Consider the following 183,851-nt stretch of genomic DNA (forward strand, 5'->3'; position numbering starts at 1 on the left):
ACGGGTCGGGGCGGTGGCGCATGAGCTGGATGAAGACGTCTTCCAGCGTCGAGTCGACCTGCGCCAGACGCAGCCCGCGCTCGCGGCAGAAGCGCTCTAGCGCGGGCTGCAGCAGGGCGGCGTCGGAACCGCTGACGTGCAGGCGCGCCCCGAAGCTCGCCACCTGTTCCACACCCGGCAGCTGCCGCAGCGCCTCCCCCAGGCCGGTGACGTCGGGGCCGCTGAGCTCCCAGGTGGCCAGCTGCTGCGCCGCGATCACTTCGCTGGCGGTGCCGGCGGCGAGCAGGTTGCCGTAAGAGAGGTAGGCGAGGCGATGGCAGCGCTCGGCTTCGTCCATGTAGTGGGTCGACACCAGGATGGTGATGCCGCTCGCCGACAGGCGGTGGATTTCCTCCCAGAAGTCGCGCCGCGCCTTGGGGTCGACGCCGGCGGTGGGCTCGTCGAGCAGCAGCAGCCGCGGTTGGTGCAGCAGGCAGGCGGCCAGTGCCAGGCGTTGTTTCCAGCCGCCGGACAGGGTGCCGGCGAGCTGGTGGCGGCGTCCGGCCAGGCCGAGATCGTCCAGGGCGCGGTCCACCGCTTCGCGCCGGCCGCGCATGCCGAACATGCGCGCCACGAAGTCGAGGTTCTCGGCGATGGTGAGGTCGTCCCACAGCGAGAATTTCTGCGTCATGTAGCCGACCTGGCGCTTGATCTCGGCGCTTTGCGTCAGCACGTCGTAGCCCAGGCAGCGCCCGCTGCCGCTGTCCGGCGTCAACAGGCCGCACAGCATGCGGATCGAGGTGGTCTTGCCGCTGCCGTTGGGGCCGAGAAAGCCGTAGATCTCACCCTCGCGCACCTGCAGCGACAGGTCGCGCACCACGTGCTTGTCGCCGAAATGCTTGTTGAGGCCGCTAACGTCGATGGCGAGTTCCATGTCACCTCCCGACCAGGCTGACGTCCACCGGCAGCCCCGGACGCAGCGCGGCGGCCTGCTGCGGCGCCGGGTAGGCCTCGACGCGGAACACCAGTTTCTCGCGGCTGCCGCGGCTGTAGATCACCGGCGGGGTGTACTCGGCCTGCGCGGCGATGAACGCCACGGTGGCGCGGATCGGTGCCGGGCAGCCGTCGCAGCGTGCTTCCACCGCCTGGCCCGGGCGCAGTGTGCCGACCACGCTTTCCGGCACGAAGAAGCGCAGGCGGCGGCGGTTGTCCGGCAACAGGCTCGCCACCGGCTGGCCCGCCGGCACCCATTCGCCGGGGCGGTAGTAGGTTTCGACGATCTCACCCGCGGCCGGGGCGCGCACCGCCTTCTTCTCGACTTGCCAGCGTTTCTGCTCCTGCTGCGCGCGCGCGGCCTCGAGCTCGGCGCGGGCGCCGCGTACCTCGGGCGGGCGGCCGAGGGTGATCTGCGCGCTTTTCAGCTGCTGGCGCAACGCGTCGGCCTGGGCCACGGCCTGGTCGTGGGCGGCGGTGACCTCGTCGAGCTTGGCCTGCGAGATGAAGCCCTGGCGTGCCAGCGCCTGTTGCTGGCGCAGCTGGGTGGCGGTCAGGCGCAGGGCGGCTTCGGCCGACTGCAGCTGGGCCTCGATCGCGGCGATTTCCGGCGGGCGGCGCGGTTCCTGCAGGTTCTGCAGCTTCTGTTCGGCCGACTGCACGCGCGCCTCGGCCTCCTGCAGCCCTTGTTGTTCCGGGTCGGGGGCGATGGCGAACAGCGCGCTGCCGGGCTGCACCCGGCTGCCGCGCGCGGTGTCGAGCGTCTGCAGGTAGCCGGCGGCGGGGGCGGCGAGGTAGAGGTAGTCGCCCTCGATATAGCCCTGGTAGGCGTGGCCGGTGTCCTGGTTGCAGGCGGTCAGCAGCAGGGCGAGTGCCGTCGCCGCCAGGCGCGGCCCGCCCTGCCCAAGCATCCTCATGGTGGTTCCTTCTCTCGATCGGCCAAGGTGGATACCGCCAGTTTATTACTTTGTCGTGCTCCTGATCAGGGGAATCGAGCGGGCCGGGGCGCGGCGTCAGGCTGGCGAGGCGGCGCAGGCCACTTGCTGCGCCAGGAAGTCGAGCCGGTTGTGCTCGCAGCACAGCACGCGGCCGTCACTGAACACCGGGCGCGTCAGCCCGCTCAGCACGTTGCCGCTGGGCATTTCCAGCGCCAGCCGCGCGCCGCGTTCGTAGGCGTGGCGCACGGTGTCGTGCCAGCGCACCTGGCGCGCCATGTTGAAGGCGAGGTCGTCGCGGATGGCGTCCATCTCGAACAGCACGCGGCCGCGGCTGCCGCTGAGGTAGAGCGGGCCCGGGCGGCGCAGCGGGTGTGTGGCCAGCGCTTCGGCCAACTGCGCCGCCGGGGCGTCGAGCAGCGCGCAGTGCGAGGGCACGCTCATCGCCAGCCGGCGCGTCAGCGTGGCGCCGGCGCGGCGGGCGCACTCCATCAGCCGCTCCAGTGCGCTGTCGGCGCCGGCCACTACCAGCTGCGTCGGGGCGTTGAGGTTGGCGAGATGGAGCGGCGCGGCGGGCGTGTGCAGCGCCGCGATCAGCGGCTCGAGCTGCGCCACGCTCAGGCCGACGATGGCCGCCATGCCGTAGCCCGAGGGATAGGCCTGTTCCATCAGCCGGCCGCGCAGCGCCACCAGTTGCAGGGCGGCGTCGAAGTCGATCACCCCGGCCACCACCGCCGCCGGCCAGGCGCCGATCGACAGGCCGGCCACCATGTCGGGGCGGGCGCCCTCGGCGGCCAGCACGCGTGCCATCGCCACGCCGGCGATCAGCAGGCAGAGCTGCACCGCGACGGTGGAGGCGAGCGCGTCGGCATGGTCCAGCTGCAGCGGGTCGCGGCCGAGCACGGCGTGCGCCCGCTCCAGCGTGGCGCTCGCTGCCGGATGATCGGGCAGGGCGTGCAGCATGCCGGGCCGCTGCGAGCCCTGACCGGGAAAGGTGAACAGCACGCTCATGGGGTGGCTCCTTGCAGGGTAGGGTCTTGCCACGGGTTGCGCACCAAGCGGGGTCCGTGGTCGGTTTTGAGCAGCAGGCGCGGGGCTTCGGCCAACCATTCGTTCAGGGCGAAGCCGCCGTGGCCGGTGTCGATCTGGATGTCGAGGCGGCACGCCACCCGGCCTTGCAGTGCGCGCAAGGCCGCGCGTTGCGGCGGCGTCAGCGGGGTGGCGGCGCGCAGCAGCAGGTCGAGGTCGCTGTCCGGGCGCAGCACCGACAGGCCGCTGGCGAGCACGAAACCGACGCCGCCGCTCGGTCCCCAGGGCAGACCGATGGCGTCGAGCTGCGGCGCCAGGGTGCGCAGGGCCGCGATGGCGGGGCAGGGGGCGAGGTGGCTGTCGCGCCACGGCGCCTGCTGCGCCAGCGTTTCCGGGGTGAGCACCCGCGCCACGGCGTGGTGTGGCGCGTGGGTGGCGTGGCGCTGCGCGCGCTCGCGCCCGCGCAGCCCGACCGGCAGCCTGCCGTCGGCGCCGGCCGGGGCGCGCCGCACCACCAGCGGCGCGCGCGCCAGCCAGTCGGCGCCGGCCCAGTCGGGCAGCGGGGTGTCTGTGCACAGCGCGGCCGGATCGGCGAGCCACAGCAGGTCGTGCGGGCGTGGGGTGGGAGTGTGCGTCATGTCGTGTCCTGTGGCGGCGACAGCAGGAAAAACGGCGCCCCGCGGGGCGCCAAACTCGTGCCGCCGTACCGGCCGGGCCGGCGTGACGGCAGGAGGATGCCGGGTCAGCCCACCACCGCCTTGGTGGCGAGGAACAGCACCGAGGGGCCGAGCAGGCAGCCCAGGCCGGTGTGGAAGGTGGCGACCAGCGCGCCGTACGGCACCAGACGGCGGTCGGTGGCGGCAAGCCCGGCCGAGACGCCGCTCACCGTGCCGGCCAGGCCGCCGAACACCATCGCGGCGCGCGGGTTGTTGAGCCCGAGGAAGCCGGCGGCGAACGGCGTGCCGACCATCACGATGATGGCCTTGATCAGGCCGGTGGCGATGCTCAGCGCGATCACGTCCGAGCTGGCGCCGAGCGCCGCGCCGGTCACCGGGCCGACGATGTAGGTCACCGCGCCGGCGCCGATGGTGGCCATGCTGACCGGGTCGGTGTAGCCGAAGGCGTAGGCCAGGCTGGCGCCGACGATGAACGGCAGCACGGTGCCCAGGAGCAGCGAGACGGCGCCGATCAGGCCGGCCTTGCGCGCCTCGGTGACCTGCACTTCGAAGGCGGTGGCGACGATGGCGAAGTCGCGCAGCATGGCACCGCCCATCAGGCCGATGCCGCCCAGCAAGGGCAGGTCGGCGAGGCCTTTCTCTCCGCCGGTGAGCACGCCGCCGTAGTAGGCGAGCACCAGGCCGATCATGATGGCGATGGCGGAACCGTGCACGCGGCCGAAGGTCAGGCGGCGCGACAGCCAGGCCGACAGGCCCATGATGATGCCGACCAGGGCGAAGGCGGCGACCAGTCCGTTGTGATGCAGCATTTTTTCGAGCATGGACAACATGGCGGGACTCTCCTGTTCAGGCAATCTGGTCTTGGGTGGCGGCCGGGAGCGGCTCGTGCTGTCCCAGGCGGTTGATGGCGGCGATGCAGCAGGCGCAGACCAGCACCGCGCCGATGGCGGCGAGCAGCGCCACCGGGCCGCCGCGCAGGGCGGTCACCACGTTCTGCTGGGCGGCCATCGCCACCACCACCGGGATGTACATGGCGCCCCAGAAGCCGACGCCGGCTTCGGTTTCCTTGGGCAGCAGGCCGCGCTTGTGCAGCCAGAGCCGCGAGCTGATCAACAGCAGCATGGCGATGCCGACGCCGCCGACGTTGGCCTTGACGCCAATCGCGCTGCCGAGCAGATCGCCGAAGAACAGGCCTGCCAGGTGGCAGAGTGCAAGTAGGGCGGTACCGTAAATGACCATGGTTGAATCTCCTTATGTAGATGGATGTTGCAACTGCCTGGTTTTTGTTTTGTCTGGGTACGGCTTCAGGGTACGGCGGATACGACATGATGCAATGAATCAACTGGTTGGGGACGATCTCCTCCGGGTGCGGGCGCCGCCGGGGCGCCCTGACTGACGTCAATGGTGGATGTTCCGGTGTCAGGCGACGTTCCACTGCGCGCGCAGGCGCTCGCGCACCGTGAGCGAGGCCTGGCGCGGCGCGGCGCCGAGACGGCCGGCGAGCCCGCGCGACGGCTCGGCGGCGATGTCGGCCAGCGCGGCGGACAGCGCGCTCTCGACCGTATCGAGGTCGGCGCTGCCGGGCGCGGCGGCGTTCTCCACGCGCAGCAGGCGCCACAGCAGGCCGAGCGAGGCGAAGTTGGCGATGTCGTAGGCCATCGGCGGCACGCTTTCGGCCAACCTTTCCAGCTCTTCCACCGAACGCTGCGTCACGCGCGCCGCGGCGGCCTTGCCCATGGCGTGCACCATCACCCCGGCGTCGTCCAGCGCGATCAGCCGGTTGGCCTGGTAGCCGTGGGCCAGAAACGCCCCGGACATGGCCTTGCCGACGATCAACCCGAGCACCGGGTGGCCGGCCAGCCGGGCGCTGGCGTAGGCATCGGCGGCGGCGGCGAGCGCCAGGTGGATGCCGTAGGCTTCCTCGCGCCGGCCGTAGGCCTGGCTCGCGACGTCGATCACCGCGACGATGGCGCGCTTGTCGTCGCGGCCGGCGTCGGCGTCGGCGTCGATCGCCTCGCGCACCGCGCGCGCCAGCTGCCAGCCTTCTTCCAGCCCCACTTCACCGTGGCGCACGCGCGGGAAGCGGTTGTCCGGGTCCGGCACCACGGCGAGATAGCGCGCCGGCCGGCCGGCCAGCTCGGCGTCGACCACCTGCAGCGCCGCCGGGTAGCCGGCGACACGCGGGGCGTTGCGGGTGAGCGCGGCGAGCCAGACGGCGCCGCGGCTCTGGATGGGGTGTTGGTTCATGCTTGGTCTCCCTGGGCGTAGATGGCGCGCACGTCTTCGGCGCTGGCCTGGCGGCTGGCGTCGACTTCGGCCAACCTGGCGAGGTAGTGCGCAACGCGCTGGCTGCGCGGCGTGGCCGGCTGGCCCTGGTGCAGCCAGGCGATGGCCTGGGCGCGCAGCGCCGGGGCGTGGTCGTCGAGGCAGGCATCGGCCAGACCCGTCGCCACGCGCTGCTCGCCGCCGGTCAGGCTCCAGATGAACGGTTTGTCGCGCGAGTCGTATTCCTCCACCCCGGCTTCCTGCTCGATCACCGCCGGGCCGTTCAGCCCCAGCCGCGCCTCGCGGGTGACCAGCAGGTAGCTGCACAGCGCTGCGGCGATGCTCATGCCGCCGAAGCAGCCGACGGTGGCGGCGCTGATGCCGATCACCGGCTGGTAGCGGCGCAGCTCGACGATGGCGGCGTGGATCTCGGCGATGGCGGCCAGGCCCAGGTTGGCTTCCTGCAGCCGCACCCCGCCGGTCTCGAACAGGATCAGCGCGCAGGTCGGGATGCCGTGGCGGTTGTCCTCGGCGGCCAGTTCCAGCGCGCCGGCGATCTTGGCGCCGGACACCTCGCCCATGCTGCCGCCCTGGAACGCGCCTTCGATCGCCAGCACCAGCGCCGGCCGGCCGTCCAGCGTGCCCTTGGCCACCACCACGCCGTCGTCGGCCTGGGGGACGATGCCCTGGCGCGCCAGCCACGGCGAGGTGAGGCGGTCGAACGGGCCCAGCAGCTCGCGGAAGCTGCCGGCGTCGAGCAGGGCGCGGGCGCGCGCTCGGGCGTCGCGCTCGATGAAGCTGTCTCGATGAATCAGGTCGGATATCGTCATGTCGTCCTCACTCGCGCTCGTCCAGGGACTCGAACGCCTGCTCCAGGCGCAGCCGCACCACCGCCGGAGTGGCGCCGAAATCGTTGATCTCGATCGCGGCGGCCGGCCACAAGCGGGCGCCGAACAGCCGGTCGAGCTGGGCCTGCCACACCGGCCCCATGCCGTTCACCGAGGTGGTGACGCTGACCTGCAGGGAGCCCGCCGGGCGCGGTTCGAGCAATACCTCCAGGTCGCCCGAACCGACCACGCCGGCCAGGGCTCGGCCCGCAGCGGGGGTGCCGGCGGGGTAGTCGAATAGGTGTTTTTCCATGATGCTTTCCTTGTCAGGGCCGGCCGTCGGGTGCCGGCGCTGCGTTGTTCAGTCGGTCGAGAAACAGCGCGGCGGCCAACAGGTCGGCCGAGCCGCCGGGCGAGACGTTGAGCGCCAAGAACTCGGCGTCGAGCCGCATCAGTGCACGGCGTCCGGCCGGGGTCGCGCTGCCGCCGGCGTCCAGCACGCGCGCCGCGCCGGCCTGCACCGCGTCGAGCGCGGCCGGCCCGCCGCGCGCCAGCACGCAGGTGTCGTCGAGCAGGCTCATCAGCGCCAGCAGCGCGTCGAGGCGGGCGGCGTCTTCCGCCACGCCGGCGGCGCGGGCCTGCCACAGGGCCGGCAGCGCCACCTCGACCACGTGCGGGAAGCCGGCTTCGGCCTGGCCGCGCGCGCCGCCGACGCCGTAGTCGAGTCGGGCGCGTTCGCCCTTGTGCCCGGTGCGGCGCGGGGCATGGCGGTCCGGCGTATTGGCCAGCACGGCGGCGCGGAGTGCCACCTGCTGTGGTGCGCAATCCGCCGGCGCCTGCGTGGCGGCGGTGACCAGCAGCCCCAGCGCCCAGATCGCGCCGCGGTGGGTGTTGACGCCGCCGGTGGCGGCGAGCATCGCCGCCTCGCCGTCGCGGCCGAGCCGGCCGATGCGTTCGCGCAGCGTCACGGCTTCGGCCAACGTGGCGCCGGCCTCGGCCATGGCCTGGAAGGCCGGGCGCAGCGCGTGCGCCGAGCGGCACATCAGCGCCCAGTCGAGGTCGCGGTGCGCGCCGCGTCCGCGCACGTCGACCAGCCCCGGCTTGGGGGAGAGCGTGACCTCGTCGATCAGCGCCGTCACCACCAGCTCGGCCAGCCGCGCGGCGTGCCCGGCGTGCCAGAGGTGAGTGGCGCGATGTTCGGTGAACAGAACGGCATCCATCACCAGCTCCGGAACTTGGCCGGCGGGTTGTAGAGGCCGCCGGACCACTCCACCAGCTCGGCGATGCTCTTGGCCGCCAACAGCTCGCGGCTCGCGTCGCTGCGGCGGATGCCGAGGTCTTCCGGCAATGCGATCAGGCCGTCGCGGCGCATCTGGTCGGTGTGTTTCGGATCGTGGCGCAGGCCGATGCTGGTGACGCCCGCCACTGCGGCGATCATGGCGCGGCGCTCCTCCAGCGAGCGCGCCTTGTAGAGGTAGGCGATGCCGTCCTCGGTCAACAGGTGGGTGACGTCGTCGCCGTAGATCATCACCGGGGCCAGCGGCATGCCGCTTTTCTTCGCCACCTCGACCGCGTCGAGCTGCTCGACGAAGGTCGGCTTGCCGCCCTCCTGGAAGGTCTCGACCATCTGCACCACCAGCTTCTTGCCGCGCTCCAGCAGCGTCACCGGCTCGGTCATGTCGAGCCAGGCCGGCGTGGCATGGCGTCGGCCGCGCGGGTCGTGGCCCATGTTCGGTGCGCCGCCGAAGCCCGCCAGACGGCCACGGGTGACGGTGGAGGAGTGGCCGTCGCCGTCGACCTGCAAGGTGGCGCCGATGAACAGGTCGACCGCGTACTGGCCGGCCAGCTGGCACAGCATGCGGTTGGAGCGCAGCGAGCCGTCGCGCCCGGTGAAGAACACGTCCGGCCGCGCCGCCACGTAGTTCTCCATGCCCAGTTCGGTGCCGAAGCAGTGCACGCTCTGAACCCAGCCGGTTTCGATCGCCGGGATCAGCGTCGGGTGCGGGTTGAGCGTCCAGTTGCGGCAGATCTTGCCCTTGAGGCCGAGCCTCTCGCCGTAGGTCGGCAGGATCAGCTCGATGGCCGCGGTGTTGAAGCCGATGCCGTGGTTGAGCGACTGCACGTTGTGTTTCTCGTAGATGCCGCGGATCGCCATCATCGCCATCAGCACGTGCACCGGCTTGATCAGGCGTGGGTCGCGCGTGAACAGCGGCTCGATGTAGAACGGCTTGTCGGCCACCACCACGAAGTCCACCCACGAGGCCGGGATGTCGACGCGCGGCAAGTCGGTCACGTCGTCCACCAGCTCGTTGACCTGCACGATGACGATGCCGTCGCTGAAGGCGGTCGGCTCCACCAGAGCCGGGGTGTCCTCGGTGCTGGGGCCGGTGTAGACGTTGCCGTGGCGGTCGGCCATGAAGCCCGCCACCAGCGACACGTTGGGGATCAAATCGACCACCAGCCGCGAATACAGCTCGATGTAGGTGTGGATGGCGCCGACTTCCAGCCGGCCGTCTTCCAGCAGCTGGCTGATGCGCAGGCTCTGCGGCCCGGCGAAGGAGAAATCGAGCTTGCGGGCGATGCCGCGCTCGAACAGGTCGAGGTGCTCGGGGCGGCTCACGCTGGGCATGATCATGTGCAGGTCGTGCAGCCGCTCCGGATCGACGCGGGCCAGCGAGCGCGACAGGAAATCCGCCTGCTTCTGGTTGTTGCCTTCCAGCACCACCCGGTCGCCGGGAGAGAGCAGCGCTTCCAGCGCCGCGACGATGTCGTCGCTTGGCAGCACCACGCCGTCGGTCAGGTGGCGCACGCGCTCCAGGCGGCGGCGCTTTTCTTCGCGCCGACGGTTCCACTGCGCGGGGGGAGAAATCTCGGTTTGCATGGACACTCCGCAAATCGGTTGGACGTGCGGCTACCTTATGCCTCGCCCGAGCACGCTTCAATCAACCAAGATGATCGCTTGTTAACTTCAGGTTAATGAATTAGGGTGGCGGCTGGCATGGCTTGGCCACGGCGTGGCCGGACGGAGGAGGGAATGGAGATCGACGAAGAAATCACGCTGAAGAAGCTGGAGGTGTTCCTGTCCTTCATGAAGCTCGGCAACATGGCGCGCGTGTCCGAGGCGCTGGGGCAGAGCACGGTCAGCGTGCACCGCGCGCTGCACTCGCTGGAGGAGGGGTTGCGCTGCCCGCTGTTCAAGCGCGACGGGCGCAAGCTGATCCCGCTCGCCACCGCCTACACCTTCGCCGAGTACGCCACGCGTGCGCTGCGCGAGTGCGAGGAGGGCGTGCGCAAGACGCGCGAGGCGGCCGGCTTCACCGCCACCCGGCTCAAGATCGGTGGACTCTACTCGCTCACGGTGCGCACCATCCCGCAGCTCCTGGTCGGGCTGAAGACACGCCGCCCGGAACTCGACGTCGACCTGACGCTGGGCTCCAACCGCGAGCTCTTGCACAAGCTCGACGACGGCCAGCTCGACGCCATCGTCATCGCCCTGCACGAGGCGCCGCGCCAGGGCGAGCTGGTGGCGGTGCCGATGTTCGACGACGACATCCTGTTCGCCGCGCCGCTCCACTCCCGCTTTGCCGGGTACGAGCGCATCGACCTGCAGGAGCTGCGTGGCGAAAAATTCGTGTCGCTTGGCGAGGACTTCGCCACCTACCAGGATTTCAGCCACGCCTTCGAGCTGGCGGGCTTCCTGCCCGAGATCGCGATGCGCGTCGGCGACATCTTCTCGCTCACCAACCTGGTCAGCGGCGGCATCGGCTACGCCCTGCTGCCGGGGCGGGTGGCGCATTTCAGCCCGCAGGTGCAGCTGATCCCGCTCGAGGCGCGCTACGCCATCAGCCAGCGCATCATGCTGCTGTTGCCGAAGAACCGCGAGCGCGACCCCAACCTGTTGGCGCTGGCCGCCGAATGCCGCATGGCGGGGCGGCGCTGAAGCGCTCGGCGTTACCCGCAACAAAAAAAAGGCTCCCGACGGGGAGCCTTCCTCAATCGTGAGGCAGCCGGAATTACGGCCACAGCACCAGGTGAGTGAACGGCGGCAGGTAGGCCATGGCGCTCACCACCAGCCCCACCAAGCCGGCCAGCGCCAGCGAGTGCAGGAACACGTAGCGCAGGATCACGCCTTCCTTGCCGTAGTACTGGGTGGCGGTGGAGGCGACCACGATGGACTGCGCGTCGATCATCTTGCCCATCACGCCGCCGGCGGAGTTGGCCGACGCCATCAGCACCGGCGACAGACCGAGCTGCTGCGCCGAGGCCTTCTGCAGGCCGCCGAACAGCACGTTGGCGGCGGTGTCCGAGCCGGTCAGCGCCACGCCCAGCCAGCCCAGCAGGGTACCGAAGAACGGGTAGAACATGCCGGTGTGCGAGAACGCCAGGCCCAGCGTGATGTCCACGCCGGAGAAGCGGGTCAGGAAGCCCAGCGCCAGCATGGCGACGATGGTGACCAGCGAGTAGCGCAGCGACCAGAAGGTCTGGCCGTATACCTTTGCCAGCTCGCTCGGACGGTAACCCATCAGCAGGCCGGACAGCAGCGCGGCGACCAGAATGCCGGTACCGGTGGTGGAGAGCAGGTTGAGCTTGAAGATGGCGGCTTCCAGGTGCGGCTCGGCCACCACCGGCGGCATCTTCTGCACCAGGTTGTGCAGGCCCGGCCACTGGATGTCCAGGGTGAAGATGGCGTCCAGCGCCTTCTTCACCGACGGCGAACCCCAGGCGAACACCATCACCGACAGGATGATCCACGGCAGCCAGGCGCGCAGCACTTCGCCGCCGCTGTAGCCGTGGTTGCCGCGCTTGGCGGTATCGGTGCTGGCGGCCGCGACCTTGGCGCCGCCCATGGTGCCGATGGTCGAGGTGAACACCTCTTCCGGATGCCACACTTTCAGGAACACCACCAGCGCGGCAATCGAGCACACCGAGGCGATCACGGCCACCAGTTCCGGCCCCATCATGTTGGAAACCAGCAGTTGCGGGATGGCGAACGACAGGCCGGCAACCAGCGCCGCCGGCCAGATGCGCAGGGTGTTTCTCCAGCCGCAGAAGGCGATCAGCAGCCAGAACGGCACGATGACGGCGAAGATGGTCATCTGGCGGCCGACCATCGACGAGATCGACATCACGTCGAGCCCGGTCACCTTGGCCAGGGTGTTGATCGGGGTGCCCAGCGCGCCGTACGCCACCGGCGCGGTGTTGGCGATCAGCGACAGGCCAGAGGCGGCCAGCGGCGAGAAGCCCAGGCCGATCAGCATGGCGCCGGTCACGGCCACCGGGGTGCCGAAGCCGCCGGCGCCCTCGAAGAACGCGCCGAAGCAGAAGGCGATCAGCAAGAGCTGCAGGCGGCGGTCGTTGGTGACGCTGGTGATGCTCTCGCGCAGCACCGTGAACTGGCCCTTACGCTCGGTGAGCTGGTACAGGAAGATGACGTTCAGAATGATCCAGCCGATCGGCAGCAGGCCGTTGGCCGCGCCCATCAAGGTGGCGCTCATCGCCATGTCCACCGGCATGCCGAAAATGCCGATCGCCACCAGCAGCGAGGCCACCAGCCCCATCACGGCGGCGATATGCGCCTTGATATGGAAAATGCCGAGAGCGCTGAGCAGCACGATGACCGGCAGCGCAGCGCACAGAGTCGACAGCCAGGGGTTGCCCAGCGGATCGTAAACCTGAGACCACATGATGTTCTCTCCTGATTGTTTTGGTTGAGGGCGGCACCGGTCGTCGCCGGCGTTGGCCCTTTTGAGCGTTGTTATCCAGAAAGACTGGACCGTGCTCGAACTCTAATCAGGACGGAACGCGTCGTCATTTGGGGCTTGCCCTTGCGGGTTTACCCTCGAAAGGTATGAAAAACAGCAAAAAGGTTGGCCGAAGCCGTGTCAGACGGGGCTTCGGCCAACCTTTGGAAGTGAGGCGGAGCGGGTGAGGAGGTCGTCGCGAGCGGCCTCTTGATCCGGGACGCTCCGCGGAGCTAGCCGCCCGCGCCCAGCGGGTGCGCCGACAGGCCGCTCTCGTCGAGGCGCAGGTAGCCGCCGCGCTCGCCGTGCCAGTCCGCGATCACCCAGCGTTCGGCCTGGTGCGTGCCGTCGCCGTGCCGGTGCGTGGCCGGGCGATGGGTGTGACCGTGGATCAGCGTCGGCCAGCCGTGCGCCGCCAGCAGGGCCTCGATGGCGCCGTCGGTGACGTCGGAAATCGCCGACAGGCCGGTGCTGGCCTTGCCCGCCTCGCTCATGCCGCGCGCCTGGCGCGCGATGGCGTGGCGTTCGGCCAGCGGCCGCGCCAGCATCGCCTGCTGCCATTGCGGGTTGCGCACCATGGCGCGGAACTGCTGGTAGGGCGTGTCGTCGCTGCACTCGGCGTCGCCGTGCACCAGCAGGTAAGAGCGGCCGTAGGCCTCGATCAGCGCCGGTTCCTCGAGCAGCGTGGCGCCGCTGGCGCGGGCAAAGCCCTCGCCCAGCAAAAAGTCGCGGTTGCCGCGCAGCACGTAGAGCGGGGTGACGGCGGAAAAGTCGCGCAGCAGCGCCAGCGCCTCGTCGATGAACGGCGAGCGGTCGTCGTCGCCCACCCACACCTCGAACAGGTCGCCGAGAATGTAGAGCGCGTCGATCTTGCCGCGCCAGTCCGCCAGCGTGGCGGCGAACAGCCGGTTGAGCGCGGGGACCTCCTCGCTCAGGTGCAGGTCGGAAATGAAATGGATGGCCATAAGCGAAAAAGGCCGCCCTGCGGCGGCCTGGTAGTAGCTAACTCAGATGATTTCAGCCTTGGTGATCAGCACCGCATCCACCGGCACGTCCTGGTGCATGCCGTGGCGGCCGGTCTTCACGCCCTTGATGCGGTCGACCACGTCGGTGCCCTCGACCACCTTGCCGAACACGGCGTAGCCCCAGCCCTGCGCGCTTTCCGACTTGAAGTCGAGGAAATCGTTGTCAGACACGTTGATGAAGAACTGCGCCGACGCCGAGTGCGGGTCCGGGGTGCGCGCCATGGCCACGGTGTAGGTCTTGTTGGACAGGCCGTTGTTGGCCTCGTTCTTGATGGTGTCGCGCGTCGGCTTCTGCTTGAAGTCGGCGTCGAAGCCGCCGCCTTGGATCATGAAGCCGTTGATCACGCGGTGGAAGATGGTGCCGTCGTAGTGGCCGTCCTTGACATACTGCTCGAAGTTGGCGGCGGTGATCGGCGCCTTCTCGGCGTCCAGTTCCAGCACGATGTCGCCGAAGGTGGTGGTCAGTTTGATCATTAGTCTTGTCCTAATCAGGGTTTCAGGATGGCTTTCTGGATGACGATCGGCTCGAACGGCGCGTCGCCCATGCCGTTCAGGCTGCCGGTGCGGGTCTTGGCGATGCGGTTCACCACATCCATGCCCTTGCTCACTTTGCCGAACACGGCGTAGCCCCAGCCTTGCGGCGTGGGCGATTGATAATTCAGGAAGTCGTTGTTGGCGACGTTGATGAAGAACTGCGCGGTGGCCGAGTTCGGGTCGTTGGTGCGCGCCATGGCGATGGTGCCGATGTCGTTCTTTAGTCCGTTGTTGGCCTCGTTGGCGATCGGCGCGCGCGTCGGCTTCTGCTGCAGCTTGGCGTCGAAGCCGCCGCCCTGGATCATGAAGCCATCAATCACGCGGTGGAACACCGTGCCGTTATAGTGGCCGGCCTTGACGTAGGCCACGAAGTTGTCGACCGTCTTCGGCGCCTTGGCCGAATCCAGCGTGATCTCGATATTGCCCTTGTTGGTGATCAGTTCCACCACCGGCGCCGCCAGCGTGGTGAAGGGCAGGGCCGCGAGGGCCAGACAGGTCAGCAGAGATTTCATGATGTTCCGTTCCGGGAAGAGTCGTGCCATTGCGTGGCGCGCCATGCAGGGGGAGTCGCGCCCTCGATCCTGACAGTTTACCACGTGCCTTATCCGATGCCTGCCCCCGCCGTCCGGCCTAGCCCGCGCCCAGGTGCAGGCGCAGCGCCAGGTAGACGCCGGCAATGGCCAGGGTGGCCACGGTGACCGGCACCCCGACGCGCGCGTAGCCGCGCCAGTCGATGTCGATGTGGCGTCGCGCCGCGGCGTCCACCACGATGATGTTGGCGATGCTGCCGACGATCAGCAGGTTGCCGGCCAGCGTGCTGACCAGGGCGAGCAGCGTGCCGGCCATCGGATGATGGGTCAGCGGCAGCAACAGCATCACGGCGGGGACGTTGGACACGATGTTGGAGAGCAAGAAGGTCACCCCGAACAGCGAGCCCAGCTGATCCAGGTGCACGCCGGCGGCGGCGAGGAAGGCGATGGCGTGCGCCGTGACCCCGGTGCGTTGCAGCGCGTGGTTCACCACGAACAGGCTCATGAACAGGATCAGCAGCTCCCAGTCCACCAGCCCCAGCATCTTGCGCGAATGCAGCTTGCGGCTCATCAGCAGCAGGCCGGCGCCGATCAGCGCCATGTGCTCGCGCGGCCACGGCGCCACCAGGAACGCCACCAGCAGCGCGCCGGCCACCGCCAGCCCCTTGCCTGTCTGCCAGGCGTCGAAGGCAATCGCCTCGGTGCGTGCCTCGTGCAGGGTGTCGGGCGGGATGAGCGCCGCGCCGTCCGTCCAGCGCCCCCGGGTCTGCCACGTGATCAGCCCCCAGCACGCCAGCAGCCCGACACTCACCGGGAGGATGGCGTCGAGGAAGTAGCCGTCGAATGACAACCCCTGGGTCTGGCCGATCAGCATGTTCTGCGGGTTGCCGATCAGCGTCGCGGCGGAGCCGATGTTGGCGGAACAGGCCAGCGCCAGCAGGTAGGGTGTCGGGGCGAGGCGGCGCTTCTGGCAGGCCTCGATCAGCACCGGGGCGACGGCGAGGCAGACGATGTCGTTGCTGAACACCGCCGACAGCGCCGCCACCACCACGACCAGGACCCCCAGCAGCCCGGCCGGACCCAGCGCCAGCCCCGCCAGCTTGTGCGTCACCCAGTCGTAGAAGCCGCCGAGGCGCATCTGCGCCGACACCACCATGAACGAAAACAGCAGGATCACGGTGGGCAGGTGCACGGCGGCGACCGCCTCCTCCAGGCTCAGCGCGCCGACGCCGATCAACGCGATGGCCCCGAGCAGGGCGACCCCGGTGCGGTCCAGTTGCAGGAAGGGCAGCCCGCCGAGAATCATCCCGAGGTAGACGATGAGAAATATGACGACGATGGTGGTGATCATGATGCGTTCGCGGCCTCGGCCGGTACCTCTAGCGGGGGGTGACAGAATTATGGGTGGGGTTTCGGGCCGGTGCCAGCGATTGCCGCCGGCGCGGGTACCTCGGGCGGGAGCCGAGGCGTCGTCTGCCCCGGCCAACGAGCCCGAAGGGGGAGGGCATCGCCCCTCGGCGACGCTAGCCGAAGCCAGTGCCCCGGCCCCGACACGGCGCGCACGTGACGAGTGCTTCGATCCCGCCCACGGCCCTCGTTCCGGAAGCCGGCATCCGCGCCGAGCCGTGAGGCCGCCGTGGCCCCGCGCATTCTAGCGACAAGCGGGTGTCTCTCCAACCGGGCGCCGCAGCAAGACCGATTTCCCCCTGCCGGGCCGTGTTGGCCGAAGACGCCGACGTCCCGGACGACGCCTGGGGCGACGAGGCGTCATCGAGCCCGTCCTGGATAGATTCCGGGCAGGGCGAGAGGCAGGGCCTTTCCGTTGTCACGGTGCCTGCTACGGCGAGGGGGCGCCGGGAAGGCTCGGGCCGCCGTGCCGATGCGCTATAAAATACATGAACACGTATTGATATGTTTGCGTCCCTTCGTCGCGGAGCAGGCCGATGCCCCATTCCCATCACGACCACCAACACGGTCATGACCACCATCACGACCACGCCCATGTGCCGACGGTCGGGGACGACAATCAGCGCAAGGTGCTGATCGCCTTCCTGTTCACCTTCGCCTTCATGGTGGTGGAGGTGGCGGGCGGCCTGCTGTCCGGTTCGCTGGCCCTGCTCGCCGACGCCGGCCACATGCTGACCGACGCCGCCGCGCTGGCGCTCGCCTACGGCGCCTTCCGCTTCGGCAAGCGCGCCGCCGACACCAAGCGCACCTTCGGCTACCTGCGCTTCGAGGTGATCGCCGCCCTGATCAACGCCATCACCCTGTTTGTCATCGTGCTCTGGATCGTCATCGAAGCCATCGACCGCTTCCGCCATCCGGGGGCGGTGCTGGCGGGGCCGATGTTCGGCGTCGCCACCATCGGGCTGCTCGTCAACCTGCTGGTGTTCTGGATTCTGAGCCGTGGCGGCAGCGAGCACGTCAATATCAGGGGCGCGGTGCTGCACGTGCTGGGCGACCTGCTGGGCTCGGTCGCCGCCATCGCCGCCGCCGTCGTCATCTACTTCACCGGCTGGACGCCGATCGACCCCCTCCTGTCGGTGTTCGTCGCGCTGCTGATTCTCTACAGCGCCTGGTCGCTGCTGCGCCACTCGCTGCACATCCTGCTCGAAGGCGCGCCGGAGCACGCCCAGCCGGATGCCATCGCCAGCCATCTGCGCCAGACCGTGCCGGAGCTCGCCAACGTGCGCCACGTCCACGTCTGGTCCATCACCTCGGGCCGGGTACTGGCCACGCTGCACGTCGAGCCGCGCGCCGAGGCCGATCCGCGCCGGCTGGTGCAGGCCGTCGAGGTGGAGCTGGTGGCGCGTTTCGGCATCGCCCATGCCACCGTCGCCATCGACTGGCCCGAGACGGAGGCCGGCCCCTGCCACCTTGGACCCCATGACGACACGGTCCACCCCGCTGGCCACGCCGGGGCCGAGCATGAGCACGAGGGTCCGGCCCATCCCGGGCCTTGCCAGCAAGGACGCCAGCCGTGAGCCGGCTCGCCCGGCCTTCCCCGGCCGACATCGCCGTGCTGGCGGAAACGTTCCGGCTGCTGGGCGACCCGACGCGTCTGCGCATCCTGTTCTTCTGCCTCGACGCACCGCGTTCGGTCGGCGACATCGCACAGAGCCTCGAGCTGTCGCAATCGCTGGTCAGCCACCACCTGCGGCTGCTGCGCGGCGCCCGGCTGGTGCGGGGTCAGCGCCGGGCCAGGCAAGTCTTCTACCAACTGGCCGACCAGCACGTCAGCGACATGCTGGCCGACATGGCGCACCACGTGGCCGAGGAGCACGCCGAGAAATGAGCGGGCCCCGTTCCGCCGAAAACCCTCTTGCATCCGAGGGCATTTCCCTCGTAGGCTGGTATTCATGACAATTCATTGATCGCCCGCCATGCTGAACCTCAGCTTTCGCCCCCGCCTGATCGATGCACTCAAGGGTTATCACCGCGAAGTGTTCCGGCACGATGTGCTGGCCGGGTTGACGGTGGGGATCGTGGCGCTGCCGTTGGCGATGGCGTTCGCCATGGCCAGCGGGGTGACGCCGCAGGCCGGCATCTTCACCGCGGTCATCGCCGGCTTCCTGGCTTCGCTCTTGGGCGGAACACGGTTCTCGGTGACCGGTCCCACCGGCGCCTTCATCGTCGTTATCTACGGCATCGTCGCCAAGTACGGCGTGGCCAACCTGCTGATCTGCACCTTCATGGCCGGCATGATGCTGGTGCTGATGGGGCTGATGCGGCTGGGGCAGGTGATCAAGTTCTTTCCGATGCCGCTGATCACCGGCTTTACCAACGGCATCGCGGTGCTGATCTTCCTCACCCAGCTCAAGGACTTCTTCGGCCTGCCGGTGGCGCAGATGCCGGCCGGTTTCTTCGCCATCGTCGCCACGCTCAGGGCGCGCCTGGCCGAGTTCGACGGCATGACGCTGGCGGTGTCGGGGGCCTCGCTGGCGCTGATCCTGCTGTGGCCCAAGCGGCTCAACAAGTTGCTGCCGTCGCCGTTCGTGGCCTTGCTGCTGGCGACCATCACGGTGGCGCTGTTCCATCTGCCGGTGGCCACCATCGGCAGCAAGTTCGGCGGCATTCCGCAGGGGCTGCCGGCGTTCTCCGGCCTGGCGCTGGACTGGGCGACGCTGTCCGAACTGATGACGCCGGCCTTCACCATCGCGCTGTTGGGCGCCATCGAGTCGCTGCTGTGCGCGGTGGTGGCCGACAGCCTCACCGGCGACAAGCACGACGCCAACCAGGAGCTGATTGCGCAGGGCATCGCCAACATGGTGGTGCCGTTCTTCGGCGGCATCCCGGCCACCGGGGCGCTGGCGCGTACCGCCACCAACATCAGCAACGGCGGGCGCACCCCGGTGGCCGGGATGGTGCACGCCGCATTGCTGCTGCTGGTGATCCTGGTGGCGGCACCGCTGGCGTCCTACATCCCGCTGGCGGTGCTGGCGGCGATTCTGGTGGCGGTGGCGCTGAAGATGGGCGACTGGGATATCCGCAAGGCGGCGCAGTTTCCGCGTCACGACACCGCGGTGCTGGTAGTCACCTTCCTGCTCACCGTCGCCTTCGATCTCACCATCGCGGTGGAGATCGGCCTGCTGATGTCGGCGGTGTTCTTCATCCAGAGCATGGCGCGCAATACCAGCGTGCAGCGGCTGCGGCCGGAGCATGCCCAGCTGTTCGAGCGCCATTCCATCGCCGGCAAAACGGTGCCGCCGGGCTGCGCGGCGTTCCGGGTGGAGGGGGCGCTGTTCTTCGGTGCGGCCGATACGGTGGAGCAGGTGCTGCACGACGCGCCGGACGCGCGCGTGATCATTCTGCAGCTGCACCGGCTGGTGCTGCTCGACACCACCGGGCTGCTGGCGCTGTCGGCGCTACGACAAAGGTTGGCCGAAGAGCGGCGCACGCTGATCCTGTGCGGTGCCGGGGCCGAGGTGATGGGGTTGCTGGTCGGCGCCAGGCTGGCGGCGGAAATGGGCGAGCGCAACATTCAGCCCGATCTCGCCACGGCGCTGATGCGCGCCGAGGAACTGCTGACCAGTGGGGTGGTGTGGGCGTAGAAAAAGCCTTGATTGATCGATTGTTGTTTATTTTTGTGCCGACAATTTTTGATTTGTGGCAATTAATTTAATAAAAATGACGAATCCAGGGCGCTTGTGAGGAGGTGCTGGTGTAGACTTGCGCTGCTGTCGTAGCGGGTAAGGTGCGGCACCGTGCCCCGGTGCCGCCGGCGGGCGACGACGGTGGCCGGCAGGCCGTTCTGCCACTCCCCAGCAAGGATTCATCATGGAGCACCCGCAGCGCGTGGCGCGGCACACCCTGTTCGAAGACGTTCAGGCGATCGTGATCGGCACGCTGTTCATCTCGCTCGGCGTCGCGCTGTTCGCCCAGGCCAAACTGCTGACCGGCGGCACCGCCGGCCTCGCCTTCCTGATCCACTACGCCACGCCGCTGAGCTTCGGCCAGGTGTTCTTCGTCATCAACCTGCCGTTCTACTACCTCGCCATCAAGCGCATGGGCTGGCGCTTCACGGTGAAGACCTTCTGCGCGGTGCTGCTGCTGTCGCTGTTCTCCGAGCTGCAGTCGCACTTCATCCACATCGACGGCCTCAACCCGTTCTACGCCGGCGTGGTCGGCGGCCTCCTGATGGGCGCCGGTTTCCTGATGCTGTTCCGCCACCAGGCCAGCCTGGGCGGCATCAACATCGTCACGCTCTACCTGCAGGACAAGTACGGCATCCGCGCCGGCAAGCTGCAGATGGCGATCGACGTCAGCATCGTCAGCGCGGCGCTGTGGGTGGTGAACCCGCTGGCGGTGCTGGTGTCGGTGTTGGGCGCGGTGGCGCTCAACCTGATCCTCGCCGTCAACCACAAGCCGGGCCGCTACCTCGCCGCCTGATCGCCAGCCGCGCACCGCTGCCCGGCGCTCGCGGGGCCTGTTCGGGGGCGCGACCGAGCACTTGCATCGACCCGATGCCGGCCCGGTTTTCCCTTTCCTTGCCGCTTGGTGGTCCCTCAGCGCGCCAGGCTGGGCAGCAGGCTGAAGCCGTTGCGCGAGCCGGTGGTCACGTAGCCGACCAGCTGGCTGTCGCGATGGGCGAGCGCGGTCAGTCCGTCGTCTCCCTCGCTGATCTGCCAGTCGAGGGCGTTGCCCTGGGTGACCCCGGCCAGCTGGATCGGGTAGCGCGGCGTCTTCACCGCCACCGGCAGGGGGCCGAAGCGGACCGGTGTCGGCGTGCCGGCCAGCGTGCTGGCCAGCGCGTTGGCCGACAGCGTGATCGGCTGCAGGTAGGGCAGGATCTGCCCCTCGATTTCGGCGCAGTCCCCCAGCGCATAGACGTGGGGTTGCGAGGTGCGCAGGTAGGCGTCGACGACGATGCCGCGCCCCGTCTCCAGTCCGGCCGCCAGCTCCAGCCGCGGCTTCAGGCCCGCCGCGCAGACCACGGCGTCCACCGCCAGCGTGTCGCCGTCGCTCAGCGTTACGCGGTAGCCCTGTTCGGCCCGCTCGACCCGTTCCACCCCGGTGCCGAAGCGCAGCGTGACCTGGTCCATGACGTCGTGCAGGCGTTGGCTGACCACCTCGGGCACCAGCCGCTCCAGCAGGCGGCTGCCGATGTCCACCAGCGTGACGCGCTTGTGCTGGGCGATGTCGTGGGCGATTTCGGTGCCGATCAGGCCGCCGCCGATGACCAGCACGTGCTCGCTCCGGTTGAGCCGGTCGAGGTAACGCCGGTAGTGCTCCAGATTGTTCAAGGTCAGGATGTCCTGTGCCGCGTCGCCGCCGACGGGAGGGATGAACGGCTCGGCCCCTACCGCCAGCACCAGGTCGCTGTAGGGAATCTGCACTTCCCCCGCAGTGACCTTCTGCGCGACAACATCGATGGCGCTGACCCGGGTACGCGGCCGCACCATGATCTTCAGCTCGGCCGCCATGCCGGTGGCGTTGTTCAGGGTGAGCCGTTCGGCGCTGGCCTGATGCCCGAAGCCGTGGCTCAGCTGCGGCTTGGGGTAGTGTTCGCCGCCATCCTCGGTGAGGACGACGACCGGCGTGGTGCTGTCGTGCTGGCGGAACGCCCGGGCCAGGGTGTAGCCGGCATGGCCACTGCCGATGATGACGAGGGGCTTTTTCATCGTGTTTTCTCCAGAAGCCGTCGCTTACGCGGGGACAAAGTCGCTCTTACCCATGAAGCACACCGGGCAGAGGAAGGTCTCGGGGACGTCCTGCCAGGCGGTGCCGGCGGCGACCCCCTGGGCCGCTTCCCCCTGTTGCGGGTCATAAATCCACGAGCAGGTCTTGCAGCGCATCTTGCCGCTGCAGCCGCACGCGGCGGCGGCGTCCGCCGTATTCTGTCCGGTGCTGCCCAGTTGCTCGATGAACGCCTCGCCAAAACGCACCCCCTGGGCGAGGGCATCGTCGTTCGGCCGCCATTCGGCGGTGATGCCCGGGTTGAGCACGCGGAAACCAGCGTCGTCCAGGCGCTTGGCGATACGTTCCACCGCACCACCGCTCCAGCCGTGGGTGCCGAAGGAGGCGGCCGCCTTGTTCTTGAAGCGCAGGCCGGTCATTTCCTCGAGCAGGGCGGCAACATGCGGCAACATCACGTTGTTGACGGTCGGGCTGCCGACCAGAATGGCCTTGGACTTGAACACGTGGGTGAGGACGTCGTTCTTGTCAGTGTTGGACAGGTTGAACAGCTTGATCACGACATCCTGGTCCGCCTTGCGGATGCCTTCGGCAATCGCCTCGGCCATCATGCGGGTGCCGTTCCACATGGTGTCGTAGACCAGGGTGATCTGGTTCTCCTGGTAGTCGTCGGCCCACTTCAGGTATTGCTCGACGATCTGGGTCGGCTTGTCGCGCCAGATGATGCCGTGGCTGGTGGCGATCATGTCGATCGGCAGGTTCAGCGCCAGAACTTCATGAATCTTCTGGGTCACCAGCGGGCTGAACGGGGTCAGGATATTGGCGTAATACTTGATGCATTCTTCCTGCAGTTCGACCGGGTCGCACTGGTCGTTGAACATCTGGGCGCTGGCGTAATGTTGGCCGAAGGCATCGTTGCTGAATAGCACGGCGTCGCCGGTCAGATAGGTGGCCATGCTGTCCGGCCAGTGCAGCATCGGCATCTCGACAAACACCAGTTGCTTGCCGTTGCCGAGGTCGAGGCTGTCCCCGGTCTTGACGATCTGGAAATTCCAGTCCTGGTGGTAGTGGCCGCGTAGCGATTTGACGCCGTTGGCAGTGCAGTAGATCGGCGTGTCGGGGATGCGCGCCATCAGTGCCGGCAAGGCGCCGCTGTGGTCGATCTCGTTATGGTTGGCGATGATGTAATCGATGGCGCCGAGGTCCACCTCCTTGGCCAGATTGGCGACGAATTCTTCGGCGTAAGGCGCCCAGACGGTATCGATCAGGGCGATTTTTTCTTCCTTGACCAGGTAGCTGTTGTAGCTGGAACCGCGATGGGTGCTGTATTCGCTGCCGTGAAATTCACGCAGTTCCCAATCCTGTTTACCAACCCAGCGGATGTTGTTTTTGACGGTGAAAGCCATGGCAGAGAGCTCCTTGCGGTATAAGATTCGTGTAAAATGAATCTTATACCTCATAACATTCACAGTAAATGAATCTTATGAGCTATCATGAATTCGCTTGAGGTATATCAAGAGCGGGCTGTTGCCGTGTCCTGTATGCCTATATCGTATGCCAGAATCAAGTCTGGGCCCGCTGTCGCGGCGCCGCAGGCAAGATAGAATGCAGGTTCGACCCCAACCGGGCCTGCCTGATTGAACAACCCCATGGAACGGCACCGATCGTGCGACTGACGGCTTTTACCGATTACTGCCTGCGCGTGATGATGTACAGCGCGCTGGCGGGCGAGCGCCTGGTGACGATCAACGAGATCGCCCAGGCCTACGGCATTTCCGCCAGCCACCTGACCAAGGTGGTGTTTTTCCTCGGCCAGCATGGCTATCTCACCACCGTGCGCGGCAAGGGGGGAGGGATGCGCCTGGCGGACGATCCGCAGCAGGTCAACCTCGGCAAACTAGTGCGTGCCGCCGAGACCGACAACGTGCTGGTCGAGTGTTTCGATCCCCAGCACTCGCAATGCCGCATCGCCTCGGCGTGCCGCCTGATGAACGTGCTGCATGCGGCCCAGGAGGCCTTTTACGGCGAATTGTCGCGCCATACCCTGGCCGATCTGCTGGTCCAGCCGGCGGGGCTGGGGCGGGCCTTGGGCATCGAGATCCGGCTTGTCTCCGATTGAGAAACCCGGCGCGGCGACGCCGCGTCACGCGCTGTTCTTGATCGGCTCCATTTCTTTGCGGTTCTGCAGGCAATCCAGAAAACCCGCCAGCAACGGCGGAACGGGCCCCGGGCGCGTCGCCAGCCCCAGCGACAGGTACGCACCCTCGTCGCTGAGCGGCAGGTAGCGCACCCCCGGCATCTTCACGCACTCCAGCGGCGAGGGCAGCAGCGCTACGCCGAGACCCGCCGCCACCAGCCCGATCTGGGTGGTGGCCTCGCGCGCTTCCTGCACGATCCTCGGTTCGAAGCCGGCCGCCAGGCAGAGCTGGCGCACCTGCACGTTGAGCCCGGTGCCGGCGCCGGCCGGGTAGATGATGAAACTTTCGTCGCGCAACTGCTCCAGCGACGCGTGGGGCTGCGCGGCCAGCGGGTGGCGGGCGTTGATCACCAGCCGCAGCGGGTCGCGGTGGATCTCGCGCAGCTGCAGGTCGGGCGGGTTTTCCTTGCCGTGGAAACGCACGAAGCCGATGTCCAGCCGTTCTGCGCGCAGCGCCTCGAACTGCAGCGCGGTGAACATCTCGCGCAGCGTCAGCTGTACCTGCGGGTAGTGGCGGCGATAGTCGGAGATCAGCCCGGGCAACAGGCTGGTGAACGGCAGCGAGGAGGTGAAGCCGACACGCAACTCGCCCACCTCGCCGCGCGCGGCGCGGCGGGCATCGTCGGCGGCCTGCTCCACCTCGGCCAGGATGCGGCGGACGTGCTGCAGGTAGCGCTCCCCGGCGTCGGTCAGCGCCACGCGGCGCTTGCTGCGCTCGAACAGGGCGACGCCCAGTTGTTCTTCCAGCGCGCGGATCTGCTGGCTCAAGGGCGGCTGGGCGATGTGCAGGCGTTCGGCGGCGCGGGTGAAGTTGAGTTCTTCGGCGACGACGACGAAGTAACGCAGGTGACGCAGTTCCACGTGATATCTTTTACGTATTAATCAACGATTAAATATATATTGGACTGGCGGTTTGTCCAGTCCTAGCATTGGCTTATCCAGCCCCTGACCGGGGCCGCCAGCCGAGTCTTGACCATGTCTTCCGATGCCTTAGCCGTATCCCGCGCCACTGTTTTTCCCGCTCCGCCCACCGCCCCGGTGCACGAACGACTGCGTGCCGGCACCCCCGCCTTCCGCCGCACCAGCTGGGGCATGTTCTTCGGCGGTTTCGCCACCTTTTCCTCGCTGTACGGCATGCAGCCGCTGATGCCGATGTTCTCGCACGACTTCGGCCTGTCGCCGGCGGCGGCCAGCGGCGTGGTGTCGGCCGCAACCGGCGCGCTGGCGGTGGCGCTGATCCCGATGAGCCTGTTGGCCGACCGCTACGGCCGCAAGCCGGTGATGAACCTGTCGCTCGGCCTGGCCGCGTTGTTGACGCTGTTGGCGGCATTTGCCGGCAGTTTCGGCCAACTGCTGCTGCTGCGCACCCTGCTGGGCATCGCGCTGGCCGGCATCCCGGCGGTGGCGATGGCCTATCTGAGCGAGGAGATCGAGCCGGCCTCGCTGGGGCAGTCGATGGGGCTGTATATCGCCGGCAACGCGCTGGGCGGCATGAGCGGACGCTTTTTCCTGTCGCTGATGAGCGAATGGGCCAGCTGGCGCGAGGCGGTGGCGGTGCTGGGCCTGTTCGGGCTGGTGTCGGCCGTGGTGTTCTGGCGCTGCCTGCCGCCGTCGCGGCATTTCCGTCCGGCGCGGCTGGTGCTGGGCGAGGTGCGCGGCAACCTGCGCCTGCATCTGGCCGACGACGGTCTGCCCTGGTTGTTCGCCACGGCCTTTTTGCTGATGGGCTGCTTCGTCAGCCTGTACAACTACCTCGGCTACCACCTGGCGCTGGCGCCGTTCAACCTGTCACCGAGCGCGGTCGGCGCGGTGTTCCTGCTGTACGTGGTGGGGATGTGGAGCTCGGCCTGGGTGGGGCGGCTGGCCGACCGTCTGGGGCGGCGCAACGTGTTGTGGGTCATGGTGAGCCTGATGCTGGCCGGGTTGGCGCTGACGCTGGCCGGCACGCTGTGGCTGGTGGTGCCGGGCATCGCGGTGTTCACCTTCGGTTTCTTCGGCGCGCACTCGGTGGCGAGCAGCTGGATCGGCCGCCGCGCCAGCCGGGCGCGCGGTCTGGCCTCGGCGCTCTACCTGAGCTGCTACTACCTGGGCGGCAGCGGCCTGGGCTCGGCCTCGGGCCTGATGTGGAGCTCGGGTGGCTGGGGCGGGGTGGTGCTGGCGCTGACGGGCGGCCTGCTGTTGTGCCTCGGCATCGCGCTGCGGCTGCGTCGCCTGGCACCGCTGCCGGCTGCAACGAACTGAGTTTTTCTCCTCCTCTTGTTTCCGGTCTCCGGACCCGGCGCGAGTCTTTCGCTGCCGGGTTTTTTTCTGTCCGCTCAATAGGCCCGTTGCCGGTCGACCCACCCTTCCGGCCTTGCCCCGCCCTGCAGCGCGCGCAGGCTGGCGGCGATCTGCTCTACCGCCGGGCCGGGCAGGGTGATGGCGGCGATGTGCGGGGTGACGGTCACGCTCGGGTGTGTCCACAGCGGGTGCTCTACGGCCAGCGGCTCGCGGGCGAACACGTCGAGCTGGGCAAAGCGCAGCTGGCCGGCGTCGAGCAGTTCGAGCAAGGCCTCCTGGTCGAGTTGCTCGCCGCGGCCGGCGTTGATCACGGCCGCGCCACGGGGCAGCCGGGCCAGCCGTTCGCGGTCGAGCAGGCCGCGCGTTTCCGGGGTGGACGGCAGCAGGCTCACCAGCACGTCGGTCTCGGCCAGCAGCGTGTCCAGCGCCGCGCTGCCGTGCCGGCAGTCGACGCCGGGCAGCTGGCGCGGGCTGCGGCTCCAGCCGGACACGGCGTAGCCCCGCCCGGCCAGGGTGGTGGCGACCACCGCGCCGATGGCGCCCAGCCCCAGCACACCGACGCGGACCTCGTGCGCCAGCCGGGGCCGTTGCGGCTGCCAGCGGCGCTCGGCCTGCTGGCGCTGGTAGACGTCGAACTGGCGCTGGTAGCGCAGCACGCCGTACAGCGCGTACTCCGCCATCTGCTGCGCCATGCCGGCGTCGGTCAGGCGGATCACGGGCAGCGTCGGTGGCAGGTCGGCACGGGCGAGCAGGCGGTCCACCCCGGCGCCGAGCGCGAACACCGCCTCGAGCCGGGGAAAGCGGGCGAAAAACCCTTCCGGCGGATTCCACACCACGGTGTAGCGCACGGCCGCGCCGTCGACCTCCTGCGGCCACACCGCCAGGTCGATATCGGGCAGCGCCTGGCGCAGCAGCGGCGCCAGCTGTTCGGCATCCTGCTGGGCGTAGAGATAGAGCATGGCGTTTCCTTCGCTTTCAGGTGGGGCGGCGCGTCTGCAGCCACTCCCACACCCCCAATCCGGCGGCGCGGCCGCTGGCGAAGCAGGCGGTGAGCAGGTAGCCGCCGGTCGGGGCTTCCCAGTCCAGCATCTCGCCGGCGCAGAACACGCCGGGCAGTTGGCGCAGCATCAGGCGCTCGTCGAGCGCGGCAAAGGTGACGCCGCCGCCGCTGCTGATGGCCTCGTCGAGCGGGCGCGGCGCGATGAGCTTGACCGGCAGCGCCTTGATCGCCGCCGCCAGTCGTTGCGGATCGCTCATGGTGTCCTTGTCCAGGCACTCGCGCAGCAAGCCCATCTTGACGCCCTTCAGCCCGACGCGGCTTTGCAGGTGGCTGGACAGGGAGCGCGAGCCGCGCGGGTGGGCCACCTCCGCGGTGACGCGCGCCAGGTCCTTGCCCGGCGCCAGGTCGAGGTGGATGGTGGCGCTGCCGTGCGCGGCGATGGCGTCGCGCAGAGGGGCGGAAAAGGCGTAGATCAGGCTGCCCTCGACGCCGCCCTCGGTGACGACGAACTCGCCCTGCTTGCGCTGCTCGCGGCCGTCCGCGTCGGTGAAGCTCAGCACCACCGATTTCAGCGGCTCACCGGCGAAGCGGCTGCGGAAGTGCTCGCTCCAGCCGACGTCGAAGCCGCAGTTGGACGGCACCAGCGGGCAGACCTCGACGCCGCGTTCGGCCAACCTTGGCAGCCATGCCCCGTCCGAGCCCAGCTTGGCCCAGCTGCCGCCGCCCAGTGCCAGCAGTACGGCGTCGGCGCGTACCCTCTTGTCGCCTTCGGGCGTGCTCAGCAGCAGGGCGCCGTCGTCGCTCCAGCCCTGCCAGCGGTGACGCACGTGGATGCGCACGCCGGCTTCGCGCAGGCGCTGCAGCCAGGCGCGCAACAGCGGCGCGGCTTTCATCGCGGTGGGAAACACCCGCCCGGACGAGCCGACGAAGGTGTCGATGCCCAGCCCGTGCACCCATTCGCGCAGTTCTGCTCCGCCGAAGGCCTGCAGCCAGGGCCGCAACTGCTCGCTGCGGCTGCCGTAGCGAGACAAGAACGGCTCGGCCGGCTCGGAGTGGGTGATGTTCATGCCGCCGACGCCGGCCAGCAGGAACTTGCGCCCGACCGAGGGCATGGCGTCGTAGACGTCGACCTGTGCGCCTTGCCGGCTTAGCACTTCGGCCGCCATCAGTCCGGCCGGGCCGCCGCCGACGATGGCGACGCGGCGGCTCGGGCCTGTTGCTGTCGTGGTCATCGTCGGCGCTCCGTGGCGGCGGGCGGCATGGCGGCGTGTGTCATCGCTTCTGGTCCTGGCTATGGCTGGTGAGTGGCGGGCGGCGACGGCAGCCGCTAACGCCTTGTTTTGGCGGGCAAAGGCAAGCGTCACGTGGCGTCCCTGCCCGAGAGGGGCTGATTGTCACAGAAACGTCGTCAAAACCCAAGCGGGCCGCCGCCGGCCGCCGGCGCCCTGGTGCGGGCGTGGTGTTCGGATTTCCGTGTGCTAATGCTCTGGAAAGTACGGCGTTCCGTCTGTTTGTTGCGACGGTCGGAATTTGTTCGATATAAATCAATGGGTTGTATTCTGGTTTGCTTGGCTGCGGGCTGGCCCGATTCCTGCTCAATAGCGACCCGGGCTAGAACATGGCAGCAGGTCGCAAGAACCTGCGCCGCTTGCCGGGGGCGCCCCGCCTGCCGCCATCGAGGCGGCCGTGGCGACCCCGCCTCTACTGGTCGGGGCGAATCACGCTCTGGCCACGATAATCCTCAAAGGAGAGAACATGTTTGTCGATAAACGCTTTGCTCGCGCTGCCGCCCTGCTGGCTTGCTCCGCCGTCTTTTCCTTCGCCCACGCCGAAGAGGCCGCTCCGGCCAAGCTGCCCAACGTGGTGATCCTGGCCACCGGCGGCACCATCGCCGGCACCGGTGCTTCCACCACCACCACCATCGGCTACACCGCCGCCAAGGTCGGTGTCGACAAGATGATCGAAAGCGTGCCGGAACTGAAGAAGGCCGCCAACGTGCGTGGCGAGCAGGTGGTGCAGATCGCCAGCGAAAGCATGACTAACGACGTCTGGCTGAAGCTCGCCAAGCGCGTCAACGAACTGCTGGCGCAGAAGGACGTCGACGGCGTGGTCATCACCCACGGCACCGATACCATCGAAGAAACCGCCTACTTCCTCGACCTGACGGTGAAGAGCAAGAAGCCGGTGGTGATCGTCGGCTCCATGCGCCCGTCCACCGCGATCAGCGCCGACGGCCCGATCAACCTGTACAACGCCGTGCTGCTGGCCGGCAGCAAGGAAGCCGTCGGCAAGGGCGTGCTGGTGACGCTGAACGACCAGATCAACGCCGGCCGCGATGTCACCAAGACCAACACTTCCACCGCCGACACCTTCAAGACGCCGGAACTGGGCTTCCTCGGCTACATGCAGGACAACAAGCCGCACTTCTACCGTCTGCCGGTACGCAAGCACACCGCCGAGACCGAGTTCGACGTCAGCAAGCTCGACAAGCTGCCGCAAGTCGACATCGTCTACGGCTACGCCAACATGAACCGCGTGGCGCTGGACGCCGACGTCGCCGCTGGTGCCAAGGGCATCGTCCAGGCCGGCGTGGGTGACGGCAGCATGGCCGCTCAGATGCTGCCGGCCTTCCGCGAAGCCCGCCAGAAAGGCGTCATCGTGGTACGCAGCTCGCGCGTGGGTTCCGGCATCGTCGCCCGCAACGGCGAAGTGAACGACGACAAGGAAGACTTCGTCGTATCCGACACGCTGAACGCGCAGAAGGCCCGTATCCTGCTGATGCTGGCCATGACCAAGACCAACGACACCAAGAAGATCCAGCAGATGTTCTACACCTACTGAGCGGCTCTTTGCCCAGTCACAAACAGCAGCCCGCGGGCTGCTGTTTTTTATTGGCGGGAAGCTGGCCTGGCACGGCAAAAGGTTGGCCGAAGATTGCCCGCGCTGGCCCGGGAGCGCGCCGTACGCCGTCTGCAGTAGCGAGACGTGCCGGCCGGGGAGGCAGGGGAAAAGGTATCGACACGCCTCAGGATAGAGGGAGTTGCAGCGCCTCGGTGCTGGCGGGGCGCGCACGCAAGGCGGCGTACCAGCGCTCCAGTTCCGGGCGGGACGTGCGCTCCAGCGGCAGGTTGAGCCAGAGATGCACGCTGCAGCCGAGCACGATGTCGGCCATTGTGAAGCATTTGCCGGTCAGCCACGTGCGTCCGGTCAGGTGCTGCTCGAGCAGGCTGGCCAGCCGGTCGACCTTCACGCGCGCGGTGTCGATCGCGTCCTGGCTGCGCTGCTCCGGGGGTACGCGCAGCAGATTGTAGATCGCCGGCACCAGGGCCGGGTTGAACACCGTGGCCTGCCAGTCCATCCAGCGGTCGGCGTCGGCGCGCTGCTGCAGATCGTCCGGATACAGGCTGCCGTGGCCGTACTTGGCGGCCAGATAGCGCACGATGGCGTTCGATTCCCACAGGGTGAAGCCGTCGTCGTCGATCAGCGGGATGGTGCCGTTCGGGTTGCGCGCCAGGAATTCCGGCGTGTCGAGCCCGCCGAACGGGCCGCCGGCGTCGATGCGCTCGAACGGCAGCCCCAGTTCGGCCGCGCACCACACCACCTTCTTGACGTTGAGCGAGTTGAGCCGTCCCCAGATTTTCAGCATGCCTTTGTCCTTTCGTGGTGGATTCGGCCATTGTAGCCCGAAACCGCTGGACGGCTTCGGGCGAGAGTTCAGGCCTGCGGCTTGCCCTGCGCCGTGATGACCACGTTGCCGTACGTCAGCTTTTTGTCATGGGCCTTGTGTGGCATTCTGAAGAGAATGGGCGCAGCAGCCCGAATTGCCACCTTTCAGGGCGCCTGTTGCTTGGGCCTCGAGCCGAGGAGTTACCGATGGTTGCCGTTCCCGATCTCTTGCTTTTTGCCGGTGCTTCCCTGCTGATGGTGCTGACGCCGGGGCCGAACATGATCTACCTGATTTCGCGTTCGATCTGCCAGGGGCGCCAGGCCGGGGTGATTTCCTTGTTCGGGGTGGTGGCCGGCTTTCTGGTTCACATGCTGGCGGCCGCTCTGGGATTGTCCGCGCTGTTCCTGGCGGTGCCCTTTGCCTACGAGCTGCTCAAGTGGGCCGGGGCGCTTTATCTGCTCTGGCTCGCCTGGCAGGCCGTGAAGCCGGGGGCACGCTCGCCGTTCGAGCCGCGGCAGCTCGCGGCGGACCCTGTGCCCAAGCTCTTCCTGATGGGCTTTCTCACCAATCTGCTCAATCCCAAGGTCGCCGTGTTCTATCTGTCGATCTTCCCGCAATTCGTGTCGCCCGAGCACGGCTCGGTGTTCGGGCAGAGCGTCACGCTGGGGCTCACGCAGATTGCGGTGAGTTTCTCGGTCAATCTGCTGATCGCACTCAGTGCCGCCGGCATGGCGTCATGGTTCGCGCGCAAGCCGTTGTGGCTGGCGGCGCAGCGCTATCTGATGGGCTGCGTGCTGGGGGCGCTGGCACTGCGCCTGGCCCTCGAGCCGCGTCGCAGCGTTTAGTCGTGTGGGTAGGGTGGTGCGTGCCATGGGCAAACACATCCTCGTCATCCAGGGACATCCCGACCCCGCCGGTGACCACTTCTGCCATGCGCTGGCGGAGGCCTACGTCCAAGACGCGCGCGAGGCCGGGCACGAGGTTCGGCTGATCGAGGTGGCCACGCTCGACTTCCCGTTGCTGCGCTCCAAGGAGGAGTTCGATAACGGTACGCCCGTCGAAGTGATCCGGCGGGCGCAGGAGAGCATCAACTGGGCCGAGCACCTGGTCATCGTCTACCCGCTGTGGCTGGGCTCCCTGCCGGCCTTGCTGAAAGCCTTTCTGGAGCAGGTGTTCCGTCCGCAGTTCGCTTTCGACCAGTCCAACGGTAAGGGATGGCGCAAGCGCCTGAGCGGTAAATCGGCCCGCATCGTCGTCACCATGGGCATGCCGGCGCCGATCTACCGCTGGTATTTCGGCGCTCATGGCCTCAAGAGTCTGAAGCGCAGTATCCTCGGCTTTTCCGGCATCGGGCCGATTCGAGACAGCCTGATCGGCATGGTCGAGGCGGAGGATGGCGAGCGACGTGGCCGGTGGCTGGAAACGATGCGCCGGCTGGGGCGGGAGGGGCGTTAGGGCGGAAGCACCCTGGCCATATTCGGACGATAAAAAGCCCCGCGTGTGAACCACGCGGGGCTTTGTTATGGGTGCTCAGCGCCGGCCGCGCGGTTTGGCGCTGCCGCCGCTCGCGGCGGCCTGGCGCGAGGCCGGCTTGGCGGCGGGTTTGCCACCCGGTTTGGCGGAGGCTCCTGCCGGCTTGCCGCGCGTGGCAGCCGGGGCGCGGCCGCGTGGCGGCGCGTCCTGGAAGCGCTGGGTCGGGTGGTGCGCGGTGCGCGCCACGTTGAAGCGCTTGCCCTTGTCCTCGGCGCCCTTGGGCGGCGTCGGCGGGATCAGCTGGTGCTTGCCGTAGCCGATCAGGTCTTGGCGGCCCATGTTGATCAGCGCCTCGTACAGAATGTGCCAGTTGTCCGGGTGGTGGTAGCGCAGGAAGGCCTTGTGCAGCTTGCGGCGGTAGCCGTCGCGCACCACGTCGACCTTTTCCGAGCTGCGCGCCAGGCGCTTGAGCGGATTGCGCCGGGTGTGCCACATGGTGGTGGCCATGGCCATCGGCGTCGGCGTGAAGGTCTGCACCTGGTCGAGGCGGAAGTTGTTCTTTTTCAGCCACAGCGCAAGGTTCATCATGTCCTCGTCGCTGGTGCCGGGGTGGGCGGCGATGAAGTACGGGATCAGGTACTGTTCCTTGCCGGCCTGGCGGCTGAAGCGCTCGAACAGTTCCTTGAACTTGTCGTAGGCGCCCATGCCCGGCTTCATCATCTTCGAAAGCGGGCCTTCCTCGGTGTGCTCCGGGGCGATCTTGAGGTAGCCGCCGACGTGGTGCGTCACCAGTTCCTTGATGTACTCCGGCGAGCGCACCGCCAAGTCGTAGCGCAGGCCGGACTGGATGTTGATCTTCTTGATGCCAGGCAGCGCGCGCGCCTTGCGGTAGAGCTGGATCAGGTGGCTGTGGTCGGTGCCCAGGTTCTCGCAGATGTCCGGGTAGACGCAGGACAGCTTGCGGCACGACGTCTCGATCTTCTTGTCCTTGCAGGCGAGCCGGTACATGTTGGCGGTGGGGCCGCCCAGGTCCGAGATGTGGCCGGTGAAGCCGTCGGTTTTGTCGCGGATTTCCTCCAGCTCCTTCAGGATCGATTCTTCCGAACGGCTCTGGATGATGCGGCCCTCGTGCTCGGTGATCGAGCAGAAGGTGCAGCCGCCAAAGCAGCCGCGCATGATGTTGACCGAGTACTTGATCATCTCCCACGCCGGGATGTGCGCCTTGCCGTAGGACGGGTGCGGGTTGCGCGCGTAGGGCAGGCCGAACACGTGGTCCATTTCCTCGGTGGTGAGCGGAATCGGCGGCGGGTTGAGCCACACGTCGCGCTCGCCGTGCAGTTGCACCAGGGCGCGGGCGTTGCCGGGGTTGGATTCCAGATGCAGGATGCGGCTGGCATGGGCGTACAGCACCGGGTCGTGCGCCACCGCCTCGTAGGCGGGAATCCTGACCACGGTCTTGGCGCGCTGCGCCTTGCGCGCCGCCACGCGCTCCTGCAGCGGCATGAAGGTGATCGGCTGGGCGGCGGCGGGGTCCTTGCCCTGGCCGCTGGCGCAGGCGGCTTCTTCCTTTTCCGGCACCATCTCGTACGGGTTCTGATGCGCCTCGACCTTGCCCGGCTGGTCGAGCGTGGTGGAGTCCATCATCAGCCAGTCGTCGCCCGGCATCCAGCCGTGCGGCGCCAGGAAGGCGGTACCGCGCACGTCGCGGATCTCCGACAGCTTCTCGCCGGCGGCGGCGCGGTGCGCCACTTCCACCAGCGCGCGCTCGGCGTTGCCGAACAGCAGCAGGTCGGCCTTGGAGGTGACCAGCACCGACTGGCGCACCTTGTCGCTCCAGTAGTCGTAGTGGGCGATGCGGCGCAAGGACGCCTCGATGCTGCCGATCATCACGCCGACGCCCGGGTAGGCCTCGCGGCAGCGCTGCGCGTACACCGTCACCGCGCGGTCCGGACGCTTGTTCGCCTCGGCGTGCGGGGTGTAGGCGTCGTCCGAGCGCGGTTTGCGGTCCGCGGTGTAGCGGTTGATCATCGAGTCCATGTTGCCGGCGGTGACGCCGAAGAACAGATTGGGGCGGCCCAGCTCGCGGAACGGGTCGGCCGAGTGCCAGTCAGGCTGGGCGATGATGCCGACGCGGAAGCCCTGCGCCTCCAGCAGGCGCCCGACCAGCGCCATGCCGAAGCTCGGGTGGTCGATGTAGCAGTCGCCGGTGACGATGATGATGTCGCAGGAGTCCCAGCCCAGCTCGTTCATTTCGGCACGGGTCATCGGCAGGAACGGCGCGGTGCCGAAGCGCTGGGCCCAGAATTTGCGGTAGGAGGTGATCGGTTTTACGGGGGCGGAAACGGTGGTCATGGTGCGTGCGATTATTCGGGTGACGCGCATTGTGCCAGATTTTGCCCCCGGAGATCAGTAAATTTGATTGTTTTTCAAGGGCATAACCCCAATTTCAGGCGGGTTTTTGGGGGCGGGATGGGGTTGGCCGAAGGCCGCGGAAAACGGCCTGCAGCCGGCACGGCACGCCCGGTGCATTCGGAATATCGACGCTAAATCGGGTACAATCGGGCCATTGGAATCCACCGAAACACTAGACATTCATCCCATGAGTACGGAAAACAACGCGCCCGTTGTCAGCAACTTCATCCGCAACATCATCGACGAGGACCTGGCCTCGGGCAAGCACGCCTCCATCGTGACGCGCTTCCCGCCCGAGCCGAACGGCTACCTGCACGTCGGCCACGCCAAGTCGATCTGCCTGAACTTCGGTCTGGCCGACGACTACCAGGGCAAATGCAACCTGCGCATGGACGACACCAACCCGGAGAAGGAATCCGACGAATACGTCCAGTCCATCAAGGACAGCGTGTCCTGGCTGGGTTTCAAGTGGGATGGCGAAGTGCGTTACGCCTCCGATTATTTCCAGCCGCTGTACGACTATGCGGTGGAACTGATCAAGGCCGGCAAGGCCTTCGTCTGCGACCTGAACGCCGAGGAAATGCGCGCCTACCGCGGCAGCCTGACCGAACCGGGCAAGAACAGCCCGTACCGCGACCGCAGCATCGAGGAAAACCTCGATCTGTTCACGCGCATGAAGAACGGCGAGTTTCCGGACGGCAGCAAGACGCTGCGCCTGAAGATCGACATGAGCTCGGGCAACGTCAACATGCGCGACCCGGTGATCTACCGCATTCGTCGTGCCCACCACCACCGTACCGGCGACACGTGGTGCATCTACCCGATGTACGACTACACCCACTGCATTTCCGATGCCATCGAAGGCATTACCCATTCGCTGTGCACGCTGGAGTTCGAAGACCACCGCCCGCTGTACGACTGGGTACTCGACAACATCAGCATCGGTTGCCACCCGCGCCAGTACGAGTTCTCGCGCCTGGAACTGCTGTATGCGCTGACCTCCAAGCGCAAGCTGCAGGCTTTGGTGAACGACGGCCTGGTCACGGGCTGGGACGACCCGCGCATGCCGACCATCGCCGGGATGCGCCGCCGCGGCTTCAGTCCGGCCGGTATCCGCCTGTTCGCGCAGCGCATCGGCGTGTCGAGAGGGGAGAACATCATTGATATGAGCGTGCTGGAAGGCGCCGTGCGCGAGACGCTGGAAGCCGAGGCGCCGCGCGTGATGGCCGTGCTCGACCCGATCAAGGTGACGCTGACCAACTTCGAAGAAGGCGTGACCGCCAGCCGTGCTGCGCCGTTCCATCCGCACCACCCTGAATTCGGTGAACGCGAAGTGCCGATCTCGCGCGAGATCTACATCGAGCGCGACGACTTCGCCGAAGTGCCGCCGCCCAAGTGGCAGCGCCTCACCGCCGGCGGCGAGGTGCGGCTGCGTTATTCCTACGTGATCAAGTGCGACGAGGTGATCAAGGACGCCACTGGCCGCGTGGTCGAGCTGAAGTGTTCGATCGACCACGACACGCTGGGTCAGAACCCGGTCGGCCGCAAGGTCAAGGGCGTGATCCACTGGCTGTCGTGCGAGCACGCCATCGAGGCTCAGGTGCGTCTGTACGACCGCCTGTTCACCGAGCCGCGTCCGGACGCCGTGCGCGGCGAGGATGGCGAATACGTCGACTTCCGCCAGTTCCTCAACCCGCACTCGCTCGCGACCGTGACCGCCTGCGTCGAAGACGTGGTACTCAAGGCCGAGCCGGAAACGCGCTACCAGTTCGAGCGCCTCGGCTACTTCGTGACCGACCGTTACGAGCACCAGCCGGGCGTCAAGGCTGTATTCAACCGTACGGTAGGGTTGAAGGATTCCTGGGCCAAGTAAAAACCTATTTCATTGGGCGGCTGTGCCTTTGCATCTTGAGTGCCGGCGCTGCTCTGAGCGGGCGAGTCTCTGCACGGAGACTCGGTCAGCCATGATCCTCATGGGCTACGTGTCCATTCCGGTTCCTGTGCTCCGGCAGCCCTCAACCTGCTTTGGCCAGCTTGCCTACTAAAATCGGTTGTTGGCTGATCCGCATTAGTAAAATGGCGGCCCCGTGGGGCCGCCATTTCTTTTGACGTGCGGCCTCCGCGTCGAATGGCCGGCAAAACGATTCGTTGACGCATGTCAATAGCTTGCGGTTGCTCCAGGCTCACTATGGGAATTGAAGCCATTCACGATCGGAGGTCAAAATGTTCCCACTACTACGCAGAGTTGTTCCCGTGGCCGTGCTGGTGTTTGCCGCCCAAGGCAGTGCATGGGCGGATGCCAAACTGGACGTGGCGATGAAGCAACTGGCTGCGACCAGCGGCTGTGTTGCCTGTCATAGCATCGAGTCGGGCAAGCCGGGTCCGGCTGGCGTGGCGCCGATCGGTCCCGCGTGGCAGGACGTGGCCGCCCGTTACAAGGGTCAGGAAGGCGTCTCGGAAAAGCTGCTGAAAACCGTGATGGAGGGTTCCAATCCCTATGCCAGCCACTGGAAGGGCAAGGTGAGTGGATTGGCGATGCCGCCCAACGCGGTGGCCATCCAGGAGGCGGATGCCAGAAAGCTGGTCCAGTGGATTCTGGACTTGAAGCAATGAACTCCGTCTAGGCCGTCGGGCCCGCGACAAGGTGTTCGGGCTCGCCATATGGCAAAGAAAAGCGGCGTCCTGATGGCGCCGCTTTTTCTATATATACCCGCTTGGCGCCAAGGGTGGGTCCCGGTGTGTGCCGTCAGCCCGTCTGGATCAGGGTGGCGAGCGACGGAACAGACCGAAGACTTCGCTCTTCTCGCGTGGCCGGCTGCCCTGCCAGAGCATCTGCCAGCCGGGTTCGGCCAGACCCTCGGCCGGGGTGCGGCTGACCAGCAGGTAGTGGCAGGGGACCGGACGACCGGGCGTGTACGGGGTCAGCTTCAGTCCGCCGAAGTAGTGCCAGCTCAGTCGTGTCAGCAGATTGTCGCGTTCGGTGGCCACGCAGCGCGCGTCGGCGGGCAGCGCACGCATCATGCTCACCACCACCGGCCGATAGCTCTTGGCGGCGTCCAGCCACGGCAGCCACAGGCTCATCGCCAACCCCCAGAACAGCGTGATGCCGGCAGCCCAGTTCGTCACTGCCTGCCGTCCGCGCAGGTTGCGGCGCGTCACCGCCCACAGCCACACCAGGGTGGCAAACAGCGCGCACAGTGCGGCCAGTGTCGAGACCGAGGGTTCGTAGTAGGGGCTGAAGTACTTGGCGCGTTGCGCCAGCCGTTCTGGCCAGCCAAAGTTCATCGCCGCCCAGCCGGCCCAGATCAACAGCCCGAAAAAGCCGAAGGTCATCAGGCCGAACCAGTTCAGGAACGCCGCGGCACCGCGCTTCAGGGTGTCGAGCTCGACCGCGGCCAGCATGGCCATCGGCAGCAGCATCGGCAGGGCATACTCCGAGCTTTGCCGAGTAGACAAGGTCAGCAGGATCATGACCACGCCGAAGAACATCAGCGGCAATTGCAGTACCGGCTTGTCGAGATGGCGGTGGCGGTACAGCGTCCACGCTGCCAGTGGCCAGGCGGGCCAGGTGTACCACAGCGAAACCAGGGGGTAGTAGCCGAAATCGTGGAAGACACCGACATGGCCGAAGCCGTTGAGCGGTCCCAGCGCGTGTCCTTGCCACCAGGCGGCGAATACCGCCGGCTGCGCCTTGGCCAGCATCATTGGCCAGATCATCATCAGCGGCAGGGCCAGTACCAGGCCCATGAGCAGGGTGATCAGGTAGCGTTGGTTGCGCCAGGCGCTGAACGCCGGCAGCAGGATTGCCACCAGCCAGATCAAGGTTACCTCGAGCAGGCTGGCCGAGAGGAATACCGTCGCGGTGGCGGCTCCCAGGATTGCCCCGGCCAGGCCCGGGGAGCGCAGCGTCAGTACCAGTGCGTAGAAGGCCGCGGCAAAGCCGGCAAAGCCGGCGACCGCGGCATTCATCTGGTGGCCGGTGGCGATCAAGCCGATGCATCCGATCAGGATCAGCACCACGCTGCGGCCGTGGCGCCGGCCTATCAGTTCGCGTCCGGCCAGACCGGCCAGCGTCAGCCCGATCGCCATGAAGAACGGCGTGGCCAATCGGGCCGCGTCGTGCAAGGGCAGGGCCCAGGGGGACAGCAGCCGCGCAAAGCCGGCCGCGACCCAGTAATACAGCGGTGGGGACTCCAGGTACGGCAGACCCTGGATGGAGGGCAACAGCCACTGGTGGTGCCGCAGCATGCCTTCGACCACCGCCAGGACGTAGGGCTCGTCGGGTTTCCATGGGTCGTGGCCCAAGATGCCGGGCCAGAGCCAGACGAAGGTCAGCAGCAGCAGAAGCCAGGGCTTCTCGGTCGGTTGGGCGAGACGGGAGTCGGAGTCCGGGGTGTACGTCAGCATGCGGGAGCGGGAAGGGCGCGGTCAAAGGCAGTAGCTTAGCGCCCATTTCACCGGGCGGCTACGGCTACGCGTCTGGAGTATTGGCGGGATGGTTAAAGGCACGGCGGCCGGCATCGGCTTGTCGTCGGCACGGTGGTGCGTCCTTGCCATGGTTCATGGCGGGATCGCTTCCGGTTTGGCGGCTGTCGGGCAAGGCAATGGAGGGCGGAATGCAAAAAAGGCAGCTCGCGCTGCCTTTTCTCTACCCGAAGGGGCAATCCCGAAGCGCTTAGCGCTTGAAGAAGCTGCCGAACTTCTGGTTGAACTTGTCAACGCGGCCGGCGGTGTCGACGATCTTCTGCTTGCCGGTATAGAACGGGTGGCACTGGGAGCAAACTTCGATCGTGAAGTTTTCTTTGGCCATGGTCGACTTGGTCACGAACTGGTTGCCGCAGGAGCAGGTCACGTTCACTTCGTGATAATTCGGGTGAATATCGGTTTTCATCGTGGTTCCCTTTCAAATCGGGTACAGGGGTTTTGCCTGTACCGCTTGTCGAAACGCCAGATTATCCGCCCTTTGACTTGACTTGACAAGCGCAAGGGGCGGCGTTTCCGTAAATGACGGACTCAGAGCGGGTGAAAGAAACCGCAGGGTGCCCCCGAGGCCGGTCAGGGACGCGCAGCCGTTCAACTGGCATGGTGAGCGTCATAGGTCCGGCATGGGGGTGGCAGTTTTATTTCCAGCCTAATCAGGCGCGGCGCCAGGTGGTGCCTTGGGCACCGTCTTCCAGGATCACGCCTTTGGCGGCCAGTTCGTCGCGGATGCGGTCGCTTTCCGCCCAGTTCTTGGCGGTGCGGGCGTCGCGGCGGGCCTGGATCAGTGCCTCGATGGCGTCGGCCGACAGTTCGGCCGCGGTACTGCCACCTTGCAGGAACTCCTGAGGGGCACGCTGCAGCAGGCCAAGCACTGCGCCCAGGGCCTTCAGCAGGCCGGCCTGCGCGGCGGATTCGCCGCGGTTGACTTCACCGGCCAGATCGAACAGCACGGCCATGGCTTCCACGGTGTTGAAGTCGTCGTCCATCGCCTGCCTGAAGCGGCGGGCGTAGTCGTTTTCTTCCCAGTCGATAGCGATGTCGGTCGCTGTCACGTTCTTCAGCGCGGTATAGAGGCGCGTCAGCGACTGCTTGGCGTCATCCAGGTGTACGTCGGAGTAGTTGAGCGGGCTGCGGTAGTGGGCACGCAGGATGAAGAAGCGCACCACTTCGGCATCGTACTTCTCGAGCACTTCGCGGATGGTGAAGAAGTTGCCGAGGCTCTTCGACATCTTCTCGTTGTCGACGCGGATGAAGCCGTTATGCAGCCAGTAGTTGACGAAGTCGTGGTTGTGCGCGCCTTCCGACTGGGCGATCTCGTTCTCGTGGTGCGGGAACTGCAGGTCGGCGCCGCCGCCGTGGATGTCGAAGTGTTCGCCCAGGTGGTGTTCGCTCATCACCGAGCATTCGATGTGCCAGCCCGGGCGGCCTTCGCCCCAGGGGCTCGGCCAGGAGGGTTCGCCCGGTTTGGCGGCCTTCCACAGCACGAAGTCGAACGGGTCGCGCTTGTTGACGTCCACTTCGACGCGCTCGCCGGCACGCAGATCTTCCAGGCTCTTGCCGGACAGCTTGCCGTAGCCGGGGAACTCGCGTACTGCGTAGTACACGTCTCCGTTCGGCGCGGGGTAGGCGCGGCCGTTGGCGATCAGCGTCTCGATCAGCGCGATCATGCCCGGCACGTGCTCGGTGGCGCGCGGCTCGAAATCGGGGTGGATGACGCCCAGTGCATCGAAATCCTCGTTCATGGCGTCGATGAAGCGGGCGGTCAGCGCCTGGATCGGTTCGCCGTTCTCGGCGGCACGCTTGATGATCTTGTCGTCGATGTCGGTGATGTTGCGCACGTAGGTCAGGTCATAGCCGGTGGCGCGCAACCAGCGTGCCACCATGTCGAACACCACCACCATGCGGGCGTGACCGAGGTGACAGTAGTCGTACACCGTCATGCCGCACACGTACATGCTGGCTTTGCCGGGCGTGATCGGTTTGAAGACTTCTTTCTGTCGGGTCAGGGTGTTGTAGAGGTTCAGCATGGTGGTCATAAACCTGTAGCGTCGAAGGCAAAAAAGGGCATTGTACCAGAGCGGTCAAGTGCCTGTTGTGCCGGGACAACGCCGCATTCAATGCCTGGCGGGCAAACTTGGCTTGAAGCTATTGTCATGAAGGCCTATGCAACAAGCCTTGCAGGGCAAGGTCCGGGCGAGGCAGGCGCTGATGATGTAAGGGCCGGGGTATTGCCTGTTCTCAAAGAGGAATAAAAACGGTTATCATTAACTGGATACTGCACAACTCGGAGTCAACTCACGTCATGCGTACCCTGCTTGCTTCTGCCCTGATGGTCTTCGCTGTTTCCAGCTATGCCGCTGATGCCGACAGCTTCACCCTGAACCTGACCGACAAGGGCTTCGAGCCGGCCTCCCTCGAGGTGCCGGCAGGCAAGCCGTTCAAGGTAATGGTAAACAACCAGACCAAGAAGACGGCCGAATTCGAAAGCAAGCAGCTGCACAAGGAAAAGGTTGTGGCCGCAGGCAAATCGGTCAGCGTCAGCTTTGCCGCGCTGAAGGCCGGCACCTACAACTTCGTTGACGAGTACAACGAAGACAAGGCCAAGGGCACCATCGTCGCCAAATAAGTTTTACCGTCGTCTGAGGCGGCGGATGCTTCGGGTTCGCCGTTTTGCATTGAGAGAAGGAACACATCATGTTCAACGCCCTGTTCATCATCTGGCGTGAAAGCGTCGAGGCTCTGTTGGTGGTCGGCATTCTGCATACCTGGCTGAAAACCAGCGGCTATGTGGCGCAGGGCGGCCGCTATCTGTGGGGCGGCGTTGTCGCCGGTCTCGGCTTGGCCGGGGCGCTGGCTGGGGTGATGCTGGTGCTGGAGAGCAGCCTGCCGGAGGGGGCGCTGGAGTATTTCCAGGTCGCGATGGTGCTGGTGGCGGCGGTGTTGATCGTGCAGATGGTGTTCTGGATGCGCAAGCACGGACGCAAGCTCAAGAGCGAACTGGAAGGCGAGATGGCGAAGACGGCATCGAGCGCCAACTGGTGGGGCATGTTCGTGGTGGTGATGCTGGCGGTGGCGCGTGAGAGCGCCGAAACGGTGGTATTCCTGTACGGCTTGGGCAGTGATATTGCCAATACCGGGCTGGCCAGCTTCCTCGGCGTGACGGCAGCCGGTTTCGGACTGGCCTACCTGACTTTCTGGCTGCTGCAGCAGGGCGGCAAGTATCTGTCGTGGCGGCTGTTCTTCCGCGTCACCGAAATCATGCTGTTGATGCTGGCCGGCGCCTTGCTGGTGACCGGGATCGACAAGATGATCGGCATGGGCTGGTTGCAGGCCTGGTCCGGTTCGGTGTGGGATACCTCGGCGCTGCTGGACGATTCCACCCGCTTTGGCGGTACGGTGGCGGCGCTGACCGGCTATCGCGCGCAGCCGGCGGTGGCGATGCTGGTGGCCTACGCGGGCTACTGGCTGGTGGTGCTGGCCGGGCTGAAACGGCTCAAGCGTTGATGCTTCCTGATCGGCAGGCACGATAATTCGAGGCCGGCCGAGTCAGGAGGTTAGCGAGTACTGACTGGCGCACAAGCCAAGAGAGGCGCCACGGCAAGAGACACGATGCGTCGATGCCGATTCCCGAATGGCCGCAGAGTAATCTGCGGCCATTGTCGTTTCATCGTCCGGGAGGGCCGCGGAAATGGGGGTCGAAGCGGCGATAGTCTTGCTGCGGGTTCGGCCGGAACAGCGGGGCGCCCCGTCCGTGCGGGTAGCGCCGTTCCAGGTCGTTGTGCCATCGGGGCGGCACGCGCACCCAGCGTCGGTCATGATCCCAGTAGCCCCAGCCGAAGCTGGCATCGAAGATGATGGGGTAGGGATAGCCGGCGACGAACTGGACCGGCGCGCCATCGATGTACACCGGGTAGGCGTCGACCTCTGCCGTCGTGGCTTGGACCGGGTAGCCGTAAGGGGCGACCACGCAGCCCTGCAGCAGGGCGAGGGTCAGCAGGGGGATGAGGGCCAGCTTCGTTGCCATGTTTCCGTCCTTCGCATTCCGTTGGGGCAACAACGCTGCCCGTTTGCGGGCATGGCTGCCGCTACCCTGTAACTGTAGCCAGTGGGCGCGACAGTTGCACCCGCGATCGACACCCTGAGCGGGCCATCGGGGCCAGAAATGGGGGCGGCCCGTCCTGACGCTGGCAGGCACCGGCACCGTGATGAAACGAAAATGGCTGCCTCTCGCGGTGAGGGCAGCCATTCAGGAACATCCACCGCCACCAGGCTGTTGCGGCCTGTCACGGTTGACGGGCCGGCTCGCGGCCCGGTGCGAGGAAGATCAGCTCTGCAGTTCCGGCAGGTGCTCGAACAGCTTGAGCGCCTGCGGGTTGGCCAGTGCCGTGACGTTGCTGACCGGCTCGCCGTGGATCACGTTCTTGACCGCCAGCTCGACGATCTTGCCGCTGATGGTGCGCGGAATGTCGGCGACCTGGATGATCTTGGCGGGCACGTGGCGCGGGCTGGCGCCGTGCTTAATCTTGTCGCGCAGCCGGTCGACGAGGTCGGCGTCGAGCGTCAGCCCCTCGCGCAGGCGCACGAACAGGATCACCCGCTCGTCGTCCTGCCAGCGCTGGCCCACCGCCAGGCTTTCCAGAATGTCCTCGAACGCTTCCACCTGACGGTAGATCTCGGCGGTGCCGATGCGCACCCCGCCGGGGTTGAGCACGGTGTCGGAGCGGCCGTAGATGATCAGGCCGTCGTGCTCGGTCAACTCGGCGTAGTCGCCGTGACACCAGGTGTTGGGGAAGCGCGCGAAGTAGGCCTTGCGGTATTTCTCTCGCTCCGGGTCGTGCCAGAAGCCGATCGGCATCGACGGGAAGGGGCGGGTGCAGACCAGTTCGCCTTTCTCACCGCGCACCGGCTGGCCGCGGTCGTTCCAGATGTCCACCGCCATGCCGAGGCCGCGGCACTGCAGTTCGCCACGGTACACCGGCAGGTTGGCCGAACCGAGCGCGAAGCACGACACGATGTCGGTGCCGCCGGAGATCGACGCCAGGTTGAGGTCCTGCTTGATGTGCTGGTACACCCAGTCGTAGCTTTCCGCCACCAGCGGCGAGCCGGTGGAGAAGATGGCGCGCAGCTGGGAGAGGTCGTACTCGGCGCCGGGCTCCACGCCGAACTTCTTCAGCGCGTCGAGGTACTTGGCCGAGGTGCCGAAATGGGTGCAGCGGTAGGCGCTGACGTAGTCCCACAGGACGCGCTGGTTGGCGGCGAACGGCGAGCCGTCGTAGAGCAGCAGCGTGGCGCCGCTGGCAAGCCCGGAGACCAGCCAGTTCCACATCATCCAGCCGCAGGTGGTGAAGTAGAGCAGCACATCGCCCGGGTGCAGGTCGCCGTGCAGCTGGTGTTCCTTGAGGTGCTGCAGCAGCGTGCCGCCGTGGCCGTGCACGATGCATTTGGGCTTGCCGGTGGTGCCGCTGGAATAGAGGATGAACAGCGGGTGGTTGAACGGTACGCGTTCGAAGCTCACCTCGTTGGCGATGTAGGGTTGGATGAAGTCGTCCAGCGTGACGGCCTTCGGGACGGCGGCGGCGAAGGCCGCGGTTTGGCCGAGGTAGGGCAGCACCACGACCTTTTCCACGCTGGGCAGGCCGTCGGCGATGACCTGCATCTTGCCGCGGATGTCGATGGCCTTGCCGCCGTACCAGTAGCCGTCCGGGCAGAACAGCAGCTTGGGTTCGGTCTGGCCGAAGCGGTCGATCGCGCCGTCGGTGCCGAAGTCGGGCGAACACGATGTCCAGATCGCGCCGAGGCTGGTGGCGGCCAGCATCGCCGCCACGGTTTCCGGCATGTTCGGCACGAAGCCGGCGACGCGGTCGCCGGCGCGCACGCCCATCGCCGACATCGCCTGCTGCAGGCGCGACACCAGGTCGTGAAGTTCCCACCAGGTCAGCTCGCGCTTGACCTTGTCCTCGCCCCAGAACACCAGGGCCAGCGCGTCGTCGCGGCGGCGCAGCAGGTTCTCGGCGTAGTTGAGCCGGGCGTCGGGAAAGAAGCGCGCGGCGAGCATGTCGTCGCCGTGAATGAGGGTCGTCTCTCCCTTGCTGCCGATCACGCCGGCGTAGTCCCACAGCAGCGACCAGAAGCGAGCCGGGTCGTCGATGCTGGCCTGCCACAGCGCGTGGTAGTCGTCCAAAGGTTGGCCGAAGGCGGTTTCGGCGAGGCGGGTGAAGGCGGTGAGGTGGCTGCCGGCCAGACGGCTCGGCGAGGGTTGCCAGATCGGGCTCCAGTCTTCCTGCATGGTTTCTCCTCTAGCCCGACGCGCCGGCGGTGCCGGCGGCCGTGGATTGTTATCTTTAAGCAGCAGTGTCAGCGGGGGCGGGCGACAACGCAGACGATTGCTGTCATTCGGGCAAGGCCAAGGCCTTGCCCACGCGCGAACCGACTTCCCTGCCCAATGCGCCGGAAATGAAACGGGCCGTCGCCACCAACTGCGGCAGATCGATGCCGGTCTCGTAGCCGAGGCCGTGCAGCAGGTAGACCACGTCCTCGGTGGCCACGTTGCCCGAGGCTCCCCGAGCATACGGGCAGCCGCCCAAACCTGCAACCGAGGAGTCGAATGTGCCGATGCCGGCGCCTAGTGCGGCATGAATATTGGCGATAGCCATGCCGTAGGTGTCGTGAAAATGCCCGGCAAGCCGTTCTGTTGGCACAAGCTTGCTGACGGCATCCAGCATCTCCAGCACCGTGTTGGGGGTGCCCACGCCGATGGTGTCGCCCAGCGAAATCTCGTAGCAGCCCATGTCGTACAGCGCCTTGGCCACCATGGCGACTTGCTGCGGCGCGATCCTGCCCTCGTAGGGACAGCCCACCACGCACGAGACGTAGCCGCGCACGCGAAGGTTGGCCGAAGCGGCGCGTGCCATCACGCTTTCGAAGCGCTTCAGGCTCTCGGCAATGCTGGCGTTGATGTTCTTGCGGCTGAAGCTCTCGCTGGCGGCGCCGAACACGGCGATTTCCCTGACGCCGCAGGCCAGCGCGGCGTCGAGTCCCTGCTCGTTGGGCACCAGCACCGGGTAGTTGACCGGCCCGGACAGGTCGAGCGCCTTGAGCACCTCGGCCGAATCGGCCATCTGCGGCACCCACTTGGGCGACACGAAGGCCCCGGCTTCGATGGTGGTCAGGCCGGCGTCGCGCAACCTTTTGATCAGTTCCAGCTTGGTCGCCAGCGCGACCGGCTGTTTTTCGTTCTGCAGCCCATCGCGCGGGCCGACCTCGACGATCTTGACTTGTTTCATGACGACGATATCCAGTAGGACGCCCGCCGTTGCGGGCACCGGGTCAAGCGAAGGGCGTCAGCGCGGGACGACCGGAAGGTAAATCTCCATCTGGCGCCCCGTCTGGCCGGGGCCGCTGCGGCCGTCGTAGCGTTCGAACGATTCGCTGCCGGCATGCTGCCAGGGTGCCGTGGGCAGCCAGTCCTGGTAGGCGGCCTGCCAGGTGGCGACGATGGCGCGCGAGAAGGCCTCGTCGTTGTCGGCGGGCGGCGTGGTGAACATGGCGTAGCGCGCCGGGGCGATGGCATGGCGGCATGCGCCCTCGGGCAGTTGCGGCGCGCCCTGGCATTCGATGCCGATCAGGTAGTCGAAGGTGCCGCTGGCCGGATCGAAGCCGCGCACGACGCCGTATTCCACGGCGTGCGGCAGGCCGAGCGACGCCAGCAACGGCGCGCGCAAGCTCTGGGCGTAGCGCTGCCAGAACGCCGGGATGTCGCGCAGGTTGGCCTGCTCCTGCAGGCTGGTGCGGATGGCGAAGCCGGCCAGGGTGAGGCCGGGGTGGTCGACGATCTGGGGTGTCATGTCCATTCTCCGTGAGGGTTGGGTCGATCTTTCATGCTTTTGGCATGGAGTATCATGCCCTCACTCCGCCTCGAAATCCACCAGCTCGTCGCCGTCCTTGACCTGTTCGCCGGCGGCGAAGTAGAACGCCAGCACCTTGCCGTCCGCCGGCGCGGTGATGGTGTGCTCCATCTTCATCGCTTCCAGGATCAGCAGCGGTTCGCCCTTGGCGATCGTTTTCCCCTCTTCGGCCAACAGCGCCACCACGCGGCCCGGCATCGGCGCCTTGAGGTGGGTTTCGCCGTGCATGCCGGCTTCCTGATAGGCGTAGGGGTCGACGTAGTCGAGTGCCAGGCGTTCGCCGGCGGCAAACAGCACGCGCTGCAGACCGTGGCGCACCAGGGTGGCGTCGAGCTGCTTGCCGTCCAGCGTCGCCGCGAGGCGGTTCTGCTCGAGGCGGGCGCTGGCCTGGATTGTGTCGCCGCCGATCTCCAGCGCGAAGCCGTCGCCCAGATAGCTCACCATGACCTCATGGCGGGTCTCGCCGTGCTGGAAGGCCACGCGGCGCTTCAGCGTGCCATTCAGGCGCCAACCGGCGAGCACGCCGAAGGCGTGGCGGTCGTCGGCCTGCGTGGCGAGCACCTCGCCCAGCGCCAGCAAGGCCAGTTGTTCGCTGCCCGGTGCGGCCGGGGGCGGCAGCAGGCTGTCGTGGTAGCGGGCGATCAGGCCGGTATCGACGTCGCCGCTGGCAAACGCCGGGTTGACGACGATGCGGCGCAGGAAACGGATATTGGTGGTGACGCCCGCGACCTGGTACGCCGCCAGCGCGGCGTCGAGCTGTTGCAGCGCGGCCTCGCGCGTTTCGCCCCAGACGATCAGCTTGGCGATCATCGGATCGTAGAACGGGCTGATGGTATCGCCCTGCAGCACGCCGGTATCGACGCGCACCTGGGCGTTCTCCGCCGGCGGCACCAGGTGCAGCAGGGTGCCGGTGGCGGGCAGGAAGCCCTTGTCCGGGTCTTCGGCGTAGATGCGCGCCTCGATGCTGTGGCCATGGATCGCGAGCTTGTCCTGGCTCAGCGGCAAGGGCTGGCCCGAGGCTACCTTGAGCTGCCACGCTACCAGGTCCTGGCCGGTGATCATCTCGGTGACCGGGTGTTCCACTTGCAGGCGGGTGTTCATTTCCATGAAGTAGAACCGGCCGGAGTCCACGTCCATGATGAACTCGACCGTGCCGGCGCCGACGTAGCCTACGGCGCGCGCGGCGGCAACGGCGGCCTCGCCCATGGCCTGACGGGTTTCCGTTGGGAGGTGCGGGGCGGGAGCTTCTTCCAGCACTTTCTGGTGGCGGCGCTGCACCGAGCAGTCGCGCTCGAACAAGTAGACGCAGTCGCCCAGGCTGTCGGCGAACACCTGGATTTCGACGTGGCGCGGGCGGGTCAGGTACTTCTCCACCAGCACCTTGTCGTCGCCGAAGCTGGCGCGCGCTTCGCGTTGGCAGGAGGCGAGGGCGGCGAGGAAGTCGTCGGACTTCTCCACGATGCGCATGCCCTTGCCGCCACCGCCGGCGCTGGCCTTGATCAGTACCGGGTAGCCGATGGCGTCGGCCTGGCGCTTGAGAAAATCCGGCTCCTGGTTGTCGCCGTGGTAGCCCGGCACCAGCGGCACCTTGGCTTTTTCCATCAGCGCCTTGGCGGCGGACTTGCTGCCCATCGCTGCGATGGCGGAAGCCGGCGGGCCGATGAAGGCGATGCCGGCGGCCTCGCAGGCGGCGGCGAAGTCCTCGTTCTCGGACAGGAAGCCATAGCCGGGGTGGACGCCCTGGGCACCGCTCTGCCTGGCGATGTCGAGGATCAGCTCGGCCTTGAGGTAGGACTCGGCGGCCGGCGCCGGACCCAGCCGGTAGGCCTCGTCGGCCAGCTTGACGAAGCGGGCGTTGGCGTCGGCGTCGGAATACACCGCCACGGTGCGGATGCCCATGGCGCGTGCGGTCTTGATCACCCTGCAAGCGATCTCACCGCGGTTGGCAATCAGGATCTTGTTGAACATGGTGGGGCGCTTCCCTGTTTCTGTTTTCGCCGTTTCCGGAGGAATGGCCGGGCGGCAGTCGGCAAGGTTGGCCGAAGGCGGTGCGGCAAAGGCGCTGGGCGTCGGGTAGGCGTGCATCTCAGTCCTTCGCCCACGCCGGTGGGCGCTTGTCGAAGAACGACGCCAGTCCTTCACGCGCCTCGGCGCCGACGCGGATGGCGGCGATGCGCTGGGCGGTGTCGTCCAGCAGCACGTCGTCGAGCGGCGAGCCGTCGCGCAGCAGCCCCAGCAGGTCCTTGGCGGCGGCCAGGGCCTGCGGTCCGCCCTTGGCGAACTCGGCGGCCACTTCGGCCACGCGGGCGTCCAGTTCGTCGGCGGCGACCACTTCATGCACCAGGCCGATCTTCAGCGCGGTGGCGGCATCGATGCGCTCGGCGCTGAGGAAGTAGCGTCGTGCCTGGCGCCAGCCGATGGCGTCGGCGACGTAGGGGCCGATGGTGGCCGGGATCAGCCCCAGCCGTACTTCGGTCAGCGCGAACCTGGCGGCGTCGGTGGCGATCGCCACGTCGCACACCGCGGTCAGCCCGGTGCCGCCGGCCATCGCCGCACCGTGGATGCGCGCGATGACAGGTTTCTTGCTGCGGTAGATGCCCTTGAGCATGGCCGCCAGCCGGTTGGCGTCGTCTAGGTTCTGCGACTCGCTGTAGCCCGCGGCACGGCGCATCCAGTCGAGGTCGGCCCCGGCCGAGAAGCTCTTGCCGCGTCCGGCCAGCACGATCACGCGCACGCCGGCATCTTCGTTCAATTCGACGAAGGCCCGCGTCAGCTCGGCGATCAGCACTTCGTTCATGGCGTTGTGCAGCTCGGGCCGGTTCATCCACACCGTGGCGAGGTGCCCGGTGCGTTCGATTTCCAGGGTGGTGTAGCTCATCTCCATCTCCCTTTGAGCCTATCTCATTAGGCGGCTGCGCCTTCGCATCTTGAGTGCTGGCGGTGCTCGGAATCCTCATGGACTCCGTGTCCATTCCGGTTCCTGTGCTCCGGCGACACTCAACCTGCTTTGGCTCGCTCGCCTACTGGAATAGGCTCTTACATACGGAATACGCCGAAGCGCGTCTTCTCGATCGGTGCCGACAGGGTGGCTTCCAGCGCCAGGCTCAGCACCTCGCGTGTCTGTGCCGGGTCGATCACGCCGTCGTCCCACAGCCGCGCGCTGGCGTAGTAGGGGTGGCCCTGGTGCTCGTACTGCGAGCGGATCGGCGCCTTGAAGGCTTCTTCTTCCTCGGCCGACCAGGCGTCGCCCAACTGGTCGCGTTTGACCTGGGCCAGCACGCCGGCGGCCTGTTCCCCGCCCATCACCGAGATGCGGCTGTTCGGCCACATCCACAGGAAGCGGGGCGAGTAGGCGCGGCCGCACATGCCGTAGTTGCCGGCGCCGAAGCTGCCGCCGATCAGCACGGTGAACTTGGGCACGCTGGCACAGGCCACGGCGGTCACCAGCTTGGCGCCGTCCTTGGCGATGCCGCCGTTCTCGTACTTCTTGCCCACCATGAAGCCGGTGATGTTCTGCAGGAAGATCAGTGGAATGCCGCGCTGGCAGCACAGCTCGACGAAGTGCGCACCCTTGAGCGCGGATTCGCTGAACAGGATGCCGTTGTTGGCGATGATGCCGACGCGGTAGCCGTTGAGGCGAGCAAAGCCGGTCACCAGTGTGGTGCCGTAGTTCTGCTTGAATTCGTCGAAGTCGGAGTCGTCCACCAGCCGCGCGATGATCTCGCGCACGTCGAACGGTTTTTTCGGGTCGGCCGGAATCACGCCGTAGATTTCCTCCGCGGCGTAACGCGGCGCTTTCGGCTCGGCACGATCGAGCTCGCCCTGTTTCTTCCAGTTGAGGTCGGATACGATGCGGCGCGCGATGGAGAGCGCGTGCGCGTCGTTCTGCGCCAGATGGTCGGCCACCCCGGAGATGCGGGTGTGCACGTCGCCGCCGCCCAGTTCCTCGGCATCGACCACCTCGCCGGTGGCCGCCTTCACCAGAGGCGGGCCGCCGAGGAAGATGGTGCCCTGTTCCTTGACGATGATGGTCTCGTCGCTCATCGCCGGCACGTAGGCGCCGCCGGCGGTGCACGAGCCCATCACCACGGCGATCTGCGGGATGCCGGCGGCGGAGAGCTGGGCCTGGTTGTAGAAGATGCGGCCAAAGTGCTCGCGGTCGGGAAACACCTCGTCCTGCAAGGGCAGGAAGGCGCCGCCGGAGTCCACCAGGTAGAGGCAGGGCAGGCGGTTTTCGCGGGCAATTTCCTGGGCGCGCAGGTGCTTCTTCACCGTCATCGGGTAATAAGTGCCGCCCTTCACCGTGGCGTCGTTGGCCACGATCATGCACTCCACCCCGGCCACGCGGCCGATGCCGGCCACCACGCCGGCGCCGGGGGCGCCGTCGTGGTACATGCCGAAGGCGGCGAGCTGCGATAGCTCGAGGAAGGGCGCGCCCGGGTCGAGCAAGAGGTCGATGCGCTCGCGCGGCAGCAGCTTGCCGCGCGCCATGTGCTTGGCGCGGGCGGCGTCACCGCCGCCCAGGGCGTTTCGGCCAACCTTTTCCTTGAGGTCGGCCACCAGCGCGCGCATCTTGTCAGCGTTGGTCTGGAACTCCGCTGCTCGCGGCGACAGCTTGGATTCGAGTGTCGGCATGGCTTACCTCGTTTCGGCCATCAGTTCGCGGCCGATCAGCCAGCGGCGGATTTCGCTGGTGCCGGCGCCGATTTCGTACAGCTTGGCGTCGCGCAACAGGCGGCCGGTGGGGTATTCGTTGATGTAGCCGTTGCCGCCCAGGCACTGGATGGCATCGAGCGCCATCTGCGTGGCGTTCTCGGCGGCGTACAGGATCGCCCCGGCGGCGTCCTTGCGCGTCTGGCGTCCGGATTCGCCACGGTCGAGCGCCTGGCCCACGGCGTAGACGTAGGCGCGGCTGGCCGAGAGCTTGACGTACATGTCGGCAAGCTTGCCCTGCATCAGCTGGAAGTCGCCGATCGCCTGGCCGAACTGCTGGCGGTCGTTCAGGTAGGGCACCACCACGTCCATGCATGCCTGCATGATGCCCAGCGGGCCGGCGGCCAGCACCGCGCGTTCGAAATCCAGCCCGCTCATCAGCACCTTCACGCCTTCGCCTTCCTTGCCGAGGATGTTCTCCGCCGGGACTTCGCAGTCGTCGAAGAAGATCGGATAGGTGTTGGAGCCGCGCATGCCGAGCTTGTCGAGCTTGCTGCCGTGCGTGAAGCCTTTAAAGCCTTTCTCGACGATGAAAGCGGTGATGCCCTTGGGGCCGGCGTTGACGTCGGTCTTGGCGTACACCACCAGGGTGTCGGCGTCGCCACCGTTGGTGATCCACATCTTGCTGCCGTTGAGTACGTAGCGGTCGCCTTTCTTGTCGGCACGCAGCTTCATGCTCACCACGTCGGAACCGGCGTTGGGCTCGGACATCGCCAGTGCACCGACGTGCTCGCCGGAGATCAGCTTGGGCAGGTACTTCGCCTTCTGTGCCGCGCTGCCGTTCTTGCGGATCTGGTTGACGCACAGGTTGGAGTGGGCGCCGTAGGAGAGGGCGACCGAGGCGCTGGCGCGCGAAATTTCCTCCATCGCGATCATGTGCGCCAGGTACCCCATGTTGCTGCCGCCGTATTCCTCTTCTACGGTGATACCAAGCAGGCCCAGATCGCCGAACTTCTTCCACAGGTCGGCCGGAAACAAGTTGTCGCGGTCGATGTCGGCGGCGCGCGGGGCGATCTCGGCGTCGGCGAAGGCCTTTACCGAGTCACGCAACATTTCATAAGTCTCGCCATGGGCAAAACGCAGGCTGGTGAACATGATCGTTTTCTCCTCTGTCATTCTCGGCGCAAGGGCCATGTCGTCGATTTATTTTGGGTTACGTTTACGTAAGCGTCAATATAAAAATGCAAAAAACCAGCTTGGCGGGGTTCGGATTGCCGACAAACTCGATCGAGCGCAGCGAGGCCCCCTTGCAGGGCAAGGGCGGCCTGCGTGCGAATCTTTAAGATTCGCTCAGCGAAGGATTGGGGATAGGTAGAGAGGCTGCGAAATCAAATGCTTAGGTGGAGATGACCCGGCTCTGCCGGGTCCTGTAAACACGTACCAGAGTGCTTTGTCAGCAGCCTAACCCCGCTCGGCGGGGCTGAGGTCAGCCGTTGGCGGAGTCGGACTTGGCGGTCATCTCGTCGATCACGGTGCGGCAGTGCGCTTCCAGCGTGTCGATCTCGGCCAACACCGCATCGATGTCGTCGCGCTGTTCTTCCAACTGCTGGCGGCGCTCGCTCAACAGCCGCAACAGCTTGAGCGACTGGCTCGCCTCATCCTTCGCCAGTTCGTACAAGTCGAGGATTTCGCGGATTTCCTGCAGCGACAACCCGATGCGTTTGCCGCGCAGGATCAGCTTCAGCCGGGCGCGATCGCGTCGGGTGAACACGCGCTGGCGGCCGGCGCGTTCCGGCTCGATCAGACCCTGCTCTTCGTAGAAGCGGATGGTGCGCAGGGTGACGCCGAAGTCGCGGGCCAGGTCGGAGATGGAGAATAGCTCTTGCTGGGTCATGGTGATTCCTGTCCTTATGTCGCGATTGTAGCGTTTTCTCCACGCTTGCAGGTCGGTCTTGTGATTACGTTTACGTAATAGTAACTTATCGCGCAGAAGAAAAGCGCATCAATCACCGCGTTCCGCGACACAGGAGGAGAGAGCATGACCCAAGCCAGTTATGTCCATGGCGCCAGCGAGACCCCGTTGATCGGGCAGACCATTGGCCAGTACTTCGATGCGACCTGCGCTCGCCACGCCGCGCGCGAGGCGCTGGTGGTGCGCCAGCAATCCGTGCGCTGGAGCTACGCCGAACTTCACGAGCAGGTCGAGCGGCTGGCATGTGGCCTGCAACGCTTGGGGTTGAAGCCGGGCGAGCGCATCGGCATCTGGTCGCAGAACAACGTCGAATGGGTGCTGATGCAGTTCGCCAGCGCCAAGGCCGGGCTGGTGCTGGTCAACATCAACCCGGCCTATCGCCGTTCCGAGCTGGAATACGCCCTCAACAAGGTTGGCTGCCGCGCCTTGGTGCTGTCGCCCAGCTTCAAGAGCAGCGACTACCTGGAAATGATCAACGACCTGGCGCCGGAACTGGCCCACTGCGCCCCCGGCGCACTGCGCGCCGCCAGGCTGCCGACGCTGGAGATGGTGATCCGCATGGGCGACGAGGCCAGCCCCGGCATGCTGAACTTCAACCAGTTGCTGGCCGAACCGACCGAAGCCGAGCGCGCCATGCTGGCCGAAACCGGTACGACGCTGCAGTTCGACGACCCCATCAACATCCAGTTCACCTCCGGCACCACCGGCAGCCCCAAGGGCGCCACGCTGAGCCACCACAACATTCTTAACAACGGCTTCTTCGTCGGCGAGGCGATGAAGCTGGTGCCGGGCGACCGCCTCTGCATCCCGGTGCCGCTGTACCACTGCTTCGGCATGGTGCTGGGCAACCTGGCCTGCCTGACGCACGGCACTACCATGATCTTTCCGTCCGAGGCCTTCGAGCCGCTGGCGGTACTGCAAACCGTGGCAGAGGAGAAGTGCACCGCTCTGCACGGTGTGCCGACCATGTTCATCTCCGTGCTCGACCACCCGCGTTTTAGCGAGTTCGACCTCTCCACCCTGCGCACCGGCATCATGGCCGGCAGTCCGTGCCCGATCGAAGTGATGAAGCGCGTGGTTGACACCATGCACATGAAGGAAGTCACCATCGCCTACGGCATGACCGAGACCAGCCCGGTCAGCTTCCAGAGCGCCACCGACACCCCGGTCGAGCGCAAGGTCTCCACCGTCGGCCTGATCCACCCGCATCTGGAAGTGAAGATCGTCGACGGCGAAGGCCGCATCGTGCCGCGCGGCGAAACCGGCGAATTGCTGACGCGCGGCTACTCGGTGATGCTGGGCTACTGGGACGACGAGCCCAAGACGCGCGAGGCCATCGACCCGGCAGGCTGGATGCACACCGGCGACCTGGCGGTGATCGACGAGGCGGGCTACTGCAACATCGTCGGCCGCGCCAAGGACATGGTGATCCGCGGTGGCGAGAACGTCTACCCACGCGAGATCGAGGAATTTCTCTACCGCCACCCCAAGATCCAGGACGTGCAGGTGATCGGCGTGCCGGACGACCGCTTCGGCGAGGAGTTGTGCGCCTGGATCCGCCTGCGCGACGGCGAAACCGCCAGTGCCGACGAAATCCGCGCCTTCTGCCAGGGCCAGATCGCGCACTACAAGATTCCGCGCTATATCGAATTCGTCGACAGCTTCCCGATGACCATCACCGGCAAGATCCAGAAATTCATGATGCGGCAACAGATGAAGGAGAAGCTGGGGCTGAGCGAGCACAAGACCGCCTGAGGCGGTCCGCCTTGGCATGACGGTGCGGTGGAGGTCTCGGGTCGAGTGGACGGCAGTGCACACGGTGCCGAACAGTAAAGAACCGTTGTGCACAGCAAGGCATGCGGCTTGGTGGTGCCGGCACCCGCACCACAGCCGTCACGCCTCGTCCGCCGCTTGTCATGCCTTGACCTGCGCTTACCGTGAAGTGCCCCGCCTTGCGGGGCTTTTCGCTACAATGCCCGGCAAACAACCCGAGGAATCATCATGAGCGACATCGTATTCACCGACGCCGACCTGGCCCGTCTGGAAGAACTGCTGACCCCGCTGTCGCAAAGCGGCAGCACCATGCGTCCGGACGAGGTGCAGGGCTATTTCACGGCACTGGCCAGCGGCCCGGACACGGTCGTGGCCGGCAGCTGGCTCGACGAGGTGCTCGGTGACGCTCCCGAGTTCGAGGATGCCACGACCGAAGCCGAACTCGGCGCGTTGTTGCAGAAGCTGTACGATGCCACCGTAACCGCGCTGGCTGCCGGCGAGGTGCCTGATCTGATCCTGTACGAAGCCGAAGATGCCGAAGAGGCCGACTTCTGGCCGTGGTGCAACGCCTACCTGTACGCGCTCGACAACGTCGATACCGACTGGTTCGAGGCCGCCGATGACGAGGGTTTCGAAGACCTGCTGCTGCCGATCATGGCGCTGGGTGGCATGTTCGAGGACGAGGAAGAGGGCAAGGAGCTGATCACCTTCACCGACGCCGAACTCGACAATTTCAAGGACGAACTGCCCGACGCCGTCCGTGCCGTCTACGTCTACTGGCAGGCCAAGCAACAGGCCCCGAGCACGGTGCGCCGCGAGGGCGACAAGGTCGGCCGCAACGACCCCTGCCCGTGCGGCAGCGGCAAGAAGTACAAGGCCTGCCACGGCAAGAACTGAGTGCTTGTAAATAAATCTGCTGCGCACCCCGATCCCGGTCCTGCGATGCTCGCCGTACCACTTGTACGGCTGCGCTTCTCGAACCAGCCTCGGGCCGCTCGCGACGATTTCTTTCACAAGCTCTGAGAACCTGTTCACGATCTGTCGCGAGCAGCCCTCAGCGGGGTGAAGAGCAGCGCAGGAACCGGAATGAACTGGAGTACATGAGGATCATGGCTGAGCGAATCTCCACAGGAGATTCGCACGCACAGAGCAGCACATGAGCCCCGATCAGGGATGCGCAGCAAGATCGTGAACAGGTTCTGAGCGAATTCGATCCGCCACATAATGACCGCCCCGCCGGCTGCACGCTCGTGGGGCGGTTTTCATGTCAGGAGTGATCCATCCTCCCAAGAAAAAAACGGCCCCGAAGGGCCGCCAAAACACACTCCTGCACAGAGTCGAACAAACCGGTTAGCAGGCGAACTGCTCCTCGCCCAGGCTCATCAGCGGCTTGGCACCGTTCTTGATGGTGGCCTTGAGCGCTTCCACCTCCGGCAACAGCTTGGCGTAGTAGAAGCGGGCGGTGGTGATCTTGGCCTGGTAGAAATCGTCCTCGCCCTGGCCCAGCTTGGCGTAGGCCACTTCGGCCATGCGCGCCCACATCCAGGCGTAGGTCAGGTGGCCGATCAGGCGCAGATAGTCGGTGGCGGCCGCACCGGCCTCGTCCTTGTCCTTGAACGCGGCCATGCCGACGGCCATGGTGATGTCACCGACTTCCTTCAGCAGCTTGGACAGCGGGCCGACGAACTCCGCCAGCTTGTCGTTGCCCTCGTTGGTTTGGCAGAACTTGTGAATCTGCTTGGTGAACTTGCGCAACTTCTGGCCCTGGTCGAGCAGCACCTTGCGGCCCAGCAGGTCGATCGCCTGGATGCCGTTGGTACCCTCGTAGATTTGCGAGATGCGGCAGTCGCGCACCAGCTGCTCCATGCCCCATTCGCGGATGAAACCGTGGCCGCCGAACACCTGCATCCCCATGTTGGCGGCGGTGTAGCCGTTGTCGGTCATGAAGGCCTTGGCCACCGGGGTCAGTAGCGCCACCAGGTCGGCCGCATCTTGGCGGGCCGCCGAGTCCGGATGCTTCTCCTCGATATCCAGCTGCAGCGCCAGCAGCGTGGTCAGGGCACGGCCGGCCTCGGTGTAGGCCTTCTGCGTCAGCAGCATGCGGCGCACGTCCGGGTGCACGATGATCGGGTCGGCCGGCTTGTCCGGGCTGTGCACGCCGTTGAGCGCGCGCATCTGCAGGCGCTCCTTGGCGTACGCCAGCGCACCCTGGAACGACGCCTCGCCGATCCCTAGCCCCTGCATGCCGCAGCCCAGTCGCGCCGCGTTCATCATGGTGAACATGCAGGAGAGCCCCTTGTTCGGCTCGCCGATCAGCCAACCCTTGGCGCCGTCGAGATTGATCACGGCGGTCGCGTTGGCCTTGATGCCCATCTTGTGCTCCAGCGCGCCGCAGTACACGCTGTTGCGGCTGCCGTCGTCGTGGAACTTGGGCACGATGAACAGCGAGATGCCCTTCACGTCCTTCGGCGCGTCTGGCAGGCGTGCCAGCACCAGGTGGATGATGTTGGCGGACATATCGTGCTCGCCGGCCGAGATGAAGATCTTGGTGCCGGTAATGCTGTAGCTACCGTCGCCGTTCGGCTCGGCCTTGCTCTTCAACAGGCCCAGGTCGGTGCCGCAATGCGGCTCGGTCAGGCACATGGTGCCGGTCCATTCTCCCGAAACCAGCTTGGGCAGATAGGTAGCCTTCTGTTCCTCGCTGCCGTGGGCATGAATGGCGGAATAAGCGCCATGGGAGAGCCCGGGGTACATCGACCACGCCACGTTGGCCGAACACTGCATTTCCATCACCGGGAACGCCAGCGACTTGGGCATGCCCTGGCCGCCGTAGGCCGGATCGCAGTCCAGCGCCGGGAAACCCAGTTCGCAGTACTGGGCGTAGGCTTCCTTGAAGCCGGCCGGCGTGGTCACGTTATGGGTGGCGGCGTCGAAGTGGCAGCCTTCCTCGTCGCCCGGGCGGTTGAGTGGGGCCAGCTCGTTCTCGCAGAACTGGGCGGCGGCTTCGAGGTAAGAGGTATAGATATCTTGCGTGGCTTCTTGGTAGCCGGGCAGGGCGGGGATGACGTCCTGGACCTTGATCAGTTCGTTCAGGACGAAATCGAAATCGCGCAGGGGGGCCTTGTAGGCTGGCATGGTGTTGTCTCCTGGGTAGCTCGGCCCGTAGCCGTGCGGTTCGGGCAATCTTTTTCTGATGGTGTCGCACCGATCAGTAAATCAAACGTATGTTTAAATTATAGACGAAGCTTTGGCAAGCTTTTTCGCTAACATGGACTGAGGCATGGTTGCTAATTAACGACAGTCCGTCCGCATGAGCCAAATCCGCCAACACCTGCGCAAGCTGCTGCCAGATCGCCATGTGCTGTTCCAGAACCGCTACCTGAGATGGCTGGCGCCGTATCTGGACCATCCGGCGTTCTGGTCATTGAACCGGCGCAAGGTGGCCCTGGCCTTTGCCATCGGCTTGTTCTCCGGGCTGATGCCGGGGCCGAGCCAGATGATCACCGCCGCCTTGCTGGCGCTCGTGTTCCGCGTCAATCTGCCGGTTGCCATCGTCACCACGCTCTATAGCAACCCGCTGACGTACCTCCCGCTCTATTACCTGGCGTATACCTACGGCAAGCTGCTGCTGGGGCGGGTCAACCACGATACGATGACAGCGGTGCCGGAGTGGTCGATGTCGTCACCCCTGGAATGGCTGCAACAGGTGGCAGACTGGATGGCGGGCTTGGGCTTGCCACTGGCGGTAGGTGTGCCCATGCTGGGCCTCACGTTCGGGCTTGCCGGATATCTGTGCGTTCGGGCAGGATGGCGCTGTTATATCGTGATGGCATGGAAGAAACGGAAGGGATGGCGTGGAACTCGTTGAACAAACCTTGAGCACGGAAACGGTTTACCAGGGGGGCTTTCTCCAGGTGCGGCGGGACACGGTGCAACTGCCGGACGGCAGCACCGCGTTTCGCGAATACATCCTGCATCCCGGTGCGGTCGCTATCCTGGCGCTGACGCCTGATGGCGAACTGGTCATGGAGCGCCAGTACCGCTATCCCGCCGGCCGGGTCTTCCTCGAAATTCCTGCCGGCAAGATCGATCCGGACGAAGCGCGCGACAGCACGGCGCGCCGGGAATTGCGCGAGGAAACGGGCTATCAGGCCGAGCGTTGGATTTACCTGGGCACGGCCCATCCTTGCATCGGCTACGCCAACGAACAGATCAGCTATTACCTCGCCCAGGACCTGACCCTGCACGAACGGCAGCTGGATCACGGCGAATTTCTCGACGTCGTCACCGTGCCGCTGGCCGACGCCTTGGGCATGGCCCTGACCGGCGAAATTTGCGACAGCAAGTCGATCGTCGGCCTGCACTGGCTGTCCGCCCACCTCGACGGGAGGTTGCCGGGTGCCGCCGTTTGATCCGCACCACGAACGACGTGGCGCACGACGTGTACGCATGGGGTGCAACGCCCGCATCAAGTCACGCAATACCGGCGAAACCCATTATGGCGAATGCATCGACCTGTCTATCGACGGGCTTGCACTGCGCACTTCGTTCGTGCCGCAATTCGGCGAAAGGCTGCTGGTCGTGGTGCGCGCGCCAGCGGTAGGTGGCCTGGCCGGCAAACCGTTCGAGGCTGAGGTGGAAGTGCGCCGCTGTAATGAAATCGAGCGTGGACGGCTTTACGAAATCGGCGTTCGCATCATCGAGCTGAAGCCCTGACCTGAGGCGGATTTTCTGACATTCGGCTGACATAGATTACAGCGACGCCTCTGGATTCCTGTGCTATACCCAAAAAAACATAATGAACTAGAACCGGTTCTCAAGCAGTCACTCTAATGGTGCAAGGGGGCATGGCGGATGCGCGTACATTCGCCGCCGCCCCCTGCCGAAACGTCAGGAGGCAGAGCCATGTACCCGGATATCTTCAGCCAATACGCTTCACGTTACGACCGGACGCGCGAGGAGGAGTACACCATCCAGGAATACCTGGATATCTGCAAGCGCGAACCCGCCGCCTACGCCACCGCCGCCGAACGCATGTTGATGGCCATCGGCGAGCCTGAACTGATCGATACCCGCCACAATCCGCGGCAATCGCGAATTTTCAGCAACAAGATGGTCAAGATCTACCCGGCCTTCCGCGATTTCTACGGCACGGAAGAGGTGATCGAGCAGGTCGTGGCCTATTTCCGCCATGCGGCCCAAGGGCTTGAAGAGAAGAAACAGATTCTCTATCTGCTGGGCCCAGTTGGTGGCGGTAAATCGTCCATCGCGGAAAAGCTCAAAGAGTTGATGGAACTAGTGCCTTTCTATTGCCTGAAAGGCTCGCCGGTCAACGAGTCCCCGCTCGGCCTGTTCAACTACGACGAAGACGGCTCCATCCTCGAGGAACAGTATGGCATTCCCCGCCGCTACCTGCGTGCCATCCCCAGCCCGTGGGCAGTGAAGCGTCTGCATGAGTTCAACGGCGACATCAGTCAGTTCCGCGTCGTCAAACGCTACCCTTCGGTACTGAAGCAGATTGCCGTGGCCAAGACCGAGCCGGGTGACGAGAACAACCAGGACATCTCGTCGCTGGTCGGCAAGGTGGATATCCGCAAGCTGGAAAAATACGCCCAGGACGATCCAGATGCCTACAGCTATTCCGGCGGCCTGTGCCTGGCCAACCAGGGTTTGCTGGAGTTCGTGGAAATGTTCAAGGCGCCGATCAAGGTGCTGCACCCGTTGTTGACCGCAACGCAGGAAGGCAACTTCAAGGGTACCGAGGGCTTTGGCGCGATCCCGTTCGAGGGCATCATCCTGGCGCACTCCAACGAGTCCGAATGGAAGCAGTTCAAGAACAACAAGAACAACGAGGCCTTCCTCGACCGTATCTATATCGTCAAGGTGCCATACTGCTTGCGTGTGTCCGAGGAAATGAAGATCTACGACAAGCTGATCCGCAATTCTTCGCTGGCCAATGCCCCGTGCGCACCGGGAACGCTCAAGATGATGGCGCAGTTTGCCGTGCTGTCCCGGCTGAAAGACCCGGAAAACTCCAGCCTGTTCAGCAAGATGCAGGTCTACGACGGCGAAAACCTGAAGGATACCGATCCCAAGGCCAAATCGTTGCAGGAGTACCGCGACTATGCCGGTGTGGACGAAGGCATGAGTGGGCTTTCCACCCGGTTTGCCTACAAGATCCTGTCCAAGGTATTCAACTTCGATCATTCCGAAGTGGCGGCCAACCCGGTGCACCTGTTGTACGTGCTGGAAAAACAGGTGGAGCGCGAGCAGTTCCCGCCTGAGGTCGAACAGAAGTACCTCACCTTCATCAAGGAGTTCCTGGCGCCCAAGTACGTCGAGTTCATCGGCAAGGAAATTCAGACGGCCTACCTGGAAAGCTACTCCGAGTACGGGCAGAACATTTTCGACCGCTACGTGACCTTCGCCGACTACTGGATCCAGGACCAGGAATACCGAGACCCGGATACCGGCGAGAGCTTCGACCGGACTTCGCTCAACGCGGAGCTGGAAAAGATCGAGAAGCCGGCGGGCATTTCCAACCCGAAGGATTTCCGCAACGAAATCGTCAACTTCGTGCTGCGGGCACGAGCCAGCAATGGAGGCAAGAACCCGACCTGGACGAGCTACGAGAAGCTGCGTATGGTGATCGAGAAGAAGATGTTCTCCAACACCGAGGAGTTGCTGCCGGTCATCTCCTTCAACGCCAAGGCGAGTGCCGAGGACGCCAAGAAGCATGAGGACTTCGTCAATCGCATGGTCGACAAGGGGTATACCGCCAAGCAGGTGCGCCTGCTGTGCGAATGGTACCTCCGGGTGCGCAAGTCGTCGTAAGCCCGCTTTTCTGGCCGGGGCTCCGGTCCCGGCCAGGCGTCAGCGGCAAGGTACTCGCCTTGTCGAACCGGGATTGCAGAGGTGGCTATGGCTCACATCATTGATCGTCGTCTGAACGGCAAGAACAAGTCCGCGGTAAACCGCGAACGGTTCCTGCGCCGTTTCAAGGCCCAAATCAAGGAAGCCGTCTCCAAGGCCATCAAGGGGCGGAGCATCACCGATATCGACAGCGGTGAGAAGGTTTCCATTCCAGTAAAGGATGTCTCCGAGCCGGTATTTCATCATGGCAAGGGGGGCGTCACCGAGAATGTTCATCCGGGGAACGAGGAATTCATCAAGGGTGATCGCTTCAACCGGCCGCAGGGCGGGGCCGGAGGAGGGGGAGGCAAGGCCAGCCAGGATGGCGAGGGGGAGGATGACTTTGCCTTCGAACTGTCTCGCGAAGAATTCATGAACGTCTTCTTCGAGGATCTGGCGCTGCCCAACCTGGTCAAGACCCAGCTCATGGGGATTGAGGAAATGAAGTCCGTGCGTGCCGGCTATACCAGCGACGGCACGCCAACCAACATCAGTATCGTCCGTTCGCTGCGCGGTGCCTTGGCGCGTCGTGTGGCACTGTCCGCCCCCACTCTGTCTGAACTCAATGAGGTCGAGGAGGATCTGGATACCCTGCTCGAATCCGATGACGAGCATGACATCGAGGTCCGGGAGAAACGTAAGCGTATCCACATGCTGCGTGAGCGGCTCGCCAGCATTCCCTTCATCGACCCTTTCGATTTGCGCTACAACAACCGCGTCAGGCAGCCGAAACCGACCAGCCAAGCGGTGATGTTCTGCATCATGGACGTATCAGGCTCCATGGACGAAGCCAAGAAGGACATGGCCAAGCGTTTCTTCATCCTGCTCTATCTGTTTTTGCAACGGAATTACGAGAAGATCGAGGTCGTGTTCATCCGGCATCATACCAGTGCCGTCGAGGTCAACGAGCACGATTTCTTCCATTCGCGCGAATCGGGTGGCACCGTGGTGTCGTCAGCACTCCACCTGATGAAGGAGATCGTCTACAAGCGCTACAACAGCAGCGAGTGGAACATCTACGTGGCGCAAGCGTCGGACGGCGACAATTGGGACAGCGATTCGGCGAATTGCGCCCAAATCCTGAGTGAGTCGCTCCTGCCGTTGTGTCAGTACTACGCGTATGTCGAGATCACCGAAAGCGAGCCACAGAACCTCTGGTACGAGTACCTCAAGGTCAAGGAACGCTGCAAGCACTTCGCCATGCAGCGCATCCACTCTACGGCGGACATCTACCCGGTGTTCCGGGAAATTTTCAAGCGTCAGCCCGCTACCCGTGCCTGACTAGGCCAAGCCGACTTTGCGGAGGTGCAGCATGACACCCATTTCGACTGGTTCCGAATGGACCTTCGACCTGCTCGACGAGTACGAGCGTGCGATTCGCGAGATCGCCGTCAAGGAGTATGGGCTGGATGTCTATCCGGTTCAGCTAGAAGTCATTTCCGCCGAACAAATGATGGATGCCTACTCATCAGTCGGCATGCCGGTGAATTACCATCACTGGTCTTTCGGCAAGCATTTCGTTTCCACCGAAAAGAGCTACAAGCGCGGCCACATGGGGCTGGCCTACGAAATCGTGATCAATTCCAACCCCTGTATCGCCTATCTCATGGAGGAGAACTCCATGACCATGCAGGCACTGGTGATTGCGCATGCTGCCTTCGGCCACAATTCGTTCTTCAAGGGCAACTACCTGTTCCGCACCTGGACCGATGCCTCGGCCATTATCGACTACCTGGTGTTCGCCAAGAGCTACATCGCACGTTGCGAGGAGCGCTACGGCATCGACGCCGTGGAGGAGTTGCTCGATTCCTGCCATGCCCTGATGAATTATGGTGTGGATCGCTACAAGCGGCCGCAAAAGCTGTCGCTGGCCAAGGAACAAGCCCGGCAGGAGGAGCGGGAGCAGTACCTGCAGATGCAGGTCAACGATCTGTGGCGCACCATCCCGCGGCCGGCCAAGAGCGGTGGCGAGCATGAACCGGTGCGCTTCCCGTCCGAACCGCAGGAGAACCTGCTGTACTTCATCGAGAAGTCGGCTCCGCTCTTGGAGCCGTGGCAACGCGAAATCGTACGCATCGTACGCAAGGTAGCCCAGTATTTCTATCCGCAGCGCCAGACTCAGGTGATGAACGAAGGCTGGGCCACGTTCTGGCACTACACCATCATGAATCGTCTGTTTGCCAAGGGTCTGGTCACCGATGGCGCCATGATGGAATTCCTGCAGTCGCATACCAACGTTGTCTATCAGCCTCCTGTCACGGCGCGCTGGTACAACGGCATCAATCCGTATGCATTGGGTTTTGCCATGTATCAGGACATCAAGCGTATTTGTGAGGAACCAACCGAAGAAGATCGACTATGGTTCCCCGATATCGCCGGCAGCAACTGGCAGCAGACGCTCGATTTCGCCATGAAGAACTTCAAGGATGAAAGCTTCGTCTCGCAATACCTGTCACCCAAGCTGATCCGCGATTTCCGCTTCTTCTCCATTCGTGACGATGACCGCGACAGCACCTTGCTGGTGTCGGCTATTCACGACGACGAGGGCTATCGTGACGTGCGGCAGAAGTTGTCGGAACAGTACAACCTAGGATCACGTGAACCCAATATACAGGTATGGTCGGTCAACGTACGCGGTGACCGTGGCCTGACGCTACGGCACACGATGCATCGTCGTCGGCCGCTGGAGGCCGGGAGCGCTCACGAGGTGCTGAAGCATGTTGCGCGTCTGTGGGGGTTCGATGTTCGGCTGGAGAGCGTCAACGAAGCCGGGGAGGTGGAGCAGACCTTTGAGGTGAAGCATCTGCCCGAGCAGCTGTCATTGCAGTCGGCTTGATCCGGCGGGGCAGATTGGATGGTGGCGAGGTACGGCCAGGGAATGAAGGTTGGCCGAACAGTATGGAGCCGTGTCCTTGGCGCGGGCGACCGAGGTAGGTGGTCAGGCCAGGTGTGAAGCGATGGAGTGGTGATTCGCCGTTATAAAGAAGAGGAGGGGCCTGCCCCTCCTCTTTTTCGTGTCAGCGCAGGCCCAAGACGTCTTGCATGTCGAACAGGCCGGTCGGCTTGGCGGACAGCCATTTGGCTGCACGCACGGCGCCGTTGGCGAAGGTGGCACGGCTGGATGCCTTGTGGGTGATCTCCACGCGTTCGCCATTGGTGGCAAACAAGGCGGTGTGGTCACCGACTACATCGCCGGCACGCACCGTGGCAAAGCCAATGGTCTTGGCATCGCGTTCGCCGGTGACGCCTTCGCGGCCGTAGACGGCACACTCCTTCAGGTCGCGGCCCAGCGCGTTGGCGATCACTTCGCCCATGCGCAACGCCGTTCCGGATGGGGCATCCACCTTGTGGCGGTGGTGGGCTTCGATGATTTCGATATCGTAGTCCTCTGCCAGAACTCGCGAAGCGATGTCGAGCAGTTTGAACGTCAGGTTTACGCCAACACTGAAGTTCGGCGCGAACACGATGCCGATCTTTTCCGAGGCCTGGCGGATGGCTTCCTTGCCGGCCTCATCGAAGCCGGTGGTGCCGATGATCAGCTTCACGTTGTGCGCGACACAGCTGGCCATGTAGTGAAGTGTGCCTTCCGGCCGGGTGAAGTCGATGACGACGTCGGCGCCTTGCAGCGCGGCATCGAAGTCGGGGGTGACTTTGATGCCAGTGGCCTGGCCGAGGAACAGGCCGGCATCCTGGCCGATGAAATCGGAACCCGGCCGCTCCACGGCGGCGTGCAGCTGCAAGCCCTCGGTCGCCAGTACCGATTCGATCAGCGTACGCCCCATGCGGCCGCTGGCGCCTACGATCACTACATTCATCATGGTTATTGTGCCTTCGATTGCTGAGCGGGGGCCGAGGCATCGGCAGGGAGAATGGCGCGTTCAGCCGGCAGGGCTTCGCCCTCCACGCGCGTCATGGCGTCGCCGTCGAAGAACACCGTCAGCAGCTTGTCCTCTGCCGGTTTGCCCGCTCGTACCAGGCGATATTTGTAATCCCAGCGATTGCTATGGAAGGCATCGGTCAGGAGCGGTGTGCCCAGCAGGAAGCGGACCTGGCTGCGGGTCATGCCGGGCTTGAGTTTTGCGACGGCATCCTGTGTGACGTAATTCCCTTGAGGGATGTCCATTTGGTAAGGGGTGAACCAACTCATCGGGTTCAGAGAACTGCAGCCGGACAGGACGATGGCGGCGGCAATAATCAGGACGCGCATGTGACTCCGCTCAGGTAGAATTTATGGGATGGTAATTAGGCAAAGCCGCGAAAAGGCTTTATCATGGTTTTTGGACCACCTACATTTATATCATGATGAGTAAAGCCAGTCACCTTAAAGATATTGGTCTGAAAGCGACCGGTCCCCGCCTGAAAATTCTGGATTTGTTCGAAACCAGCGAGTCGCGCCACCTGTCGGCAGAAGACGTTTACCGCCGCCTCATCGCCGAGAATATCGATGTTGGCCTCGCCACCATCTATCGTGTCCTGACCCAGTTCGAACAGGCCGGTATTCTGGTGCGCCACCATTTCGAAACCGGCAAGGCGGTGTACGAATTGAACGAGGGCGGCCATCATGACCACATGGTGTGCGTCAAATGCGGCAAGGTCGTGGAGTTCTTCGATCCCGAAATCGAGGCGCTGCAGGATCGTATTGCAGAGCAGCACGGCTTCCACATCGTCGATCATGCCCTCTACATGTATGGCGAATGCCCTGAGTGCGCCGGCACTAAAAAACCCTGATTGACCCATGGTCCCCTGGCTCAACCGTGAGCTGGCTTTCCCCAGCGTCGAGAATGCCCTGATCGAGCCGGATGGTTTGCTGGCTGCGGGAGGGGATCTTTCGCCCGCGCGGCTGGTGCTGGGGTATAGCCAGGGAATCTTCCCCTGGTTTTCACCGGGGGAACCGATTCTCTGGTGGTCTCCTTCCGAGCGCATGGTGCTGTTTCCGTCCGAGTTGCGCATCACCCGGTCCCTGGCCAAAACACTGCGCAACCACCCTTATGAAATCCGGGTCGATACCGCCTTTCGCGAGGTCATGAAAGCCTGTGCGGCACCGCGTGATGGTCAGCCCGGCACCTGGATCGGCCCGGGAATGGTCGATGCCTACTGTCACCTGCATGAGCTGGGGCTGGCCCATTCCTTCGAAACCTGGCAGCAAGGGGTGCTGGTGGGCGGTTTGTATGGTGTGGCGCTGGGGCGGATGTTTTATGGCGAGTCGATGTTCTCCCGCGTCAGCAATGCCTCCAAGCTGGCTTTTGTGCATATGTCCCGGCACCTGCAGAACTGCGGTTTCGCCATGATCGACTGCCAGATGTACACCCCGCATCTGGCCAGCCTGGGTGCCCGGCGTATACCGCGGCACGAGTTTCTTGCTACGCTGAAAGAACTGGTGGGGCTTTCCGCCCCCGAAGGCATGTGGTCATACAGGTATAGCAATGAGTCACCGTGATGCCGGCCCGTTGATGGCCATCCATTTCTACGCCACGGCGCCGTATCCGTGCAGTTACATCCCCGATCTGCAGGCTCGCTCGCAGGTGGCGATACCGGCGGAAGCCATCGATAGCGCCGTCTACAGCCAACTGGTGCGGCTGGGGTTCCGGCGCAGCGGGCATTACACCTACCGGCCTTATTGCGACGGCTGCAAGGCCTGCCAGCCTGTACGTATCCCTGTGGCGGCTTTTACATCCAACCGGACCCAGCGGCGTGCCTGGAAAAGACACGACAGTTTGGCCGTGGAGCTATTGCCGCTGCTGTACCGGGAGGAGCATTACGACTTGTACCGGCGTTATCAGGCGGCACGCCATGCCGGTGGCGGCATGTCCGAGGACGATTCGAGCCAGTACGCCGAGTTCATCCTGAAAAGCAATGTGGAGAGTTTCCTTGCCGAGTTCCGCCAGGACGGGGTATTGAAAATGGTGAGCCTGATCGACCGGCTGAGCGACGGCCTGTCGGCGGTGTATACCTTCTACGAGCCGGACGATGTACGTGCCAGCTATGGGGTCTACAACGTGTTGTGGCAGGTGCAGTTGGCAAGCCGGCTGGGGTTGCCTTACGTCTACCTGGGGTACTGGATCGAGGGGTGCCGCAAGATGGATTACAAGTCGGCGTATCGTCCTTTGGAAAGGCTGCGGGACGGGCGTTGGGAGCCATTCTGCTGAGAGGGAAGCGAAGAAAAGGGGCCGGTCTGGCCCCTTTGTCGTCTGTCCTGTCAGCCGGACGTGGCTTAGAGCGGTGCCACGCGATCATTGCCACCACCGGTCAGCACCTTGACGCGTTGTCCCGGGGCAAAGGGGATGTCGGCTTCCTGAACGATCGACAGCATGCGGCCGGAACGGTCGAGCTTGACGGTGATTTCGAGTGCATTCTTGGTGCCGAGGTTGCGCTGTGCGGCCTGGGTGCCAAAGCCGCCAGCCAGTGCGCCGACGATGGTGCCGGCGGCGGCCCCGCGCCCTTGGCCGATGGTGCTGCCGGCAATGCCGCCCAGCGCCGCGCCACCCAGGGTCAGAAGCTCGTTGTTGTTGCCTTCCATCATCACGTTCTGCACCGAGACCACCGTGCCAAATTCCACGTTCTGGGCCTGGCGCATCTGTCCCTTGGAGTAAACCGCGGCCGAGTCCGACGTGGCGCAGCCAGCCAGGGTGCCAGTGACTAGGGCCGCCGCGACGAGAGTTCGCAGAGCAGATTTCAGCATGTTCATTTCCTTGCGATGGATCATTTGCCAGAGTCCAGTTGGCGGCGTGCTTTCAACGCTTGCAGCACCTCGCCGACCAGGTCCGGGCCACGATAGATCAGGCCACTGTAGAGTTGCACCAGTGTGGCGCCGGCATCCATCTTTTCGGCGGCGCCCTCACCGGAGTCGATGCCTCCCACTCCTATGATGGGCAGGGCGCCGTCGAGTTCCTTGGCCAGTTTGCGGATCAGGGCGGTGGAGCGCTCGCGCACCGGGGCGCCGGACAGGCCGCCTGCTTCGTCCGCCATGGGGTGCCCGGCGATCTCGCTGCGCGACAGCGTGGTGTTGGTGGCGATGACGCCGTCGATCTTGTGCCCGGTGAGCAGGCGGGCGATGGCGACGATCTGCTCGTCATCGAGATCCGGGGCGATTTTCACGGCCAGCGGTACGTAGCGGCCATGCTTGTCGGCCAGTTCCTGCTGGCGCACCTTGAGGCTGGCCAGCAGGGCCGACAGCTCGTCCGCCTGCTGCAGTTGGCGCAGGTTCTTGGTGTTGGGCGAAGAAATGTTGACCGTGATGTAGCTGGAGTAGGCGTAGACCTTGTCGAGGCAAGCGAGGTAGTCGTCGACCGCGGATTCGATAGGGGTGGTGGCATTCTTGCCGATATTGATGCCGAGGATGCCCTTGAAGCGGCAGTTGCGCACATTCTCCAGCAATGCATCGACGCCCAGGTTGTTGAACCCCATGCGATTGATGATGCCCTGGTGCTCGGGAACGCGGAACAGGCGCGGCTTAGGGTTGCCGGCCTGTGGTCGCGGCGTGACGGTGCCGATTTCCAGAAAGCCAAAGCCGAGTCCGGCCAGGGCGTCGATGTGCTCCCCGTTCTTGTCGAGGCCCGCCGCCAGCCCCACCGGATTGGGGAAGGTCAGGCCCATGGCCTGCACCGGCAGCCGTGTGGTGCTCTGGCCCAGAATGCTGTCCAGGTGGAGCTGGTGCGCCTTGTCGAGCAGCTTCAGGGTGGTTTCGTGGGCGGTTTCTGCGTCTAGCTTGAACAGAAGAGGGCGCAGAAGCGAGTAGAGCATGCGGGTCTCCGGGTAGGAAAATGCCCGGATTATAACCGGGCGGGCTGGGTTGGCCGAAGCCTTATGCGATCAAGCAGGCTTCTTCGAAGCGGAAACGCGGGGCTCGGGCGTGCAATTTATTGGCCTCGCCGTAGCCGAGATTGATCAGGAAGTTCGATTTGAAGCGACCGTCCGGGAAGAATTCGGCGTCGACCTTGGCGTTGTCGAAGCCGGACATCGGGCCGCAGTCGAGCCCGAGCGAGCGAGCCGCCATGATCAGGTAGGCTCCTTGCAGGGTGCTGTTGCGGAAGGCGGTGGTCTGGATCAGTGCCTCGTTGCCCTCGAACCAGCTGCGTGCGTCGGTGTGCGGGAACAGCTGTGGCAGGTGCTCGTAGAAACGGGTGTCCATCGCCACGATGACCGTGGCGGGTGCCGCCATGGTCTTGTCGACGTTGCCTTCCGACAGGCAGGGCTTGAGGCGCTGCTTGGCGTCGGCGCTCTTCACGAACACGAAGCGCGCTGGCGAGCAATTGGCGCTGGTCGGCGCCATCTTCAGCAGATCAAACAGCTGATGCAAGGTGTCGTCGCCGACCGGCCGTGGCTGCCAATGCGTGTGGGTGCGCGCATTGTTAAACAGTTGATCCAGGGCGGTATTGCTGATCGGGGTGCTCATGGGCGTTCCTCTTGCATGTCGTCAGTTAGGGTTGGCATGTGGGGTGGCGGCGGCATCGAGCGACTCCACCGCCAAGGGCTTGCTGTCCTCGGCGGTGACGGAGCGCACCGTGATCGACACCCGGCGGTTGCTGGCCCGTCCTTCCTCGCTGGTGTTATCCGCCACGGGCAGGTTCTCGGCACGGCCGACCGCCACCAGGCGGGCCGGTGCGATGCCGTTCTCGACAAACAGCCGCACCACGCTGCCGGCCCGTGCCGCCGACAGTTCCCAGTTGGACGGGTAGAACGTGTTGCGGATCGGGATGTTGTCGGTGAAGCCTTCGACGGTGATCGGGTTGTCGACCTGGGACAGCACTTTCGCCATCTGTGCCAGCACCTGCAGCGACTGTGGCGCGGGCTGTGCCTGGGCGATGGGGAACAAGGCGCTGTCGCGGATCTCGATGGTGACGCCTTTCGGGCTCTGGGTAATCTTGACCTGCCCGCCTTTGACCAGGGGCTCCATCACTTTCTGCAGGTCGCTGGCGAGGCTGCCCAGCCGGGCCTGTTCCTTGAGTTGCTGCTCGCCCTTGACCGCCTTGGCCACCGGCTTGTTCTGCGCCACTTCGATCATGGTATTGGCGCCGCCGGTGGGGGGGGTGGTCTGCAAGCTGATCGTCGTGCCGGTGCGGAAGGCGTCGACGATGGCGCTCGACAGGACCCGGTACTTCCCTTCGTTGACCGAAGAGATGGCGTACATCACCACGAAGAAGGCGAACAGCAGGGTGATGAAATCGGCGTAGGAAACCAGCCACCGTTCATGATTTTCATGTTCGTCTTCGCTGCGTCGCCGGCGTGCCATGGTATCCGTTTGCTCAGAAATCAGAAAAAGCGGGGGTCGAACAGGCCTTTGACCCCGCTGCTGAACTCGACGCCCAGGCGGCGCGCGAAACGGCTGGGGAAGGTGTCCTCCGGGGTGTAGTCGACGGTCTTTTCAGACTTGATGACGTCGCGCGCCACGCTGTGCACCGTGCCGTAGCCGTCGGCCAGGCCCAGCGGGATGCTCTTGGTCCCCAGCCAGATCAGGCCACTGAACAGCTCTGGGTCGTTGTGCAGGCGGGCGCCGCGCCCGTCCTTCACCGCCGAGATGAATTGCTGGTGGATGTCATCCAGCAATTGCTGGCGAATGGCTTCCTGCTTGGGGTTGAGCGGCGAGAACGGGTCGCCCATCGCCTTGTTTTCCCCCGAGGTCTTCAAGCGGCGCTCGACCCCCAGTTTCTCCATCACCCCGGTAAAGCCGAAACCGTCCGACAAAACGCCGATCGAGCCGATGATGCTGGCCTTGTCGACGAAAATCTTGTCCGCGGCGGCGGCGATGTAGTAGCAGCCGGAAGCGCACACTTCCTCGACCACGACGTAGAGCGGGATGGCCGGATGCAGTTTCTTCTGGCGGCGGATTTCGTCGTAGACCATGCCCGACAGCACCGGGCTGCCGCCCGGGCTGTTGGCCTGGATGATGATGCCGCGGGTGTTCTTGTCGCGGTAGGCGTCGTTCAGGCCGGTGATCAGCTTCTCGGCGGTATCGTTGTCGCTGTCGATGACGCCTTTGAGCTGCAGCGTGGCGGTGTGACCGTCACCGATCAGTCGCTCGCCCGGTACCTCGTCCTTGGTGTAGAACAGGCCGAAAACCGCGGCGCCGATGATGACGAGCCAGGCTAGCCGGAAAAAGATTTTCCACTGGCGGGTGCGGCGCTGTTCCACCAGCGAGGCCATGGCCAGCTTTTCCAGCAGCTGGCGTTCCCATTGCGGGTTATCGTTCACCGTTTTTCTCCGTGTCGCCGCGTGCGGCGGCGGTTACACAAAACACCTGGCCGTCTTGCTCGCTGACGTTGATGGGGGTCAGGCGCTGGCCGCGGCAGGGGCCGCCGACACACAGGCCGCTGTCCGGTAGGTAGAGCGCGCCGTGCATGCTGCACACCAGGTAATGCCCGGTCAGGTCGAAGACCTCGCCATCGGTGAGGTCGAGCTCGACCGGAATATGACGACAGCTGTTATGGTAAGCGAAAACCCGGCCCTGGTAGCGAAAGACCAGCGCACTGACCGGCTGGCCGTTGGCGTCGGTGGTCTCGAAGCGCACCGCCTTGCCGCTGTCGGCCAGGTCGGCGGAGGCGCAGATCAGCCGATTTGCGGTTTCAGCCATTGCAGCAGGCTCCGGAAGTCGTCGAACAGGGCCAGCGGCTGGCACTCCAGTAGCGCGGCGACTGGATGGGCGCCGTAGCTCATGCCCACCTTCTGGGCGCCGGCGTTCTGCGCCATCAAGAGGTCGTGCGTGGTGTCGCCCACCATCAGGGTGCGCGCGGGGTCGACGCCGAGCTCGTCAGTCAGTTCCAGCAGCATGGCCGGATGTGGCTTGGAGTGGCACTCGTCCGCCGTGCGGCTGGCATGGAACAGCGTGCCCAGCCCGGTTTCGGTCAGCGCCCGGTCGAGGCCCTTGCGGCTTTTGCCGGTGGCTACTGCAAGGAAGAGGCCACTTTGCTGCAGTTCGGCCAACCCTTCTTGCACGTGTTCGAACAATTCTATCGTAGCGTCCCCGTTCAGATAATGCTGCCGATAGGCGTCCACCATGTCCTCGAAGCGCTCCTCCGGCAGGCTGGGGCAGACGTGACGCAAGGCATCCCCCAGGCCAAGGCCGATGACATGGCTGGCCGCGCTGCGGTCCGGCACCGGCAAGCCCAGATCGGCACAGGCCTTCTGGATCGAGGTGGCGATGTGGGCGGTCGAGTCCATCAGGGTGCCGTCCCAATCGAATACGATTAGATCAAACGTTTTATTCATGCTGCCTCAGACTGTCGAGGAAGTGGGCGAGTTCGGGCGGAAGCGGGGCCTGGAAGCTGAGCGGCTCGCCGGTCAGCGGATGCGGCAAGGATAGCGAGGCGGCATGCAGGAACATGCGGCGCAGGCCGCGCCGGCCCAGCTCTCGGTTGAGGGCCGCGTCGCCGTACTTGTCGTCGCCGGCGATGGGGTGGCCGCTGGCCGCCATGTGCACCCGAATCTGGTGCGTGCGGCCGGTGCGCAGGCGCGCCTCGACCAGGGTGAAGTCGGCAAAGCGTTCCTGCACCTTGAAAATGGTATGGGCGCTCTGGCCGTTGTCGGCGACGCGCACGCGACGCTCGCCCTCGGCGTTGGTGAACTTGAAGAGCGGCAGCTTGACGTGCTTGTCGTCCTGCCAGCGTCCCACGCCCAGCGCCAGGTAGCGCTTGTCCGGCGTGCTCGAGCGCATCATGTCGTGCAGCTTGAGCAGGGCCGAGCGCTTCTTGGCCAGCATCAGGAGGCCCGAAGTCTCGCGGTCGAGCCGGTGCACCAACTCGAGGAAACGGTACTCCGGGTAGGCCTTGCGCAACTGTTCGATGACGCCGAACGAGACGCCGCTGCCGCCGTGCACCGCGATGCCGGCCGGCTTGTCGATGACCAGCAGGGCATTGTCTTCGTAGATCACGGGGAAGGTCGTGGCCGGAGCGTCGTTCTCCTGCCGTTCCGCCACGCGCACCGGGGGGAGGCGGATCTGGTCGTCGGCCTGCAAACGGTAGGCCGCGTCGATGCGGCCCTTGTTCACGCGCACTTCGCCGGAGCGCAGGATGCGGTAAATATGGCTCTTCGGCACGCCCTTGAGCAGGCGAACCAGGAAATTGTCGATGCGCTGGCCGGACTCGGCCTCGCCCACCGTGTAGAAGGTTACAGAGTCTTTGCGAATATCAGTCATATTGCTTATACTTCTTGCGCCTCGACACGTTATTTTGCAACGCATCGCTGGCGAATCCGGAAGCAAGGGTCATGGGTTTAGCGCCTGATGACGCTGCTGCGGGGAAAGAGTTCGGCCGGCAGGGTGTTCCCCTGACCTGACGCCGGATGAACCGGCCGCAGCCAAAGGTTAAGTCGCTCACCGAAAAGTAGCGATGGTAATGCATTTGATCGCATAACGCACTCACGAGCATTCCATTCCCTGATGCAAAGCCAGTCAGGGAATCCCGCAGCAAAGTTTGACCCGGCACGAGCGCCCCTGCCCGGCGACATCCCAGAAGCCAATGCCAAGGATGCCGACCGTACCCACTGTATGACAATGCATGCGCGGGCGTCGTTCGTGTGAGAGAAAATCAGGAAGTCGGCTTGTTAAATCCGTTTTTCATGCTCTTTAGACCACTACTTCTTTCGGAAAGCGCCCATTTCTAGCCACTGGGCCGTCAAATACTGGCTGCGTCCTTGCGTGAGTGCCGCGCAGGGAACGTATACATGAAACGTATGCTGTTTAACGCAACGCAAGCCGAAGAGCTGCGCGTTGCCATTGTCGATGGGCAGAAGCTCATCGATCTGGATATCGAAACGGTCGGAAAAGAACAGCGCAAGGGGAACATCTACAAAGGTGTGATCACCCGCATCGAGCCTTCGCTCGAGGCCTGCTTCGTCGATTACGGCACCGACCGTCACGGTTTCCTGCCCTTCAAGGAAGTTTCCCGTTCCTATTTCCAGAACTACGAAGGTGGCCGTCCGCGCATTCAGGACGTGCTGCGTGAAGGCATGGAAGTGATGGTGCAGGTCGAGAAGGACGAGCGCGGCAACAAGGGCGCGGCCTTGACGACCTACATCAGCCTGGCCGGTCGCTATCTGGTATTGATGCCCAACAACCCGCGCGGCGGCGGCGTTTCGCGCCGCATCGAGGGCGAGGAGCGGCAGGAACTGAAGGATCTACTGGCGCAGCTGGAAGTGCCGCAGGGGATGAGCCTGATCGCGCGCACCGCCGGCATCGGCCGTACCTTCGAAGAGCTGCAGTGGGACCTCAATTACCTGCTGCAACTGTGGCGCGCCATCGAAGGCGCCGCCGGCGCCCAGAGCGGTCCGCTGCTGATCCTGCAGGAGGGCAGCCTGGTGATTCGCGCCATCCGCGACTACTACCAGCCGGACATCGGCGAAATCCTCATCGATACCGAGGAAATCCACGAGCAGGCGCGCCAGTTTATGGCGCACGTGATGCCGAACACCATCAACCGGGTCAAGCTGTACCAGGACCCGGTGCCGCTGTTCTCGCGCTTCCAGATCGAACACCAGATCGAAACCGCCTTCTCGCGCAGCGTGCAGCTGCCGTCCGGCGGCGCCATCGTGATCGACCATACCGAGGCGCTGGTGTCGGTGGACGTCAACTCGGCGCGCGCCACCAAGGGCGCGGACATCGAGGAGACGGCGCTCAAGACCAACCTTGAAGCGGCCGAGGAGATCGCCCGCCAGCTGCGCTTGCGCGACCTGGGTGGTCTGATCGTGATCGACTTCATCGACATGGAGATCCAGAAGAACCAGCGCGAGGTGGAAAACCGCCTGCGCGACGTGCTCAAGCACGACCGCGCCCGCGTGCAGATGGGCAAGCTGTCGCGCTTCGGCCTTCTGGAACTGTCGCGTCAGCGCCTGCAGCCGAGCCTGGGCGAGACCAGCCACGAGCCGTGCCCGCGTTGCCATGGCATCGGCTTCATCCGCGGCACCGAGTCCTCCGCGCTGCACATCCTGCGCATCATCCAGGAAGAGGCGATGAAGGAGAACACCGGTGCGGTGCATGCCCAGGTGCCGGTGGACGTCGCCACCTTCCTGCTCAACGAGAAGCGTGCCGAAATCTATTCGATCGAAGAGCGCCTCGATGTCAGCGTGGTGCTGATTCCGAACATCCATCTGGAAACCCCGCATTACAAGATCGTGCGCGTGCGTCACGACGACATGAGCGAACTGGGCGATCTGCCGAGCTACAGCCGTGTCGAAATCCAGGAAGAAGAAGGCACGGCCAACTTCGGCCAGGCCAAGCCCAAGATCGAACGTCAGGAAGCTGCGGTCAAGGGGATTACCCCGTTGCAGCCGGCTCCGGAAGTGGCCGCACCGGTGGCCCCGGTTGAGCAACCGGTTGCCGCTGCCGCCGCGCCGGTGCAGAGCGCGGGCCTGATCGAACGCCTGGTGGGCTGGTTCAAGTCGGTGCTGGCACCGGCAGAGCCGGCCAAGCCGGCGCCGGTGGAAGTCAAGAAGGAGCCGGTGCGCGAACAGCGCAACCCGCGTTCCCGCCAGGGCGATCGCCGTCATGGCAACCAGGTGCGTCGTGACCGTGACGAGCGCCGTCAGGGTGGTGCGCAGCAGGAAGATCGTCGCCGTCCGGCGGCGCCGGCCGAGGCACGTGGCGAGGCTGGCCAGGAGCCGCAAGCGCGTCAGGAGCGTGCACCGCGCCGCGAGCGTGCCGAGCGAGGCGAACGCGCCGAACGCGGAGAGCGTCGTGAACCGCGCGAACCGCGTGAGGCACGCGAGACCCCGCGTCCGCAGCCGCAGGCTGCCGAGGACAAGGCGCCGCAGTCGCCGCGTCAGCAGGAACCGCGTCGTCGCCCGACCCCGCAGGTCAGCGAAGTGGAGCAGGTCAAGGAGCCGGTCGAGCAGGCTAATCTGGAGGAAGTGAAGTCGGCCGAGATGGTGCCGGCGGTTGCCGAGGAGGGCGGCGAGACCGCGGAGCGCGGCGAGCGTCGTCGCCGTCGTGGCCGTCGCGACCGTAACCGTCGTGAAGGTATCGAGGCACAGCGTGACGGCACCTTGCAGCAACCGACCGAGGCCGAGGGCGAGGTCGTGGCGGAAGCCGTCGTGCCCACCGAGGCGGCCGTGACGGAAGCGGTTCAGGTTGCCGAGGCCCCGCAAGTGGCCGAGCCGGCGGTTGTCGCTGCTGACGAGGTGCCGGTAGCGAAGGCGGCCGAGGTCGTGGTCGCTGCCGAAGCCGCGACCGAGGTGGCGGTGGAAGCGGTTGCCGCAGAGGCGGTTGTCGAGGCGCCCGTGGCGGCGGTCGAACCGACGGTAGCGGAAGCGCCGGTCGCCGAACCGGTACAGCCGGAGGTGGCCGAAGTCGCCGAACCTGAAGTGGCGGCACCGGTCGTCGTCGCGGCGGAGGTGCTGACGCCTGCCGTGGCGGTCGAGCCGGTCCAGGTCGTCGAAGCGCCTGCCGAAGCGGTGGCCGAGGTAGCGGCGGAGCCGATTGCGGCACCGTCGAGCCAGGAGCCGCTGGCCGAGGTTGTTGCCGTCGCGGTGGAGACGGCCGCTCCGGTTATCGCTGCTGCGCCTGCAGCGATCGACCTGGGTGGTCTGGTGATGGTCAGCACCAAGCCGACGGCCGAGGCGCAGCCTCAGCCGCTGGTCGAGCCGGTGGTGACGGGGGTGCGCCGTCGTGAAGCGGTGCGCGAGTCGCTCGAGTCCGGCGCCCCGGTGGAGCTGGTGCAGGTGGAGACCCGGCACTGAGGTAGAAAAAATCGTTCGAGGTGACTCGACGGTGTTGACGAAGAGGGGAGTTTTGTTTATGATCCTTTCCTCTTCAGATGTTCCCTGATAGCTCAGTTGGTAGAGCGACGGACTGTTAATCCGCAGGTCGCAGGTTCGAGCCCTGCTCGGGGAGCCAAAGTATTTCCAAGGACGCCGGCTGCAAAGCCGGCGTCCTTTTGTTTTTGTCCCTTCACTATTGTCTTACGTGCTAACCGTCGCGCCGGCGTCGGTGCCATATGGCGTTGCCATGTACTGCGGGCACGACTCTCTCCTTTCCATCGTTTTGCCAGCGTTGCCCGGCCGTTGCGGTCGATCCGGGGAGGGGGCGCCTGCCCGTTTGGGTTTTCGGATGGCGTCGCCTGGTCGTGACGCTTCTGGGTGAGGATCGCCGTGCCTGGTTCCAGATAGGGCATGGTGGCTTGGGTTTGGGTGGTGGCATCGGGAAGCGGCGCCTCGGCGTGTTGGCGGGGTGTGATTTTTCACACTCACCGAGGTTTAATGTGCCCGCTGGTTTGGTCGCTTTGTACTGGTGACGGCGATGACGCCGGTCCCGATTAGCCCAAAAGGAGCACTAAACCATGCTGAGCCTGCAAACCAACGCCGCCGCCCTGTTCACCAAGAGCAACCTGAACGCCAGCCAGAGCGCCCTGACCACCGCGATGACCCGCCTGGGTACCGGTTTCCGCATCAACTCGGCCATGGACGACGCCGCCGGCCTGCAGATCGCCACCCGTCTGGACGCCCAGAGCCGTGGCATGACCGTGGCGATGAAGAACGCCCAGAACGGCATCAGCATGCTGCAGACCGCCGATGGCGCCCTGGGTGAAGTGTCCAACATCATGCTGCGCATGAAGGACCTCGCCACCGAAGCGGCCAACGGCACCGCCAGCGCCGCCGACCAGACCGCGGCCCAGGCTGAATTCGCTCAGTTGGGCAACGAACTGACCAACATCATGAGCAACACCAAGTTCGGCGGCACCGCCTTGCTGGCTGGCGGCAAGCTGGGCACCGGCCCGGTCACCTTCCAGATCGGTTCCTCCGCCAGCGAAACCTACGCCTTCGATGCCTCCACTCAGATGGGCACCTTCGCCACGTCGATGGCCGCGCTGCAGGCCGGCGACCTGACCACCGGTGCCAACGCCGCGATCACCCTGGCCGAGACCGCGCTGAATGATCTGGGCACGGTGCGTTCGGCCATCGGCGCCGGCGCCAACCGTCTGGACCACGTCTACAACAACCTGTCCAACGTCAACAACAACACCCAGATCGCCAAGGGCCGCATCATGGACACCGACTACGCTGCCGAGACCGCGTCGATGACCACCAAGCAGATGCTGATGCAGGCCGGCACCGGCATGCTGAAGCAGAGCGGCACCATCGGCCAGCTGGCCATGTCGCTGATGCAGTAAGGTACAGGGAGGATGGGGAGGGCCGGAGCGGCCTTGTCCCGTCGGGAGCGTGCGATGGGTTTCGCGACGCTCCCTTCCTACGGTGTCCAGGCCAGCCGCTTTTGTGCGGCTGGCCTTTTTCATTGGGGTTGACCGATGGTGGAACGTATTGCGGCGCTGTCGCCAGTGGCAGCGGTGGGGCGCAGTGCCGCCGCCCAGAGCGGGCGCCCGCCGGTGGCCGGTGAAGAGCTGCGGCTGACTCTCGCCACGCGGCGGAGCGACGGAACGCTGGAGCTGCAGGGCGCGGACGTGACATGGTTGCTGCCGGGGTGGCCGCTGCCCGGAGAGGTTCCGCCGCCGGGCAGCGAGTTGCGCTTGCTGGTGCGCGCGGTGACGCCACGCCTGGAACTGGTGTGGCTGGATGCCCCCCCAGGGGTTGCCGCGACACCGGAGGAGGGCGCTGCGGCTCCGGCCTGGCAGAGGGATCAGGCGAGCTGGCCACGGCTGACCCCCGAGCGCCCGGATGCGGCGAAGTTGGGGGGCGATTGGCGTGAGGCCTTGCTGGGCAAGCTGGCCGTCAGCGCGGCGCGCTTCCGGCAGGAAGGCGGCAGCCATCTGTCCGGCGCCTTGCTGCTGGCCGCGCCGCAACTGGCGCTGGCCGGGTTGCGGGGGCAAACGTTGGCCGAAGCCCCGTTGCCGCTGACCCTGCCGCTGTGGTTGTGGGGCGGGCCGGTGCTGGCCTTGAGTGTGGAAGACGCCGTGCCGGGGCAGGACGAGGCGTCCGATGACGACACGCTGGATCTGCTGCTGGAGGCGACCTTGCCGGAGGTCGGCTGGATGCGGCTGCGGCTGCGTCTACAGCCAGCGGGCGTGGTTCTGGTGTTGGTGGCGTCTGCCGCGGGCTGCCGGTGGCTGGCGGCGTGGCGCGAGCCGATTCGCCAGGCGGTGGAGCGTACCGGGCTGCATCTTGTCGCCTGCCATATCGGCGAACGGGATGTGCTGCCGGGGCTGGCGCTGGGGCGCCACGGCGTCAGCCTGCTCGAGGCGAGGCGGGTGTCGCTGGCGCTGTTTGCCGTGGCGGCGGAACTGATGTTGTTGCTCTGCCCGCCGCCGGAATCGGTGCCGGGCGGTACGCCGGTCGGGCTGGTTTAGGGGGCGATGTGCTGCACCCAGCCTATGTTTCTGTGGGGAAGGCTAGTTCGCTGCTGTCGGCTTGTCGGGAGGCGCGCGTGGGGTTGCGCTGCACTGCACCCCTCTAACGTTTTAGCCCCCATCCTGCGTTTCTTCCCCTCTGTACCGTTCAGCCCAGCGTGCCGATCAGGCTGACTTCGCGGTTTTCCGGCACTTCGTTGTAGGACAGCACGTTGAGGCCGGGAGCGAACAGCCGGCCGTAGCGCGCCAGGAGCGGGCGGATCTGCGGCATCACCAGCAGGATCGGCGCGGTGGCGTGCTGTTTCATCTGGTCGCGGATGATCGGCATGTTGACCTGCAGCTGCTGCAGCACGTTGGGGTCGATCGGGAAGCTGTCGAGCGCCGGCTTGCCGGTCTGCTGCGCCTGCGACAGTGCGCCCAGCAGCAGGTTTTCCAGCTCGGCGGTGAGGTTGAACGCCTTCATCTCGCCGCGCGGGCCGAGGATGCCCTGCACGATCTGGCGCTTGAGCGCGCTGCGCACCTCGGCGGCGAGCATGATCGGGTCCTTGCTGGTGTCGGCGGCTTCGACCAGGGTGGTGGCGATCGGCACGATGTCCTTGAGCGACACGGTGTCGGTCAAGAGGGCGCGGAAGACCTTGAGTTGCTGGCTGGGCCCCAGCGCCTGGGTCAGCGCCTGGGCGAGCTTGGGGGCCAGCGCCGACAGCCGCTCGCCCAGCGCGGCGACGTCGTCGTGGCGGAACAGCTCGGCCAGGTTTTCGCGCATCACCTTGTTGAGGTGGGTGGCGATCACGCTGGGGCAGTCCACCACCTGGTAGCCCAGCCCCAGCGCGCGCGCCTTGTCGTCCGGCGCGATCCAGGTCACCGGCATGGCGTAGGCCGGGTCGATGCCGGGGAGGCCGTCGAGCTGGCCGTACACCTCGGGCGAGGGAATGGCCATCAGGCGGTCGGCGTAGACCTCGGCTTCGGCCAACGTCGCCCCGTTGATGGCGATGGCGTACTGCGAGGGCTTGAGGCGCAGGTCGTCGCGCACCGTCACCGCCGGTAACAGGACGCCCATGCTCTCGCTCAGGGTCTGGCGCACGCCCTTGACGCGCTTGCTGAGCGGCGCGCCCTGCGCCTTGTCGATCAGCCCGACCAGCTTGTAGCCCAGCGTCAGCGACAGCACCTCGACGTAGGGCAGGGCGTTCCATTCCAGCTCGATTTCGCCGTCGGCCAGCAGCGCCTGGTGGACCTTGGCCGGGTCGGCCGCGGCCGGGGCATGCTCGCCCGCGCGGCGCAGGCGCCAGCCGACGAAGGCGAGCAGGGCGGCGAAGGCGAGGAAGGTCGGCCAGGGCATGCCGGGGATGATGGCCAGCACGAACATCATGCCGGCGGCGGACAGCAGCACCGTGGGCGAGGCCAACAGCTGCGAGCCGACCTGCTCCTGCATGTCGCCCGAGTCGCTGACGCGGGTGACGATGATGGCGGCGGCGGACGACAGCAACAGCGCCGGGATCTGCGCCACCAGGCCGTCGCCGATGGTCATCAGCGCGTACTGGCGGAAGGCGTCGGCGAAGCCCATGTCGTGCATCAGGGCGCCGATCGCCACGCCGCCGAACAGGTTGATGATCAGGATCAGGATGCCGGCGATGGCGTCGCCGCGCACGAACTTGGAGGCGCCGTCCATGGCGCCGTAGAAGTCGGCTTCGGTGGCGATGTCGCGGCGGCGCTGCTGCGCGGCTTCCTGGTTGATGACGCCGGCGTTGAGGTCGGCGTCGATCGCCATCTGCTTGCCGGGCAGGGCGTCGAGCGTGAAGCGCGCCGACACCTCCGAGATGCGCTCGGCGCCCTTGGTGACCACCACGAAGTTGATGATCATCAGGATCACGAACACCACCAGGCCGACCACGAAGTTGCCGCCGATCACGACGTGGCCGAAGGCCTCGATCACCCGGCCCGCCGCCGCTGTGCCCTGGTGGCCGTTGAGCAGCACCACGCGCGTCGAGGCGACGTTGAGCGTGAGGCGCATCAGCGTGGTGGCGAGGATGATGGTGGGGAATACCGAGAAGTCCAGCGGCCGCCTGGCCGACACGCTGACCAGGATGACGATGATCGCCAGTACGATGTTGAAGGTGAACAGGGCGTCCAGCATCAACGGCGGCAAGGGCAGGATCACCATCGCCAGGATGGCGAGCAGGTAGAGCGGCGCGGCCACCTTGTGGCGGGCGATTTCGGCGAACAGGCGGGACAGTGACTTCATGCTGGATTTCGGGGTTCGGCCAACTCGTGCGGGACCGGCAGCTCGGCCGGCAATTCCGGCCGGCTATGCCGCGAACCCGCGCGGAACGCCTTCAGTTGCAGAACATAGGTCAGCACCTGCGCCACCGCCCGGTAGAGCGGGGCGGGAATCTGCTGGTTGACCTGGGTGGTGTGGTAGACGGCGCGCGCCAGGGGCGGGATCGGCAAGACCTCCACCGCGTGCTCGGCCGCCACCTGGCGGATGTAGAGCGCCATCTCGTCGATGCCCTTGGCGATGATGAACGGTGCCTCGGCGCGGTCTTCGTCGTATTTGAGCGCCACGGCGTAGTGGCTCGGGTTGACGATCACCACGTCGGCGGTGGGTACCGACTTGCGCACGCCGCGCTGCGCCATCTGCAGTTGCAGCTGACGCACGCGCTGCTTGATCTCGGGGCGGCCTTCGGTGGTTTTGTACTCGTCCTTGATCTCCTGCTTGCTCATGCGCTGCTGGCGCAGGAACAGCAGGGTCTGCAGCGGCAGGTCGATCAGCGCGAAGGCGATGAACACCGCGGTCAGCGCCAGCAGCGCGTCCATCAGCAGGCTGGCGGCGCGGCTCAGCGCCTCGTCGAGCGGCACGCCCTGCAGCGCGAAGAAGTCCTGCGCCGCGCCGCGGCTGACGTGGTACAGCACCGCGCCCAGCACCAGCGCCTTGACGATGGACTTGGCGATGTCGCTGGCGTGCTGCGGCGAGGCGATGCGGCCGAAGTGGGCGAGCGGGTTGAGGCGGTCGAGGCGTGGCTGGAAGTGGCGGGAGGCGAATACCCAGCCCCCCGGAAACAGCGACACCGTCGCCACCAGGAGCGGAATCACCGCGAGCGGCAGGATCATCTTGACCAGCAACGTCAGCGTGCCGGAAAACAGCATCGACCAGGTGTTGCCCAGGGCGCCCTGGCCCGACAGCGTGGCGAACGACAGCGCGAACAGGCGGCGGAAGTCGTCGAGCCAGCCCGGCATCGACAGGAAGGCGAGCTTGAGCGCGACGAGCAGGCCGATGGCGCTCGCCATGTCGCGCGAGCGCGCCACCTGGCCCTGCTGGCGCGCCTGGCGCAGTTTGTGGGGAGTGGCCTTTTCGGTTTTGTCGCCGCCGCGCGTCTCAGCCATGGCCGTGCCCCAGCATGCCGTCGAGCATCTGCAGCAGCTGCCCGGACAGGCGCAGGTACTGCTCCGGCACGAAGCGCACGATCAGCCCCAGGGTGCCGAGGCCGAACAGCGTCACCACCGGGAAGCCCAGCGAGAACAGGTTGAGGGCGGGGGCGACGCGGTTGATCAGGCCGAAGCCGATCTGCACCACGAAGGTGGCGAACACCGCCGGCAGCGCCAGCAGGATGGCCGCCGCCAGCACCCAGCCGACGCTGTTGGCGAGGGTCTGTAGCGACAGCGCGTCGATGCCGCTGCCGACCGGCCAGGCCTTGAAGCTGGTGTACACCACCTGGATCAGCACCAGGTGGCCGTCCACGGCGAAGAACACCATGGCACCCAACAGGTAAAGCAGGGTGGAGACGACGTCGGAGGAGTTGCCGTTGCCGGGATCGTTCATCACCGCCATCGACAGCCCCATCTGCGACGACACCAGGAAGCCCAGCAGCGACAGCACCGCCATCACCAGCTGGAACGCCAGGCCGAAGATCAGGCCGATGATGGCCTGCTCGACGGCGACGGCGATGCCGTAGAGCGAGAACGGGTCGATCGCCGGCATGCCGCGCAGCGCCGGCAGCGATGCCACCGCCAGCGCCAGCGCGGCGCCGATGCGCACGCGCGCCGGCGTCATGCCTTCACCGCTGAGCGGGGCCACGGCGAGCGCGGCGAGGAAGCGGCAGAACGGCCACCATAGGGCCGGCAGCAGCTGGATCAGGTCGGCGAACAGGCCGGTCATGGCGGCGCGCCCGTCATCCCACCAGCGTGGCGGCGCGGTGGAACATGTCGATGCAGAAGTCCATCAAGAGGCCGGTCATCCAGTGCCCGGCGAGCGCGATGGTGCCCAGCGTGATCAACAGGCGCGGCAGGAAGGACAGCGTCTGCTCGTTGATCTGGGTGGCGGCCTGGATCAGGCTGACCACGACGCCGACGATCAGGCTCGGCAGCACCAGCAGCACCACCAGGGTGACCACTACGCGCAGGCTGTCGTTGACGAGGTCGACCGCGATATCGGGGGTGAGCATGTCAGTAGGCCTGGATCGAGGTGACGAGGGTATTGACGGTGAGCGACCAGCCGTCCACCAGTACGAACATCAGGAGCTTGAGCGGCAGCGAGATCACCAGCGGCGACAGCATCATCATGCCCATCGCCATCAGCACGCTGGACACCACCAGGTCGATCACCAGGAAGGGGATGAACAGCATGCAGCCGATCTGGAACGCGGTTTTCAGTTCGGACAGCACGAAGGCGGCGAGCTTGACGGCGAAGGCGTGGTCCTGCGGCCGCGCCACGTTCTCCTCGCCGGACAGCTTGGCCACCTGCGCCAGCGCCGCCTTGCTGGTCTGCGCCAGCATGAAGCGCGAGATCGGCTGCTGCGCCACGTCCAGCGCCTGCTGCATGGTGATCTTGTCCTGGTCGAACGGCAGCATCGCCTTGTTCCACACCTCCAGCCCGACCGGGCGCATCACCAACAGCGTCAGGATCAGCGCCACGCCGGTCACCAGGCGGTTGGGCAGGCCCTGCTGCAGGCCGAGCGCCTGCCTCAGCAGCGACAGCACGATCACGAAGCGGGTGAAGCTGGTCATCATCAGCATCAGCACGGGCAACAGCCCGAGCAGGGTCATGATGATCAGGATCTGGGTCTTGACCGTGAAGTCGACCGGGGTGCCGCCAGCGTTGGCGGACAGCAGCTTGAGCGTGTCGGCGGCCCAGGCCGGCGCCGTCGCCAGCAGCAGGGCGGCGCTCAGCGCGAGGCGTGGCAGGCGGTGTCGCGGGGGTATCATGGCGCCAGGGTGTCGAGGTCGAGATCGTTGAGTTCGACCACGCGCAGGCCGTAGTTGTCGCCCGCCACCACCACTTCGGCGCGGCCGATCACCGAGCCGTTGACCTTGATGTCGAGCGGCTCGCCGGCCAGCTTGTCGAGTTCCAGCACCGAGCCCTGGCCGATGTTCACCAGGTCGGCGAGCGAGATGTCGGCGCTGCCGACTTCCAGTGTCAGCGTGACCGGGATCTTGCGCAGGAAGTGGCTCATGTCGCGTGCCGGGCGGGCCGGCGCCGCGCTGGCGGGGGCGTGCTCCGCTGGCGCGGCATCGATATCCTTCAGCATGCCGTCCAGGTCGAAATCGTCGTTCAGTTCCATTGCTTACTCCGCATCGTCGAATGAGGTCAGGCACAGCTTGCCGTGGCTTTCGGCCACCGCGGCGGTGAATACCCGGGTGCGGCCGATGTAGACGTCGGCCTGCTGCTGCAGGCTGACCGGCAGCACCGAGCCGACCCGGAGGTCGAGGATTTCGCCCAGCGTCAGGCGCTTTTCCATGAGGCGCGCCGACAGCCGGATCGACAGTTGTTCGGCAAACGGCCGCGCCAGCGTCTTGCCCGCTGCCGGGCCCGGCAGCGCCGCCTGCAGCGGCAGCTGGCGCAGCACCTGGGCAAACACCGCCGCGTCCAGCGCCAGGCCGATCTGGCTCGCGCCGCCGCTGCCGGCTTCGCCCAGCGTCAGCTGCATGTGCCAGGCCGGCGCGTCGCCGGGGGGGAAGGGCAGGGTCTCCACCGCCGGGGGGGCCTTGAGCGTGGGCAGCGGGCGGCGTGAGAGGCGCCGTACCGCCTGCACCAGGCGCGCGGTGAGGCGCTCGCCCAGCATGCGCGCCAGGCGCCGTTCGGTTTCGGTTTCGCGCGGCGGCTGGGCGGCGGGCAGCGCCGGGCTGGCGCGTCCGCCGTAGCGGTAGTCGAGGATGCGCAGCAGCAGCGGGCGCGCCACGTTGACGCCGATGCCGGCACCGTCGAGGCGGTGCCAGGTGCGGCGCTCGGGGTCGAGGTCGGCCTGGCCGGCCTGCACGCCCTTGAACTGGAACTGGGCGCGGTAACGGGCGTTGAGCTCGTGCGCGACGAAGTCGGCCAGTTCCTGTTCCACCAGCCGCAGGAACACCGGCAGCAGATGGAAGGGGCGTCCCAGCGTGGTCGGGTCCAGCGCCGCTAAGCGGGCTCCGTCGGCGGGAGGAAGGATTCTGGACTTGGGCATGGCAGGTCTGTTCGGGTTGCGGGGCCGGCCGGCGGCGGGCGCGCCACGGCGGGACAAATGATCGCGCATCTTACTGAATGGCCGTGGCACTGGGAGGTGAAAATTCACATAAGCGGTTGTGAAAATTCACGGCACTTATCAGTAAGCAAAAGTTTAAACTGCCCGGAAATTTGCCAAGGATAGGCTGGGGAAGATACGGATTCGGCTCCGCCAGTTCCGGCCCTGCCAACGGCCCTGTACCGCAAGGAATTCCGCATGACTCCATCCCTGGGCGTGATGATCAACGCCGACCAGACGCAACTGCTCCGTGACATGTCGGGGCTGACCAAGGTGGCGGCCGCCGCCGAGCCGGCCGGACTGGACGCCGCGCCGGCGGCGTCGAGCTTTTCGCAGGCGATGCAGGGGGCGGTGCGCGAGGTCGACGCCCAGACCCGCGCCGCCAACGACAAGATGGCCGAGGTGGACAGCGGCAAGAGCGACGACCTGGTCGGGGCGATGATGCTGAGCCAGGAGGCCAGCCTGTCGTTCTCGATGCTGATGCAGGTCCGTAACAAGGTGGTCGGCGCCGTCGACGACCTGATCAAGATGCCCATCTGAAGCGCAGGTCCGACGTGATAGCTCAACTCCGTTCCGGCCTGGCCTCGTGGCGCGGTCTTGCCGCCCGCCGCCCGGCCATGCCCGCCGCCGCCGTTCGCACCCTGTTGCCGCTGCTGGTGCTGGCCATCGGCCTGACGCTGGCGGTGACGTTCTGGCTGTGGCGCGACGATGCCCGCTACAAGCCGGTGTTCGGCGCCCAGGAAAAGGTGGTCGCCGCCGACATGATGGCGGTGCTCGACGCCGAGAAGATTCCCTACCGCCTTCACCCGCAGACCGGCCAGGTGCTGGTGCCGGACGCCGACCTGGGGCGCGTGCGCATGGCGCTCGCCGCCAAGGGCGTGGTGGCGCAGCTGCCGGCCGGGCTGGAGCTGTTGGACAAGAACGACCCGCTCGGCGTCAGCCAGTTCGTGCAGGACGTGCGTTTCCGCCGCGGCCTGGAGGGCGAACTGACGCAGAGCATCCTGGCGCTGGAGCCGGTGCAGGGGGCGCGCGTGCACCTGTCGCTGCCGCGCTCCTCGTCCTTCGTCACCGCCGGCGAGGACAAGGGCTCGGCCTCGGTGGTGGTGACGCTGAAGCCGGGGCGGCAGCTCTCCAACGAGCAGATCGCCGCCGTGGTCAACCTGGTGGCGGGCAGCGTGTCGACCCTGAACCCGGCCAAGGTGACGCTGGTGGACCAGGCCGGCAACCTGCTGTCGTCGCGCATCGAGTTGGCCGAAGGCGGCCAGCCCGCCGCCGAGAGCGACGCCGCCAAGCGCTACCGCGAGGAGGCGCTGGAGAACGTGCGTGCGCTGCTGACCCCGGTGATCGGCGCCGACAACTTCAAGGTCAGCATCACCGCCGAGGTGGACAACGACCGCGTCGAGGAGACGCGCGAGAAGTACGGCGAGGCGCCCAAGATCACCAACGAGGCGTCGCGCGAGGAAAAATCCAACGACAAGCTGGCGCTGGGCATTCCCGGTTCGCTCAGCAACCGTCCGATCAATACCGATTCCTCGGCGCCGGCGCAGGAGAGCGTCGGCGGCAACAGCAAGAACGCCGTGACGCGCCAGTACGCCTACGACCGCAGCATCATGCAGATCAAGCATGCGCGCGGCCGGCTCTCTCGGCTGTCGGTGGCGGTGGTGCTGAACCAGGCCGCCGCGCCGGCCAAGGGCGGCTGGCAGGCGGAGCAGCTCGCCAACGTCGACAAGGTGCTGCGCAACGGCCTGGGCATCAAGGCCGAGCGCGGCGACGCGCTGGCGGTGACGGCGATGAACTTCCCCGGCCAGGTGGCGCTGGAGCCGTGGTGGCAGCAGCGCGACACCCTGCTCGACGGCGCCAGCTGGCTGGCCTACGGCGTGGCGCTGCTGCTGGGCTACCTGCTGATCGCGCGCCCGCTGTTGAAGATTCTGCGCCAGTGGGCGAGCCGGCCGCAGACCGCCGGAGCGCTGGTGCCGCTGGCGGCCCAGGGGCAGCCGGAGCCGCTGCTGCTGGAGCCGGACGAGCAGCCGGCCGGCACGGCACCGCAGGGCCGTCCGCTGGCGTTGCCGGAGGGGCCGCCCACCGGCGCGAGCCCGGTGATGCCGCTCTTGGAGAACTACGATTTGCCGCCGGCGGGTTCGTCGGTGGACGTGCTGGTCGACCATCTCAAGGGTCTGGCCGCCAAGGAACCGGAGCGTGTGGCCGAGGTGGTGAAACAGTGGGTGCAGAAAGATGGAAGAAACCAGTAAGCCCGGCGCGAGCGCCGCTTCGGCCAACCTGCCGGCCGATCCCGCCGCGATGACCCCGGTGCAGCAGGCCGCCATCCTGCTGCTGTGCATGGGCGAGGAGCCCGCCGCCGGCGTGCTGCGCTGCCTGTCGCGCGAGGAACTGCTGGCGGTCACCCAGGAGATGTCGGGCCTGAGCGGCATCAAGGTGGACTCGGTCAAGGGCGCGATCCAGAAATTCTTCGACGAATACCGCGAGCAGAGCGGGGTGCACGGTGCCAGCCGCTCCTTCCTCAAGCGCTCGCTCGACCTGGCGCTGGGCAGCGACATCGCCAACAGCGTGCTCGACAACATCTACGGCGACGCCATCCGTCCCAAGATGGCGCGCCTGCAGTGGGTCTCGCCGCAGTGGCTGGCCGATCGCATCGGCAGCGAGCACGTGCGCATGCAGGCGGTGTTCCTCGCCTTCCTGCCGCCGGCGCTGGCGGGCCAGGTGGTGGAGGTGCTGCCGGAAGAAAACCGCGACCGCGTGCTGGTCAACATCGCCCGTCTCAAGGACGTCGACCGCGACCTCCTGCTCGAGTTGGAAGAGCTGGTCAACCGCTGCCTGGAAAGCCTGCACACGCAGAGCACCGCGGTGGAGGGCATGCAGCAGACCGCCGACATCATCAACCGCCTGCCGGGCGACCGCTCGCGCATGATCGAGCTGTTGCGCGCGCACGACCCGGACATCGTCGGCGAGATCGAGGCGCGCATGTACGACTTCTTCGTGCTGTCGCGCCAGACCGAGACGGTGCTGATGCGCATCGCCGAGGAGGTGGCGCTGGAGCAGTGGGCGATCGCGCTCAAGGGTGCCGAGCCGGCGGTGCGCGAGGCCATCGTGCAGACCATGCCGCGCCGCCAGGCGCAGAGCTTCGAGGACATGATGCGCCGCTCCGGCCCGGTGCCGAAAAGCCGCGTCGAAGAGGTGCGGCGCGAGATCATGGCGCAGGTCAAGGCGCTAGCCGACGCCGGCGAGATCGACCTGCAGCTGTTCCCCGAGGAAGTGGTCGAGTGAAGCACTGGCGCCCGTTCCGTTTCCCGCCGTTGCTCCAGGCCCCGTCCGCCGCGCCCGGCCCGCACGGTGACGATGCCGCGCAGCTGCAGGTCTCGGTCGCCGACGGTTTCCGCCAGGGCATGGACGCCGGCTACCGCGAGGGCGTCGCCGCCGGCGAGCAGGCCGGGCGCGACGCCGGCCTGGCCCAAGGGTTGGCCGAAGGCCGCGCGCAGGGTTTCGAGGCGGCGCGGCGCGAGGTGCTGGCGCAGCTGGACGGCCTGGCCGCCCCGCTTGCCGCCGCGGCCGAGGCGATGCGCCGCACCTGCGAGGACTACCAGGGCGCGCTGCGCGAGGACGTAGTCGAGCTGGTGGCCAAGGTGGCGCGCCAGGTGATCCGCTGCGAGCTGACGCTGAAGCCGGCGCAGATCCTCGACCTGGTCGAGGAGACGCTGGCCGCGCTGCCGCCGGTGAGCGGCGAGGTCGAGGTGCTGCTCAACGCCGAGGAATGCGCGCGCATCCGCGAACTGGCGCCGGAGCGTGCCGCGCGCTGGCGCCTGGTGCCGGACGCCAAGCTGGCCGCCGGCGAGTGCCGCGTGCGCACCGCCGAGAGCGAGGCCGACGCCGGCTGCCAGCAGCGCCTGGAGGTCTGCCTCGACAAGGTGCGCGAGCAGCTGGGCGCGGCTGCGCCGCTGACCGCGCCCAGTGGCGCGGCCGCGACCGGCGCCGTGGCGGAGGTCTGAGCATGCTGCGTGCCGCGCTGGAAAAGCTGGAACTCGACGACGTGCCGGTGGCGACCGTCACCGGCCGCCTGGTCGGCGCCTCCGGCCTGCTCTTGGAGAGCGTCGGCTGTCCGCTCGAGACCGGCCAGCGCTGTCTGATCGAAACCGCCGCCGGCGAGTGGCTGCAGGCGCAGGTGGTCGGCTTCAAGCGCGAGGTGTCCTACCTGATGCCGTTCAAGAAGCCGGTCGGCCTGACCACCGGCGCGCGCGTGCAGCCGGCGCCGGATGCCGCCGGGCTGTTCATCGGTCCGTCCTGGCTGGGGCGCATCGTCAACGGCCTGGGCGAGCCGCTGGACGGGCTGGGCCGCCTCGGCGGCGAGCACCCGCTGGCGGCGCATCCGCCGCGCGTCAATCCCCTGAGAAAGCGCCCGGTCGACACCCCGCTCGACGTCGGCGTGCGCGCCATCAACGGCCTCTTGACGCTCGGGCGCGGCCAGCGCGTCGGCCTGTTCGCCGGCAGCGGCGTCGGCAAGAGCGTGCTGCTCGGCATGATCACCCGCCACACCGAGGCCGATGTGGTGGTGGTCGGGCTGATCGGCGAACGCGGGCGCGAGGTGCGCGAGTTCGTCGAGCACGCGCTCGGCGCCGAGGGCCTGGCCAAGGCGGTGCTGGTGGTGGCGCCTGCCGACGAGTCGCCGCTGATGCGGCTCAAGGCCACCGAGCTCACCCACACCATCGCCGCGCATTTCCGCGACCAGGGGCGCCACGTGCTGCTCTTGGTCGATTCGCTCACGCGCTACGCCATGGCGCAGCGCGAGGTGGCGCTGGCGCTGGGCGAACCGCCCGCCACGCGCGGCTACCCGCCGTCGGTGTTCGGCCTGTTGCCGACGTTGGCCGAAAGCGCCGGCAACGGCGAGGGCGAGGGCAGCATGAGCGCGATCTACACCGTGCTGGCCGAAGGCGACGACCAGCAGGACCCGGTGGTCGACACCGCGCGCGCCATCCTCGACGGCCACATCGTGCTGTCGCGCGGGCTGGCCGAGCGCGGCCACTACCCCGCCATCGACATTGCCGCCTCGGTCAGCCGCTGCATGGGGCTGGTGGCCGGGGTGAGCCAGCGCGAGGCGGCGCGCACCCTGCGCGGGCTGTGGGCGCGCTACCAGGAGGTGCGCGCGCTGATCCCGCTGGGCGGCTACGTGCCCGGCGCCGACGCCGAGACCGACCGCGCGGTGCAGCGGATGCCGCTCATCGAACGTTTCCTGCGCCAGGACGCCGCCGTCGCGGCGCCCTACGGCGCCACCCTGCAGCAACTCGAGGAACTGTCCGCATCATGAAACAGCAAGAAGCCCTGCACCGCCTGCAGCTGATGGTGCGGCTGCGTGATAACGACGTGGAACGCCTGGAGTCCGAGCTTGTCGCCAAGCGCCGCCTGCAGGAACGCTACCGCCGCAACATCGAGCGCATGGGCGAGCTGTGCGGCCAGAGCGGCGCCAGCGCGGCCACCGCCTCGCCGGCGCTGGCGCTCAACTGCGCCGGCTACAAGGGGGCGCTGCTGCAGCTGATGGCCTCGCAGCAACAGGATCTGAACCTGGCCGAGGCCGACGCCGCGGTGAGCCAGCGCGCGCTGGCGGTGGCCACGCTGCGGCGCGAGGCGCTGGTGCAGGTACGCGACGACGCCGCCGCGCAGATCGCCGGCGAGCGTGCCCGGCGCGAGCAGAAGTACAGCGACGACTTCGCCGGCCAGGCGTGGTGGCGCGGCCGCACCACGGTGTGATTATTCACGCCGCCTGAAGGAAACCGCCGTTCCGGTCGCCTTGAACAGTTATTGAGACCGGATAAGGAGCACACCATGGCCGACATCAACCCGACGCAGATGGCCACGCAGCTGGCCAACCTGTACGTGCAGCAGGCGCAGCAGCGCCTGTCGATGCAGAACAGCAGCGCCAAGGCGCGCAGCGACGGCCTGAGCAAGCTGCAGAGCGCGCTGCAGGACTTCCGCTCGGCGCTGACCTCGCTGTCGGCCAAAAAGAGCATGGTGGCGATGAGCGCCAGCTTCAGCCAGAGCAACGCCGGCACCGTCAGCGCCAGCGGCACGGCCCAGGCCGGCAGCTACTCGCTGTTCGTCGAGCAGCTGGCGAGCGCGCAGCAGCTGGCGTACGACGGGGTATCCGGCGCCAGCGGCGGCACCCTCACCGTCAGCCTCGGCGGCAACCCCTTCAGCGTCGATCTCGCCAGCGCCGACCGCGACGGCGACCACAATCTCACCACCAGCGAAATCGCCCTGGCCATCAACCAGGCTGCGGGCAACGCCGGCAAGGTCAACGCCATGGTGCTGACCGCCAACGGCATCTCGCGCCTGGTGCTGACCTCGGGCAAGACCGGGGCCGCCAACACCATCGGCGTCGACGCCAGCCAGGCCAGCGATCCCGCCCTGCAGACCGCGTTCGCGTCCTCGTCGCAACTGAGCCCCGCGCAGGACGCCAAGGTCTGGCTGGGCGGGCAGGGCAGCGGGGTGCTGATGCAGCAGGCCTCCAACACCTTCACCGCCATCGACGGCGTCACCATGACCTTCGGCGCCATGAGCGCCGGCCAGAGCCTGACGCTGAACGTGGCACGCAGCGACAGCGACACCGGCGGTAACGTGCAGAACTTCGTCGACGCCTACAATACGCTGCTCAAGTCGCTGGGCAGCCTGACCGCATCCGGGGGCGCCGACAAGGATCAGAAGGCCGGGCCGTTCGCCACTGACGCCGGGGTGCGCTCCTTGCGCGACCATCTCAATACCCTGATCCGCCAGAGCTTCGGCGGCGTGCGCCTGGCCGACATGGGCATCACCGCCGCGCGCGACGGCACGCTGTCGCTCGACCGCAGCAAGCTCGACAAGCTGTTGGCCGACCAGCCCACCGCGCTCGACGGCTTCTTCAACGGCAGCAACGCCGACGGCCTGCTCGCCCAAGCCGGCAGCTACCTCGACAAGTGGCTCAACGCCAGCAGCGGCCTGATCACGCAGCGCAAGGACAGCGCGCAGCGCATGCAGAACGACCTCGACGCGCAGCAGACGCGCATCGATAACCAGTACGACCAGGCCTACAAGCGCTACCTGGCGCAGTTCACCCAGCTGCAGACCATGCAGGCGCAGATGAGCCAGACCCTGGATTCGCTCAACAGCTACTTCAGCCAGTAACCCGTAACCGACGACAGGAAGCCACCTTGGATTACGAAGCCTACCGCAGTTACCACTCGGTCAACCTGGAAGCGCAGACCGCCACCGCCTCGCCGGTGCAGCTGGTGCTGGTGCTGTTCGACGGCCTGCTGGAAGAGCTGGCGCGCGCCCGCGGCCACCTGGAGGGCCAGCGTTTCGAGCAGAAGGGCGACAGCATCACCAAGTGCATCAACATCCTCAACGGCCTCTCCAGCGCGCTGGATTTCGAGTCGGGCGGCGAGGTGGTGACCGACCTGGCGCGGCTCTACGACTACTGCGCCTTCCGCCTCTACCACGCCAGCGTGGAGCTCGACGTGGCGGCGCTGGACGAGGTTGTCGGCCTGCTGGGCACGCTCAAGGGCGGCTGGATGGGAGTGCGCGATCAGCATGAAGCCGCCTGAACTCGATCACCTGGAAAGCGCCCTGCGCACCGCCGCCGCCGCGCAGGACTGGGAGCGGCTGACGGCGCTGGACGCACGGCTGTCGGCGTGGCTGGCCGGCGCGCCGGCGGCCATCGAGCCCGCCCGCCTCGCGCGCCTCTGCACGCTCTACCGCGAAATCCTGGCGGCCGGCAGCACGGCCGGTGCCGAACTGGAACAGCGCCTCGCGCTGCTGAGCCGGGAACGCGAAGGCCAGCTCGCCTACGCCCAGGCCCGGCAATGGGAGGGCGCATGACGACCTTGCCCACCCTGTCCACCGTACCGCTGGCGGAAACCCGTTCCGCCGAACCCGTCGCCGTCGCGGCGGTAGCGCCCGCCGCGACCCCCGCCGCGTCCCCCGACTCCGCCGCGCCGGCCGACTTTGCCGCGGCGCTGCTGGCGGTGGTACTGCCGGTGCCCGGCCCGGTATCGCCGGCGCCGGGCACCGCGCCCCCCCCGGCGACCACCGATGCCGGGCCGGACGGCGAGCGCCATCACAGCGAGCAGGAGCAGAGCGCCACGGCGTTGCCGGCCGTGCCGGTCACGCCCTTGTCGCTGCTGCTGCCGCCACTCCCGCTTACCCCGCCGTTGTCTTCGGCCAACCTTTCCACGTTCCAGGGCCTGGCCGGCGTGGCGGCGGGCAGCGTGCCGGCCTCGGCGCGCGACAACCTGGCCTCCGCCGCTGGCACCGTTCCTGCGCTGCCGGCTGACGCTCAATCCCCGCTCCCAGCCGGGCTCCCTCTGCGCCTGGCCACGCAGGATGGCAGCGCCGCACCGCTGGCCGGCAGCCCGGCGCCGAATCCGCTGCCAGGCTGGTTCGTCCACGCCCAGGGCGCCGAGCCGCGCGCGGCCTTGCCGGAATGGGCGCCGCTGGCGCTGCCCGCCGGCCAGCCGGCGCGCTGGGGCGAGTCGCTGCGCGCCGCGCTGGGCGAGCGCCTGGCGGTGCAGAGCACGCACGGCATGGACCGTGCGCTGATCCGCCTCGACCCGCCGTCGTTCGGTTCGCTGGAAATCGCCATCCGCCACGAGGCCGGCGCCCTGACGGTGCAGCTGGTGGCCTCGCACGGCGAGGTGGTGCGCCAGCTGCAGGCGATCGGCGACGCGCTACGCCAGGACCTGTCGGCACGGCAGTACACCCAGGTGGCGGTGGAGGTGCGCGAAGGCGCTCCCGGCGGCCACCAGGGACAGGGGCAGGGCCGTTCCGGGCGCGACGGCGCGCCGGACGGCCGTAGCCCGGGACGCGCGCTGGCCGAGGCGGGCGGCGATGGCTTTGCACCGTTCGCGCTGGCGCAGGGCTGAGGCAGAGAAAGGACAGATCGGATGAACACGAATACGATAATGGGTGCGGCGCTGGGGATGGTGCTGGCCGTGGCGCTCGGTGCCGGCGGCGTCTACTGGTGGCTGGGGCAGGGCAAGGCGGCCGCTCCGCTGGCCTCCGCCGAGAAGGCCGAACCGAGCCGCTACGTCAGCCTGGACAAGGTGATCGTCATGCTGCGCAGCGAGGCGGGCGACCCCGAGCTGCACTACATGGCGCTCGACCTGGTGTTCCGCACCGGCGAGACGCACGAAAAGGAGCTCAAGGAGCAACTGCCCTTCCTCAAGACCGTGGCGGTGCGCGCGCTGTCGCCGCTCGCGCTGGCGCGCGCCTCCGGCATGACCATCGACGACTACCAGAAGCTGCTGGGCAAGGCCTACCGCGCAAGCTACGGTGCCGAACACGGCGCCCAGCCGTTCTCCGACGTCATGGTCGGCAAGCTGATCATCGAGTAAGCGCGCCATGTACGCCGACTACGCCACTCCCGACACGCCGGCCGAACTCGAGGCGCGCTGCCTGAGTGATTTCGCCCCGCTGGTGAAGCGCGTGGCGCGCCAGCTCAACTCGCAAGCCAACGGCGTGATCGAGCGCGAGGACATGGAGCAGATCGGCCTGATGGCGCTGCTCGAGGCGCTGCGCCGCTACGGCGAGCCGGATGCGCGCTTCGCCGGCTACGCCGTGCTGCGCGTGCGCGGCGCCATCCTCGACGAGCTGCGCCGCCTCGACTGGCGGCCGCGCGCGCTGCGCCAGGACGCGCACCGCCTGCGCGATGGCTTGCGCGAACTGACGCGGCGCCTCGGGCGCGAGCCCAGCGAGGCGGAAGCGGTGGCGCAACTGGGGCTCAGCGCCGAGGACTACCGCGCGCTGCTGGTGGCGGAAAACGCCGAGGCCATGGCCAGCTTCGACGAACTGGTCGCCGCCGGCATCGAGCCCATCGACGACAACACCCCCGAGGCCAGCGTGCTGCAGCGGCGCACCCTGGCGGCGGCGCTCTCCGCGCTGGACGAGCGCGAACAGCGCGTGATCCAGCTCTACTACGAATTCGAACTCAGCCTCAAGGAGATCGCCGCCGTGCTCGACCTGACCGAAGCGCGGGTGTGCCAGATCAACAAGAGCGCTCTCAAGAAAATGAAGGTCCGGCTCGACGCCGCCTGAACTCCCTGGAAAGGCAACTATGCAGCAACTACTCGGCATCGGCATCGTTCTCGGATGCGTCTTCGGCGGCTTCATGCTGGGCGGGGGCTCGTTCCACGTCATCTGGCAACCGGTGGAACTGCTCATCATCTGTGGCGCCGCGATCGGCGCCATCGTGCTGGGCAACCCCAAGCACGTGCTGCTGGAAATGGGCGGCCAGATCAAGCGCGTGGTGCTGCGCAAGAAGCACGGCGCCGAATTCCAGCGCCAACTCTTGCTGTTGATGTACGAACTCCTGATCACCGCCAGCCAGGGCCTGAAGGCGCTCGACGAGCACGTCGAGGCGCCGCGCCAGAGCCCGCTGTTCAACCGCTACCCGCTGGTGCTGCAGCAGCCCAAGCTGCTGGCCTTCATCGTCGACAATTTCCGCCTGATGGCGATGGGCAAGATCAGCGCGCACGAGCTGGAAGGCGTGCTCGACCAGGAAATCGACGCCATCCACGAGGAGCTCAACCAGCCCTCCAAGTCGCTGCACAAGATCGGCGAGGCGATGCCGGGCTTCGGCATCCTGGCCGCGGTGCTGGGCATCGTGATGACCATGAACAGCGTCGGCAACGGCGCCACCACCGGCGAGATCGCCGAGAAGGTCGGCGCCGCCATGGTGGGCACCTTCATCGGCATCTTCTTCTGCTACGGCGTGCTCGACCCACTCAGCAACGTGATGCACCAGCAGGTCAAGGAGGAGCTCTCCAACTTCGAATCGGTCAAGGTGGTGATCACCACGCATGCCTCCGGCAAGCCGCCGCTGCTGGCGATCGACGCCGGGCGCCGCCTGGTCCAGCTCAACACCAAGCCGAGCTTTTCGCAGCTGGAAAGCTGGATCAACGCGCTGCAAGGCGTGTGAGGTAGCGCACCGTGAGCCTGGACAAGAAGAAGGAAGGCACCGCCGCCGTCATCAAGAAAGTGTCGCGGCGCCAGGACGATGGCGGCCACAGCGGGGCATGGAAGGTGGCGTTCGCCGACTTCGTGCTGGCGCTGATGTGCCTGTTCCTGGTGATGTGGCTGCTCGCCTCGCGCGAGCAGGAGACCATGGCGCAGCTGTTGCGCAACGGCGGCGGCAGCCCGCTGGCGGAGGGCACCCAGTCGCGCATCGAGCACCAGGGTACGCCGCACGGCAGCCTGATCCCGCGCGAACTGGTGCCCGGTCAGCAGGCCACCGAGTCGCGCCCCAATTCGCAGGTCAAGAGCAGCGCCCAGCCCTCGGCGCTCGACGACGGCAACGGCGCCAAGCTGCGCCGCCGCTACGACAGCGCCGCCGACCTGCAGAAGCTGGCCAAGATGATGTCGGACCTGTCGGTCGAGGCCGGGCTCGCCGGCAACATCCAGACCGTGATCACCCCCTACGGCCTGCGTGTGATGCTGCACGATACCGACAAGCAGGGCATGTTCGAGCGCGGCAGCGCGGTGATCAACGAGCGTTTCAAGCACCTGCTGCAGAAAATGGGGCAGATGTTCGCCCACATCGACAACCAGCTGCTGCTGGTGGGCCATACCGACTCGCTGCAGTACAAGGGGCAGGACTACGCCGCCTTCTCCAACTGGAGCCTGTCCAGCAACCGTGCCATGGCGGCGCGCATGCAGCTGCTGCTGGGGGGAATGGCCAGCAACGGCATCCTGCAAGTGGTCGGCATGGCCGACCGTGCCCCGCTCGATGCGCGCCATCCGGACGCCGCGCTCAACCGCCGCATCGAACTCCTGGTGCTGACCACCGGCCAGGCGCAGACCGTGGCGGCGATGTTCGGCATGCCCGGGGAGGGCGGCCAGCCCGCCGCCGGCGCCGAGAAACCCTCCGCGGCCGAACTGGCCGCGCTTAAGCAGCAACTGCGTCCTTAAGCCCCGCCTTACCTCTTCCTCAACAAAAGCCCGGACAAAAATCCGGGCTTTTGATCGTCTGAATCAAGAAAAGTTCACTAATTGCTTTGCAAAACTTTACAATGAGGCAGTTATTAATAACAATGGCGCCGTTAATCGATTTGGCATGGCCGGACAAACAAAAAAATGCCAATAACCGTTCGCTCCACAACGTTCATTCCATGCCGCGCCACGCGATGGTGTTTGTTTAAATAGCTCGTGCACATATAAAAAAATGACAAAGCAAGATATCAAACAGCTCCTGCTCGCGACCGATTTTTTCGGTAGCCTCAACGATTTCGCTCTCGACGAATTGATCGACCTCGCCGTTCCTCTGAACTTGCGCAAGGGCGACCCGCTGTTTCTGGAAGGGGGAAACAGCGCCGCCATTTATCTGCTGACCGAAGGACGCATCGAGTCCTTCGTCTCGGACGGAATGGGCAAGAAGTTCGTGTTCATGTTCAACGAACCGGGCGAACTCATGGGCGAGGTCTCCTACCTGGACGGCGGGCCGTGCGCCTGGAGCGCCGTGGCCGAGCGCGACTGCCAGCTCTTGATGTTCCGGCGCACCGATCTGGTCAGCGTGTTCGGCGTGGCCGACGGTCTGCCCTGCGAGACCATCCGCAGCAAGATCCTGCTGCGACTGGCGGGCATGGTGCGGCGCATTTCGACCTCGGCCAAGAACCTGGCGCTGCTCGACGTCTACGGCCGCATCCGCATCCTGTTCAACGAGCTGATGGTCGAGGAGGACGGCGTGCTGCAGCTCGACAAGCCGCTGACCCAGCAGGAAATCGCCGACCAGATCGGCTCCTCGCGCGAGATGGTGGCGCGCATCCTCAAGGAGCTGGTCTACGGCCACTACATCCGCATGGAAAACCGCCGCATCGTGTTGCTCAAGATGCTGCCGGAGAACTTTTAAGTTTTTCTGGCAGGCGGTCGTCTTGTCTCTATAAGACAGACGAATTGCATTGACGAGGCTCACCATGCGCATCACTCCCCAACGCCCTGAACGTCGCGACGTCGCCCCGGCCGAGCGCCCGGCCACCTCCCCGACCGCGCCTGCCGTCCGCCCTGCGGCGGCCGCCGAGGCCAGTGGGGCGGCGTTGCTGGAGCCGGCGCAGGCCGCCTTGCGCGCCGCGCCCGAGATCGATCTCGAGCGCGTCGCCGCGGTCAAGGCGGCGCTGGCGCGTGGCGAGGCCCCGTTCGACCCGGAACGGCTGGCGGCGCTGATCGACCGTTATCACGGCGGGCGCGGATGAGCCGCGAGGCCCGTTTCCGCCAGCTGCTGGGCGACATGCGCCTCGACCTGGCCGATTACCAGCAACTGGAACAGCTGCTGGAGCGGCAGTTCAAGGGCGTGATGGGCCATGACGCGGCGACGCTGGCCGAGACCGGCGAGCGGATCGTGACGCTGGTCGACCGGCTCGACGTTCGCCGTCGCGCCCGGCGCGAACTGGCGGCCGAGCTGCTGGGGCGGCCGCGGCGGCTGTCGGTCGAGGAGGTGCTGGCACAGCTGCCCGCCGCCCCGCGTCAGGCCTGCGAAGCGCTGTGGGCGACGCTGCGCGGGCGGGTGGCGCAGTGCAAGACGCTGAACGAGCGCAACGGCCGGCTGCTGATGGCGCAGCACGACAACCTGGAGCGTGTGCTGTTCGGCGAGAAGGATATCTATGTTCCGCTCTGATCCAACCCTCGGTTCACTCCCTTTCGACGCCGCCTGGCGCGCCGTGGCGCTGCCGTTGCCGGCGGCGGGCGAGGGCGGCGGCTTCTCCGCGCTTTATCGCCAGACCCGGCAGGAGGTGGTCGATTCGATCGAGAAGGGGTTCGGCGCGAGCGAGATGACGCTGTCGCCGGAAGGCGCCTGGGCGCGCCAGCGCGGTGCCGAGGCGGTGGCGGCCACGGTGGGTGGCGACGACGCCAGCACGCCGGGCACGGCACAGCAGGCGTTCCTGAGCCAGGTCGAGCCGTACGCGCGCGAGGCCGCGGCGCGGTTGGGGGTGGCGCCGGATCTGATCGCCGCGCACGCCGCGCTGGAGTCCGGCTGGGGCAAGCGCCCGCTGACACAGGCCGACGGCACCAACAGCCACAACCTGTTCGGTATCAAGGCCGGCGCGGGCTGGCAGGGCGAGGTGGTGACGGCGCTCACCACCGAGCACGAGGCGGGCGCCGACGTGAAGCGCAGCGAGCGCTTCCGCGCCTATCCGGATTGGCGCGGCGCCTTCGCCGACTACACCCAGCTTTTGGCCGGCAACCCGCGCTTCCGCGGCGTGCTCGGCGCGGGCAACGACGCCGCGGCATTCGCCCAGGCCTTGGCCAAGGGCGGCTACGCCACCGACCCGGACTACGCCGGCAAGCTGGCGCGGGTGGTAGCGTCGATCCGGGCGGGCAGCTGAGAACCCATTTACGATCTTGCTGTGCACCCCTGATCGGGGCTCATGTGCTGCTCGAAATCCTCATGTACTGCAGTACATTCCGGTTTCTGCGCTGCTCTTCACCCCGCTGAGGGGTGCTCGCGACAGATCGTAAGCGGGTTCTGAGCCGGGGCGCCATGCAAAAGCCCCGTCCGGGACGGGGCTTGTGTGCGTCTGAGGCAGGGCCCTCACTCCGGCACCACCCGCCCGGCCTCGGTGACGCGGGCGCGCAGGATCTTGCCGCTGCCGACGTTGCGCACGCGGATGACGTCGTTGCGGCGTCCGCTTTCCAGTGATTCGCCCGGCGCCGTCACCACGATCGCCTCCTTGCTCGCCACGATCTCCACCGCGTCACCACGCCGCACCAGCACGACGGCCTCCAGCAGCTTCCTGCGCAGCGGCTGGCCGCGTCGCAGCGCGCTGCGGCTGCTCAAGCCGACCGCCTCGGCCGGGCTGTGCAAACCCTCTTCCAGCTCGTACACCGGGCGCTGCGCCCATTCCACGTCGTCGGCGCCGAGCACCTTGCCGGCGTCGAGGTCGCGTGTCGCCACCAGTTGACGCGCATCGAGTTCGGCACGCACGGTGTAGACGGTGCTCCAGCCCTGCGGCTCCGGGCAGCGCACGGTAAAACGCAGGCGCGACAGCGAGGCGGTGTCGAACGCCTCGACCTCCAGCGGCTGGCGGCAGGCCGGCAGCGCCGCCGCCTCGCGCGGCGGGATCGGCGTCAGGCGCGGCCGTGCCTGCTCCAGCCCGACCCGGGCCGCGGCGTCGTCGAGCCAGCGCCGGGCGTGGGTCAGCACCGCGCGGTCGAGTTCGCGCGCGGCCGGGCTGGGGTCCGCAGCGGCCGGCAGCGACAGGGTCAGCAGGGTCAGCAACAGGGGGGTAGGGCGGAGGGTTGTGAATATTGCCATTTGCTCGGGCTTGGTAATTATTACATGTACGTCGGGAGGGCCAGTTATTAGTATCGCCTTTCAAGTAAGGCGGCTATTAGCATAGCTCTGTTTTTCAATGGTATTGAACGGAATCGGGCGTGGCAATGGGCATACATTTCGACAAGGCGCTGGATATCCACCCGGAGGCGCTCAAGCTGCGGGCGGAACGCACCAAGGTCCTGGCATCCAACATCGCCAACGAAACCACGCCGGGCTACCAGGCGCGCGACGTCGATTTCCGTTCGGCGCTGGCCGCCGCTGCCGATGAAGCCGATTTTCCGCTCGACGATTCGTCCGGTGGTCTGCTCTACCGCGTCCCCAACCACCCGTCGCGCGACGGCAATACCGTCGAGCTCGGCGTCGAGCAAGCCGAGTTCTCGCAGAACGTCTCCGAATTTCAGACCAGCCTGACCTTCCTCAACATGCAGTACAAGGGCCTGGCCAAAGTCATCGCAGGGTAATCCACCATGGCATTCAGGGATATTTCCCGCATCGCCGGTTCGGCCATGACGGCCCAGACCGTGCGTCTCAACACCGTCGCCAGCAACCTCGCCAACGCCGAATCGGCCTCCGGCTCGGAGGGCGCGGCGTTTCGCGCGCGCAAGCCGGTGTTCGCCACCGTGTACCGGGGCGCCGACAGCGACGGCGCCTGGCAGGGCGCCAGCGTGCAGGTACTCGACGTGGTGAAGAGCGACAGCCCGCTGCGCAAGGTGCACGAGCCGTCCAACCCGCTCGCCGACGCCGACGGCAACGTGTTCTACCCCAACGTCAATCCGGTCGAGGAGATGACCGACATGATGTCCGCCTCGCGCGCTTTCCAGACCAACGTGGAAGTGCTGGCGCGGGTGAAAACCATGCAGCAGGACCTGCTCAAACTGGGAGAAGGCTGATGACCGTCAGCAATTCGCTGTTGAACGACAGCACCGCATCGAGCCAGGGCGCGACCCCGGTCGCCAGCAACGGCCAGTCGCAGAGCAGTGGCTCGGACATGTTCATGACGCTGCTGATGGCGCAGATCAAGAACCAGAACCCGCTCGACCCGGCCGACCCGTCGCAGTTCGTCAACCAGCTGGTGCAGATGAACCAGATGCAGACCTCGCTCGGCATGCTGTCGCAACTGAAAGACAACGCCGTACTGCTGCGCGAGCTGCAGGGGCTGGGCTTGGGCAACCAGGTCGGCAACAGCGTGCTGGTGCAGAGCAATACCGTGCAGCTCGACGGCACGCCACTCTCCGGCCGCCTCACCCTGTCCGGCGCGGAAAACCAGGTCACGCTGCAGCTCACCGGCGCCGATGGCAAGCAGCACCCGATCGACCTGGGCGCCCAGCCGGCGGGCGAGGTCGCGTTCAGCGTCAACCCGGCCGACTACGGTCTTGCCGCCGGCAGCTATGCACTGTCGGTGACCACCGCCTCGCGCGCCACGCCGATGCTGGAGCTGGCCGCCGTGGTCCAGGGCGTGCGCCTGCCGGTGCAGGGCGGCGAGCCCATGCTCACCCTTTCCGGGCTGGGGGATGTCCCGGCCTCTTCGGTTTCCCGCCTGCTGGGGAACACCTCGTCCAGCGTCTCGTAAGCGGAGTCTTCCATGAGTCTTGAAATCGCCCTGTCCGGCATCAACGCGGTCAACTCCCAGCTCGGCAGCATCAGCAACAACATCGCCAACTCCGGCACCTACGGCTTCAAGTCGAGCCGTGCCAACTTCTCTGCCACCTACGCCGGCACCCAGGCCACCGGGGTCGAGGTCGCCTCCAACACGCAGAGCATCGGTCGCAGCGGCGGCACCGTCACCACCGGGCGCGCGCTGGACGCCGCGATCCAGGGCCGCGGCTTCTTCGTCACCCGTGACAACGCCGGCAGCGTCGCCTACACCCGCGTCGGCATCTTCAACACCGACAAGGATGGCGTGCTGGTCGACAGCTTCGGCCGCCATGTCCAGGGCTACGCCGCCGTCAGCGCCGCCAGCGGCGGCGCCCGCGGCGCGCTGGGCGACATCACGGTGCCCACCGGGCAGATCGCGGCCAAGGCCAGCGACACCCTGCAATACGTCGGCAACCTGTCGTCCGGCTGGACCACGCCGGCGACGGCCTTCGACCCGGCCGACCCGACCACCTTCAACGGCTCCAGCGTTTCCACCGTGTACGACTCGCTGGGCGAGAAGCACACCCTGACCCAGTACTTCGTCAAGAACGGCACCAACGACGTGACGGTGCATTTCGGCCTCGACGGCAGCCTGCTCGCCGACACCGCCGACCTGGCCTTCGACAGCAACGGCGCGCTGACCTCGTCGGCGCTGGCCAGCGGCGCCGCCGCGCTCGCGCTGGGCACCCCGACGGGCGCCGCGGCCTTGGCCGTCAAGCTCGACTACACCGGCACCACCCAGTTCGCCGGCGATACCACCACCACCGTCAACAGCGGCAACGGCTACGCCTCCGGCGCGCTCACCGGGGTCAGCCTGCAGGACAACGGCGACATCCTCGCCACCTACAGCAACGGCCAGAAGCAGGCGGTCGGCACCATCGCGCTGGCCAACTTCCCCAACGAGGACGGCCTGGTCCCGGTGTCCGCCACCAGCTGGGTGGACTCGCCGGCCTCCGGCACCGCGCTGCTCTCGGCGCCCGGCAGCGGTCTCGCCGGCACCCTCAGCGCCGGCTCGCTGGAGCAATCCAACGTCGACATGACCGCCGAGCTGGTCAACCTGATGAGCGCGCAGCGCAACTACCAAGCCAACACCAAGGTGATCTCGACCGAGGGCCAGGTGATCCAGGCGCTGATGCAGGCGGTGTAAGACATGGACGCGCTGATCTACACCATCATGAGCGGGGCCGACCGCACCCTCAAGGCGCAGCAGGTGCACGCCAACAACCTGGCCAACGCCCAGACCAACGGTTTCCGCGCCGATATCGAGGTGGCCAGCAGCCAGGCGGTACGCGGCTACGGTTACGACGCCCGCCACATGACGCGCGCCGAACCGAACGCCGTTGACCATCGCGCCGGCACCGTGGTGGAGACCGGGCGCGACCTCGACGTGGCGCTGCAGGGCGATGGCTTTCTCGCCGTCGCCGTCGGCAGCGGCGAAGCCTACACCCGCGCCGGCAACTTCAGTGTCGACGCCAACGGCGCGCTCACCGTCAACGGCCGGCCGGTGCTGGGCGACGGCGGCCCGATCGTGCTGCCGCCCTACGTGCGCGTCGCGGTGGCCGGTGACGGCACGATTTCGATCCAGCCGCCGGGAGAGACGGCAATGCAGGTTGTCGATCGGCTGAAGCTGGTCAAGCCGGCGCCGGAAGAGCTTTCCAAGGACGAGAACGGCCTGATCGTCAGCCGCCTCGGCAACACGCTGCCGGCGGACGAGACGGTGCGGGTGCAGGGCGAGCACCTGGAGCAGAGCAACGTGTCGGCGGTGGAGGAGATGATCGCCACCATGTCGCTCAATCGCGGTTTCGAGATGCAGATGAAGATGTTCAACGCGGCCAACGACATGGTCGAGGCCGGTAACCGCCTGGTGCGCGGTTAGGCAACCGAGGGGTAGGGCATGAATCCGGCATTGTGGATCAGTAAAACCGGCATCCAGGCGCAAGACGCGCGCCTGGGCGCCATCGCCAACAACCTGGCCAACGTCAACACGGTCGGCTTCAAGCGCGACCGCATGGTGTTCGAGGACCTGTTCTACCAGGTCGAACGCCAGCCCGGCGCCCGCGTCGACGCCAACAACGCCTCGCCGTCCGGGGTGCAGCTGGGCAACGGCACGCGCCTCCTGGGCACGCAGAAGGTGTTCACCAGCGGCAGCATCACCACCACCGGCCAGGCGCTGGACGTGGCCATCGTCGGCCAGGGTTTCCTGCAGGTGCAGATGTCCAACGGCGAAACCGGCTATACCCGCGCCGGCCAGCTGCAGGTCAACTCCGACGGCCAGCTGGTGAACGCGCAGGGCCTGCCCATCGTGCCCGCCATCACCGTGCCGGCCACGGCGACCTCGGTCAGCATCGGCGAAACCGGCACGGTGTCGATCACCCAGTCCGGCTCCACCGCGCAGACCGAGATCGGCCAGCTGACGCTGGCCAACTTCGTCAACCCCACCGGCTTGCTGGCGCTGGGCGACAACCTGTTCCAGGAAACCACCGCCAGCGGCACGCCCACCGTCGGCAATCCCGGCAGCGACGCGCTGGGCAAGCTCAAGCAGGGCGCGCTGGAGGGCTCCAACGTGCAGGTGGTGGAAGAGATGGTGGACATGATCGCGGCGCAGCGCACCTACGAGATGAACACCAAGGTGCTGTCCGCCGCCGACAACATGATGCAGTACCTGGCGCAGTCGGTGCGATGAAGCGGACGGCGCTCGTACTGGCCACGCTGCTGCTGGCCGGCTGCACCCAGACCCTGCCGCCGCCGCGCGCCGAGTTCGAGCCGCCGCTGCCGCCGAAGTCGGCGGCGCGCGGCGTGGGCGGCGGCGTGTACACCGCCGGCGGCGCCTGGTCGCTGGTCACCGACAGCCGCGCCTACCGCGTTGGCGACGCCCTGACCGTGGTGCTGGAAGAAACCACCCAGGCCAGCAAGAAGGCCGGCGCCCTGCTCGACAAGAAGTCGGGCGCCAGCATCCAGCCCACCATCCTCGGCAGCAAGACCATCAACACCAAGGTTGGCATCGACGCCGACCGCACCTTCGACGGCTCGTCATCGTCCACCCAGCAGAATGCCTTGTCCGGCGCGCTCAGCGTGATCGTGCACCAGGTGCTGCCCAACGGCCTGCTGCTGGTGAAGGGCGAGAAGCAGCTCACCCTGAACCAGGGCGAGGAGTACCTGCAGCTGGCGGGCTACGTCCGCGTCGACGACATCGATACCGACAACCGCGTGTCGTCGCAGCGCATCGCCAACGCCCGCATCGCCTACTCCGGCCGGGGCGTCCTGAGCGACGCCAACGCCCCGGGCTGGCTGACGCGCTTCTTCACCAGCCCATGGATGCCGTTCTGAGAGACCTCATGCCCTACCGTTACCTTTCCCGCCTGATGCTGGTGCTGGTGGCCGGCCTGTTGCCGCTCAACGCCGGCGCCCAGCTGCTGCGCAACCTGGTCAGCGTCGAAGGCATCCGCGAAAACCAGCTGATCGGCTACGGCATCGTGGTCGGCCTGGACGGCACCGGCGACAACTCGCAGGTGAAATTCTCCGGCCAGTCGGTGAGTAACCTGCTCAAGCAGTTCGGCATCAAGCAGCCCGAGGGCAGCAGCACCAAGGTCAAGAACGTGGCGGCGGTGATGGTCAGCGCCAGCCTGCCGCCCGGTTACCGGCACGGCCAGACCATCGACGTCACGGTGTCGTCGCTGGGCGACGCCAAGAGCCTGCGCGGCGGCACGCTGCTGCTGACGCCGTTGCGCGCCGCCGACGGCGAGGTGTACGCGCTGGCGCAGGGCAACCTGGTGATCGGCGGCCTGTCGGCGCAGGGCAAGAGCGGCTCCAGCGTCACGGTGAACACCCCGACCTCGGGGCGCATCCCCAACGGCGCCTCGATCGAGCGCGAAATCCCGTCCGACTTCGAGAGCGGGCCGTCGGTGCGCCTGAGCCTCAAGCGCCCCAATTTCGAGACCGCCACCAACATCGTCAACACCATCAACCAGCACTACGGTCGCATCGCCAGCACGCGCGACGCCACCTCGGTCGAGGTGCTGGCGCCGCCGGACCCGACCGCGCGCGTGGCCTTCGTCGCCCGGCTGGAGAAGCTCAACATCGGGGTGGGCGAGGAGACGCCGCGCGTGATATTCAATTCGCGCACCGGCACCGTGGTGATCAGCCAGGGGGTGACGGTACGCCCCGCCGCGGTGTCGCACGGCAACCTGCGCGTGGTGATCGCCGAGAGCTCGCAGGTGAGCCAGCCCAACCCGTTCGGCAAGGGCAACACCGTGGTCACGCCGCAATCGGACGTCAGCGTGCAGCAGGACCAGGGCCGCATGTTCAAGTGGCCGGCGGGCGCCAAGCTGCAAACCATCATCGACACCATCAACAGCACCGGCGCCACGCCGGACGACATCATGGCCATCCTGCAGGCGCTGGATCAGGCCGGTGCGCTGGATGGCGAGCTGGTGGTGATCTGAGGAGGTGCGAGCATGCTGAACACCGACGTGAAGCAGGCCGGCAGCGGCGCCGAGGGTTCTTCGGCCAACCTCGAGACCTCGGTGCAGCCGCCCTCGGCCGAGTACCGCAAGAAGGCAGGCAAGGCCGCCGAAGAATTCGAGGCGCTGTTCGTCCGCGAAATGCTGGGGCAGATGCGCAAGACCACGCGCTCCATGGCCGGCGAGGACAGCATCTTCGCCCAGTCCATCAACAGCGACCTGCTCGACTTCGCCGACACCGCGGTGGCCGGCCAGATCGCCCGGCAACGCGTGTTCGGCATCGCCAACGTCATCCTGGCGCAGCTGCTGCCCGGCGCAACGGTCAATGGCAATAATGCGCTTAAGGAAAACGCCGGCGGGGTCGCCTCTGTTTCCCAGAAGGCGCTCGAGACGGGCGCCGGCCTGGCCGCCTTCGCCACGCCGTTTTTTCCACTGAACCACAGATAGCCAGCCCGCCATGCGCATGATCCAGAACGCGCTGTCCGGCGCGATCGCCGCCCAGGCCGCGCTCAACACGGTCAGCCAGAACCTTTCCAACGAAATGACCCCCGGCTATTCGCGCCAGGGCGTGCTGCTGTCGACCCTGGTGCCGGGCGCGGGCGACCGCCTCGGTGCCGGCATGGGCGTCGACGTCACCGCCATCCGCCGCTTCAGCGACAGCTACAAGAACCTGCAGATGTGGCAGGCGGCGGCGGGGCAGGGCGAGCTGGCGGCGGCGCAGCCGTACTTCGCCCAGCTGGAGCAGGTCATGGGCAGCGATGGCACCAGCCTGTCGGGCGGCCTCGACAAGTTCTACAGCGCGCTCAACGCCGCCAGCGTCGAGCCCAGTTCGGTGCCCTTGCGCCAGCAGGTGATCAGCGAGGCCGACGCGCTGGCGCGTCGCTTCAACAATCTCAACGGTGTGTTCGCCACGCAGCAGGCCTCGCTCAACGAGCAGCGCAGCGCCACGCTGGCGCAGATCAATACCATCACCCAGTCCATCGCCGCACTCAACGGCAAGGTGGCGGAGGCCGACGCGGTCGGCACCAACGCCTCCGGGCTGCTCGACGAGCGCGACCGCCAGATCGACGCGCTGGCCGCGCTGGTCGACGTGCGCGTCAGCCAGCAGCCGGACGGCAGCCTCAGCGTCACGCTGCGCGGCGGGCAGCCGCTGGTGATCGGCAATACCGCCGCCACGCTCGCCGCGCAGGGCAACGTCAACGGCACGCAGACCATGACGCTGCAGTTCGCCAAGGAGCGCTTCACGCTGCCCAACGACAACCTGGGCGGCCAGCTGGGCGGGCTCAACCAGTACCAGAGCGCGGTGCTGCAGCCGATGACCGACGCGGTACGCACCCTGGCCGGCGAACTGGCGACGCGCACCAACGCCCAGCTTGCCAGCGGTTTCGACCTCAACGGCCAAGCCGGCGCGGCGCTGTTCGTCTTCGATGCGGCCAGCACCAGCGGCATGCTCCAGGTCAGCGCCATCCAGGCCGACCAGCTGGGCTTCTCCAGCGATCCCGCCAAGCCCGCCAACAGCGACAACCTGCTGGCGCTGATCGCCATCAAGGACCAGAGCATCGCCATGACCGGGCTCGGCAACGTCACCATCAGCGATGCCTACGCCCAGCTCACCGGCCACCTCGCCATCGACAGCCAGCAGAACAAGGCCGGGCTGGAGACCGCCTCGGTAGTGCGCGGCGAGGCCGAGAAGAACTGGAAGTCGACCAGCGGCGTCAACAGCGATGAAGAAGCGATCAACCTGGTCGAGTTCCAGAAGATGTACCAGGCCAACATGAAAGTCATCGCCGTCGCCAACCAGCTGTTCGACAGCACCCTGGCGATTTTCTGAGGAAGCCACCATGCGCGTAGCCAGTAACCAGTTCCAGGCCTCGATGAGCGCCGCCATGCAGTCGGCCAACAGCCGGCTCGCCGACCTGCAGCAACAGATGTCCTCCGGCGACCGCCTGCTGGTGCCGTCCGACGACCCGGTCGCCAGCGTGCGGCTGCTGCGCCTGCAGCGCGAAGAGGCGGCGCTGACCCAGTACCGCGACAACATCGCCGCGTTGCGCTCGCGGCTGTCGATGAACGAGTCCTACCTCGACGGCATGAGCAAGGACATGATGCAGGCGCGCGACCTGCTGGTGTGGGCCGCCGACGGCGGCAATACCGCGGACGACCTGCGCGCCATGTCGAGCTCGCTCGCCAACCTGCGCGACAGCCTGTTCTACGCCGCCAACACCAAGGACCAGGAAGGCCGCTACCTGTTCTCCGGCACCGCCAGCGCCACCCAGACCATCGCCGTCGACAACACGCAGCCCGCCGGCAGCCGCTACAGCTTCAGCGGCAACACCGACCGCCAGCAGGTGGTGATCGGGCACGGCGTCACCCAGCCCGCCAACGTCACGCTGGAAGACATGGCCGCCTTCCTCAACCAGCTCGACCAGACCATCGACACCCTGCAAAGCCCGACGCTCGACCCGGGCAACCCGAGCGTGGGCCAGACCGTGCGCCAGACCCTCGACGGCACCGATACCGCGCTCAAGGCCATCGGCGTCAAGATCGCCCAGCTGGGCGGGGCGCAGAATACCCTGCAGATGATGGACGACAACCACAGCAACGTCAGCCTGGCCAACCAGCAGAGCATCGCCAACCTCGGCAACCTCGACTACGCCGAGGCGTCGATCAACATGAACAGCTACCTGCTGGCGGTGCAGGCCAGCCAGAAAGCCTACGGCAAGATCAGCGCGCTCAGCCTGTTCGACGTGATCTGAGGCCGCTTTCACCATGAATTCCCTGATTTCCTCGCTGGACTCCACCAGCAGCCGCACGCGTCGCAACAGCCCCGGCGGCGTGCAGCCGGCGCCGGCGGCCACCGATCTGCGCAGCACGCCGCAAGCCCCGGCCGAATCGGCCGTGGCCGGCACCACGGCTGCCAGCGGCTGGCGCTACAGCAGCCAGCTCAACGAGCAGCTCACCGCCGCCCAGCGCGCCCTGGGCTTCGTCGACGGCCTGGCGGGCCAGCTGGAGCAGCTCAAGACCGACCTCAGCCAGCAGCTCGCCCAGCGCCGCATCGACCGGGAAGGGCTGGAGGCCCGCATCGGCCGCTTCGCCACCACCCTGGCGCAGCGCCATGCCCAAAGCGGCGGCAGCGTCGACGGCAAGCTGCGTTTCCATCTGGCGGCCGACGCCCGGCAAGACTTCACCGTACGCGGCATGGACCTCGACAGCCTGCGCCGCGGGCCCGCGGAAACGCTGGCGCTGTTCAGCGGCGAGCGCGGCACCGCCGCGATGTCGTTCAACGTCGGCGGCGACGTCAGCGAAGACGAGATCATGCGCCGCCTCAACCGCGCCCTGGCACCGTCAGGCATCCGCGCGGCCATCAACGACGACGGCCAGCTCGGCTTCTCGGTGGACGAGGCGGCCTGGCCGGCCATCCGCGACCGCCTCGCGGTACGCGGCGGCGGCGTCCGCTTCCCCTCCGGCCAGCCGCAGCGCGTCAAGACCGAGGCCGAACCGGAGCGGCTGGCAACCGGCGAGTGGCAGGTGAACGACCATGCCCACGTGCGCCAGACCCTGCAGCGTGTGGTAAGCGCCCTGTCGCAGCTGCGCCAGGCACACAGTGCCATCGCCAGCGCCATCGACCAGGCGCGTGACGCCATCGACCAGCTGTCGCGCATGGGCGAGCAGAGCTGGGCGCAGGAGTTCGTGGCCGATTTCAACGCGCGCCTGAACCAGGCCGGCGACTACCGCTCCTTCCTCGGCGTCATCCCGGCCCTGCTGGGCGTGAGCCGCTATCGCGTCGTCTCGCTGCTGGCGCTGTAACAACCCGTTCACGATCTTTTTGTAGCGGCGGCCGCACCCGATCACACCGGCGGGGCCGGCAAACGGCCAACGACGTCGTTGGCAGGCTTGGCCTTGCAATGCCAAGGCCGGCGTCGTCCGCCTCCTATTAGGGCTGTTTGCCGGGGCCGCGCCGCTCATAAAAAGATCGTGAGCAGGCTCTACGCGGAGCGCCGCCGCCGGCAAGGCTTGCAGGGTGGCGCGGTGCGTACCGGGATGATCCGCTCCCCAACCCGGGGCCGTTCGGAAGAAGCCAGACTGCTCCTGTCGCTGCCGCCCGGGTGGTTTGAGATAAAAATAATGCGAGATCGCTTGACGGGTGGATTTTCGTTCAATACAATTGCTTTCTCTTTAGATGTTCCCTGATAGCTCAGTTGGTAGAGCGACGGACTGTTAATCCGCAGGTCGCAGGTTCGAGCCCTGCTCGGGGAGCCAGAATTCAGTGCTGTGAACCACAGGTTCACGGCACTTTTCATTTGTGCCAACGATCCGTTCGGGTCGGTATTCCATCTCAACGTCAGCGCTGTTCAGCACGATGCGGTCAATAAACTGGCCCATCAGCAATCTCAGCTTTTTGTTGTCCGTAGTGCCTCTCAAGATGTTGACCATCGTTTCGGTAGCGATCCGAACCTGGTTCTCCGATATGTCGACCTCGGGCATTTCCTCGGACTCGATCACGGCCAGCTCATCCTGCAGGGCCTTGATGTTGGCGTTGATCTCACGCAGCCGCACGGTCAGATCGCCCAGGTTGGGTGCGTCTTTACCGTGCAGCTCGAGGATGTCGAAGAGATTCTGACGGCGCTTGTTGGCTTCCTTGATGTGTCGCATCACGCCGGCGATCCGCCGATCACGATCTTCCTGCCAGTTGTTGGTGAGCTCGCGCACTTCGGCAATGACCTCACGCATGCGCTCAGGGGAGAGGATGCGTTGAATGATGGTGTCCATCATCCAGGAGTCGAATTGTCCAGCCGAGATTCGCCGGGGACGACAGCCACCACCTTTCTGCGACCGGCTGCAGTTGTAGTAGTGATAGATCTTGTTGCGGCCGTTGGCGCTTTCAGTCTGCATGGCGGCGCCACACTCACCACACCGGAGAATGCCGGTAAACACAAAGGTGCTGTGCGGGCTGCCACCTTCGCCAGAAGGCGATCGCATCTTGAGTTCGTGCCGGACCCGCTCCGATTCCGCTTCGCTCACGATCGGCTCATGTGACTTGGTCATGATCCACTCGCTTTCCGGTTTATCCCGTCCGGTTTTTTTGTCCCGACGGTTGAATGCCACATAGCCCGCATACGCCGGGTTTTTCAGCAGGTTGGTGATGTGGCCTTTCGTCCAGGTTCGGCCACGGTAGAGCAGGCCTCGCTCGTTCATGCTCATGGCGATCAGCTTGCAGCCAGATCCGGCAAAGAACATGTCGAACATTTCCCGCACCAGGATGGCCTCGTGCTCAAGGACCTGCAGGCGCCTCCGCTGGCCATCGGATACCACCTGGTATCCGAATGGGACCGTGCCGCCGTTCCAGAAACCGTCCCGGGCATTCTTGAGCATGGAGCGTCGAGTGTCGCGGGACACTTGCCGGCTGTAGTGCTCGTCCATGATCTCGAAGATCGATTCCGAGAACCAACCCTCGTCGGTTTCATTGTCAATGTTGACCGCGACATAAACCACCTTGGTGCCGCCACCCTCGAGCAGCTTTTTATGACTGGCGGCGTCGAGTTTATTCCTGGCAAAGCGGCTGGTATTCCAGACGATGAAATAGTCGATGTCGTATCCCTCGCAGAACTGGATGGCGTTCTGGAAGGCGGGCCGGTTTGCTGTTCGACCGGAGATACCATCGTCGCGGAATACTCGCAAAACAGTGGCGCCCAGCTCGGCGGCTTTCTTCTCGGCCTGCTCGATCTGGCTGTCGATCGAAATGCCCTCATCGGCCTGGCGACTGGTACTGACCCGGGCGTAGATGATCGCGGTCTTTTTCTTATTCATGTTCTGATTTTATTTGTTATTGATGATGTGGCTTATGCGACTTGGTTCGAGTTTTTCACATAGTCCTTCGACCAGGCGGTAATGAATCTCCTTCGGGCTGAGCCCGGCCTTGGCCAGTTGTTTGATGTATAGGTTGCGCTGGAACATCTGGTAAGACTTGTACCGGCGCAGGTTGATCTCGAGGTTCCCCTTCGGGTGCTGAAACTGTTCCTCGGCGTCCAGGATGCGCCACATGGCCAGGAAGGCGTCCATGCCTATCTCGGCGGCGACGCGCTGCCAGGTGGCGTTCATGCCCATCAGGCGCAAATGATCCAAGCGCGGATCGCGCGCGAAATTTTTTTGGGAAGCCCCTACCTGAAGTTGAGAAGAGGTGCAGACATCCAGGTACCCACCCCCCTGCCGGGTGGTGGTCGGATGGCCTTGCCGACCCCCCACCCCTAGCGGGGCGGAGAGGCCGACAGGGACACTCCTTGCAATTCCCATCACACCACTTCGCTTTTCCATACCGTTTACCCCCTTGTGATGCCCGTCCCGTCGTTGGGTGACTTCGCTTTTTGACAGAAGGCGAAGTGGAGACAGGTGCAGTCTGATTTCTGATTTAGCCCGTTCTGAAGGTGACTTTGCGAAACCGCTGCACGTCCCTCTCGACGGCGTGTCTACCCTGCAAGTTAATTCCTGCACTATGGCTTGTAAGAATCAACGACGACCACGGACGTGTCCTGATGGTTGTCTGCTCATCTCCCCCAGCAGCTGGCTGACTGGCGTGGTGACCTTGGCCAGCGGGTTGGCCTGGTCAACGCTCTTGGTCAGCTTGCGGAACGCCAGGTGGGTGTAGATGGCGGTCGACTTCGGGTCCTTGTGGCCCATCAGGTTCTGGCGCTCGAGCAGATCGATATCGCCCTCGGCCAGCTCGGTGCCAAACAGGTGGCGCAGGGCATGGGGGTTCAGCTGCTCCTCGGGGATGCCGGCCGCCTTGCCGTGGCGCTGGATCATGGCGAACACCCCGCGCGTGGAGAAGCGGCGGCGCTCGCCGTAATACTCGTGAGCGGGGCAGCGGCGGTTGCGGGTGGTGATGAACAGCACGCGGTCGCCGCTCGGGGTCGATCGGTCGATTCCCTCCAGATCCGGGTGCTCCATGTACACGCGCAGCAGCAGATCGGCTTCGCGGGGAACCGGGATCAGGCGTTCCTTGCCGCCTTTCTCGATCGGCTTGAGCGCCAGGCGCGGCTCGCCGTCGACAACCTGGGTAGTCAGGTTCCCCTCGTTGAGTGCCGCGAGGCCGCTCACGCGCAGGCCGCAGCCCAGCAGCAGCGCCAGCATGGCCGCATCGCGCACGCCCTCGAAGGTGTTGAAGTCCGGCGCCCACATCAGGCGCTCGGCGGTGTCCAGCGTCGCCACCCGCGGTAATTTGCCCGGCTTGCGTGGGTAGGGCACGGCCTGGGAGGGATCGCGGCCGGTCAGCCCGCGCACGGCCGACAGATAGCGGTAGAGCTCGTGGATGCAGGCCACATAAGGGGTGCGGCTCACCGGCGCCAGTTTCAGCTGCTTGTGCAGGTAGGGGCCGCAGAAGGCCAGCAGCTGGTCGCCGTTGACCTCGAGGGGGTCGCGGCCGTCCAGCCAGGCCTCGTAGCGCACCAGGATGTCGCGGTAGGCCCGCACGCTGCGATCGGCCAGCCCGTCGTTATCAGCTTTGAAGAGAAGGAACTCTTCGAACAAGCGGTTCATTTCGATCTCCGGGGGGACACAGGCAAATTTACCCGTGGACGTGTGGATTTCCGTCGATGGTATCGGAAATACCATTCAAATCAATACTTTGCCACTATTTATGACCCACGGAAAACCTGTGGAACGCCTTCACAATCTGTGGCTTAAAAAATAGGCAGTGGCTCAAACCCGTGGATTCCCTTCACCCCTTCTTTTCTCCGCTTTCTTTCTCTTTCTTCTTGTTTTTTAAAGAAAAAGAGAAAGAGAAGGGGGCGGCGCCGGAAAATGGCCCGGTGGAAAAAAACGGGCAAGCCGTGGAAATTGGAAGTGATTCCGTGGAAATTTTTGGCAAACCGTGGATTGTGTTTTCTCATAAATCAATGACTTAGGTTGGGATTGGGCCGAAATCCACAGGTTTTTTCTGATACTGCGCTACCCGATGGCGGAAGCCTGCCCCGGGCCCAAAAAAACCGCGCCGTTCTCGGGCGCGGTGTCGTCTGGGGCCTGCGGGGCTACAGCTCGCCGTCCCAGTCCTCCAGGAAGTCGCGGGCGGCATCGATGGCGACGGCCGGCGTGGTGTACCAGCCGCCGATCGGGATGCCACGCACCAGGGCGCGGTGCTTGGTGATGACGGCGCCGGCTTCGCCCACGCGCTTGGTGCCGTCCAGGAAGCCCTGGCTCTCGGTGATGATGGGGTAGCCCTTCAGGTGGTCCAGCCGCTCGGCCGGGGTCAGGGCGGCGAACTGCTCAAAGGTAAGCGTGGCGGGGTGTGGCATGGTGATGTTCTTTCAGAAAAGCGAAGTGGCCGGGTTTAGCGCAGGTGCTCAGGAAGGGCTGCCAGCTCATCCTCTACTTCCGAATTGAGTTCATCACAGCATCGGGCTGCAGCTTCATGGCTGGTGAACCATCCGGTAGTTTCAAACTCGCTATCGCTAGAAATAGGAGTCCTCTGGCATGCAAATTTGTCCCCAGTCTCATTCTCGATTACGTCCCAGTATCCAATGCTCATGACTTCCTCCCTTCGGCCAACCTTGGCCATGTTGATCAATATCCACGCTCAAACACCGGCGCCGCATGCAGCCCCAGCTGGGCCAGCTTGCTCACGCTGATGGCCACCATGTGCGCCTGGCGCCGGCGGCCGACTGTTTTCTCGACGTCCTCGTCCACCACCACGCCGCTCTGCAGCAGCTGGCGCTTGAAGATGCGGCCGGTCTTGACGGGGAGGTGGTCGAACTTGGCGCGCAGGTGCGGCGCCGTGCTGATGTGGTCCATGACGTGCGAGGGCAGCACGAACAGGCATTCCTCCTCGCGACCGTCGACCACCAAGGTGTCCCAGCAATAGGGGTGCTCGAAGCGCTGGGCGGCGAGCTCGGACAGCAGGATCTCCATGATCCACACCCACGGCAGGCGGGTGCCGTCGGTGTCGGCGATGTGGGCGTTCATCTCGGCGATGATGTCTTCGATGAAGTCGCCCTGGCCGATGTCGATGCCGGCGAACTCGGTCAGCAGCGCCCAGGCGGTCATGATCGCGGCGTAGTTCTCCATCATCCGCTTGGCGGTGGCGTCGCCTTCACCGGCACGGCCGCGCTGCTGGCAGAACGCCACGTAGCGCTTGTGGGTGTCACGGATGCGGGCGGCATCGATGCCGGCCAGGAACTGCAGCCACTCCCACACAGGGAACTGCGGCAGCTCGTGCGGGATGATGGCGCCCTGTTTGGCGATGGCCAGGGTGGTGCGGCAGATCTTCGACTGCAGGCTCTCCACGTCCACTTCCTCGCCGGCCAACAGCACCGGGGCGCACATCAGGTAGGGCGTCAGGGTGGCGCCAACGCGGGTGAATTCGAAGCGGTAGGTGGACTGCAGCAGGCCGTCGATGTCGGACAGGATGGACTTCGGCAGCTTGGAGAATTCGTCCCAGCCCACTGGGTGGGTGGTGTACGACACCGACGCCCGGCGCCGGTGGTCGGTCTTGAGCATCTGGCCGGACAGCACCTGGAAGGCTAGCGTAGCCTGCATGCTCTCCAGTAGCTTGGATTTGCCCGACCCCTTCTCGGCCTGCATCTGGAAGTGGGGGTAGAAGCCCAGCACGTTCTTCAGGTGCGCGCCCAGGCCCCATACCAGGCCGATGGCAGCGGCGTTTTCCTTGAAGGTGGCCTGATAGGCATTGATTACCGCGCGGGCGTTCTGGGTGGAACCGCGCGGAAAGCTCATGTTGTTGTACAGGCACTGCTTCTGCGGCTCGACGAAAAAGCAATCGTTGCCCTCGAGGGCGGCCAGCTCTTCGCCGCGCCAGGCGAGCCCGACGAAGTTCACCACATCACGAGCCGCCAGATCGGCCGAACGCTCCAGGATGTTCACCATGCGGGCGAACTTGGCCGGGTTCCAGATGTGGCCGAACTTGGCCTTCCACCATTCCAGGTTGTAGAGCTTGTCGCCGGTCACCACCTCGCGCTGCAAGTGGGGGCCGTTGCGCGCCAGCTGGCAGCTGATGCCGAACACGGTTTCCGGCTGGTTGTCCGGCATGCCGTTGATGGTCGACAGGTGCGACTGAATCCGCAGGCGAGACAGACCGGCCACGCGGAAGGAACACAAGTCGCCGTAGACCTCGCTGCGGCTCACCTTGCCGTCGTCGTCCTTGCTGTCCTTGAACTCGTCGACGTGCCGGGTGAAGTCGTCCAGTACCTGGTAGCGCCAGTAGACGGACAGGTCGTGACCCTGCAGGAAGACGCGCTGGCGGCCATTGAGCTGGTGACGGCGATCGGCGTCGACCGACGGCTGCCCCGGGATCAGCCACTGGTCCAGCTTTTTCAGCCGGATTCGCAGCTCCTCGGCACCGTGGTCCTTCAGCACATCGTTGATGTCCTCGCCTTCCTCCCAGTCCAGCATGTCCACCAGGCGATTGGCGATATCGCTGGCGGTCAGTGCGTCAGCCACCTTCCACGCCGCTTCCATGCCGGGGCGGGTACGGGTTTTCTCGTTCAGCTTGTCGGTGTGATCGAGCGCCACGATCACTTTCTTGCCGCGCGCCCAGCTCCAGTCGAGGTTGGTGTTGGCCACGCCGCGGATCGCCACCACGGCGACGCCGGGATAGTTCTGCAGGGCGGTTTCGATCGACAGGGCGTTGATCGGGCTCTCCACCACGTAGACGGTATGCGCCCGCTTCAGGCGGGCGAGGTCGGAGGTCCAGAAAAAGCCGACCTTCTCGCCCTGGCATTGGGTTTTCACGTCGCCGTTCAGCGCCGGGTCGGCGTAGCGCAGATCCACCGCCACCACCTTGGCGCCGGCCAGGCTGCGCACGATGAAGGCGACCGCCGGGCCGCCGTACCCTGGCTCGCCCTCGGCCACCTTGGTCGAGGTCCAGGTGTTCCAGCCGATCGCACGCCGGCGGATGGCATCGTGGACTACCTGCTCGGCGATGCCGCGCCCGGTCAGGTAGGCCACGGCCGGCTCGGTGTCCTTCAGACAGCGCTCGGCGATGTATTCCACCGTGCTCTTGCGCTCCGGTACCGCGCTCTTCTCCCGGCTGGGGCGTGGGATGGTGTACCAGTCCGCCAGCAGATTGGCGGCGTCCATCGGGTCGTTGGCACGGCCGGCGTACATCACCAGGTCGATGCTCGTGCCGCCGATGTCGGCGGTGTGGTCCTTCCAGCCGGTGCCGTGCTTTTCATGGTTGACGTAGATCGACAGCGAGGGGTGCTTTTCCTTGCGGGACGGTGAGAAGTAATTGCCGTCGCGTCCCTGGCGTTCCATGCCCAGCCGATCGGCCAGGTCGTGCAGATCGATCTCGCTTTTGAGGCGAGCGAACCATTCCCCCATGGCGGGGTTGTTGTTTGGTGTCATGCTGCGCTCGCTTACTTCAGTAGGAAGGCGGGGATGGCGGGCTCGTCGGCCGGCGCCGGCAGCGGTATGCCAGTGACCAGGTAGCCGCTGTCGTTTCGCTCGATCGGCAGCGCTACCAGCACGCCGACGTCGACCAGGGCGTCCAGCGCGTCGTGCACGATGTGCGCCGGCACGTGGGCCAGCCTGGGGCGCCGCAGTAGCTCGGAGGCGGTCAGCGCCCGCGGCAGCAGCTCGGCCAGGATGTCGTCTGTGATATCAGACATGGCGGTGGTCCCCCTTGAATACCAAGTCGGCAGCAATGGCCACCTTGAGGCCGCAGTCGTGCCCGAACAGCACGGCCTTCAGTTCTGGCAGAACGCCCAGCGCCCAGCCGGCACGGTCCATCTCGGCCAGCCGCTTGACCGCCGCCGGCGCGAAGTCGATGCCGCCCAGGTCCACTTCGGAGCGAGTGGGGGTGTCGATCACCGCCCAGGCCTCGGTCCAGGGGACCGGGCAGCCGTCCACCATGCCCTGCAGCGAGCCGTCCAGAGACGACAGCGGCGCCACGGCCACCAGCCCAGGCTCGGCGACGATGGCGTGGCCGAACGAGCGGTAGACCCGGCGGTCGCTGGAAAACGGAAGAAGGGACAGGATTTGCAGTGCCATTGCCACACCTTGTTGTTGTTTACGCGCCCAGCAGATCGAGCTGGGCGAATTCCTCGAATGCGCGCAGGAAGGCGGCGCGGGCCGCCTCGGCCGGCATCGGGCGGATGCGTTCCGGCAGGGGAGCCACCCCCACCAGCACCGCCCATTCCGTGCTGTCCGCCGGCATCAGGTCGCGCCGCTCGGTAGCGAGCAGCACGATGTCGGCGCGGGTCACGGTGGCGCGGTCGGCCCCGCTCAGCTTGAGGCCGAAACGGCTGCGCACCGCGTCGTGCACCAGCTCCTCGACGTACTGGTAGCTGGCCAGGTTGCGCTTGAGCGGGCTGATCACGTCGCCTACATAGGCCTCGGCGGCGTCGTGCAGCAGCCCGGCCAGGCGCAGCGCCGGCGGCAGGATCTGGGCCACCCGCAGCGAGTGCTCCGCCACGCTGTAGAACTCGCGCACGGCGCCGCCGAAGCGGCACAGGTGGGCGAGGTGGTGAGCGATGTCACGGATCTCGATGTCGGCCGCGTTGGGGTGCAGCAGATCCACGTAGCGGCCGGAGACGGTCTGGATGTGGGCGGTGGTCATGGGGTGGGGCCTTCCGCCCGGTCGGCGGCATTCTCGGCAATCACCTTGTCGATGGCCGCATCCAGGGCAGCTGTGTCGCACTCCGTCAGGCCGCAGTACATGACCAGGATGGACAGAGCTTGGCCACCATTCTCAGAGGCGAGTTGTTTAATGATCTGCCAGCGAGCGGCGTCTTTGAGGACTGCATCGGGGACATCGAGGCCCAGTTGAGCCTGTTCCGGAGTGGGTGTGGCGGGCTGGACGGCCAGCGTCGCCAGTTCGGTGATCACTGTGCCGGACTGATCATCAGCCAGAGACCAGCCCGAGCGAGCGGGGATACCAACGCTGGGGTCGCCGCTGTCGTGGTAGTAGGCGATGCGGGCAAACAGCTTCTCGCTCCATTCCTCCGGTTGCCCTTCAAAGGCTAAATCGTCGAAGCCAGCCCAGAGTTCTTGAACACCATCACGGGCAGCTTCGAGGCCGCGCTCAAAGCCGTCATTGACTTCGCCCACATGCGCCGCCACCAGGTAGGTCAGATCCTCGGCCAGGATGGAATCAGCGATGGTCGGGCCCATCACGCCGCCGAAATCACGGGCCGTGCGTGCGCAGGCGTTCTGCACTGCGGTGGCCAGCTTGGCAAGGTTGCTCATGCTTTGGTCTCCTCGCCGCAGTTGCAGTGGCCAAACATGGCATAGGTCAGCGCTCCAGGAGCACCTTCCGGAGTGACATCCTGCCGGCGCTGTTTGTAGGTGCCGCCACGCTTGACCTTGATGGTCAGGACGTCGCCGTCGACTTCCATTACCTCGCCGTCTTTGCTGCTGATGCGCATGGTTTGGCTGCTCGGCTGGGTCGTAATGACGAAGTTGACCTTGTCGCCGACGCCGATCTTGCTGACGTCGGCCTTTTTGTACTTGCCGCACGCTTCACATTGGTAGTTGCTCACAGTTCACCCCCATCACTCTCAAACTCGTCAGCCGGGTAGGCCGACGCGATCACGTAGCCGGTGCCACAGCAGGACACGCAGCTCACCATTTCTTCCTGGCTGTTGCTCCAGCGCTGGCCGGTGCCCTGGCAGCGCTGGCACACCGGCCGCTCCACGATGTGGTGGTCGGCATAGGCCATGTAGGGCACTCGGGTCATGCCTCGGCCCCTTGCTGCAGGGTTTCGCTGATCGGCTTCACGGCCTTCTTCAGAGACTGGTACAGATCCGGGTGGGTCTCTTTCAGGTAGTCGACGATCTCCATGTCCTGCTTGTTGATCTTGCTGAGGTCGACGCGCTCGACGTAGACCAGGCGGAACAGTTCCTGGGTCGGTTTGGGCATGGCGCGGCCGCTCTCATAGCGGCTGCCGCCGGACTGGGTGACGCCGATGCGGCTCCAGAATTGCAGCTGGTTGAGACCGGCAAGGCGGCGGATTTCACGCGGGTTTCGGATGGTTTGCATGGTTCGAATCCTTCTGTTTCTTGGCCTCGTAGCGGGCGGCGGCCAGTTGTTTGTGTCGCAGGTTCTTGGCGATGATCTTTGGGTCGTTGCTGTAGCAGTCCTTGCACCAGGAGTGCGGCCGGCCTTTGTGGAAGTAGAAGAAATCCTTCTCTGCCGGCCAGAACTCGCCGCACTTGGCGCACTGGATCTCGGTGCCCAGCTCAGTCTCGACCGAGGGGCGTAGCCGTGGCATGGTCGGCGTCCTCTTGTTGCTCGATCGGCGGCTCGGCAATCGGCGTGGGGGCGGGTTCGGCGTCCTCTGGCTTCAGGCTGTAGATGACCAGGACGATCTTTTCGCCAAGTACCGGTCTGCCGACATAAACGAATCCACAGTCGAAGCCGACAGGTTCGCTCGTGTTCCATGCTGGCAGTAGCTGTCGGGCTTTCTCGGCGGTGGCGTCGCGCAAGATTCGGGTTTCCGGATCGAACCTGATGGCGATCCGGTCGGATTCCGTGTCGATATCGATGGGCCTCGTCTTGAAGGCCTCGCAAATCTTTTGAATATCGTCCGCGGCGGCAGCCAGGGCTGCCTCGGCACGGCGGTGACGGTCACACTGCTCCGCGATGTGCTTGGCCAGCGGGTGATCCGCCGTCAGCAGGCCACTGGGAAGGGTGCCGGGGCGGGATACCGGGACGAATTCCGCCTCGGCCAGGCCGTAGCTCAGCCCGTCGGGTTGCTGGATGTCGAGAAGGAACCATTCGGCATCAGGGTGGACACGGGCCCAGTGCGGGCCGGGTTTGACTTCATGTGCAGTCAGGATCATTTCGTGATTCCTCCTCAATGTTCGCCGCGGCGGGCTTCTTGCCGCGCTTCGAGTTCGCGGCGCATGGCGACGGTGCGGCGCTGCTGGGCCTTCAGCTTCTGCTGGGCCAGCGGGTCGATCGGGCTGGCCAGCGCGGAGAGCGGGCGGCGGTCGGTGTTGTCTGGCTTCAGCAGCCGGGTGTTGGGGTCACGCATGGCGGGCCTCCTTGCCGACGGTGGAGGGCTGGCGGCGTGCCCACACCTGGGCGGCCAGCTGCTCCACCCGATCGGCGTCGCCGGGGTTGAGGTGCAACACGTGGACAGGGTGCTTGGGCAGCTGCAGCGGGCCGGCATCGGCATCGGCCACCACGATCAACATGTCCGGGCTGCTGGTGCGCATCTTGAGCAAGCTGTCGATTTGGCCTGCCTGCTGCACGCCGTCGACCATTTCGGCGGACAGGCCGTGCTGACGGGCGATTTCCAGCAAGGTGGAGCCGAGGCGGGTTTTGCCGGTGGCCATGGCGCCGGTGATGAGCCACACGTCCATGGCGTCGGGCCAGAGGTTGCGGGGCTTAGCCATGGGCTTGCTCCTTCTTCTCTGCCGGCTGGGTCTTCACGGACTTGCCGCAGAAGGGGCAGTAGCTCGCCGTCACCGGGACGGTCTTGCCCTTCACAAAGCCCTTGGCGCTGGCCGTGATCTTGTAGTTCGTGACGTGGGCGAGCTTCATGGTGTTGCCTTCCAGCATGAAGGCCTCGTTCTGGCATTCCGCCTTGGCCGAGACGCCCAGATCCTCGCTGAACTTGGCGGCGAGCCGCTTTTCCAGGTCTTGCAGGCATGTGCAGTTCATCGAGGCATCTCCCGTGCATCAAGGTAGCTGTTGATCCACTGCTGGGTGACGATCCCGATGTTTCTCGGGTCGATTCCAGCTGTATCGAAGGTGCTATCGGCGGCTTGAACCATGGCGGGCGATTGGGCCGCGATGGCAATCAGGTCAGGCAGCGAACGCTGGGGATAGTCGGAGCTGTAGTCGATGACATCCTGCGGGGTTTCGCAGTTGTTCATGACAAGGCAAGCGGTCCCTTGGCAGCTGGCCAGGGTCCCGATCAACTGGACTACCGCGTAGCGATACGGCCCGACCACCACGATCAGTGGAATATCTTTCTGCTCGATCTCCATCACCCCGCCCTCCGTTCAAAGCCCTTGCGCAGCGCGCCCATCGTGGTGCGGCGGCCGCCGTGGCCGTCGATCGCTTCCAGGGTGTTCTCGATGTCCTCGTGGCTCGGCTGGGTGTAGATGCCGGTGCTGGCGATGCTGTTGTGGCCCAGCGCGTTCTGGACGATGCCGCGCGGGTCGTGCGCCTCGCTCGAGCGCATGATGTTCATGGCCCGGGTGTGGCGGAAAAAGTGGGGGGTGACCTTGATCGACAACCCGGCTTCCTTGGCCCAGTGGGCGACGCGCTGCTGGTAGTTGCGCACCGTCAAAGGTTGGCCGAAGCGCCCCGGCACCAGCGGTTCGCTGGCCAGCTGGCTGTCGTTCATGTTGAGCAGGGCCACCAGGTGCAGCCGCAACGGACGGGTCACGAAAACCTTGTGGTCGCGCTTGCCGCCCTTGCGGTTCTCGCGGGGGATGAAGAGGTAGCCGGTTTTCAGGGCGTCCCAGGCATCGCCCAAGGTGATCAGGCTGAATTCGCCGATGCGGCAGCCGCTCAGAGAGAGCGCAGCCATCACGTGGTAGTCGCGCTGCGCCAGCGGGTCGTTGACCCGGCGCGCGGCGTTGAGGAGCTGCTGCAGCTCCGTCGGGGTGAGATAACGTTCCATGTGTCCTCCCAGATCACAGGGGTTAAAAAGCGGTCAGGCGGTGGCGGCAGCCAGCACCATGGCAATGTCGGCGGTACGGTCCTTGCCGGCGTCCACCAGCACGTGGGTGGCGGAGGCGGCGCGCACGACGATCAGCAGCGTCTTGCCGTCCACCTGCAGCTGGATTTCGTCACCCGGCAGCACCACGCGGCGGGTCTCGGTGATGCCCAGCGCCATGTGGTACAGCGCCAGCTCGCCGTTCTCGCGGCGGAACGTAATGCTGGCGATATCGGCGTGGCCGTAGATCAGGGCCGGATCGCCCAGGGCGATGTGGAAACGGGCCAGGCCGCGCTGCGGGCCGGGGGTGATCAGCTCGATCACGTTGTCGGTAGTGCTCATCTGCGTGTCACTCCTCGTTTCAGGGACAAAGCGCTGTTTCTCAGGCAGATCGCCAGCGCCGGGTTGTCCATGGCTTTCTCAAACGGCAGTTGCAGTCCTGCGCGGCGGTGTGCCACGCGCAGTTCTTCCTCGGTCAGCTCACCGGCAGAGGCTTCGAGCGGGAGGCCGAGTTGCTGGCGGTTCCGGGTTTGTCGCATCGCAGGGCCTCCACGAGTTCCGCGCCGAACAGGCGGACCAGTTCCTTGGCGAGCCCGCCTACGGCTTGGCCGGGCTGCAGGTTGTCGCGCACGCCAGTAATGCCGTGCTTGGCCAGACAGGGGGGAATGGGGCTATTGAGCTGCATGGATCACCAGCCCCTTGAAGCGCGAGCGCAGTTCCAGGATGGCGGCGATCCAGTCATGCAGATCGCGCTCAACCGTCTTGAACTCGTCGAGGGTGACGACGCCGTCGTCCAGCGCATCGCCCATGCTGCGGTGGGCTTCGCCGGCTTCGACGTGCACCTGGTTGACCAGGTCGAGCAGTGCCTCGTCGGACACGTTGCTCATATCCGGCAACTGGTAGGTGACGCAGTTGAACAGGCTGTTCAGCGCCTTGAGCGGGCGCAGGTTCCGGCTGTAATCCAGGATCTGGATGAAGTCGGACAGGGTGGGTTTATGGAGTGCGTTGGGTTTTTTCAGCGAGACCTTGTTGTAGAGGGTGCCCTTGTGCACCTTCATCAGGCCTGCCAGCTTGGGCACCCCGAAAGCGTGCGCTGCCTGTTGCAGCTCTTCGAACACGTCGATCGACTGTTCCATGTGATAGCTCCGCAAAAAAATCGTCTTGTACGAATTTCTTCCGGTGCCGATACTGTGGTTGCCACACCGTAGTACCTGCACCACCGTGCCGTGCCCACCTAGCCCGTGGGTGCGGCGCTTCCTAATGCTTCTCGTTCGGGTAAAGGATCTTCACCACGTCCAGCCCCAGCTCGACAGCCAGCCGCTTTGCCAGATCCGGTGAGACTTGTTCCGTCCCGTTTTCCAACTTGCTGATATGTGCTTGTGACGCACCTACAGCTTTAGCCAGATCGTTCTGTGTCAGCCCCAAGCGCTTTCGCGCCTCCTTCATGGGGGTCATGACGGCCTCCTATGCGTTTGTGATGGCTGAAATATAAGCACTGCGAATATTCATGTCAACAGTCTATGCGAATTTTCTAGGATATAAGCACGCTTATAAAATGCCGGGATGATTATTGGATTCCGCATCAAGGAAGCGCGTAAGGCGCGGCGCCGCACTCAGAAATGGTTGGCGGACGAAGTGGGCGTGAAGCAGTCCAGCGTCAGTCAATGGGAGATGGGTGAAACCGAACCCACCACAGCCAATTGCTCTTCTGTGGCCCAGGCACTGCGCATCAGCTTCGAATGGCTGACCACCGGCCGCGGGGAGATGGACGTGACCTATGCGTCGGCCGTGGTGCACGTGGCCGAGCCCGGCCAGGACCTGGACGACGACAAGAAGGAGCTGCTGGCCTTGTTCGATCAACTGCCCAAGAAGAAGCGCCAGATACTGCTGCAGTTCATGCGTGACTGGGCCGCCACCAAATGAAAGCTGTCCTTGCCTTCCTCGCTCTCGTCCTGTCCGCCTTGGCCGTGGCCGCCACGCCGCGCGATGACGCGGTGCAGCTGCTCGCCTGGCTGAATCACTCCCGCGGCGAGATCAACCGCGCCGGCCGGGCCGGCGACACCGTGGCGCTGCAGCGAATCCAGCGCGAGGCGGTGCGTCGATCTGACGCCTGGCCTAATCAGCTGTCACACGCCCCGTTCATGGATTGCCACACCGCGCTGACCGACCAGATCGGCTTCCTGCAGGCCGTCGAACGCAAGGATTCCCATTGGCGTGACCGCAAGGCGCGGCAGTTCCGTGAGGATCTGGCCAGCTGTGACCGCGCCGTTTACCCGCTGAAACCATGATCGACCTCGAGCGCTTCGCCGATCGCCTGGTCCAGCACCTGGGCGCACTGCAGGAGGGCCGGCACACGCTGGCCTCCGCCATCGATGGCAACCGCTTTTTCATCCACGCCGAACTGCCGCACGCCGACCTGTTCCCCTTGCCGGCGAACTACATCGACGGGCTGCGGGCGCGCCAGGAACTGCTGATCGATATCGACGCCGTGCTGCGCCAGTACCGGCGCTTGGGAGTGAAAGACGATGCCCGGCTGCAGAACCTCCCGTTTTTCTGCGAGGCCGTCAGCCGCTGTGTCTGGCTGATTGAGGAGGGGCAGCCCGCCAATTTCCGGCTGGCCTTCAAGTAGGAAAAGCGAAGTCGAAGCCCTGGTGATGGCGGGGCCGATGGGTGGATTGGGTAAGGGGTAGTGAAACATGTATTTGCTCGGCATGATTTATGCAGAACAAATGTAACAATGCCGATGCGTATTGAATATCGCTAAACCGGCAGAAATCACGTGCGTAGTAGTACCTAGCTCACGGCGCCGGAAAATCCAGTCCAAACAGGATCGACATCAGGTGGCAGCGGTTGGTCGCCCCATATAGCAGTTTGATTTTGTTGATCTTGTCGCGCACCGTGCGCGTGGTCAGGCCCACCCGTTCGGCGGTTTCATGGTCGGGCAGGCCGTTGGTCATGCAATGTAAGATGTGACATTCCCGCTTGCTCAACCTCGACAGGTTCGGTCGGGCGCTGACAATCCTCACTGCCACGTCGGCCAGCCTGGGCATCAGGCATTCCAGCAGATCCTGGGCCGCGCGGTCTCGCTCCGCTTCCACGCCTGCCACACTCAGAATCACCCGATAGTCGCCCCGTTCCTCGATCCAGCTGAAACCCCGAGTCAGGCCGTAGCGCGCGCACAGATGGAAAAACCGGTTCTCGTCACGGGTAGGGGGGATGGACGCCATCAGGTCCGGCCAGACGATCGGGACATGCGGCGCGGCCCGTAACACCGGGTCGACCAGGTAGAAGGCTTCCTTGCGGTACAGGCTGAGCCACTGGCCGGGCCAATCCACCCCGGCAAGATGATGCAGGACGAGCGCCGGCAGCGCCGATTGGGTCACCACCAGCAGCAGCCTGCTGTCGGTGGGCAGGTGGCTTTTCATGCTGTTTAGATAACGATTGAGCTGGTCTGGGTGATTCACTGTGACCAGCTCGTCCAATAGGATGATGACGGAATTCGCCAATCTTCCTAAGTATCTGTTTCGCATTAAAAAGGTACTGCGCCGCCGTGTTTCTACTAGGCGACACAATAAACCAAAACCCGCCGTGGGGCGGGTTCGGGTTTGGCTTCAGGCTAGATCGGCGTTCTGCATGACATCGCCACCGAAAAGCGCCGGCCCGAACCGCGCCACCGCCCCGGCGTACAGCCACACCCGCCACGGCGGAGCCCCGGCTAGCTGCAGCAGCTCAGCGAACACCCGCACGGTGGCGCGCTGGCGGATCGGGATCTCGCGCTTCCACTGACACAAGGCGTCATGCACCAGGCTGGCATGGTAGGTCAGCGGCCGGCCATCGATGCCAAGCGGTCCGTCCGGGGTGCCCAGCCACAGCCCGCCCGGCAGGCGCCAAGCGGGGCTGCAGCCGTCCCAGGCGTAGCCGGGTTGGATCATGATCGAGCCGCGGGGGTGGATGTCGATCCAGTCGTTGCGGTACTCCACGCCGACCAGGTGCGGTGATCCGTGGCGGAAGGGGTGGTCAAGACGGTAGCGCCAGGTCATGGGCAGGCTCTTACGTCAGGCTGGGCTCAGGCCACTGGATCGCGGCCAACTGCTCGGCCGCATCCGGCGCCGCCAGATCGACCGCCATCAACGCATCCTCCAGCGCCTGGCGCTGGCCGATGATCTGTCCACTGGCCACAGCATAGGACAACACCTTGGCGCGCACCCGTTCGGCCAACGTGGCGACCGTCAGTCCGCGGGCGGTGGCGATGGCGGTCAGCAGTGGCGTGGAGGCGACGGGATCGGCCACTAACGCCTCGGCCTCGCGGGTTTGCTGGGCCCAGCTTTGCACCTCGCCGTCGGGGTAGCTGGCGGACAGGGTGGCCAGCAGGGAGGCGGCGTGGGTATTGATGTCAACCAGCCTCTGCGTGAGAAGCTCGGCCAATACGATCGGCTCGGGCGGCAGCGCGACCACTTCTCCATCGACGATGTGAAACGCCCCGCCGGAACGAATGCGGATGTAGTCGTCCTCGCCGATCTCAACCAGCCCATCGGGATCGACACCACTGCCCATGAACGCAGCTTCTACAATCCCCTGCTGGTCTACTTTTGCGAAAAACATAATTCCCCCTTAGTAGGCTGCACGAACGATGATTTCGGAGTCAGCCTGCGACCAAACCGACGCATCAGTAGGCCCTGGGTTAAATACGGCAGCTGCTGCAGACTGGTTATTCCAAATTAAGGAAATGGTGTACGACCCGGCGGCCAATACCCCCAGATAGGTAGATCCGTTGAACGGCAGGTTGTACGCGTAACCGGCGCCCGAGCTGCCAACATGAATCCGACTACTTCGGGACTTCTGTGTCGCACCCAGCATCAGACGGGCATCACCATAAACAACCGAACCCGCGTTAGAACCAAACCACGTCCGCCAATCCACAACGACAGGCGTTGCCTGCGCCAGCATGAAGTTGAGCGTCATCACCGTGGTGTCGCCACTAGCGGCAACCACAGCTCGTGTTGCTGTAAAAAGGCTGGCAATGATCTTGCCTGACCCAGAAGAGATACCCGTAGCTGGGTTGAGCAGCACCCACTTATCCAGCGCTTGGTCGTACTGGAGTTCGATCCAGTGACCCACCCCGGCAATATCACCAGCAGCCAACGCCGAGCCAGCCCCTTTGACGATAGTCTTGGCTGCGATGGTTCCGTTGTTCGGTGTGAAGGTCGGCGTGGTCGTCGTATTGGCCGATGCAGCGCGGACGAATAAGGACATACCGTTGGTCAACGCGGTGATGGCCGGGGTGTAGCTGGCGGTGATCGCATCGGCAGCACCACCTGCGCCGGAAGTGATCGCCGCGCTACTTTGTACCGCGTTCTGCAGGGCCGCCATGTTCGCCAGTTGGGTGGTATTGGTGCCAACGGCGGCTGTTGGTGCGGCCGGGGCGCCGGTGAATACCGGAGACGCCAGCGGCGCCTTGTTCGCCAGAGCAGCCAGCAGCAGGGTTTTGATCTGGTCGCGCCGAGCAGGGTCAAGAGCCTCACCAAACCCCTCCACCAGGTTGGCCAACTCCTCCTGGATGGCGTTGTAAAACTCATAGCCCGGCGTAGTAGCTGGCGCCACGCCCGGGCTCCCCGCCTTGAACCCATGTTTGCCGACGCCGAACAGATCCAGCGCGGGATTTCGGGTAGCCAATACACGTTGCATTCTTAATTACCTCCATAGGCGATCAGCGCCGTGCTGATTGCCGGCGCCTCGCGTTGAATGACGCACTCCAGGACGCTATCGCCCCAGGTGCGCAAGGGGTCTTCACAGCTGGATTCGCAGGTGGAGTCCACCACACGGGTGCCAGATGGCAGGGTGAGCGTCCAGGCAAACCGCCAGTCTTCGTCCTGGATCGGGTCCTCACAGGTCTGCTCACAGGTGTGGGAGCGGTACCGGGTCACGGTGGCGCCGGGATAGCCCAGCGCTTCAGCCAGTTTGATGTAACGGGTGACGCGCGCTCCGCCGCGGTCGGTGAGCTTGGCCACCACCGACTTCTGACGATCGATGATGGTCTGCTCACCCACCGTGCAACTGTCTGGCAGTCCGAGCGAGGCCTCCCATTCGTCCAGCAGGTACACCGCCTGGCGCGGATCGGATTCGGCGAGCAGGATGCTGGCGCGGGTGTCAACCTCGGCCAGGAATGTGGCGATGCTGCCCAGCACGATGGCCATGTCGCTGCCGGGCTCGGCCTGCAGGGCCTGCCCGGGAGGCAGCAGCTTGGCCAACTGGTCGGCGTAGCGATCCTGGTTCATAGCCACGTGATCGTCCCCATGGTGGCCAGCTCGCCGATCGCGCACACGATGTCACCGGCCGGCTCCACGATGGCGTGATCCCACTCGCCGGACGAGTTGGACGCAGCGGCGTCAAGGTGGGTTTTCGGGATGGTGACGCCTTCCGCTGGCAGCGCAGTCAGGCCGCTGCTGTCCCGCTTCACCGGGCTGCCTTCCAAGCTGATGACGCCGGCGAGCGCAGCCGTCACGGCCGCGCGGATTTCGGCGGTGTCCGGCGACAGGCTGATGCTGAAGTTGATCGGCTTGTCGGTAGGGGAGACGGCGAAGATCTCACCAAATGTCGTACCGGTGGCCTCCAGGTGCGCCAGCACCGTGGCCTGTTCGTTGGCGTCTGGGAAGATGCTCGCGTCGTCATCCCGCACGAAAAACACCGTCATGCTGCCGGCGCCTACCAGCTTGGGCGCGGCCCAGGCGCGGGTGACACCGGAAATTTCCTTCGCCCACCGCTCCCAGTCTGCGGTATTGCCCACGCCTTCGGACTTGGCGCGGGCCTCCACCACCCGGGCGCGCAGGTCCTCGATGTCCTCGATGTCGGTGCCGCCCGAGAGCCCCGGGCTCTGCACCACCACTTCGCCGTTCACACCGTCCACCGGATTGGAGAAGCGCAGTTTCGCGCCCGGCTCGGTGTTGCCGGCGAGGCTTGGTGTCTGGCACACCACCGAGGCCAGAACGGTGCCGTCGCTGCCGACGGTGGTACCGGCGGTGAAGCTGTAGAGCATGCCGTCACTGCGGGTGAGGGTATCGGACTGATCCACCGGCATGCCGGCGGTGCCGGTGATCAGCACCGTGCCGCTGGCCGAGGTAGCGGAATTCCGGCCGTCAGGCAGTTCGAGCGGCACATGGATGTTCAGTAGCGTGTCTTCGTCGCAGGTCTGCGGGAACAGCTGATCCTTGATGCGGTCTTGGTGGCCGTACAGTCCGTGCACCGCACCAGCCAGCGCGCGCGCCAGCGGGGTGAACAGGTTGCGGCGCAGTGCCTCGCTGGCGGTTTCCAGCGTCAGCTCAGCGTCGGCCCGGCGCGAGAGTTCGGCCAGGGAGGGCCGGTCGATCGTCATGGGCTTACCTCCAGATTGATGGTGATGCCGTCGAGGGTGATGGCGAGCAGCATGGTTTCATTGCCCAGGTCGCTTGCGGCCACGGCCAGCGTGCTGCTCACGCCGTCGGCCACCATCCATTTCAGGGCGTCCCGGGCATAGTCCTCGGCTCGGCGCAGCGTCTCCGGCACGTTCTTGGCGCGGCGGGCCAACAGCCACAGCTGGCCGCCCCAGGTGTCGCCGGCATGCTCCGCCAGGGCATCGCCCCACCATCCGCGCGGATCCGGTAGGGCCTCGCTGTCTGGGGCCCGGGCATCGGAAAACAGCGACAGCACGATGGCGGCGTCGATCGGGTCGGCGAATAGCTCGAGCGGGAGCGGCTGGGAGAGGTCGAGAATCAGGCGGCGTGTGGTCATCGCGGGCCATCCGTGTTGTCACCGCCGCGGGTGACGCCGCCGTGGTTATGGGTGTGCACGGTGACGCCATTCGACGACAGGCTGCCGTCGGTGTGGGTGATGTCGCCGCTGATCTGGGTGCCGGCGCCGCCGCCGGTACCGGACATGCCGGCCTTGTAGCTGAACAGCCCATTCACGGTGGCGGCCTGGCTGAAGGTCGCCAGCGGGGTGTTGACCTGCACGCCTTCGCTCGCGTTGACGGTGAAGTTCTTGCAGGTCAGCGTGGCGTTGCCGTTCTGGTCGAACAAGAACAGCACGCCGTGGGCGTTGTAGGTGGCCGACTCCCCGGGCTGCAGGTTGCGGGGCCGGCTCGCCTCGTCGTCCACCGCCACCGCCACCAGGTGGTCACGGCTGCCGGCCACCGCCACCATCACCGGCACGGATCCGCGCGGAGGGTGGCTGGTCTGGCCGAAGTTCTGCACGCGCTCGACCTCGTCGCCGACCTCATCTTCCAGGGCTCCGACCTGCAGCTGCTGCAGGCCGCCGGCGTCGTTCACCAGGTTGACGATGCCGCGGGCGACCATGAGCCGGAGTTTCTGCATCGGGTTCACAGATCGCTCCAGTCTTCGGTCTTCTTCCCCTTCTTCTTGCCGTCCTTCCGGTCGCGGCCGGTGGCCAGCCCCTTGTCGCCGGTGCGGGTGGACTTGAGCGAGGCGGTGCGGATGCCGGAGAGCAGGTCGAACGCCCTCGGGTCGGCGATTTCCAGGTCGGTCACCGTGCCGTCGTTGGCGTTCTTCAGGTAGGTGACGCTGGCGATCAGCATCTCGGCATCGATGCGCAGCCGCGGCGAGGTCACCGGCACACGCAGCCCCGGCACCCACAGCGGCCCGGTATCGCCAGCCTGGCGCCAGCTCTGCACGCGGATGATGGCGCGGTTGGCCCGCCCCTGGCGCACTGTGCGCTCCCATTCGGCGCGTTGCAGAGCGGTTGGGCTGTGCACCTGGTCTTCGGCCAGGATGATCAGCGGCCGGTGGCGCGTCACCACCTGATCGGTGGCCACGCCCTTGGCGTTGTGCTGGCCACGCGCCTGGCCTTTGACGATGTACTGGCTGTAGCGCTCGCGCCAGCTCAGCGTCACGTCGGCGCGCAGAATGTTCTCGCCCTCCACCAGGGCGGTGACGGCCTTGGTGGAGCCGGGCAGATCGATCACCAGCCGCCCGCGGCCGTCGGTCCACAGCATCACCGCCTTCAGCCTTGCCGCGCGCTCCAGGCAATCGAACACGGTTTCGCCCTCCTCGAGGCGGAAGGAAGGGATGGCCGCGTTTGCCCGTTGCTCGGCACGTGGGCCCACCACCACGTCGATGCCGTAGGCGGCCAGCAGGTCGAGGGCGATGCGCTTCAGGCTCGCCCCTTTCCACTGGCCGCTCTTGAAGATGGCGCTGCAGTCGATCAGGTCGGCGGTCTTGTCGCGGCCGGACACGTTGAACCAGGTGTTCGTGGCGTCGTAGCCGGGGCGGCATTCATCCATCCAGCCGGTGACCACCGGTTCGCCGTCGAGCGTCACCACGCCGGCTTGTCCTGGGCGGATCGGCCGCGGCTCGCTCTGCCCGGGCCAGCGCTCGGTCACCTGCAGTGAGAACTGGCCAGACACCTGTTCCAGCCCACGCTGAATCTCGATGTCGGTCCAGCCGCCGTAAATCATCCCGCCCACCTTGAGCTCGCACACGTCAGGCATTTTTCAGCACCTCGATGTCGCCGGCCGGGACAAAGCCCGGGTGCATCACGCCGTTTCGCGCTACCAGGTCGTCAGCAACCTCGATCGCACCGGTCACCTGGTACGCCACCACCAGCGCCGGCAGCGAAGTTTGCGTCGTCACCGTGGCCACGTCGGCGGTGGCCGGCAGGCGCGCCTGAATCGACGTGGCCACCGTCACGCGCAGCGCCTGCAGGGCGGGGTAGAGCGTGTCGGAAGCGGACTGCATCTCGGTGTTCAGAGCCTGCAGGATCTGGGCGCGAGCGTTCTGCACGTCGGCCTTGGTGGTGAAGGTGGCGGTGGGCAGCGTGCGGGCGGCCTCGATCACCAGCGTGCGGCGCACGTAGGCGGCGAGCGCCGGCGGCATGGAAGGCAGATCGCCCGCGCGGCGGGAAGGGTTCGGCAGGGTCCAGTCCGGTCGCGCGCTCGATGTGCTCGAGGTGGAAAGGATCGTGCTGTAGCTGCCACCCGTGCGCCACGGGTTCAGCACTTCGTCCTTCAGCAGCTTGCGCCAGGCGGTGACCCCGGAAAACGGGGTATCCAGCTTGCCGACCAGCGTCTGGATGCGGCTCTGAATCCGTGAAACCACCAACAGCGGGGCGTTGATGATGGTCTGCACCGAGTGGATGATGCGATCCACCTTGGCCATCGCTGCGTCGTAGGCCTCGAAGTAGCTCTCGAACGTGGCGCAGGCAGCTTCCACCGCCGCGGCAGCCTCGTCGGCATAGCCGGCGATCTCGTCCAGCCAGGACGATGCCAGCTCGCTGTCGGCCGCGGCCTGGGCGCTGTCGGCGGCGGCCTCCAGTTGGGCGTCGGTGTCGGCGCGTGCTGCCGGCTCGCTGTTCTCGCCGGCCTCGCGTAGATCCATCTCGACGACGATGCGCCCGCCCAGCGCCCGGGGGTAGCGCACCCGGGCCGGGCGCTCCAGCTGCACGAACTGGGTGCCACGCCAGGGATGCACCAGCGTGCCGGCGCCTTTCGCTTCGAGCACGTCGATCAGCCGGTCGGAATCGTCCCGGGCGGAGGGGCCGATGAAGATGGCCGACACGGTGAAGCCACGCGCGGCCCGGCCCATGTCCTCGCCGAACGGCACGTCGCGGTAGGGGTATTCGTGTAGCACCGTGCGCCGGCCGACTTCCATGTCGGTCTCGGCGACGCGGAAGCCAACGCCCTTGAACGAGGCGGGGCGGAGTGGGGTCTCGGCCATCAGTTAGGCCCTCGCATGGTGGGGCCCACCGGCAACCTGGTGCGGTTGTTCGCCGGCGTCGCCGTGGTGGTGGCGGTCACGCCCGGGGCGGCGGTGACCTGGATCTGGATAGTGCCGCCGATCTCGGCCTGCTGCAGCTTCTCGGTCATGGCCACGGCGCGCTTGGCATCCTCGTTGCCGAACATCGCCAGGATGCGGGCTACGCCCCCGCCGACCTTGTCGACCAGGAAGTCCCCGGCCTTGGTTCCCTCCATGGCCTTGTAGGCGACGGTGCCGGCGCCGTAGCCAACTGCGCCGGCGGCAGTTGCTGCCGCGGCCGTGGTTCCGATCGCACCGATGCCCAGCTTGAGGAAATCCTTCAGCGGCAGGCCGCCCGCCATGGCCGCGCCCACTTTCCACTTGCTGGCCACCTTGCCAGCCAGGCCAGCAGCTGCGCCGCCGGCGGCACCGTCGATCGCGCCACCACCCGGTCCGCCATTGGGCATGTTGACCACGAACACCGGCGTCACGCCGGCGGTGGCCTCGAGCGCCTTGCCGGTGGCCACGCCGGCGGCAGTTCCTCCAGCCTTGCCGATCAGTGAGCTGACCAGCTTGCCGCCGTATCGCGCCGCCAGTGCGGTGCCGGCCGTCAGCGCTACAGCACCGCCGATCATCTCCTTGCCGCCCAGCGCCAGCCCGCCGTTGGCCTTGCTATCCATACCCCACTTGATCACCTGGGACAGGGTGTCGTTGATCGGCTGGGCGAAGCTGTCGGCGGCCTCGCGCAGGGCGGCCTTGAGGCGACCAGTCTGGTCGACGGCGTTGTCGATCGCGCTGCCCATGTCGCGCTTGAGGGTGCCGCCGGCGCCGCCGATCTCGCCGCTGAACTGGTTGATCTTGTCGAGGGTGTTGCCCGACAGCAGGATCTTCATCCCCTTGATCGTGTCCAGGTCGGCCTTGCCGAAGGCCTTCTGTAGGAAGGTGGCACGGCCCTTGTCGGTGCCGAGTTTGTCGTATTGCTTTTTGATATCCGCGATGACGGCCAAAGCATCTCGTCGGCTGCCGTCGGTGTTGAAGAACTTCACGCCGGTGGCTTTGGCGGCATCCTTCATGTAATGCAGATTGTTGAACAGCCGCAGCGTGGAATCGGCCAGCGTGGCCAAGCGCTCCGGCTGACGTTCCATCATCGACAGGCCTTCGATGAACGCCAGCGTCTTGTCGAAGCCCATGCCGGCACTGGCGGCGCTGGGCCACCCTGGCGAAGATATCCGACAAGTTTTCCAGTTCGGCATTACCCTTGCGGCCGGCCACCGTCATCTTGTCGAGCAGTTGCAGCGCCAGCCCCGGGTTGGCCAGGTCGAAGTGGAAGGCTTCAGACGCCACGCTCAGGCCGCCGGTCAGCTTGTCGGCCTTGGCGTTGGTCACGGCCATGGCTACGTTGGTGGCGTCGATCTCCTCCCGCGCTGCTTTCCAACTCTGGCCGGCCTGCACCAGGTTGTTGAAGCCTTCCTTCAGATCCTCCACGCCGCGGCCGGATTCCTTGGCCATGCGGAACATGTCCTCCCGCAGCGCGTTGGCTTCCTCGCGCGTCGCCTCGGCGGTCAGGCGAATGCCGGTCAGGCTCTTGTCCAGGTTCGCCGAGTCGGCCGCCACCTTGAGGGCCGTGATGCCGCCGGCCAATGTGGTGAGCTGGCCATGCAGCGAGCCCATGAAGCCCTTCACCGACTCCAGCTCGTGCTTCACGCTGGCGGCAAACTTGCTGGTCTCGCGCACGCCCGAAGCCAGGCCTGCCGCATAGCGGGCGGCATCGGCATAGATCCGGACGGACAGGGACAGCTCGTTACTCATCGTCTTTGGGCTCGGTGGCCTTGATCAGGGTGTCGCGGTAGTGCAGAAACTCGTGCACCGGGAGCCGGCCGATCTCGGCCCGGCTCCAGCCGGTTTTGCAGGCGATCAGGAGGATGCCGTCGAGGAATCGCTCTCGGCGGCGGCAGACGCTTCCCCCAGGCGTTCGGCCTCGTTGAGGCCGGCCACCAGCTTTTGCCAGTCGCCGTTGCGCACTTTGAGCATGCCCGGCGTCACAGGGATGGCCTCGCCGTCGAGAGAAACGATCTGGTGAGCCACCAGGGCACGGCGGTAGGCAAGAGGTGAGAACGTCGAGTTCGCTTCAGCCTCGGCCTCGATCATGTCGTCCAGCATCGGTTCACGAAGGACGACCGTTTTGAGATTGCGGCCTTTGAAGGGAATACCGTGTGTCAGGGTGACGGTGACGGTTTTGAGTTCGGACATGCCAGCTCCCGGTAGATAAGGTGGGCGGGCGCTTCGCGCCCATGCTGGCATTCTGGGTGGTGGTGTGGTGCGGAATAAGGGGGGGATTTGGTGCTGGCTAGGTTTGATAGAGCAGCATCAAAGGGAGCGATTTACTTCATACCTACCAAGATACTGGCTTCAGGCATCAATTGAATAGATTGCGTTTTGCCTGATGCGAGTACTACGGTTCGATTGAGGGAGAAATCCTGAGTGATCACGGGCACTCCTTCGGGAATCGTAGTTGTTATTTCGGTGTTAGGGGTCTTGAAAGTACCCGCTTTGCCGATTTTTACTAGTGCATGAAGCGCAATTTTGGCATGTTGGGGAGTCTGCTCAAGCAGTGTCAGTTCGCTAATAATGGTTACCACGCCTTGACGGCAAGAGTCAGGCGTTTCGCATCGGCGAATAATGAATGGTGACTGAAGGACCGTCTTTTCCTCCCCCTTTTCCAAATCAAGAACCCCACCTCCTCCAAGGGGTTGTTTCGCAAAAGGATGCACATGGTAGAGGTGAAAGGTGAATTGATTCCCTGGTGCACCGTTATCTTTATCGGTGGTTGCGCATCCAGCCAACAATGCCAATGCAGAGATGTAGGCTATGTATTTCATCGGGTGCACACCTGCCGCGACTTGCTGATAGTCCCATCCTTGCAGACGAACTTCCCGCCAGAGCAATGTGACACGCCACCCTTCTTTCCCGAGCAGGGCGTGTTACGGGCTTCGGCCAGCGGGGCGAGGAGAGTGAGGGACAGGACTGCCATCAGTAGTGCTTTCATATTGTGTCTCATGGTGATCAATGCAGAGTCTGAGGGGAGGAGGTGGCCGCCTTACTCCATTCCGCTAGATCGCTCTCTGCCCTCGCATGCTCCTCTGCCATCTCCGACAGGGACAACGGTTTATCAACTTCGAAGGTCTCAATGCGGTGAATGTTGGGGCATTTGTCGACCAGCCCTTGGAACATCGTATCGAGCTGCTTGACGGTGAAGGCCAGACGAATCTTGCGTGAGAAGAACAGACGGACCAATGTGTAGTCGTTGCTGTTACAGCTGCTTTGTATGCTCTGCACCTCTTGGCGAAGCCAGCCCCGGAATTTAAGAGGCGTAATATGGTCGGGGAGGTTGAGGATGGAGATGCGGAGCTTGCCTGAAGTGCTCATGGTAATGCCCACGGAAATGACTTTTGCATTTTCCAGAAAAGCGAAGTCACAGGCAAGAAAAACCCCGCGCTAAGCGGGGTTGGTATCACTCTGGAAGGATGGATCTGAACTTATCCAGCACCTCGTTAAGAACATAGTCGGGGACTGATTCTTTCTTTTTTGCTCCTCTTGCCCGCCAGTCGAGAGTTTTGCTCTGGTGCGAGAGGATGATGCCTTGAGTTTCCGTGCCACATCCCATTAGGGAAACGGCGAAGCCCGCCGTTCTGGCATTGTCCTGGCTACCTTGCGTTATGGGGCAGACCAAGGCCATACCTGACTGATTGAAGTCATGCAATGAGATCACCAGTCCAAAGTGGGGACCTTTCATCTCGCGGCCGGCAGCAGGATCAAAATTCAGGTGGATAATGTCACCAGGGTTAAACAAGTAAGTCTCCTTACCAAATTTCTTGGCCCTCCGGCGGCAGGTCGTCCCAGACTGGCATCAGGTATTCAGGAGGAGTCTGAGCAAGCAACTCTTCCACGTTGTAGCGCCTTCTTCTGAGAGCTGAAACAACCATGCTCGGGCCTTCGATATTCACATCCACCATGTCACCGGCAGACAGGTGGTTTTGCTCGGCAAACGCCGAAGGGATCGTCATGATGAGCGACCCGCCCGAGCGGCGAAGCGTTGCAGTAGTCATTTCTCTATCCTTACGCTCAATCAGAGTCGTTGTCAGTGTCGTAGTCGTAGGTCGTAGTCGTAGTCGTAGTCGTAGGTCGTAGTCGTAGTCGTAGTCGTAGGTCGTAGTCGTAGGTCGTAGTCGTAGGTCGTAGTCGTAGTCGTAGGTCGTAGTCGTAGTCGTAGTCGTAGGTCGTAGGTCGTAGTCGTAGTCGTAGTCGTAGGTCGTAGTCGGTGTCGTAGGTCGTAGTCGTAGTCGTAGTCGTAGTCGTAGTCAGTGTCGTCGTCTAGGATAGTGGGCGAATTTATCGCCGAGTTTTATTTTAGTAAAACACCGTGTTTTACACAAGTAAAACAAAAAACCCCGCCGAAGCGGGGTTTGAGGCGGTTGCCACACCGAGGAAGAGGAGGACTCGCAGAACACACGGTCATTCTCTCTTCACCCCCGTCGCGGAAACAGGGGGGGAAATCACACCCGCTCGGCAGCCGCACCCGTCAGGGTGAGCTCCACCTCCTTGCCCTTCAGTTCCACCTCGCCCTCGGTGCCGGCGTCGCGCACCAGGTAGCGCTGGCCGCTGTCGGTCTCGAACACCACAGTGGCGCCCGAGATCTGCTGCAGCGCGACCAGGTCGGTGTCGTCGGCATGCAGCAGCGTGCACTTCACCTCGGCGTGCTTGATCTCTTCCGTGCTGTGCCCGGCAAAGCCGTTCACGTCGCTTTCGGCTTTCTGGATCGGGCCGCCCACCTTCAAGCTGGCGCCGGGCTTGGAGCGCAGCCGCGCCCCGTTCACGTTCACGTACACAATGCCGGTCAGTTTGGCCATGGCCGGTTCTCCTTACAGTCGGTACTGCACGGCGGCAGCGAAGGTTACAAACTGGTTGACCAGGTTCGGCGGCAACACGGCGTTGACGCGGTCGACGTCGGCCGAGCTGCGCACCACCAGCAGGTCTTTCTTGAACTGCTCGGTGTTCTCCACGATGCCGGCGAACTCCAGCTCGCGGTGCAGGCCCACCAGCTCGGCGCGGATGATGGCCGGTGTCACCAGCTTCTGGCCAGGCGCAACGCTGATGCCGTCGTCGGCCAGCTTGTGGCGTGGGAAGCGCAGCGCGATGCGGGTGCGCACGGCGTAGCGGAAGTAATCCGCCGTCCACTTGGTTTCCAGCCGCAGCAGGCTCTCGTCGTCCACACCCATCGGGTTCTTCTGGTAGTTGGTGATCACCCGCTCCAGGAACACCTTGCCGCCGCTGTCCACCTTGGTGGTGCTGATGCCGTCGCGCAGCAGCAGTTCCCGTTCATTGAACGAGAACCGGTCCTTCAGCCGCGGTGCCAGCACACCCGGCACTTCCACGTTGCGCAGCGGCAGGGCCGGGTCGATCGCGCCGTGATACTCGCACACGCCGGCAAAAGCCGCGGCGCGCACCGGCGCCCAGGTCGGGCAGGCCTTGAGCCCCCAGGACGTGCCGTGCGGGCTGTTGCGGCCGGCGCCCCAGGTGGTGAGCTGGGCATGAGTGCCATCCTTGGCGTCGAACACGTGGCCGGTGCGCATGTCCATGCCTCCCCAGCGGCCGTCCAGATCGGCCTCGATCGCGGCCAGGTTGGCCGAGTCGGTATACGGGCTGACCAGGCTGTAGAACCAGTCCTCGGAGATGGCTGCAAGGGCGTCGGCTACGTCCGGATTGCCGGCGCCGTCGGCAAGGTTCACGCACACGGCGGTGATGCCTTCCGGCAGCGCGTCCTCGTCGTAGTAGGCGGTCGACAGTTCCATGCCGTTGCTGGCTTCGCCCTTGTGGCGGGCGGTGATGGTGACCACGCCGGCGTCGGCCGAGGCCGTAACTGGCAAATCGGCGTTGGCGTTGACGGCATCGGCCACCTTGGTGGCGAGCTGGGCGTTGGTGTCGTTCAGGCTGGCCTGGGCGCGCACCCGCACGCCGCCGATGTACAGCGTCATCACGCCGGCCTTGGTGACGGTGCCGGTCAGGGTGATGGTGCCCGTGGCGGCGGCGCCGGCAGGCAGATCATCAAGGGCCACGGCCCACACGTCGATCAAGCCATACAGGGCTTTGACCTTGTCCAGGGCGCCGGCCATGGCGTGCAGCATGGAGCCGCGGCCGAACTGGCCAGCAGCCTGCTCGGCGTTGAGCACTCGCACAGGTGACAATGCCGGCACGGTTCCACCGGTAAGGCGCTGTCCTAGCAGCAACAGCTTGCGCTCCATCTGCGGCAGGCCGTTCACCGCCTGGGTGTGATCGATCTCGACGAAAACCCCGCCGGCACGGATGCCGACAGGGATGGTCATGAAGGTAGTGGTGTCCGGCATGACTTAGCTCTCCTGGCCGGCCGCGGACTTGGCGGTCGTGATGGGTTCGGAAATGACTTCCACATCGCCATCGGCGAGGCGGCGTCGGTAATAGGCGGTAAGCGCCACGGCTTGGCCATCGGTCGGCAGGTAACCGCTGCCGTCCTCCAGCCTTACCCGCAGCTCGCCCACCGGCTTTAGCGTGACCTTGGTCATGGGTTGAGCTCCACATGGGTTTGCATTTCGGGGGTGCTGGTGGAGTAATCGCCATCCAGCCACTTCTGGTGTTCCGCCGCGCTCACATGCGGCGGGATATCGATATCGATGTGAGCCGTCCGCAGCGTGCCGATCGAGGTCGACGGCGGATAAATCTCACCGTCGGTACCGTCGGCCAGATCCAGAGGCCCGGCGGTGACCTCGAGCGCCACCCAGCCGAACGGGAACTCCATCTGCGAGCTGGTGCGGAAGCCCTTCACGTTGAGCCGCGGCACATCGGCGCCTGGGTTGCGGGTGAAGGCCAGCAGTTGCTGCAGCAGCTCTAGCTCGGCGTCACGCACCTGGCGCGTGGTACCACCGCGCTCCGGCACCGCCAGCTGGCCGACCAGCGTCAGCTTGAGCTCGGTCTCCCATTCGCTGGGTAGCTGGCCGGAGGGCAGCAGCAGGCACACCACGCCGCGCTCGAGCTCGTCGCGGTGGCGGCCCGGGTGGTCGACGAACTGGTCGCTCACGATTCGATCGGGCAGGGCAGCAGTGAGGCCAGCTGTGAGGCCGTCCAGGGCGCGGGTGATCGGGTCGCTCATTTCCCACCCCGCGCGTCCAGCTGGCGCTCTACCAGCTTGTCGAGCTTGGCGCTGATGTCCTTCAGCTCACCCTTCACCTCGTTGTTCAGATCCTTCACCCGTTCATCCTGCTGCCGGTCGATCGCCACCTGCTGAGTCTGTTTCTCCTCGAGCACGGTCACGCGCTTGTCGAGTGTGATCATGAACACGGCCAGCGTGCCGACCAGGGCCACCGACGAGAGGATGTCACCCAGGTTGATCCGCTTCTCGAACTGCCACCCGGCAGTAGATGCTCGGCTCTCGGCGCTCATGGCTGGCTCTCTTTCGGTAACAGGTCGATCAGTTCATCCCGCTGCGCCGCTACGGCACGGCACCAGAGGCCGAGGTCGCGGGAGTGGGCGAGGAGGTCCTCGCGTGATACCCCGCTGTCAGCGGCGCCGGCGGCGGGGTCTTCCTGGTCAGGTTGGTCGGTACCGGCGGTGCCGTATCCGGCTTGCAGGCCGAAGGCGGCGTTGTAGAGCTGCAGGCCGTCAACAGACAGCAAGCCAGGAGAAGGTTGGCCGGCCACAGGCTTGGGCGGTTGTGCCGCATGGGGAATCCTCCGGGTGAGTTGTGCGCGGATGTTGTCTAGGTCCTGCTGCAGCTGGTCGAGCCGAGCGCTGGCGGCGGCCAGCTCGTCGACCTTGGCCTGGTAACGGCGGTGGGCGGCACCGGCATCGCGGGTGCGCTGCTCGGCCACCTCCAGCTTGTAGGCGGTGAGCTCGGAACGGCCGGATGCCAGGCCGGCTTCGAAGCGGGCATGGCCGAACCACAGCGCGGCACCGGCGACCAAGCCAGCTAAAACCAGCGTGGTTTTACTCAGCATCGGTGCCTCCCTTCTGGTCCGGCATCACTGCGCCGATGACGCCGGCGACAAACAGCCCGACGGTCACGATGGCTTCACGCTGAGCGGGGGACAGAGAGACGCCCAGCGCCGTGGCCACCAGCACCACGCCGCGCCAGGTCGACGGCTCTTTTGCCTGGGCTACCAGGTAACGCTTCAGGCGATCAAGTTGCATGGAGCCTCCTGCAGGTGATCGGCCAGAGGCCGCATGCCACCCGCCAGCCAGGTTTTCACATCGAAGCCCGGGCAGATCTTCAGCCACTCGTTGCGCTCCACCACGCCGTCGCCGTCCAGGTCCGGGCTGTAGTCGCGGTGGCCCAGCACGCTGGCGGTCGGGTACTGCTGTTTCAGGTTGGCGATCAGGTTGCGCAGCGTGGCCCACTGGTCCAGGGTGAAGCGGTCGGTACCTATCAGGCACACGCCCAGCGTCTTGCTGTTGCTGCCCTGGACGTGGGCGCCGATCTCCTCGGGGTGGCGACCGGGTTTCAGCGAGCCGTCGAGCTCGATCACGTAGTGGTAGCCGATGCTGGGCAGTTCATGACCGAGCACCGTCTTGTATCGGGTGATGGCCGCCGGCTGGCGGTGGAAGCCGCGCTGGCGGTGCATGGCATCGATGTCGGCGCGGGTGAACGGTTTGCCGTTCGGTGTGGCGGCGCAGTGGATCACGACGCCGGTAATGGTTCGGGGCATGGTCAATCTCCGTAAGAGCTGCCGGTCATGGCGTAGTGGTCGCGCACGCCCAGGGCGGTACGCACGCCCTCGGCCGCGCCCTCGCGCAGCATGGCCATCAGGCGGGTTTCGTTTTTCTCGAAGGCGGGTTTGAAATAGGGGTGGGCTTCGGTGCCGTGGTCGCGGATGTAGCGCGCCAGGCCGAAGGCGCGGCGCTTCGCCTCGTGCTCGTCCAGCCCGTGCTTGATGCGCAGCCACTCGGCCAGCGGCCGGGTCGGCGGCAGGCCGCGATAGCCCGCCTGGGTGCCGTCCTCGACGAAGCGGGCGTACTTCACGCCAGCCTTCACGTCCCGGGCCAGCGGGAACGGCCGCTCCGGGCGGATGCTGTTCATCAGCGTGGAGAAGCCCATGCTGCCGTTGTGGCGCAGCTCACGGCGGACTTCGCGTGCCAGGAACTGGCCAGCCTTGCCGACCGCGCGGTCCATGACACGGTTCATCACCGCCGGCGCTCTCTCGAACGCCTTGCGCACCACCTCGTCGCCGATGTGCACGCCGCCGATCACAGCGTCAGCCTCCGCTCGAATTCGTCCATCAGCACCGTGTGCAGGTACGACGGCGTGCCGTTTTTGGGCGTGGCGCTGATGCCGTCACGCACCTGATAGGGCTGCGTCGAGTTCTTCATGGCCAGCTCGCGCATCACCTCGGCCTGGGCGCGCAGCACCACCAGCGGTGCGTCCTGCTCCTGCAGCGTGCTGTCGTTCTCCGTGACCAGGTGCGCGGCGCCGTAGCGGTACGGGCAAGCACTCCCCAGCAGGCCGATCTGGCGCGCCGAAGGGGCCGGGGTCAGACGCAGCACCCGCTCCCCGCCGCGGCGCATGACGCGGATCGAGGGCAGCGTGCCGGGCCAACGGTCGTCCCACGGGTCGAGCGTCAGCTTGGCGTCGCGCCCCCAGTCACAGCCCAGCACCACGGTCAGATCCGCGGGGCAGTCATAAAGGGCCAGCCCGGACTGCAACGTCAGCTCGTCGACCATCTCCAGCGGCCGGCGCCGGCTGTAGTCCTTGAGCGCCGCTTGCACATGGCGCTCGAAGTCCTCGGCGATGAACGACGAGGCGGAATCCAGCAGCGAGGCCTTCAGGTCGGCGATCAGGCTGGCCAGGGTGGTCATTTCTTGGCGGCCTTGGCCGTGGTGGTGGTTTCATCGGCCGGCGCCGGCACGACGACGGTGGTCGTCCCGGTCTGGTCCGCACCCGCTGCCAGATCAACACCAAAGATGACAGGGCCTGCAGACTGTTCCGTACCGGTCTGGGCAGTGCCGGCGCCGCTTTCGCCCGTGCCGCCTTGCTCCGTGGTGTTGTGCTGGGCGGCGGCATGCTCGAGCAGCCGTTCGGACACGGCGGCCAGCACTTCCTTGCGCGCTGCACCTTCCTGCTCGCGTTCGCCCAGCTGCTCCACGTCCTCGATCGCCAGTGAAGGCAGAGCGGCGAGAAGGTGGGAGACAGGGCCGGCCAGCAGCACGTCGACGATGTGCATCGCCGAAGCGGTCTCCTCCATGGCCTCGGCCGCGCGGTACTTCGGATGGTGGGTCGGGTCGATACCGCGCACTTCGCCCGGCGGAATCATCACACCACCGATGAATTCGGTGTGCTTCGAAGTGTTGGGATAAGGGACTTTTTCCATGATGGGCTCCCGCCCCAGCCACCATCAGGCAGCCAGGGCGCTGACGGGTTAGATGGCTGCGCGGGCGGTGGCGCTGTACACCACCACGCTGGTGAAGCGATCGCGCACCGGCTTCGGCACGGTGATGGCGTTGTACTCCTCGCCGTAGGCGACCTTCTTGCCGATGGGTTGGCCGTTGTTGGTCATCTCGATCGGCTCGCCGGTGATGAACGGCTTGGCCACGGTGTAGGCACCGACACCGCGCTGACCCATCAGGATGCGCTCGTCGCCCATGTCCACGCCTGGGGCATTGGTGCCGAAGCTCGGGACACCCTTGATCGTGGCCAGATCTCCGTCGGAGTTGGTATTGCTGCCATCGCGCTTGCGCTCGACAACGAACTGCTCGGCATTGGTGATGGTGTCGTTCAGCGTCGGCGACATCAGCAGGAAGTTAGGCTGAACATAACGCTGGGTGCTCATCATGGCCTTGCGGCTGCCGATCTTTTGTACCAGGCCGTTCAGCCAGATTTCGTTGGTGACGCCGCCCTGGATGTCCAGATCGAACTTCACCACGTTGGTGGCCATGCCATAGCTGATGGTGTTGGTGCCGGTATTGGCCGGGGTCACCGGTACGCCTTCCTGGGTGACGAACTGGATCGTGCCCAGGTTGTACGACAGTACGCGCCAGTAGGTGCCGGCAGCCTGCTTGCCGCTGCCGTCGTATTGGCTGATCACTGCGCTGTTGAGCGTGACGGTGATCGGGTTTTCCGCGGTACCTACGGCGTTGCCGGCCAGATCGCGGGCCTGGAACGGGCGAACGATCGGGAAACCGGTGGTCTTGATGGTGTGCTTGGCGCCGTTCAGCTGGGCAGTGAACGACTCGTTCGCCACCGGCACGGCCAGGTAGCTGTCGGAAGCACGCTGCAGCTCGTTGCAGATACGGCGGTGCACCAGCTCGCGCAGTACGCGGGCGTTGCTCTCGATGTTACGCGCCAGCGCGTCCCAGTTGATCGCCGAGGCGCGGGTGAAGTGCAGCACCTCGTTGGTGACCGACAGCGCCAGCTTCATCGGGGTGATGAAGGTCATGTCCATCGCCTGGGTCACGCCTGCGAGCGGAATCGGCTGGCCCTCGTAGACGACGCCGTCGTTGATCACCTGGCTGGTATCGCGGATCTCATAAGGGATCTGGGTGGTGGCCTGGGCGCCGAAGTCGGTCAGCGTCTGCACCAGCGCCAGCACGTTGAGATCGGACAGGGCCTCGCGGATCACCTCGCGCTGTACCCCAACCGGCAGGCTGGTGCTGCCCATGTCGGTGGCACCTTGCGACAGCACCTTCAGCTCGGCGTCCAGTTGATAACCGTGGATGCGATCGAACTCGGACAGCACCCGGGCGCAGAAGGGGTGCAGCTTGGCTTTCGGATCCAGGTGCAGGGCGTAGGCCATGTCGGTGCGGCCCAGGTGGTCGCGGTACAGATCGGACAGCTTCTTGGTGCCGTCATTGGGTACGACGATGTGCGGGGTTCCGTTCGGGCCGTAGCCGAGGGTGGACAGCTGGCGCGCGGCCACAATGCTATTGCCGGCGTTGATCTGGCTCTGTGCCAGTGTGCGCACCTGGTCTTCGGACCAGTCGGCGTTAATCAGAGTGGCCACGCGCTCGGAAAGCTCCTTTTTCAGGCCGTCGTCCAGGCCTTCGGCGGCGCCGATGGTGTCGGACAGCAGCTTGCGGCGTGCGTCGGTGGTTTCGGCCAACTGCTTGGCGGTCTGGGCCTGCTCGGCCAGAACCTTGCTGACGGCCGCATTGATGGTGTCCGGGCTGAGCGAAGAGCCGACGGACAGCTGGATGACCGGGGCAGCATGGCCGGCCGGCAGTTGGGCCAGCTGCTCGGACAGCTGCACGGCGGCCTGTTCCAGCAGCCCGCAAACGCGCTCGGCCTCGGTCTCGTCGGTAACGTCTTTCAGCTGGGTCTCGCCCAATTGTTTCACGGTGTCCAGGGCCACCTGGGAGAGTTTCTTGGCTGCCAGTTTTTCCAGCAGCGCTTTCAGCACTTTGTTCATGGTTTCTTTCGCCTCGGAGAGAAGGATTCGTGCAAGTTCGGGGTGAATGACTACAGGGGTGTCGCCGCCGGCGTCGCACGACAGCTGAACAGGGTCGAGGTGCTTGATGACCGGACGGTTGGTCAGGCCGGCACCTTGCAGAAGCGGGCCATGGAAGTGGCCCTGCTCGTTATCCAGGAAGTTCTCGTGGAAATCGGCGGAGAGGTATTTGAGACCGCGCGTCTTCACGGCCTCGATGCCGTAGTCCGTCCACTCCACCAGGGCGCGCAGCTTGTTGCCCACCACGGCCAGCTTCTTGATGGTGGCGGCGGCGCCTTTTTCCGGCTCGTGAGCGACGTCCAGAAAGACATCCACCCCCAGCGTGCGGGCATCGAAGTTCTTGACCATGCCCAGCAGCATGTCGCGGGTGATAGCGAACCGGCCGTAGCGTGGATCGGTGAACGATCCGGTGCGTGTCACGGTCACCCAGCTCTGCCGGGTGCCATCGTCAGGAAGCGCGGCCTCGCCGGCCAGCATGCGGATCTGGCGGCGCCCAGAGTCGTCGGAAAGTCGGAAGTGTCGGTGTCGGTTTCGTTGCATCGCCTGCCTGCCAGAAAACCCCGGCGGCTGGGAGGAGACCGCCGGGAGCCGGTTGCCCGGCTGGTAGCAGATTAGGCGTGGTGATGGTGCGGAATAAGGGGGGGAATAGAGGTAGAGCTATCGATCCCTGTAATCGGGGTTGTTTACCGCAATGTGATCAAATATTTTCGCGCAAAGTGTACGCGCTTCGTCACTGAGCTCCCATTCAACTTCATCCATCACCTCAATAACTGATCTGCAGAAGTTCACCTTTGCGGAAATGGTTCCGCTCGCATCAGAGAAATATCTTTCATTTTCTTGCCCTTTTCCTTGTAGCCCTAATGCAACGTCGATGTGATGTCCGATCCCTAGTGTTGAATTTTGCAACAAGGTTTCGTCTAGATTTTCGATGTCTTCGATTTGGATGCTTTCTTTTAGTGGTGATTTTTTGCTTTCGTGAAGTTTGCGAACAGTTTTGACCAATATTTTTTTTGGAAGTAAATTCTCGGTTTCTTTGCACTTTAGAATGTGGACGCTTTCTCCAAGTTGACTGCTGAGGTCGTCTGCCCGCGTGCCTTTTCCTATTATGTCCCCGTCTGCAATAACGAAGGCTGATGCAGTAGTGAAAGCAGCCTTCATCTGCTCGCTTTGTTTTTCATGGTCGCCACTAAAGTTCCAGTGTGTAAGGGTGCTGCCCTGGTATTCGACAAACGAATAGTGATAGTCTTCAATGTAGGCGGGGGGCGCATCGTTTTTCGTTTCTTGTTCTTGTATATATTTTTCAATGAACTTCTTAATGTAGAGTCTGTCTGTAATGCCCTCTACCCAGATGGTGCAGTTTGACAGGAATACAGATGAAGGATGAACTCCCATCTCTATGAGGAAGTCATTGTCTTTCCCACATTTTTCTATTTCTACAAACGTGCCATCAGCGCCTGCTCGTTTTTTGCATTTGTGAATAATTATGTTGGGATCAATTTCAGCAAGCTCAAGAATGTGGTTTGAGTGCGTCGTGACTATAAATTGATGATTGGTTTCATCAATCAAGAATTTTATCAATCTCTTAAGGAGCCCTGGGTGTAGGCCAATTTCAGGCTCTTCTATGAAAAATAGAGATGGGGTCTCGGTAAGAAATGCTGCGGAGCTGATAATTATTACTTGCTGCAGGCCATCTCCTAGATTGTAAATCGGAAATTGTTCTTCGTGCCCAATTTTAACCGCTACGGTATCGCTGTTATGCTCAGGTATGAGCGTTGTCTCCAAGTTTTCGAAAAAAACCTCGCCAATTCTTTTTTCGTATTTGCGTATTAGTTCTCGTTGTTCCGGCTTCCCCAGAAGATGGCTCTTCAAGAGCTCGTACAGCGAGTGCCCAGTGTAAATGCTATTTTTGTCGGAAATTTCAGGGAAGTAGTCTTTTACTGTGCGTCTTGAGTTAACGTCGAGATGTATTTCTCCATCTGCTGTTAGTGGTCTCATTCCACGCAAGATTGGGATGTAAAATGATTTTGGCTTTTCAAAGTGTTGTACAAGATGTGCAACATTGAATTGTTCTCTATCGCCTTGTGAAAGAACCTCGTTTGCCCTTTGTTGCCGGATTTCGCCGTAGGATATGTTTCCTTGTCTTGCTTTGTTGTGGAAATCGATATATTCGTCTAGTCTTTTTTTGTGTTCGTCAGTGGTTGTAAACGTTTCCTTGAGGAAATTTTCAACAGGTGCAACCGAGCCTGCTGTGTGTGGTTTGTATTGTCTTATTTCCGAGATGACGGGCTCAATGATTTCTTTTATTTCATTGCTTGCCGCGATGTTCTCAATGATTGTTTCTGCACTCGGCGATTGGAATATCTTTCTAATGAGCCTGCTTTTTCCGGAGTTGTTTTGACCGATGATTACAGTCATTTTTTTTATTTCCAAGAAGGGAATGGCTTGCCCCCTTGAGTTTTTGTAAAATGATTCGTTCGAAAGTCGTTTGGTCCATATTTTATTGATTGGCATGACGTTCTGGCCTAGTTGTCAATGTGAAGTGCATAGATTATCACGACTCAGGCCAATGTCATTATTATTACTGAGTAAAGATAGCTTCCACATAACTCAAAGTGTTCGGATGTGCCGGCCAAGGGCAACTAGCGCGATCCGGATACACACCCGGCCCCAGCCCATACAGATCAGCCGTGGCATGCGTGTCGCACACGTCGCGCACCCGGTGGTGCGGCGACAGCATGAAGCGCACGCCGACCACGCCGTCGGTTTGGAAGGCCGCCGAGAGATAGGCCTCGCCGTGGGCGCGGTTGATCTCCGTCCGGAATAGCCGCTCCGCCTGGTACACCACCCCCTTGCCGTTGACCGGGTCGGCCTCGCCCGTCATCAGGGCACGCACCCGGCGGCCGAGCTGCCCGGCCTTGGCGCCGTTGTAGGCGCGAGCGATATCGTCGGGCACGCCCTCGCCACGGCCCATGCTGCGCAGCATTGCCTGGTGAGCGCTCTCACCGTTGATCACCGCAAACTGGATGTGGTCGGCCAGCGTCTCGATCGTGCCAGTGTTGATGCGCCACAGCCGGTCCGACAGCTGCAGGCCGTCGGCCGCAACCAGCGCGCGCACGAACGACACCGCCTGATGGTTCACTGCAAACAGCGTAGAAGGGGGCAGCTCACCGGCAAAGGCGCTGGCACCCAGCCCGGCAGCCTCGCCCAGGTGGCGGTACAGCTGGCCGTCGCGTTTCTCCTCCAGTTCCTTCAGCTGCTTGCGGACCTCGCTCAGTACCTGCTGCAGGTGGTCCAGCGTCACGCGGTCGTCGCTGTCGCTGGCACGCTGCAGGTGTTCAGCGATCGCATCGCCGGCGTCGTCGTAGATCGTCACCAGCTGCTCGATCGCATGGTCGCCCAGCTGGTTACGCTGCTGCACCGCCTGCAGCGTGGCCTCGCGGATCTTGGCGGCGCGCTCGGCGTTAGTGGGCATGGCTGACATCCGTCGCGGATTCCCCCTTGCGGCCGTTGCCCGGGGTGATCTTTACCTTCGGGGCACCGGTCTGGTCCGGTTCGGGGTAGGGGTCATAGTGCTTGGCGTCGCTCGTGCGCCGTTCTTCCACCGCGGCGGCGTTATAGCCCATCACCTCCCACACCATCGATTGCGGCAGGCCCAGCGCCTTCAGCTTCAGCGCCCGGTCGGTGGTCTGCGTCATGGTCTCGGTGCGTCGCTCGGCGAAGGTGATGGTGAACGGCATGGCGTCCGGGTTGAGGCCGCGCAGCAAGAGCTGCAGGCGGAAACCGAACTCGTACACCCAGGCCAGCACGTCCTGCAGCTGGTCGACCTCGTCGTAATAGTCCCGCTTCAGGTCCTCGAGGATGTCGCGTGCCAGCCCGTCGGTGTAGCCCATCAGGCCCTTGGGCAGCGGGGTGCCGGCGAAGAAACTGTCGAGCAGGTAGACCACGTCGCCGATCTGGTCCAGGTTGGCGTCGCCCTGCAGCGCCGTCACCGATCCCTTCTTGTTGAGGTAGAAGTCGGTGGTGATCATGTCCTTGTTGGCTTCCACCCGGTCCTGGTAGGCCTGCATTTCCGGTTCGGTCGCCCCTTCCAGCACGTGCGACAGCCGCAACGGCGCGCGGTGCTTGCGGCGGATCACCAGATCGGTGTCGGTCATGCGCAGCTTGCGCCAGATCTCGCGGCTGGCGTCGAGGAAAGGGCGGCCCATGGCCGACAGATCGTCGAAGTTGTCCGGGTCGAGCCGGGCCATGGTCAGTTGCCACAACGGAAAGCTGGCCAGCTCGGCGCCGGCGGTCAGGTCCATCTGGGTATAGGCGGCTCGCAGGTCGGTAAACCGGCCGTTGATGCCGACGTTGGGGCGGATGGTTTCAGCCGGCATGCGCACGCCGGCGACCACGGTGGCCGCGGCGTCCAACACCCACTGCATCGGCAGGTTCCCTTCCATCAGTAGGCCGCGTGCGTCCGATTTCAGTTTCTCCGGCCGGTTCAGCTGCAGGCGCCGCACGAAGGTCTCCCACTCGCGCCGGATGCGCTCGTCGGGGTCGTTCTGCAGCAGCACCAGGCCGCCCCGGGTGACGTCGCGCGCCACCCGGTTGTGGATTCGCTTCACGCGGCCGTCGGCACGATCCATCTGCCGGATGTCCATGATGGTGGCGCGCAGCTCGAAATCCACCGACAGCTGCCGGTAGATCGTCTTGATCTGGTTTTCCGGGGTGGGGCGGCGACCGCCCTCGCTGGTCCGGGCGTCGGATGCCTGGCTGGACTCGCCTGGCAGGGTGGTGTCCGCACCGGCGGGTAACCGCTGCAAGCCCAGGAAGGACAGGACGGAATCAAGCATGGTCATCGGAAGGGTCCTCGGTGATGGGCGTGACGGACTGCACATCCCGCCAGCCATGAATCAGGCCGGCGTCGACCAGCTCGCGGATGAAGCTGTCGTCGCCGAAGTGTTGGCGCCACTGGTCGCGCATTTTCGCCGCCCGCGCGCGCTGCGCCGGCGTCAGGGGAGGCGCCGGCCGCAGCACGGGGCGGTCGGTCTGGTGAACGTGTTTGTATTTGCCGTAGCTCATCGCATCCCCAGCAGCTGCTCGGGCGTGACCGCCCGGCTGCCAATAACCGTCGGGACATGGCTTTGCACGCCCCGGGTAATCAGCGCCCACACACCGGCGCTGGCCGCGTCGAACAAGTCGTCGCCGAACTTCGGGTTCGCCATCTTGTAGCTGTTATAGCTGGCACCCTGCACCGGCTTGGCCTTGAGGTTGCCGAGCTGGCGGATGAATTTGCTCCAGTCGCTGGCATCGGCCTGCACCTGGTCGAGCGACGATGGTCCCCAGTGTGTGTTCGCCTTGTTCTTGGCGCGCAGGGCGTCGCTGCCGTCGTCGACGTAGGGAATCGCCGCCTGGCCGTTGTGGAAGGCGGCGCGCAGTGCGCTGGCCATGCTGTGCTTGGTCATGCCCTCGAAGCGGATCGGGGCGAAGGCCCAGTGCTGCCAGGTGCTGGCGGTGGACTGGCCGTCGCCTATCGCGCGGCGATCGATCTCGGTCAGCCCCAGCGCAAACAGCTTGTCGTTGACACTGGTCAGCATGCCCAGGCCGTAGGCGTCGCCCATGGCGTAGTCGGGCCTGAAGTAGTCCCAGAGACCGATCAGGTCGCGCTCCACCACAGCGTCGTCGGTGCCGGCCGGCCAGGTTTTAACGAAGGGGAAGGTGACGAAGTTACCCACCTGTTCGCACACCACCAGCGCAGAACAAGAGGCATGCGGGCTCTCGCCGTGGCCGGAATGGTCATACCCGAACGACAGCAGCCCGCGCTTGCGGTAGCGCGCCCCGGGCATCGGCCCGGCCGCCTCGAGGTTGGCCGAAAGACCCACCGCCATGGCGCGGCGAATGTGCTTCTCCCAGATCCAGTTCTGCGCCGCGGCGTTGATGCACAGGAACTGCCGGATGTATTCCGCCTCCGGCAGCTGGCTCTGCATCTCCAGCACGAAGGCCTCGTTCAGAATCCCCAGCTCGATGCCCAGGTACACGTCGACCGGCGGCAGGATGTGATAGCCCCCGGTCTCAATCAGGTGCGACAGCACGTCCGCGCCCTTGTGCACCCCGGTGATGCGGATCTGTGGCTTGAAGCTCACGCCCTGGTCGACGCCGAGGCGCCGCGCCGAGCCCAGCATCGGCAGGAAGCGGGAGAAAAGACGATCGGCCGGCATGTCGTCGGTCTCCTCGAGGGAGGCGAACGAAATACCGTCGCCGTCGATCTGCGACATGATGCCGTAGCAGCTGGCTTTGCTGCCGTTGGCGAACTGGTACTTCAGGTCGGCGATCTGGCGCCGGCCGCTCTTGTAGGCGATCCAGCCGGTCAGGATCTCAGAGCGGCGGATGGCGTCGAGGTGATAGGTGATGTTGGTCTGGCTCTGCTGCAGCCGCGGCGCCACGATGCCTTCTTCCTGGAACGGCGTCGTCGCCAGAAATTCCAGCGCGTACATCTCTTTGACGGCCGTTTTTCCCGTCCGCCGGCAGGAGAAATCGACCGAGTTCGGGTGGTCGTCCATCTCCTGCATCTTCAGCACCTGCATCGGGTCAAGATCCACGTTGTGCACGTGCTTGGCCCACAGGGCGTGCGGCTTGATGCCCGTCACCGGGTCCGGCCGCGCATAGCGCATCACCTCATCCTCGGCCCGGTGCTGAATTTTGATGCGCTGCGCGGCGCTGATGCGGTCGGAGCTCACTGCCCGTCACCGTTCTGCTGCTGGTAGTCGATCAGCACAGGGTCGCGTTGCTTGCGGGCGTTGGCGCGCTCGGCCAGCTGCTTCAGGGCGGCCAGAGACTCGGCCTGTTTGGCGGCGAAGTCCTGCAGCGAGAGGGTAGCCTGGGTATCCTCGCCACGCTGCAACTTGCCCATCTGCTGCTCTTCCTGCTCGATCGCCTTCGGCGTCATGCCCATGTCGGACAGAGACAGGTTGTTCCTGGACAGGAATTCCTGCAGCGGTTTGAGCAGCGGGTGGGCTTTCACCTCCATGATGGTGCGCTTCTTGCCGGTCTCGAAATCGTTGTACTCGCCGATCACGATGTCACCCTCACGCGTCACCGCCCAGGCCGGATGCTCCAGCTTCACGCCGTCGGCGATGATAGTTTGCAGGATCTGCTGGATGATCGCGGTGATGCTCGCCTGGATGCTCGAGTAGATCGGCACTAGGTGCTTCGGGTTGCGCTGCTCGAACGCCGCATGGTGGACCATGAACAACTGCGTCTGTTTGACGCAGGCCGGCTGCTGGGCGCAATAGGTGTGGTCGACGTCGCAGCTGCTGCAGGCCGGGTATTTCCCCGGGCGGGACGGGAAATACTGCGCCGTCTCGGCCGCCATGCCGTGCTTCATCGCGTTGAAGCGTGTGCGCAGCGCCTCTTCCGGGGTGGGGTGTCCCTCGATGTTCTTCGTGACAGCCGCTTTGCCCGCCGACGTTTTCGGTCCGGTGGCATTCGCCCAAGCCTTCACCAGCGCCTTGTGGAATGGCGCCTGGCCAGTCTCTCGGCCGCACAGCGGACACGCCGCCGCGTATGCAAACGGGTGGTGTTCGAGCTCCGCCGCATCGTCCACCCGCAACGGCTCGGCGTCGAAGGTATGACGGCACGGGCTACAGCGGAAGGTTACGGTGTCGAGGGGTAAAGAGAGGTCACGCTTCGGGGCCATGATGGCATTGAAAGCCACCATGGCCTGCGGGATAAGGGGGGGATTGAACCTTATTGTAAGATTCGGTCAGCTATTTGTGAGAATGTTTGTGATTATTCTTGGAGCTGCTGCGAGCGCTGCATTGAAAGTTTGCTGCGCAAGTTGCCGGAATGTTTCATTTTTAGCTTCGTTTGCTCCAGAAGAGAGCGCTTCCTTGATCTGATCAATGAGTGGGGTCTTCCCATCAAGAGAATCAGGCGTTGATCCGAGTATCGTAAGACCCCGGAGGGTAAGACGGGCCTGATGCACCTTACTGTTGTCCTTTAAGGCCCCCTTGTGTGTGAGAAATCCCTCTTGAGCAAGAAAATCAATGGCCTGCCCTGCTGCCATGAGCGAGTTCCATGTCAACGTCTCATCCGCATCTTGTGGGATGACTTCCATTGCAATCGCATTGATGTTCAAGTCTATGGGTTGTGGAAATGCCTCATACAGTTTCTTAAAAATAACCAGCGTAATGCGGTTGAAAAAGGTGATGTTGTCCATCTATAGCTCCCTGAACCAACCAACTAGTTGATGACATATGCTGATGATGTATATCTAGTAAAGCAGGGAAGGGCAGATAGTGACCAGGGATTTCAGGCGGCGGCGCGGATGAAACGAGAAGGCAGGTCGAAAGCGGCGACGGTGGTTCGTAGTAAGCCCTGCTCGGGGAGCCAAAGTTTCATGAAAGCCAGCACATCGTGCTGGCTTTTTGCGTTTCCGGCAGATGTCTTGCCTGCCCAACCCCCCCCGCGCCCGCCTGCGAGGCGACACCATCCCCATCGCCAGCTGGTTCTTTCCGGGCGAACGACACGACCGCCTCACCGGCAACCCCACTGTCCGGGACAAACGGCTGGGCGTGCCGCTGGTGCGCCGTCGGCCGTGAGGGATGCCGGGGTGTCATGCAGGCCTGGCTCGGCGGGCCACGGCGCCGCGGTAGTTGTGATGGCGGAGCGCCTGTACAACAATGCTTTATGACACTCCTCTCGCCACACTCGCCCATGACCAAGATTCTCGCCATCTGTGCCGGTGCTTCGAGCGGCGCCTTGTTGCGCTGGATGCTGGGCCTGCGCCTGAACGCGCTGCTGCCGTCGCTGCCGCTCGGCACGCTGTGCGCCAACCTGCTGGGAGGCTACCTGATCGGCTTCATCATCGCCCTCTTGGCGCAGCATGCGACCCTGCCGCCGGAGTGGCGCCTGTTGCTGATAACCGGCTTCCTGGGCGGCCTGACCACCTTTTCGACGTTCTCGGCCGAGGTGGTGGAGTTGTTGCAGCAGGGGCGTTTGGGCTGGGCGGCGGCGGCCATCCTGGCACACGTGATGGGCTCGCTGCTGATGACCCTGCTGGGCCTCTACAGCTACGCGTGGTTGCGCTCGCTAGTCTGACACCGGCTCGCCGTGATCGGCGCTGAGCAGGGCGTCCAGCAACAGCCGCGCCTGTGCCGGCAGGCTGTCGATATCTTTCACGCACAGCTGCAGTTCGCGTATCGCCCACGGGTCGGCCAATTCCACCACGTGCAGCGCATGGCTCTGGGCCAGACTCCGCGCCGAGCGGGCCGGCAGGATGGCCAGCCCGGCGTTGCGTCCCACCAAAGTGGCCACGGCGGCGAAGCTGGAAACGCGCAGCCGCAGGCGTAGCGCCTTGCCCTTGCGCCGCGCCATGCTTTCCACGAAGCCTTGCATGGCGCTGGTTTCGGTCAGGCCGACGAAGGCGTGATCGAGCAAGGCGGCGAACGCGACCGAAGCCGTGCCGTGGAGCGGGTGCGTGGGGCCGCAAATCACCACCAGGCGGTCGCGTGCAAACGGCAGCAAGGGCAGCCGTTCCACCCCCAGGCTGCCGTCCAGGATGCCGATATCGGCCTCGCCGTCTTCGATCGCCGTGACGATGTCGCGGCTCGGGCGCTCGGCCAGCACGACATCCAGCTCGGGCTGCGCCGCCAGAAAGCGGCCCAGCAGGTCCGGCAGGAATTCGTTGCTGGCGACGCTGTTGGCCATCAGCCGGATTTCCCGTCGCACGCCCTGGCTGAGCCGCCCCATGTCGCCGTTCAGCTGCTCGGAGCCGAGCAAGAGACGCCGGGCGTGATGCAGCAGCACGTCGCCGGCGTGGGTGAGGGCGATGCCGCGCGAGTGGCGTTCCACCAGCTGCACCCCGTACAGGTCTTCCAGCTTTTTCAGGCGCTGGCTGGCGGCGGAGAGCGCCATCGGGAAGCGTTCGGCGGCCTCGGTCAGGCTGCCGCTCTCGGCCAGGGCGGTGAACAGTTTCAGGTCGATGAAGTCGAGTCGCATGGTGCGGGGTTTCCACAGAGGGGAGGGGCGCGGATTGACCGGCGCGCCACGGCTGCAGCAGGCAAGCCGGTCCCGGGAAAACGAACCCCGCCATTGAGCCTTCGTGTTTGGAGAAGTTTGGCTACGCCAACAACATAACGGCGTGCCGGCACTTCTCGCCATAATAGGCCGAAAACAAGGAACCTGACATGATCGAAGCACAGAAACCGCTGCCGCTGGCTGGCCGTGTCGCCTTCGCGAAAAACAAAGGTGTGGCCATGGCCCTGTTGGCGGCGCTGGGGTTTTCCGCCAAGGCGGTGTTCGTCAAACTGGGATATCGCTACGGCGCCGGCGCCGAAGCCCTGCTGGTGTTGCGCATGGCCTTCGCCCTGCCGTTCTTCCTGCTGATGGCGTGGCGCAGCGGCGTGGCCGGCGGTGCGCGCCGTCTGGAGCGGCGCGACTGGCGGCAACTGGCGCTGCTGGGCTTGCTGGGCTACTACCTCTCCAGCCTGCTGGATTTCATCGGCCTGCAATACGTCTCGGCGGCGCTGGAGCGGCTCACGCTGTTTCTCTACCCGACGCTGGTGTTGTTCATCTCGGTGCTGTGGCTGGGCAAGCGCTACCCGGCCAAGGTGTGGCTGGGGGTCGGGCTGGCCTATCTCGGCATCGCCCTCGCTTTCGTACAGGATCTGCGCGACGCCGGGCTGGGTAGCCAGGCGCTGATCGGCCTGGCCTGGGTCATTGCCAGCACCGTGAGCTATGCCCTGTACCTGGTCGGCTCGGGGGAGGCGATCGCCCGCATCGGCGCCACCCGTTTCGCCGCGCTGGCGACGCTGGTGGCGTGCCTGACGGTATTCGTCCACTTCGCCGTGACCACGCCGCTGACGGCGCTGCTTCTGCCCGGGCCGGTGTACCTGATCGGACTCGCCATGGGGGTGTTCAGCACGGTGCTGCCGGTGTGGTGCCTCAACGTCGCGATCCGCCAGCTCGGCGCCGGCAAGGCGGCCTCGGTCGGCACGCTGGGGCCGGTATTGACCATGGCGATGGGCTGGCTGGTCCTCGGCGAGAGCCTGACCGGGTTGCAGGTGTTGGGCGCGGCGCTGGTGATCGGCGGGGTGGGGGTGGTCGGGCGCAGCAAGTGAGCGGGCGGTCGTGACGGGAAAAGGTTGGCCGAAGATCGGTAGCTGGACATGAAAAAGCCGCATGGAATTCCATGCGGCTTTGTCCTGGCTGCGCGGGGCGCGTTCGGGGTGGCTTACAGCTTGCCGCTCACCCAGGCGTTGACGCCGGCCAGTGCCTCGGCCAGCTTCTCGGGCTGGGTGCCGCCGGCTTGGGCCATGTCGGGACGCCCGCCACCTTTACCACCCACCTGCTGGGCGACGAAGTTGACCAGTTCGCCGGCCTTGATCTTGCCGGTCAGGTCGGCGGTGACGCCGGCCACCAGCGAGACCTTGCCGTCGCCCTTGGCGGCCAGCACGATGGCGGCCGACTTGAGCTTGTCCTTGAGCTTGTCCAGGGTCTCGCGCAGCGCGGTGTTGTCGGCGCCTTCCAGCTCGGCAGCCAGCACCTTGATGCCACCGATCTCGACCGCGCTGTCGGCCAGGGTGTCGCCGGCCGAGGCGGCCAGCTTGGCCTTGAGACGCGACAGCTCCTTCTCCAGCGCCTTCAGGTTGTCCTGCAGGCTGCCGATCTTGCCGACCACTTCCTCGCTGGTCTGCGCCTTCAGCGCGCCGGCCGCTTCCTTCACCAGGCTTTCCTGCTGCTGGGCGTAGGCCACGGCGCCTTCACCGGTCACCGCCTCGATGCGGCGCACGCCGGCGGCCACGCCGCCTTCCGCCACGATCTTGAAGAAGCCGATGTCGCCGGTGCGCTTGACGTGGGTGCCGCCGCACAGTTCGGTGGAGAATTCGCCCATCTTCAGCACGCGCACCTCGTCGCCGTACTTCTCGCCGAACAGTGCAATGGCACCGGCGCGGATGGCGTCGTCGTAGGCCATCACGTTGGCCGATACCTCGACGTTGTGCAGCACGATGCGGTTCACCACGCGTTCGATCTCGGCGATCTGCGCGACCGACACCGGCTCGCCGTGGGCGAAGTCGAAGCGGGTGCGCTCGGCGTTCACCAGCGACCCCTTCTGCGCCACGTGGCTGCCCAGCACGTGACGCAAGGCCGCGTGCAGCAGGTGGGTGGCGGAGTGGTTGCGCGCGGTGGCGAGGCGCTTGTGCAGGTCGATGGTGGCCTGCACCGTGTCGCCGACGTGCAGCGCACCGCGCACCACGCGGCCGCTGTGGCCGAAGGTGGCGGCCTTGATCTTCTGGGTGTCGGTCACGTCGAACAGCGCGCCGACGCCGCCGCTCACCGAAATCTCGCCGCAATCGCCGACCTGGCCGCCGCCCTCGGCGTAGAACGCGGTGTCGTCCAGCACCACCACGCCTTCTTCGCCTTCGGCCAACTGCTCGACCGGGGTGTTGCCCTTGAACAGCGCCAGCACCTTGGCGTCGACGCTGGCGGTTTCGTAGCCGTGGAAGCGGGTGTCGGCACCAGCGTACTCCAGGTTGCCGGTCATCTTGAAGCTGGAGGCGGCACGCGCGCGTTCACGCTGGGCGTTCATCGCGTGCTCGAAGCCCTCCATGTCCACCTCAATATTACGCTCGCGGCAGATATCGGCGGTCAGGTCGACCGGGAAGCCGAAGGTGTCATACAGCTTGAAGATGGTGTCGCCGTCCATGCGGATCTTGCCACCCTGCAGCGCGGCATCGACCAGCGCCATGCCGTGTTCCAGCGTCTCGGCGAAGCGGACTTCCTCGGCGCGCAGGTTGTCTTCGATGTGGGCCTGCTGCTGGCGTAGTTCCGGGTAGGCTCCGCCCATTTCTTCCACCAGGTCGGCCACGATCTTGTGGAAGAACAGGCCCTTCTGGCCCAGCTTGTAGCCGTGACGGATGGCGCGGCGGGCAATGCGGCGCAGCACGTAGCCGCGGCCTTCGTTGGACGGCAGGATGCCGTCGGCGATCATGAAGCTGCAGGCGCGGATGTGATCGGCGATCACCTTCAGCGACGGCACGTTCTGGCTGTACTCGACGCCGGTTTCACGCGCGGCGGCGCGCACCAGGCAGGCGAGGCCGTCGGTTTCGTAGTTGGACTTCACGTGCTGCAGCACGGTGGAGAGGCGCTCCAGGCCCATGCCGGTATCCACCGACGGCTTCGGCAGCGGGTGCAGCGTGCCGGTCTCGTCGCGGTTGAACTGCATGAACACGTTGTTCCAGATCTCCATGAAGCGGTCGCCGTCCTCGTCCGGGCTGCCCGGAGGGCCGCCGGCAACTTCCTCGCCGTGGTCATAGAAAATCTCGGTGCACGGGCCGCACGGGCCGGTATCGCCCATGGTCCAGAAGTTGTCGGAGGCGTACGCCGCCCCCTTGTTGTCGCCGATGCGCACGATCTTTTCCACCGGCAGGCCGACGGTCTTGTGCCAGATGTCGAAGGCCTCGTCGTCGCTAGCGTACACCGTGACCATCAGCTTTTCCTTCGGCAGGGCCAGCCACTGCTCGCCGGTCAGGAACTCCCAGGCGTAGGTGATGGCGTCGTGCTTGAAGTAGTCGCCGAAGCTGAAGTTGCCCAGCATCTCGAAGAAGGTGTGGTGGCGCGCGGTATAGCCGACGTTCTCCAGATCGTTGTGCTTGCCGCCGGCACGCAGGCATTTCTGGCTGGTGGTGGCGCGGGTGTAGTCGCGCTTCTCGAAGCCGAGGAACACGTCCTTGAACTGGACCATGCCGGCCACGGTGAACATCAGGGTCGGGTCGTTGCCGGGGATCAGGCTGCTGGAAGGCACGACCTGATGGCCCTTGGAGGCAAAAAAGTCCAGAAACTTCTGGCGAATTTCAGAGGTTTTCATAAATATTGTTTCGTCAGGGTCTAAGACGGGCCGCCAACCGGGTTGTTGCGGCGCACTACATCGAGCATGGCTCGATTGTGTCAAGCCGTCCCGGTGCTGGCAAGGGTTTCGGCCCGCTTCTTGACGGCTTCGTTCATGCCGAGGAAGCCGTTTCGGGTGTGGTTGAGCAGGGTTTCGGAAAACAGCGGGGTCAACAGGCCCTGGAAGGTCTCGCGCTGGTACAGCCGGGTGGTGCCGGCATCCAGCACCTCCAGTTCAAAGGCGTGCACGCCGCAAAACAGCGGCTGGGCCAGCAAGGTGCCGCGCCAGACCAGCTTGAGGCCCGGTTCGAGCTCGATCAGGGTGGGGCGGAAGGTCATGCGCCGCGCCTGCGGCGGATGCACCGTGACGCACAGCCGCGCACCGCGCTGCAGCTTGCCGTGCAGGCCGACGATGAACGGGTTCCAGTACGGATAGCTGGGCCAGTCGGTGAGCACCTGCCAGATCTGGTCGGGGCTGGCCTGGATGTCGATACGGCTGTCGATGGTCTTGATTGGCATCGCCCTAATCCTCCGCGTCGGTAAAGTCCTCGTCCACCGTTCCTTGCAGCACCCGGCGGATCACGTCCATCGGGAAGCCACGCGTGGCGAGAAACCGCATTTGCTTCATCTTGTCCTGGGGCGTGGCGGGCGGCGTGCCGAACTTGCGCTGCCACAGCGAGAGCGCCACGGCCGTGTCGTCCTGCTGCGCCAGCGCCGTCTCGATTGCTTCCCGGTCCAGCCCTTTTTCTCGCATCGCCTGGGCGATGCGGCGGCTGCCGTACTTGCGGCCCTTGACGTCGGCAAACTGCTCGGCAAAACGGTGGTCGGATTGCCAGCCGTTGGCCGCCAGCTCGTCGAGCAGGGCGGCCAGCTGTTCTGCGCTCTCGGCAAACGGCGCGAGCCGCCGCTCCAGTTCCCGGCGCGAATATTCGCGCCGGGAGAGGAGGTCGACGGCCCGCGCTTTCAGGCTTTTCGTCATGCGCCGGATCAGAACATGCCGTCAGCCAGCTCTTCCTCTTCCGGCTGGCCTTCGGTGATGGCGACATTGATGCCGACCGCCTCGCGAATCTTGCCTTCGATCTCGCGCGCGATGGCCGGGTTGTCCTTCAGCCACAGACGGGTGTTGTCCTTGCCCTGGCCAATCTTCTGGCCGTTGTAGCTGTACCAGGCGCCGGATTTCTCGACGAAGCCATGCTCCACGCCCAGCTCGACGATTTCGCCCTCGCGCGAGATGCCTTCGCCGTACAGGATGTCGAAGCCGGCCTGACGGAACGGCGGCGATACCTTGTTCTTGACCACTTTGACGCGGGTCTCGTTACCGATGATTTCCTCGCCCTTCTTGATGCCGCCGATACGACGGATGTCGAGGCGCACCGAGGCGTAGAACTTCAGCGCGTTGCCGCCGGTGGTGGTCTCCGGGCTGCCGAACATCACGCCGATCTTCATGCGGATCTGGTTGATGAAGATCACCAGGGTGTTGGTGCGCTTGATGTTGCCGGTCAGCTTGCGCAGCGCCTGGCTCATCAGGCGGGCGTGCAGGCCGACGTGGTTGTCGCCCATTTCGCCTTCGATTTCGGCCTTCGGCACCAGGGCCGCCACCGAGTCGACCACGATCACGTCGACGCCGCTGGAACGCACCAGCATGTCACAGATTTCCAGCGCCTGTTCGCCGGTGTCCGGCTGCGAGATCAGCAGGTCTTCGACGTTGACACCGAGCTTCTGGGCGTAGGTCGGGTCGAGCGCGTTTTCGGCGTCGATGTAGGCGCAGGTGCCGCCCAGTTTCTGTGCCTCGGCGACCACCTGCAGACACAGCGTGGTCTTGCCGGACGACTCCGGGCCGTAGATTTCCACCACGCGACCGCGCGGCAGGCCTCCCACGCCCAGCGCCAGATCGAGGCCGAGCGAGCCGGTCGAGATGACCTGCAGGTTCTCGGTGATCTGGTTGTCGCTCATGCGCATGATCGAACCCTTGCCGAATTGTTTCTCAATCTGGGCCAGGGCAGCCGCCAGTGCGCGGCTCTTGTCTTCGGAACGCTCCGCCATGCTGTCTCCAAAAATCGGGTTTGATAAAACGTACCGCCGGATTATCGCACAAAGCCCATGGCGCTCAAACGCGGGCATGCGCGCGCCGGCCAAGCGCGATCTGCCGGGAGGCGCTTGAAATGCCGGGGAATGCAGCCACTTCTCACTCCACGGGGGACGTGTAAAATGATTGGCATGCTGAACGAACGCGCGCAACGCCTGCTGAAAGCTCTGGTCGAGCGCTACATCGCCGACGGGCAGCCGGTCGGTTCCCGCACGCTGGCCATGGTGGCGGGGCTGGACCTGTCCCCGGCCTCGATTCGCAACGTGCTGGCCGATCTCGAAGAGATGGGGCTGGTTGCCTCGCCGCACACCTCGGCTGGCCGTATACCGACCGCCAAGGGCTACCGCCTGTTCGTCGACCGGATGCTGACCATAAGGCCGCTGGAAGAGGGCACGCTGCACGAGCTGGAACACAGCCTGCAGCCGGACAGCCCGCAGCGCATCGCCCAGTCGGCCTCGTCGCTGCTGTCCGATCTCACCCATTTTGCCGGCGTGGTGATCACCCCGCAGCGCCTCGACGTGGCCTTCCGCCAGGTCGAGTTCCTGCGTCTGTCGGAGCGGCGCATCCTGCTGATCCTGGTGACCATGGACGGCGACGTGCAGAATCACCTGCTCAATCCGTCGCGCGACTACTCGCCGACCGAGCTGATCGAGGCCGCCAACTTCCTCAACCAGCACTACGCCGGTCAGGGCTTGACCAGCATCGCGCAGCGATGGAGAGCGAGCTGCACCAGCTCAAGGGGGATATCACCGAGCTGATGGCGGCGGCGATCCGCTTCGGCCAGAGCGCGATGAGCGACGTGCCGGCCTCGGTGGTGATCGCCGGCGGTACCAACCTGCTGAACGTCAGCGATCTCTCCGACGACCTGACGCGGTTGCGCGAGCTGTTCGAGACCTTCGAGCGCAAGACCGAGCTGCTCGAGCTGCTCAACCAGAGCCGCAACGCGCAGGGGGTCAATATTTTCATCGGCGAGGAGTCGGGGGTGGTGACTCTGGGCGAGTGCTCGATCGTGACCGCGCCCTACTGCATCAACGGCCAGGTGGTGGGCACGCTCGGCGTGGTGGGCCCGACCCGCATGGCCTACGAGCGCGTCATTCCCATCGTGGACATTACCTCGCGCCTGGTGTCGAGCGCGCTGTCCTATCAATAAACCCAGTCGGTCGGCGTGGTGCCGGCGGATGCCTTACCGGAACGCCCTGATGAAACTCCTTACCTGCCTGGCTGCCGCCACGCTCGCCCTGACCAGCTCGCTGGCGCTGGCCGACGCGGCGTTTCTCGCCCGGCCCGACGTGCAACGCTATATCGACGAGCAGGTGGCCAGTGGCCAGTTCGACCGCCCCGAGCTGGAGGCGGTGTTCGCCAACGTCGAAACCAAGCCCAACATCCTGCAGATACTCGACCGCCCGGCCACCTCGCGGCCGTGGTACCAGTTCCGTCCGGCCTTCTTCAACGATCGCCTGATCGACGGCGGCGTGGCGTTCTGGAAGGACAACGCGGCTACCTTGGCGCGGGCCGAGGCGACCTTCGGCGTGGCGCCGGAGGTGGTGGTGGCGATCATCGGCATCGAGACCGGCTACGGCCGCAGCACCGGCAGTTTCCGCGTGGTGGATGCCCTGTCGACCATCGGTTTCGATTACCCGCGCCGCGCCGAGTATTTCCGCGGCGAACTCACCGAGTTCCTGCGCCTGGCCAAGGAAGAGGGCAAGAATCCGCTGCTCTTGAAAGGCTCCTACGCCGGCGCCATGGGCTGGCCGCAGTTCATGCCGTCGAGCTACCGCAAGTGGGCGGTGGACTTCGACGGCGACGGCCATCGCGATATCTGGGGCAGCGTGCCGGACGTGATCGGCAGCGTGGCGCATTACTTCCAGCTGCACGGCTGGCGCCACGGCGACGACGTGATCCTGCCGGCCAGCGTGCAGCCGGGGGCACAGGTCGATCAGCTGGTGGCCGACAAGTTCAACCTGCACTATACCGTGGGCGAGCTGAAGCAGATGGGGGTGCAGCCGGAGGCGCCGGTGGGCGACCAGGTGCCGGCGGTGCTGGTGCCGCTGGAAACCGCGCCCGGCGTGACCGAATACTGGCTCGGTCTGAACAACTTCTACGTCATCACCCGCTACAACAAGAGCACCCTGTACGCCAAAGCGGCGCAGGAGGTGGCAGCCGCCATCCGCGAACGTTATCTGGCGCAGCAGTTCCTCGGCCAGCAGCCGGTTTCGACACCGGCGCCGTGACGCCGGGCGGCGACGAAAAGGGTCGCCTTGCCTGCCAATTGGAATTAGAATCCGCCACCATGACTTATCAAGTGCTTGCCCGCAAATGGCGCCCGAAACGCTTTGCCGACCTGGTCGGTCAGGAGCACGTGGTGCGCGCCCTGACCAACGCCCTGGCCGGTGAGCGGCTGCATCACGCCTACCTGCTGACCGGCACGCGCGGCGTGGGCAAGACCACCATCGCCCGGATTCTGGCCAAGAGCCTCAACTGCGAGGCCGGCGTCGGCGCCGAGCCGTGCGGCGAGTGTTCCGCCTGTCGCCAGATCGACGCCGGCCGCTTCGTCGACCTCCTGGAGATCGACGCCGCCTCCAACACCGGCATCGACAACATCCGCGAAGTGCTGGAAAACGCCCAGTACGCGCCTACCTCGGGGCGCTACAAGGTGTACATCATCGACGAGGTGCACATGCTCTCCAAGAGCGCCTTCAACGCCATGTTGAAGACGCTGGAAGAGCCGCCGGCCCACGTCAAGTTCATCCTCGCCACCACCGACCCGCAGAAGGTGCCGGTGACGGTATTGAGCCGCTGTCTGCAGTTCTCGCTGCGCAACATGACGCCGCAGCAGGTGGCGGGCCACTTGGCACGCGTGCTCGACGTGGAGCAGGTGAGCTACGAGGCGCCGGCGCTGGCGTTGCTGGGCCGTGCCGCCGCCGGTTCGATGCGCGACGCGCTGTCGCTGCTCGACCAGGCCATCGCCTACGGTGTCGGCAAGGTCGAGGAAGGCGGGGTGCGCGCCATGCTCGGTGCGGTCGACCGTGCCTACCTCTATACCCTGCTGGAAGCCCTGGCCGAGGCCGACGGCCCGCGTCTGATCGCCGAGGCCAAGGCCTTGGCCGAGCGCGGCGTCGGTTTCGACAGCGCCCTGGGCGAACTGGCCCTGCTGTTGCAGCAGATCGCGCTGGCGCAGACGGTGCCGGCCGCCATCACCGGTGACGACCCCGACGCCGAGGCGGTGCTGGCACTGGCGCAACTGATCGCGCCGGAAGACGTGCAGCTCTACTACCAGATCGCCATCCATGGCCGCAAGGACCTGGCCCTGGCGCCGGACGAGCACGCCGGGTTCACCATGACGCTGTTGCGCATGCTGGCGTTTCATCCGCTGAATGCGCCGGGGGACAGCACGCCGACACCGCGTGCGGCGGCGAGTCGTCCCGAGCCGGCGAGCCGGCCAGCCGCGCCGAGTGAGCCGTCGGTGGAGGGGGCTTCCGCTGCCAAGGCCTTGCTGGCGCGCTTGTCCGGCCGCAACGGAGCGGCGCGCAGTGCACCCGCCACGCCGGACGAGTCCGCACCGGCCGACCCCGAACCCGAGCCGGCGCGCGTCGAACCCGCGCCGCGGCCGGTGCCGGCGGCCCCGGCTGTCGCCACTCAGCCCGAGCCGGGCACGCCGCCGTCGGTCGAGCTGGCGCCGTGGGAGGATGCTCCCGACGACGCCGGCGACGTCGCCGCCGAAGCCTGGCAGGCGGGTGCGAGCGCCGACGACAGCGCTGCCGAGGCGTGGTCGGAGCCGGCCGCGCCGCCTGCCGCCGCCGAGCCCTACGTTTTCGACGGCGATTGGGCAGCGTTGGTGGCCGAGCTGGGCGCGCGCATGGGGGCCAGCCGCATGCTGGCGCACAACGCGGTGCTCAAATCCTGGGATGGACGGCGCTTGCAGCTGGCGGTGCCGGAGAGCTTCCGTCACCTCGCCACGCGCGATTACCAGGAAAAACTCAAGGCCGCGTTGGCCGAACGCTTCGGCCAGGCGCCGGAGCTGTCGGTCAGCGTGGAGGAGCTGGGGATGGAAACCCCGGCGATGCGCGAGGCGCGTTTCCGCCAGGAACAGCTGGCGGCGGCGCGTGTCAATCTCGAAAACGATCCCGTGGTGCGGCAGCTGGTCGGCGAATTCAACGCCGTGCTGCTCACCGAGACGATTCAACCTGTGCAGGAGTTGTAGCCCATGTTCGGAAAAGGTGGTATCGCCGGCCTGATGAAGCAGGCCCAGCAGATGCAGGAAAACATGAAGAAGGCCCAGGAAGAGCTGGGCAAGGTCGAAGTCGAAGGCCAATCCGGCGCCGGCCTGGTCAAGGTGGTGATGACCTGCCAGCACGACATCAAGCGCGTGTCGATCGACGACAGCCTGCTGGAAGACGCCAAGGACGACAAGGAAATGCTGGAAGACCTGATCGCCGCCGCCGTCAACGACGCGGTGCGCAAGGTGGAAAGCACCACCCAGGACAAGATGTCCGGTTTCACCGCCGGCCTCAACCTGCCGCCGGGCATGAAGCTGCCGTTCTGATTCCCGATGTCTTCCAAAGAACCGGCTCTCGATCTGTAGCGAGCGGCCCTCGGCGGGGTGAATGGCAGCGCAGAAACCGGAATGTACACACAGTACATGAGGATTTCTGATCGCTGAGCGGATCCCTGCGTGCCAATCTTCGATTGGCTCAGCGATAGATTCGCACGCCGTATACTTGAGCCCCGATCAGGGCTGCGCAGCAAGATCGGGTGCTGGTTCTAAGGTTGGCCGAAGCATGGGCTTCGGCCAACCTTTTTCTCTTTCTCCGCCTGCCCGATGAAAAATCCCCCCTCGCTCGACCAGTTGATTTCCGCGCTCAAGGTGCTGCCCGGGGTCGGCCCCAAGTCGGCCCAGCGCATGGCGTTCCACCTGCTGCAGCGCGATCAGGCCGGGGCCGACCGGCTGGCGCGCGCGCTCGACCGGGCGCTGGCCAACCTGACCCACTGCGAGCGCTGCAACACCTTCAGCGAGACGCCGTTGTGCAATCTGTGCGCCGAGCCGGCGCGCAACCAGCACCAGCTGTGCATTGTGGAAATGCCGGCCGACCTCCTGATGCTGGAGCAGGCGCGCTGCTACGACGGGCTGTACTTCGTGCTGATGGGGCGGCTGTCGCCGATCGACGGCATCGGCCCCAAGGACGTCAACCTCGACAAGCTGATGGTGCGCGCGCTCGACGGCGTGGTGGAGGAGGTGATCATCGCCACCAACTTCACCGCCGAAGGCGAGGTGACGGCGCACATGATCGCCGAGTTGCTGAAGGACCGGGGCCTGGCGGTCAGCCGCATCGCGCGCGGCATGCCGGTGGGCGGCGAGTTGGAGTACGTCGACTCAGGCACGCTGGCGCAGGCGCTGTACGAGCGGCGCCAGCTGGGGTGATCCAGGGGCGGTAAGATTCACGCAAGGGACAAAAGGTTGGCCGAAGGCGCTCTGCGCGTGCCTTCGGCCAACCTTTTTTGCCGTGGCGCTCGGCAGGCTAGTGGCTCAGCTGCGGAAACAGCCGGTACAGCCCGTCCACGATGATCTCCACCGACACCGCCGCCAGGATCATGCCCATCACCCGGTTGACGATGTTGATGCCGGTCTGGCCGAGCCAGCGGCTGATCGGCGTGGCCATCGCCATCGCGGCGTAGCAGGACAGCGCGATCAGCAGGCCGCTGACGATCAGGTAGCTGATCTGCACCCAGCTGTGGGCCGTGGTGCTGTAGATGATCACGGTGGAGATGGTGCCCGGCCCGGTCAGCAGCGGCATCGCCATCGGCACCACCGCGATGTTGGTGCGCAACTCGGCTTCCACGCGCTCCTCGTCGCTGGTCTTGGTGGGGTTGGGCTTGGCGTTCATCAGCGCCAGCGCGATCATCATCACCAGCAGGCCGCCGCCGACTTGGAACGAGCCGATGCTGATGCCGAGAAATTTCAGCAGGCTCTCGCCGATCAGCGCCGAGGTGATGATCACCACCGCCACCGAGGTGGACGAAATCTTGGCGATCTTGCGCCGCTCGATCTGGCTCGCGTTGGGCGTCAGGCTGATGAACAGCGGAATCGCGCCGAGCGGGTTGACCAGCACCAGCAGCGAAATGAATATCTTGGCGATTTCCAGTTCTTTCATGAGCCGGATGTCCTTGTTGTTGTTGTCGAAGTCAGTCGGTAAGGGAAACGTTCCGCTACGTTTCTGAAGAGGTCCCGGCTCCGCCCGGGCAAGAAAAATCGGCAGACACCCGGTCTGCCGACGCGCGCTCAGGAGCCGGGGCAGGGGCTCACAGCAGCAGGTTCTTCAGCGCGGCCTCGTAGATGTCCGACAGCCGCTCGATGGCGTGCACTTCGACGCACTCGTTCAGCTTGTGGATCGAGGCATTGACCGGGCCGAACTCGGCCAGTTCGCGCGCGATGCGCTTGATGAAGCGCCCGTCCGAGGTGCCGCCGGTGGTGGACAGTTCGGCATCCACCCCCATCACCTGCTTGATGGAGCGTTCCAGCGCCCGCGTCAGCGTCCCTTCTTCGGTCAGGAACGGGTTGCCGGACAAGGTCCAGTGCAGCTCGTAGGCCAGGCCGTGGGCGTCCAGGATGTGGTGCACGCGGTCCTTCAGCGTCTCGGCGGTGTGCTCGGTGGAGAAGCGGAAGTTGAACTTGACCTCGCAGGAGCCGGGGATGATGTTGGTGGCGCCGGTGCCGGCATTAATATTCGACACCTGCCAGCTGGTCGGCGGGAAGTGGTGGTTGCCCTGGTCCCATTCCTCGGCGGCCAGTTCGGCCAGCGCCGGGGCGATCAGGTGCACCGGGTTCTTCGCCAGGTGCGGGTAGGCGATGTGGCCCTGGATGCCGTGCACGATCAGGTGACCCGACAGCGAGCCGCGCCGGCCGTTCTTGATGGTGTCGCCCAGCACGTGGTTGGAGGTCGGTTCGCCGACGATGCAGTAGTCGATCAGCTCGCCACGCGCTTCCAGCGCATCCACCACGCGCACGGTGCCGTCGATCGCGCTGCCTTCCTCGTCCGAGGTGATCAACAACGCGATCGAACCCGGGTGACCCGGGTGCTGCGCCACGAAGCGCTCGATCGAGGTGATGAAGGCGGCCAGCGAGGCCTTCATGTCCGCCGCGCCGCGTCCGAACAGGTAGCCGTTGCGGATGGTCGGCTCGAACGGGTGGCTGTCCCATTTGTCCAGCGGGCCGGTCGGCACCACGTCGGTATGGCCGGCGAAGCACACCACCGGACCGCTTGTGCCACGGCGGGCCCAGAAGTTGTCGACGTCGCCGTAGCGCATGCGCTCCACGGTGAAACCGACCGCCTCCAGGCGGGCGATCATGCGCTCCTGGCAGCCGGCGTCGTTCGGGGTGACCGAATCGAGGCGGATCAGCTCTTCGGTCAGCATCAGGGTATTGGTCATCGGCCGAATGCCTTTCCGTAGAGGTCTTCCTTGAAGCCGAGTTCGACGGCCTCGCCGCGCTCCAGCACCGGGCGCTTGATCAGCGACGGGTTGGCCTGGATCAGCGCGATGGCCGAGCCGACGTCGTCGGCCCGTGCCTTGTCGGCGTCGGAGAGCTTGCGCCAGGTGGTGCCCTGGCGGTTGATCACCTTGTCAAGGCCGACGGCCTCGATCCAGTGCTGCAGGCGCACCTCGGCGATGCCCTGTTTTTTGAAGTCGTGGAACACGTAGTCGATCTGGTGCTCGGTCAGCCACTGGCGGGCTTTCTTGACCGTGTCGCAGTTGGGTATGCCGTAGAGGGTGGTGGTCATGTCGATGCGGGTTAAACGTCCAGGGTGAAGCCATCAAAGCTGGCGGAGGCATCCTTGCCGGCCGGTTTGGCCGCGGCTGGCTTGCCGGCGGGCTCTTCGCCAGGCTTGTCGTGACCGTGGTTGATCAGCCAGTACAGGTTGGTCGGCGAGTCGGCATTGCGCAGCGCCTCGTCGAGCGTAATCTTGCCATCGCGGTACAGCCGGAACAAGGATTGCTCGAAGGTCTGGGCGCCTTCGCTCATGCTGTGCTCGATCGCCTCCTTGATGCTGGAGATCTCCCCGGTGCGGATCAGTTCGGCGATGTGCGTGGTGTTGAGCAGCAGCTCCACCGCCGGCGTCAGCGTCTTGTCGACCGTCGGCACCAGGCGCTGCGACACCACCGCCTTGAGCGAGACCGACAGGTCCATCAGCAGCGCGGTACGGTTGTCGGGCGGGAAGAAGCTGATCACCCGGTTCAGCATGTGGTAGCTGTTGTTGGCGTGCAGCGTGGTGATGCAGAGGTGGCCCGACTGGGCGTAGTTGATGGCGTACATCAGCGTTTCGGCATCGCGGATTTCGCCGATCATCAGCACTTCCGGCGCCTCGCGCATGGCGTTCTTCAGCGCGGTCTGGTAGCTCTTGGTGTCGATGCCGATTTCGCGCTGGTTGACGATCGACTTCCTGTGCTCGAACAGGAATTCGATCGGGTCCTCCACCGTCAGGATATGCCCGCTCTTGCTCTGATTGCGGTGCTCCAACAGCGCCGCCACGGTCGAGCTCTTGCCGCTGCCGGTGGCGCCCACCACGATGATCAGGCCGCGCTTTTCCATGATCAGCGGCTTGAGCATCGCCGGCAGGTTGAGTTTCTCCAGCGACGGGATGGTCGGGGCGATGCGGCGGATGACCATTGCCGGTTGCCCTTTCTGGCGGAAGATGTTGACGCGGAAATTGCCCAGATCGTCGACCTGGCGCGCGAAGTTCATCTCGAACTCGCGCTCGTACTCGGCAATCTCCTCCTCGTCCATCAGGCTGTAGACCAGTGTCTTCACCTGTTCAGGGGTCAGCGCCTTGTCGTTGACCGGCAGCGTCACCCCCTCGATCTTGATCTGGGCCGGGGCGTGGGCGGTGAAGAAGATATCGCTGGCACTCTTGTCGGCCATCAATTTGAAAAACGGCAACAACAACATGATTTGGCTCCTGCTGGGCATGGCTTTTGTGCAAGTGTAGCCGTAAATGGCATAAAGAAACCCGCCTGAAGCGGGTTTCTTTGCCGGGTGCCGCGAGCTTTTTCACGAGGACTTGGCCAGCTCCTGGTCGCGCAGCGCCCGGCGCAGGATCTTGCCGACATTGGTCTTGGGCAGCTCGCTGCGGAACTCGACATGGCGCGGCACCTTGTAGCCGGTCAGGTTCTTGCGGCAATGCTCGATGATGTCCTTTTCGGTGAGCGCGGGATCCTTGCGCGTCACGAACACCTTGACCACCTCGCCCGACTTCTCGTCCGGCACGCCGATGCACGCCACCTCCAGCACGCCGGGGTGCATCGCCACCACGTCCTCGATCTCGTTGGGGTAGACGTTGAAACCGGACACCAGGATCATGTCCTTCTTGCGGTCCACCAGCTTGACGAAACCTCCCGGCGTCACCATCGCCATGTCCCCGGTGGCGAGGAAACCATCTGCGCCGATCACCTTGGCGGTCTCGTCCGGGCGCTGCCAGTACCCTTTCATCACCTGAGGCCCGCGGATGAACAGCTCGCCGGCTTCGCCAACCGGCAGCTCGCGTCCCTCTGCGTCACGAATCTGGATCTCTGTCGACGACACTGGCAGGCCGATGCTGCCGTTGTATTCCTTCAGATTGAGCGGGTTGATGCAGGCGGCAGGCGAGGTTTCGGTCAGCCCGTAGGCCTCCACCAGCGCCACCCCGGTGACTTCCTTCCATTTGTCCGCCACCGCCTTCTGCACCGCCATGCCGCCGCCCAGCGTCAGGCGCCAGGTCGAAAAATCGATGGTCTTGAAATCGGGGTGATGCAGCAGCGCGTTGAACAGGGTGTTGACCCCGGTGATGGCCGTCACCTTATAGTTCTTCATCTCCTTGATGAAGCCGGTGATGTCGCGCGGATTGGTGATCAGCACGTTCAGCGCGCCCACCTCGGTGAACGTCATCAGGTTCGCGGTCAGCGAGAAGATGTGGTAGAGCGGCAGGGCGGTGACGATGACCTCCTGCCCCTCGTGGATGACCGGCTTGATCCAGGCTCCCGCCTGCAGCATGTTGGCGACGATGTTGCCGTGGCTCAGCATCGCCCCCTTGGCCACCCCGGTGGTGCCTCCGGTGTATTGCAGAAAGGCAATGTCGTCGTGGTTGAGGTCGACCGGTACCGGAGCCTGGCGGCGGCCTTCGGCCAGCGCCGCCGGGAAGCGGATGTGGCCGGGCAGGTTCCACGCCGGCACCATCTTCTTGATCCTGCGGATGACGAAGTTGACGATGGCAGACTTCGGAAAGTCCAGCATGTCGCCGATCGACGCCACGATCACGTGCTTGATCCGGGTGCGCGCGATGACCTCCTCGAGCACGCTGGCGAAGTTTTCCAGGATCACGATCGTCTCGGCGCCGGAGTCGTTCAGCTGGTGTTCCAGCTCGCGCGGCGTGTAGAGCGGGTTGACGTTGACCACGGTCAGGCCGGCACGCAGGGTACCGAACACGCCGATCGGGTATTGCAGCAGGTTGGGCATCATCAGGGCGACGCGGTCGCCTCTCTTGAGGCCAAGGCGATGCTGCAGGAACGAGGCGAACTCGGCGACGTGCTGGTTGAGGTCCCCGTAACTCAGCACCTTCCCCATATTGGCCATGGCGGGGCGGCTGCGAAACTTGGCGACAGAACGCTCGAACACCTCATCGATCGATCTGAAACTATCGATATCGATGTCTTGCTCGACGCCGGGCTGGTAATTCTTGAGCCAGAGTTTATCCATGCTGTGTTTCTCCATCGTGCTTGATTTCGGGACGCCTCGCCTCAAGTCTTTTTGCCGAGCGTCTTTTGTTATTAGGTCAGCGGTCGCTGCTTGTCATAAACAAACGATCGTTTTATTTGCTCGCCAATGTACAGGAAGCACGATCATATCGTAAAGACGCCCGTGCACCGTTCGTGCCACCCGGCGCAGGCTTGTCGCCGGGATTTCCTTTCGGGGAGAAATGTATTACAATCCCGACGGTTAGGGATGGGCGTTTCGCCCATTTTTTATTTGTGGAAAAAGCAATGGATGTACGTTTGCTGCTGGAGAACACGCTGCCAGGTCTGGGTTACGAGCTGGTGGACTTCGAATTGACCCCTGGGGGCGGTTTCAGGGTGTTTCTCGACAAACCCGGTGGAATCACCGTGGAAGACTGCGTGCTGGTGAGCAACCACCTGACGCGCCTCTTCATGGTCGAAAACATAGATTACGAGCGGCTGGAAGTGTCGTCTCCGGGGCTGGACCGTCCGCTCAAGAAAGAGTCGGACTTCGTACGCTTCTCCGGGCAGCGGGCCAAGATCAAGACCCGCATGCCCATTGAACAGCAAAAGAAATTTTCCGGCCGTCTGGCTGGCGTCGTGGATGGCGCTGTACAGCTGGAGTTCGAGGGCCGGACCGTGGCCATTCCGCTCGCCGTTATCGACAAGGCCAGGCTTGATCCTGAGTTCTGATCTGGGCGGGGTCGACCCCACGGGAATGAAAAAAATTCGGAGGATTGCATGAGTCGCGAGATTTTGTTGCTGGTTGATGCCCTGGCGAGCGAGAAGAGCGTCAGCAAGGACGTGGTTTTTACGGCGCTGGAATTGGCGCTGGCGTCTGCTACTAAAAAGAAATTCAATCAGGATGACGTCGATATCCGTGTCGAGATCGATCGTCATACCGGGCAGTACCATACTTTCCGTCGCTGGACCGTGGTCGAAGACGACATGCTCGAATTCGACGACAAGGAAATCGAGCTGGCTGACGCTCGCGAACGTGATCCGTCCATCGAGGTCGGCGCCGTCATCGAGGAACCGATGGAGGCTGTCGAATTCGGCCGTATCGGTGCCCAGGCCGCCAAGCAGGTGATCTTGCAGAAGATTCGCGACGCCGAGCGCGAGCAACTCCTGAGTGAGTTCCTGCAGCGCCGCGAACATCTGGTCAGCGGTACCGTCAAGCGTATCGAGCGCGGCAATGCCATCATCGAGTGCGGCAAGCTGGAGGCCGTGCTGCCGCGCGAGCAGATGATTCCGAAGGAAAACCTGCGCGTGGGCGACCGCGTCAAGGCCTACCTGATGCGCATCGACCGCCTCGGTCGCGGCCCGCAGCTGGTGCTGTCGCGTACTTCCCGCGAGTTCCTGATCAAGCTGTTCGAGCTGGAAGTGCCGGAAATCGAAGAGGGCCTTCTGGAGATCAAGGAAGCCGCCCGCGACCCGGGCCTGCGCGCCAAGATCGCTGTCAAGGCCAACGATCCGCGTATCGATCCGCAGGGTACCTGCATCGGCATGCGCGGTTCGCGTGTGCAGTCGGTGACCCAGGAGCTGGCCGGCGAGCGCGTCGACATCGTGCTGTGGGCACCGGAACCGGCGCAGTTCGTGATCAACGCGCTGTCCCCGGCCGAAGTCAACCGCATCATGATCGATGAGGATAACCACGCCATGGACGTGGTGGTGGAAGAAGACCAGCTGGCGCTGGCGATCGGCCGCAGCGGCCAGAACGTCCGCCTGGCAGCAGAGCTGACCGGCTGGTACCTCAACATCATGACGGTGACCGAGGCCGAAGAAAAACATCAGGAAGAAGACGCCGCGTTGCGTGAAACCTTCATGAAGCACCTCGGTGTGGATGAAGCGACTGCCATGACGCTGGTGCAAGAGGGGTTCGCCACCCTCGAAGAAGTGGCGTATGTGCCAATCGCCGAAATGCTCGAGATCGAAGGCTTTGAAGAGGAGCAAGTCAACGAACTGCGCAGCCGCGCTCGTGACGCTCTCTTGACGCTGGCCATCGCCTCCGAGGAAAAGGTGGAAAGCGTATCCGACGATCTGAAGGGCATCGAAGGCCTGGAAGATGCCGACCTGGTGCGTAAGTTGGCTGAAAATGGCGTGACCACCCGCGACGAACTCGCCGACCTTGCCGTGGATGATCTCGTTGACATGACCGGTATGGAGGCTGAAGCCGCACGTGCAATCATCATGAAGGCGCGCGAACACTGGTTTGCCCAGTAAGGCTTCGGGAAGTTATTGACGGAATTTGGGAAGACGCATGGTATTGACGAATGTAAAACAGTTTGCCAGTGAGCTTGGCTTGACACCGGATCGCCTGCTGGAACAGCTGCGTGCCGCCGGTGTCGGCAAAGGCTCGCTGGATGACACCCTCTCAGAACGGGACAAATCCCAGCTCCTGGACTACCTGAAGCGTTCGCATGGTGCCCGTAACGAGACCCCGATCACGGTGACCCGCAAGCAGACCAGCGAGGTTCGTACGGCGGACGGTTCGACGGTAAGAGTGGAAACCCGCAAGAAGCGTGTGGTGCAGCGTCCGCTGGAGGCACCGGTTGCGGCTGTCGCCGCCGTTGCCAAGCCAGAGGCTGCTCCGGTCGTCGCCGCTCCGGTTGAGCCGGCTAAGGCCGAAGTCAAGGCCGAGCCCGTGGTGGCGAAGGTCGACATCAAGGAAGAACAGAAGCCCGAAGCGCCGAAGCCGGCGGCGGTTGAGACCAAGGTAGAGCCGAAGGTCGAAGCCAAGCCGCAAGAGCCGGCTGCTCCGGAAGTCAAGGCAGCCCCGGTGCGCCCGGCTCCGCTGTCCATTCTGTCTCCGGAAGAAATCGCCGCACGCGAAGCGGAAGAAAAACGCCAGCTGGCGTTCCGCGCTCGTCAGGAAGCCCTGATGCGCGAAAAGATCGAGCGCGAAGAGCGCCGTCAGGCCGCCAAGCTGGCGGCGGAAAATCCGCCTCCGCCTCCGGCGCCGAAGCCGGTCGAGGCCAAACCGGCCGAAGCACGCCCGGCTGCCGGGCGCTCCGTCGATGGCCGTCCGCAGGATGCACGCGGTCCGCGCAGCGGACAGCCGGGTGCCGGTCAGCGTCCTGGCTCGGCCGGGGTGCGTCCGGCCGCGGGGGGGCAGCGTCCGGCTCCGGCCGGTGGCCGTCCTGCTCCGGCTGGGGCCGGTGCCGCGGCGCCTGCCGCGCCGGCACCGGGTTCTGCTGCACCGAAGAAGGGCAAGAAGGGCGGCTCCGAGCGCAGCTGGGACGACGGCAAGAAAGGCCGTGGCCTGCGCGTCAAGGGTGGCGATGCCGGCGGCGACTGGAAGAGCAAGCGCGGCGGCAAGTCGCGCGGCAACAGTCAGCACGCTTTCACCGCACCGACCGAGCCGATCGTGCACGAAGTGCTGGTGCCTGAAACCATTACCGTGGCCGACCTGGCGCACCGCATGGCGGTCAAGGCCGTTGAAGTCATCAAGACCCTGATGAAGATGGGCATGATGGTGACCATCAACCAGGTGCTGGATCAGGAAACCGCGCTGATCGTGGTTGGCGAGATGGGCCACATCGGCAAGGCGGCACAGATGGACGATCCGGATGCTTTCCTCGAGAACGTCGAGGGCGGCGCCGAGGTGGAGCGTCTGCCGCGTCCGCCGGTGGTGACCGTAATGGGTCACGTCGACCACGGCAAGACCTCGCTGCTGGACTACATCCGCCGTGCCAAGGTCGCCGCGGGCGAAGCCGGCGGCATTACCCAGCACATCGGTGCCTACCATGTGGAAACCCCGCGCGGCGTGGTGACCTTCCTCGACACCCCGGGTCACGAGGCGTTTACCGCCATGCGTGCCCGTGGTGCCAAGGCTACCGATATCGTGATCCTGGTGGTGGCTGCCGATGACGGCGTGATGCCGCAGACCATCGAAGCCATTCACCACGCCAAGGCCGCTGGTGTGCCGATCGTGGTGGCGGTGAACAAGATCGACAAGCAGGGCGCCAACCCCGAGCGTATCCGCCAGGAACTGGTGGCGCAGGAAGTTGTGCCGGAAGACTGGGGTGGTGACGCGATGTTCGTCGAGGTTTCCGCCAAGACCGGTCAGGGCATCGACAACCTGCTGGAAGGCGTGCTGCTGCAAGCCGAGGTGCTGGAACTGACCGCTCCGGTCGAGTCGCCGGCCAAGGGCGTGATCGTCGAAGCCCGCCTCGACAAGGGTCGTGGTCCGGTGGCGACGCTGCTGGTGCAGTCCGGCACCCTGAAGAAGGGTGACGTGGTACTGGCCGGCACCGCTTTCGGTCGCGTACGCGCCATGATCGATGAAAACGGCAAGGCGATCGATGAAGCCGGTCCGTCCATTCCGGTGGAAATTCTCGGCTTGTCCGACGTGCCGGCCGCAGGCGAAGACGCCATGGTGCTGATCGACGAGAAGAAGGCGCGCGAAATCGCGCTGTTCCGTCAGGGCAAGTTCCGCGACGTGCGTCTGGCCAAGCAGCAGGCTGCCAAGCTGGAGAACATGTTTGCCCAGATGGCCGAAGGCGAGGTGCAGAACCTCTCCATCATCATCAAGGCCGACGTGCAGGGTTCCTACGAAGCGCTGTCGCAGAGCCTGCAGAAGCTGTCCACCGACGAAGTGCGCGTCAATATCCTGCACTCCGGCGTGGGTGGCATCTCCGAATCCGACATCAACCTGGCGATCGCTTCCAAGGCCATCGTGATCGGCTTCAACACCCGTTCCGATGCTGCGGCCCGCAAGTTGGCCGAAAGCGAAGGTGTCGACATCCGTTACTACAGCATCATTTACGATGCCGTAGACGAGGTGAAGGCGGCTATGTCCGGCATGCTGTCGCCGGAGAAGAAGGAACAGATCACCGGTACCGTGGAAATCCGTCAGGTGATTTCGGTGTCCAAGGTCGGCAATATTGCCGGTTGTATGGTGACCGACGGCGTGGTGAAGCGCGGTTCCATGGTCCGTCTGATCCGCCACAACGTGGTGGTTCACACCGGCGAACTCGAATCGCTCAAGCGCTTCAAGGACGACGTGAAGGAAGTGAAGCAGGGCTACGAGTGTGGCCTGATGCTGAAGAACTTCAACGATATCCAGGAAGGAGACCAGCTGGAAGCGTTCGAAATCGTCGAAGTGGCGCGTACCCTCTAAGCGCGTTGTTCGGGCGAGCGTCCCTCCGGCTGCGGCCGGACGGCGCTCGCTTTTGTGTTTTCAGTGAATCAGGATCAACACCATGGCCAGAGCCAAAAAAGGTTTTTCCCGTGCGGATCGTATCTCCGAGCAGATCCAGCGCGAATTGGCTGAACTCTTGCGCAAGGGTCTGAAGGACCCGCGCGCCGGCTGGATTACCATTACCTCGGTAGAGGTGACGCGCGATTACTCGCACGCCAAGATCTACTACACCGTGATGGACGACAAGACTCGCGAGGTAACGCAGGAGGCGCTGGAGCACGCCGCCGGTTACCTGCGCAGCGAGCTGGGCCGCGCCCTGCAGATCTTCACCACGCCGCAGCTGCATTTCGTCTACGACGAGTCGATCGAGCGCGGTATGCACATGACGCGCCTGATCAACCAGGTATCCGAAGAGTACGCCGAGCCCAAGACCGAGCCGGAAGAGGGCAACGAGGCATGACGCAGATGCGGCGCAAGAAGCGCGCCGTGAGTGGTGTGCTATTGCTGGACAAGCCTTACAACGTGACCAGTAATTCAGCCCTGCTCAAGGCGCGCTGGCTGTTCACGGCGGCCAAGGCGGGGCATACCGGTGTGCTTGACCCGCTGGCGACCGGCCTGTTGCCGGTATGCCTGGGCGAGGCCACCAAGTTCTCGTCCTACCTGCTCGATGCCGACAAGGGCTATCGTGCGACGATCTGCTTCGGCAAGGTGACCACCACCGGCGACCTCGAGGGCGAGGTGTTGCGCGAGCGCCCGGTGACCTTCGACGAGACCGCGCTGCGACGGGTGTTGGCGCAGTTTGTCGGGCCGATCAGCCAGGTGCCGCCGATGTACTCGGCGCTCAAGTTCCAGGGCAAGCCTCTGTACGAATACGCCCGCGCCGGGGTCGACATCGAACGTCAGGCGCGTGATGTCGTCATCCATGGCCTGGAGCTGGTTTCGTTCGACGGCGGCGAGGCCGTGGTCGACGTGCTGTGCAGCAAGGGCACCTACGTGCGTACCTTGGCCGAAGACATCGGCGAGGCGCTCGATTGCGGCGCTTTCCTCACCGGCTTGCGCCGTACCACCACCGGTGGTTTCACGCTGGAACAGTCGATCACCCTGGAGGCCCTGGAGGCTGTGCCGGAGGCCGAGCGTGACGCTCTGTTACTGCCGATGGACGTGCTGGTGGCGCATCTGCCTGAGATCGTCCTGGCACCGGAACAGGCCGGTCGTTTTCGCCAGGGGCAGGCGGTGCGCATCGCGGAAAAATGTGAGACAATGCTGCGCTTCCGGGTTTACCTTACCGAAACGCGGGAATTTGTCGGGCTGGGGGAGGTCAGGGAACCGGGTGTTCTTTCCCCCCTCCGGCTCGTGGCTGCCTCGGCAGCCGAAGTGTGAAGTGTGGATGGGTCTCGGCTCGCTGCACTTGTCGGGCTTGATTGCCCTTACCTGAATTGTGGAGTACATCAAAATGGCTATGACCGCCGCTCAAAAAGCAGAAATCGTTAAAAACTTCCAGCAGAAGGAAGGCGATACCGGTTCGTCGGAAGTGCAAGTTGCCCTGCTGACCGCCCGTATCAACGATCTGACCCCGCACTTCAAGGCCAACACCAAGGATCATCACAGCCGTCGCGGCCTGCTGAAACTGGTGAGCCGTCGTCGCCGTCTGCTTGACTACCTCAAGCGCACCGATGCCGACAGCTACCGTGCCCTGATCACCCGCCTGGGTCTGCGCAAGTAATCGGTTCAGGTTCGAAAAAGTCGCAGCCAGTCTGCGACTTTTTCGTTTCCCGGCCCACTAACTGAATGACACGACGGGAGGAGCCTCTAGACATGCCGGTTGCCGCAGCCAGCCGGTATTTCTAGGGGTTCCCGTTGTGAGTCCACTTGCCTCAAACCAATAGCAAAAGGGATGCCCTGTGTTCAACAAGATTAGCAAAACCTTCCAGTACGGCCGCCACACCGTGACCCTGGAAACCGGCGAAGTGGCCCGTCAGGCCTCCGGCGCCGTTCTCGTCACCATGGAAGACACCGTGGTACTGGTGTCCGTGGTCGGCTCGCAAAACGTCAAGCCGGGCCAGGATTTCTTCCCGCTGACCGTCGACTATCTCGAGCGCACCTACGCCGCCGGCAAGATTCCGGGCGGCTTCTTCAAGCGCGAGGGCAAGCAGTCCGAGAAGGAAATCCTGACCAGCCGCCTGATCGACCGTCCGATCCGCCCGCTGTTCCCGGAAGGCTTCTACCACGATGTGCAGATCGTCGCCACGGTGATGTCGCTGAACCCGGAAATCGACTCCGACATCCCTGCGATGATCGGCGCTTCCGCTGCGCTGGCGATCTCCGGTCTGCCGTTCAACGGCCCGATCGGCGCCGCCCGCGTCGGCTACGCCAACGGTGACTACATCCTCAACCCGACCAAGACCGAACTGGAAACCTCCCAGCTCGACCTGGTTGTTGCCGGTACCCATCGTGCCGTGCTGATGGTCGAATCCGAAGCCAAGGAGCTGCCGGAAGCCGTGATGCTGGGCGCCGTGGTGTTCGGCCACGACCAGCTGCAGGCCGCGATCAAGGCCATCAACGAGCTGGCCGACGAAGTCAACCCGGTAATGTGGGACTGGTCCGCGCCGGCCCAGAACGACGAGCTGATCGCCAAGGTGCGTGAAGTGTCGGGCGAGAAAATCGCCAACGCCTTCCGTATCCGCCAGAAGCAGGCGCGTACGCAGGTGCTGGCTGAAGCCTGGGCCGACGTCAAGGCCGCGCTGATCAATGAAGAAACCGATACTCTGACCGCCAACGAGATCAAAGGCATCTTCAAGAGCCTGGAGGCCGAGATCGTGCGCGGCCAGATCCTGGCCGGCGAGCCGCGCATCGACGGCCGCGACACGCGCACCGTGCGCCCGATCGCCATCCGCACCGGCGTGCTGCCGCGTACCCACGGTTCAGCGTTGTTCACTCGTGGGGAAACCCAGGCCATGGTGGTAACCACGCTGGGCACCCAGCGCGACGAGCAGATCATCGACGCGCTGGCCGGCGAGTACACCGACCGCTTCATGCTGCACTACAACTTCCCGCCGTACTCGACCGGCGAAGCTGGCCGCATGGGCCCGCCGAAGCGTCGCGAAATCGGCCATGGCCGTCTGGCCAAGCGTGCCCTGGCGCAGGTGCTGCCGTCCGCCGATGAGTTCGGTTACTCGATGCGCGTGGTGTCGGAAATCACCGAGTCCAACGGCTCCTCGTCGATGGCGTCGGTGTGCGGTGGCTGCTTGGCGCTGTTGAACGCCGGTGTACCGCTGAAGGCGCACGTGGCCGGTATCGCCATGGGCCTGATCCTGGAAGGCAACCGTTTCGCAGTGCTGACCGACATCCTGGGTGACGAAGATCACCTGGGCGACATGGACTTCAAGGTGGCCGGTACCGCCGAAGGCGTGACCGCGCTGCAGATGGATATCAAGATCCAGGGCATCACCAAGGAAATTATGCAGGTCGCACTCGACCAGGCCAAGGAAGGCCGCCTGCACATCCTCGGCCTGATGAAGGAAGCCGTGGAAGGTCCGCAGCAGCTGTCCACCCACGCTCCGCGCCTGTTCGTGATGAAGATCAACCCGGACAAGATCCGTGAAGTGATCGGCAAGGGTGGCGAGACCATCCGCTCGATCACCAAGGATACCGGTACCGAGATCAACATCGAGGAAGATGGCACCATCACCATCGCTTCGGTGACCCAGG

198 protein-coding genes, 2 tRNA genes and 1 pseudogene (1 of these 201 running past the window's edge) are annotated in these 183,851 nt (G+C 65.2%); 79 read left to right on the top strand and 122 right to left on the bottom strand.

The genetic code is table 11. The annotated features are described in order from the left end of the window. The 11 genes from FURADRAFT_RS11370 to mdcA all read right to left on the bottom strand — a co-directional run. On the bottom strand, positions 1-913 hold the 5' portion of the coding sequence (locus FURADRAFT_RS11370; RefSeq protein WP_008954300.1) for an ABC transporter ATP-binding protein. Its footprint begins 17 nt before the window's first position; 913 of the gene's 930 nt are visible here — the first part of the coding sequence; its start codon is at positions 911-913; its stop codon lies off the left edge, out of view. A 1-nt stretch (position 914) separates the two neighbouring features. After that, on the bottom strand, positions 915-1,889 hold the full coding sequence (locus FURADRAFT_RS11375) for an HlyD family secretion protein (protein WP_008954301.1): 975 nt from the start codon (positions 1,887-1,889) through the stop codon (positions 915-917). 96 nt (positions 1,890-1,985) lie between these two features. After that, a complete protein-coding gene (gene mdcH, locus FURADRAFT_RS11380) occupies positions 1,986-2,918 on the bottom strand; it encodes a malonate decarboxylase subunit epsilon (protein ID WP_008954302.1) in 933 nt (310 codons plus the stop codon). Then, on the bottom strand, positions 2,915-3,574 hold the full coding sequence (locus FURADRAFT_RS11385; protein WP_008954303.1) for a malonate decarboxylase holo-ACP synthase: 660 nt from the start codon (positions 3,572-3,574) through the stop codon (positions 2,915-2,917). The genes mdcH and FURADRAFT_RS11385 overlap by 4 nt, the downstream gene beginning before the upstream one ends. 104 nt (positions 3,575-3,678) lie before the next feature. Beyond that, entirely contained in the window at positions 3,679-4,443 is a 765-nt protein-coding gene (madM, locus tag FURADRAFT_RS11390; protein ID WP_008954304.1) for a malonate transporter subunit MadM, read from the bottom strand. Positions 4,444-4,459: 16 nt separating this feature from the next. Further along, complete coding sequence (madL, locus tag FURADRAFT_RS11395; protein WP_008954305.1) at positions 4,460-4,852, bottom strand: malonate transporter subunit MadL; 393 nt, start codon at positions 4,850-4,852, stop codon at positions 4,460-4,462. A 180-nt stretch (positions 4,853-5,032) separates the two neighbouring features. After that, a complete protein-coding gene (gene mdcE / locus FURADRAFT_RS11400) occupies positions 5,033-5,860 on the bottom strand; it encodes a biotin-independent malonate decarboxylase subunit gamma (RefSeq protein WP_008954306.1) in 828 nt (275 codons plus the stop codon). Beyond that, entirely contained in the window at positions 5,857-6,708 is an 852-nt protein-coding gene (locus FURADRAFT_RS11405; protein ID WP_008954307.1) for a biotin-independent malonate decarboxylase subunit beta, read from the bottom strand. The genes mdcE and FURADRAFT_RS11405 overlap by 4 nt, the downstream gene beginning before the upstream one ends. Before the next feature lie 7 nt (positions 6,709-6,715). Continuing rightward, positions 6,716-7,018 (bottom strand): malonate decarboxylase subunit delta, encoded by a 303-nt coding sequence (locus FURADRAFT_RS11410; RefSeq protein WP_008954308.1) that lies wholly within the window; start codon positions 7,016-7,018, stop codon positions 6,716-6,718. Positions 7,019-7,031: 13 nt separating this feature from the next. Further along, positions 7,032-7,925 carry a triphosphoribosyl-dephospho-CoA synthase gene (locus FURADRAFT_RS11415; RefSeq protein WP_008954309.1) on the bottom strand — a complete coding sequence of 298 codons (894 nt, stop codon included), beginning with the start codon at positions 7,923-7,925 and terminating at the stop codon, positions 7,032-7,034. After that, positions 7,925-9,586, bottom strand: a complete 1,662-nt coding sequence (gene mdcA, locus FURADRAFT_RS11420; RefSeq protein WP_008954310.1) for a malonate decarboxylase subunit alpha — start codon at positions 9,584-9,586, stop codon at positions 7,925-7,927. Before mdcA ends, FURADRAFT_RS11415 begins: the two co-directional genes overlap by 1 nt. Before the next feature lie 153 nt (positions 9,587-9,739). On the opposite strand from mdcA, the gene FURADRAFT_RS11425 reads away from it, so the two are divergent. Next, positions 9,740-10,645: a LysR family transcriptional regulator gene (locus FURADRAFT_RS11425; protein ID WP_008954311.1), complete on the top strand. Its 906-nt coding sequence runs from the start codon at positions 9,740-9,742 to the stop codon at positions 10,643-10,645. A gap of 73 nt (positions 10,646-10,718) precedes the next feature. On the opposite strand, the gene FURADRAFT_RS11430 is transcribed toward FURADRAFT_RS11425, so the two are convergent. The 5 genes from FURADRAFT_RS11430 to FURADRAFT_RS11450 all read right to left on the bottom strand — a co-directional run bounded on the left by FURADRAFT_RS11430 (position 10,719) and on the right by FURADRAFT_RS11450 (position 15,886). Continuing rightward, on the bottom strand, positions 10,719-12,389 hold the full coding sequence (locus FURADRAFT_RS11430; protein WP_008954312.1) for an L-lactate permease: 1,671 nt from the start codon (positions 12,387-12,389) through the stop codon (positions 10,719-10,721). Between the two features lie 290 nt (positions 12,390-12,679). Continuing rightward, positions 12,680-13,411 (bottom strand): UDP-2,3-diacylglucosamine diphosphatase, encoded by a 732-nt coding sequence (locus FURADRAFT_RS11435; protein WP_008954313.1) that lies wholly within the window; start codon positions 13,409-13,411, stop codon positions 12,680-12,682. A gap of 42 nt (positions 13,412-13,453) precedes the next feature. Further along, positions 13,454-13,945 (bottom strand): peptidylprolyl isomerase, encoded by a 492-nt coding sequence (locus tag FURADRAFT_RS11440; protein ID WP_008954314.1) that lies wholly within the window; start codon positions 13,943-13,945, stop codon positions 13,454-13,456. A 14-nt stretch (positions 13,946-13,959) separates the two neighbouring features. Continuing rightward, on the bottom strand, positions 13,960-14,517 hold the full coding sequence (locus FURADRAFT_RS11445) for a peptidylprolyl isomerase (RefSeq protein WP_008954315.1): 558 nt from the start codon (positions 14,515-14,517) through the stop codon (positions 13,960-13,962). Positions 14,518-14,635: 118 nt separating this feature from the next. Further along, on the bottom strand, positions 14,636-15,886 hold the full coding sequence (locus tag FURADRAFT_RS11450; RefSeq protein ID WP_008954316.1) for an anion transporter: 1,251 nt from the start codon (positions 15,884-15,886) through the stop codon (positions 14,636-14,638). 592 nt (positions 15,887-16,478) lie between these two features. Between FURADRAFT_RS11450 and FURADRAFT_RS11455 the strand changes: the two genes are divergently transcribed. From FURADRAFT_RS11455 to FURADRAFT_RS11470, 4 genes are all read left to right on the top strand, one after another. Then, a complete protein-coding gene (locus FURADRAFT_RS11455; RefSeq protein WP_008954317.1) occupies positions 16,479-17,519 on the top strand; it encodes a cation diffusion facilitator family transporter in 1,041 nt (346 codons plus the stop codon). Continuing rightward, on the top strand, positions 17,516-17,830 hold the full coding sequence (locus FURADRAFT_RS11460) for an ArsR/SmtB family transcription factor (protein ID WP_008954318.1): 315 nt from the start codon (positions 17,516-17,518) through the stop codon (positions 17,828-17,830). Before FURADRAFT_RS11455 ends, FURADRAFT_RS11460 begins: the two co-directional genes overlap by 4 nt. Before the next feature lie 88 nt (positions 17,831-17,918). Continuing rightward, a complete protein-coding gene (locus FURADRAFT_RS11465; RefSeq protein ID WP_008954319.1) occupies positions 17,919-19,586 on the top strand; it encodes a SulP family inorganic anion transporter in 1,668 nt (555 codons plus the stop codon). Between the two features lie 226 nt (positions 19,587-19,812). Beyond that, on the top strand, positions 19,813-20,424 hold the full coding sequence (locus tag FURADRAFT_RS11470) for a YitT family protein (RefSeq protein ID WP_008954320.1): 612 nt from the start codon (positions 19,813-19,815) through the stop codon (positions 20,422-20,424). A gap of 116 nt (positions 20,425-20,540) precedes the next feature. On the opposite strand, the gene FURADRAFT_RS11475 is transcribed toward FURADRAFT_RS11470, so the two are convergent. Together FURADRAFT_RS11475 and norV are read right to left on the bottom strand one after the other, a co-directional pair. After that, entirely contained in the window at positions 20,541-21,656 is a 1,116-nt protein-coding gene (locus tag FURADRAFT_RS11475; RefSeq protein WP_008954321.1) for an FAD-dependent oxidoreductase, read from the bottom strand. A 24-nt stretch (positions 21,657-21,680) separates the two neighbouring features. Further along, entirely contained in the window at positions 21,681-23,075 is a 1,395-nt protein-coding gene (gene norV, locus FURADRAFT_RS11480) for an anaerobic nitric oxide reductase flavorubredoxin (protein WP_008954322.1), read from the bottom strand. 260 nt (positions 23,076-23,335) lie between these two features. Here norV and FURADRAFT_RS11485 point away from each other — a divergent pair, with 260 nt between their 5' ends. Then, complete coding sequence (locus FURADRAFT_RS11485; protein ID WP_008954323.1) at positions 23,336-23,788, top strand: RrF2 family transcriptional regulator; 453 nt, start codon at positions 23,336-23,338, stop codon at positions 23,786-23,788. Between the two features lie 24 nt (positions 23,789-23,812). Here FURADRAFT_RS11485 and FURADRAFT_RS11490 read toward each other — a convergent pair whose 3' ends face one another. Further along, entirely contained in the window at positions 23,813-24,727 is a 915-nt protein-coding gene (locus FURADRAFT_RS11490; RefSeq protein WP_008954324.1) for a LysR substrate-binding domain-containing protein, read from the bottom strand. A gap of 114 nt (positions 24,728-24,841) precedes the next feature. On the opposite strand from FURADRAFT_RS11490, the gene FURADRAFT_RS11495 reads away from it, so the two are divergent. Beyond that, on the top strand, positions 24,842-26,107 hold the full coding sequence (locus FURADRAFT_RS11495) for an MFS transporter (RefSeq protein ID WP_008954325.1): 1,266 nt from the start codon (positions 24,842-24,844) through the stop codon (positions 26,105-26,107). 74 nt (positions 26,108-26,181) lie between these two features. Here FURADRAFT_RS11495 and FURADRAFT_RS11500 read toward each other — a convergent pair whose 3' ends face one another. Further along, positions 26,182-27,105 carry a 2-hydroxyacid dehydrogenase gene (locus FURADRAFT_RS11500; protein ID WP_008954326.1) on the bottom strand — a complete coding sequence of 308 codons (924 nt, stop codon included), beginning with the start codon at positions 27,103-27,105 and terminating at the stop codon, positions 26,182-26,184. A gap of 16 nt (positions 27,106-27,121) precedes the next feature. Further along, positions 27,122-28,378, bottom strand: coding sequence for a TIGR03862 family flavoprotein (locus FURADRAFT_RS11505; RefSeq protein WP_008954327.1), 1,257 nt, complete (start codon positions 28,376-28,378; stop codon positions 27,122-27,124). 523 nt (positions 28,379-28,901) lie between these two features. Here FURADRAFT_RS11505 and FURADRAFT_RS11510 point away from each other — a divergent pair. Then, complete coding sequence (locus FURADRAFT_RS11510) at positions 28,902-29,987, top strand: type II asparaginase (RefSeq protein WP_008954328.1); 1,086 nt, start codon at positions 28,902-28,904, stop codon at positions 29,985-29,987. A gap of 184 nt (positions 29,988-30,171) precedes the next feature. Here the strand turns inward: FURADRAFT_RS11510 and FURADRAFT_RS11515 are convergent, their stop codons facing one another. Further along, positions 30,172-30,792 (bottom strand): glutathione S-transferase family protein, encoded by a 621-nt coding sequence (locus tag FURADRAFT_RS11515; protein ID WP_008954329.1) that lies wholly within the window; start codon positions 30,790-30,792, stop codon positions 30,172-30,174. A 227-nt stretch (positions 30,793-31,019) separates the two neighbouring features. Between FURADRAFT_RS11515 and FURADRAFT_RS11520 the strand changes: the two genes are divergently transcribed. Continuing rightward, positions 31,020-31,658, top strand: a complete 639-nt coding sequence (locus FURADRAFT_RS11520; protein WP_008954330.1) for a LysE family translocator — start codon at positions 31,020-31,022, stop codon at positions 31,656-31,658. Between the two features lie 25 nt (positions 31,659-31,683). Next, positions 31,684-32,268: an NAD(P)H-dependent oxidoreductase gene (locus FURADRAFT_RS11525; protein WP_008954331.1), complete on the top strand. Its 585-nt coding sequence runs from the start codon at positions 31,684-31,686 to the stop codon at positions 32,266-32,268. 75 nt (positions 32,269-32,343) lie between these two features. Here FURADRAFT_RS11525 and FURADRAFT_RS11530 read toward each other — a convergent pair whose 3' ends face one another. After that, positions 32,344-34,638: a YgiQ family radical SAM protein gene (locus FURADRAFT_RS11530; RefSeq protein WP_040652812.1), complete on the bottom strand. Its 2,295-nt coding sequence runs from the start codon at positions 34,636-34,638 to the stop codon at positions 32,344-32,346. Positions 34,639-34,885: 247 nt separating this feature from the next. On the opposite strand from FURADRAFT_RS11530, the gene FURADRAFT_RS11535 reads away from it, so the two are divergent. Together FURADRAFT_RS11535 and FURADRAFT_RS11540 are read left to right on the top strand one after the other, a co-directional pair. Further along, positions 34,886-36,571, top strand: coding sequence for a glutamine--tRNA ligase/YqeY domain fusion protein (locus tag FURADRAFT_RS11535; RefSeq protein WP_008954333.1), 1,686 nt, complete (start codon positions 34,886-34,888; stop codon positions 36,569-36,571). Positions 36,572-36,921: 350 nt separating this feature from the next. After that, positions 36,922-37,311, top strand: a complete 390-nt coding sequence (locus FURADRAFT_RS11540) for a c-type cytochrome (protein ID WP_008954334.1) — start codon at positions 36,922-36,924, stop codon at positions 37,309-37,311. Between the two features lie 147 nt (positions 37,312-37,458). Here FURADRAFT_RS11540 and FURADRAFT_RS11545 read toward each other — a convergent pair whose 3' ends face one another. The 3 genes from FURADRAFT_RS11545 to cysS form a co-directional block, all read right to left on the bottom strand. Beyond that, positions 37,459-39,105: an ArnT family glycosyltransferase gene (locus tag FURADRAFT_RS11545; protein ID WP_008954335.1), complete on the bottom strand. Its 1,647-nt coding sequence runs from the start codon at positions 39,103-39,105 to the stop codon at positions 37,459-37,461. 268 nt (positions 39,106-39,373) lie between these two features. Further along, on the bottom strand, positions 39,374-39,589 hold the full coding sequence (rpmE, locus tag FURADRAFT_RS11550) for a 50S ribosomal protein L31 (protein ID WP_008954336.1): 216 nt from the start codon (positions 39,587-39,589) through the stop codon (positions 39,374-39,376). A gap of 244 nt (positions 39,590-39,833) precedes the next feature. After that, positions 39,834-41,207, bottom strand: coding sequence for a cysteine--tRNA ligase (cysS, locus tag FURADRAFT_RS11555; RefSeq protein ID WP_008954337.1), 1,374 nt, complete (start codon positions 41,205-41,207; stop codon positions 39,834-39,836). A gap of 275 nt (positions 41,208-41,482) precedes the next feature. Here cysS and FURADRAFT_RS11560 point away from each other — a divergent pair, with 275 nt between their 5' ends. Further along, positions 41,483-41,806, top strand: a complete 324-nt coding sequence (locus FURADRAFT_RS11560) for a cupredoxin domain-containing protein (RefSeq protein WP_008954338.1) — start codon at positions 41,483-41,485, stop codon at positions 41,804-41,806. A gap of 68 nt (positions 41,807-41,874) precedes the next feature. Next, the gene (locus FURADRAFT_RS11565) at positions 41,875-42,684 is read left to right on the top strand and encodes an FTR1 family iron permease (protein ID WP_008954339.1); all 810 of its coding nucleotides are present in this window, start codon (positions 41,875-41,877) and stop codon (positions 42,682-42,684) included. A gap of 160 nt (positions 42,685-42,844) precedes the next feature. Here FURADRAFT_RS11565 and FURADRAFT_RS11570 read toward each other — a convergent pair whose 3' ends face one another. From FURADRAFT_RS11570 to FURADRAFT_RS11610, 9 genes are all read right to left on the bottom strand, one after another. Beyond that, the gene (locus FURADRAFT_RS11570; protein ID WP_008954340.1) at positions 42,845-43,204 is read right to left on the bottom strand and encodes a hypothetical protein; all 360 of its coding nucleotides are present in this window, start codon (positions 43,202-43,204) and stop codon (positions 42,845-42,847) included. A gap of 300 nt (positions 43,205-43,504) precedes the next feature. Next, positions 43,505-45,466, bottom strand: a complete 1,962-nt coding sequence (locus FURADRAFT_RS11575; RefSeq protein ID WP_008954341.1) for an acetoacetate--CoA ligase — start codon at positions 45,464-45,466, stop codon at positions 43,505-43,507. 103 nt (positions 45,467-45,569) lie between these two features. Further along, positions 45,570-46,463: a hydroxymethylglutaryl-CoA lyase gene (locus FURADRAFT_RS11580; protein ID WP_008954342.1), complete on the bottom strand. Its 894-nt coding sequence runs from the start codon at positions 46,461-46,463 to the stop codon at positions 45,570-45,572. A 57-nt stretch (positions 46,464-46,520) separates the two neighbouring features. Beyond that, positions 46,521-47,024: a GyrI-like domain-containing protein gene (locus FURADRAFT_RS11585; protein WP_008954343.1), complete on the bottom strand. Its 504-nt coding sequence runs from the start codon at positions 47,022-47,024 to the stop codon at positions 46,521-46,523. 60 nt (positions 47,025-47,084) lie between these two features. Further along, the gene (locus tag FURADRAFT_RS11590; RefSeq protein ID WP_201441950.1) at positions 47,085-49,052 is read right to left on the bottom strand and encodes an acetyl-CoA carboxylase biotin carboxylase subunit; all 1,968 of its coding nucleotides are present in this window, start codon (positions 49,050-49,052) and stop codon (positions 47,085-47,087) included. A gap of 118 nt (positions 49,053-49,170) precedes the next feature. Continuing rightward, positions 49,171-49,962: an enoyl-CoA hydratase/isomerase family protein gene (locus tag FURADRAFT_RS11595; RefSeq protein WP_008954345.1), complete on the bottom strand. Its 792-nt coding sequence runs from the start codon at positions 49,960-49,962 to the stop codon at positions 49,171-49,173. A 158-nt stretch (positions 49,963-50,120) separates the two neighbouring features. Next, the gene (locus FURADRAFT_RS11600) at positions 50,121-51,719 is read right to left on the bottom strand and encodes a carboxyl transferase domain-containing protein (protein WP_008954346.1); all 1,599 of its coding nucleotides are present in this window, start codon (positions 51,717-51,719) and stop codon (positions 50,121-50,123) included. A gap of 3 nt (positions 51,720-51,722) precedes the next feature. Further along, positions 51,723-52,892 carry an isovaleryl-CoA dehydrogenase gene (locus FURADRAFT_RS11605; protein ID WP_008954347.1) on the bottom strand — a complete coding sequence of 390 codons (1,170 nt, stop codon included), beginning with the start codon at positions 52,890-52,892 and terminating at the stop codon, positions 51,723-51,725. 331 nt (positions 52,893-53,223) lie between these two features. Next, the gene (locus tag FURADRAFT_RS11610) at positions 53,224-53,631 is read right to left on the bottom strand and encodes a MerR family transcriptional regulator (RefSeq protein ID WP_008954348.1); all 408 of its coding nucleotides are present in this window, start codon (positions 53,629-53,631) and stop codon (positions 53,224-53,226) included. Positions 53,632-53,775: 144 nt separating this feature from the next. Between FURADRAFT_RS11610 and FURADRAFT_RS11615 the strand changes: the two genes are divergently transcribed. After that, the gene (locus FURADRAFT_RS11615; protein ID WP_008954349.1) at positions 53,776-55,464 is read left to right on the top strand and encodes an AMP-binding protein; all 1,689 of its coding nucleotides are present in this window, start codon (positions 53,776-53,778) and stop codon (positions 55,462-55,464) included. Positions 55,465-55,710: 246 nt separating this feature from the next. Beyond that, positions 55,711-56,379: a YecA family protein gene (locus FURADRAFT_RS11620; RefSeq protein ID WP_008954350.1), complete on the top strand. Its 669-nt coding sequence runs from the start codon at positions 55,711-55,713 to the stop codon at positions 56,377-56,379. 453 nt (positions 56,380-56,832) lie between these two features. Here FURADRAFT_RS11620 and FURADRAFT_RS11625 read toward each other — a convergent pair whose 3' ends face one another. Further along, the gene (locus FURADRAFT_RS11625) at positions 56,833-58,617 is read right to left on the bottom strand and encodes an acyl-CoA dehydrogenase C-terminal domain-containing protein (RefSeq protein WP_008954351.1); all 1,785 of its coding nucleotides are present in this window, start codon (positions 58,615-58,617) and stop codon (positions 56,833-56,835) included. A 175-nt stretch (positions 58,618-58,792) separates the two neighbouring features. On the opposite strand from FURADRAFT_RS11625, the gene FURADRAFT_RS11630 reads away from it, so the two are divergent. The 6 genes from FURADRAFT_RS11630 (at position 58,793) to FURADRAFT_RS11655 (ending at position 65,230) form a co-directional block, all read left to right on the top strand. Beyond that, positions 58,793-59,350: a DUF2062 domain-containing protein gene (locus FURADRAFT_RS11630; RefSeq protein WP_008954352.1), complete on the top strand. Its 558-nt coding sequence runs from the start codon at positions 58,793-58,795 to the stop codon at positions 59,348-59,350. Continuing rightward, on the top strand, positions 59,337-59,894 hold the full coding sequence (locus FURADRAFT_RS11635; protein WP_008954353.1) for an NUDIX domain-containing protein: 558 nt from the start codon (positions 59,337-59,339) through the stop codon (positions 59,892-59,894). The genes FURADRAFT_RS11630 and FURADRAFT_RS11635 overlap by 14 nt, the downstream gene beginning before the upstream one ends. Next, positions 59,881-60,198 (top strand): PilZ domain-containing protein, encoded by a 318-nt coding sequence (locus tag FURADRAFT_RS11640; RefSeq protein WP_081455953.1) that lies wholly within the window; start codon positions 59,881-59,883, stop codon positions 60,196-60,198. Before FURADRAFT_RS11635 ends, FURADRAFT_RS11640 begins: the two co-directional genes overlap by 14 nt. A 189-nt stretch (positions 60,199-60,387) precedes the next feature. Continuing rightward, positions 60,388-62,316 (top strand): PrkA family serine protein kinase, encoded by a 1,929-nt coding sequence (locus FURADRAFT_RS11645; protein WP_008954355.1) that lies wholly within the window; start codon positions 60,388-60,390, stop codon positions 62,314-62,316. Positions 62,317-62,403: 87 nt separating this feature from the next. Continuing rightward, positions 62,404-63,675 (top strand): YeaH/YhbH family protein, encoded by a 1,272-nt coding sequence (locus FURADRAFT_RS11650; protein WP_008954356.1) that lies wholly within the window; start codon positions 62,404-62,406, stop codon positions 63,673-63,675. Positions 63,676-63,706: 31 nt separating this feature from the next. Beyond that, a complete protein-coding gene (locus FURADRAFT_RS11655) occupies positions 63,707-65,230 on the top strand; it encodes a SpoVR family protein (RefSeq protein WP_008954357.1) in 1,524 nt (507 codons plus the stop codon). A gap of 181 nt (positions 65,231-65,411) precedes the next feature. On the opposite strand, the gene dapB is transcribed toward FURADRAFT_RS11655, so the two are convergent. Both dapB and FURADRAFT_RS11665 read right to left on the bottom strand, forming a co-directional pair. Continuing rightward, positions 65,412-66,212: a 4-hydroxy-tetrahydrodipicolinate reductase gene (gene dapB / locus FURADRAFT_RS11660; RefSeq protein WP_008954358.1), complete on the bottom strand. Its 801-nt coding sequence runs from the start codon at positions 66,210-66,212 to the stop codon at positions 65,412-65,414. A gap of 2 nt (positions 66,213-66,214) precedes the next feature. After that, positions 66,215-66,601, bottom strand: coding sequence for an outer membrane protein assembly factor BamE (locus tag FURADRAFT_RS11665; protein WP_008954359.1), 387 nt, complete (start codon positions 66,599-66,601; stop codon positions 66,215-66,217). 95 nt (positions 66,602-66,696) lie between these two features. On the opposite strand from FURADRAFT_RS11665, the gene fur reads away from it, so the two are divergent. From fur to FURADRAFT_RS11680, 3 genes are read left to right on the top strand one after another with little or no spacing between them, the layout of a single operon-like run. Further along, positions 66,697-67,122, top strand: coding sequence for a ferric iron uptake transcriptional regulator (fur, locus tag FURADRAFT_RS11670; protein WP_040652867.1), 426 nt, complete (start codon positions 66,697-66,699; stop codon positions 67,120-67,122). A gap of 7 nt (positions 67,123-67,129) precedes the next feature. Then, positions 67,130-67,831: a leucyl/phenylalanyl-tRNA--protein transferase gene (gene aat, locus FURADRAFT_RS11675; protein ID WP_008954361.1), complete on the top strand. Its 702-nt coding sequence runs from the start codon at positions 67,130-67,132 to the stop codon at positions 67,829-67,831. Further along, a complete protein-coding gene (locus tag FURADRAFT_RS11680; RefSeq protein WP_008954362.1) occupies positions 67,818-68,540 on the top strand; it encodes an arginyltransferase in 723 nt (240 codons plus the stop codon). Before aat ends, FURADRAFT_RS11680 begins: the two co-directional genes overlap by 14 nt. A 65-nt stretch (positions 68,541-68,605) precedes the next feature. Here FURADRAFT_RS11680 and FURADRAFT_RS11685 read toward each other — a convergent pair whose 3' ends face one another. The 8 genes from FURADRAFT_RS11685 to rluC all read right to left on the bottom strand — a co-directional run bounded on the left by FURADRAFT_RS11685 (position 68,606) and on the right by rluC (position 74,521). Further along, positions 68,606-69,073, bottom strand: coding sequence for an outer membrane lipoprotein (locus FURADRAFT_RS11685; protein ID WP_236261579.1), 468 nt, complete (start codon positions 69,071-69,073; stop codon positions 68,606-68,608). A 20-nt stretch (positions 69,074-69,093) separates the two neighbouring features. Then, positions 69,094-70,134, bottom strand: a complete 1,041-nt coding sequence (locus FURADRAFT_RS11690) for a quinone-dependent dihydroorotate dehydrogenase (protein WP_008954364.1) — start codon at positions 70,132-70,134, stop codon at positions 69,094-69,096. A gap of 61 nt (positions 70,135-70,195) precedes the next feature. Next, entirely contained in the window at positions 70,196-70,786 is a 591-nt protein-coding gene (locus FURADRAFT_RS11695) for a malonic semialdehyde reductase (protein WP_008954365.1), read from the bottom strand. 21 nt (positions 70,787-70,807) lie between these two features. Further along, positions 70,808-71,623 carry a flagellar motor protein MotD gene (gene motD / locus FURADRAFT_RS11700; protein WP_008954366.1) on the bottom strand — a complete coding sequence of 272 codons (816 nt, stop codon included), beginning with the start codon at positions 71,621-71,623 and terminating at the stop codon, positions 70,808-70,810. Between the two features lie 20 nt (positions 71,624-71,643). After that, a complete protein-coding gene (locus FURADRAFT_RS11705) occupies positions 71,644-72,582 on the bottom strand; it encodes a S49 family peptidase (protein ID WP_008954367.1) in 939 nt (312 codons plus the stop codon). Further along, positions 72,572-72,961, bottom strand: a complete 390-nt coding sequence (locus FURADRAFT_RS11710; protein ID WP_008954368.1) for a Rieske (2Fe-2S) protein — start codon at positions 72,959-72,961, stop codon at positions 72,572-72,574. The genes FURADRAFT_RS11705 and FURADRAFT_RS11710 overlap by 11 nt, the downstream gene beginning before the upstream one ends. Then, positions 72,937-73,596, bottom strand: coding sequence for an HAD family hydrolase (locus FURADRAFT_RS11715; RefSeq protein WP_008954369.1), 660 nt, complete (start codon positions 73,594-73,596; stop codon positions 72,937-72,939). The genes FURADRAFT_RS11710 and FURADRAFT_RS11715 overlap by 25 nt, the downstream gene beginning before the upstream one ends. Next, a complete protein-coding gene (rluC, locus tag FURADRAFT_RS11720; RefSeq protein ID WP_008954370.1) occupies positions 73,589-74,521 on the bottom strand; it encodes a 23S rRNA pseudouridine(955/2504/2580) synthase RluC in 933 nt (310 codons plus the stop codon). Before rluC ends, FURADRAFT_RS11715 begins: the two co-directional genes overlap by 8 nt. Before the next feature lie 527 nt (positions 74,522-75,048). Here rluC and FURADRAFT_RS11725 point away from each other — a divergent pair. The 4 genes from FURADRAFT_RS11725 to FURADRAFT_RS11740 all read left to right on the top strand — a co-directional run bounded on the left by FURADRAFT_RS11725 (position 75,049) and on the right by FURADRAFT_RS11740 (position 80,618). Continuing rightward, the gene (locus FURADRAFT_RS11725) at positions 75,049-78,057 is read left to right on the top strand and encodes an Rne/Rng family ribonuclease (protein WP_008954371.1); all 3,009 of its coding nucleotides are present in this window, start codon (positions 75,049-75,051) and stop codon (positions 78,055-78,057) included. 81 nt (positions 78,058-78,138) lie between these two features. After that, a tRNA-Asn gene (locus FURADRAFT_RS11730) sits at positions 78,139-78,214 on the top strand. A 442-nt stretch (positions 78,215-78,656) separates the two neighbouring features. After that, complete coding sequence (locus tag FURADRAFT_RS11735) at positions 78,657-79,487, top strand: flagellin N-terminal helical domain-containing protein (protein WP_008954372.1); 831 nt, start codon at positions 78,657-78,659, stop codon at positions 79,485-79,487. A gap of 135 nt (positions 79,488-79,622) precedes the next feature. Continuing rightward, positions 79,623-80,618: a hypothetical protein gene (locus FURADRAFT_RS11740; protein ID WP_008954373.1), complete on the top strand. Its 996-nt coding sequence runs from the start codon at positions 79,623-79,625 to the stop codon at positions 80,616-80,618. A gap of 148 nt (positions 80,619-80,766) precedes the next feature. Here the strand turns inward: FURADRAFT_RS11740 and FURADRAFT_RS11745 are convergent, their stop codons facing one another. From FURADRAFT_RS11745 to FURADRAFT_RS11775, 7 genes are read right to left on the bottom strand one after another with little or no spacing between them, the layout of a single operon-like run. Next, positions 80,767-82,857 carry a flagellar biosynthesis protein FlhA gene (locus FURADRAFT_RS11745; RefSeq protein WP_008954374.1) on the bottom strand — a complete coding sequence of 697 codons (2,091 nt, stop codon included), beginning with the start codon at positions 82,855-82,857 and terminating at the stop codon, positions 80,767-80,769. Continuing rightward, positions 82,854-83,996 (bottom strand): EscU/YscU/HrcU family type III secretion system export apparatus switch protein, encoded by a 1,143-nt coding sequence (locus FURADRAFT_RS11750; RefSeq protein ID WP_008954375.1) that lies wholly within the window; start codon positions 83,994-83,996, stop codon positions 82,854-82,856. The genes FURADRAFT_RS11745 and FURADRAFT_RS11750 overlap by 4 nt, the downstream gene beginning before the upstream one ends. Continuing rightward, the gene (fliR, locus tag FURADRAFT_RS11755) at positions 83,989-84,768 is read right to left on the bottom strand and encodes a flagellar biosynthetic protein FliR (protein WP_008954376.1); all 780 of its coding nucleotides are present in this window, start codon (positions 84,766-84,768) and stop codon (positions 83,989-83,991) included. The genes FURADRAFT_RS11750 and fliR overlap by 8 nt, the downstream gene beginning before the upstream one ends. A gap of 13 nt (positions 84,769-84,781) precedes the next feature. After that, the gene (fliQ, locus tag FURADRAFT_RS11760; RefSeq protein WP_008954377.1) at positions 84,782-85,054 is read right to left on the bottom strand and encodes a flagellar biosynthesis protein FliQ; all 273 of its coding nucleotides are present in this window, start codon (positions 85,052-85,054) and stop codon (positions 84,782-84,784) included. A 1-nt stretch (position 85,055) separates the two neighbouring features. Further along, entirely contained in the window at positions 85,056-85,814 is a 759-nt protein-coding gene (gene fliP, locus FURADRAFT_RS11765; protein WP_008954378.1) for a flagellar type III secretion system pore protein FliP, read from the bottom strand. Further along, complete coding sequence (gene fliN / locus FURADRAFT_RS11770; protein ID WP_008954379.1) at positions 85,811-86,170, bottom strand: flagellar motor switch protein FliN; 360 nt, start codon at positions 86,168-86,170, stop codon at positions 85,811-85,813. The genes fliP and fliN overlap by 4 nt, the downstream gene beginning before the upstream one ends. A gap of 3 nt (positions 86,171-86,173) precedes the next feature. Further along, a complete protein-coding gene (locus tag FURADRAFT_RS11775; RefSeq protein ID WP_008954380.1) occupies positions 86,174-87,049 on the bottom strand; it encodes a flagellar motor switch protein FliM in 876 nt (291 codons plus the stop codon). Positions 87,050-87,304: 255 nt separating this feature from the next. Between FURADRAFT_RS11775 and FURADRAFT_RS11780 the strand changes: the two genes are divergently transcribed. The 18 genes from FURADRAFT_RS11780 (at position 87,305) to FURADRAFT_RS11865 (ending at position 101,457) form a co-directional block, all read left to right on the top strand. Continuing rightward, positions 87,305-87,646, top strand: coding sequence for a flagellar hook-basal body complex protein FliE (locus FURADRAFT_RS11780; protein WP_008954381.1), 342 nt, complete (start codon positions 87,305-87,307; stop codon positions 87,644-87,646). Positions 87,647-87,660: 14 nt separating this feature from the next. Continuing rightward, a complete protein-coding gene (fliF, locus tag FURADRAFT_RS11785; protein ID WP_040652818.1) occupies positions 87,661-89,355 on the top strand; it encodes a flagellar basal-body MS-ring/collar protein FliF in 1,695 nt (564 codons plus the stop codon). Next, positions 89,339-90,388 (top strand): flagellar motor switch protein FliG, encoded by a 1,050-nt coding sequence (locus FURADRAFT_RS11790; RefSeq protein ID WP_008954383.1) that lies wholly within the window; start codon positions 89,339-89,341, stop codon positions 90,386-90,388. Before fliF ends, FURADRAFT_RS11790 begins: the two co-directional genes overlap by 17 nt. After that, positions 90,385-91,107 (top strand): flagellar assembly protein FliH, encoded by a 723-nt coding sequence (gene fliH / locus FURADRAFT_RS11795; protein ID WP_008954384.1) that lies wholly within the window; start codon positions 90,385-90,387, stop codon positions 91,105-91,107. Before FURADRAFT_RS11790 ends, fliH begins: the two co-directional genes overlap by 4 nt. Before the next feature lie 2 nt (positions 91,108-91,109). Continuing rightward, positions 91,110-92,420 (top strand): flagellar protein export ATPase FliI, encoded by a 1,311-nt coding sequence (gene fliI, locus FURADRAFT_RS11800; RefSeq protein ID WP_008954385.1) that lies wholly within the window; start codon positions 91,110-91,112, stop codon positions 92,418-92,420. Then, positions 92,417-92,860, top strand: a complete 444-nt coding sequence (gene fliJ, locus FURADRAFT_RS11805; RefSeq protein WP_008954386.1) for a flagellar export protein FliJ — start codon at positions 92,417-92,419, stop codon at positions 92,858-92,860. Before fliI ends, fliJ begins: the two co-directional genes overlap by 4 nt. Before the next feature lie 75 nt (positions 92,861-92,935). Beyond that, complete coding sequence (fliD, locus tag FURADRAFT_RS11810; RefSeq protein ID WP_008954387.1) at positions 92,936-94,270, top strand: flagellar filament capping protein FliD; 1,335 nt, start codon at positions 92,936-92,938, stop codon at positions 94,268-94,270. A gap of 26 nt (positions 94,271-94,296) precedes the next feature. After that, complete coding sequence (gene fliS / locus FURADRAFT_RS11815; protein ID WP_008954388.1) at positions 94,297-94,689, top strand: flagellar export chaperone FliS; 393 nt, start codon at positions 94,297-94,299, stop codon at positions 94,687-94,689. Beyond that, positions 94,676-94,963 (top strand): ABC transporter substrate-binding protein, encoded by a 288-nt coding sequence (locus tag FURADRAFT_RS11820; protein WP_008954389.1) that lies wholly within the window; start codon positions 94,676-94,678, stop codon positions 94,961-94,963. The genes fliS and FURADRAFT_RS11820 overlap by 14 nt, the downstream gene beginning before the upstream one ends. Next, positions 94,960-96,006, top strand: coding sequence for a flagellar hook-length control protein FliK (locus tag FURADRAFT_RS11825; protein WP_008954390.1), 1,047 nt, complete (start codon positions 94,960-94,962; stop codon positions 96,004-96,006). Before FURADRAFT_RS11820 ends, FURADRAFT_RS11825 begins: the two co-directional genes overlap by 4 nt. A gap of 21 nt (positions 96,007-96,027) precedes the next feature. Continuing rightward, positions 96,028-96,477 (top strand): flagellar basal body-associated FliL family protein, encoded by a 450-nt coding sequence (locus tag FURADRAFT_RS11830; RefSeq protein ID WP_008954391.1) that lies wholly within the window; start codon positions 96,028-96,030, stop codon positions 96,475-96,477. A 7-nt stretch (positions 96,478-96,484) separates the two neighbouring features. Further along, positions 96,485-97,177: an RNA polymerase sigma factor FliA gene (locus FURADRAFT_RS11835; RefSeq protein ID WP_008954392.1), complete on the top strand. Its 693-nt coding sequence runs from the start codon at positions 96,485-96,487 to the stop codon at positions 97,175-97,177. Between the two features lie 19 nt (positions 97,178-97,196). Continuing rightward, entirely contained in the window at positions 97,197-98,060 is an 864-nt protein-coding gene (gene motA, locus FURADRAFT_RS11840) for a flagellar motor stator protein MotA (RefSeq protein WP_008954393.1), read from the top strand. An 11-nt stretch (positions 98,061-98,071) separates the two neighbouring features. Next, the gene (locus FURADRAFT_RS11845) at positions 98,072-99,049 is read left to right on the top strand and encodes a flagellar motor protein MotB (protein WP_008954394.1); all 978 of its coding nucleotides are present in this window, start codon (positions 98,072-98,074) and stop codon (positions 99,047-99,049) included. Positions 99,050-99,302: 253 nt separating this feature from the next. Then, positions 99,303-99,986, top strand: a complete 684-nt coding sequence (locus FURADRAFT_RS11850) for a Crp/Fnr family transcriptional regulator (RefSeq protein WP_008954395.1) — start codon at positions 99,303-99,305, stop codon at positions 99,984-99,986. Between the two features lie 64 nt (positions 99,987-100,050). Beyond that, entirely contained in the window at positions 100,051-100,326 is a 276-nt protein-coding gene (gene flgM, locus FURADRAFT_RS11855) for a flagellar biosynthesis anti-sigma factor FlgM (protein WP_008954396.1), read from the top strand. Beyond that, positions 100,323-100,748 carry a flagellar export chaperone FlgN gene (flgN, locus tag FURADRAFT_RS11860; RefSeq protein ID WP_008954397.1) on the top strand — a complete coding sequence of 142 codons (426 nt, stop codon included), beginning with the start codon at positions 100,323-100,325 and terminating at the stop codon, positions 100,746-100,748. The genes flgM and flgN overlap by 4 nt, the downstream gene beginning before the upstream one ends. Then, complete coding sequence (locus FURADRAFT_RS11865) at positions 100,735-101,457, top strand: glycoside hydrolase family 73 protein (RefSeq protein ID WP_008954398.1); 723 nt, start codon at positions 100,735-100,737, stop codon at positions 101,455-101,457. Before flgN ends, FURADRAFT_RS11865 begins: the two co-directional genes overlap by 14 nt. A gap of 206 nt (positions 101,458-101,663) precedes the next feature. Here the strand turns inward: FURADRAFT_RS11865 and flgA are convergent, their stop codons facing one another. Next, on the bottom strand, positions 101,664-102,386 hold the full coding sequence (flgA, locus tag FURADRAFT_RS11870; RefSeq protein ID WP_008954399.1) for a flagellar basal body P-ring formation chaperone FlgA: 723 nt from the start codon (positions 102,384-102,386) through the stop codon (positions 101,664-101,666). 125 nt (positions 102,387-102,511) lie between these two features. Between flgA and flgB the strand changes: the two genes are divergently transcribed. The 13 genes from flgB to FURADRAFT_RS11935 all read left to right on the top strand — a co-directional run bounded on the left by flgB (position 102,512) and on the right by FURADRAFT_RS11935 (position 112,759). Beyond that, entirely contained in the window at positions 102,512-102,868 is a 357-nt protein-coding gene (flgB, locus tag FURADRAFT_RS11875; RefSeq protein ID WP_008954400.1) for a flagellar basal body rod protein FlgB, read from the top strand. A 6-nt stretch (positions 102,869-102,874) separates the two neighbouring features. Next, the gene (gene flgC, locus FURADRAFT_RS11880) at positions 102,875-103,297 is read left to right on the top strand and encodes a flagellar basal body rod protein FlgC (RefSeq protein ID WP_008954401.1); all 423 of its coding nucleotides are present in this window, start codon (positions 102,875-102,877) and stop codon (positions 103,295-103,297) included. Then, positions 103,297-103,977 carry a flagellar hook capping FlgD N-terminal domain-containing protein gene (locus FURADRAFT_RS11885; protein WP_008954402.1) on the top strand — a complete coding sequence of 227 codons (681 nt, stop codon included), beginning with the start codon at positions 103,297-103,299 and terminating at the stop codon, positions 103,975-103,977. Before flgC ends, FURADRAFT_RS11885 begins: the two co-directional genes overlap by 1 nt. 12 nt (positions 103,978-103,989) lie before the next feature. Then, on the top strand, positions 103,990-105,189 hold the full coding sequence (locus FURADRAFT_RS11890) for a flagellar hook protein FlgE (protein WP_008954403.1): 1,200 nt from the start codon (positions 103,990-103,992) through the stop codon (positions 105,187-105,189). 3 nt (positions 105,190-105,192) lie between these two features. Next, a complete protein-coding gene (locus FURADRAFT_RS11895; protein WP_008954404.1) occupies positions 105,193-105,918 on the top strand; it encodes a flagellar basal body rod protein FlgF in 726 nt (241 codons plus the stop codon). Positions 105,919-105,936: 18 nt separating this feature from the next. Further along, the gene (gene flgG, locus FURADRAFT_RS11900) at positions 105,937-106,725 is read left to right on the top strand and encodes a flagellar basal-body rod protein FlgG (protein ID WP_008954405.1); all 789 of its coding nucleotides are present in this window, start codon (positions 105,937-105,939) and stop codon (positions 106,723-106,725) included. Next, positions 106,722-107,369 carry a flagellar basal body L-ring protein FlgH gene (gene flgH / locus FURADRAFT_RS11905; protein ID WP_008954406.1) on the top strand — a complete coding sequence of 216 codons (648 nt, stop codon included), beginning with the start codon at positions 106,722-106,724 and terminating at the stop codon, positions 107,367-107,369. Before flgG ends, flgH begins: the two co-directional genes overlap by 4 nt. An 8-nt stretch (positions 107,370-107,377) precedes the next feature. Next, complete coding sequence (locus tag FURADRAFT_RS11910) at positions 107,378-108,484, top strand: flagellar basal body P-ring protein FlgI (RefSeq protein WP_008954407.1); 1,107 nt, start codon at positions 107,378-107,380, stop codon at positions 108,482-108,484. A 12-nt stretch (positions 108,485-108,496) separates the two neighbouring features. Continuing rightward, positions 108,497-108,949: a hypothetical protein gene (locus tag FURADRAFT_RS11915; RefSeq protein WP_008954408.1), complete on the top strand. Its 453-nt coding sequence runs from the start codon at positions 108,497-108,499 to the stop codon at positions 108,947-108,949. A gap of 10 nt (positions 108,950-108,959) precedes the next feature. Then, entirely contained in the window at positions 108,960-110,333 is a 1,374-nt protein-coding gene (gene flgK / locus FURADRAFT_RS11920; RefSeq protein ID WP_008954409.1) for a flagellar hook-associated protein FlgK, read from the top strand. 10 nt (positions 110,334-110,343) lie between these two features. After that, positions 110,344-111,255, top strand: coding sequence for a flagellar hook-associated protein FlgL (gene flgL, locus FURADRAFT_RS11925; RefSeq protein WP_008954410.1), 912 nt, complete (start codon positions 110,344-110,346; stop codon positions 111,253-111,255). Positions 111,256-111,268: 13 nt separating this feature from the next. After that, a complete protein-coding gene (locus FURADRAFT_RS11930) occupies positions 111,269-112,306 on the top strand; it encodes a hypothetical protein (RefSeq protein ID WP_008954411.1) in 1,038 nt (345 codons plus the stop codon). Between the two features lie 377 nt (positions 112,307-112,683). Beyond that, positions 112,684-112,759 (top strand) — tRNA-Asn (locus FURADRAFT_RS11935). Here the strand turns inward: FURADRAFT_RS11935 and FURADRAFT_RS21370 are convergent. The 3 genes from FURADRAFT_RS21370 to FURADRAFT_RS11950 form a co-directional block, all read right to left on the bottom strand. Next, on the bottom strand, positions 112,718-114,307 hold the full coding sequence (locus FURADRAFT_RS21370) for a recombinase family protein (RefSeq protein ID WP_008954412.1): 1,590 nt from the start codon (positions 114,305-114,307) through the stop codon (positions 112,718-112,720). The genes FURADRAFT_RS11935 and FURADRAFT_RS21370 overlap by 42 nt on opposite strands. 9 nt (positions 114,308-114,316) lie before the next feature. Continuing rightward, entirely contained in the window at positions 114,317-114,811 is a 495-nt protein-coding gene (locus tag FURADRAFT_RS20580; protein ID WP_150105060.1) for a hypothetical protein, read from the bottom strand. A 192-nt stretch (positions 114,812-115,003) separates the two neighbouring features. Then, complete coding sequence (locus FURADRAFT_RS11950) at positions 115,004-116,032, bottom strand: tyrosine-type recombinase/integrase (RefSeq protein WP_008954414.1); 1,029 nt, start codon at positions 116,030-116,032, stop codon at positions 115,004-115,006. A gap of 170 nt (positions 116,033-116,202) precedes the next feature. On the opposite strand from FURADRAFT_RS11950, the gene FURADRAFT_RS20585 reads away from it, so the two are divergent. Continuing rightward, positions 116,203-116,400: a hypothetical protein gene (locus tag FURADRAFT_RS20585; protein ID WP_150105061.1), complete on the top strand. Its 198-nt coding sequence runs from the start codon at positions 116,203-116,205 to the stop codon at positions 116,398-116,400. Positions 116,401-116,523: 123 nt separating this feature from the next. Here the strand turns inward: FURADRAFT_RS20585 and FURADRAFT_RS11955 are convergent, their stop codons facing one another. The 20 genes from FURADRAFT_RS11955 to FURADRAFT_RS12040 form a co-directional block, all read right to left on the bottom strand. Continuing rightward, entirely contained in the window at positions 116,524-116,787 is a 264-nt protein-coding gene (locus FURADRAFT_RS11955) for a hypothetical protein (protein ID WP_008954415.1), read from the bottom strand. Between the two features lie 268 nt (positions 116,788-117,055). Then, positions 117,056-119,851, bottom strand: a complete 2,796-nt coding sequence (locus FURADRAFT_RS11960; protein WP_008954416.1) for a toprim domain-containing protein — start codon at positions 119,849-119,851, stop codon at positions 117,056-117,058. A gap of 11 nt (positions 119,852-119,862) precedes the next feature. Continuing rightward, a complete protein-coding gene (locus FURADRAFT_RS11965; protein WP_008954417.1) occupies positions 119,863-120,114 on the bottom strand; it encodes a hypothetical protein in 252 nt (83 codons plus the stop codon). Continuing rightward, the gene (locus tag FURADRAFT_RS11970) at positions 120,107-120,496 is read right to left on the bottom strand and encodes a hypothetical protein (RefSeq protein WP_008954418.1); all 390 of its coding nucleotides are present in this window, start codon (positions 120,494-120,496) and stop codon (positions 120,107-120,109) included. Before FURADRAFT_RS11970 ends, FURADRAFT_RS11965 begins: the two co-directional genes overlap by 8 nt. 19 nt (positions 120,497-120,515) lie before the next feature. Then, entirely contained in the window at positions 120,516-121,064 is a 549-nt protein-coding gene (locus FURADRAFT_RS11975; RefSeq protein ID WP_008954419.1) for a phosphohydrolase, read from the bottom strand. Further along, the gene (locus tag FURADRAFT_RS11980) at positions 121,061-121,693 is read right to left on the bottom strand and encodes a hypothetical protein (RefSeq protein ID WP_008954420.1); all 633 of its coding nucleotides are present in this window, start codon (positions 121,691-121,693) and stop codon (positions 121,061-121,063) included. The genes FURADRAFT_RS11975 and FURADRAFT_RS11980 overlap by 4 nt, the downstream gene beginning before the upstream one ends. Then, positions 121,690-121,986 (bottom strand): hypothetical protein, encoded by a 297-nt coding sequence (locus tag FURADRAFT_RS11985; protein ID WP_008954421.1) that lies wholly within the window; start codon positions 121,984-121,986, stop codon positions 121,690-121,692. The genes FURADRAFT_RS11980 and FURADRAFT_RS11985 overlap by 4 nt, the downstream gene beginning before the upstream one ends. Beyond that, complete coding sequence (locus FURADRAFT_RS11990; RefSeq protein ID WP_008954422.1) at positions 121,983-122,183, bottom strand: hypothetical protein; 201 nt, start codon at positions 122,181-122,183, stop codon at positions 121,983-121,985. The genes FURADRAFT_RS11985 and FURADRAFT_RS11990 overlap by 4 nt, the downstream gene beginning before the upstream one ends. Next, positions 122,180-122,485: a helix-turn-helix domain-containing protein gene (locus FURADRAFT_RS11995; protein ID WP_008954423.1), complete on the bottom strand. Its 306-nt coding sequence runs from the start codon at positions 122,483-122,485 to the stop codon at positions 122,180-122,182. The genes FURADRAFT_RS11990 and FURADRAFT_RS11995 overlap by 4 nt, the downstream gene beginning before the upstream one ends. Beyond that, entirely contained in the window at positions 122,460-122,717 is a 258-nt protein-coding gene (locus FURADRAFT_RS20820) for a hypothetical protein (protein ID WP_008954424.1), read from the bottom strand. Before FURADRAFT_RS20820 ends, FURADRAFT_RS11995 begins: the two co-directional genes overlap by 26 nt. Then, a complete protein-coding gene (locus FURADRAFT_RS20710) occupies positions 122,686-123,288 on the bottom strand; it encodes a hypothetical protein (protein WP_008954425.1) in 603 nt (200 codons plus the stop codon). Before FURADRAFT_RS20710 ends, FURADRAFT_RS20820 begins: the two co-directional genes overlap by 32 nt. Positions 123,289-123,302: 14 nt before the next feature. Continuing rightward, the gene (locus FURADRAFT_RS12000; RefSeq protein WP_008954426.1) at positions 123,303-123,482 is read right to left on the bottom strand and encodes a hypothetical protein; all 180 of its coding nucleotides are present in this window, start codon (positions 123,480-123,482) and stop codon (positions 123,303-123,305) included. Beyond that, the gene (locus tag FURADRAFT_RS12005; protein ID WP_008954427.1) at positions 123,475-123,846 is read right to left on the bottom strand and encodes a hypothetical protein; all 372 of its coding nucleotides are present in this window, start codon (positions 123,844-123,846) and stop codon (positions 123,475-123,477) included. The genes FURADRAFT_RS12000 and FURADRAFT_RS12005 overlap by 8 nt, the downstream gene beginning before the upstream one ends. Beyond that, a complete protein-coding gene (locus FURADRAFT_RS12010; protein WP_008954428.1) occupies positions 123,839-124,114 on the bottom strand; it encodes a hypothetical protein in 276 nt (91 codons plus the stop codon). The genes FURADRAFT_RS12005 and FURADRAFT_RS12010 overlap by 8 nt, the downstream gene beginning before the upstream one ends. Next, positions 124,111-124,443 carry a hypothetical protein gene (locus tag FURADRAFT_RS12015; protein WP_008954429.1) on the bottom strand — a complete coding sequence of 111 codons (333 nt, stop codon included), beginning with the start codon at positions 124,441-124,443 and terminating at the stop codon, positions 124,111-124,113. The genes FURADRAFT_RS12010 and FURADRAFT_RS12015 overlap by 4 nt, the downstream gene beginning before the upstream one ends. Next, positions 124,443-125,084, bottom strand: coding sequence for a tyrosine-type recombinase/integrase (locus FURADRAFT_RS12020; RefSeq protein WP_008954430.1), 642 nt, complete (start codon positions 125,082-125,084; stop codon positions 124,443-124,445). Before FURADRAFT_RS12020 ends, FURADRAFT_RS12015 begins: the two co-directional genes overlap by 1 nt. Positions 125,085-125,117: 33 nt before the next feature. Then, entirely contained in the window at positions 125,118-125,462 is a 345-nt protein-coding gene (locus tag FURADRAFT_RS12025; RefSeq protein WP_008954431.1) for a hypothetical protein, read from the bottom strand. A 133-nt stretch (positions 125,463-125,595) separates the two neighbouring features. After that, positions 125,596-125,805, bottom strand: a complete 210-nt coding sequence (locus FURADRAFT_RS12030; protein WP_008954432.1) for a hypothetical protein — start codon at positions 125,803-125,805, stop codon at positions 125,596-125,598. After that, on the bottom strand, positions 125,792-126,256 hold the full coding sequence (locus tag FURADRAFT_RS12035) for a phage regulatory CII family protein (protein WP_008954433.1): 465 nt from the start codon (positions 126,254-126,256) through the stop codon (positions 125,792-125,794). Before FURADRAFT_RS12035 ends, FURADRAFT_RS12030 begins: the two co-directional genes overlap by 14 nt. 121 nt (positions 126,257-126,377) lie before the next feature. Next, positions 126,378-126,575, bottom strand: coding sequence for a helix-turn-helix transcriptional regulator (locus FURADRAFT_RS12040; protein WP_008954434.1), 198 nt, complete (start codon positions 126,573-126,575; stop codon positions 126,378-126,380). A gap of 108 nt (positions 126,576-126,683) precedes the next feature. Here FURADRAFT_RS12040 and FURADRAFT_RS12045 point away from each other — a divergent pair, with 108 nt between their 5' ends. The 3 genes from FURADRAFT_RS12045 to FURADRAFT_RS12055 are packed head-to-tail and all read left to right on the top strand — an operon-like array spanning position 126,684 to position 127,749. Next, a complete protein-coding gene (locus FURADRAFT_RS12045; RefSeq protein WP_008954435.1) occupies positions 126,684-127,043 on the top strand; it encodes a helix-turn-helix domain-containing protein in 360 nt (119 codons plus the stop codon). Further along, positions 127,040-127,408 carry a hypothetical protein gene (locus FURADRAFT_RS12050; protein WP_008954436.1) on the top strand — a complete coding sequence of 123 codons (369 nt, stop codon included), beginning with the start codon at positions 127,040-127,042 and terminating at the stop codon, positions 127,406-127,408. The genes FURADRAFT_RS12045 and FURADRAFT_RS12050 overlap by 4 nt, the downstream gene beginning before the upstream one ends. Next, positions 127,405-127,749 (top strand): hypothetical protein, encoded by a 345-nt coding sequence (locus FURADRAFT_RS12055; RefSeq protein ID WP_008954437.1) that lies wholly within the window; start codon positions 127,405-127,407, stop codon positions 127,747-127,749. The genes FURADRAFT_RS12050 and FURADRAFT_RS12055 overlap by 4 nt, the downstream gene beginning before the upstream one ends. A gap of 169 nt (positions 127,750-127,918) precedes the next feature. Here FURADRAFT_RS12055 and FURADRAFT_RS19885 read toward each other — a convergent pair whose 3' ends face one another. From FURADRAFT_RS19885 to FURADRAFT_RS21050, 11 genes are all read right to left on the bottom strand, one after another. Beyond that, on the bottom strand, positions 127,919-128,626 hold the full coding sequence (locus FURADRAFT_RS19885) for an autoinducer binding domain-containing protein (RefSeq protein WP_160165314.1): 708 nt from the start codon (positions 128,624-128,626) through the stop codon (positions 127,919-127,921). A 105-nt stretch (positions 128,627-128,731) separates the two neighbouring features. Next, positions 128,732-129,160: a hypothetical protein gene (locus tag FURADRAFT_RS12065; RefSeq protein ID WP_008954439.1), complete on the bottom strand. Its 429-nt coding sequence runs from the start codon at positions 129,158-129,160 to the stop codon at positions 128,732-128,734. A 10-nt stretch (positions 129,161-129,170) separates the two neighbouring features. Further along, positions 129,171-129,722, bottom strand: a complete 552-nt coding sequence (locus FURADRAFT_RS12070) for a hypothetical protein (protein WP_008954440.1) — start codon at positions 129,720-129,722, stop codon at positions 129,171-129,173. A 9-nt stretch (positions 129,723-129,731) separates the two neighbouring features. Further along, the gene (locus FURADRAFT_RS12075) at positions 129,732-130,805 is read right to left on the bottom strand and encodes a hypothetical protein (RefSeq protein WP_008954441.1); all 1,074 of its coding nucleotides are present in this window, start codon (positions 130,803-130,805) and stop codon (positions 129,732-129,734) included. Positions 130,806-130,807: 2 nt separating this feature from the next. Next, positions 130,808-131,395: a YmfQ family protein gene (locus tag FURADRAFT_RS12080; protein WP_008954442.1), complete on the bottom strand. Its 588-nt coding sequence runs from the start codon at positions 131,393-131,395 to the stop codon at positions 130,808-130,810. Next, positions 131,392-132,489 (bottom strand): baseplate J/gp47 family protein, encoded by a 1,098-nt coding sequence (locus tag FURADRAFT_RS12085; RefSeq protein WP_008954443.1) that lies wholly within the window; start codon positions 132,487-132,489, stop codon positions 131,392-131,394. The genes FURADRAFT_RS12080 and FURADRAFT_RS12085 overlap by 4 nt, the downstream gene beginning before the upstream one ends. Beyond that, positions 132,486-132,884: a phage GP46 family protein gene (locus FURADRAFT_RS12090; RefSeq protein ID WP_008954444.1), complete on the bottom strand. Its 399-nt coding sequence runs from the start codon at positions 132,882-132,884 to the stop codon at positions 132,486-132,488. Before FURADRAFT_RS12090 ends, FURADRAFT_RS12085 begins: the two co-directional genes overlap by 4 nt. Beyond that, positions 132,881-133,465 (bottom strand): phage baseplate assembly protein V, encoded by a 585-nt coding sequence (locus tag FURADRAFT_RS20715; protein ID WP_008954445.1) that lies wholly within the window; start codon positions 133,463-133,465, stop codon positions 132,881-132,883. Before FURADRAFT_RS20715 ends, FURADRAFT_RS12090 begins: the two co-directional genes overlap by 4 nt. A 5-nt stretch (positions 133,466-133,470) precedes the next feature. Beyond that, positions 133,471-134,598: a phage baseplate assembly protein gene (locus tag FURADRAFT_RS20720; protein ID WP_008954446.1), complete on the bottom strand. Its 1,128-nt coding sequence runs from the start codon at positions 134,596-134,598 to the stop codon at positions 133,471-133,473. Beyond that, a complete protein-coding gene (locus FURADRAFT_RS12105) occupies positions 134,591-135,823 on the bottom strand; it encodes a DNA circularization protein (RefSeq protein ID WP_008954447.1) in 1,233 nt (410 codons plus the stop codon). The genes FURADRAFT_RS20720 and FURADRAFT_RS12105 overlap by 8 nt, the downstream gene beginning before the upstream one ends. Next, complete coding sequence (locus tag FURADRAFT_RS21050) at positions 135,823-137,031, bottom strand: phage-related tail protein (RefSeq protein ID WP_008954448.1); 1,209 nt, start codon at positions 137,029-137,031, stop codon at positions 135,823-135,825. Before FURADRAFT_RS21050 ends, FURADRAFT_RS12105 begins: the two co-directional genes overlap by 1 nt. Between FURADRAFT_RS21050 and FURADRAFT_RS21055 the strand changes: the two genes are divergently transcribed. Continuing rightward, positions 137,003-137,674, top strand: a complete 672-nt coding sequence (locus tag FURADRAFT_RS21055; protein ID WP_236261582.1) for a hypothetical protein — start codon at positions 137,003-137,005, stop codon at positions 137,672-137,674. The two genes, FURADRAFT_RS21050 and FURADRAFT_RS21055, sit on opposite strands and share 29 nt — an antisense overlap. 81 nt (positions 137,675-137,755) lie before the next feature. On the opposite strand, the gene FURADRAFT_RS12120 is transcribed toward FURADRAFT_RS21055, so the two are convergent. The 24 genes from FURADRAFT_RS12120 to FURADRAFT_RS12225 all read right to left on the bottom strand — a co-directional run bounded on the left by FURADRAFT_RS12120 (position 137,756) and on the right by FURADRAFT_RS12225 (position 156,505). Then, positions 137,756-138,091, bottom strand: a complete 336-nt coding sequence (locus tag FURADRAFT_RS12120) for a hypothetical protein (protein WP_008954449.1) — start codon at positions 138,089-138,091, stop codon at positions 137,756-137,758. Between the two features lie 131 nt (positions 138,092-138,222). Continuing rightward, positions 138,223-138,720, bottom strand: a complete 498-nt coding sequence (locus FURADRAFT_RS20595; protein WP_150105063.1) for a hypothetical protein — start codon at positions 138,718-138,720, stop codon at positions 138,223-138,225. A gap of 184 nt (positions 138,721-138,904) precedes the next feature. After that, positions 138,905-139,267 carry a hypothetical protein gene (locus FURADRAFT_RS12125; protein WP_008954450.1) on the bottom strand — a complete coding sequence of 121 codons (363 nt, stop codon included), beginning with the start codon at positions 139,265-139,267 and terminating at the stop codon, positions 138,905-138,907. An 85-nt stretch (positions 139,268-139,352) separates the two neighbouring features. Beyond that, entirely contained in the window at positions 139,353-139,691 is a 339-nt protein-coding gene (locus FURADRAFT_RS12130) for a type II toxin-antitoxin system PemK/MazF family toxin (protein ID WP_040652835.1), read from the bottom strand. 10 nt (positions 139,692-139,701) lie between these two features. Next, positions 139,702-139,947 carry an AbrB/MazE/SpoVT family DNA-binding domain-containing protein gene (locus tag FURADRAFT_RS12135; RefSeq protein ID WP_008954451.1) on the bottom strand — a complete coding sequence of 82 codons (246 nt, stop codon included), beginning with the start codon at positions 139,945-139,947 and terminating at the stop codon, positions 139,702-139,704. Between the two features lie 447 nt (positions 139,948-140,394). Beyond that, positions 140,395-140,748, bottom strand: a complete 354-nt coding sequence (locus tag FURADRAFT_RS12140; protein WP_008954452.1) for a phage tail tube protein — start codon at positions 140,746-140,748, stop codon at positions 140,395-140,397. 12 nt (positions 140,749-140,760) lie between these two features. Next, the gene (locus tag FURADRAFT_RS12145; protein WP_008954453.1) at positions 140,761-142,242 is read right to left on the bottom strand and encodes a phage tail sheath C-terminal domain-containing protein; all 1,482 of its coding nucleotides are present in this window, start codon (positions 142,240-142,242) and stop codon (positions 140,761-140,763) included. 3 nt (positions 142,243-142,245) lie between these two features. Next, positions 142,246-142,437 carry a DUF2635 domain-containing protein gene (locus FURADRAFT_RS12150; protein ID WP_008954454.1) on the bottom strand — a complete coding sequence of 64 codons (192 nt, stop codon included), beginning with the start codon at positions 142,435-142,437 and terminating at the stop codon, positions 142,246-142,248. Continuing rightward, positions 142,434-143,021 (bottom strand): hypothetical protein, encoded by a 588-nt coding sequence (locus FURADRAFT_RS12155; protein ID WP_008954455.1) that lies wholly within the window; start codon positions 143,019-143,021, stop codon positions 142,434-142,436. Before FURADRAFT_RS12155 ends, FURADRAFT_RS12150 begins: the two co-directional genes overlap by 4 nt. Further along, positions 143,018-143,311, bottom strand: coding sequence for a hypothetical protein (locus FURADRAFT_RS12160; protein ID WP_008954456.1), 294 nt, complete (start codon positions 143,309-143,311; stop codon positions 143,018-143,020). Before FURADRAFT_RS12160 ends, FURADRAFT_RS12155 begins: the two co-directional genes overlap by 4 nt. Next, positions 143,308-143,865, bottom strand: a complete 558-nt coding sequence (locus tag FURADRAFT_RS12165; RefSeq protein WP_008954457.1) for a hypothetical protein — start codon at positions 143,863-143,865, stop codon at positions 143,308-143,310. Before FURADRAFT_RS12165 ends, FURADRAFT_RS12160 begins: the two co-directional genes overlap by 4 nt. After that, the gene (locus FURADRAFT_RS12170; protein WP_008954458.1) at positions 143,855-144,058 is read right to left on the bottom strand and encodes a hypothetical protein; all 204 of its coding nucleotides are present in this window, start codon (positions 144,056-144,058) and stop codon (positions 143,855-143,857) included. The genes FURADRAFT_RS12165 and FURADRAFT_RS12170 overlap by 11 nt, the downstream gene beginning before the upstream one ends. Further along, the gene (locus FURADRAFT_RS12175) at positions 144,040-144,573 is read right to left on the bottom strand and encodes an N-acetylmuramoyl-L-alanine amidase (RefSeq protein WP_008954459.1); all 534 of its coding nucleotides are present in this window, start codon (positions 144,571-144,573) and stop codon (positions 144,040-144,042) included. Before FURADRAFT_RS12175 ends, FURADRAFT_RS12170 begins: the two co-directional genes overlap by 19 nt. 2 nt (positions 144,574-144,575) lie before the next feature. Next, on the bottom strand, positions 144,576-145,115 hold the full coding sequence (locus FURADRAFT_RS12180; RefSeq protein ID WP_008954460.1) for a hypothetical protein: 540 nt from the start codon (positions 145,113-145,115) through the stop codon (positions 144,576-144,578). After that, a complete protein-coding gene (locus FURADRAFT_RS12185; RefSeq protein ID WP_008954461.1) occupies positions 145,112-145,720 on the bottom strand; it encodes a phage adaptor protein in 609 nt (202 codons plus the stop codon). The genes FURADRAFT_RS12180 and FURADRAFT_RS12185 overlap by 4 nt, the downstream gene beginning before the upstream one ends. After that, positions 145,717-146,232: a hypothetical protein gene (locus FURADRAFT_RS12190; RefSeq protein WP_008954462.1), complete on the bottom strand. Its 516-nt coding sequence runs from the start codon at positions 146,230-146,232 to the stop codon at positions 145,717-145,719. The genes FURADRAFT_RS12185 and FURADRAFT_RS12190 overlap by 4 nt, the downstream gene beginning before the upstream one ends. Positions 146,233-146,280: 48 nt before the next feature. After that, positions 146,281-148,845, bottom strand: coding sequence for a phage protease (locus FURADRAFT_RS12195; protein ID WP_008954463.1), 2,565 nt, complete (start codon positions 148,843-148,845; stop codon positions 146,281-146,283). Between the two features lie 117 nt (positions 148,846-148,962). Beyond that, complete coding sequence (locus FURADRAFT_RS20185) at positions 148,963-150,720, bottom strand: AAA family ATPase (RefSeq protein ID WP_160165315.1); 1,758 nt, start codon at positions 150,718-150,720, stop codon at positions 148,963-148,965. Positions 150,721-150,883: 163 nt separating this feature from the next. Continuing rightward, complete coding sequence (locus FURADRAFT_RS12200; RefSeq protein ID WP_008954465.1) at positions 150,884-151,777, bottom strand: hypothetical protein; 894 nt, start codon at positions 151,775-151,777, stop codon at positions 150,884-150,886. Then, the gene (locus FURADRAFT_RS12205; RefSeq protein WP_008954466.1) at positions 151,767-153,146 is read right to left on the bottom strand and encodes a hypothetical protein; all 1,380 of its coding nucleotides are present in this window, start codon (positions 153,144-153,146) and stop codon (positions 151,767-151,769) included. Before FURADRAFT_RS12205 ends, FURADRAFT_RS12200 begins: the two co-directional genes overlap by 11 nt. Further along, a complete protein-coding gene (locus FURADRAFT_RS12210; protein WP_008954467.1) occupies positions 153,133-153,369 on the bottom strand; it encodes a hypothetical protein in 237 nt (78 codons plus the stop codon). Before FURADRAFT_RS12210 ends, FURADRAFT_RS12205 begins: the two co-directional genes overlap by 14 nt. Beyond that, the gene (locus FURADRAFT_RS12215) at positions 153,366-155,024 is read right to left on the bottom strand and encodes a hypothetical protein (protein ID WP_040652841.1); all 1,659 of its coding nucleotides are present in this window, start codon (positions 155,022-155,024) and stop codon (positions 153,366-153,368) included. Before FURADRAFT_RS12215 ends, FURADRAFT_RS12210 begins: the two co-directional genes overlap by 4 nt. Further along, positions 155,021-155,983, bottom strand: a complete 963-nt coding sequence (locus FURADRAFT_RS12220) for a hypothetical protein (protein WP_040652888.1) — start codon at positions 155,981-155,983, stop codon at positions 155,021-155,023. Before FURADRAFT_RS12220 ends, FURADRAFT_RS12215 begins: the two co-directional genes overlap by 4 nt. A gap of 66 nt (positions 155,984-156,049) precedes the next feature. Continuing rightward, entirely contained in the window at positions 156,050-156,505 is a 456-nt protein-coding gene (locus FURADRAFT_RS12225; RefSeq protein ID WP_040652844.1) for a hypothetical protein, read from the bottom strand. A 497-nt stretch (positions 156,506-157,002) separates the two neighbouring features. Between FURADRAFT_RS12225 and crcB the strand changes: the two genes are divergently transcribed. Beyond that, on the top strand, positions 157,003-157,386 hold the full coding sequence (gene crcB, locus FURADRAFT_RS12230; RefSeq protein ID WP_008954471.1) for a fluoride efflux transporter CrcB: 384 nt from the start codon (positions 157,003-157,005) through the stop codon (positions 157,384-157,386). Here crcB and FURADRAFT_RS12235 read toward each other — a convergent pair. Further along, the gene (locus FURADRAFT_RS12235) at positions 157,378-158,286 is read right to left on the bottom strand and encodes a LysR substrate-binding domain-containing protein (protein ID WP_008954472.1); all 909 of its coding nucleotides are present in this window, start codon (positions 158,284-158,286) and stop codon (positions 157,378-157,380) included. The two genes, crcB and FURADRAFT_RS12235, sit on opposite strands and share 9 nt — an antisense overlap. A gap of 188 nt (positions 158,287-158,474) precedes the next feature. On the opposite strand from FURADRAFT_RS12235, the gene FURADRAFT_RS12240 reads away from it, so the two are divergent. Beyond that, complete coding sequence (locus FURADRAFT_RS12240; protein ID WP_008954473.1) at positions 158,475-159,407, top strand: DMT family transporter; 933 nt, start codon at positions 158,475-158,477, stop codon at positions 159,405-159,407. 113 nt (positions 159,408-159,520) lie between these two features. Here the strand turns inward: FURADRAFT_RS12240 and alaS are convergent, their stop codons facing one another. The 4 genes from alaS to recA all read right to left on the bottom strand — a co-directional run bounded on the left by alaS (position 159,521) and on the right by recA (position 164,217). Next, positions 159,521-162,154, bottom strand: coding sequence for an alanine--tRNA ligase (gene alaS, locus FURADRAFT_RS12245; RefSeq protein ID WP_008954474.1), 2,634 nt, complete (start codon positions 162,152-162,154; stop codon positions 159,521-159,523). An 80-nt stretch (positions 162,155-162,234) separates the two neighbouring features. Then, positions 162,235-162,693, bottom strand: a complete 459-nt coding sequence (locus FURADRAFT_RS12250) for an SRPBCC domain-containing protein (protein ID WP_008954475.1) — start codon at positions 162,691-162,693, stop codon at positions 162,235-162,237. Positions 162,694-162,697: 4 nt separating this feature from the next. Continuing rightward, positions 162,698-163,153 (bottom strand): recombination regulator RecX, encoded by a 456-nt coding sequence (gene recX, locus FURADRAFT_RS12255; protein WP_008954476.1) that lies wholly within the window; start codon positions 163,151-163,153, stop codon positions 162,698-162,700. A gap of 8 nt (positions 163,154-163,161) precedes the next feature. Beyond that, complete coding sequence (gene recA / locus FURADRAFT_RS12260) at positions 163,162-164,217, bottom strand: recombinase RecA (protein ID WP_008954477.1); 1,056 nt, start codon at positions 164,215-164,217, stop codon at positions 163,162-163,164. A gap of 174 nt (positions 164,218-164,391) precedes the next feature. On the opposite strand from recA, the pseudogene hrcA reads away from it, so the two are divergent. From hrcA to recR, 5 genes and pseudogenes are all read left to right on the top strand, one after another. Beyond that, positions 164,392-165,410 (top strand): annotated as a pseudogene (gene hrcA / locus FURADRAFT_RS12265) (heat-inducible transcriptional repressor HrcA). 49 nt (positions 165,411-165,459) lie between these two features. Then, a complete protein-coding gene (mltB, locus tag FURADRAFT_RS12270; protein ID WP_008954480.1) occupies positions 165,460-166,491 on the top strand; it encodes a lytic murein transglycosylase B in 1,032 nt (343 codons plus the stop codon). A gap of 59 nt (positions 166,492-166,550) precedes the next feature. Further along, positions 166,551-168,461, top strand: a complete 1,911-nt coding sequence (gene dnaX / locus FURADRAFT_RS12275) for a DNA polymerase III subunit gamma/tau (protein ID WP_040652846.1) — start codon at positions 166,551-166,553, stop codon at positions 168,459-168,461. A gap of 3 nt (positions 168,462-168,464) precedes the next feature. Next, entirely contained in the window at positions 168,465-168,803 is a 339-nt protein-coding gene (locus FURADRAFT_RS12280) for a YbaB/EbfC family nucleoid-associated protein (RefSeq protein ID WP_008954482.1), read from the top strand. A 276-nt stretch (positions 168,804-169,079) separates the two neighbouring features. Continuing rightward, on the top strand, positions 169,080-169,679 hold the full coding sequence (gene recR, locus FURADRAFT_RS12285; RefSeq protein ID WP_008954483.1) for a recombination mediator RecR: 600 nt from the start codon (positions 169,080-169,082) through the stop codon (positions 169,677-169,679). 97 nt (positions 169,680-169,776) lie between these two features. Here recR and FURADRAFT_RS12290 read toward each other — a convergent pair whose 3' ends face one another. The 5 genes from FURADRAFT_RS12290 to FURADRAFT_RS12310 form a co-directional block, all read right to left on the bottom strand. Beyond that, positions 169,777-170,409, bottom strand: a complete 633-nt coding sequence (locus FURADRAFT_RS12290) for a MarC family protein (protein ID WP_008954484.1) — start codon at positions 170,407-170,409, stop codon at positions 169,777-169,779. Between the two features lie 148 nt (positions 170,410-170,557). After that, positions 170,558-171,685, bottom strand: a complete 1,128-nt coding sequence (dapE, locus tag FURADRAFT_RS12295) for a succinyl-diaminopimelate desuccinylase (RefSeq protein ID WP_008954485.1) — start codon at positions 171,683-171,685, stop codon at positions 170,558-170,560. Then, on the bottom strand, positions 171,682-172,035 hold the full coding sequence (locus tag FURADRAFT_RS12300) for an ArsC family reductase (protein WP_008954486.1): 354 nt from the start codon (positions 172,033-172,035) through the stop codon (positions 171,682-171,684). The genes dapE and FURADRAFT_RS12300 overlap by 4 nt, the downstream gene beginning before the upstream one ends. An 11-nt stretch (positions 172,036-172,046) precedes the next feature. Beyond that, positions 172,047-173,201 (bottom strand): PilT/PilU family type 4a pilus ATPase, encoded by a 1,155-nt coding sequence (locus FURADRAFT_RS12305; RefSeq protein WP_008954487.1) that lies wholly within the window; start codon positions 173,199-173,201, stop codon positions 172,047-172,049. A 102-nt stretch (positions 173,202-173,303) separates the two neighbouring features. Continuing rightward, a complete protein-coding gene (locus tag FURADRAFT_RS12310) occupies positions 173,304-174,983 on the bottom strand; it encodes a long-chain-fatty-acid--CoA ligase (protein ID WP_008954488.1) in 1,680 nt (559 codons plus the stop codon). Positions 174,984-175,267: 284 nt separating this feature from the next. On the opposite strand from FURADRAFT_RS12310, the gene rimP reads away from it, so the two are divergent. The 7 genes from rimP to pnp all read left to right on the top strand — a co-directional run. Further along, complete coding sequence (gene rimP / locus FURADRAFT_RS12315; RefSeq protein ID WP_008954489.1) at positions 175,268-175,693, top strand: ribosome maturation factor RimP; 426 nt, start codon at positions 175,268-175,270, stop codon at positions 175,691-175,693. Between the two features lie 48 nt (positions 175,694-175,741). Beyond that, entirely contained in the window at positions 175,742-177,223 is a 1,482-nt protein-coding gene (nusA, locus tag FURADRAFT_RS12320) for a transcription termination factor NusA (protein WP_008954490.1), read from the top strand. Between the two features lie 37 nt (positions 177,224-177,260). After that, positions 177,261-180,122, top strand: coding sequence for a translation initiation factor IF-2 (gene infB / locus FURADRAFT_RS12325; protein WP_008954491.1), 2,862 nt, complete (start codon positions 177,261-177,263; stop codon positions 180,120-180,122). Between the two features lie 82 nt (positions 180,123-180,204). After that, the gene (gene rbfA / locus FURADRAFT_RS12330; protein ID WP_008954492.1) at positions 180,205-180,603 is read left to right on the top strand and encodes a 30S ribosome-binding factor RbfA; all 399 of its coding nucleotides are present in this window, start codon (positions 180,205-180,207) and stop codon (positions 180,601-180,603) included. After that, positions 180,600-181,523, top strand: coding sequence for a tRNA pseudouridine(55) synthase TruB (truB, locus tag FURADRAFT_RS12335; RefSeq protein WP_008954493.1), 924 nt, complete (start codon positions 180,600-180,602; stop codon positions 181,521-181,523). The genes rbfA and truB overlap by 4 nt, the downstream gene beginning before the upstream one ends. Before the next feature lie 73 nt (positions 181,524-181,596). Beyond that, complete coding sequence (gene rpsO / locus FURADRAFT_RS12340) at positions 181,597-181,866, top strand: 30S ribosomal protein S15 (protein WP_008954494.1); 270 nt, start codon at positions 181,597-181,599, stop codon at positions 181,864-181,866. 178 nt (positions 181,867-182,044) lie between these two features. Then, on the top strand, positions 182,045-183,851 hold a 1,807-nt coding region (pnp, locus tag FURADRAFT_RS12345), incomplete at its 3' end, for a polyribonucleotide nucleotidyltransferase (RefSeq protein WP_456238948.1).

Source organism: Pseudogulbenkiania ferrooxidans 2002 (assembly GCF_000174355.1).
Lineage (GTDB): Bacteria > Pseudomonadota > Gammaproteobacteria > Burkholderiales > Chromobacteriaceae > Pseudogulbenkiania > Pseudogulbenkiania ferrooxidans.

Coding starts and splice junctions, on each gene's coding strand:
- FURADRAFT_RS11885 (WP_008954402.1), top strand. CDS start 103,297: ATGACCGTCAGCAATTCGCTGTTGAACGACAGCACCGCATCGAGCCAG.
- FURADRAFT_RS12125 (WP_008954450.1), bottom strand. CDS start 139,267: ATGAGCACTTCAGGCAAGCTCCGCATCTCCATCCTCAACCTCCCCGAC.
- fliQ (WP_008954377.1), bottom strand. CDS start 85,054: ATGCTCACCCCCGATATCGCGGTCGACCTCGTCAACGACAGCCTGCGC.
- FURADRAFT_RS11630 (WP_008954352.1), top strand. CDS start 58,793: ATGAGCCAAATCCGCCAACACCTGCGCAAGCTGCTGCCAGATCGCCAT.
- alaS (WP_008954474.1), bottom strand. CDS start 162,154: ATGAAAACCTCTGAAATTCGCCAGAAGTTTCTGGACTTTTTTGCCTCC.
- FURADRAFT_RS20820 (WP_008954424.1), bottom strand. CDS start 122,717: ATGCCACGGCTACGCCCCTCGGTCGAGACTGAGCTGGGCACCGAGATC.
- FURADRAFT_RS12175 (WP_008954459.1), bottom strand. CDS start 144,573: ATGCCCCGAACCATTACCGGCGTCGTGATCCACTGCGCCGCCACACCG.
- fur (WP_040652867.1), top strand. CDS start 66,697: ATGAGTAAAGCCAGTCACCTTAAAGATATTGGTCTGAAAGCGACCGGT.
- mdcA (WP_008954310.1), bottom strand. CDS start 9,586: ATGCAAACCGAGATTTCTCCCCCCGCGCAGTGGAACCGTCGGCGCGAA.
- FURADRAFT_RS12300 (WP_008954486.1), bottom strand. CDS start 172,035: ATGACCACCACCCTCTACGGCATACCCAACTGCGACACGGTCAAGAAA.
- FURADRAFT_RS11510 (WP_008954328.1), top strand. CDS start 28,902: ATGTTTGTCGATAAACGCTTTGCTCGCGCTGCCGCCCTGCTGGCTTGC.
- FURADRAFT_RS11680 (WP_008954362.1), top strand. CDS start 67,818: ATGAGTCACCGTGATGCCGGCCCGTTGATGGCCATCCATTTCTACGCC.
- FURADRAFT_RS11780 (WP_008954381.1), top strand. CDS start 87,305: ATGACTCCATCCCTGGGCGTGATGATCAACGCCGACCAGACGCAACTG.
- FURADRAFT_RS12090 (WP_008954444.1), bottom strand. CDS start 132,884: ATGACCACACGCCGCCTGATTCTCGACCTCTCCCAGCCGCTCCCGCTC.
- FURADRAFT_RS11375 (WP_008954301.1), bottom strand. CDS start 1,889: ATGAGGATGCTTGGGCAGGGCGGGCCGCGCCTGGCGGCGACGGCACTC.
- FURADRAFT_RS12185 (WP_008954461.1), bottom strand. CDS start 145,720: ATGACCACCCTGGCCAGCCTGATCGCCGACCTGAAGGCCTCGCTGCTG.
- FURADRAFT_RS11495 (WP_008954325.1), top strand. CDS start 24,842: ATGTCTTCCGATGCCTTAGCCGTATCCCGCGCCACTGTTTTTCCCGCT.
- FURADRAFT_RS12290 (WP_008954484.1), bottom strand. CDS start 170,409: ATGAAAGAACTGGAAATCGCCAAGATATTCATTTCGCTGCTGGTGCTG.
- FURADRAFT_RS12135 (WP_008954451.1), bottom strand. CDS start 139,947: ATGACTACTGCAACGCTTCGCCGCTCGGGCGGGTCGCTCATCATGACG.
- FURADRAFT_RS11470 (WP_008954320.1), top strand. CDS start 19,813: ATGGAGCACCCGCAGCGCGTGGCGCGGCACACCCTGTTCGAAGACGTT.
- FURADRAFT_RS12120 (WP_008954449.1), bottom strand. CDS start 138,091: ATGTCCGAACTCAAAACCGTCACCGTCACCCTGACACACGGTATTCCC.
- FURADRAFT_RS11710 (WP_008954368.1), bottom strand. CDS start 72,961: ATGGCTGAAACCGCAAATCGGCTGATCTGCGCCTCCGCCGACCTGGCC.
- FURADRAFT_RS12225 (WP_040652844.1), bottom strand. CDS start 156,505: ATGGACAACATCACCTTTTTCAACCGCATTACGCTGGTTATTTTTAAG.
- FURADRAFT_RS11790 (WP_008954383.1), top strand. CDS start 89,339: ATGGAAGAAACCAGTAAGCCCGGCGCGAGCGCCGCTTCGGCCAACCTG.
- FURADRAFT_RS20720 (WP_008954446.1), bottom strand. CDS start 134,598: ATGCCTGACGTGTGCGAGCTCAAGGTGGGCGGGATGATTTACGGCGGC.
- crcB (WP_008954471.1), top strand. CDS start 157,003: ATGACCAAGATTCTCGCCATCTGTGCCGGTGCTTCGAGCGGCGCCTTG.
- FURADRAFT_RS12200 (WP_008954465.1), bottom strand. CDS start 151,777: ATGCCCACTAACGCCGAGCGCGCCGCCAAGATCCGCGAGGCCACGCTG.
- FURADRAFT_RS11605 (WP_008954347.1), bottom strand. CDS start 52,892: ATGTTCACCAGCCTGCGTTTTGCCCATGGCGAGACTTATGAAATGTTG.
- fliJ (WP_008954386.1), top strand. CDS start 92,417: ATGAAACAGCAAGAAGCCCTGCACCGCCTGCAGCTGATGGTGCGGCTG.
- FURADRAFT_RS11725 (WP_008954371.1), top strand. CDS start 75,049: ATGAAACGTATGCTGTTTAACGCAACGCAAGCCGAAGAGCTGCGCGTT.
- madM (WP_008954304.1), bottom strand. CDS start 4,443: ATGTTGTCCATGCTCGAAAAAATGCTGCATCACAACGGACTGGTCGCC.
- rpsO (WP_008954494.1), top strand. CDS start 181,597: ATGGCTATGACCGCCGCTCAAAAAGCAGAAATCGTTAAAAACTTCCAG.
- FURADRAFT_RS20710 (WP_008954425.1), bottom strand. CDS start 123,288: ATGATCCTGACTGCACATGAAGTCAAACCCGGCCCGCACTGGGCCCGT.
- FURADRAFT_RS12280 (WP_008954482.1), top strand. CDS start 168,465: ATGTTCGGAAAAGGTGGTATCGCCGGCCTGATGAAGCAGGCCCAGCAG.
- motD (WP_008954366.1), bottom strand. CDS start 71,623: ATGGCACGCCGGCGACGCAGCGAAGACGAACATGAAAATCATGAACGG.
- flgN (WP_008954397.1), top strand. CDS start 100,323: ATGAGCCGCGAGGCCCGTTTCCGCCAGCTGCTGGGCGACATGCGCCTC.
- FURADRAFT_RS12050 (WP_008954436.1), top strand. CDS start 127,040: ATGAAAGCTGTCCTTGCCTTCCTCGCTCTCGTCCTGTCCGCCTTGGCC.
- FURADRAFT_RS11445 (WP_008954315.1), bottom strand. CDS start 14,517: ATGAAATCTCTGCTGACCTGTCTGGCCCTCGCGGCCCTGCCCTTCACC.
- recA (WP_008954477.1), bottom strand. CDS start 164,217: ATGGCGGAGCGTTCCGAAGACAAGAGCCGCGCACTGGCGGCTGCCCTG.
- FURADRAFT_RS11990 (WP_008954422.1), bottom strand. CDS start 122,183: ATGACCCGAGTGCCCTACATGGCCTATGCCGACCACCACATCGTGGAG.
- FURADRAFT_RS11740 (WP_008954373.1), top strand. CDS start 79,623: ATGGTGGAACGTATTGCGGCGCTGTCGCCAGTGGCAGCGGTGGGGCGC.
- rluC (WP_008954370.1), bottom strand. CDS start 74,521: ATGACTGATATTCGCAAAGACTCTGTAACCTTCTACACGGTGGGCGAG.
- flgB (WP_008954400.1), top strand. CDS start 102,512: ATGGGCATACATTTCGACAAGGCGCTGGATATCCACCCGGAGGCGCTC.
- fliD (WP_008954387.1), top strand. CDS start 92,936: ATGGCCGACATCAACCCGACGCAGATGGCCACGCAGCTGGCCAACCTG.
- recX (WP_008954476.1), bottom strand. CDS start 163,153: ATGACGAAAAGCCTGAAAGCGCGGGCCGTCGACCTCCTCTCCCGGCGC.
- FURADRAFT_RS11910 (WP_008954407.1), top strand. CDS start 107,378: ATGCCCTACCGTTACCTTTCCCGCCTGATGCTGGTGCTGGTGGCCGGC.
- FURADRAFT_RS11520 (WP_008954330.1), top strand. CDS start 31,020: ATGGTTGCCGTTCCCGATCTCTTGCTTTTTGCCGGTGCTTCCCTGCTG.
- flgL (WP_008954410.1), top strand. CDS start 110,344: ATGCGCGTAGCCAGTAACCAGTTCCAGGCCTCGATGAGCGCCGCCATG.
- FURADRAFT_RS11600 (WP_008954346.1), bottom strand. CDS start 51,719: ATGCCGACACTCGAATCCAAGCTGTCGCCGCGAGCAGCGGAGTTCCAG.
- FURADRAFT_RS12305 (WP_008954487.1), bottom strand. CDS start 173,201: ATGTTGTTGTTGCCGTTTTTCAAATTGATGGCCGACAAGAGTGCCAGC.
- fliR (WP_008954376.1), bottom strand. CDS start 84,768: ATGACCGGCCTGTTCGCCGACCTGATCCAGCTGCTGCCGGCCCTATGG.
- FURADRAFT_RS11850 (WP_008954395.1), top strand. CDS start 99,303: ATGACAAAGCAAGATATCAAACAGCTCCTGCTCGCGACCGATTTTTTC.
- FURADRAFT_RS12105 (WP_008954447.1), bottom strand. CDS start 135,823: ATGGCCGAGACCCCACTCCGCCCCGCCTCGTTCAAGGGCGTTGGCTTC.
- infB (WP_008954491.1), top strand. CDS start 177,261: ATGGTATTGACGAATGTAAAACAGTTTGCCAGTGAGCTTGGCTTGACA.
- FURADRAFT_RS21370 (WP_008954412.1), bottom strand. CDS start 114,307: ATGAATAAGAAAAAGACCGCGATCATCTACGCCCGGGTCAGTACCAGT.
- FURADRAFT_RS20595 (WP_150105063.1), bottom strand. CDS start 138,720: ATGAAATACATAGCCTACATCTCTGCATTGGCATTGTTGGCTGGATGC.
- FURADRAFT_RS12235 (WP_008954472.1), bottom strand. CDS start 158,286: ATGCGACTCGACTTCATCGACCTGAAACTGTTCACCGCCCTGGCCGAG.
- FURADRAFT_RS11575 (WP_008954341.1), bottom strand. CDS start 45,466: ATGCAGGAAGACTGGAGCCCGATCTGGCAACCCTCGCCGAGCCGTCTG.
- FURADRAFT_RS11750 (WP_008954375.1), bottom strand. CDS start 83,996: ATGGCTGAGACGCGCGGCGGCGACAAAACCGAAAAGGCCACTCCCCAC.
- FURADRAFT_RS11415 (WP_008954309.1), bottom strand. CDS start 7,925: ATGGATGCCGTTCTGTTCACCGAACATCGCGCCACTCACCTCTGGCAC.
- fliI (WP_008954385.1), top strand. CDS start 91,110: ATGCTGCGTGCCGCGCTGGAAAAGCTGGAACTCGACGACGTGCCGGTG.
- FURADRAFT_RS12140 (WP_008954452.1), bottom strand. CDS start 140,748: ATGGCCAAACTGACCGGCATTGTGTACGTGAACGTGAACGGGGCGCGG.
- FURADRAFT_RS11890 (WP_008954403.1), top strand. CDS start 103,990: ATGAGTCTTGAAATCGCCCTGTCCGGCATCAACGCGGTCAACTCCCAG.
- FURADRAFT_RS12040 (WP_008954434.1), bottom strand. CDS start 126,575: ATGACCCCCATGAAGGAGGCGCGAAAGCGCTTGGGGCTGACACAGAAC.
- FURADRAFT_RS12010 (WP_008954428.1), bottom strand. CDS start 124,114: ATGAACTGCACATGCCTGCAAGACCTGGAAAAGCGGCTCGCCGCCAAG.
- FURADRAFT_RS12160 (WP_008954456.1), bottom strand. CDS start 143,311: ATGAGCGCCGAGAGCCGAGCATCTACTGCCGGGTGGCAGTTCGAGAAG.
- FURADRAFT_RS12170 (WP_008954458.1), bottom strand. CDS start 144,058: ATGCAACTTGATCGCCTGAAGCGTTACCTGGTAGCCCAGGCAAAAGAG.
- FURADRAFT_RS21055 (WP_236261582.1), top strand. CDS start 137,003: ATGAACGCCAGCGTCTTGTCGAAGCCCATGCCGGCACTGGCGGCGCTG.
- FURADRAFT_RS11540 (WP_008954334.1), top strand. CDS start 36,922: ATGTTCCCACTACTACGCAGAGTTGTTCCCGTGGCCGTGCTGGTGTTT.
- FURADRAFT_RS11895 (WP_008954404.1), top strand. CDS start 105,193: ATGGACGCGCTGATCTACACCATCATGAGCGGGGCCGACCGCACCCTC.
- FURADRAFT_RS12210 (WP_008954467.1), bottom strand. CDS start 153,369: ATGAGCTACGGCAAATACAAACACGTTCACCAGACCGACCGCCCCGTG.
- FURADRAFT_RS11685 (WP_236261579.1), bottom strand. CDS start 69,073: ATGCTGAAATCTGCTCTGCGAACTCTCGTCGCGGCGGCCCTAGTCACT.
- FURADRAFT_RS11560 (WP_008954338.1), top strand. CDS start 41,483: ATGCGTACCCTGCTTGCTTCTGCCCTGATGGTCTTCGCTGTTTCCAGC.
- FURADRAFT_RS11580 (WP_008954342.1), bottom strand. CDS start 46,463: ATGAAACAAGTCAAGATCGTCGAGGTCGGCCCGCGCGATGGGCTGCAG.
- FURADRAFT_RS11650 (WP_008954356.1), top strand. CDS start 62,404: ATGGCTCACATCATTGATCGTCGTCTGAACGGCAAGAACAAGTCCGCG.
- rpmE (WP_008954336.1), bottom strand. CDS start 39,589: ATGAAAACCGATATTCACCCGAATTATCACGAAGTGAACGTGACCTGC.
- FURADRAFT_RS11775 (WP_008954380.1), bottom strand. CDS start 87,049: ATGCCCAAGTCCAGAATCCTTCCTCCCGCCGACGGAGCCCGCTTAGCG.
- FURADRAFT_RS11475 (WP_008954321.1), bottom strand. CDS start 21,656: ATGAAAAAGCCCCTCGTCATCATCGGCAGTGGCCATGCCGGCTACACC.
- fliN (WP_008954379.1), bottom strand. CDS start 86,170: ATGGAACTGAACGACGATTTCGACCTGGACGGCATGCTGAAGGATATC.
- FURADRAFT_RS11970 (WP_008954418.1), bottom strand. CDS start 120,496: ATGGCACTGCAAATCCTGTCCCTTCTTCCGTTTTCCAGCGACCGCCGG.
- FURADRAFT_RS12045 (WP_008954435.1), top strand. CDS start 126,684: ATGATTATTGGATTCCGCATCAAGGAAGCGCGTAAGGCGCGGCGCCGC.
- FURADRAFT_RS12205 (WP_008954466.1), bottom strand. CDS start 153,146: ATGACCATGCTTGATTCCGTCCTGTCCTTCCTGGGCTTGCAGCGGTTA.
- nusA (WP_008954490.1), top strand. CDS start 175,742: ATGAGTCGCGAGATTTTGTTGCTGGTTGATGCCCTGGCGAGCGAGAAG.
- FURADRAFT_RS12195 (WP_008954463.1), bottom strand. CDS start 148,845: ATGCAACGAAACCGACACCGACACTTCCGACTTTCCGACGACTCTGGG.
- FURADRAFT_RS12145 (WP_008954453.1), bottom strand. CDS start 142,242: ATGCCGGACACCACTACCTTCATGACCATCCCTGTCGGCATCCGTGCC.
- FURADRAFT_RS11825 (WP_008954390.1), top strand. CDS start 94,960: ATGACGACCTTGCCCACCCTGTCCACCGTACCGCTGGCGGAAACCCGT.
- madL (WP_008954305.1), bottom strand. CDS start 4,852: ATGGTCATTTACGGTACCGCCCTACTTGCACTCTGCCACCTGGCAGGC.
- recR (WP_008954483.1), top strand. CDS start 169,080: ATGAAAAATCCCCCCTCGCTCGACCAGTTGATTTCCGCGCTCAAGGTG.
- FURADRAFT_RS11465 (WP_008954319.1), top strand. CDS start 17,919: ATGCTGAACCTCAGCTTTCGCCCCCGCCTGATCGATGCACTCAAGGGT.
- FURADRAFT_RS20715 (WP_008954445.1), bottom strand. CDS start 133,465: ATGCAGAAACTCCGGCTCATGGTCGCCCGCGGCATCGTCAACCTGGTG.
- FURADRAFT_RS11615 (WP_008954349.1), top strand. CDS start 53,776: ATGACCCAAGCCAGTTATGTCCATGGCGCCAGCGAGACCCCGTTGATC.
- flgG (WP_008954405.1), top strand. CDS start 105,937: ATGAATCCGGCATTGTGGATCAGTAAAACCGGCATCCAGGCGCAAGAC.
- FURADRAFT_RS11950 (WP_008954414.1), bottom strand. CDS start 116,032: ATGAACCGCTTGTTCGAAGAGTTCCTTCTCTTCAAAGCTGATAACGAC.
- FURADRAFT_RS11665 (WP_008954359.1), bottom strand. CDS start 66,601: ATGCGCGTCCTGATTATTGCCGCCGCCATCGTCCTGTCCGGCTGCAGT.
- truB (WP_008954493.1), top strand. CDS start 180,600: ATGACGCAGATGCGGCGCAAGAAGCGCGCCGTGAGTGGTGTGCTATTG.
- FURADRAFT_RS11545 (WP_008954335.1), bottom strand. CDS start 39,105: ATGCTGACGTACACCCCGGACTCCGACTCCCGTCTCGCCCAACCGACC.
- FURADRAFT_RS21050 (WP_008954448.1), bottom strand. CDS start 137,031: ATGGGCTTCGACAAGACGCTGGCGTTCATCGAAGGCCTGTCGATGATG.
- dapE (WP_008954485.1), bottom strand. CDS start 171,685: ATGACCAATACCCTGATGCTGACCGAAGAGCTGATCCGCCTCGATTCG.
- fliP (WP_008954378.1), bottom strand. CDS start 85,814: ATGATACCCCCGCGACACCGCCTGCCACGCCTCGCGCTGAGCGCCGCC.
- FURADRAFT_RS11955 (WP_008954415.1), bottom strand. CDS start 116,787: ATGCCACACCCCGCCACGCTTACCTTTGAGCAGTTCGCCGCCCTGACC.
- FURADRAFT_RS11425 (WP_008954311.1), top strand. CDS start 9,740: ATGGAGATCGACGAAGAAATCACGCTGAAGAAGCTGGAGGTGTTCCTG.
- FURADRAFT_RS11620 (WP_008954350.1), top strand. CDS start 55,711: ATGAGCGACATCGTATTCACCGACGCCGACCTGGCCCGTCTGGAAGAA.
- FURADRAFT_RS12055 (WP_008954437.1), top strand. CDS start 127,405: ATGATCGACCTCGAGCGCTTCGCCGATCGCCTGGTCCAGCACCTGGGC.
- FURADRAFT_RS11980 (WP_008954420.1), bottom strand. CDS start 121,693: ATGAGCAACCTTGCCAAGCTGGCCACCGCAGTGCAGAACGCCTGCGCA.
- FURADRAFT_RS12310 (WP_008954488.1), bottom strand. CDS start 174,983: ATGGATAAACTCTGGCTCAAGAATTACCAGCCCGGCGTCGAGCAAGAC.
- FURADRAFT_RS11735 (WP_008954372.1), top strand. CDS start 78,657: ATGCTGAGCCTGCAAACCAACGCCGCCGCCCTGTTCACCAAGAGCAAC.
- FURADRAFT_RS12070 (WP_008954440.1), bottom strand. CDS start 129,722: ATGTTTTTCGCAAAAGTAGACCAGCAGGGGATTGTAGAAGCTGCGTTC.
- FURADRAFT_RS11500 (WP_008954326.1), bottom strand. CDS start 27,105: ATGCTCTATCTCTACGCCCAGCAGGATGCCGAACAGCTGGCGCCGCTG.
- FURADRAFT_RS20580 (WP_150105060.1), bottom strand. CDS start 114,811: ATGGAAAAGCGAAGTGGTGTGATGGGAATTGCAAGGAGTGTCCCTGTC.
- FURADRAFT_RS11530 (WP_040652812.1), bottom strand. CDS start 34,638: ATGACCACCGTTTCCGCCCCCGTAAAACCGATCACCTCCTACCGCAAA.
- flgA (WP_008954399.1), bottom strand. CDS start 102,386: ATGGCAATATTCACAACCCTCCGCCCTACCCCCCTGTTGCTGACCCTG.
- FURADRAFT_RS12165 (WP_008954457.1), bottom strand. CDS start 143,865: ATGCTGAGTAAAACCACGCTGGTTTTAGCTGGCTTGGTCGCCGGTGCC.
- aat (WP_008954361.1), top strand. CDS start 67,130: ATGGTCCCCTGGCTCAACCGTGAGCTGGCTTTCCCCAGCGTCGAGAAT.
- FURADRAFT_RS11590 (WP_201441950.1), bottom strand. CDS start 49,052: ATGTTCAACAAGATCCTGATTGCCAACCGCGGTGAGATCGCTTGCAGG.
- mdcE (WP_008954306.1), bottom strand. CDS start 5,860: ATGAACCAACACCCCATCCAGAGCCGCGGCGCCGTCTGGCTCGCCGCG.
- FURADRAFT_RS12240 (WP_008954473.1), top strand. CDS start 158,475: ATGATCGAAGCACAGAAACCGCTGCCGCTGGCTGGCCGTGTCGCCTTC.
- FURADRAFT_RS12150 (WP_008954454.1), bottom strand. CDS start 142,437: ATGACCAAGGTCACGCTAAAGCCGGTGGGCGAGCTGCGGGTAAGGCTG.
- FURADRAFT_RS11690 (WP_008954364.1), bottom strand. CDS start 70,134: ATGCTCTACTCGCTTCTGCGCCCTCTTCTGTTCAAGCTAGACGCAGAA.
- FURADRAFT_RS11505 (WP_008954327.1), bottom strand. CDS start 28,378: ATGACCACGACAGCAACAGGCCCGAGCCGCCGCGTCGCCATCGTCGGC.
- FURADRAFT_RS11975 (WP_008954419.1), bottom strand. CDS start 121,064: ATGACCACCGCCCACATCCAGACCGTCTCCGGCCGCTACGTGGATCTG.
- FURADRAFT_RS11695 (WP_008954365.1), bottom strand. CDS start 70,786: ATGAGCACCCCGATCAGCAATACCGCCCTGGATCAACTGTTTAACAAT.
- flgC (WP_008954401.1), top strand. CDS start 102,875: ATGGCATTCAGGGATATTTCCCGCATCGCCGGTTCGGCCATGACGGCC.
- FURADRAFT_RS11915 (WP_008954408.1), top strand. CDS start 108,497: ATGCTGAACACCGACGTGAAGCAGGCCGGCAGCGGCGCCGAGGGTTCT.
- FURADRAFT_RS12035 (WP_008954433.1), bottom strand. CDS start 126,256: ATGGAACAGTCGATCGACGTGTTCGAAGAGCTGCAACAGGCAGCGCAC.
- FURADRAFT_RS11655 (WP_008954357.1), top strand. CDS start 63,707: ATGACACCCATTTCGACTGGTTCCGAATGGACCTTCGACCTGCTCGAC.
- FURADRAFT_RS11585 (WP_008954343.1), bottom strand. CDS start 47,024: ATGACACCCCAGATCGTCGACCACCCCGGCCTCACCCTGGCCGGCTTC.
- FURADRAFT_RS11430 (WP_008954312.1), bottom strand. CDS start 12,389: ATGTGGTCTCAGGTTTACGATCCGCTGGGCAACCCCTGGCTGTCGACT.
- FURADRAFT_RS12000 (WP_008954426.1), bottom strand. CDS start 123,482: ATGCGTGACCCCAACACCCGGCTGCTGAAGCCAGACAACACCGACCGC.
- norV (WP_008954322.1), bottom strand. CDS start 23,075: ATGGCTTTCACCGTCAAAAACAACATCCGCTGGGTTGGTAAACAGGAT.
- FURADRAFT_RS11385 (WP_008954303.1), bottom strand. CDS start 3,574: ATGACGCACACTCCCACCCCACGCCCGCACGACCTGCTGTGGCTCGCC.
- FURADRAFT_RS11965 (WP_008954417.1), bottom strand. CDS start 120,114: ATGTCTGATATCACAGACGACATCCTGGCCGAGCTGCTGCCGCGGGCG.
- FURADRAFT_RS11515 (WP_008954329.1), bottom strand. CDS start 30,792: ATGCTGAAAATCTGGGGACGGCTCAACTCGCTCAACGTCAAGAAGGTG.
- FURADRAFT_RS11865 (WP_008954398.1), top strand. CDS start 100,735: ATGTTCCGCTCTGATCCAACCCTCGGTTCACTCCCTTTCGACGCCGCC.
- FURADRAFT_RS12065 (WP_008954439.1), bottom strand. CDS start 129,160: ATGACCTGGCGCTACCGTCTTGACCACCCCTTCCGCCACGGATCACCG.
- FURADRAFT_RS11625 (WP_008954351.1), bottom strand. CDS start 58,617: ATGCCAGCCTACAAGGCCCCCCTGCGCGATTTCGATTTCGTCCTGAAC.
- flgH (WP_008954406.1), top strand. CDS start 106,722: ATGAAGCGGACGGCGCTCGTACTGGCCACGCTGCTGCTGGCCGGCTGC.
- FURADRAFT_RS11745 (WP_008954374.1), bottom strand. CDS start 82,857: ATGAAGTCACTGTCCCGCCTGTTCGCCGAAATCGCCCGCCACAAGGTG.
- FURADRAFT_RS11535 (WP_008954333.1), top strand. CDS start 34,886: ATGAGTACGGAAAACAACGCGCCCGTTGTCAGCAACTTCATCCGCAAC.
- FURADRAFT_RS11455 (WP_008954317.1), top strand. CDS start 16,479: ATGCCCCATTCCCATCACGACCACCAACACGGTCATGACCACCATCAC.
- dnaX (WP_040652846.1), top strand. CDS start 166,551: ATGACTTATCAAGTGCTTGCCCGCAAATGGCGCCCGAAACGCTTTGCC.
- FURADRAFT_RS11930 (WP_008954411.1), top strand. CDS start 111,269: ATGAATTCCCTGATTTCCTCGCTGGACTCCACCAGCAGCCGCACGCGT.
- FURADRAFT_RS11435 (WP_008954313.1), bottom strand. CDS start 13,411: ATGGCCATCCATTTCATTTCCGACCTGCACCTGAGCGAGGAGGTCCCC.
- rbfA (WP_008954492.1), top strand. CDS start 180,205: ATGGCCAGAGCCAAAAAAGGTTTTTCCCGTGCGGATCGTATCTCCGAG.
- FURADRAFT_RS12075 (WP_008954441.1), bottom strand. CDS start 130,805: ATGCAACGTGTATTGGCTACCCGAAATCCCGCGCTGGATCTGTTCGGC.
- FURADRAFT_RS11525 (WP_008954331.1), top strand. CDS start 31,684: ATGGGCAAACACATCCTCGTCATCCAGGGACATCCCGACCCCGCCGGT.
- FURADRAFT_RS11960 (WP_008954416.1), bottom strand. CDS start 119,851: ATGACACCAAACAACAACCCCGCCATGGGGGAATGGTTCGCTCGCCTC.
- FURADRAFT_RS11645 (WP_008954355.1), top strand. CDS start 60,388: ATGTACCCGGATATCTTCAGCCAATACGCTTCACGTTACGACCGGACG.
- FURADRAFT_RS11450 (WP_008954316.1), bottom strand. CDS start 15,886: ATGATCACCACCATCGTCGTCATATTTCTCATCGTCTACCTCGGGATG.
- FURADRAFT_RS12030 (WP_008954432.1), bottom strand. CDS start 125,805: ATGCAGCTCAATAGCCCCATTCCCCCCTGTCTGGCCAAGCACGGCATT.
- FURADRAFT_RS11830 (WP_008954391.1), top strand. CDS start 96,028: ATGAACACGAATACGATAATGGGTGCGGCGCTGGGGATGGTGCTGGCC.
- FURADRAFT_RS12015 (WP_008954429.1), bottom strand. CDS start 124,443: ATGGAGATCGAGCAGAAAGATATTCCACTGATCGTGGTGGTCGGGCCG.
- FURADRAFT_RS11410 (WP_008954308.1), bottom strand. CDS start 7,018: ATGGAAAAACACCTATTCGACTACCCCGCCGGCACCCCCGCTGCGGGC.
- FURADRAFT_RS11570 (WP_008954340.1), bottom strand. CDS start 43,204: ATGGCAACGAAGCTGGCCCTCATCCCCCTGCTGACCCTCGCCCTGCTG.
- FURADRAFT_RS12025 (WP_008954431.1), bottom strand. CDS start 125,462: ATGAGCACTACCGACAACGTGATCGAGCTGATCACCCCCGGCCCGCAG.
- flgK (WP_008954409.1), top strand. CDS start 108,960: ATGCGCATGATCCAGAACGCGCTGTCCGGCGCGATCGCCGCCCAGGCC.
- FURADRAFT_RS12005 (WP_008954427.1), bottom strand. CDS start 123,846: ATGGCTAAGCCCCGCAACCTCTGGCCCGACGCCATGGACGTGTGGCTC.
- cysS (WP_008954337.1), bottom strand. CDS start 41,207: ATGCTGAACCTCTACAACACCCTGACCCGACAGAAAGAAGTCTTCAAA.
- motA (WP_008954393.1), top strand. CDS start 97,197: ATGCAGCAACTACTCGGCATCGGCATCGTTCTCGGATGCGTCTTCGGC.
- FURADRAFT_RS11715 (WP_008954369.1), bottom strand. CDS start 73,596: ATGAATAAAACGTTTGATCTAATCGTATTCGATTGGGACGGCACCCTG.
- FURADRAFT_RS12250 (WP_008954475.1), bottom strand. CDS start 162,693: ATGCCAATCAAGACCATCGACAGCCGTATCGACATCCAGGCCAGCCCC.
- FURADRAFT_RS12085 (WP_008954443.1), bottom strand. CDS start 132,489: ATGACGATCGACCGGCCCTCCCTGGCCGAACTCTCGCGCCGGGCCGAC.
- FURADRAFT_RS12190 (WP_008954462.1), bottom strand. CDS start 146,232: ATGGAAAAAGTCCCTTATCCCAACACTTCGAAGCACACCGAATTCATC.
- dapB (WP_008954358.1), bottom strand. CDS start 66,212: ATGATGAATGTAGTGATCGTAGGCGCCAGCGGCCGCATGGGGCGTACG.
- FURADRAFT_RS11610 (WP_008954348.1), bottom strand. CDS start 53,631: ATGACCCAGCAAGAGCTATTCTCCATCTCCGACCTGGCCCGCGACTTC.
- FURADRAFT_RS12220 (WP_040652888.1), bottom strand. CDS start 155,983: ATGGCCCCGAAGCGTGACCTCTCTTTACCCCTCGACACCGTAACCTTC.
- flgM (WP_008954396.1), top strand. CDS start 100,051: ATGCGCATCACTCCCCAACGCCCTGAACGTCGCGACGTCGCCCCGGCC.
- FURADRAFT_RS11995 (WP_008954423.1), bottom strand. CDS start 122,485: ATGCAAACCATCCGAAACCCGCGTGAAATCCGCCGCCTTGCCGGTCTC.
- FURADRAFT_RS11595 (WP_008954345.1), bottom strand. CDS start 49,962: ATGAGCTACACCACCCTGGAAATCGAACGCACCGGGCACCTCGCCACG.
- FURADRAFT_RS12155 (WP_008954455.1), bottom strand. CDS start 143,021: ATGAGCGACCCGATCACCCGCGCCCTGGACGGCCTCACAGCTGGCCTC.
- FURADRAFT_RS11565 (WP_008954339.1), top strand. CDS start 41,875: ATGTTCAACGCCCTGTTCATCATCTGGCGTGAAAGCGTCGAGGCTCTG.
- FURADRAFT_RS11820 (WP_008954389.1), top strand. CDS start 94,676: ATGAAGCCGCCTGAACTCGATCACCTGGAAAGCGCCCTGCGCACCGCC.
- FURADRAFT_RS12020 (WP_008954430.1), bottom strand. CDS start 125,084: ATGGAACGTTATCTCACCCCGACGGAGCTGCAGCAGCTCCTCAACGCC.
- mdcH (WP_008954302.1), bottom strand. CDS start 2,918: ATGAGCGTGCTGTTCACCTTTCCCGGTCAGGGCTCGCAGCGGCCCGGC.
- FURADRAFT_RS11835 (WP_008954392.1), top strand. CDS start 96,485: ATGTACGCCGACTACGCCACTCCCGACACGCCGGCCGAACTCGAGGCG.
- rimP (WP_008954489.1), top strand. CDS start 175,268: ATGGATGTACGTTTGCTGCTGGAGAACACGCTGCCAGGTCTGGGTTAC.
- FURADRAFT_RS11405 (WP_008954307.1), bottom strand. CDS start 6,708: ATGACGATATCCGACCTGATTCATCGAGACAGCTTCATCGAGCGCGAC.
- FURADRAFT_RS20185 (WP_160165315.1), bottom strand. CDS start 150,720: ATGACTGTAATCATCGGTCAAAACAACTCCGGAAAAAGCAGGCTCATT.
- FURADRAFT_RS11440 (WP_008954314.1), bottom strand. CDS start 13,945: ATGATCAAACTGACCACCACCTTCGGCGACATCGTGCTGGAACTGGAC.
- FURADRAFT_RS12080 (WP_008954442.1), bottom strand. CDS start 131,395: ATGAACCAGGATCGCTACGCCGACCAGTTGGCCAAGCTGCTGCCTCCC.
- mltB (WP_008954480.1), top strand. CDS start 165,460: ATGAAACTCCTTACCTGCCTGGCTGCCGCCACGCTCGCCCTGACCAGC.